Raw genomic sequence first — 230,686 nt, forward strand, 5'->3', positions numbered from 1 at the left:
TTTTCGGTCTGCTCAACGGCAATAATTTCCGCACAGCCATCAATATGCCCCGAGATATTGTGACCACCAATCTCCGCGCCCTGCTTTGCTGAGCGTTCAACATTCACGAGATCGCCGGCATCCAAGCCCCCCAAGGTGGTCAGCGTGAGAGTTTCTTGCATGGCGTCAAAACTAAGGTGCTGGCCCTTTATTTCAGTCACCGTCATGCACACGCCGTCTAAGCCGACACTGGCACCAATACTGAGATCTTCTAATAAGGCCTGGGGCAACTCTAGCGACAACTGGCTGAGCCCGGTCTTTCGTATTACCGACGTCAGTGGGTAAGCACCGTGAACAATTCCCGTATACATCGTTTTTCTACCTGTTTTTGCGTTACAAGACATTAACTTATATTGAAGCGCTGCCGCCAATGCCGCATTATGCCCCCATTAACAATAAGGACAAAGGCTCCCCTTACTATGAATAATTTTGGCAAAATATTTATGCTCGCTTTTTGGCTGAGTTTCGCCGTTAACTTTTTCTTTCCGCTGTTGGGCGAATACAGTCTCTGGCTGCAGTGGGGCGGATTAGCTATTGTCGCCGCCCATTTGATTGAGTGTATTATTTTTCGCAAACAGATCCACGCGAACTACACCGCGCCGGTCGAAGGCTATGCCATCGTTATGCTGTTTGGCGCACTGCGCACCGGAGAATGGATGCGCAAAAAGGCATAAGCCTCAGCAACCTCAGGGCAATATCCCCCAAATAGTGCAATGACCCCAACGGCAGCTTACTCGCTGACTGGCGGTCATAGCACCGTGGCACGAGAACTGCTAGGATTCCCTTTTCAGCGATACACGTCAGGACAGACTCATGAAGCGGGTGATTTTTAATCAAAAAGGCGGTGTTGGCAAAACCAGTATCACGTGTAATTTAGCGGCTATCAGTGCGTGGAAAGGCTTCAAAACCTTGGTTATCGACCTCGATATTCAGGGCAATAGCAGCGAATACCTGATTGGTGCCCAGTTTCGCGATCTGGAAGACAACGCAGCCGACTTCTTTAAACAGAAATTGTCTTTGTTCGGCAAAAGCAAAGAAGCGGCGGATTGCATTTACGAAACCGAATTTGAAAATCTGTACCTGATGCCCTCACATCCCGAACTCGCAGTAATAGAACGGGAGCTGGAAACTCGCCATAAAATATACAAACTCCGGGACGCCTTGAATAAATTACAGGCCGAATACGAGCATATTTATATTGATACTCCGCCAGCCTTGAATTTTTACAGCCGTTCAGCACTCATTGCCGCTGACGCCCTGCTGATCCCCTTTGACTGTGATAGTTTTTCCCAGGGCGCCTTAATGGGGCTGATGGAAACCGTCGAGGAAATCCGCGAGGATCACAACGAAAACCTCAAGCTCGAGGGCATTGTCGTCAATCAATTCCAAGCGCAAGCCACCCTGCCCACCCAATTGATTGAAAGCATGAAGCAAAATGGACTGCCCATTTTTGCGCAGTACCTGAGCAGTTCAGTAAAAATGAAAGAGTCCCGCAGCAGGCAGAGCCCAATGATTCATTTTGCGCCCTCCCACAAGCTCACTCAGCAGCTGCTCTGTTTGCATGACAGCCTAGGCGGCACCAACTCCGCCAGCGCAGCGCTCACGGCCTGAGACCAGCCAAACGGGATGAATTAGGGCGCTGCGGCGCCCATACCCACCTTGCCATTTTTGTTTATCGTAATATCACCCAAGCCAAAATTCTCAACTGCCGCCGTCAGACTCAACTGATAATCCAACTCAGATTGCATACTGTTCATTACGGCCCGTAACACACCGATACCACTAAGCAAATTAACATCAACAGGCACCACGATCTGGGTGCGGCCATTGGCCGGCAAGCTGAAAGACTCATTTAAGCTTCCCCCCGCCAAGGCCTGCCCCTGCAAACTCAGCTGATAGCGTAAGCGACCCAAATTCACCGCAAAACTATTCGGGTTATCCAGCTGCAAACCCACCAGCAACTGTTGCTGGAAGCCATTGCCGGGTGCCATTTTGATATGGGTAATGGCCACCTGAGGCTTCTCAATAGGGTTAAACGCCGCACAGGCCGAGAGCAGCAGGCTGAAAAGTACCGTGATAACAGTTGTAAGTCTCATGCACTAAGCACCTTAAAAACACGATTTATTGACATAAAAAAGGGGCACCAGTCGGCGCCCCTGCTTCATCAAAATGCGCTTATTGCGTTGGCAGCATTTCGATTTCTACGCGGCGATTTTGCTCGCGACCTGAGGCAGTGCTGTTGTCAGCAATAGGGTCACGCGGACCGTAGCCAGTGGTACGAACTCGGCTTGCAGCCACACCCTGATTCATAAAGTAGCGGCCGACACTGTTGGCGCGCTGCTCAGACAGGCTCTGGTTAGTCTGGAATGAACCGGTAGAGTCAGTATAGCCATTGATTTGCATCAGCGTCTTATCAAACTCTTTCGCTACCAAAACCACGCTATCTAAGACACTGTGAAAGCCGCCTTTAATGGCAGAGCTACCGGTATCAAAGGTGATATTGCCAGGCATTATCAACTTAATACTGTCGCCAACCCGCTCAACGCGAACACCCGTGCCTTCAAGGCGAGCACGCAATTTCGCTTCTTGGCGATCCATATAGTAGCCATAGCCACCACCAGCCGCGGCACCAACAACGGCACCTTGCAATGCGCCCTTTTTACGGTCGTCTTTACTGGAAACGGCTGCGCCCAACACTGCACCACCCAAGGCACCCCAACCTGCGCCCTTGGCGGTATTACTGGTTTTTTCTTCGCCAGTATATGGGTCAATGCTACACGCCGTGGCAAAGACTGCCGCGACTAACAATGCGCTCCAACGGCCAGCCTTAATAGAAATATTCATCAGTGAACCCCCTTGTTTATGGTCAAATCATTATTGCCTTATGATGACACAGGCATCAGACAAAAAAAAACGCCACTATTCACGGCAATAAATCACGCCTGCTATGAACTTACTTTGTATTCAACATGACGACTATGACAGTATCAAGCATAGACTAGTTCATTGGTAAGGGCGCCCGCCACTGGCCATCACCGTCGCCATCGATGTAAATAGGATTACTCAAAGCTAGCGGCGCCAAGCCCGGCATTAGCGCTCGGTATACTGCCCCCGGCGCGCCTTCCACTTCGACGACAACATACGCGTCGCCATCGGTAATTAGATCAATTACTTTATGATCTCCCGCCGAGGCCTTTAACTGCCGGTATACTTTACCGTTCACCCACACCGTCAGTTTTTCTATCGGCACCCAAGGCGCGGCATCAATCTGCACGTGCAATTCGCCGCGCCCGCCGCGAAACAAGCCGCCTAAACCAATATCTTCGCTATCACTGCGCAGCGTCACCGCCAAAAACGGGCCGGTACTAATAAAACTTCTGCCGCCACGAATCGCCTCTGTCAGCAGGTGCTCATCCAAGGGGAGCGGGCCTGCCCCCGGTAAATACACATAATTGCGGGGGGAAGCGACCACGCTGCGCAAACCGTGAGAGTCGCTATTGCCGGTAGCGGCGCGGCGGGCACCCTGACTCAGCAGCGAAAACCAATCGTCGCGAATTTGCTTATACACAGCAAACTCGGCGCCATTGACTACCTCTACCACATCAAAATCAATGTCGCGAAACCCAGTAACAGGGTCTGGACCAAGTAGACTTTCATTGTTTGTACTGTCCAAGGCTTGTGTCGGGTCGTAAGATCGCCCCACTGACAAATGATCGAAAAAAGCGAGGTCGGCGTCTAACGGGTCTGCCGCGCGAGGGTGGTTGAGCTGGAACAAGGCCTTGGGCGCCATCTGTTTCACGCCAGCAATAACTTCACGTAAGCTGCGATTCTCGATCCCGGGAATACCACCAGCAAACGCCTCTGGCCGAGCATCCAGCGGAAAGGCATTGCTATGTCCCACTGTAAACGGCGCCTTGGCTGTGCGCGCCATACCGGTCAACTCAGCGCCAACAATGACTTGCACCTGCCCAGTCAAACCCAGTGCCCCGACACGGTCCCGATGATCCACCACGCGGTTGTGTTCGCTGGCGACCAGAATCTCGGCGCCTTGGGCAACAAAGCTGCGCAGCCGCTCATCAAAAGGTAAAATTGCATCAAAACTCGCGCCGCTGTGCACGTGCAAGTCTGCCGAGCGCCAGTCGTCGCTGCGCCAAATTCGTCGCGGCGGAATTATCGGTAATTGGCTGGTTTTTCCGGCAACGATGGTAAGCAAGTACTCTTTAACATCGTATTCTAAGCCCCGGCTCGCCAATACCCGATACTGACCCGGCGGCAAATCTATTTGACTGGGATCAGAAGCCACCCCCGCCAAATCAATTCTATTGCGCCGCAGTGAGCCAGGCTGAGATACCCCAGCCTGCGTAAAACCCAGTAAATCATTACCAAACTCCGGATTCGCAGTATCACCAATACCAAAAAAATGCAGGCTCAGAGCACTGCCACTGGGCAGCTTAAGCAAACCTTTCTTTCTAAATACCCAGCGACCACTGTCATTCTTGGCATCAATTAAAGAGAGCTCGCGGGTTATCTTCTGCCCCCAGGGCGAACTGGCTTGCACTTTTACCCACTGAGCATGTTTGGGTAGTCGAATATTAAAGCTGCCGTCGGCAGCAACCCGACCTTGGCTTACCGGGCGATCATCTTGATCCCAAATTGCCACCGACACCGCATTGTCATTAACGTAACCGCGCAGCAATGGTCCCTGGTATATTTGATCAGTGATCGCCGCGACATCACTGCGGGCACCCACCATAAGCCTAAACTTTGACAGTAGTTTTTCACCTGGCTCAATATCCATGAATTGATTTTGCAGCATAGACAGCCAGCTCAGCCGCTCACCCTGAATCCACAGCGGTCGACTCATCCAGCCATGCAAACTGTAATTAGGAAACACCGCTAAAAAGCGCGGCAAGGGCTGACGGCTGCCATTTTTGGTAATGAGCTCGGCAGATTGCAATTGCACGCCATAACTCACCTCGCTGTCATAGCTATTTGCCCCGACCAGAATATTCCAGTCGCTGGGCAGCATTCCGGCGAGCAACGACGACACTTTATTCCGATCAATAATAGGGTGAGCAAAACCCAAGGTCGCATCGGGAACATAGCTAGACAAACTAAATGGGGTCAGCGAGCGCTGGGAATACAAAGTAAATAAGCCGCTCATACGCACGGCCTTGCCCTTGCCGAGGCGCTCAATGACCACCTCTATATCAAGGCTGTCGGCACCTTCTGGCAAACGGTAGATAACGGTTTGGCGAATGCCGTCAGCCTCACCTACCGTGGTGATTTCGCCATTGCCATCGCGCACCGCCGCACTCACCTTCGCCACCGGAATCGCGGTTTCTTTCGCAAGGCCAGTTAGAATATTCGCGTACGTCCACTGATCATTCGCTGCGTCGCAGTGCGCCACGTCGATCAATGTGCCACCCCCAGCAACAATACCAGCGTCGTGGCCAACATCGCTTACGGCGACACAAAGCTTGCCATTCGACAACCACCAGTCACCCAAGCCGGCAATGCTATCTGGCCCTCCCCGGGGAAAGCTGTCGAGGGTCTCCCGTTTGATTTGCTCAGCGCGCAGCAGCGACGGCGGTGGCGCAACCTCCACAACGGGCAAAAACTCTTCTAATTGAGGCGTGAAACCTTCATCCGCTTCAGCTTTTGTTGATTTCGGTGCCGCCATTACTATGGTAGCCATAGTTAGGACTAACGGCAGACCATACATCCATTTTGCTAACGCCATAAACCGTTCACGCCGCCATAATAAAGAGCGAAACACAGGCACCGATACCAACCATAAAGCTTAAAGAACGCAAAATATCTTTATTGGCGATATAAAAAATAGGGTACAGCACGCGCGCCACAATAAACACTTCAGCGGCAAGTGCCGAGCGCTCGGGAGCGACCCCTGCCAAGTGAGCAATCACAACCGCTGCGATAAAAATCGGCAGTGCTTCCCAGGCATTTTGCTGAGCCGCGTAAGCACGCGCGCCCGCACCCTCTAATTGGGCGTACTGTGCTCGTGGATGTTTATTATCAACACTACCCAATTGCTTGGCGCGAAAATAACCACAAATCCAAGCGTTCACAATTGGTAGTAAACACGCAATAAAGACGCACCAAAAAGCCACTGTCATTCTGTTATCCCCTTTATGTTTTTGTTTTTTTATTCGCCATTCTAATATAACCGGCTATACCACGTGCAGATAGCCTATCGCCGCGTATTCGAGACGAGCATTATTTTGAGCCGCGCTGCACGCTAATCTCTGGAATCTCGGTCGCCAATGTTTTTCGTAAATATTCGCGAGCCTCTTGACGGCGCAGTTCACTCAACGCGAATTGCGCCTCAAAAAAGGGAAATACCGACAGTGTTGTCAGCCACTGTTGGCGAATTGGATTCATCGCCTTAGGCAAAGGGTCCATAGTGCACAACGCGGTCTGGGGGACGGTGACAATGCCCTGTTCCGGTGAACCCAAAGCATCAGACCATACCTCATCATCTGTTTTGGCAAGGCCACGAGTCACCATGCTGCACCCGACCATGTCGGCATTGTCCAGCCAGCGGAAATAGCGCCCAGGGGTAGCAAAGGCGGTATGCGAGGCGTCCTGCATGGTCACCAAAAGCGAACCTTTGACATATTTTGGAATAGTGGCGGCATTGGTGTCGTAGTCGATCATTGCATCGATAGGTGAAGCAATCATCATAAAGGGAATATCCCGCGACTCATAAAAACTCGGCCCAAATACAAATACCGGCCCGGCAATAGAGACCGCAGCCGCAATCCGCAAGTCCGCGTTTTCAGGATGAAACGCGGCTAAAGTTGAAGTCATTCCTCCCAGCGACAAACCCATGACGCCAATATGGTTTTCATCAATCTTCTCAAAAAACTGACTGCTACTATCACTATCCCACGTCAAAAACTGGTCGATTAAAAAGCTAATATCACCAGGCTGACTCACCACATCTTTGACCAAGGGGCCGCCCGGCGCCCCCATGTGGGTTAATGGGTAATCCATTGCGGCAACGATATAGCCGTGACTGGCAAAATGTTCCGCAAGATAGCTGCCGCCGGTTCGCGTCGACATAAAGCCATGACTGTAAATCAACAAAGGAGCTGGCGCAGCAATACCCTCAGGATACCAAATACGTGTCTTAAGCAGTCGTTCATCGCTCCCTGCAAAGTCGCCATTGGGCTGGCTAGGCCGCGTTGTATCGACCAGATCCACGTCAAAATAATCAACATCGTAAATCCCCTTTTCCAGCCATGTACTACTCTGGGAGTCGGCAGGCAAGGGTTCTGGTAAATTACCAAATTGTAGATACAGCATCACTGCTACGATCAATACGACGATTAGCAACAGAATTTTTTTGATCATCTTGGGCGCTCAATTACAAATAGAATTTCAAGAGCACTAACTTAACAAGGCCGCCGCTAGGACTCCACCATTAGCGCTCGCCCAGATCAAAAATAAGTACTTTAGGCTGCGCAAAACAAAAAAAGCCCCGTTTCGGAGCTTTTTTGCGCTAAAACCACGGGACATTTACATCATTAATGCTCAACAAACGCCCGTTCAATAACATAGTGGCCGTGAACCCCTGCTCGGGTCTCGTGAAACCCGGCAGAATTCAGTAAAGCACAGCTGTCTTTTAACATGCCTGGGCTTCCACAAATCATAAAGCGATCATCATCGGTATTCAGTGCGGGAAGACCCACGTCCTGCATCAACTTCCCGCTGCGAATCAAATCCGTCAAACGCCCCTGATTAGCGTATTTCTCTCTCGTCACGGTGGGGTAATAAATCAATTTTTCTCGGACTACCTCACCAAAATATTCATGGCTGGGCAGATGCTCGCGAATAAAGCCTTGGTAGGCCAATTCGCTCTCGTAACGCACACCGTGCACCAGCACCACTTTCTCAAACTTATCGTACACTTCAGGGTCTTTGATGATGCTCATAAATGGCGCCAAGCCAGTGCCGGTACTGAGCAGATAAAGGTTTTTACCCGGCAGTAAATTATCGGCCAGCAAGGTGCCGGTTGGTTTGCGGCTAATCAACACTTCATCGCCGATCTTAATCTGCTGCAATTTAGAGGTTAAAGGGCCGTCGGCAACCTTGATACTAAAGAATTCCAATTCATCTTCGTAATTTGCGCTGACAATGCTGTAGGCACGCATTAGCGGGCGATCACCTTGCTGCAAGCCAATCATGGTGAAATGGCCATTTTCAAAGCGAAACGATGGGTCGCGACTAGTTTTAAAGCTAAACAAAGTCTCGTTCCAATGGTGTACGCTGGTCACTCGCTCACGAATAATATTGCTCACTGCTAACCTCTCTTGCGGCGATGGGCGCCGTCCCCTTAATCCCGATTTGCCAATAGTCTACGGGAGCGCTATGCTATCGGCAAAATGACTTATTATGATTTTTCATATCGGTTTTATAAATATGCACTATACCCTTCGCCAACTTGAAGTTTTCCTCGCCGCCGCCCATACCGAGAACATCACTCGCGCCGCAGAGCAACTGTCGATGTCGCAGTCGGCGGCGTCAAGCGCCCTAAAAGACCTGGAACAGCAATTTTCCATCCAACTTTTTGACCGTATTGGCAAACGGCTGCAAATCAATGAGCTAGGTAGGGCACTGCGCCCCCAGGCCGAGGCCCTGTTAGATCAGGCCCAAGCGCTAGAACAAGGTTTTCGCCGTCACGATCAAGTCGGCGAGCTAAAAATTGGCGCCACCCTCACCATTGGTAATTACCTTGCGGTCGACATCATGGCAGAGTTCATTAGCCGTCACCCTGCGGCCAAGGTCGCGCTCAATGTCGCCAATACCGCCGCCATCAGCCAGCAAGTACTTAACTTTGATTTAGATGTGGGATTAATTGAAGGTGAGTTACACCACCCCGACCTTGAGGTCACAAAATGGCGCGAAGATGAGCTGCAAATTTTTTGTAGCCCAAGCCACCCTCTGGCAACAAAGAAAAACCTCAGCAATGCCGATTTACTCTCAGCCCAGTGGATACTAAGAGAGCCCGGTTCGGGAACCAGACAGGCCTTTGACCGCGCGCTGCACGATCTGTTACCCGACCTCAATATACGTTTAGAACTGCAGCATACTGAGGCCATAAAGCGTGCGGTAGAAACAGGCTTAGGAATAGGCTGCCTATCTAAAGTCTCACTGCAATCAGCCTTAGAAACTAAACGACTTGTTGCGCTCGACGCAAAGTCTCGAGATTTTAAACGCTTCTTTTACTTTATTTTACACCGCCAAAAATACCGCAGTGAGGGCATACTCCGGTGGCTGGAGTTATGCCGAAACAGCTAAGGATTTTTTGTCCCACTTTGGCACAAAATACAAACCCAAAGCCGATGCAAGAAACATCGTCAACGTCATTGGCCACATATAATCACTGTGGAACTGCGTCGACAAACCACTAATAAGACCGCCAATAAGATATTGAGCACTCCCCATTAACGCCGAGGCAATGCCGCTGTGCTGGGGAAAAAATTGCAGGGCACAGGCCTGAGAGTTCCCCATTACGCCGCCGAGCGCGCCCACGGCCAACATGACCAAGGGCACCACCACCCAGAGCGGTGGTGAAAAAGCGGTGACCAACAAAAGACCCGTACAAAAAACAAACAAAAGTAGCATCGCCCGAGGCAAAATTTGCTCAGCGGGAACGGTATTTAGCAGACGGTTATTAATGCGATTAGCAATGGCCAGGGTGACAATATTGCCCGCAAACAACATCGAAAAAACCGTCTCACTTTGGCCGTACAAGTCGATATACACCAGCGCCGCATTGGCGACAAAGGTGATCATGACGCTAAAACCTAAGCTCTGCGCCACTAGGTACGCCATTGCGGTGCGATTGGTCAGCACAAACTTATAGCGGGTGAGCAAACTGTCTACTAGCGGTGGACGCGGATCAGAACCGCGCTTTTTAATAATAATACTCGCCAGAAAGCAGACCGTAAGCGCATAGGCAGCCAAGACTAAAAACACCAGTTTCCAACCACTCAAGCTGTAAAGCAAGGTGCCAATACTGGGCGCCAGCGCGGGTGCAATTATGGTGATTAACATGATTTGCGAGAACAGTTTCGCCGTATCCTGCCCCTCGGTGTGGTCACGAATAATCGCCGGCACCACTACTGAGGCAAAGCCGCCGCCCAAGGCCTGAAAAAACCGCGCAGCCCAAAACACCGACAGCGACTCAGTAGAGGCAATAACTAAACTCGCGACCGCGAAGAGTGCCAAACCAAAGAATAGTGTCGGGCGGCGCCCCACATAGTCACTAATCGGCCCGCCAAAAAACTGACCAAAGCTCAAACCGAGCATATACAGACTTACCGTTACGGCAATGTCTTGGGCTGGCACACCCAGTTCAGCCGCAATCGCAGGAATCGTCGGCAAATACATATCAATTGCCAAGGGCGAGAGCGCAAAAATCAAAGCCAGCAGCAATATTAGCCGCAAGGGAGGAAGCGTGGAGGACATAAAACACCTTTTATCTTTCCAGCAAGATAATAGCTGGAAATTACCTTGCTAGCAAGATAATATTCAATCACCACCTCAAACCGCAGCGCCAAACATGAAGCCAAACCTTCGCCCGCAAATAAGTTACTGCCATGGATGACAAACGCATCAGTATTAAAGAATTGCGCCAGCAGCAAAAGCAGCACTGGCCAGAAATGCACCGAGCCGCAAGTCCCGCCATCTTATATATTATTCGCGCAGCAGACAGCTTCATGAAAGAGTCGGGCGCCGCCTTACACGCCCACCAATTAACGAGCGCCGAGTTTGATGTACTGGCGACCTTGCGCCGCCAAGCCCCTCCCTACCAGCTCAGCCCAACAGAGCTGTGTAAAGCGATGCTCTTCAGCTCCGGGGGTTTAACAAAAGTGCTCTATCGCTTACAAAATTCCAATTTAATTCTACGCCCAGAAAACCCTAACGACGGCCGCAGCCTACTTGTGCAACTCAGCCCAGAGGGCATCTCTTTGGCGGGAAAATTATGCGCTACCATTAGCGAACTGCACCAAGAGCGCCTTACCAAGCTCAGCCCCGCAGAACAGACAAGCCTAACCCAGCTATTAGAAAAAGCCTTTGCCGATTAAGCACGACGCATTACAAACTCCCGCGCCTAAAAAACCCAGCGCAGACGCCAAAAGAAATCCGCTTCTAATGCCGCTAAACGCGGCTCATCGATGACTTCATCCATAACCGGCACTGCGGCCAGCAGTTCCGTCTCAAAGCCATAACCCGGCTTCAAGACGAGCCGGAACCCGGCATCGGCCAAGCGCTGAGTAGACGCCAAGTCACCGCTGGCATTATTGAAATGCGTCGCGGCGTATTCAACAAACAAAGACGACTCCCAAGCCAAACCCCACCACTGGGGCTTGGCGCTGGCAGCGAGGTGTAGAAAGTAACCGTCATCACCAATTAATACGCCGGGCAAGTAGGCGCTCATGCTGCTCATACCACCAAGGACAAACTGTTGTTGCTGAGGCAGCTGAGTGTTGTCGGCAAACTGACCGTTGAAATTCAAGGCCACTTCATAGCCCTGCGCCACCGCAAACTTATAACCCAGCTTTGGCTGCAGCAAGATAAATTCCGCTTCGCGTTTGCCGATACTCACGCCCTCGCTGGTGTCGGTCGCAAAACTGCCACCGCCGCCAAATCCGCTTTTAAGTGACAGCTGAAGCTTGAGATAAGACGGGGCATCGGCCAAATGCCCCCGCACGAAATACTTACCACCCAGCTCCAGCGTTTGGTAGCGTTCCTCTAATAATGGTGCACCCTGAGCCGCCGACTGCAGCTCTGAACTCACGTGTTCCAGCCGCTCAAATACCGTCCAGCGCTGCACCGGGTTACTGTACAGCAGCTGCTCACCCGACAGCGCAACACTATCTATCTCTGCATCCAAATGCAGTGTTTCATTGCTCGTCACAACAGGACAGTTCAGTAGCGGCGGCAAACATAGACCAGCACCAGTCCTGCTGCTCGTGAACTGGGGCCGGCGCTGATACTCAATATGACTGACTTCAATACCGTACAGACCAAAGCGAAAGGGATGCTCAACACCGAAATCAAGCTGTTGATAATCGTCGCCATCTCCCGCCTCGCCCAGCTCGTCAAAAATAGTTCGGTAGGCAATATTCAGTTCTGTGCCATTGGCAAATTGATGCTTAACGCCCGCAAGACCAAAATAACGGCCAAGGAATCGACTGCCCTTATTGCTCATTTCCAGAACAAGGTCGGTGGCATCGTGATCGACAAGCACTTGCTCTCGAAAATCCAGAATGACCTGATTATCATAGTGCTGTTCATAGGCAATACTGTAAGCCAAGCCCGCGCGCTCAGCTTGCAAATCGGCCAAAACCCGCGCGCGATCAAACTCCGCCAAGCTTAAATCGCGGTCGCCAACCAAACTCGCGAAATGCGCGGTGACTTGCGGGTTGCCGCGCACACCTTTCACCGCAGCCTGATTCACCAGTACCGTGACGGTATTCTCAACACGGTAATAGCTTACACTCACCAGCAAATGCCCAGCATTATAATACCGCCGCGTCAGCGACGTGATGGCTTCTGAGGGTGATTCGGATTCAGCTAAGAGCGCCTCAACTTGCACGGTAGAGAGCTGCGTATTGCCAATAACGCGAACATTAATTCCGCCAATCACCGCCGCTATCGCCGCAGTCTCAACACGCGCCGAGGCCTCTATTTGTATTTGACTCGCAAGCTGGGGGGGCATTACCGGTGGCAGATCAATTGCCATTCAAACTCTCCTCAAATATTTGACGGGGCATCAGCCCCGGCAATTCGGCTAATCGTAGTGTCGGGTTTTTATTGGAATACACGCCCTACAGACGCTTTAACTCAACGCGGCGGTTCGTCTCTCTACCGGCCTCAGTACTATTATCGGCACGGGGCTGCGACATACCATAACCTTTGGCTACCAAACGCTCAGCACTCACGCCCTGACTCAATAAATACGTTCGCACGGCATTTGCTCTGGCCTCAGACAAACGCAAATTATACTCATCGGCCCCCAGCGAATCGGTATGACCACCCACTTCAATACGCTTGGCATCGGATTGCTGAATAACCGGAACCACCATAGCCAAAACGGCTTTGGCGGCAAGGCTCAGCCGCGAACTATCGTGGGCAAAAAACACCCCGTCCAGTGGCTGGGCCTGAGGGCCATCGATATAACAGCCATTGGCCAGGGTTTTAATACCACGGGGGGTTTTTAAACATTGGTCATCTTGATCACAGACGCCGTCACCATCGCCATCGGCGCAGGCGTAGGCATCGGCCTGCATTCGGCCTGCGGTAAAAACCGGATCGATATTCGCGAGGGGTATCAACGCGGGTTGATCTTTGGCTGAACCGAGCGCATCGATGGCCACAGCCCCGCCACCCTCGTCCGCGGCCAATATGCCTTGATCCATCGCCAATAAATCATCTGTCACGGCGAGGCTAGTCAACTCGTCTGCCAGTGGTTGTATATTGCCAGTCAGACCAGCATCAAGCGCACCCAGACTGTCGTTGAGATCAATACCAACAGCCGTTGTAACCGGGCTAACAACGGCCAAAATACCCGTCTGCTCAAGCAAATCTTGCACTAGTCCGGCGTGTGCGGCATTCATGGTTAGCGACAAACACACAACAAAACGACACATATTTCGGGCAAAGCTCATTGGCACTAACACCTGTAAAAATCCATTATTCGCACGTATTTAGCCACTCAATTGTCTATTACAAGGCGCGAGGCTGACCTGCCGCGCTTATCTGCCTGCAGATTAAAACGCATTTGTTCAGCCAGCGCATCGGGTTTGTGCTGAGAACGCCCGACACCGCACAGTTTTCAGTAGTGCATACTACCTAGCGCTTGCACTGGTGTGCTCGGCAATAACCGACGCCTTTGCCGTCGCGTACTCGGCGTCACTCAGCGCGCCCGATTGATGAAGCGAATCCAAACCCTGCAATGCATCGACGAGGGAGCTCGGCTTCGCCAACTCGGATGTCGCCTCCCCGGCGCCCGCCAACGCCGCGTTGGTTTCTTTACTTAAGCCCAACCACTGACCAATTTTGCGGAAAATACGCGCGATACCCCGCCATAATTTGGGGAGCAACCAAATTAACAACAGTAAAAACGCAATAAAGCCGATTAAGAACAGCACGGGGTGATTTAACGCCACCCACAAGCCTCCAAAAACGGCGACATCTTCGCTAATCGAGGCCAGCCAATTACTCACTGGCTCCGGCGAGGTATTGATTAACATTCGGGTGCTCGCCTTTGCCGCGTGGGTAACCGAGGTTACCGAACCGCCAACAATGCCCGCCGCCAGCTGCAAGGCAGGACTGACGTCGCCCACCGTATTCGCTGCAAGCAAGGCGCCAGCAGGAATTCGAATAAAGGTGTGCAGCGCATCCCAGCCAGTATCCACCCCTGGAATTTTGTCGGCAAAAAACTCCACCGCATACATTAAGCCCGCCGCTAAAATAACCGCAGGGTCTTGCACCACGGCCAAGCTTTCAGGCAGATCAATGCCACCAACAGAGCCACCTAGACCCAACACCAAAATAGCCGCATATAAATTTAAGCCACTGGCCCAAGCTACCCCCATCGTTAGGGATATCACACTAATTAGCTGCTGATACTCATCCACTGCTTTGATCTCCGCTACGCAAGCGCTTGGCAAATACCCAGCATAACGCCACCGCACTCAACTCAAATAACAGCGCAGACAAGGTGTAGCCCGAAGCACTACCTGCCAACACTGCACCTAATAACCGACCAGCACCAATACCGCCGACAATAACACCGTTCAAAAATAAGACATGGCAGGCCCAGCGGGGGCGCCACAGCGCCCAAAGCGCGCTTAGCCCTATCGCCAGCTCCATACCGCCATACATTGCTCGCAATTCAATTGTGCCATCAACCGACGTCGCCGCGACCCCCGCGTAGGCGTCTAACGCAGCGGGCTCTAGCAGGAGCCAGCCACCAATACCTAACCACGCCAAGGCCAAATAACTCAAAAAAAGTCGCATTACATACCCACGCTGTGTGTAGAACGATTCAGACTGACCGAAACCGTCACTCATTTAGACCGCTAAGGTCATACTCTTCCAATACAAACTCGCTACTATTCTAGTTCATTGTGGAGAGCGATATGTCGACTGTGGAAGACTACCCGAAAAACCCTGATTATAGCCACGGCCGCTATCGGCGTCGTATTCGCCTCACATCTGAACCGGGCCAGGTTCACGGCGAACTTGAAGACACCAACCATGGCTTTCGCTGCACTATTTTTCACGATGGCGAAAAAGTCACTGATATCCAAAGCGAAGTGCTGCGCATCCCTTTTGACACTTGCCCTGGCGCGGTAGAGCCTCTGCGCAAATTAATCGGCTTAGCACTGTGCGACGATATTCAAACACTGATCCCGCTCACAGACTCGTCATCCAACTGCACCCACCTACTCGATTTAGCACTATTGGCCATTCGCCACAGCAGGCGCAGCGTAGCTGAGTTAATTTATGATATCTGTGTAGAAGATCAGGCCGATGACAACAGCCCCGCGGCGGCTGAAGTCTACGCCAATGGCAAGCTCCTCCATCGCTGGCAAACCTGTAATTGGGAAATTACCGGACCAGACGAGCTTAAACATAAGGTGCTCTACAAAGGCTTTAGCAAATGGGCCTCAGCGTGCTTTACAGGCGAGGAGCGCGAGGCCGCCTTTATCCTGCAAAAAGGCTATTTTGTCGCGAGCGCCCGTCGCTATAACATTGACGCTCAAGTCGGCAAAGCCGCTAATGAAGATCGTGACGTTATGCTCGGCGTTTGCTTCAGTTACAGCACACCGCAAATTGAGATCGCTACACGCACCGCCGACAGCACCCGCGACTTCAGCAATACCCCAGAGCTTCTTCTTAAATTTCAAGAAGTTAACTAGAAATGCCGTCTTTTTCCTACCAGCCCCGTGATACGCACAATTACGAATATATACCTGGTCAGATGAGCGCTACTATGGCAACAGTTTCATTGACCCTTGCTCCTAACAATGGTCCCAGGAGTAACACCCCCGCTTGGCACCCACACTCTGGGTGCTTTTTTTATGCCCCAAAACTGAGTGCCAGGCGCGCATTATTTCAACAAAAACACCACCGTCAAACTTGCGCTAACGGTCTCTTTGCCAATCAGCATCGGCGCCTCCCCGCCGACCTTCGCGTCCATCATCATAGCCCGTTCGTAGACGACCGGTGCACTAGCGCCCTCGTCAATGTGATAAACGCCAGCGAGCTTGTGACCAAAACCCGCCGCGAGCACCTCAGCTCTGGCCTTGGCATCTGCGATGGCGGCTTCTACGGCCTCAGCCTGCAACGCCGCTCTTTGCGACAAATCAAAACTGACATTACCCAGCTCACTAATGCCGGCGTTAACCAAGGCGTCAAGCAGGCCGCCGTAGCGCGACAAATCCGTCAAGGTAATGTCAATCGTGCGCTCAACCCGCTGACCACGCAGCACACGCTTGCCGTCTTGCCACTCGTAATCAGGGTAAATGCGAATCTGCGAGGCGCGAATATCACGCTCGGGCACACCTTGCTCGGCCACGGCATTCAGGACTTGCGCGCTGCGCTGATCCACTGCGCTTTTGGCTTTTACCGCGCTGTCTTGCGTCTCGGAGATTTGCAGCTGCAGGCGCGCAATGTCCGGCATGGCCTCCACTTCACCCCGGGCGGCAACCACCACATGAGGCGCTTCTGGCAAGGTGGCGGCATGGGCAAAAATGGGCAGCGCGGCGGACAATACAAAGGCCGCCGCACAATTCAAAATGAGGCTTTTCGCGTTTTTCATCATCTGATTCCTTTTGATTTAATGCCCAAACGGCTTTTTAACACTTTTTTCTTTCAACATAACAACAACAAACCCAGGAGAGCTCAATGACCAATCTCAATAACGCCCCAGGCAGCCCAACATTAGACAGTATGCGCGCTACGCTCGACCGCCAACGGCAACTGTGCACCGAAGAGGGTGCAGTCAGCGCAGAGCTGCGTATCGATCGCCTCAGCCGGGCAATCGACTTAGTGTTTGATAATCGCGACATCATTGTCGACACGCTAACCCAAGATTTTGGCCACCGCAGCAGCCATCAATCTCTGATGTCAGACATTTACGCAACCATTGAGTGCCTTAAACACAGTAAAAAACACGTCAAAAAATGGATGAAAGCCGAGAAGCGCAGCGCGCCCTTCCCCATGAATTTAATGGGCGCTAAAGCGCGGGTAGAGTTTCAGCCCAAAGGCGTAGTCGGCATCATCGGCACCTGGAACTTCCCCTTGAACACCGTCTTTTCACCACTGGCTGGCGTGTTGGCGGCCGGTAACCGCGCCATGATTAAGTGCTCTGAAGTTACACCTAAAACCGGCGAATTACTTGCCACCCTAACCGCCAAATATTTTTCCAATGACGAGATTGCCGTATTCAATGGTGGCCCAAACGTCGGCGCAGAATTTTCGGCACTGCCCTTCGACCACATTATCTTTACCGGTGCCACCAGCATTGCCCGTCATATACTGCGCGCCGCCAGCGACAACTTAACCCCCGTCACTTTGGAGCTCGGCGGCAAATCACCGGTAATTGTCAGTGAGAGTTACCCAATTCAAGAGGCCGTAGAGCGCATTTTCGGTGGCAAAATTTTGAATGTCGGCCAAGTCTGCTTATCACCAGATTATGTGTTTGTGCCGGAAAATCAATTGGCGGCATTTACCGAAGCCGCTAGCGCCTATATCGCCACTATGTTCCCCACCCTACGTGACAACCCAGATTACAGCTCGGTGGTTAACGAACGTCACTATCAGCGCCTGCAAAGTTACCTGGCTGACGCGCGGGAAAAAGGTGCGGATGTTCGCGAACTTAACCCCGCCAAGGAAGATTTCAGTCAGCAACAAGGCACCTTCAAGATCCCGCTCACCTTGGTGGTAAACCCCAGCGACGACATGCTAGTAATGCAAGAAGAGTTATTTGGCCCGATTATCTGCATTAAAACCTATCGCCAAGTCGACGATTGCATTACCTACGTCAATGCCCGCCCTCGACCATTGGCGCTGTATTACTTCGGTAAGAATAAAACCGAGCAGCAACACATACTGGATCACACCGTGTCCGGCGCAGTTACCATCAATGATGTTATCTTCCATGTTAGCTGCGAAGATCTACCCTTTGGCGGCATTGGCCCTAGTGGCATGGGCAATTACCACGGTGCGGACGGTTTCAAAACCTTCAGCCATGCCAAAGCGATTTATAAACAAAGCAATATTAACTTCCAGAAACTGGGCGGCATGATTCCCCCCTACGGCGACAAGGCCGATAAAACCCTAAAAGCCATGATCCGGAAATAGCACTTAGCCTGCTAATTCCCACCACGCCCCTGCAATAGGGGCGTGTCAGCCAATTTCTTCAGCAAAAATAAGCCACTTAAAAGCTACTCCCCAAGCCGCATAGCGGCTATGCTGCCAAACTTAGTCTAATGACATTGCGAGGCCACATTTGCCACAGACAACATTAGGATGGCGAGAGTGGGTCACCCTACCCGCATTGGGCATAAACGGTATTAAGGCAAAAATTGATACTGGCGCCCGTAGCTCCTCACTTCACGCCTTTGACATCCAGGCAATTGAAGTAAACGGCGAGCAGTGGGTAGAGTTTAAAGTGAACCCCCAACAACACGAGACCACCGAGCTCGTTGCCTGCCGTGCACCGATAAAAGACTATCGACAGGTTACCGATTCTGGCGGTCACCGCAGCATGCGCTATGTTATAGAGACGAGCATTTGTATTGGCGGCGAACAGTTTCTTGCCGAAATGACCCTCGCTGACCGCTCGCAAATGCTATTTCGTATGTTATTAGGACGAACCGCCATGAAGAATCGCTACATTGTTGACCCCAGCCGATCCTATTGCGCCAGTCAAAAACCCGCAAAGTCGCCTAGCCAAATAGTACCAAGCTAGCCCCGACTAATTCGCGGAACTAAATCTTAGCCACGCCAATCTGAACAATCCGCCTAGCAGCCGATAACAAAGAGAATACCCTACAATGAAAATTGCCATACTGTCCCGGAACAGACGCCTTTACTCCACACGCCGCCTTGTAGAAGCCTGCACTGAACGCGGCCACGAAGTGCGTGTTTTAGACACGTTAAAATGCTATATGGAATTAAACTCCAGCGAGCCGGTGGTGTGGTACAAAGGCGAACGACTCGAGGGCTTTGACGCGATTATTCCCCGTATAGGCGCTTCAATCACGCCCTATGGCCTCGCGGTTATTCGTCAGTTTGAAATGTTAGGCACCTACAGCCTCACCGAATCCGTCGCGCTCGGCCGTTCACGCGACAAACTGCGCGCTCTGCAACTGCTGTCACGCAAAAACGTCGGCATGCCGATCTCCAGCTTTGCCCACGACGTCCACAACACCAAAGAACTTATTAAACTGGTTGGCGGCGCCCCTGTGGTGGTCAAACTCCTTGAAGGCACCCAAGGTCGCGGCGTGGTATTGGCCGAGACTGCCAAGGCCGCAGAGAGCGTTATCGACGCCTTCCGCGAGTTAAAGGCAGACTTTCTCGTACAAGAATTCATTAAAGAAGCCGGCGGCGCCGACGTACGCTGTTTGGTCATCGGCAAAAAAGTGGTCGCGGCCATGCAGCGCACCGCCGCCAGCGGCGAGTTCCGCTCGAACCTGCACCGCGGTGGCACCGCCGAACTCACTCGCCTCACCCCAGCAGAGCGTGCTACGGCAGTTAAAGCCGCGCAAATCATGGGCCTGAATGTAGCGGGTGTGGATATTTTGCGCTCATCACGGGGCCCGCTGGTTATGGAAGTGAACTCGTCACCCGGCCTAGAGGGCATAGAAACTGCCAGCAAGAAAAATGTTGCCGCAGAAATTGTAAAGTTCATTGAAGAAAATGCCGGCCCGAACAAGAATAAAACCAGAGGTACCGGTTAAGACCACAATATGAAAAAACTAACCATTGCCGGCACCGACATTCCCGTCGGTTGCCGCACCCAGATAGAACTGCCGGTTGCGCAGCTGTACACCAACACTGAACTTTCAATGACCGTAAAAGCAATTCGCGGTCGCAAAGACGGGCCAACCCTGTTTGTGAGCGCGGCGATTCATGGTGACGAAATCAATGGCGTTGAGATCGTACGACGCTTATTACAGCACAAGGCACTGCGCTCCTTGCGGGGCACCTTGCTCGCGATCCCCATTGTGAATGTGCACGGTTTTCTCAATAATAGCCGCTACCTGCCCGATGGCCGCGACCTTAACCGCTCCTTTCCCGGCTCGCCCAAAAGCTCGCTCGCGGGACGCATGGCGCACACCTTTCTCAATGAAGTTGTGCTGCAATGCACCCACGGAATCGACCTGCATACCGGCGCTCGGCATCGCAGCAATCTACCCCAAATTCGCGCCGATATTAAAGACGAGTCGACCCGCGCCATGGCCGAGAGTTTTGCCGCACCAGTCATTCTGCATTCCGCAACCCGCGATGGCTCACTGCGCGAAATCGCCAGCAATCACAATATTCAGGTACTGCTTTACGAAGCTGGCGAAGCGCTGCGCTTTGATGAAATTGCGATTCGAGCAGGCGTCAGTGGCATTATTAATGTGATGCGCCATATCGGCATGCTGCCGGCGTCACGCAGTAAAAAGCCGAAACGCAAAAGCATGATCACCGGCCAATCGAGCTGGATACGAGCAACGAGCAGCGGCGTGTTGCGTGCGCTGGTACCGCTCGGCGAGTTTGTCACCAAGGGCGATATTCTCGCGCTGATTTCTGACCCTATGGGGAATAACAACGCCGATACCAAGATTCTCGCCAACGATGACGGCATCGTTATTGGACGCACGTTTTTACCGCTGGTATACGAAGGCGACGCCTTGTTTCACGTGGCTAAATACAAAGCCAATATCGGCGAAGCCCTAGAGCACGTTACTGCGTTTAGAGAAGAGTTTGAGCCCGAGCCTTACTCTACATCCGACGACACGGAAGACCATCCACCAATTGCCGGGTAAGTTCGAAAGCGGTCATTTAAAAGCACTTTTTTATAGCGCTTTATAATGATTAGACAACACATTGATCCGCACTTATCAAAAGCCGCGGGTGTACGTGCAGAGACTTAAAAAGGCAGCGATGCAGTCGTTAGACTAGTGCGCTGCCTTTTTAAGGGCATCTATTTTTGATAGCCACCTGAAGATTTCGGCCTATCATAGCTGACACACCTTCTTTTCTGGATAGTCCCGCTGCCACCGCAGGCTCGGCAGGTATGCTTGTTTTTCCATTCACTGCGAGGCGACCCAATTCTATTGCCGGAGTCTTCTCGGCCATCACCGCCGCAGGTGCCGCAAGTCACAGTAGACGTTCGATACTGCAAACAGCCAGCGACCGCTGAAACGGGCAAAAATGCAGCGGGCAGCGCAGAAATAGCCAGTATGAAATTTCTCCTTTTCACAATACACCCTAATTGAATTTCATAAATTTTAGCGACCACAACGCTCAATATCTGGTGCGTTAACTATTCAAACAATAGGTAGCTTCCTTGCTAGTGGCACTGAATAAACAGATGCTTCTCCATACACAAATCCAGTGCGGTATCACCAACACGCCAGACATCCACATCACTGCGAGCCACCGAGCGGCGATAGCACCTACTAGATTTGCTCAGCATGTAATCTAACGGTATAGTTTATTTAACGCCTCCCCTAGATTGGGGAGATGCAACGGACAGCAGCTGCAGCGACCCACAGGAAGTGAGTCAAAAGTTGTGGGTACGGCCAACAATTACTCAATGCAAAGCAGTAAATTATCTCAGCTGATCGGTGAGCTTTATCGACACGCCCACCAAGCTGACGGCTGGATGGCTTTTTTTGCCATGCTCGAAACCGAAATTCCGTCGCGCTCCACAACGCTAATGTTTGAGGATATTCAAACCCACGCGACCGACATGGTTTTATCGCGTCATTTGAACGATGACGAACTACAGGTATACGGTGAGCATTATATTCACACCGACGTCTGGGCAGAGGCGATGGCCGATATGCCGCTATTCCAATTTCATAGCAGTGATGCCATCTCAGATCGACATTTTTTATCATCTGAATTTTATGCCGACTACACCAAGCCGCTAGATATTCGCTATGCATGCGGCGCTTATATAGAAAACCCCAAAATCGGCCAGGCCTTTCGTGTGACTATTCAGCGCGGCCATCAGCACAAGCCATTTAGTCACGAAGAACTTGCAACCCTCAACCTCTTTGTTCCCCACTTACAAAACGCATTGGCCATTTACAAACGCAATATCGCCTTAGAGTCACTGCAAAGTGGCTTCGACTCAATCACCAACATTATGGACAGCGCGGCCTATTTGCTACGCCAAGACACATCAATTGTCTCGCAAAACGCTCTGGCAGAAGACCTATTACGCCAAGACGTGGCGTGTATAACTGGGGGTAAACTGTCTTTTCGGCCCCATAAACTGCGCAACACCGTAGCCCAACTTATAAATAAGTTACAGGAATTCACTCATAATCGTGCAGCCTCCTGCCGAAATTATGCCCGTACCGAGCAATATCAAATTAGTGTAGAGCCCCATCTGCTACCGAGCCTCGTGCCTGGCACCCAGGAGCTTGGCGTGCTCCTGCAAATAAAGAATAGCGATGCTAATGTAAATATTGACCTAGCGGGGCTGGAAATTTTATACGAACTGACCAGTACCGAAGCCGGTGTAACACGCTTACTTTGTAAGGGCCTAGTGGTTAAAGAAATAGCAGAGGCAATGGGCGTAAAAGACAGTACCATACGCTCCCACCTTAAAGCGGTTTACTCAAAGCTTGGCGTGCGCTCACAACCCGAGTTGCTCAGTAAAGTCATGGCTTCGCTAGCAAGAACCCAAATAGATATCGTTTAACATTATTTTTTAATTAAAATACCTTACAAGGCAGACTGCGACTCGAACCTCTCCACTATGGGCCGCAGGTAATCCAGCATAAAGTCGCGAAAGATTCTAATTCTGGCCGTAGTGCGTAAATCGAGATTCGTCAGCAACCAAAAGCCCATCGGCTCCATGACACCCTGCGCTGGGATTTTGATTAAATCGGGATCACTATTGCCCAGTGAACAGGGGATTTCAGCAAAACCGCTGCCCTGTCTGACCAAATCGTAAATCACATTCAAGGAGTTAGAGCGATAGCGGATCGGCATGTCAGGGTAGCTTTGCCGCAGCCATTCAGGAATCGCCTTACCGTCTAACACCCACGAAATAGCGCCAACCTCGCTGCGCCCTGCCATATAGTCTTCCCAAACACGCTTGGTGGCATAAACCCCATAATTGAAATTGGCTATTTTCTTGCCCACCACATTCGGCGGCGGATTATTGGTGGTGCGAAAGGCGATATCCGCCGCATGCACCGACAAATCCAAAGCCTCGTCCGACGCCAATAACTCCACATGAATACTGGGGTATTTTTCGCTAAAGGCCTTCAGGCCCGGCAACAAAATGCGCTGAATACATACATCCAGCGCCGTAATCCGCAGCGTGCCGCTAAGGTCCTTGCGATCGGCGTGCACACTGCGCTCTATGGCGCTCGCGGCCTCTTGCATCTGCTCCAAATTGGGCAAAATAGACTCCCCCACCGGGGTCACCGACCAGCCCGAGGTAGAGCGATCAAACAAGGACGCGTGCAACGTTTTCTCCAGTGCACTTATGCGCCGAGACACCGTGGTGTGGTTAACACCCAGCTTCTTCGCCGCGGCTGTCACCGAGCCCTCTTGGATCACTGCCAAGCAGTAATGCACATCACTCCAATCCATCGCCTGCATATTTGCACCATACATGTGTATTTTTGGTCATTTACCATTATATACGCACAACCTACACTGACCACGTTACCAACACAAAGCAATTTGTTACCAAATTACCTGCCTCGGCAGAATCCACACTGACAAGAGAGCGCCATCATGAACGCATTCCAACACATCATTCTTACCTTTGGCCTGGTCATCGGCGCACTGAATAGCGCCCACGCCGGCGAAGCCACCAAAGACTTAGTCGCCGCCTGCAAAGACAGCACCGTGGAGAAATTCAGTGAAAATGGCGACGCCGTTCGCGCGCGCTTCAAAGGCATTAGCGGACCATCAAACTCCCGTAAAGTACAATTGCTGATTCAGTCTCCAGAGCAATCCGCCTATCGCGCCGAATGCTTTATCAATGCCAAAACCCAAGAAATAATCAGCATTGAAAAAGCAAGTTAAGCGGTTAGTTATTAAAAAGGCGAGCGCTTTCGGGCCCTCGCCTTTTTTGTTTGCCTGGAGATATAGTTATAGCCCCGCAGAGTGGCTATTTCGGTTTGAAATCAGTGCTGCTGCAGATTGATACATTGCTGCTAGGTAATAAGCGGGCGGGCGCACTGTACGGCTCCGCATTCAAGGTGTTTTGGGGCTGAGGGGTAGTATTATTGCGACGGAACCAGGTGCCCAGCCTTTACATAAATAAGCGCACCGTCTTCCTTTGTAAACGGAGTATGCCGACTCAGGTGCGGGCTGCGTAACCAAGAGCCTTTTGGATAAGCGCCGTGCTCGTCGTGAAAAGTGCCTTCTATAACAAAGATTTCTTCGCCCCCCCAATGTTGGTGAGTGCTAAATTGTGTATTGGGTGCCCACTTTACTAGGGCTACGTGTTCGCCTTCAAATTCATGTAATGACATGACTGTTAGTCCGTCTACAAGGCCCTGCCGCCAAGATGCTGTGTGCGTATCAATCACCTTTTGCTCTGTGTCAGTATCACTAAACTGGTGTAGTTTAACAAAAATAGTTGCGCCATCTTTTCCTATACGAGGTTTGTGTGAGGTCCCTATTGGGTTACGAACATAGCTGCCCTTAGGGTAATCCTGATGCTCGTCTGAAAAAACGCCATCGAGCACCAAAAACTCTTCACCACCTGCATGAAGGTGTGGTGAAAACTCACTAAAGGGCGCATATCTAACAATCGACGTGGCTCTAGCGACTTCATCGCCGATTCTGTCGAGCATCATGCGTTCGACACCGGGCATGGGCGAATCGACCCAGCGATAGTCTCCTGGACGAATGACAATACGCTGTTCGAAATCAGCGTGAATGTAAGTGGTCACGGACAAACCTCATAGAAACAAAAAGATCATTAAAGATGGCCGCAATACCTATAGCACTTATTGTAGTGCGAAACCGCAGGCAGGTATTGGTAATAAGCGGACGCTCAAAAAAACAAATCGAATGGATTTTCCTACAGTCTCAACGCCCGTATTTGCGGCTGGACTGGAGCCTTTTCGGTCGATTCGAGCGTCTTATTAAGTTTCTATGGCACACTAATACGTTCAATGGTTCCTGTAGTATTGAGCACCTGGCTCCCATCTCCATCATCAATAACAAGATCCATATTTCCTGATAATTGACTACCTGACGTTAAGGTGAATACATCAGCAATTGAGCCAGAAAAAACTAATTGTCCATCGTCATTAACCGACCATGATTCTGTATCCGCAGTACCATCATGGTAAACAATATCAACAGTGCCATTTCCTTTAAATGTATATTGATGTGTACCGGCAAAGTCACCACCACTTGCGCCAACTACTTCATAAATTCCAGGTAAGGTCGCCGCTTCAAACAATGCACTAATACGTTCAATGGTTCCTGTAGTGTTGAGCACCGGGCTCCCATCTCCATCATCAATAACAAGTTCCATATTTCCTGATAATTGACTACCTGACGTCAAGGTGAATACATCAGCAATTGAGCCAGAAAAAACTAATTGTCCATTGTCATTAACCGACCATGATTCTGTGTCAGCAGTGCCATCATCGTAAACAATATCAACAGTCCCATTTTCTTTAAATGTATATCGATGAGTACCAGAAAAGTCACCACCACTTGCGCCAACTACTTCATAGACTCCAGGCAAGGTCGCAGCATCAAACAGTGTGTCAAGACGCTCAATGGTTCCCGTTGTATTTAACACAGGGCTCCCATCTGCGTCATCAATGACAAGATCCATATTGCCCAAAGATTGGCTACCAGACGTTAATGTAAATACGTCAGCAATTGAGCCAGAAAAAACTAATTGTCCATCGTCATTAACCGACCATGATTCTGTGTCAGCAGTGCCATCATCGTAAACAATATCAACAGTCCCATTTTCTTTAAATGTATATCGATGAGTACCAGAAAAGTCACCACCTTCTTCCCCAACAACGTCATATGCGCCTGGCAATGTATCCGCATCAAAGTTCAGATCATCTACCAAGCCCTCATCTTTCAATGTATTTTCAAAGTGCGCTATTGCATCATTTTCCGATATGAGTACAGAATTCGATGAGCCCGAGTTTGCCACCAGATTTGTCACGGCAGGCGACGATTCAAAATCGGCTATTGATAAGTCAAAATTTACCTGAGCAGCTTGACCTTTTGCCGTGTCGCTTATCGTAATCCCATTTTCAGGATTTCCATCTTCATCTAACGTTTGAATTAACCGTAAAATATTTACAACCGTTGAGTTAGATGTGTCGTCGCTACCAGCTAAATTTAGAGGTGTCACTGTTTTTGCTGCGTTAACAGGTGGCAATTCAAGATCACCGATAAAGAAAGTGACCGTTTCACCCTCAACGTAGTCGTACTCCCCAAGGGAGTTCGTAACACCCTCCAAGGTTTCCGTTCTATATCCAATATTGGCAACGGGACTATCTAAGAATCGGCCTGTTTGCGTATTGGTTGAGCCATTTGAAGATGAGCCACCTCCCCCACACGCCATTAGCAGGGCACACAGGCCTGCTATTAAAATATTATTATTCATAATCCCGTTACCTTTGGTTCGTTTGAAATATTACTCCGCAACTAAAGAACGCACATTAGGGCGTCCGGCTCGCAGGGCGAATCTACCTTGAATTGATATCCTCTAACTCACTCAGTTAGGCTTTCTTAATTAATGGTAGTACAACACCGATAGAAAGACACCCCTTACAGTCCAGTCATGATCTGCAAATGTGATTATCATGCCAATGAAAACCACCACAGTCCGTGCATATGTAATTTTGGCGAGGTCTCATATGTCTTGCCCCTACTCCCTATGTGGCTGAACTTACAAACCTTTTTCTTGAGAGAGCTGAAAAAACAAGCGCTCCGATAAACCGAGCATAAATCCTAGCGACAAAAAAACACCGTTTTATTAAGCTAACCACGAGACCGATATACAGCGGTGCTATACGTCCGCTATTGTGAAAATAGCCGTCATCCAGGACTTGTCACGGCATCTGATCGCGTGTCTGGGAGCAAGTTCGGCGGCATTGGATTCTGAATCGAATTCAGAATGAACGCCAAGACGAACTCACATATACTTCAAAACACTCTGGGAAGATCACCCCAACAAACACGGGTCTATATAGGCTCGTAACCGCGACCTTATTTGCGACATAAATTCTCGGGTAGCGCCGTAACTGCGGCCGAGCAACTCCGCTACTGAGCGCAGGTCTAGCTCATCATCAATCACCCACGATAGTGCTTGGGCACCTTCGGGGTAATCTTGGGTAAACACCGACATTTGGCCGGCGATACAGGCTTGCAATCGCGCTTCGTCGTAGCTTCCAGATTCTACCTGCCAGTTATCCTCATAGGATTCGGTATTCTCTTTAATTGTTTGGCGGTAGCGATCTGCAAGTTTTGAGCGCACTACTGACCACAACCACCCCCGCCCCTGCCCGCTTGGGGTGAAGCCATCGCAGCGCTTAATAAAAGCGAGGAAGATATCGTGCATCAGGTCTTCTGACTCCGACTCTGGTGCACCACGGAGTTGCAAGAAGCGGGTAAATTTTCCAGAAAATTCTGAATAGAGCTGGGTTACGGCGTGTTTGCGCTGGGCACCTCCAGCCTGAAGATCCACAATAAGCGCGTCGACCTCGGCATTATTCATTGTGGTCACCGCGCAGCGTTTCGACTACCTCTAATTTAAATTCAATTCGCTGAGCAATTGGCCACGGTTTATTCCGCTCGGACTCTGGCAAGGCTTTCCGCCAGCGCTGCGCATCTGCTTCACTATTAAGCTGCAATATCCAACGGCCAACGTTGGCGCCCTGCTTTAACGAGATACCCTCACCGGCAAGTTCCCTTAGCGCCTGCCACTGCTTCTCAGTTACTACTAGGCGATGTGCGACGACACCCCCTTTCTGGCGCGCAGCCTGATGTTGCTCATTCGCTAGCAGCGCCGCGGCAACGCGATCGCGTTTTGCCATCGCGCTGCTCATTTCAGCCGCTTCATTTTTAGCAGCGTCCGCCAGATACTGTTCGCCAGACATTGCCTCGGCCCTAGATTCGATCATCTCCTCTTCCGCTATGTCTTTACGCATTTGTTGCGACGCGGCCATCATCTTAAATTGCGCAGAGTCGGAATCGCCTGCACTGCGCAATGCCTGCCGTGTTGGCCCGTTGAAAACAGACAGATCGAGCATAATCGCTAAGCCAGCTAACACCGCCGCGGCATAGCCATAGCGATGTAAATTTCGGCCACGTTTCACCTTAGGTTGCTGATACTTAGCCTGCTGGTAAAGGCCTTCTTGCTCGATACGTCGATGCAGGCGCTGCAGAGCCAGCTGGTCTACTTCAATAGACTGCTGCGACGCGCTCAGCCCAGACTTGATCGCGGCCATAATCGCTTGTTCTCGATCTGACTCACACTCGCTCGGATTTTTAAGCTGGGTGAGCCAGTCTTCGATATTTTTCTCTTTCACTCTTGGACGGTCCTAGTAGTGGTAAGCCTTTCGATCAGGCCAATAAATTCGCTGCGTTTGTCATCTGACATAAGCGGCAATACCGCTCTTGCCCGGCGCAAGGCTTCCGCGTAGTTGGCTGTGCCTGCATGCTCAGACTGCGACAGTACCAAGCTAAACTCCGCGACGGCTGAAGCCCAACGCAAATCAGCGGTAGCGGATTCAATCGCCTTAGCCTGTGTTGTCATAGCATGCGCAAATTCAATGCCTTTGTCGCCATCTGGCTGCTTGTAGCGAATTTTCACAAAGCCTAACTCCATTGCCTGAGTACCCGCGCTGCGAACTGTTGGGTAGCGGCGCTCAATATCTGGCGCGGTGCCGTTACCAGTGGGAATGATTTCGTAAAGCGCGACCACCGAGTGGCCTGCGCCGATTTCGCCAGAATCCTTTTTGTCGTCCCGAAAATCCTCGGCGTTCATTACTCTAGATTCATAGCCTAACAGCCGGTACTCCGCTACCGCAGCCGGATTAAACTCCACCTGCACTTTCACGTCTTTAGCCGCAATGTGTAGGGTGCGGCTTAGCTCTGAGCCAAACAAGCGCTGGGCTTCGGCGTCGGAATCCAAATAATGCGCAACGCCGTTACCGGCCTCGGCCAAGACCTGCATTTTCGCGTCTTGGTAATTGCCGGTGCCCATGCCAATCACCGAAAGAAATACGCCGCTGGCGCGCTGCTTCTCGATCATTGCTTTTAGCTCGCCGTCGCTGCTGGCGCCAACATTAAAGTCGCCGTCGGTGGCGAGAATCACTAGGTTAGTGGCCTTGCTATCAAACTGCTTGCGGGCAACATCATAGGCCAGGGCGATGCCTGCACCACCGGCGGTAGAGCCACCTGCGCTAAGATTGGCCAAGGCCCGCTGAATGCGATTAGATTCGGTAACTGGCGTGGGCGGCAATACCACTCCGGCACTCCCCGCGTAAGTCACAATCGCAACCTGATCATCTTGCTTTAAATTCGAGAGCAAGGTTTGAAAACTGCGAATCAGTAACGGCAATTTATTGGGGCTGTTCATAGAGCCCGAGGTGTCGAGCAAAAAGGTAATACGTGCGCCGCGATCACTAGTAGCGGTGGTGTCCACCGCCTTCACGCCGATCATGGCAATGCGGTGCGCGGAATTCCAAGGTGCTATGGCGTAATCTGACATCACCGCAATGGGGTGCTTACCTGTTGGCGCAGGGAAGTTATAGTCAAAATAATTCACCAGCTCCTCTAGTCTTACGCTGGCGGGCACGGGGATTTGGCCGTTATTGATTTGACGACGCATATTAGCGTAACTCGCCGAATCTACTTCAAGCCCAAAGGTAGATAGCGGCGATAGCGCCACCGACAAAAAGCGGTTCTCGGTTTTGGCGGCATAGCCTTCTCTGTCTCGAAGAGGGATGGTCATTGAGGCATCCGAATCCGCGATAAAATGAGATCGCTGCCTTACCAGCATGGCGGACTCCTTTATTTGCTTAGCATGCGCAGCTGCCGCCTGAGCGCCAGCAAAGTGCTCCTCAAGTCTCTGTTCAGATACCGGATTGGAGGCTGACAGGCTAATAGCGGATGTATAAGCGTCGTCCTTTACCGCATTCCGCTGCGGCTCAGCGAGCTCGTTTATCGCGTGGTGTTCGAATTCATTTCGGGCTGGAATTTCTGAAGTGCCCTGATTTTCTAAGAGTGAATCTTGTGGCCCTCGTAAAAATATAAAAGCTATCGCAAAGATAATAAGTAGTGACAAGCTGGCGGCGTATTTCATGTGGCTCTCCATGTGTCGCAAGATAGGGTTTGCTAATCGTCATATCTATAAACGCGCCGCCAAGGCAATTGTCAGGGTATTCGCTAAAATATTTTTGGTGAAGTTCAGGCAAAAAAAAGCCCCTCGGTGAGGGGCAACAGGGTATTCATATCAAATAGGGGTCAAGCGGCTTGGCTTGCAACTTGCTCGGCGCTGTTTTCCATCACCGGCAGGCGAATCAAGTAGTCAAAGGCGCCCAAGGCGGCGGTTGCGCCGCTGCCCACCGCAATCACAATCTGCTTAAAGGGCGTGGTGGTGACGTCGCCGGCGGCAAACACACCAGGCACCGAGGTTTCACCGCGCGCGCCAATTTCAATTTCGCCCCGCGGACTAAGGTCTACCACCCCTTTTAAAAACTCGGTGTTAGGCACCAAACCAATCTGCACAAAGATACCCGCCAGACTAATGGTTTTGGTCTCGCCGCTTTGGCGGTCGGTATACGCCAAACCAATCACTCGGTCGCCGTCACCTAGCACTTCGGTGGTTTGGGCGCTGGTGATAATATCGACGTTCTTTAGTGAGCGTGCCTTGCGCTGCAAAACCGCGTCGGCGCGCAGCTTGCTGTCAAACTCCAACACGGTGACATGGCCGGTGATTCCCGCAAGGTCGATGGCGGCCTCAATACCCGAGTTACCACCGCCAATCACCGCAACCGATTTACCTTTAAACAGCGGGCCGTCGCAGTGCGGGCAGTAGGCCACGCCCTTACCACGGTATTCTTGTTCGCCGGGCACATTCATTTCGCGCCAGCGAGCACCGGTTGCCAGCAACACCGAACGGCTGCGCAATACCGCGCCACCCTCGACGCTGATCTCGATGCTGCCATCCTCAGCTACCGATAAGCCGCTAGCTTGGTGGCCCGCCATAATATCCACATCGTAAGCACCAACGTGGGCCTCCAGATTGGCGACTAGTTTTGGACCTTCGGTTTCGTTAACCGAGATAAAGTTTTCAATACTCACGGTATCTAATAATTGGCCGCCAAATTTATCGGCCAACACGCCAGTGCGGATACCTTTGCGAGCGGCGTAGATTGCCGCCGACGCGCCAGCGGGGCCACCGCCAACCACTAACATATCGAATATGTCTTTCTCGGCGAGTTTTTTAAGGCTTCTCGCACCAGCGTTTTTGTCCATCTTCTTTAAGATATCGGCCAAGCTAATACGGCCCTGAGAAAACTGTTGGCCGTTCATAAATACGGTTGGCACCGCCAGCACTTTGCGCGTTTCCACTTCGTCTTGGAACATCGCGCCGTCGATCATTTCATTGCGAATCTGCGGGTTGATCGCCGCCATCATATTTAGCGCCTGAACCACCTCGGGGCAGGTCTGGCAGCTCAAAGAAATGTAGGTCTCAAAGCGGTATTCGCCGTCAAGATTGCGCACTTGTTCAATCAGCTCTTTATCTATCTTCATGGGGTGGCCGCCGCTGTGCAGCACCGCCAACACCAATGAGGTAAATTCGTGACCAAGCGGCACGCCAGCAAACCGCATCTCGGTGCCACTGGCCACGGAACGGACGCCCATAGCGGGTCGACGTGCATCTTGATCGTTACCCTGAACCAGCGACACCAGCGGCGATAGCGCAGATACCTCGTTCATCAGGGTTTCAAGTTCCCGGGATTTATCTTGGCCATCGAGATACGCGACCAGCTCTACCGGTGTTTTTAGATTTTGGAGGTAAGCCTCCAACTGGGTTTTCATTTTCGCGTCTAACATGGTGACTCCCGTGAACCTTAGAATTCGGTTTTAATTTACAGATTCGAGTGGTAAAAAAGGCCCCGCTAACGGGGCCAACATGGGGTATTAAATTTTGCCAACCAGGTCCAAAGAAGGAGACAGTGTTGCCTCACCTGGCTGCCATGCTGCGGGGCAAACTTCGCCATCGTGCTCGGCAACGTACTGGGCGGCTTGCACCTTACGCACCAACTCTTTCGCTGAACGGCCAATGCCAAGATCGTGAAGCTCGGCGACTTTAATTTCGCCCTCGGGGTTAATAACAAACGTGCCCCGCAGTGCCAGACCGTCTTCCTCGATCATTACGCCAAAATTGCGCGAGATCTTGCCCGTTGGGTCACCAATCATTGGGTATTGGATCTTGCCAATGGTGTCGGAGCTGTCGTGCCACGCTTTGTGGGTAAAGTGGGTGTCGGTAGATACCGAGTAGACTTCAACGCCCATTTCTTGCAGCTGCGCGTAGTGGTCGGCCATATCGCCAAGTTCGGTTGGGCAAACAAAGGTAAAGTCGGCGGGGTAAAAGACCAGCACAGACCACTTGCCTAAGAGATCAGCATCGCTGACGTCGACAAAATCACCATTGTGATAAGCGGTGGCTTTAAAGGGCTGGACCTTGGTATTGATAATCGTTGGGAACATGCTGTGATTCCTTGTGTAGTCATAGTAAAAAAGGCTGCGCGCCTTAAGCTCAGTGACCATACTAGGGAAATAGTGAGATTAGCTCCAATCAATCGTTATTATAGAATAGATAGGTTTTAGCTATACTTGATTTGCAGGTGAGCAGCGTACACGCCACCCACCTGATGAAAAGCTATTACAAATCTTGGAAGGGGATTGCACCAAGGTAGTCCATTTTGCCCAACTCTACACCGTGATGGCGAAGAATCGCGTAGGCGGTACTAACGTGAAAATAGAAATTGGGAATCGCAAAGCGCTGGGCAAAATCCTTACCAAGCAAGTACTTGCCCTCAAACCACGGCAATACCACCTTGCGCTCTTCGGCCCCGTCAAAGTCGGCTTCGCTAAACCCCGCCAAGTAGTCCTGAACCGATTTAATTCGCGCTTGAAGCTCAGCCATGGTGGTTTCAAAATCTTCATGCTTAGGGGCGCTGTCGGCCTTGCCGGTTAGGCGCGCCACGCTCAGTTTGGCCGCGTCGCAGCTAATTTGCACTTGGCGGATTAAATTAAATTGATCCAGCGCCAAACGCGAGGTCAGCAAGGCGTCGACATCAATTTTCTTGCTTTCAGCAAATGCGGCGCCTTTATCTAAAATTACGCTTAAATTAGACAACATAGTACTGAACTGCACGACAGTTAGATCGTAAAGCATGGACACACCTCGTTAGTATAATTAGCCAGCAACCTAGATATGGAGACTGGGTTTACAGATTCAATTGGATTCTGCACCTATTTTTGTTTTAACCCACTCTTGTACCCGCTATAGGCCTAAATTGCTAGGCTGCGACCACCGTCGACAGCAATAATCTGGCCGGTGATATAGGGGGCATCCGCCGCCAAAAACACCGCTGTTTTGGCGATGTCGCCAGCCTCCCCTTCGCGCTTAAGCGGCACTCGTTCTTCTAATGCTTGTTTTTCTTGCTCCCAATAGGCTGAGGCGTGATTGGGCCACAATATATTGCCGGGCGAAATGCCATTCACGCGAATAGCGGGCGCCAACTCTAGCGCCAAAGACTGGGTCATCATCGCCACCCCCGCCTTGGCCATGCAATAAATACTGTGACTGGGCAGGGGGTTTTTGGCGTAAATATCGACCAGATTAATAATGCAGCCAGCGCTATCCCGCAGTGCTGGCGCCAAGGCTTGTGACAGAAAAAATGGGCCTTTGAGATTGCTGCCCATTAGCGCATCCCAATCCGCCTCGGTTGCCTCGCCCATCGGCGTGGGGTAAAAACCCGAGGCGTTATTCACTAGCACGTCCAACCGCTGCCAAACCCCAATCGCATTTTTAGCGAGCGCCTGCACCTCGGCGAAGGAAGTCATGTCGGCGGCCATTGTCGCCGCCGAGTCTGCCCGCAGATTATTTAACGCATCACGCAGCTGCTCAGCCGCTGCACTAGAGTGACGGTAATGAATAATAACGCGATAACCGCGACCGTGAAGCTGGCGGCAAATTTCGGCGCCAATGCGCTGGGCGCCGCCGGTCACTAGGGCAACAGGTTGAGCGGTTGTCGCCATTACCCGGCGCCTCTCGACTGTATTCGCTTAGCGAAAACTGCAATCAAAATACACCGCCATCAACAGGACCAATCAGGCAGTCTATGCCCTCTTCCTTAATCGTGGCTTCTATTTCAAATAGCGCGTCGGCATCTGATTCAAAGGCGTCTTCCCAGATTGTGGAATTATTAAATTGATCGAAGACTTCGAGAACCCAGCTGCCATCACCGTCTTGATAAATATCAACGCGCACGGATTTACCGTCTTTTTCAATGGTTCTGCACAGGGGGGACATTTTAATTTCGCTATTTTCGGACATGCTTACGCTTCTCAATAGGGTGTACGCCATTTTTTACACAACATACCTGAATTCCAAGACATTCTGAAATATTCAGTAAATTTTCCACAAAGGCCCCCATTAAGCGGCCTAGGTGGGCCAGAACACGGTCGGTGTCCTCGACCTTTTGGCCCGAAACCCTTACAATACGGCCCCCTTCTTTTCACGCTCCATCACAAATTACGTTTAACGCGTCCGGGAATAGCCTCTTGATCTCTACAGCAAATATCACCATGCAATTTGGTGCCAAGCCATTATTCGAAAACATCTCGGTTAAATTTGGCGGCGGCAATCGCTACGGCCTTATTGGCGCGAATGGCTGCGGCAAATCCACGTTCATGAAGATTCTCGACGGCAGCCTGAAGCCCAGCTCCGGCAACGTGTCTATCGACCCCAATGAGCGCGTTGGTAAATTGCACCAAGATCAGTTTGCCTTTGAGCAGTATTCGGTCATCGATACCGTGATCATGGGCCATACCGAGCTGTGGGAAATTAAACAAGAGCGCGACCGCATTTACTCTCTGCCCGAGATGTCGGAAGAAGACGGCATGAAGGTAGCCGAGCTAGAAACTCAGTTCATGGAAATGGACGGCTATAGCGCCGAGAGCCGCGCAGGGGAATTTTTACTGGGCGCCGGTATTGAGCTTGGCCTGCACTTTGGCCCTATGAGCGAAGTCGCACCTGGCTGGAAGTTGCGAGTATTGCTGGCTCAGGCGCTGTTCTCTGATCCAGATATACTGCTGCTGGACGAGCCTACCAACAACCTCGACATCAACACCATTCGCTGGTTGGAAGACGTACTCAACCAACGCAAAAGCACCATGGTAATCATTTCCCACGACCGCCACTTTTTAAACGCGGTGTGCACCCACATGGCCGACATCGACTACGGCGAGCTGCGAGTTTACCCCGGCAACTACGACGACTTCATGACCGCTGCCACCGCTGCCCGTGAGCGCCTGCAGTCACAGAATGCCAAAAAGTCTGCGCAAATCGCCGATCTTCAGCAGTTTGTAAGCCGCTTCTCGGCTAACGCGTCTAAAGCGAAACAGGCCACCTCGCGAGCAAAGCAGATCGATAAGATCCAGCTCGATGAGATCAAGGCGTCTAGCCGCTCCTCGCCGTATATTCGCTTCAAGCAAGACAAGAAGCTGCACCGCGCCGCGCTAACCCTTGAAAATATCGGCCACGGTTTTGATGAGCCGCTGTTCGCTAAAGGCAGCATGATCTTAGACGCCGGCACCCGCCTTGCGGTTATTGGTGAAAACGGCGCAGGTAAAACCACCTTTTTGCGCTGTTTAATGAAAGAGCTAGAAGCCCAAGAAGGCGTGGTTAAATGGGCCGAGAACGCCAGCCTCGGCTACTGCCCTCAGGACAGCACTGACGACTTCGACAATGATCTCAATCTGTTCGACTGGATGAGCCGCTGGCGCAAACCCCACCACGATGACCAGATTGTGCGCGCCACCTTGGGTCGCCTGTTGTTCTCTTCAGACGACTTCAATAAGAAAGCGCGGGTCTGCTCCGGTGGTGAGAAAAACCGCCTGTTGTTCGGCAAGCTGATGATGATGGACACCAATGTCTTGATCATGGATGAACCCACCAACCACTTGGACATGGAAGCCATCGAAGCCCTTAACCTAGCGCTGGAACACTACGACGGCACCTTGATCTTCGCCAGCCACGACCGGGAATTTGTTTCCTCGCTCGCGACCCGCGTGCTTGAAATCAAGGACCAAGGCTTTAATGACTTCCAAGGCACTTACGACGAGTTCCTTGCCCACGAGCTAAGCAAAGCGAGCTGATCTCGCTTGCCTAAGAAGCGCTCAAGCGCTTCTTAGGCTTCAGTACGTCCACCAGTACCACCCCGCACACCCTCCCGCGACCGGCTCAAATATTGACACCGTTAACTTAAATCGCTATCTTGACACCGTCTAGATAAGCGAGAGCCGAGCCATGAGCACTGAAAACCAACACTACCCGCACCTATTTACCCCCCTTGATTTAGGTTTTACCAGCCTAAAAAACCGCGTTGTAATGGGCTCCATGCACACCGGCCTTGAAGACCGCTTTTGGCAATTCCCCAAAATGGCCGCCTATTTTGCCGAGCGCGCCAAAGGTGGGGTTGGCCTTATGATTACCGGCGGCTACAGCCCCAACCGCAGCGGCTGGCTGTATCCCGGCGCGAGTACCTTTAACTCCCGCCTCGATGTTTACAACCATCGCAAAGTCACCAAGGCAGTGCACGCAGAGGGCGGTAAAATATGCCTACAGATTCTCCACGCGGGTCGCTACGCCTATCACCCCCTGTCGAAAACCGCCTCGACAAGTCAAGCACCAATCAATCCGTTCAAGGCCCGCGCCTTAAGTACACGCGGCGTGGCCAGCACCGTTAAAGATTTTGCCCACACCGCATGGCTGGCACAAAAGGCAGGTTACGACGGTGTCGAGATCATGGGCAGCGAAGGCTATTTAATAAACCAATTCTTAGCCCCCGCCACCAACAAGCGCAAAGATCGCTACGGCGGCAGCCCTGAAAACCGCCGTCGCTTTGCGGTGGAGATAGTGCAAGCCGCACGCAAAAAAGTCGGCCCCAATTTTATTATTGTCTTCCGCCTATCAATGATCGACTTAATTCCTGACGGCTGTACCCGTGAAGAAGTATTAGACCTCGCCCGGGAAATTGAAGCCGCTGGCGCCACCCTAATAAATACGGGCATTGGCTGGCACGAAGCACGAGTACCAACCATCGTGACCTCGGTACCCCGCGCCGCGTTTAGCGAAGCCACCGCCGCCGTTAAAAAAGTCGTCAACATCCCTGTTATTGCCTCGAACCGCATTAATATGCCGGACATAGCCGAGAACATTTTGGCCAGCGGCCAAGCGGATATGGTGTCGATGGCCAGACCGATGCTCGCCGATTCCGAATGGGTGAACAAGGCCGCCACCAATCGAAGCGACGAGATCAATACCTGTATCGCCTGCAACCAAGCCTGCCTCGATCACACTTTTCAAATGAAGCGCGCTAGCTGCTTGGTTAACCCTCGCGCCTGTCATGAAACTGAACTGATCTTTAAAACGGCGTCCAAAACCAAGAAAGTAGCTGTAATCGGCGCTGGTCCGGCGGGGCTGTCTTTCGCCACCGCGGCGGCAGACTGCGGTCATGAAGTGCATTTATTTGATCAGGCCGACAAAATCGGCGGCCAGTTCAATTTAGCCAAGACCATTCCCGGCAAAGAAGAATTTGACGAAACCCTGCGCTACTTCGGCAAGAAAATAGCGCTGTCTGGGGTAAAGCTCAAGCTCAACCACCGCGTGGAAAAAGCCGAGCTACTGAGCGGCGGCTACGACGATGTGATCGTTGCCACCGGCGTTAGCCCCCGCGCACTGAATATCCCGGGCATAGATCACCCCAAAGTGGTGTCGTATATCGACGTATTAAAAGGCAACGTCACTGTCGGCCAGCGCGTCGCCCTTATTGGCGCCGGTGGTATTGGCTTTGATGTGGCCGAATACCTCGCACACGACCCCAGCACCGCGCTACCACAAAGTGTGTCTAGCTGGTCAGCTGAATGGGGTATCGACCAGCACACCGCCGAGCGTGGCGGCCTGGTAGCGGGCAAACCCGAGCCATCACTGCGCCAAATCTATTTACTCCAGCGCAAGACCACCGCGCTCGGCAAAGATCTCGGCAAAACCTCGGGCTGGGTGCACCGCGCCACGCTTAAGAACAAAGGCGTAGACATGCTTGCGGGTTGCAGCTACGACCGCATTGACGACGACGGCCTGCACATTAACCAAGACGGTGTGCAGCGCGTATTAGACGTCGATCACGTGGTGATCTGCGCTGGCCAAGAACCACTGCGTGAATTGTACAACCCTGACGCGGAGCAAAGTGGCAATTCGGCATTGCGCTACCACCTCATCGGCGGTGCGAATATTGCCTCCGAGCTCGACGCCAAGCGCGCGATACGCGAAGGTGCGGAGCTGGCTGCAAGCCTTTAATCGGCTCATAGAGGCGCCACGGTAATGAATTCGCCGTGGCGCCTTTTTAACATTTAACTCTTCCCTGCCCGCCCAATCGCGACAAGCCCCTATTGACCATTAGCACCACAACCCCGAAGCTGAGTAGCCAAGCAACCCAAGCGGCTTCACTATGGTATCGGGACACTCAACAGGGCAGACAGGAAATAGCCCTACCGACAAAGAACAGCTGCTAAAGCGTATTATCACCGCGCTAAAGTCGGGCACCCTCGAATTGCCGAGCCTTCCCGATATTGCGCTAGACGTGCGCGTTGCTGCCAATCAAGACAATTTGAATATTGAAGACCTCGCTCGCCTAGTTCAGCAAGATCCCGGCTTAAGTGCGTACTTACTCAAAGTAAGTATTAGCAGTTACTACAAACGACGCCACGCCACCAATAACCTCGGCAGCGCGCTACGCCGCCTCGGCTTAAATGCGACCCGCGACCTCACCGCAAGCTACGCGCTTAAAACCTTATTTTGCATTAACAACGCGCAAATCAAGCGTCGTCTGCGCGAGATTTGGCAACGCAGCGTCTACACCGCCGCTCTTGCCCATGTAATGGCCCGTCACTGCGGCTTTGACCCTGATCGCGCCCTATTAGCTGGGCTACTACAAGATATTGGCGCCCTCCCTATACTCGCTAATTTAAAGGAATACCCCGCACTGCTAGACGACCAAGTAGCTATAGACGACTTACTGAATAATTACACCGGCAAGATTAGCGCTCTAGTGCTAAACCACTGGCAATTTGACCACGAGCTCGTGGCGGTGGGGCTTGAACGCGGCAATTGGCTACGAGACAAGCCGGGGCCTGCCGATTTAGCAGACCTCGTACTTGTCGCTCGTTACCATAGCTACCTCGGCGAACCCAGCCATAAAACGTTGCCGCAACTGAGCACCCTCCCTGCGTTTCAAAAATTGAAACTAGGGGAAATTGGCCCGCAGCAAGGCCTCGCGTTTTTACGCGAAGCTCAGCAGGAAATAGACGAACTGCGCAGCGCGCTGTTGTAAAGCGAGTCACACTTCGCGCTTAGGAAGTCCCCAAGAACCTATGCCCTCAACCATCGTGCTAATGAGTAATTTTACGCGGCAACTCCTTGGCTTGCGCTACCCAGCTTTGCACCTGAGACAGAGACGGCACTTTGCGCACAAGATGAGTCTCCTCATTACAACGCGCCATTTTCTCCTGCAAGTTCTCCGCGTTGCGCTGGGCTAACTCCGGCACGGTATCAACCCCCGCACTTTCCAATAAGTCTGCATACTGGGTACTCACACCGCTAATTCGCGCCAGATCGGCACGATTTACCCAATTTAAAATCCGCTTTTCGCTAATACCCGATTTTTCTGCAAGACTTTTCCGAGCGGGCTTTGCCGCACAATTTTCTAACAAACCCTCAACTGACGAAATACCTGCGCTAACCAGTTTGCTTGAATACGTCTCGCCAATACCCTCGATCTCGCTTAGCTTTGTCATATATCACCTACCTTTATTCTCTATTACGCAATCTTGGCATATAGCCCCGCCTCAGCCCGACAAGCCCTAGGCTGAAATAGCCGCACTACGCGACTCAATTACTATGTTAGTTAATATAGGAGGCAACTTAGAAACAGGCAAGGGTGTTAAAAATTGCGTAATTTCGATTTTTCAAATACAGAACAAGGAGTTACTGGAGGCCAAAGAAAGGTCTATACGTACTTTACGCAGAATTTATATTTCGTACGCCGCGAATATCGCCTCAACAGGCTAAGTCCTGCCCGCCAATTCGATTGCTCGCCAGTACAATATCCGCGCAGGTGAACACGCCCGTTTTCATATCGAAATGGGGTTTGTTCAGTTAAACGAAGATTGCTTAATTGTTCAAATCAGCTTTGACCAGAACAGTTTTACTTCATTGTAGAACTGGCGACTCTCAGACAAGGAGCCTGAAAATAACTATTAAGATAAGTCGCAAGTTGTCGGAGACGGGCCCCTACCTACATTACCGATTTTATTCTCACTCCGAAGCGCGACGAGTCATCGCCGGCACTTCGAAGTGATCATTTCCGTTATTTAAAAGCGTACTCGCCCCTCTAAGTAGTATGAGCGCAGTGGCTCAAGTGTGCCCCGATAGCCGCCCACATCTAATACGGTCGGGGAGCCAATACCAATCGTCATTTCATCGCTCAAGTTTTTGCCGACCAGAGCGACCGACCAACGGCCATTAGTCTCGCCCACAGCAAGGCGCGCATTCACTTTGGTATAGGCTTCTTGAATGCCGCGCGGATCAAGATCCCCCGACGTGAAATGGGTATCTTTATAGGAGGCGTCGGCGGTGAAGTCGAGCATAATATTGGCGCTCAAAGGGTAGCTAAGCGTGCCCGACAACGCTGCCGTCCACTTCGGCGTTTGTTGGTTTTCCTTGCCACTCAAATCGCAAATATCCTCGTCGTCCGTTGCTATACAAGGACCTTCGCGGTAGTCCAGCCATTCAAAATCGAGATAGGCTAGCGAGCCACTCAACATAAACCACTCACTCAGTAGCCAGCGGCTGTCGAGCTCGACACCTTGGGTCAAAGCACTACCTGCATTGGAAACCACAAAGCCAGCCACGCCGTCGAACACACTTACCTGCATCTCCTCGTACTTGACGTGGTACAACGCAAGATTGAGTTCGGCTGCACCATCCGCCAGTGTCATTTTTGCGCCCAGTTCATAAGCTGTGGCCAGTTCGTCTTCGAACTCAAAATTACTGCCGCCGCCGCCAGGCCCGTAGCTCGCATTGTTATTACGCGCGTCAAAACTACCTGATTTTGCGCCCTGTGTGGCAGTAAAGTAAGTCATCACATCTGGCGTAGCATCCCACTGCACATTGACCGACGGCAAGGTGACGCCTACATCACGGATGCGGTCGAGCTGGTGGGCCTCTATGTTCAATGCCCCCAAAATAGCGCCGGTCACCGGATCGACATTATTCTTGGTACCAGACTGGTATAGGAATAACTCTCGGAAGCCTTCTTTTTCCTCGCGCACATAGCGAACACCTAAGGTAGTTCGCAAGGTTTCACTTAAGTTAAACGTCAACTGCACAAAACCCGACCAAGCATCGCTGTTCATATAAAAATCTTTTTCAAGATCAGCGGTCACATTGGTTTGCATATTAATCAAACAGCCGATGGGATCGCGACCGGCGTCAGCGAGCGCACCGTTACGGATAGTCAGCGGTGTAGACTCATCAAAGACCATCTCTCCGCGCTGATAAAATACGCCAAAGATATAATCAATAAATTCGCCGCCTGGAGAGGTAAAGCGGAACTCCTGACTAAGTTGGTCATATTCCTCTATACCCAGTAACGGCACCGTATTAAAACTGCTGGAATCACCGTCAAACAAATCTTCCGAATCAAATCCGGTAGCCGCCGTCACCGAACTAAAGGTACCGCCAGCCACATCAACATCCACGTTCAATGTGGCATTGTAGTTGTCTATTTCCGCGTATTCGTCGGTGTCCGCATTTTTAATGCCGTCGAGTTTTACATTCTCGCCGCTGCATCCCGTGAGCGCGCTAGCATGCGTGGTCTCGAACTGCCGGCCGCGCTGCTCACGGTTGGTTTTCTCCAATTTCAAGGTAGAGGCAATCGCGTCCGTTGGGTCCCATCCTAGCGTAACCCGCGCTGAAAACTCTTCCACCGCAGGCTCGTTTCGATCTCGCGCGGGGTTTTCATTAAACATATAACCTGCTTCGTCACGACTGCGGAAAGCGGCCCGCACCCCAAAGGTGTCCGTCAATGGGACCGACACCATGGCATTAAACTCCTGGATATCATCAGGGCCGCCAGTCATACCGCTAAAATGAGACTCGACCTCGTCACCGGGCTTGGCAGAAATCAGACTCAAGGCGCCAGCAATGGCGTTTTTACCAAACAGAATGGACTGCGGCCCGCGCAAAACCTCCACCCGCTCAAGGTCCATAAACGCGCCGCGAGTCTGATGCGGCCGCCCTAGATGAACGCCGTCAGAGAAGATACCTACAGACAATTCAAAGCCCTGATTGGAGCCCGAACCCACACCCCGCATATACACATTGGGCAATAGCCCCCCCTCAACCATCTTGAAATTGGGCGTGTAATCAGACAGGTCGCTCAGGTTTGATATTCCCGCCTTCTGTAATTTATCACCGTCTAAGGCGGTAACCGACACCGGCACATCACTAAGCGACTCAACCCGCTTCTGAGCCGTAACAAGCACCTCTTCCAACTGGAGCTTTTTTCCAGTACTCGCTTCGGTCTGAGCCAGAGCAGGCATCGTCAAACTCAAAAGTGACCCAAGGGATAACACACTGACAAGCGTTCTTTGCATTGTTTAGCCTCGCTGTTATTCATTATTGGCATGCGAATGGGGAAAACAATTCGAGTATTGCACTACACCACTAATTTGTCGAATTGTGTATTAAGCGCCTAAAATTCAAGGCGCAGCGACAGAAGGTGGGATTTACACAGAGAAAGGATGAATTAAAACGGAAAAGCGAGCAAAGGGGCGGGAGCAGCTGAGATTTGCGCTCGCGGCCAATAAGGATTAACCAATCCAGCCTTAAGACTGTATTGCCAAAGGTTCTCGCAGATCAAGCAAACCAAAATCAAAAAACCGGCGCAAGGCCGGCTACTTCAACGTAATTTGGCCTGAACACTGTAAAGAGGATTAATCAAAACAGCCTCTGGGCTGTATTGACCCCTGCGGGGCCGCGTCGCTTCACTCCTTGTTTAAATTGCGCCGCGGGCACAATTTATCGAACCTAGAGAGGCTCTCACCGATCAAACGCACCAAAACCAAAAAGCCGGCACAAGGCAAAGGCAGTGCGGTTATCTGTTGATAACCTTGATCTTGCATAGCGGAGAAAACAAAAAGAGGGGCTCTCCAAGTGAAAGCCCCTCTTTTCTTTTACTAACAATAAGTTACATGAGTTATTAAACCGCTATTTAAGTATACAACAGTAGATATATAAGTCTCTCCCTATTATATCAACCCCTCCTCACTACTAGAAAACCTTGAGGCAGTGGCCGCTACGTCATATTTGAGGGCTACCCCTTCATTTCTGACCATAAAGTCAGCCCGCAAACAAAGGCAATCAACCGAATTCAATAAACCCTTAACCCCCTACTTCACGTCGACAAGGCACGTGAGGAACCGCTTCACTCCCTCTCCCTCTCCTATATTGGAGAGCTACTTAACTCATTGAAATATAAAAATAACGCGATATGATGAGGGAAATGATATGTTTGTCGGAAATAAATAAAATTAGCCTCCGCTTGACCTGCGCCCGCTAATAGCGAAGTCGCCAGCTCAAAGAATTCACCTGATTTTTGTAATCCGGTCTTTGTTAACAAGACCCAAGTGATAGCGAAACCCAGTTTCTATAACTAACAGTTAAATTTTGGGAGTAACGAGTGTCCCGTGCCGTAACCGCTGATCATGTCTTATTTGATGAATGTATAGACTCTTTTCGCATGCAACGAGCTGACTACCGTCCATTTATTCCTGGTGAAAGCTATTCATTTTTATTGACACCATTTGAATTAACTGACGAGTGGGATTTGGGGATATGCAAGGTATCTTCGTCGATTACAGTTGGTTTACCTGGAGCTTATTCGGCATTTATTAGCAAAGTAAAAAATCCTGATTGGGTGGATAATCATAATTCACACCTTTTTGGGATAGCTTTAGCAACAATCGTTTCGGCAATATCTCTTAAATTATGCAAGTCTACAAGAGATGACTATTTGTGTAGGCGCGATGATTTATCAAGTGACGACATTAATCAACTTGCAATACTATATCCAGTACTAGTTGCTGGCCCAGGTGCAACAAATCCAAGGATTCCCAAGGTAAAACAAGACATGATGCGGGCTGAGGTCGAAAATATTATTAATATTTTACGTTCTCTAGAATACAAGACGTACCGATCTGTCATGCAAAGCTTTCGGCTCATACATCTTTCATTATTAGCAAAGAGAGATGATTTTGGCCTTGCTTACCTTTTGGCAGTCTCCTCCATTGAGTCAATCGCTCAAAAAGCAATTAAAAGAGATAAAGTTAAGAAAAAGCATCCCGATGAAGTCGCATGGAAGCAGAAGGCAGAGGGCGACCCACTATTTCAAACGCTTCTTAGCGAGTATCTGGAGTCACGGGGAAAAAATGAGTATTTGAAAGAGCGATTTGTAAGGTTTATAAAAAAATATGCACCTATCGAGGAGTGGGAAAAATACATTCAACATCCGATGCAAGATATGGCTGATTCAATCAAAGAGGCAAATCCGTCTCACAACTTAGAACACTTAACTCGTAAGAGTTTTTTTGAGAAATATCCAGAGGACTTGACTGCCGAAGAGATAGATTCGATATTGGCTGATGCTTATGCCCACCGCTCATGTTTTGTTCATAGGGGGGAACAACCTCCTCACACTGACCCAAATTCTTCTTTTAATCGCTTCTTTCAAGAAGTCAGAGAGTATGACGGTTATAATATAAAAGAAGCAGTTCTTCCAAATTATGAATTGATTTTAGGCCTTGCCAAGAACTCAATATCTAATTGGTTATCCGAAAAATTTAGGCAAGCATTGCAGCCGAAAAATCCATAAATACTGTATGGAGATTGCGACCCTCATCGAGTTCGGTGTTTTTGAACGACTATCTGCCACCGAACTAGATATATTCATTCGGTTGTTAAGCCGCCGCATATCCAAGAGTGCGCGCCGGTGATGCTAGTTTCAGCGTATTCAGGCGTGGAATTAAATGTCAGAAGTAGATTATATCTTCTACTCGCACTTTACCTTTAGCCAGCCCCAACTTCATTGCCGGTGTTTTAGCGTCTTTTTTACTGACAAGGCAATAGTTGTAATAAACACGAAAAATATCGAGTAGCTTCTGAATCATTGCTGGATTGTAAGGACTATAGCCATACCAAGTTCGGCCTCCACTTGATGCTGACTTGATGGGGCGTTCAATCATGCTAAGGCGACGTCTAGCTTGCATAAAAAATCGATCAATTCCAAATGCGCTTGCCATATAAAAAAGTTGAGCCTGATGATCTAAGTCGTAATCCCCCATGTCAGTTAGCCAGCATACTGCTTTTTCTGGTTCGTATCGTTTAGCGATCGGGTGCAAAACCCATCGATCCCTCCATGGCCCTAATTCCTCAACCCGTTCAAGTTCGTCTCGAATTAGGGCCAGGTGCGCCTCCTTTTCAGTTGCTTCAGGATTGACAAGAAGGTAGGCCCGGACTCTTGCTGCCGTCATTTTGGTAGCTTCAATTTTCCTGTCTATAATCAGATCTTTTAAGTATTTTACGTACCAGCCGTCAGCGCTTCGATCTTTAACTCTATCGCCAAATGTGGCCATAAATGCAGCCCTGATTCCAGATTCTTGATCCATGTAAAATCTAACTTTCTCGGTATGCTTAAACATTTCTTTTAGAAAGAAGAAGTGGCCATACATCGTGTATTCAGAGTGAACCTGCATACCGTTAACAGGTAGCTGCATTGATTCTTCAAAATATTCACTCACTTCAGTATCCAGCCGCTCAAGAACACGGTTATATGCTTTTAAAACCTCATCAATGACATTTCCGCTTTCCGAGTCTTCGGCTGATATTTTAGCTTCTGTAATTGCGACCTGCTCAGCAGGTGTAACTTCTTGAGATGAAAAGATTCTTTCGATATCTTCCGGTGAAAATGACAGCTCGTATTTATATTCTAAATCTCTAATGATCTGCTCTAGCGAGGTCATGCGCCGATCACGATCTATCTCTTTTTGGCTTGAAAGCTTTTCCCTATGCTTTTTCTTAGATGCAGCAACAGCCGAATTATAATCGTCTTCTAGCCAATAGTGCCCCCATTGACGGAAAGCCTGATCTTTATCAAGGTCACCTAATAATTTCGCCTCTTGATTGATATCAGCAGGCTTGAACGTATCATCATAATTAACAGTAAGCGGGAAGACATAGCCCGATCGGTTATCTGCGGTACCAACACCCATGAATTGAACGTGCCTACGAATTTTCGCGCTTCGCCAGTTGGAATGATACATCTGCCTATCTGTACTGAGATAAAGCCTCTTATGCGATATTTCTCCGCTCAAGTATCGTCGCTCTCGATCTCCGATAAATCGCATGCACTGATCATGAAAAAAATCGATGCGTCGGTAGAGCGTGTGTTTATCAATATCTGTTATTTCTAAAATTCTTCCCAAAGGCATTTTATTCATCAAAAGTTTGAATAGGATGATATTAAGGTGAGTATCTGTCTGTCGCCTTACTGGACGGATTCTTATGGAGAAGGTTTTTCCACATCCCTCAGCTTTACACTGATATCTGGCCGAACCGGAATCGGTAACTCCGAATTTACGATACGCGCTAGGGTGCGTGTAGATTCCAAGCGCGTGATGAGCGCACGCCTCATTCCTGCATGATGGTTCATCACGCCTAATATAGCCGGCGATACGATTAAGTTCCGATGCTATGCCAATATTCGACTTGGCAGCAAAGACCTCGCCACACGACTTACATTTATAGGCTGGCGCTCTTTTGCCAACAGCAACTAAGGTATAGCATGGGTCTGCGCCCGTCTTTTTACCACGACTACTACCTCTTTCACCCTGCGTAGCAGGGATATGGAAGTTAGCGCACTGAGGGTTTTTACAGAAGTTTACTTGAATGCCCTGGCAGGCTTCTGGGACACGCGGGTCTTTTATGGGCTGATGATCTGTCGGAGATTTTACCGGCGGCATTTGCATATCCCCTTACATGTATATCTATACAGTGTAAGGGGATTGTAGCAGAGGCGGCTGGAATATCAACAGATAGCCGCACTCCCTTTGCACAAGGCCGGCTTTTTGGTTTTGGTGCGCCCGAGAGGATTCGAACCTCTGACCTCTGCCTCCGGAGGGCAGCGCTCTATCCAGCTGAGCTACGGGCGCGAAATGGGTACTTCACGAAGCGCGACACTATAACAGAGAGGGTTTCCCGCCTCAATCGGCCGCGGCCATTTACTTACTAATACTGGGCGAATATGGGCTAAGCAGCCAAAATGCGATCAGTTTGCCTAGGCACCGGTTTAAGCCAGCTTAAGCCACTCTTTGAGGCTGTTACCGATATCGACTATTTCCTCGTTGCAGACTTCGTGCTGCATGGAGTAACTGCGGTACTTTGGCTTATAGCCCATGCTTAGCAAAATTTGATTAGCAGTATGTCCCATCGATTCCTGCACCATTGGGTCTTGGGTTCCGTGAAAAATATGAATCGGCAGTGCTTTGTTCGCTTCCGAGAGCGTCACTTCCTTTGCAGTGGCGAAATACGTCGACATGGTCATTAAACCGGCCAGGGGCTTGGGGTATGAAAGCGCCGCGTGATACACCACGGCGCCGCCCTGACTAAAACCCGCCAATACGATGCGCTCGCTCGCTATACCGGCATCCAATTCGCGCTGTATTAATTCGCCCACGGCGGCGGCCGATGACTCTATCTGGACCAGGTCAATTTCCCGCTCTATCGACATAGCCAGTATGTCGTACCACGCCGGCATCACCATACCGCCATTTATCGTGACAGGTATCTCTGGGGCGTGGGGAAACACAAAACGAACCCCGTGCTTGTCTGGCAAACCGAGATGAGGGACTATCGGCACAAAATCGTGGCCGCTAGCACCCAAGCCGTGCAGCCAAATTACAGTCGCATCGTGCGCGCCTTTCGGTTCTATTACTTCACATTTGAGCAAGGTCTCGCTCCTTAGCGGTTATAAATTTTGGATAGAATATCACGGTCAGTCTAGTCAAGCCCCTACACAATCGCACTACCCAATGAATGACACCACGCTAATTCCGTATTAAATTTCACACGAGTATTCCGCTCAACTTAGCCCGCAAAATCGCCGCGAAAATAATTCAAAAACTAGCGCAATGCCATCGACGCCGACAATACGCCAGCATTAGCAACAGGCCCCATGGACAAAAGCCTTTATACTATTGGCCTTACCGTTGTTTGATTTGGAGTAACCAGATGCTGTTTGATGAAAAAGAGAAGAAATTGCTCACGCTCACAAGGGACGATGCGAGTCACCCATTAGCATCCTATGCGAAAAAATATTTCAAGCTGGATGGCTTCGAGTGGCCTTCGGTAGAGCACTATTACCAAGCGATGAAATTTGATGACGCCGAATATCGCGAACAGATTCGTCTAGCCGCTCACCCAGCGGATGCAGCTAAACTCGGTAAAAGTAAACGACACCAACGCCGCAAAGACTGGAAGAAAAATAGCGTAACCTACATGACCCGCGCTACCTATATTAAGGCCCGCACCCATGCAGAGGTTGCTCAGATGCTATTGGAATCCGGCGACATGGAAATTAAGGACCTGAGTCAGTACGACTACTTCTGGGGCAGCGGTCGCGACCTGCGCGGTGAGAACGCCTTTGGGAAGATGCTGATGGGTGTTCGGAAAAAACTGAGGGAAGAGCTGGTAAAATGATTCGTATATAGTGTTAGAGCGCCAAACAGTATTACGCTGACAAATTCATTACCAAGGCGCGAATCACTGACGTATCGGTTGAATCACCTTCGTTTAAGTAATTATTCAAAATAAAAATAACAAATAGCTGGTTAATGAACACATGAAAAAATTAACAAAGTCCCGCGTCATTTTACCGTCATGTAATCTGTGTAAACTCGCCGCCTGCATTTTCGTCGGGGTGTACCATGCATAAATTACAACCAATTGCGCTACTATCATGCTTACTGCTTTATGCGTGTGGGGGCGGTACTTCAAAGGCAATTCCGCAAAACAGTGAAAATGTTTCTGCGCCGCCCAGTAATCACATAATCATTTCCGGTGAAGATCACATCGCCCCAGCACTTGAACACCGGCTTTATGCCAACACGGAATCAACGAAGCCACTTCCGGGAGAATGGGTCTGGTCTGTTGATCAGGGCGAATCGCTAATACAAAACTTACAGGTGGATGGCCACGTTTTGCGTTTTACACCGTTTGAGACAGACGGCGTACATCGGCTTCGTTTTTCCGTAATATATGAAGAGAGCACAGACCGCATAAGTGCCAGCAAATCACTATTCTTGCATCCCGCCGATGACGAGACGATGGCGCCTCTAGTATCCGCAGGCGACCCATTCACAGCCGATGAAGCCAGCGCGACCACACTTCAGGGCCGAGCCCAAGCCCAAGGGGGGCGAAGTATTCGACGACTCCAGTGGCAGCAAATTTCCGGGCCACAGGCGCAAATTATTGGCGCAAATGATCAAGATCAACTTTCATTACTGCTACCCCAAGTACGAGTCGCTGACGAGATACAGTTCCGCCTCACTGCCAGCGATAGCGGGGGCTTTCGCAGTGAAGCAAGAGCAGTGGTTTTCATCCGCAACAGCCTGGCCAATCAGCTTCCCGAAGTAAATGCCGGTCCTGCTAAGCAAGCAATGGGCAGAGAACGTGTTCACCTCAATGGTGAGGCTATTGATCCTGATGGCGATATCGTGGGTGTGCAGTGGCGTGTACTTGCCCCATTTGCGCACATAGCGATTGAAAACGCCGACCAGTTTCAAGCGAGCTTTATTGCGCCTAACGTAGCAGAAGCCACTGAGCTAACACTGCGATTGCGAGCAAGTGATGATGAGAACGGATATAGCGAAGCCGATACCGTTATCACAATCCTGCCTGGCGCCAATACGGCCCCGACAATTACGGTATTTTCAGTAGATCCCGGCGTCGCGTATAATGACGAAATCGTCCACTTGTCCGCCGACGCCAACGATGCCGATGGCGATGATTTGCACTTCTCATGGCAGATCCTCCATGACGGGGCGAGCGCCGCGATCGCGCTGCGCAACGAGCATACCCCCAAGGCTAGCTTTACTGTTCCGCAACTCGATAATGCCTACAACGCAGAGGTAGTGCTCGACGTCAGCGACGGTCGCGCCATCAGCCGCCAAACCTACAATGTTCAATTACTTCCCCGTCAACAATCCCAGCCTGATGCCGTGTCCTGCCTAATCGCGCCATTGCAACAGGGTTGTCCGCTATACCCAGTCGCGGCACTTTTGGATGCTCAAAATTTTACATCCTGCCGTAACCCCTTAGACGAGAGCTGTTTACTTGGCGATCTGATTGGCCCCGCACTGCGACAGTGTTTAAATGAAAACGACCCCAGTGATTGCCGTGACGGACTTCAGCAACTTTATGACCCAAGTTACGTTCTGGAACAACTGGGCACCGAACATCCGGCAGACGCCTGCACTCCAGCCTATGATAAACAAAGTTTTGAGCATTATATCGGCGCCTTGCATGAACATACCGGTTACTCAGACGGCGTGCCCATGACCAAGCCTGCTGACGTATTTCGTGAAGTGCACCAAAAAGGCTATGACTTTGCGGCGGCATCCGATCATTCAGACACACTGCAAATACCCCTTTCTGTAGGTCTGGGTCGCGCTGAGTGCCCACCGGAAAAATTTCTATACTGTGTGTTTCTTGTCGATGAAACGCGCCCCCAGGACGCACTCGCAAAGTGGGCCGCAACCTTAAACCAAACCACCACAGCAAGTACCCCTGAATTTACAGCCATTCGTGGCTTTGAATGGACATCTGACCGCTTTGGACATGCAAATGTGTTTTTCTCGCAGAATTTTATCAACGCGAAAACGGGGATGGGCTATGCCGTGAGTATGCTTGATTTCTGGCAGTGGTTCTCTTACCCCGCAGCCTTTGGCGGCGGCAATGACGGCTTGTTAAGTTTTAACCACCCTGGCCGTGAAGACTCGATAGAAAGTGTCTTTGAATCTTTAGGCGGCGACCCCGCATACACCTTTAACGACTTTCGCTACGTCCCGGCTGCTGACTACCGCACAATAGGGCTGGAGGTTTTCGGCAAGGGCAGCGAATACGATAGCGACGGCCCCAATGGCAGCTGGCTAGCTTACGCCTTGGACAAAGGGTGGCATCTCGCCCCCATCAGCTCGGAAGACCACCACGGCTTAGCCTGGGGAGACAAAAGCCTGCCTAAAACCGTACTGATATCTCGTTCACGCAGCCTCGACGATTTGCGGGAAGCGATGCTCGCTCGACGCGCCTATGCTCTCGCCCAAAATTACGACGATGTGAGGGCCACATTCTATATTGACAATAAACCTATGGGATCTCGTTTGCGGCGCAGTAGCGGGACGGCGATGCCAATTCACGCAGAGGCTTTACGCGCGGGACAAACCATGACAACCGCGCTGATCCAGCTGGTTGGCCCAGGCAATGAAGTATTCGCAGAATCTAGAGGTGGAATATTGCAGACCGAGGTCACCGCCCCCGACACCAAAACCTATTTGTTTTTGCGCATTGTGGATACCGCTGCACAAAACCGACCAATCGTTTTCACCGCACCGATATGGATCATGCCGGGAGAAGAGGCGCTACCCCCTTGCCTGCCACCTGAAATATGGCGCGGTGATAGCTTATTTCATCCCGCTGCGCCCTAAACCCATATCCAGCCAAAGACGAATCAAAACAAGAAAACCTGCCCCGAGCGAATTTTGTCGTCTGCGGACAATAATGGCGGGGCAAGCTAATAACTTAGCTAGCACGCCACACTATCGTTAACTGCTATATACCCCACAATAAAATACATAGGGAATTTAATGAGCAAGCACGAGAAAATGTCGCGCTCTATACAGGCCCGCAGCACCCTATTTGGTGTACTCATTTCGGTGGTAGGTGTGTCGGCGTGGGCAGCTACCCCCCGAATGATCGAAGAAGTGATTGTGACGGCCAACAAGAAGGCCGAAAGCGCGCAGGACGTACCCTTATCGATATCGGTTATTAGCGCTGATTTCATTCAGGAATCGGGCATTGCCGACGTCAGCGAAATTACCCGCTACATCCCCAATGTCACCTTTGATGCGTCCTTGGCCCTTTACACCACCATCACCATACGCGGCTTTGGCACACCGCCATTGGGCGTTGGGTTTGAGCCGTCGATTGGTTTAGTCATAGACGATGTACCCTATGGGCGATCGACCTTCGCCCAAGATGCGGTGTTTGATATTGATCGCCTCGAAGTATTACGCGGCCCGCAAGGTACCTTATTCGGGAAAAACACCTTAGGTGGCGTATTAAATTTCCACACTATGGACCCAACCGCAGAACCTGAAGGCTTTATTAAGCTCGGGCGTGGCGAAAACATCGAAAGCAGCACTGCAGAGGCCGCCTTGTCCGGCCCCCTGATAGGCGATAGTTTACTCGCCCGCGTCGCAATGCGTGTCAGTGCCGCCGACACCTTGGAATTTAACAGCACACGAAATGAGCAACAGACCCAAGACGATAAGGCGCTGCGCTTAAAATTAGCATGGCTCATTAGCGATTCACTGTCGGCTAACTTTACCGGCCTCTACGCGGAGTCAATGACTAAGGGCTACACCCAGTCGTTAACCAAGGCTAGCGAACGCAGCCTGCGGGTATTTCGCGAATACGACCCTAAAGTTGAAGCCGACGCCTACGACCAAAATACCTCCACTGACTCACCGACTCGCTCAGATCGCGAAGTTCAAGCGGCATCACTCAGTCTCATCTGGCGACCAGATAGTTTAATTGGCATTCAAGCTCCGGAACTCACCGCCATTGCAGCTTGGTCTGAAGTCATCATTCCCTACTCGTTAGACGTTGATTACTCCCCAGTAAACTTAGTTGCCTTTAATGAGCCGCCCGATGGAAACCCTTACTCATCCAGCTCACTGGAAGTGAGACTCGCAGGTGAAATAGCACCGCCATTTGGTTTGGGCGAAAGCCTCGACATGGTCGTTGGGGTATTCGCCCAGCATTCGACCAATAGTGTTTTTCAAGAAATTGATGTCGACCTGAACGGCCTTATTGCCTTTGGCCGCGCGGGGGCCATAGTGCAAAACATCCAGTTCCCCCTTGATCCTATATTGATCGGTCTCCCGGTCGATACCAGCGGCCTCATTATTGGCGGCTTAGAGCGGGAGCGCTATATTTCTGGAACAGATGCCGAAACCGACTCCTTTGCGCTATTTTCGCAATTCAACTGGTCTTTCACCGAACGCTTAACAGCGACGTTTGGATTGCGCTACGGCGCAGACGAATCCAGTGGCGCGTCTTTTTCCCAAGTTGCTGACGGCAACAGCATTTCGGGCGGCTCGCTCAATCAGCGCAATTTTGACGCGCCGAACCTCAAACGCAAAGAAACCAATGTTTCGCCCAAGTTCGCTTTAAACTACGCCGTATTGCCCGATGTGAATGTCTATATGAACGCGGCTAAAGGCTTTAAGGCCGGCGGCTTTGATCCCGCGCCACTCAATGATGATCATTTACAGTATGACGGTGAAGAAACGCTCACCTATGAAGCAGGTATAAAATCTCGCCTGCTTGGTGGATCGCTCACGCTCAATATGGCGGTTTTTGATAGTGATGTTAAAAACCTACAAATCCGCACCTTCTCTGGCGTTACCCTCACGACCTTTAATGCCCCAGAGTCGGCCAGTCGCGGCGCCGAAATGGACTTTTTCTGGCTGCCGCCCATCGACGGTTTAAGCTTAGCAGGGAGTCTCGCCTATTTAGACGCCAACTACGTCTACTTTCCAGAGGGCCCACCGCTGTTCACACCTGAACAAGATCAAACCCAAGACCTCAGCGGCAGGCCCTTACCATACGCACCGCGCTGGTCAGGCTCGTTGTCGCCGCGCTGGGAAATACCGCTGTTTGGTAGCGACCACCTGCTCGGCAGCATTCGCATGAATATTTCGTACACTGGCGAACGCTACCAAGACTCTGATATTGACCCGAACACCTTGCAGGATGAAATTACACGTATTGATGCCGGCCTGGGGCTGCGCTCAGAACGCGATCAATGGTCTGTTAATTTTCAAGCGCGCAACCTAAGCCGAGAGCAAGATTCTGTTTTAATTCTCGATCAACCCTTAATTCCGGGTAACTACACAAAAGCCCCATTACCCGACCAAACAACCTACCAAATGGATGTAAGGTTTAGTTTTTAACATGCATTAAAAATCGGGCATACCCTTTCGCGCTTGCCCGATTCAAAAAATTAAATAGCAATGAATACCTTATTCATTAGGCCTTTTTTACGCGCCACCATTTTTCATTACCATCAATAAAAATTGCGATCACTTCAATATTTTTATTATTTTTGTAAGGATGATGTCACTCCGCTCAACAGCTTCCACCCGACGTTTATTTTCTCGGGTAGAAAGCACCTCATCAACTTCAGTTATAAAAAGTAATTCTTCCTTCCCTCCGAGCATCATCGAAGCATGTCGGGTTGCCACACCCGAAAATAAAAAAGAGGATATAATGATTAAAAATAGCTTCATTATTATTCCCTTATTAACTTAAGCTCCTTGCATTATTATATTGGCTTAATCGCGTTGAGCAATTGCCATCGGGAATAAAACCCCTCGCCATACCCTCAAGAAAATATTCTTCCCAATCAAAATTGAAGCCGTATTTTTCCGGCCTAAGCGGTGTAAATCAAACTGTGTCCATATTCCAAATTTACAAGATGCGGCTTGCCCTTATAGCGAAGCACTAAGTCACGAGCGAAGATATATTGGCAGCAGAGAATTACTACCAAAACATTTTCTGGCGATGCACCACCAGTTTTCCAATACTATACTTACAGCACGTCAACAGGAGAGAAGGCGATGATTAATAGCAAGGATGACGCTATGACCCCAAGCAGCAATAACGATCTGTTCAACACTCACATTGCACTATTACTGGGCACGATGGCGATCTTAATGCTCTTTATGCCGGAAATTCGCTAAGCCGGAATAGCCCTGCCCGCCACGCCGACCGCCTGAGCTATTAGCTGTATTAGAAACGCATAAGCAACTATTTGGCGCTTAAGCTAACACCGCCAATGCGTGTTGCTATCAGTCTATTATCTCTATAAGTAAATCCCTCCCTAAACCGACTATTTATTGATCGGAGTCTTTTCATTACGCGTACAAGGAGTACATTGAGATAAACTCCGCGTCTTGAACGGCAGCGAAGTACACAGGATATTTCGCCATGCTACATACGCTAGATGAACGCATTACCGTAAAGCGCAAGCTCGCCGATTGCTTCGCATACCTACGCGACTTTTCGACCATTGAGCAATGGGATCCGAGCGTACTCAGCGCTCATAAAATCACCGCCGGCTCAGTTATTATTGGCAGCCAGTACCAGCTCGAGCTAAAAATGCCCGGCGCCCAACACATCGCAATGCACTACACTCAACTCGCCATTAAAGAACAAGAATTACTCGTATTAGAAGGGCACGGTACCAATTTTACGGCCCTAGACACATTACACTTCAAGGCACTGAACGCTAATACCACCGAAATTCATTATCGAGCAGAATTAAATTTCGAGGGTTTATCCTCGCCTGCATATTTATTGCTTAAACCTATTCTTAATCGCATTGGAAAAAATGCCGCGCGGGGCTTAAAACAGGCGCTTGAAATTCCGGACATGCCTAAGAAAAGGCTAAAAGACCGCATCGGCGACCACCTTCTTGTACCCGCCGCCCTGAACTTTGGTCGTCGCGGCTACTTACGGCAACCGCGAAAATCCCACGCAAGTCGGCTTGACGGCAAAGTCATTGCGATTACCGGCCCTACCGCCGGCCTGGGTCTTAGTGCCGCGAGCGAACTCTCCCGCCTTGGCGCCGACCTTATTTTAATCGGCCGAGACAAATCCCGCTTAAACCAATCAGCCAAGCACATAATGGGGTTCAGTGGCTGTAGGGAAAACCAACTTAGCTGCTATGAAATCGATTTCTCGAATCTCGAAAACACCGCCAATCTGGGCCGCCGCATTAGCACAGAACATCCCTGTATTGACGTATTAATAAACAATGCGGGTGCATTGTTTAACGCGCGGGAAGTGAGTGATGAAGGTTTTGAACGCAGTATTGCGGTAAATTTTTTGGCGCCCACCCTACTCACAAACGTGCTCAGCCCCAGCTTACACAAAGACAGCCGCGTAATTAATGTGGTGTCTGGGGGGCTTTATACCCAAGGGCTTGCGCTCGACGATATGCAGTTTTGCAAGCCACCTTACAATGGCAGCAAAGCCTACGCCCGCGCCAAGCGCGCACTCCTCACTATGAGCCAGCACACAGAAACGACAGCGATTGTCCACAACATGCACCCTGGCTGGGCGGCGACACCAGGCCTGGCAAAATCGCTGCCGGCATTTAACAAAGCCCTCCGCCCTCTCCTCAGAGACAGTCGAATGGGTGCAGACACCATGGTGTGGTTGGCCTCAGCGCCGGAGTTAGCCAACTTTCGGCATACTAGGCTATGGTTTGACCGCCAAATCCATACCGATACCGTGCTACCTGGTACCGGCAGTACTAAGAGCGACATCGAAAAACTTCGGCAATGGAGCAATGACGTCTTATTCAAGTACCTTAAACCAAAAGAGCATGGGCAATTTCCTACACAACAGAGTGCAGATCTCCAGTTTCTAAGTACGGTGAAGGGAGTAAACTGATTTTCGTCAAGGATGACATTGGTGCATACAAGGATGTACGGCACCACTCGCCGACTCATTGAGTCGGCACTTATTCTTTCGGCAGAGCGTAGCAGTAGCGGATTTAGTTATGCGATGACGAAAAAAAGCCCCGACTAGCGGGGCTTTTTCATTTTACCAGCAGCTTACTCAGCGCCAGCAATCGAAATCAACTCAACGTCAAACACTAGCGCGGCATTCGGGCCGATCATTTGGCCTGCACCACCGGCGCCATAAGCGAGTGATGGTGGAATAAACAACTTCCACTTGGAACCTACTGGCATAAGTTGCAGGGCTTCAGTCCAACCCGGAATAACACCACCCACTGGGAAGCTCACGGTTTCGCCACGCTGATAGGAGCTATCAAACACAGTGCCATCGAGCAGTGTGCCATGGTAGTGCACTTCAACGGTATCTTCTGCTGTTGGCTTGGCACCTTTGCCTTCAACCAAAACCTGATATTGCAAGCCGCTTTCAGTCGTCACTACACCTTCAACACTGCCATTTTTGGCGAAAAAGGCGTCTGCCTCAGCCTTGTTTTTACCGCCCGCAGCTTGGGCTTCTTCCTGACGCTCGGCCAACTGCTTCTGTTGGTAAGCCTGCAGGGTACTCATGATCTCTTCTTCAGTCATTTGCATTTCGCCACCAGCAAGGGCATCACGAACCCCAGCACTAAAGGCGTCAACATCCAAAGGCAGATCATCACCGAAACGAGCGCCAATGTTCGCGCCAATACCGTAACTTACTTTGCCAATTTCGCTACCTAAATCAGCTTTTGATGACTTATCACCGCCGCAAGCTGTCAGCAGACCACTCATTACCACCGCACATACCAGTGTTTTATTCATGTAACTACCTTAATTTTATGGGTAAAAAAAACCGTCGTGGATTCGACATGGAGTATCAGACCATAGTCTGCCACAAGCGTTCCACCAGACACAGTGGCAACACCAATAAATACTTAACAGCACTGAACGTTACAGAGATAGATTCTCCGCGACAAGTTTGTATAATGAAGATTGATGTTATTTTAACCACTTACAGGGTTAAACTCATGGCCAGTAGTAATAATAACAAGGGCGCGTCCACAAGCAGCCCAATAATAGCGTTAAACCAACTCCAATCTGAGCTATATGCACTGAGAGAGAAGCATATTCACGCCCTTGAAATAGCACTTGCTGCACTGGAGAAGGAAGAGGACAAGCAAAAAACATTACTCGACAAAACCCGCGCGCAGCTTAAACAATACCAAGATCGGCTAAAAGACCCAAAAAATGCCAAGCCCAGCGCCCAAGGTCGGCTAAAAACCAGTTTAGCGAGTGCCCAACGCAATTTTGACAGCGACCAAACCACTCTGGCTCAACTGCGTGGCAATATCATTGAGCAGCGCTTAACCCTTCGCAAAGAAAAAGCCGTACTTAAAGCCATGCTTGAGACCGACAAATCACTCAGTAAAACAGGCAATAAGCCCGCGGCCAAAGCAAGTCCAGCTAAGCAAGTCGCGGCGCCTGCACCAAAAACACCCGCCCCGGCAAAAGCAAAAGTAGCTGCAGCTAAACCAGCCGCCGCACGCAAAGCCAAGTCCCAGGCGACGGCAAAAGCAAAACCTACAGAGCCAAAATCACCGCCTAAATCAGTCGAAACTGGCGCTATGCCCGCAATTAAGGCCGAGTTAGCCAAAATCACGCTCGAGACAGTGCCAGACAAAACATCGGTAAATCTGCCAAAGCCCAAGCGTCGAGTTCGACGTATGAGCGATATACCCAGCCACCCTGATAAAGCGGCAGATCGCTTAGCCAGCTTATTTGATGATTTTTAGGTCGCAGCCGCCAAGGACGACGCCAATTCACTAAGGCAAGCTGCCAACTTAATTTGTTCGCTGCCTTTATAGCGTTTGGCATACATCGTTAAATTGGCCAAATAGCGATTTTGGCTCTTAGGCTTGGCGTTGCCCGAAAACCCACCTAATTGCTGGGCCAGCGCCTCAATCTGCAAGCGCTCCGCCGCCAATTCAGCGTTTTTCAAGGCGCGGTATAAATCTTGCCGCTTAGACCCTTCGGCTTTACGACGCAATTCCCGCAGCGGCAGCACATAGCTTTCGCGCAACTCTGCCGATACCGCCACCAGCTCAGTCACTTGGGTCGACGACCAACAACGCTCGGCACAGGCCCAATAACCGGCCGCCAACAGCAAATTTACATCCAAGCCATAACGATCTTGCAGGACTAAACACTGGGCTTGGATCGCCGGTTGCGAGTACACTGCCAGCGCATAATCCCAGAGCGGGTAATCTTGCAACGCGCCCTGGGGTCGATCATCGACAAATTTTTCATCCATTAGGAATTACTCACGCTATAATCGCGGCCCATCATGATAGAACTCCTGAATCTCAGCTTACAACGCGGCGGCAAACCATTATTAGAGGCCGTCGACCTCCGAGTGAATCCCGGCGAGCATATTGCGCTAGTTGGCGCCAATGGCAGCGGAAAATCCAGCCTTTTTCAACTGCTCTGCGGCAAACTTGTCGCCGACAGTGGCGAACTGCGCCTGCCCAGCAATTGGCAGATTGCCCAAATGCGCCAAGAAGTCGATGCCAGCGATCAGCCTGCCATTGAATATGTGATCGACGGGCACCACCGCTTCCGTGAAATAGAGGCGAGTATTGCCGCTTGCCACGACGACCACCAACTGGCCGAGCTTCACGGCGAACTCGATCTGATAAACGCCTATCAGATTCGCAGCGACGCCGAGCGCCTACTTACCGGCCTCGGTTTCAAACTGAATGAGCTAGAAAATCCCGTCACTGATTTTTCTGGCGGCTGGCGTATTCGTCTCAATTTAGCCCAGGCACTGATGTGTCCCTCAGACCTAATGCTGCTAGACGAACCCACTAACCACCTCGACCTTGATGCCAGCCTCTGGCTAGAACAGTGGCTGCACCGCTACGAGGGCACCCTGTTATTGATTTCTCACGACCGTGACTTTATCGACGCCTGTTGCGACCACGTTGTTCACCTTGAGCGCGAAACCCTGACTCGCTATCGCGGCAACTACTCAGCCTTCGAGCGCCAACGCGGCGAGCGGATGGCCCAGCAACAGCAGGCGTTTGAGAAGCAGCAAGTCGTACGCGCCCATATGGAGGACTTTGTTCGTCGCTTCCGCGCCAAAGCTACCAAGGCCAAACAGGCTCAGAGCCGCCTTAAAGCATTAGAGCGCATGGCCGATATTGCACCAGCACACATCGACTCACCTTTTCACTTTAAATTTTACGAGGCAACCCAGTTCTCAGACCCCCTGCTGAGCTTGTCGCAAGCCGATCTTGGCTACGACAGCGCCATTGTTAAAAAGCTGAATTTAAGTATTCACCCCAATACGCGTCTCGGCTTACTCGGCGCCAACGGCGCGGGCAAATCGACGCTGATGAAAACCCTGGCTGGCAGCCTCAAGCCTCTGCATGGTCAACGCCAACAGGGCGAGCACCTGTACATGGGTTATTTTAACCAGCACCAGCTAGAGTCACTGGATTTGGCCGCCAGCCCGATACTGCAATTGCAACGTCTGCGGCCGACTGCCCGCGAACAGGAAATTCGCAATTTCATTGGTGGCTTTAATTTTCACGGCAGCCACGCCGAACAGAGCTGCGAAAATTTCTCGGGCGGCGAGAAAGCCCGACTGGCACTGGCACTCATTGTTTGGCAAAAACCGAACCTCTTGCTGCTTGACGAGCCAACCAACCATCTAGACTTGGAAATGTGTCACGCGCTCACCAGCGCCTTACAAAATTTTGAGGGCGCGGTAATTCTCGTGTCCCACGACCGCCATTTACTGCGTAATACCGTGGACGAATTTTTACTGGTCGACAGTGGCAAAGCGGAGCCCTTTGACGGCAGTTTGGACGATTACCGCCACTGGCTGCTAAACCGCGATAAAAGCGCACCTGCAAGCGAACTAGACAACAGCGCGCCCTTGGTCGACAAAAAGCAAGCTCGCCAAGACGCCGCCGCCCGCCGGGCGCAACTCGCGCCACTAACCTCAAAAATCAAAAAACTCGAACAGCAAATGAGTAAGCTCGGCGAACAGATGTCCGCAATTGAAGCGCAACTTGCCGATATAAGCCTCTACGATGAAGCAAATAAGAATAAACTTAAGCAGGTACTCGCCGAGCAAACGCAGCTGCGAACGAAGAACGATGACACCGAGGAGCAGTGGCTAGCACTGCAAGAAGAGTTAGAACTACTAGAAGCCGGGGTTTAAGCCCCGGCTCAGTTTGTTACTTAGATTTCATCGCCTGCAAAAAAGCCGCCATACCTTCTTGATTGGCCTTGTCGAGCTGTTGTGAAATATCTTGACCGGCCATACGCTTGCTCCACTGCGCCAAGCCCGGCACCTCGGCGACAAGGTCCCACTGATAAATAGCATGGGCGCACATGCCCGCGGGAATTAAGGCGTAACGCAGCACAATATCCGCCATGCTCACGCTATCACCCGCCACATAGGGGCTTTCCGGCAACTGAATCAGCGCAGCCAAGGCCTTACAGCCCTTCGTCAGGGTTTCCCGCGACTCAGCTTTAATATCATCGCTCACCACTTTGCCCGCCAACACCTCGGGAAATAAGCGCCGCGCAGGCAGCTCAATATACAACTCCGCTACCTTCATAATTTCATTTACTTTGGCACGCTGAAACGCGTCCGCAGGGTAGAGCGGCTTTTCTGGGTAAGCGGCCTCTAAATAGCTCAGAATCACGCTGGTCTCTGCTAGACAACCCTGCTCAGTTTCAATACACGGCACCTTACCCATGGGGCTTTTATCAATGTACGCAGGATCTGCACCGGGGAAAGTCGTAACTTCGTCAAACGCGAGCCCCTTATAAAGCATCGCGTGTTTGACCATATTGAAATAATTGCTTACTGCAAAACCGTATAATTTGAGCATGGCACTCCCCTCTCGTTTTAATTAGATCCAACCCGTTCCGGCAAGGCGACAATGTTACCACCAGCAACATACACCATTGCCACTACCAGCGCAGCATCGCCAAGCTGACAAGATGGTAATTTGCTCAAGCGCCTTATATTGGCTAAGGTGCCCAGCTTAAGGTGTTTTACGCCACCCCTTTACCGCCACACCGAGTAAACCATGACCATTGCGCTCCCCCTAGATATGACCGACATCAAAGGCTTTTTGGCCGACGACGAAGCCGAGGCTTTGTATCGTTATGCGCTGAGTGTGGCTGAACGCGGGGCCGTACTGGAGGTGGGCAGCTACTGCGGTAAATCCACTATTTATTTAGGCCTCGCCTGCCAGCAAAAGCAGGGCGTTGTCTACGCCGTCGACCACCATATTGGCTCAGAGGAGCATCAGCTCGGGGAGATGTTCCACGACCCCGAACTTTATGACACCAGCGAAGCGCGCTTTGATACGTTTAACGCGTTCCGACGCAATATCCGCCGCGCGAGATTAGAAGATACGGTTGTGCCCCTCGTCGCGACCTCTGAAGTGAGTGCCCGCCACTGGCAGACTCCGTTGGCAATGGTGTTTATTGATGGCGGCCACAGCCTCGACGCCGCGCTCTGCGACTACCGCTGCTGGGCCACACACATTATGAAGGGTGGCATACTCGCCATTCACGACTTATTCCCAGCGCCAGAAGAAGGTGGCCAAGCCCCATATGCTATTTACAAATTGGCCTTGGCCTCGGGTCTATTTGAGGAGATTGCTCGCGTTAACACCCTAGGCTTACTCCGCCGGCTGTAGGCTTTTTAGGAAGACGTGCGGCGCAGATGAGTCGCCACCGGCCCACCGCTCGCTAGCGTGGCGGGTCAATATGCGGGCCAAGACTCGCATTCACCCTAAACCAACCCGCAATGCTATAGCGCAGGCGATTAGCCGCGGTGACCTCGTGGGGGAAGCGATCACTGAGAAACACCACCACGCTACCCATCAGCGGCGTTATTCTCGCAATGGGCTCTAGCGACGCACCTTGTTCGTCGCTGTACATGAGTAAGTGGCCGCCATCAGCCAAAGCCCAGCCCGGATTTAAATAGAACACCGTAGACAAAACTCGGTTGGTACGCCCTTTAAAAGCATCGACATGTTTTTTGTAAAATGCACCCTCGCAATAGCGCGAAAAATGGGCCTCGTAATCAAATAAGCCCATAAAAAGCCGTTTATTTAAGCCTAGGCGCAATTGCTCCATCCACGCTAAATAACTGGCCTCAACAGGGTCTTGGTTCGACAACCAACGAATTTCATCTTTGCGTACAAAAGGGTTAAGTTGAAACTCTTCAGCGCGCCCCACCCCCGCGGCCTGGAAGACCTCATCTTCAAAAGACGCAATCCGCAGAAACATGGCCTCGGTGATGCTAGGCGGCAGTGCAAGCGGCAAAACTGCGTAGCCAGTCTCGACCAAAGCATCCGCTATTTGATCAAAGATCAGCTCCGCATCTGGGGCTGATACTAATAATTCCGCCGTCACGCACTGCTCCCACAAAAAAGCGCCTTTGTAGCGCCAAATGCGCCACCTTGTCATCTATTAATTGCTAGCGCAGCCTTTTTATTTTGCTGCTCTGCGCGATACCCTGTGACCTGGAAATCCCTTAGTAAACTAAGCAGTGTAAAAATGGCTTGTAAGCCTATGACATTCCAAACAAAATAAAGCCATTAGCCATAACATACGCCACTGCCATGTCTGCACAAACCGATTACGTTAAATGGTTCCGCAACTCTGCGCCCTACATTAATGCCCATCGCGGTAAAACCTTTGTATTGATGTTTGGCGGCGAAGCCGTGGCACACCCTAATTTTGCCAATATTGTGCATGACATCGCCTTGCTCAATAGCCTGGGGGTGCGTCTAATTCTGGTACACGGCGCCCGTCCGCAAATTGAGCAGCGGGTCATGGACGCGGGCATAGAGAGCCGTTACCACAATGATTTGCGGGTCACCGACGATATTGAGCTGCGCTGTGTCACCGATGCCGCGGGTTCACTGCGCGCCCATATTGAAGCCCTGCTGTCGATGGGCGTGGCTAACTCACCCATGCACGGCGCAGCCATTCGGGTGTGTTCCGGTAATTACGTCACCGCGCGGCCGATTGGCGTGGTCGATGGCGTCGATTTCCGGCACACCGGCATGGTGCGCAAAATTGATGCCTCGGCGCTCCAGCAGCAATTAAATAATCAACATATTGTGATCCTGTCACCGATAGGCTATTCCCCTACCGGCGAGGTCTTTAATCTCACGGCTGAAGATGTGGCTGTGCATACGGCCGCCACCCTCAAGGCCGACAAGCTAATTTTATTCACCTGTGATGAGGGCTTGCTCAACAGCGATGGCCAGCTAATTCGCCAGTGTGAATACCGCGATGTCGACAGTGAACTGATTAAGCAGCCGCTACTAAAACAAGACAGTATTGTGCAGGCGGTGGTCGAAGCCGGAGATATCGGCATCAATCGCTGCCATATGGTGTCTTTCCAGCAAGACGGTGCACTACTGCAAGAATTATTCACCCGCGACGGCGCCGGCACACTGATTACTCAGGAGCATTACGAGCAATTTATGACCGCTGATATCGACGATGTCGGTGGCTTGCTTGCCATTATTGAGCCGCTGGAAGCCAAAGGCGTCTTATTAAAACGCTCACGCGAACTTCTCGAAAACGAAATAAACCATTTCAAAATTTTGGTTCGCGACGGCATGGTCGTCGCGTGTGCTGCGCTGTACCCGTATCCGGAACAGCGCAGCGGCGAGATTGCCTGTGTCGCCACCCACCCAGATTATCGCGGCGCCGATCGCGCCGAGCGTCTGCTTGAATTACTGGAAAAAGAAGCTCGCCAGCAGGGCCTAGACTCGGTGTTTGTGCTCACGACACAGACCGCACACTGGTTCCAAGAACAGGGCTATGTGGAGTGTAAAATTGACGACCTGCCCCCGGCTAAAAAGCAGCTGTACAATTTTCAGCGTAACTCCAAGGCCTTCCTAAAGGCGCTCAATTAAGATGCGGGTGCCCAGAGTCTATGTCGACCAGCCACTCACTGGTGGCGAGCTGAGCCTAGATGAGCGCGCTGCCCACTATGTCGGTCAAGTCTTGCGGATGCGCGCGGGACGGGAGCTAATACTCTTTAATGGTGACGGCAATGCTTATGCGGCGACCATTATTGAAGCCGCTAAAAAACACGTTTTATGTCAGCTCGACACCGCGCCTCAAGCAGCCATCGCCGCCTCACCGCTCAAAATTGAATTGGGCATTGCCCTATCCAAAGGCGACCGTTTTGATTTGGTCATTCAAAAAGCCACAGAACTGGGGGTGAGCAGTATCACACCGCTGTTTACCGAGCGTGTTGACGTCAAACTCAGTGGCGAACGACTAGAGAAAAAACAGCGGCACTGGCAGCAAATTATGATCAGCGCCTGCGAGCAGTGCGGTCGCAATGATTTAGTCGCCATCAAGCCAGCCCAAGCGCTCGCGCAATGGCGCAGCGGTTTAACTGCAGAGTTAAAACTGGTGTTGTGCCCCGCTGTTGCTGGCGCCATTGCCGGTGACACCGCCAAAAGCATAGCGCTCTTGGTTGGCCCTGAAGGTGGTCTGAGTGATAGCGAAATCGATCACTGCTTAGCGCAAGGCTTCGCCGCGCTGCAGCTTGGGCCTAGAGTGCTACGCACTGAAACTGCCCCCATTGCGGCAATCAGTATTCTGCAATACCGCTGGGGCGATATGGCTTAATCGGGTGTCGCTAGGGCGGCAATTATTTGCTGCTCCATATAATCCCAGTCAGGTATCGTCAAAGACTGTTCCACCAAGCGCACCACACTGTGAATCAAAGCTTGCGGCGGAGTTTCCAGCGGCTCTAAATCGGCACTAATCAAGCGCTGAATAGAGGGCATGCCACTGAGCGCCACCGCAAAAAACGGTAACTTAGCACGATTGCTAATGCCATAAAGCACCGCGATATGACGAATTTTCAAGTCTTTTGGCAGCACGCCATCGCGCAGCCCCTCAAAGCTAAATACTGGTATATCTTGCTCTCGCCACGCCACAGTGCCGAGTATAAACGGCGAGGCAATAGCCGAGTTCAAGCCCCCCGCTATCGTGACCTCGGCCACAGTGGCATTAGGGACTAACAGCGCGCCATCCATCAAGGGCAAAACAATATTCGCCAGTACCGTAGACGTCGACTCTAGGGTATTCATACCGCCACCACTGTGGACGTCACGTCATCAATTGCCTTTAATAACTGGATTTCTTGATAAGGCTTGCCGAGGAAATTATGCACTCCCAAGCCAAACGCACGCTGTCGATGCTTTTGCCCAGTTCGCGAGCTAATCATAATAATCGGGATATGCTTAAGACGGGGATTACTGCGCACCCGATTTGCTACTTCAAAGCCGTCCATACGGGGCATTTCAATATCCAACAGAATAACATCCGGTAAACGCTCACTGTCTTGCAGCTGATTCATCGCGTCTAGGCCATCTCTGGCGAGGGCAACTTCCATTTGCTGGCGAGCCAATAGCCGTGAGGTAACCTTGCGCACGGTCACTGAGTCATCAACCACCATCACCAATCGATTATTGCTCTGCTCAACTTGCGCTACCGACTCGGTATTATCCGTTAGTAACTGCCTAGCGGTATCGGCACGGATACTGGCCAACATATCGAGTATTACAACCACGCTGCCGTCGCCCAGCACCGTCGCCCCAGACAAACCCGGCACCGCAGCAAATTGCGGCCCCAAGGTTTTTACTACCACCTCACGAGAACCCAATAGAGAGTCGACCTGTACCGCCGTCGCAGGCTCGGCATTGCGAATGAGCAGCACTGGCCGAGGTTCGGTCTGTCCTTCCAAGTTAGGCACTTTGGACGCTCCCAGTAAATTGCCGAGGTAGCGTAATTTATAGTCCTGACCCGCGTATTCAAAATCCGGCCCGTTATCCTGGTAGTAAACATCTAGTTCATAGGGGCTGACCCGCACGATCCCTTCGATATTATTGAGGGGCACCGCAAAGATTTCGCCACCGACACTGACCATCAGGGCCCGGTTAACCGAGACGGTAAAGGGCAGGCGAATTTCAAACCGCGAGCCTTGGCCACGACTGGTTTGAATGTCTATCGCGCCGCCCAACTGTTTAATTTCGCTGCGCACCACGTCCATGCCCACACCGCGACCAGAAATCTGCGTGACGTTGCTGGCGGTAGTGAAGCCCGCGTGAAAGATATACTCCAACAACTGCCGCTCAGTGAGTTCGGCATCCGTGCTCACCAAGCCCAAGGCTTCAGCTTTAGTGCGCACCGCGGCCAAATCGATACCCGCACCGTCATCGTTAATGACTATAACTACGTCGCCACCTTGACGGTCGAAACGCATAGTAATTTCACCCTCGGCGTTTTTACCCGCCGCGACTCGTTCAGCAGGGGATTCTATGCCGTGGTCAACCGCGTTGCGAAGCATATGTTCAAGGGCCGGAATAATGCGCTCAAGCACCCGGCGGTCCATCTCGCCTTCGGCGTTATACACTTTAAAATCAATAGGCTTATCAAGTTCACTGGCGACCTGACGCACGCCACGCCGCAGGCGCGGCACCATGCGCGCAAAGTGAACCATCTGCGAGCGCATCAGGCCCTCTTGTAACTCGGTATTGACCCGAGACTGCTGTACCAACAGGGTTTCCATATCTCGGCTTTTTTCAACCAAGGTGCCCCGCAAGTCGGTGAGATCCGATGCCGACTCAAGCAAGGAGCGCGATAACTGCTGAAGCTGGGAGTAGCGGTCAAATTCTAGGGGGTCAAAGCCATCGGCGCCTTCGCTCTCAACCTGCTCCTGACGAAAGACAATCTGCGCTTCGGTTTCAATGTCCAAACGTCGCACTTGCTCTTGCAAACGCTCGACGGTGATTTCCATTTCCTCAAGAGAGTAATGGATCTCACTCACCTGTTCTTCAACTCGGCCACGGGCAATCGAGGTTTCCCCAGCAAGATTAATCAAACGCTCCAGCAAAATCGAAGGCACTTTAATCATTTCTTGCGGAGCACGGCCGCCGCTATTGGCCAATCCACTCGCCGAGTCACTCTCTACCGGCGGAACTTGGCGACCAGTGACATTACCGGGTAATAGCTCGGCTACTTGGCCCAGCACATCGTCATCGCTGACAAGCGCAGGCAGCTCATTTTCTACGGTATTCTGCGCAGCCGCATCGGCCGCGCCAATACGGCCAAGCTCTTTAACGAGCTGATCTTGAAAACCCTGTAGGGTGTTGAAAAACGCATCGCTGCCGCTGGCAGATTTTGTCACTGCCGTCGTTATCGCTGTTTCAAAATCATGGCTGAGATCGCCAAGTTTCTTTATGCCTGATAAGCGTGCGCCACCTTTTAAGGTGTGCAGATAGCGCTGAATATCGTCAAGCTGACGCTGGTCTTCGCGGTTTTCCGAAAACTGCTGAATGGCTTCGTCCATGCCCTCAATCAGGTCATGGGCTTCTTCCATAAATATTTCGATTATTTCTGGATCGACATCACTCTCGAAATCCGACGCAGGCTCCGATACTGATGCAGCTTGCGGCGCAACTGACACCGACACGTCCTCGAGAGTCTCCTCTCCAGACGCATTCGGTTCCACAACGGACAGTTTGGCACCGGCCTCAAAGTTGCGTATTTGGTCAATAAGGCCGGAATTTTCTAGCACGGTCTGCTCACCGGCCAATTGATTCAGGTATTCCATTAATTGATCGAGTGCAGCGTCCAACAGCGCAATAAAGTTCTGCGCAATTGGGTCTTGCGCATGACTAAGCAAGACCTGCACTGCTTGTGCAAGTTCAGCAATCGCTTCGCTATTAATCTCTTCCGCACGCTGAGCAAAAACCCCCATCACTGGCGCATAATCAATTAATTTTGCCGCTCGCAATTCTGCCGGCTCACTCAATAAATCACTTAGGGCTTGAATGCTGTCGCTATTACTTGCCAAAAACGCGTTTAGCGCACCTGGTGCCAACTCGCCACTATTGTCTCGATCTGCTGAGAACTCAGCTTCATGAATCAGCTGCACAGCCAAACTATTAATACGGCGGACTAATTCATCGGCGGTGTTTAAGTCCGCGACCGGCGTAGAAGCCATCTCAGCAATCGTCGCCCGCACTTCGCGAATAACATCAGACATCAACGCAATTAAGCGCTGTTCAGCGGCAACGCGCATTGAACGCAGTTCTTTTACCAGGCCCTCAAGCGGCGTGATGATGGCCGCTATCGGCCCAACCTCGGCCATTTTTGAAGAGCCCTTGAGGGTGTGTAAAGCGCGCTGCACATCGTCCGTCAGCCGCACCGGATAACTGTCGACACTCTCAATATAGGCTTCTAGAACGCGGAGATGGTTATCGGCTTCGCCGATGAAAACAGCAATCAAACCCTCGTCATCACCGCTCGCGCCAGCGCCGACAGCACGTGGTAACTGGCTATCGGTGAGCGCCTTGGCCAAGCTCATCAAACCATTCACAACCGTACTAGAAATCTCACGCCCTGCCGCCAAGGCCGTGGTCATCTCTGGCAGTAAATCAATGATCTGATCAATTAACACCAGTCGCGCTTGGTCCATATTCAGACGACCATCGACGACTTTATTCAACATCGCTTCCACTGACCAAGCCAATTCCCCGAGCTGCTCAGCCCCCACCATACGGCCACTGCCTTTGAGGGTGTGAAAAGCTCGGCGCACTGTAACCAAGTGCTCAGTAGAACCAAGCTCGGCGTGCCACTGAGGCAAGGTTTCAGTTAGTAGCTCAAGAACTTCTTCAGCTTCTTCTAAAAACACCTCAAGAATATCTGGGTCGAGTTCAAGAGTGGTGCCAGCTTCTTGGGCCTTGGCTGCAGAATGCCTGCCAATAACATCAGGGCTGCCACCTGAGCGTTGACTAGGCCAGTTCAACACGTTTGCTGATAAGGCAGTATCTGCGCCCGCAACCGGGTAACCTAAGCGCGCCACCCCGAGCTGAGCACCTGTCAACAAGCCCTGATCAGCGTACTGCCGCCCCTTGGCACTGCGCTCTAAATAATAATCGACCGCCGTTAGCGAATCGGCCAGTGCATCCAACATTTGCCACTGGGGCACGGTCTGCCCAGCAATGATTTCATTGGCGATGTAATCCGCACAGCTTTCAAGTATCGCGGCTGAATCAGTGTAATCCGCCGCAGTTAGCTCGTTTGCCAAGTCCTTGAGCTGGCCGGGAACACTGACTAAATGACTGCTTTGCCACTGCTCAGCGACATAGACAATAATTGCTTCCTGAGCATCAAATAATACCGCCCTACTTTTCTTGGCTACCGCAGCATGGGCGTCATCGGTAACCGACGGCGCCACATTGGGTTCAGAAGGCTCCGCCTCAGGTTTCTCGGTTAGGCGCTCGGCAAGCCGGCGCAGAGAATTCGCCAGACTTTGACTCCCCCCGGCACTCAAGCCCTGTTCTAAGCCATCTGCAATTGCCCTTAGGGAGTAAAGTGGTTCGATCATGCCCACAACAGCCAAGGTATCGCTAAGCTGCTTGCAGCGTTGGCTAATTTCTACGTGGTTAGCATCGCCTGAGAGCAGCTCGGCAATACTGCGCAACTCCCGTTCAACCACGCTTCGTGTCTCAATGGTAAAGGCAAGTGACACTGCCCCAGTAGTCTCTTGCTCATCAAAGACACCCTGCAAATTGTGTCTTGCGAATACCTCGGCAATATACGGCGTCTCGGCATTGCTACTGGCCACATAAAAGAGAATATCTTTAAATAAAGAGCGACCTATTTTGCGATCACTGGCCGACGCACCCAGCTGAGCAAAGGCCGAAAGTTCAATTTCGAGGCGTGCCATTAAATCCCGAATAGCAAAGTGACGCGCTATCGACTTATTGGCCAAGCCTTCAATTAATGCGAGCGCCGCTAACCAAAGAAATTTTTGTTCCTTGCCCGCACACAGCTTTGCCGCTCGACCACACACTTTACCGAGGTAAACGAGGTTTTGTTGATCGTCGCCGCCACGGATGTAGGCTGCCATGGCAATTTGGTACATTTTCAGCAGTTTGCCAGCCAACTCTAAAAAAGTTGCTTCAGGCAACTGTTGATGCCGTTCGCCATCGTCAGCCGCCAGTGCCAAGCGCGGGTTAAATAACACTGATGACGATAAGAGCGGGTTACCAGTGGCCGCGCGTAAGTCGTTAAAAATAATAATTAAGGATGCCGGTAGCTCGCGCTGAGAATCACTTAAACGCTGCAAATAGGTGGGTAAATCACGGGCGCTGTTCAACACAGCTTGAACGATATCGGTTTGTGAGCGAGGCATGCTGCCATCTTGCAAAGACAGCAGTGCCCCCTCCATTTCTTCCAATAACAAGGCCGGGCCGCTGAATTCAATCATCCGCAAGCTGCCCTGCACTTGGTGCAGTATTGCCGTCGCACGCTCCAGAGCCGCTTCATTTCCGGTGAGCAGCACGTCCTTGAGCAACAGTACACACTGGCCTAGGGATTCCGCTATTTCTCCGGAAACCCATTCCAGCGCGATATAATCTCGGCGATCCGTCATGTCATTAAACTCTGATATTCAGTGCCCGCCTGGCTGGGCGCTAAGCCTGCTGCTCTGGCAAGGTAAAACCGGCAACTGAGCTACGTAAGTCGTTAGTCATCTCAGCCAGCGCACCAATTGAACGAGCCGTTTCCGTTGAACCCGCCGAGGTCTGCGAGGTAATTTCTTGAATAACCCGCATGGTCGAGGAAATTTGTCCGGCTGACGTTGCCTGATCGGCAGCAGCGCTGGAGATATTTTCAATTAGCTCTGCCAGTTCCTGAGATACCGCTTCGATTTCGGTCAGGGCTGTACCCGCATCTTGAGCCAAGCGCGCGCCGCGAACCACTTCCGAGGTCGTTTGCTCCATTGAAATAACTGCTTCACTGGTATCCGACTGAATGGTTTTAACCAGTGCTTCAATCTGCTTTGTTGCGCCAGATGAGCGCTCAGCGAGGCGCTGAACCTCGTCGGCAACCACCGCAAAGCCGCGTCCGGCGTCACCAGCCATCGAGGCCTGAATCGCGGCGTTCAGTGCCAAAATATTGGTTTGATCGGCAATGTCGTTAATCAAGGAAACAATATCACCAATCTCCTGAGTCGATTCACCAAGCCGCTTGATTCGCTTCGAGGTTTCTTGAATCTGCTCACGAATATTATCCATGCCTTTAATGGTGTTCTGTACCACTTCTGCACCCGTGTTGGCGATGGCTACCGAGCGCTGCGCCACCGCGGCAGATTCCCGCGCATTGGAAGAGACTCGGTCAATGGTAAGCGCCATTTCGGTGATCGCGGCGGAAGCACCAGCAATTTCCTTGGCCTGGCTTTCAGACGCCTGAGCCAGGTTCAAGGCCGTAGACTGGGAATTCTGCGCGGCCGAAGAAACCTGTACCGCAGTTTCGTTGATCTGCGATACCAATACCCGCAATTGGTCGATGGTGTAGTTAATCGAGTCGGCGATGGCACCGGTAAAGTCTTCGGTTACCGTGGCGGAGGTTGTCAAATCGCCGTCGGCGAGATCGGCGAGCTCATCTAACAAGCGCAAAATCGCCGTTTGATTGCGTTCATTCGCGTCGGCTGTTTCACGCAAGCGTAAATTAGTGCTGCGCATTGACTGCCAAGCCAAAAGGCTCAAGGCAACAAGAATTAAACCGACAAACATCATTGCCGTCGCAACTGACCAAGACCGCTGTTCATCAAGCGTGGCAATCTCGGCAGATAACTTACTGGTGACCAAGGTGATTTGTGGCACGTTCGCTGCTATCAACGCAGCCGCTTCCGACGATTTTAAGAGCTCAGGCGAGACCTGAAAGATCTCTTCCATCGAGCCACTGATCATTTGGAAGGAGGTCGACATTTCGGTGAGTATTAACCGCGCATCTTTATTACTGACTTTATCAACGCCAATCGCACTATTGCCGCCGAGCATGCCTCGCAGTACCGTGGCAAACTCACTGGCATCAATCGTAAATTGCTCTGCGGCTAAGGTCGCGGCATCGGTGCCGCCAATCATTTTGTCAACATTACGCGCAATACGCTCTGCCAACCAAGACTGGCGCTGGGCAATGGCAACTTGTTGCGCTGACACGCCGGTCTTTAGAAAAATTTCAACGAGTTTATTGTTGCCCACTTGCAGCTGAGGAATCAGCCTATTGAGGTTTTCGGCGACCTCGTAGAGAAAAACAATCCGCTCGCGGTTGTTGACGATGGTTTCCGTTGCGCTATTCACTTGCGCCCACAGGCGATTGAGTTCATCGACATTACTGCCTAACAGTGCAGCAGGAGATGGCAGGCTTTTACTGCCCGACACCAATTGGCTGCGCGCTGTTTCAAAATTTCGCTGCGCCCGCGCCAAAGAGTCAAACTGACTCTGATCGCCCAATGCCGCTTCGCGGGCATTATTGGCCAACTGCTGAGCATAAAGCCGCATTTCGCTGGTGAGCTCTAAATAACGCTGATCATGATCGGCGTCTCGTAGGATGATATACGTGTTGAAGCCCGCGCCAACAAAACCTACCAGCATAAATAAGACGAGAACACTGACTGCACGGCTGGTTCGTAGTCGCGCCATCGCTCCTTGATTACCTGCTTTCATTTACCCCAACTCCCAGCATTTAAAATAGATGTGTTAATAGCTGCCTTATTTAAGCGGCAACCGTATAAAAGTCTGTGTCATTAATTAATTGGCTTGGTCTGAACAGTGCCCAGAAACGATCTGCGTGCTCATACGCACCTTGAGCGTATTTCGCCAGCCGCGCGCTGGCATGAACCGAATCAAGACGGTATTGATCTACAGGAAAATGCTGCATGCCAAAGACATTATCAACGATCAAACCAAGATAGGTATCGCCTTTCTCAATAACCAAAACGCGACGCTGACGCTGTTCGGTGGCTTTGGACTCACCAAGAAAAACAGTTAAATCGATAAGCGGCAACAATCGGCCGCGAACATTGGCGACGCCCCTCACCCAAGGCTTTACCCCGGGTAAGCGAGTACTCGCGGGCTCAGTAAGCACTTCGGCGATATCATCCATGGCCGCCACGCAGTAATGCTCTCCCAATAAAAAGCCAACGCCACTCCAGCTCGCCGCCGCGCGATCTCGGCCACTGGGTAAACCACCTATTCCTAATTGGCAGCGACGGGAGAGTTCTACTAAATAATCAAACGACGAGGTGTCAGACATACTTCCGTTCACCGTAGTTAATTGCGCATTTAATTAAGTACGGCATCAATCGCCTTCAACAAGCCTTTACTGTCCACCGGTTTTGTCAGGTAGCCCTTGGCACCTTGGCGCTGGCCCCATAGCCGATCTGTTTCCTGATCTTTGGTCGTGACAATAATAACGGGGATACCACTGGTCTCGGGATCGCGACTTAGCTGCCGAGTCGCCTGAAAGCCATTTAAACCGGGCATGACAATATCCATCAAGACCACATCTGGCATTTCTTGTTTAGCAAGCGCAATCCCTTTCTCGCCGCTTTCAGCCGTCAATACCTCGTAACCACTCTTATTGAGAATTTGCGATATTTTAAAAATTTCAGTCGGCGAATCGTCGACTATTAAAACCCGTGGCATATTGCTTCCCTCGCTAGCACCGCGCGAATACGGCACATAACACGGCCAAAAGCAGTGGCGTATAGCCCAGCTCCAGCAGTGAGTCTAACAATTATTGCGCTTGCGCAATCTGTACGTGGGTCTGAATTGCCTCGAGCAACTCGCCCTTACTAAATGGCTTTGTAAGGTATTGATCTGAACCAACAATACGGCCTTTCGCTTTATCGAACAAGCCGTCCTTACTCGACAACATAATGACCGGCGTCGACTTGAATTCAGTATTATTTTTTATCAAGGCGCAGGTTTGATAGCCGTCTAAACGCGGCATCATAATATCAACAAAAATGATATCAGGTTTAGTATCAGCTATTTTTGCCAGAGCATCAAAACCATCAACCGCAGTAACAACTGTACAACCTTCTTTAGCGAGCAAGGTTTCAGTGGTTCTACGGATAGTCTTGCTGTCATCAATAATCATAACCTTTAAACTAGAAAAATTGACTTCCATAGGTAATGCGAACCTTTTGCAGGTTTCAATTTATGCACTAACATTTCCTTATTCGAGCGCACACTCATTTGATTTTTACACGGAATCCGCTCCAACACCATCATCGCAAAGTAGATCACTAATGCAAAATTGCCTGAACTTGCGATAATGCGCTATTTTAGCGGTATTCTGTGAGGGCTAATTATTAGCTCAGCAGGCCCGTATAAGAAACCCCTTTCCGCGAAGTTTTCGACATAGGTATCAAAATGACAATTAGTTTGGGTGTTGTAATGGATCCCATTGATCATATTACGTACAAAAAGGATTCTACACTCGCCATGTTGTGGGCTGCCGCTGAACGCAATTGGCAAATACATTACATGACCATTGCCGACTTATACGTCAGTGGTGGCCAGGCCCGTGCCACCAGCCGTCCACTCCAGGTATTTAAAGACCCCCAGCATTTCTACGAGCTAGGCGACAGCAAAGATATCAGCCTCGGCGAACTCGACGTTATTCTGATGCGCAAAGACCCGCCGTTTGACAATGAATTTCTCTACGCTACCCATATCCTAGAGCTGGCCGAAACGCAGGGTGCCTGGGTGGTCAATAAGCCCCAGAGCCTCCGCGACTGCAACGAAAAACTATTTGCCCTGCAGTTTCCACAGCTCGGGCCTGTCCACTTGGTTAGCCGGGATCAAAAACGCCTGCGCGCCTTTCATGCCGAGCATGGCGACGTGATCATGAAACCCTTAGACGGCATGGGTGGCAGTTCTATTTTCCGGCTCCGCGCTGACGACGCCAATGTCGGGGTGATCCTGGAAACCCTCACCAATCACGGCCAAACCACCATTATGGCCCAAGTCTATGTGCCGGAAATTAAAGATGGTGACAAACGTATTTTGTTAATTGATGGTGAGCCCATACCCTATTGCCTTGCCCGCGTCCCCGCCAAGGGTGAAACCCGTGGTAATTTGGCCGCTGGCGGTACCGGCCGCGCCCAAGCCCTCAGCGACAGCGACCGTCGCATTGCGGCTGAAGTCGGCCCCATTGCCAAGGCAAAAGGCCTACTCTTTGTTGGCTTGGACGTTATTGGCGAATATCTCACCGAAATCAATGTCACCAGCCCCACCTGTATCCGGGAAATAGACGATCAATTCGGCACCGATATCGCAGGCCAGCTTATGGATTGCATCGCCGCCAAATTAGCTGTGTCGGCCCCAACGCATGGGTAATGAGCTTGTATTTATTGAGGATCAGCCGCCACCAGAGCGGCTTGGTTTTATCATTATCGTCGCCACTGCCATGCATTTGGCCGTTATCTTGGGCTTAAACTTCGCCCCAGCAGATGCCCGTATAAAACTACCCAGTCTGGAGATCACCTTAGCGCAATACCGCAGCAAAGACGCACCTGCCGAGGCCGATTATCTTGCCCAATACGATCAAATCGGCAGTGGTAGCCTCGACCAAAAAGCCGAACTCCGCAGTATGTCCGACAGCGCTTTTCACGACGCCACCGCCAGCGAAAGTGCGCTTAAACTTGCCAAAAATACCCCTCAGCACGCACCGTCGCCGGAGCTGACGAGTACCGCGAAGAACACCCGTAGCAGCACCGAGCGCAATACCCGCATGGTTCTGCAACAGCAGCAATGGCAGGGCAGTGACGACAGCACTGAGTTAAGCGACAATATTGCGTCTTTGGAGGCTCAACTCGACAAGCTTAATCAGTCTTATGCACGGATGCCGAGGCCAAAATTCATTACGTCAGTAGCCACCAAAGGCTCGCCGGACGCCCTCTACCTCAATCGCTGGGAACAGCGAATAGAAGGCATTGGCAACGCCAATTATCCAGAGGAAGCACGGCGCAAAGGCATAGAGGGCGAATTGCGCTTGTTACTGATGCTGATGCCCGACGGCCGAATCGACGAAGTGCGTATTCTCAGTAGCTCGGGCAGTGCGGTACTCGACCAAGCGGCCCATCGTATTGTCCGGAAAGCCGCGCCCTATGAGGCCATTCCCGCCGAGGTTTTAGATGGAAAAAATCGCCTCGGTATCGTTCGCACCTGGCGTTTTGAGCGCCAAGGGCTAAAGGCCAGCCTGAACTAAGGGCTTTATTCTTGTGTTTACCACAACTTAATCCATACTCAGTAACATGAACCAAAGTGCCTTCCCGTCATTCAAAAACCACTTCCTTATCGCCCTTCCCGGCTTGAGGGATGGCATCTTTACCCACAGTATTACCTATCTTTGTGAACACGATGATCAAGGCGCCATGGGCATTGTCATTAATCACCCTCTCGGTATGGAGGTAGACGAAATACTCGAACAACTTGAAATTGACGGTCAGATTTTTGACCATCGCGAACCCGTATTCGCCGGTGGTCCGGTGCACACTGATCGCGGATTTGTCCTTCACCGCCGCGACCATCAGCACTGGCAGGCCAGTATTGAAGTTACTGACACCGTCGCGCTGACGACCTCACTGGATATTCTTGAGGCCATTGCGCTTAACCGTGGCCCCAGCCAATGCCTAATCGCGCTTGGCTACGCCGGCTGGGACGCTGGCCAGCTAGAAGAGGAAATTCAAAACAATACCTGGCTGACCCTACCTGCCAGTGAAGAAGTGCTATTTAATGTGCCCTCAGATCAGAAAGTAGACGCGGCGCTGGCGGCGCTGGGAATTACCTTCAGCCAACTTGGCTCGGACAGCGGTCACGCCTAGCGGGTGTTCTCACCACTGAAATATGACCAGAACGCCACCCTTCTTAGGAACAGCGACCCATGACAGCAAAACCCCAAACCCTTATCGGCTTTGATTTTGGCCTGCGCTGGATCGGCTGTGCGGTGGGTCAAACCCTAACGGGCACCGCCTCACCACAGGGCGCCGTCACCGCCAAAGACGGGATTCCCCGCTGGGAAGATATCGACAACTTATTTGCAACCTGGCAACCCAATGCCATTGTGGTTGGCCTGCCACTGAATATGGATGGCAGTAAATCAGAGATGTCTCACCGCGCCCGCAAATTTGGCAACCGCCTTCACGGCCGCTTTGGTCTGCCAGTGCACTTTGCCGATGAACGCCTATCTAGCTTCGAAGCCAAAGGCGATATTATTGCCGACAGCGGCTCCCGCGACTTCAAAGGACAAGGCGTCGACAGCCGCAGCGCAGTGATTATTTTAGAAAGCTGGATGCGGGGCTAGCGCCGCCTAACATTATTGCCCGAGCTCGGACGATTGTCGTTCTCGTCTTCCTGCATGCTTAAACCACCGGCTAGCGACTTCATTTTTTCTGGGTCATTGTCCGCTCCAAGCTTAATCAACAAGCGTAAATCATTGGCCGAATCGGCGTGGGCAATTGCATCCTGATAGGTGATTTCGCCAGCCAGATACAGGTCATAGAGGGCTTGATCAAAGGTTTGCATGCCCTGCTCGGTGGAAGTGCGCATTAAGTCCTTAATGCCCGTCACATCGCCTTTACGAATCAAGTCGGAGGCCAGCGGTGTATTCAGTAACACTTCAACACAAGCCCGTCGCCCCTGACCATCACGGGTAGGGACCAACTGCTGGGCGATCATTGCTTTGAGGTTTAGCGACAAATCCATCCACAACTGCGGATGCCTGTCCGCGGGGAAAAAATGGATAATCCGGTCTAATGCCTGGTTGGCATTATTGGCATGCAGAGTACACAAACAGAGGTGCCCGGTTTCAGCAAAGGTAATCGCTTGCTCCATGGCCTCTCGGGTTCGAACCTCGCCGATCATGATGACATCGGGCGCTTGGCGCAGCATGTTTTTCAAGGCAACTTCAAAAGACTCGGTATCAATACCCACTTCGCGCTGAGTTACAATACAGCCGTGATGCTGGTGCACAAACTCAATAGGGTCTTCTACCGTAATGATATGTCCACGCGAGTTCTCGTTACGGTGACCAATCATTGACGCCAGTGACGTCGACTTACCGGTGCCGGTAGCACCAACAAAAACAATCAGCCCGCGCTTGGTCATTGCCAGTTCTTTAACAATCTCTGGCAAGCCCAACTCATCGCTAGTCGGTATCTTGGTCTCGATACGCCGCAGCACCATGCCCACCAAATTGCGCTGGTAGAATGCGCTAACCCGGAAGCGGCCAATGCCCCGAGAGCTAATGGCAAAATTACATTCTTTGTCCCGCACAAACTCCCGGCGCTGTTGATCGTTCATCACTCCCAGTACGACTTCTCGCGCTTGCTCGGGACTCAAAGCATTGCTGCTCATGGGAATCATTTGGCCATTAATTTTAATCGACGGCGCCACCCCCGCCGAAATGAATAAATCCGAGGCACCTTTATCCTGCATAATCTTTAGCAGTTTTTCTATTTCCACTTTGCCATCCCCAGGCTACGTCGTTTTATTCGCGCCATTAGAAGTTTTCCGGGAAACGCGCTTTCAAACGAGCCGCATCGCGGTTGATCTTGCGCTTAGCCAATAGCTCTTTCAAACACTGATCCATGGTCTGCATACCCAGCGCGGCGCCCGACTGAATTGCCGAGTACATCTGCGCCACTTTGTCTTCCCGAATCAGGTTACGAATTGCCGGGGTACCAATCATGATTTCATGAGCGGCTATTCGACCGCCCTCGGGCCGCTTCAACAAGGTTTGCGAAATAACCGCCTGTAAAGATTCCGACAGCATCGAACGCACCATGGATTTTTCATCCCCAGGGAAGACATCGACAACCCGGTCAATCGTCTTGGCTGCTGAGGTGGTGTGTAAGGTGCCAAACACCAAGTGACCTGTTTCTGCCGCAGTCAGGGCCAAACGAATGGTCTCTAAGTCACGCAATTCGCCCACCAGAATAATGTCAGGGTCTTCGCGCAGCGCCGAGCGTAAGGCCTCATTAAAGCCGTGGGTATCGCGGTGCACTTCACGTTGGTTAATCAGGCATTTTTTAGATTCATGCACAAATTCAATCGGGTCTTCAATGGTCAAAATATGGTCGAATTTATTGTCATTGATGTAATCGATCATTGCCGCCAAGGTGGTGGATTTACCCGAGCCCGTTGGCCCGGTGACCAAAACCAGCCCCCGCGGCAACATTGATATATCTTTAAACACCTGTCCCATGCCAAGGTCGTCCATAGACAAAACCTTAGACGGAATCGTCCGGAATACGCCACCGGCGCCACGATTGTGATTAAAGGCGTTTACCCGGAAACGGGCCACACCAGGCACATCAAAGGAAAAATCTGTTTCCAAAAATTCTTCAAAGTCCCGACGCTGCCGGTCGTTCATTATTTCGTAAATCAGGCTGTGAACTTCACGATGCTCAAGAGGCGGTAAATTGATACGACGGACATCGCCGTCTACCCGGATCATCGGCGGCAAACCCGCCGAAAGGTGCAAGTCAGATGCATTTTGTTTCGCACTGAAAGCCAATAATTCGGTAATATCCATGAAATTCCTCAAACACATCAAAACCGCACAGCACCGCCTGCGCAGGCAGCACCAGATTCAAAACCTTATAATGCGACGGCGCTGGCGTACAGCACAATGTTTTTATTTTGCCGTCCAAGGTCCTGAAAAGCGACGCTTAGACAGAGATCGGGCATAATCTCCCTATGACAACAGCCAATACCATAGTAAGTAATATAGCAGCGATTCAGGCTCGGATAGCGACCACCCATAATCTTTTCCACCCCAACACGCCGCAACCCACCTTGATGGCCGTCAGCAAAACCCGCAGCGCGGCCGAAATCCGGCTAGCGCTGGCGGCGGGAGCCCAGCATATCGGCGAAAATTATTTGCAGGAGGCCCTAGCCAAGCAAAGCGAACTTCAAGATCACGACATTTGCTGGCACTTCATCGGCCCCATCCAAAGCAATAAAACCCGCGATATTGCCGAACACTTCAGCTGGGTACATAGTGTCGACCGGGCAAAAATCATCTGCCGTCTTAACGACCAGCGCCCGCCACAGCTCACACCACTCAATATTTGCCTACAGGTCAATATTAATGACGAAGCCAGTAAAGCGGGCGCCGCCATTAATGAGATTTCGGCGCTGGCAGAACTGGCCCTAAACCAGCCCCGCCTGCGTTTACGCGGTTTAATGGCGATCCCCGCCAATACCCGCGATCCGGCGCAGCAACGCCGCAATTTTGCCGCGGTGCGCGAGCTGCTTCATACCCTGCGCCAGCGTTTCCCCGAGGCGCAACTGGACACCTTGTCGATGGGCATGTCTGGGGACATGGAATCGGCGATTGCCGAAGGCGCCACCATACTGCGCATTGGCAGCGATATTTTTGGCCCGCGAGCAGTGGTAAAGCCCGATTGAAGGCGCATTCACTGCCAGTATCAAAACAGGGCTGATATACTGCCGTCGGCAAATTCCCCGCGTCACCCTTAAGCGGTTGACAGCGTGCATCAGAAAACAAGGATCAACGTGGTGAGTACAATGCGTATTGGCTTTATCGGTGGCGGCAATATGGCCGCCAGTATCATTGGCGGCCTTGTGGCCAGCGGCTTTCCAGCCGAGCAAATCTGGGCCAGTGACCCAAATACCGAAAGCTTAGATAAACTCCGCGAGGTCGCTCCCGTGCACACCGGCAGCGACAATCACGCCTTAATTGCGGCGGTTGATATTGTCATTTTGGCAGTAAAGCCACAGATCATGAAAATCGTTGCCAGCGACATCGCCGCGAGTGTGAAGGAACAGCAACCGCTCATCATCACCATTGCCGCCGGTGTCACCAGCGGCAGTTTAAACGGCTGGTTAGGGGGCAATACCGCCATTGTGCGCTGCATGCCCAACACCCCAGCGCTCGTGCGCAGCGGTGCCACCGGTTTATTTGCCAACGCCAAGGTCAACGCCACCCAACGCGCACAAGCGGAGCAAATTCTGCAAGCGGTAGGACTGGCACTGTGGGTAGACAATGAAGCCCAATTAGACGCGGTTACCGCCCTGTCTGGCAGCGGGCCGGCGTATTTCTTTTTAGTGATGGAAGCCATGCAAGCCAAAGGCATGGCAATGGGGCTTAGCCCCGAGGTTGCCAAGCAGCTCACCTTGCAAACCGCGCTAGGCGCCGCGCAAATGGCCATAAGCAGCGATGTCGACGCGGCTGAATTACGCCGCCGAGTAACCTCACCCAAAGGCACAACTGAGCGTGCTATTAAGCTGCTGCAAGACGGCGGCTTGGAGGGTTTATTCAGCCAAGCCTTAGAAGGCGCTCGCCTTCGCGCCGAAGAACTCGCCCTTGAACTGGATGGAGAATAGTTTTAATGAGTGCTGTTAACGAAATTACGACACTGCTACTCAATACCGTGGTCAGCCTCGGTATTGCCTTGTTTTTAGTACGCATGATTTTACAGCTGGTGAAAGCAGACTATTACAACCCAATTTCGCAGTTTGTGGTGAAAGTCAGCAACCCCTTGGTGCTGCCGCTGCGGAAAATCATTCCCAGTGTCGGTAAAGTCGACACCGCCTCTTTACTGTTAGCCCTGCTGGTGCAAGCGGTTGGTATTGCCATTCTGTTTCAGATTTACGGCGGCCGCCTGCCCAATATAGGCCAATTACTTATTTGGTCGGTACTCGGCATTTGCAGCGCCCTGCTCAACCTCTATTTCTTCGCCATTATCGGCAATATCATTATGAGTTGGGTTGCCCAAGGCGGCAGCAACCCCGCAGCACGCCTGCTCTTTCAAATCACCGAGCCGGTCATGGCGCCGTTTCGCAAACTCGTGCCACCAATGGGCGGTCTCGATTTATCGCCGATATTTGTGTTTTTAATTATCAATGTGCTTGAGGTGCTACTGCGCCATATGGCGGCCAGCGCCGGCTTGCACCCGGCACTGGTCATGGGTCTATAAAACAGCAACACGGTGGTCAGCGCGCAGTACTACCAATGGCAGGATGACGATTTAATTTTATTCTGCCATATTCAGCCCAAAGCCAGCGCCAATGAATTCGCAGGTCAGCACGGTGATCGGCTCAAAATCAGAATTACCGCAGCGGCAACAGACGGTAAAGCCAATGCAAGTTTGATCGCATTTGTTGCCGCCGCCTTTGGCGTAAGCAAGCAGCGTGTAAGCCTCCGCGCGGGCAGTCAAAGCCGTCAAAAAACGCTGAAAATTCAGGCGCCGACGAGTATTCCCGAAGCCCTAGCCGACAACGTAAAATAAACGGCGCAATCCAGTACCAAGCCCAAGCACTATAAGGAAAATGGTCTAGATGACACAGGAACAAAATGGCAGCGTCGGCATTGTGGTGCCGCAAACCCTGCATTTCGATACGCCCCTGACCTTGGCTTGTGGGCGCGCGCTGCCCGAACACGATATTATTTACGAGACCTACGGCCAGCTAAACGCCGACAAATCCAATGGCGTACTGATCTGCCACGCCCTCAGCGGTCATCACCACGCGGCGGGCATTCATCATCCCGACGATCGCAAACCGGGGTGGTGGGACAGCTGTATTGGCCCCGGTAAACCCATCGACACCAATGTGTTCTTTGTTCTGAGCATTAATAATATTGGCGGCTGCAATGGCTCTACTGGCCCCACGGCCATCAATCCAGAGACCGGCAAACCCTGGGGGCCAGACTTTCCACCGCTGCGCTGTCGCGACTGGGTAGAGAGCCAGTACCTGATGATGCAGCACTTTGGCATCACTCAGTGGGCGGCGATAATCGGTGGCAGCCTCGGCGGCATGCAGGCAATGCGTTGGGCGCTAGAACACCCCGACGCCCTGCGCCACTGCATTGTCATTGCATCGGCCATGAAGTTGTCAGCCCAAAATATCGCCTTTAACGAAATTGCCCGACGCGCGATTACCTCGGATCCCAATTTCTTTGAGGGCCGCTATCTAGAACACAACACCCTGCCTCGTCAGGGCTTGGCACTGGCGCGCATGGTTGGCCATATCACCTATTTATCTGAAGATGGCATGAAGCAGAAGTTTGGCCGGGAATTAAAAACCGGCAATCTGACGCTCGGCTCTGGCTCAGACAGCGATGTCGAATTTGAGGTAGAGAGTTATCTGCGTTATCAGGGCGAGGCCTTTTCCGGCAGCTTTGACGCCAATACCTATCTGCTGATGACCAAGGCCTTGGACTACTACGACTTGGCCCGGGAATATAACGACGATCCCGCCGAAGCCTTTAGTCACGCCACGTGTTCTTTTATGGTGATTTCCTTCACCACCGACTGGCGTTTTGCCCCGGCCCGCTCGCGGGAAATAGTCGACGCGCTCGTCGCTGCCAATAAACCCGTGAGCTATGCCCAAATCGAAGCCGACCACGGCCACGATGCGTTTTTAATCCCGATCCCGCGGTATATGGATGTTTTCCACGCGTATATGAAACGCCTTAAACAGGAGCTCGGCCATGCGCTTTGACCTTACCCTGATTCAGCCGTGGATTAATGAAGGCAGCCGCGTACTCGACCTTGGCTGCGGCGACGGTACGCTGCTAGCAACCCTCGCCAAACAGAAGAACGTGTCCGGCATCGGTCTTGAAATCGACCCCGACAACATCACTCAGTCTCTGGCTCAAGGTGTGAATGTCATTGAACACGATCTCAACGTTGGACTCGGCAATTTCCGCGACAACAGTTTTGACATGGTGGTGATGACCCTCGCCCTGCAAACCCTGCGCTACCCGCATTTGGTCATCGACGAAATGCTCCGTGTCGGCCGTGAATGTATTGTCACCTTCCCGAACTTTGGCCACTGGCGCAGCCGCTGGTATTTAAGCCAGCGCGGCAAAATGCCGGTATCAAAATTCTTACCCTATACTTGGTACGACACCCCCAATATTCACTTTTGTACCGTAAAAGATTTTGAAGCACTGTGTGCCGACAAGCAGATCCGCGTGCTAAATAGCGCAGTGATCGGCGCCGACAATAATCAAAGTCCACTCGCCGACCGCTTCCCGAACTTGCTTGGCGTTACCGCGGTCTATCACATTAGTAAATGAACCGTCCAATAGAGTATTCACTATGAGTTTTGCATATCGCTTTTTCTCCGCCGTCAGCCTTGGCTTGCTACTGTGCTTTAGTGCAGCGAGCCAAGCCCAAGAAACCCCACCGGTGACGGAAACCAGCAAGCAGTTTGGCAATGACACTGTCCATTTCAGCGTATTGAACACCAGTTTCCTCACGCCCCAGGTCGCGCGCAGCTATGGCATTGTGCGCGGTAAAAACAAATTCCTGATCAACGTGTCGGTGCGCCGCCAGAGTGGTCCCGACAATATTGCCCTGCGCGCCAACATCAGTGGCACCCAGTCGGATCTGATCCACCGAACCCCATTGGATTTTCGTGAAGTCATTGAGCAGGACGCCGTCTACTATATTGCCGAGTTCGCCATTAGCAATGACGAGCGCCGGGATTTCCGTCTCCAAGTCAATGTCGACGACAAGCCCAGCTACGACATTCAATTCATTAAAATGCTATACCTAGACAAATAGGCGGAGTAACAAAGTGACAGCCAAGCACATCGTCGTTCTCGCCAGCGGCAACCGGGGCAAACTCCAAGAACTGAATGACCTTCTTAGCGGACTTGGTATTGAACTGCGCAGCCAAGCCGACTACAAGGTGGAAGAGGCGGAGGAAACCGGCCTCAGTTTTATCGAAAATGCCATTTTAAAAGCCCGCAATGCTGCCCGCCAAAGTGGCTGCGCTGCGCTGGCCGACGACTCGGGCCTGTGTGTCGACGCCCTCGACGGTGCACCGGGAATCTACTCCGCCCGCTACGCCGGAACTAACGCTGACGACGCTAGCAATAATGCCAAGCTTTTGCTCGCGCTCACTGGCAACACCCAACGTCGCGCTCACTTCCACTGCGCGCTGGCCTTTGTCCGCCACGCCGACGACCCCGCCCCTATCGTCTGCGAAGGTCAGTGGCGGGGCACTATTCTTGAACAGCCAAGCGGCGACAATGGCTTTGGCTACGACCCACTGTTTTTTATTGCCGAACTCGCTAAAAGTTCGGCTGAACTCAATAAGGCCGAAAAAAACCAAATCAGTCACCGCGCGCTGGCGCTGCAGCAATTATTGCCTCGCCTGCATGCCGAATACCTGACCAAAGGCTAATGGCGAGTTTGTGCTTAACGGTGGCTGACACCGCGCTTAGCCTAAATATCAACGACAGCGACGATCTTCTAAAGCAATGCCTCACCGCAGCATTACCGGTTGCCCGCAGCTGCCGCAACGGCAATTGCGGCCGCTGTGACTGCCAGCTTGAATCCGGCACGGTAGTCCTGCGCAATGGCAAGGTCATCACCGCGCCCGCAACAATCGCACTGTGTATCAGCCACGCCCGCAGTGATCTGCGCATTGCAAAAATGCCGCTAAACAGCATTGCCCAGCACTGGCGCTGTGAGGGTTTGAACCTCCGCCAATTACAGTTACCCGCCGGGCGACAAAGCCCGCCCCAGCGCGGTGATATGGTCGCGCTACTACTGCCTAATAGCGTATTGATTAATAGCGTGGTGGCGGTTGCTGGCAGAATCATCACCCTACAAGACCCTTGCCCAGACATTGAACAGCACAAAGACAAGCGGCGTAGTATTGGCTTGCTCAACATAGACCGTGAACACCATGGCGACTTCGCCTTATGGCGCCATGGCAATAGCAATGACCACACTAGGCTGCTCTGGTGCGGCATTAATCAGGCGACCGGCCTCGCCGCACAGGCCGCCTACCGCCATGCCAGCCATCGCGACGGTTACCAATTGCGCAAGCTAAATTCATAGTAAGCCTTTAATTTTTATAGCTAATTGCACTTTTCAACACTATTCTGGTCTGAAACTTTCTGATCAGGTATAAAAATATCTCAAGTAGCGCTCAGCGCTACAATCTGATGCACCAATGATAAACCTGGAGACAAACTGGTATGTTCAAATGGATTCTTCGCGGCGTTATCGCCCTGCTGGCCGTTACCGTTATTGGCGTGGTGTTCGCGCTGGAACCCATCGCCAAATTTATGATTGAGCACGAGGGCAGCAAGCAAGTTGGCGCGCGGGTCGATGTCGACAGCGTCGATATTAAGCTCTACCCCACCCATGTCGCTCTCAATGGCCTCACCGTCGCCAACCCCCAAGAGCCCATGCGCAATTTACTGCAAAGCGCCAAGGTATCTGCCGACGTCGACACCAAGGCCTTGCTAAAAATGCAGTTTATTGCCGACCAAGTTGTGCTGTCTGGCCTGCAAATGTACACCGAGCGCAGCACACCCGGCACCTTAGACGGCAAGCTGCCGCCAGCAAAACCTGAAAGCGAAAGCGGTTTGCCCGGCATTACGATGCCTGACCCCAGCGCGCTACTCGCCGAAGAGCAGGCCACCATTCAAGCTGAGGTCGACGCGATTCAAAACGGCTTTAGCACTATCCAAAATCGCTGGGAAACCAAAACCACCGAGCTGCCCGAACAGGCCCAAATAGAAGCCTACCAAACACGCTGGAATGAGCTTAAAACGAAAAACATGATCGAGCGCATCGCAGGCGCCAAGCAATTGCGCGACGACATTAAAAGCGATCTCAAACAATTTAAAACCTTAAATGAAGACCTCAAAACTGATTCTGCCGAAGTGAAGAGTCTGACGCTGCGGGCCGCCAATCTGCCCGCCGATCAGTCTAAGCGCATGCTCTCCAAATACGGATTAGACCAAGGCAGCGAAGGCATGCTGCGCTTCCTGCTTGGCGACGAAGTAAATACCTTTGTACAGCGCGGCCTAAGCCTCTACCAAGAAACCATGGGCAATATGGCGGCAAAAGAAACCGCTCCCGCCGAAGCACCAACGGAATTGCCAGTGAAACTGCTCATCCGCCAAATCCTCATCGACGGCTACCAAGTCATTGGCGGTGAAAAACTGGCTTACTCAGGTGAAATCAACGACGTCACCGACCAGCAAGACTACTGGAACAAACCCATCACCATGGCCCTGCGTGGCGGCATGGAACAGAAATCCCAACTCGTGATTGACGGTATATTTGACCAGCGCAACAACACCTTAAAAAGCGTTTTCAATATGGCATTAAAGGAGCTGGCGCTGTCTGGTGTTTCACTGTCCCAAAGCCCAGAGCTGCCCCTGCAATTGGAAAAAGGCATTGCCAATATTAGCGCTAACTTCGGCATAGACGGCGACACGCTCAAAGGCTCCGCCAAAGGCCTGGTTAACCAAGCAAAACTCCTGGTTGCCAACGCCGCCGCCGACAATAAAACCGCCAACCTACTGGCCGCCGCACTTGAAGACGTCAGCCGCTTGGTCATGGACTTGAGCGTCAACGGCACCGTGAATGAGCCCGCGATCAAACTAAAATCTAACCTCGACAGTATTTTAGGCGGCGTGCTTGGCGCTGAAATCAAAGCCAAGCTCAGCGAAGTCGAAGACGAGCTAAAGACCAAACTCAGCAGCGACTACGGCCCGCAAATGGCCAAGCTGAAAGACAAGCAAAACATGCTTGGCGAGTATCAAGAATTACTCGGTAATCGCGAAGCGGCCTTGCAGGCGTTGATGAAGGAAATGATTTAAGGCCTATCAATATAATAAAGGGCGCCCGTCACCGGACCCGCGCCCTTTTTGACTACCGATACCGCAGGTCTTAAATAGATTGCTGTGCCGTATAACGCAGACGATTAGCCCACTTCAGATAACTCATCTCGGTTTCCTGTCGAAGTAACCGAGCCAAAGTACGACTGCTGACGCGCTGGCGAACGATTCGTAAAATCCCAATTGCGGAATTCAAATTAGCTAGCGCGGCACCACAAAACAGTCATTCGCGCTAACAACTCTTTTATTGATCTACCTTGGCAATAGCAGCCAAACCTTCTCTAAGGCAGGGCACTTGCCTTTCAACCCACCGGCCACAGCGTCGCTACTGAGTAATTTCACGTGATACGCCGCTTGATAATGGCTTGCCAATTCAGCATCGCTAATTGAAAACGGTGGCCCTGCCTGCGCGGTTTGGTCGTAGTCATAATTAATTAATAACTGAGGCGCGGTGTGCGTTATTGCTTTTAGCAGCGTGGTGTAGGCCGCTCGCAGAGTATCTGGCAAGGCAACTAAGGCTGCGCGGTCGTAGATGGCGTCTACCGGACCAAGTAATTCTGAATTTAGCGCAAAAATATCGCCAACAAAGATATCCAAATGGTGGGCCTGATAACGCTGCACTCCACCAAGCTCAGATCGCGTTGGCGTAAGACCCAGCTCAGAAAATAATTCTTCGGCGGCGATGGTGCTTAGCTCGGCACCCGCCACGCGATAGCCCTGGTTCAGCAGCCAGCCAATATCCAGCGTTTTTCCGCACAGTGGTAAAAACACCCTCGCATTATTCGCGAGGCCCAGCTGATCAAAATAGCTTAGCAATAAGGGATTAGGCGTCGCCGCGTGAAATGCAATGTCGTTGCTCTCCCATTTTTTATGCCAAAATTTCTCGTCCATATTCTCCCCCCTGCTTCCTTAATGTCACTAATATTCAGATTACGATGCACGTAATTTTTGCAGCGCAGCAACACGATAAATTCGGTAGCCGAGAGCCAGTATTAAACACATCCCTGCCGGTAAACCGAGGGCGAAAAACTGCCACTGGCTGAACAAATAAGCGCCGAGTGCGCCGCCGAGAATAAAACCAAAAATAATTAAGATAAAAAGTAGTGCCTTGCGCCGATCGAAGCCGGCGCCTCGCAATTTCGCGCCTAACATTAAGCCTAAGTCGGTAAAAATTCCCGTGACGTGAGTCGTTCGCACCACGGCACCGCTATAGGTTGAAACTAACGCATTTTGCAAGCCACACGCGGCAGACGCAGTGTAATGACCCAGCAATGAACCGTTATTAAGAAAATAAATTGAGAGCAGTAGCAAGCTCCCCTCTAGCACCAACAAGGAGTCGTAATGCCGACCTAATTTTAGGGCGCCGCTAGACAGAAAAAGCCCAGAAATAGCAGCGCCACAAAGAAAGCTGAGCAAGACCCCTAGCAAGTGCATGGCATTGTTAAACGTGCCACTGGCTAAACCAGTGCCCAGCAATGTTGCCGTTCCAGAAAGATGGGAAATTGACTGGTGCTGAAACCCCATAAGGCCGACGGCATTCACATTTCCAGCCACAAACGCCAGAACAAAAGCCCCGTACTCCACCCACCGAGGTAGTTTGGAAATCATTAGCACATCTCACAACAATACTGCGTGACCCAATGTAAAGCGCCGCGCAAACTCTATTTCTAACATACTAATGCGACTCACACTATGCGTCTGTCGCCAGCGTCAAATTCGGCGAGTCGATTTAAGCAACGTTTAAAAAAACTTGCTGGGAGGGCCGCGCTTCAAGCAATTTAAAATAGAAGTTACGACGCTCGGCGGGGTAATTGACGTAGCCGCCTTCGCAGCTGATGACCGCCGTAATCATTGTTTCTATGTCAGACATCAGCTTACTCCCTGTAAACAAATACCATAGATGTGCTGGCGTTACTCCTTTACCACCTTACTCAATTTCTTTAAAAATACGGTGACTTCTCTTTCGGTTTGTTTATCGCCTTTTTCCTGAGCGCTAACTAAACCCTGTTGCCAGGCCGCTTTTGCTTTCTCGGGTTCGCCAATATGCTGCAGGGCTTTACCGAGCAACTTCCACGCCGCGGAATAGCTCGAGTCGATGCTGACGCACTGCTGGAAATGTTCAATGGCTTGTTCCGCATTGCCATCATCAAGATACGCCTTGCCGAGCCCAAAGCGCAATATTGCACTGTCATTGCCTTTGGCCAACATTTTTTCTAGTGCGGCGATATTCACTGCGCGCGTTTACTCCTTTAATTTGCTTAACGAGGGCTGCGGCAAACTCGGCAGCGACTGTCCTTGCAGCTGCAGGGCTTCTTGCGTAAAACGCTCTGCCGCAGCAGGCTCATCTAAATTAACCATGAGTCGCCCCAACTCAAAACACACTTCGCTATTAGGGCTGAGCTGATACGCTTGCTCAAAATACTCTCTGGCCTTACCCCACAGCTCATTGCGCAGCGATAAACGTCCAAGCGTCAATAACAAGACTGCATCATCGCCGTGTTCTTTACGCCACGACTCCGCCGCACTGAGTTGGCGCGCCACATCGCTACCGGCAATCAGACCATATAATTTTACTAAGTCACTGTGCCAGCTGAGCTTTATAGACTGGCGAAGTAATTTTTCAGCGCTGGCAGAATCCCCCGCTGCAACGAGCACGCGACAATAGCTTAGCAGCAGACCGTTATCACGATGCCAATTGCGCGGCACGTGCTTCCACCACTGCTGTAATGCCGCCGTATCACCCTGCTGCGCGGTGTTCTCCAGCTGCCCCATTAAGGCTTCACGCTCTAACTCTGCCAAGCGTTCCTCGCTAATACCGCCGTGCTTGCGCAAATCCGGAATTAAGGCCAAGAGCGAGTTCCAGTCGCGCAGGCCGATATACACTTTTTTCAGCAGCGTCAGCACCGAGGGATGGCGTTCGGCGTTGCGGCGGGCCCGCGTTAAGGTCGCAAGCGCCTCTTCAAGACGACCATTTTCCACCTGCATTTCAGCCTGCGTTAAGGCCACCGCAATACTTGCCTTATTGCTGGTTTGCTCTGCCAACCCCAAATAATGACGACTGCCTGGCGCATCGCCAAGGGCATGGCTGGCCCGAGCGGCAAGCAAGTAATTGATGAGAGGCGTTTCGGTGTCTTTGGCCGAATCGGTGAGTAATTTGCGCGCTTTGGCCCAATTGCCCTCGATGAAAGCAATCATACCCAAGGTGGTATGACTGCGCCCCCGCACCGCGCGCCGCACAGTCCAAAAGGAACCAATGCTGTCTGAGACTTTGGCGCCGCGCCGCAAACTCATAAAAATCAGTATCACCAATATCAGGAATACCGTTAACACCGCCACGCCAACCCAAATGGTCATTTCGACGGTGGTTTGGCCATACGCGATCAGAATATAGCCCGAATCCTGTTGTATCGCCGCCGCCAAACCCGCAGATAGGGCAAGGGCCAGCAGCACCGCAATGAAAATTTTCATTTACGCGCCTCTTGCTGCCAACGGTGACTCTTTAAATACACTTTTAAGCTACGCAGTGAACCAGAGATATCAGCCATCTCTGGGCTGACGGGCATCGCTCGCACCGTGCTAATTTGCTTTAGTAAGCCATCGCGGTGGTCGTCGAGCTGATAATACTCTTGCAGCCATGCCGCGGCCTTATCCAGCGCCCTCTGATATAAAAGCGGCCGATTTGCCAGCAGCGCCAACTGGGCCTGCTCAAACATTAAGCGCAAGCTAGCCCGCAACGCCGCTTCCTGCTCTGGAGCCAACTGGGCTTTAAAGTTTTGGTCGTGGTGACGAATGCGAATATAGCTGCGCAACTTGGCCCAGGCATTATCTAAGCCACTTTGAAGCCGCTGCTGCCATTCTTCAGATGTCTCTTCTACTTCTTCGGCGCTGTAACTTGGCGCCTGATATAACTTCAGCTTTCCGGCTTCGGTGGCTAGGCCCTGCAGGGTCAAATACACTCCCTCAATGTCGACATCTGCACTGTTTTGCAAGGCGCTAATTTCTTTAGCTAGCTCAGCGCGCACGGGATGCAAGGCGGCGTCGTCAAGCTCCCGCAATATGGAGTCGGCATTACTCAGTAATTGCGCCGCCGCCCGAGGGTCGTGACTCAATTGCGCACGCTGATTCGCCAGGCGGAGTAAATACTCCACTTCGGCAAGCAACCAATCTTGGCGGTCGACGGTGGTCAGCGACTGCATTTTGGTTTCCAACTCCTGACTGCGGCGACTAAGCGCGCTCAATTGACTGCTATTGTCTAGCCGCAATTGTGCCAAGGCTTCGCGCTGTGCGGCGAAGCTCGCCACTAGTTCAGTCTGAGAGGCGCTTAAGGTTTGCAGCTCGGCTTTTAAGTCGCTGGTTACCGAGGCCTCGGTTTTCGCCAACAGATATTCCTGCTGGTATTGCCACGCCGCTAGCGCCAAAGCTAGTATCGCAATCAGCAAGGCGAGCAAGGCAATGACCACACCAGAGCGTTTAGGTTTGGCTGCCTTATCTTTTGGCGAGTTTGATTTAGGGGGTGCTGGCGGCGGGGCCGATTTGGCATCTTGGCTCTTGCTCACCGAAGATTCAGGTGGCACTGGCACCGCTGAGGCCGATTCGGAATTTACGTCTTTTTTATCTTCCGGTTTGTCACCGCTCATTATTTTCTCTCTGCTCAAATTCACTGATTAATAGCATGTTCACGGTCAATTTATTTGTTCACAAAGCCCCTTAAAGCGGCCAAGGTTGCTGCAGTACCGGCATTTTCGGCTTGTATTACTTGGGTAAAACCCAGCGCTACAGCCAAACTCGCTACCCGTTCGCCGGGCACTAACACCCTGTAGCTCAATGCCGCGTCTTGCAACAAGGAATGAAAATAGTGCAAGGTCTCGCCACTGTTTACGCAAACAATATTAATGTCCTGCCTGCGCAGTAACGTATGGAATTGCTCGCGATCTAGCGCCGGACTAAGACGCTGATAACATTCAGCATAGTCTACCTGGGCGCCTCGTGCCGCAAGCTGCTCTGCCAAATACTCACGGCCACCAAGGCCTCTGACTATAAGTACTTTCTGGCCTTGTAGACGCTGTAAGACTGGGTTAGCCAACAGGCTTTCACTGTTCATCGCGACGTTATCAACTGTGTCAACGTCGATCTGCCGCGCAGCTAAGGCCGCCGCAGTAGCTGCACCTATGGCGTGAACCTTCACGCCAACGGGCCACTGGGGCCAAAACTGCTCGATTGCCTCTATTCCGTAGCTCACCGCGTTCACGCTGATAAAGATTAGATGTTGATAGCAATCTAAGTTCATAAACAACTGTCGGCTGCGCTGCAACTCCGCCTCGTGGTGCGGCACTGTGAGCGGCGCGATATTAAGCAAGGGCTGGGTTAAGACCTTGGCTCCGGCCGCCGTTAGCGCGGCGACCAATTCAGCGCTGCGCTCTACCGGACGCGTTACTAAAACCCGTAATCCGGCAAGATCAGGCTGGCTTGCTGTTGCCATACACCGCCTGCAAAATAGCGCCCGCGCCTTGAGCCAGCAAGTCTTCGGCAACGGCCACGCCGAGCGCTTCGGCTTGGCTACGTGGTCCCCGCGCCTCTGCGGTAAGAATTTTTCCGCCACTGGGCTCACCTACCAAGGCCCGCAACCAAAGTTGGTCGGGGTTGCTTGGGTCGGCGATGGCATAGCCCGCAATCGGCACTTGGCAGCCGCCTTCTAGGCGACGATTCATGGCTCTTTCTGCCATAACTTGCGTTGCACTAACACTGTTGTGCAAGGGCTTTAATAGCGCGTTCACGCGATCGTCAGCAATACGGGTTTCGACACCCACTGCGCCCTGGCCGCAGGCTGGCAAGCTGGTTTCAACCGACATATACGAGGCAATTCGGGCCTCTAATTTCAGCCTAATTAAACCGGCCGACGCCAAAACGATGGCATCGAACTCGCCTTCGTCAAGCTTGCGCAAGCGCGTTTGCACATTACCGCGCAAACTAGAAATCTGTAAATCTGGGCGCTGGGCTCGCAGTTGGCACTCCCGGCGCAAACTCGACGTCCCTACCCGGGCACCCTGAGGCAAAGCTTCAACCGCGCTAAAATGGTTGCTGACAAAGGCATCCCGTGGGTCTTCGCGCTCGCAAATAATGGCCAAGCCCAAACCTGCGGGGAACTCCATTGGCACATCTTTCATAGAATGCACGGCAATGTCGGCGCGACCTTCGAGCAAAGCTTGCTCAAGCTCCTTCACAAACAGCGCTTTACCACCAATTTTTGAGAGTGGCGAATCCAGCAACTGGTCGCCACGGGTGGTCATTCCTAATAATTCAACCTGTAAACCGGGATGAGCGGCCTGTAGTTCGGCTTTAATGAATTCCGCCTGCCATAAGGCCAGCAAACTCTCGCGGGTGGCGATGCGGATAATATTATCGGACATAAGTCATTCCGTAAGACAAAGTAGATCACCATGATACGCCAGCGACGGCGCCGACAAAACCATTAAGGCCGCCAGACGCGGCGGCAACGGCAATAATAGAAACCTAGGATTTTTTATTTAGGCGCGCTCGCAGCGCAGGCAAATGGCGACGACTAATCTGCGGGCCTTCCGCCATGCCGTGTAAACGCACTCGGTAGGCGGCAACGCCGACTCGCTCAATACCCTGTAAATACGCCAGCGAGACCAAGGCATTGCGGTGCACGCGCACAAACTGCTCACTAAATTCGTCTTCGAGCTCCTTGAGGCTTTCATCTAGCAACGACTCCCCTTCAGGGTGAACCGCACTGACGTATTTATTGTCCGCATAAAAATAGCGCACGGCAGATACCGGCAACAGGCTCATACCTTGAGCGCTATTAACACAAAGTTGCTGACGCGGGCCGCGATCATGATCCTCGGCAGTCATTGTTGCCAAGGCCGATAGCTGCGCTTGATTTAAGCGTGACAAACGAGAAAATACGGCGGCGAGCTTGTCGCGCTGTATCGGTTTAAGTAAATAACCCAAGGCATGTGTTTCAAAGGCCGCCACCGCGTACTCGTCGTAGGCGGTACAAAACACCACAGCGGGGGCGGGCTCATATTCACCGAGCCGCTTGGCCAACTCAATACCGCTCATGCCGGGCATCGAGATATCGAGCAACAGCACATCTGGACGACAGCGCTCAAATTCACTGAGTGCTTGCTCGGCATTTGCGGCTTCACCAACCACCACAATATCGTCTAATTCAGCCAATAAGCGCGCGGCACGCTGGCGTGCCAAGGGCTCGTCATCAACCAGCAGTACTCTCACCGCGCCATCGCCCTGCGCTCATAAGCTAAAGGAAATGACGCGTGGGCCCGATACTGGCTGCCGTCTCGACTGGCGCCAAATTTTGCGCGGTCGCCAAACAGGGTTTGCAAACGCAGCCGTATATTTTCATTCGCCATGCCATTGCCCGCAGGCGCATCCGCATTGGTGGGCAATGGATTGCTAATATCAATTTCCACCATTTCGCCTTTTAAACTCGCGCGCACTACTACTGTGCCACCGGCAGGTAACTGCTGCACGCCATGCAAAATGGCGTTCTCTAGCAACGGTTGCAAGAGCAGTGAGGGCACCAGTACTTTGTCGCCAAGCTCCGCTTGCTGCCAATCTACTTTTAGCCGGTCACCCAATCTGGCATTTTCAATGCGCAGATAGCGCTCACACAAATCGCGTTCTTCGACCCAGGGCACCATGCTCATGCCGCCCTGTAAATTCGCCCTAAACAATGCCGCTAAATCTTCGACAGCCTGTTCGGCCTTCACCGGCTCAGTACTAATCAAACTACTAATGCTATTAAGAGTATTGAACAGAAAATGCGGGCGAATCCGCGAGTGCAGGGCGTCAAGACGGGCATGTAAAATGCTTTGTTCGCGCAATCGAAATTGCAGGCTGAGGTAGGCGTAACGCATACCCACGCCAAGCAATAGGCTCGCCACCGCCAGCGTGTCGGCAATCTGCCAAAAATTGATATTCCAAGCTTCGCCTTGCATCACGCCACTGGCCAACCACTGCGCGGCCACCGTCACAATCACAACCCAGCAAAGACCAATGACAAAACTGATGCCCGCCGTATATGCCGTGCTCGTGCGCTGAAACAGCGGTTTGCACCAGGTCAAAATCGTCGCCGCACCCAGCAAACACCAAATAATGTACATGCCAGACATGCCCAGCAGATACCAGTCAAAATGCTGCAAACCCGATTTGAGAATGGTCAAAGAAAGAGACAATAGCACTGCTAACAATACAATCAGCAATAGCGCTTGGGGGCTAAGAAGGTCGCCAATAAAAGAAATTCGGCTAATTCGGTAATCCAGTGGTTTATCCGCTTCGCGTCGTTGCACAGTGCCTGCCTATGTCAAAAATTAAGCTTAGTAAGCTCTGAGCATAGCAGGCAAAACGCGGAGCGCATATTCAAAAAAGAGTGCGGATACAATCAGTTAATTGGGTAGTCAGTCCAGCCATCGGTCCACATCACATTCGCCCCTGGTCGAAACGCGCCGCGATAGTTTGCCGCTTCGTCCCAGAATTCACCTTGAGGAATTGCCTGTGCATGGTTTCTGGCTGGCGAGCTGGCCGCAAGACGGTAGTCGTGGTCGGTCTCGGTGCGCAAGCGCTGAACAAATTGTGGGCTATTGCCCAGTTCGGCAGCCTTCGCAAAATACGCGGCCTCATCAAAGCCACCGTCGTCATCCTGATCGCCAGCCTCAGCGGCAAAGTAACTGCGGCCACCTTGGCCAATATCGGCAATAAACAAACCGCCAAAGCTCAGCAGTCCCTGCTCGATGCGTGCCACCGTGCTGCGGTCTTTAATATCAATGGCCTCGCCTGAAAAGCCGTCGATCACCATATTGTAAAAATGCCCGCCCGTGCCACGGCGCAAGGTCATGGCGCGCTGATGGCGCTCGCTGCTCTGCATACTCTGCAAGGTGACATTGTAAAACGTGGGCTGGGACACCGGCCCAGCCTCGTGATTAATTTCATCGTTATCTGCCTCAAAGGCGTTATCGCCCACGCTGGGGTATTGCTGCACCTGCAAAAACTGCACGCGGCCCGTCCAGCCCATATCCCAGTCTAGGGAGTCGTCGGCAGCACCGGTAATCAAAATATGACGAAAATCGACGTTGCCACCAAAGATCTCGATGCCGTCGTCTAAGGCGCGGTGCACCTGCACATTGCGAACAATGGTTTTGCTCCCACAGCCGCCCAAGGTCAGACCATTTAATTCGTTATTGGCGTAAACCTCGTAACCGGCAAACTCAATACGGGCATATTCCAGCACGCCACAATTGTCACTGGCGTCGACGCCGCCAAACATGCCCCGCGTGTCGCCAGCATCGAGACCTTCAATTTGCGCGTCAGCGGTATTGACCGGCGCATTGCCCAGCATCACTAGACCGCCCCAGTCACCCGCGCGACGCTTGCCCGCTGGCACAGCGCTCGTGAACACAATTGGTTGAGCAGCCGTGCCCCGCGCCTGAATGCTACCGTCGCGCGTCACTAATAAAGCACTGCCAGCGCGGCCTTGCACCAGCGTACCCGCTTCAATTACCAGCCGCGCACCGGCCTCAACATACACAATTCCTTCTAGCACCCAGGTTTTATCATTCGTCCAGAGCTGCTCCCCATGCAGAGAGCCACTCACTACTTTGCTGCCGCTATACACGCTTTTTAGATCGTCACTAAATAAAGCCGCACCGACTACGCCGCCAAGCAAAAGCACCCCCGCAATCAACAACCATTTGCGCAGCGGTTTTGCGGGCGCGCCAAGCTGCTTAAAGCCAATCGTTTCAGCAATATCTGGGTTCATGGCGGCTGCTCGACGATCGTGGCGCCCCTGCGTTAACGCGGTATTAATATTGATTCGGCGCAGCCCGAGACCCAGCTCACGAATTTCTGTATTGCTGCTTACGGCCGCCTGCTCAATTAACTCCTTGCGGTAGGCCGGATCGTTTAGCAAGGTATTAAAATGAATGTAACGCACGCCCTTATCGCCCTGCTTGTCATAGCTCAGCTTTAACTGCCAAAGCATTTCCACTAACTTGGCGCGGGGGGAGCTGACGTCGTTCATTGTTCTTCCTTGCGTAATGGCTCGATTTTACGGAAAAACAGTATGGCGACCAGATATGACAATTTTATTACTCACTGGAGCGCAGGCGGTCAGACGCAAAACTGCTATAATGGCGCCTTTTAGGCGTCTGTAGATCACCCGTTCACATCAACGGGAGCAAGTCCTACAGCCAAGCAATACAGGAACAACAGCGCAATGAGTGACAAAGATCCGAGCATCAAACCCTGGGGCGGCCGCTTTACCGAGGCAACTGACCAGTTCGTAGAGCGTTTTACGGCCTCTGTCAGCTTCGATCAGCGCCTTTACCACCACGACATCAACGGCTCGCTAGCCCACGCGGCCATGCTCGCCAAAGTCGGCGTACTCACCACCGACGAACTCAGCAAAATTCAAGAAGGCTTAGAAGAGATTCGCGCCGAAATCCTCAGCGGTCGCTTTGAGTGGTCGATCAGCCTTGAAGACGTGCACATGAATATTGAAGCGCGGCTCACCGACAAAATCGGCATCACCGGCAAAAAGCTGCACACTGGCCGCTCGCGCAACGACCAAGTTGCCACTGATATTCGCCTGTATTTGCGCGACGAATTAGCCTTAATCGTAACCGAGCTCAGCCGCCTGCAGCAGGGTTTAATTACCCTCGCCACCCGCGAAGCGCACACCATTATGCCGGGTTTCACTCACCTGCAAACTGCCCAGCCCGTTACCTTTGGCCACCACATGCTGGCGTGGAATGAAATGCTAGAGCGCGACTACAGCCGTTTTCAAGACTGCGCAGCGCGTCTCAACCAATGCCCGCTCGGCGCCGCGGCACTGGCCGGCACCACCTACCCCATCGACCGCCACTACAGCGCCGAGTTACTGGGCTTTGACCGCCCCACCGAAAACTCGCTAGATTCAGTAAGCGACCGCGACTTTGCTATTGAATTCGCTGCCGCCGCCAGCCTGCTGATGACCCATATGTCGCGCTTCAGCGAAGAACTGGTGCTGTGGACCTCGGCCCAGTTCAAGTTTATTGAACTGCCCGACCGCTTCTGCACCGGCTCATCCATCATGCCCCAGAAGAAAAACCCCGACGTGCCCGAACTCATTCGCGGCAAAGTCGGCAGAGTGAACGGTCATTTGGTCAGCTTGTTAACCCTAATGAAGTCACAGCCGCTGGCCTATAACAAAGACAACCAAGAAGACAAAGAACCCCTCTTCGACATTATCGATACCGTGAAAGACTGCCTAAAAGCTTACGCCGATATGGTACCTGCGATAACCGTCAACGCCGACATAACCCGCGAAGCGGCCATGCGCGGCTTCTCTACCGCCACCGACCTCGCCGACTACTTGGTGCGCAAGGGCCTGCCCTTCCGCGACGCACACGAAGTCGTTGGCAAATCAGTAGCTTACGGAATCGCCGAGAACAAAGACCTCTCAGAAATGAGCCTCGCTGAATTGCAGACCTTTAGCACCGACATTGAACAAGACGTGTTTGATGTTTTAACACTCGAAGGTTCAGTAAATGCCCGAGATCACATTGGCGGCACTGCACCTAAGCAAGTACTGGCTGCGGCTGAGCGTGCGCTAGCACGGCTTAATTTGCGCGGCTAATAGAGATAACCACCGAGGTACTGACATTAAACAGGTCTCTCGGTGGTTGCCTGTTCTAAACTCGTCGTAATACCCTGGCACCCATCGCGCTCGCCCAACAGTTACCGCGCTATATTAACGCGATGGTATCACTTCAATCTCGACCTCAATCAAACCAGAATACGTATTGCCTATCGCATCAAAAGCCGACTTTGAAAGATCAATAATACGGCCTTTCACAAAAGGCCCACGATCATTAATTCTGACCACCACGCTTTTACTATTACTGATATTGGTGACTTTTACATTGGACCCAAAGGGCAATGTTCTATGCGCAGCGGTGTTAAGCTCGTGCTTATACGGTTCACCACTCGCTGTTTTACGACTTTGATATTTATCAGCATAAAAAGACGCCACACCAGACTCCGTAAACCCAAGCCAATGACTACTGTCGCTTTGCTGAACCGTAGTACAGCCCACCGCAAGCATAATGAAACTGATAATTGTGATACGCGTCAATAAACCGACCATGTGCTAGCTACTCAATAATTTAATGATATCAACACTACTACCCGTGGCGGGTGATATAGACGACCGCGAGAATACGGCCAAAGAAAGCAATTTTAAGACAATAACATTCGCTATTTGTTAGACCACCCAGAGAAATAAGGGCACATCGGACGCAATGCTGAAACGAGAACTAATCCTGATTAAGCCCCAGCCCTCGCTGCATTTTTTTTACTCAAGCCTAAAGACACAATGCGGTGGGACTCAGCTAAATAGTATTTTAATTGCTCTTCTGAATTTTCAAACACCTCGCATTGCTGTATCCATTTCAGCCCCCGAGAGGCCAAGTACGGGGCGGGGCGGTATCCCGGTTCGTCTTTTAATATTTCATAATTATTGTCTGACGCTTTAAACGTAAAGCCCATTTGTCCCGATTTTTGCCAGCCACCAACAGCAAACACCTTTGCGCCAACTTTCCACACATGCGAACCACCCCACTGAAGGCTGTAGGTACTGGCTGGCAACCCGCGACAAAAATCATTAAAGTCGTCGTAGCTCATTACTTTTTACCCGCATTCGGCTCCGCTATATTGCCACAAATTAAATAGTTCGCGTGCAAAAGTTTTTTAGGTGCTTTCTGGGCTTACACCAGGAAACCACTCAATGTGCTGATCACCTTGACGACCAATGTATATAACACGCTTACCGCGTAAAAATGCAAAATATCCTAGTACGCCAGATTGCATAGCACGCTCTGAAAACTGTCGGTAAGACTGACTATTATTCTGACTATCTACAATAGCAGCCTTCAAACCACGTGCATCAAAGTCTGCCGACACAGCTGGCAAACTCTCGAATGGTAATGGCACAGAAACAGCACTACCTTCGCTACTGTAAAAAGAAGTTTGCAAAGCATTGAAATTAACGTAGTAATACTCTACACCTTGCCCAATAAGTGCTCCCACAAACTCTGGAAACGACACGTGGCCTGCATGACTAGCATGTGCGGCACTCGTAATAATATCTGCGTTCATTTATTTCTCCGTATAAAATGATGGGTATCTTCCATTGGACAAAACGCATAACGCTCGCATTTGAGGCAGCCCAGTGCGAAGCAGGCATTAGGCTATCCAGCCACGAAGTGGCTGTGGTTGATGGCTTTTTTATGTTTCATTGCTACTTATTAACTTTATTGATTTAAACCCAAAAAACACACCTATAACGCCTACAGCAAGTATTGATAACTCCTTTGTATTTTTATAAATATCACCACCGCCAGCGCTTATTAGCAAGAACAGTGCATAAACTATCAAACCAAGAGACGCTGCCACTATTACTGCGGATAAGTAATCTGTTCTATGTTCATGACCACACTTAGGGCATCTTGTGGTATTGCTTACTATTCCAAATGAAACAAGGTTTTCACGATCTGTATAGTCATATTTTTCTCCACAACCTTTACAATTATCCATAATTCACTCGGAAAAGATAACGCCTGCATTTTCGGCTTGAGTGAGCTGGCGGCTTATTTGCCGCGCAGCGCAAAGAAGGTGACACTATGCCCAAGCTCGGCAAGATGCACTTGTTAGGGCTGTGCTTGCTATAACATTGCCGCAGCATTATTTACTTTTCTTCCTAGAGCTATGGCTTTAAACCCGGCAGGGATATGGATAAATAGAGGAAAAATGGCCCAACAAAAGAAAAGCCCAGCAACAATAAATATTACCCCAGCACCCACTTTAGCATCATATTTTCCGAATACTCCCTTACTCAAATTCTTGTATGCATAGCCAATAAACTTTCCCGACTTAGGGTCAGTTTCACCGACTACGGTAACAAGGTCATTTCGTTTAACGACCCAAGGTTCAGAGACTGTTAATTCAATTACTTTTTTAATTCCCTGCAACTCTATTTGAACACTACGCTTTGTAATGGAGCGATATTGTTCCACTTTTCCTTCTAGCCTTTGTAGCAATTTCGTTTTCTCCATATTGTCCAAACGCTACCAACACCCAACCGAACGGCGGGGCTGCCTTTGCGCAAAAGATGCAGCGCTGTTTGGGTCGGCGCGCTTGGCCTTTTTAGGCATTATTACTGAAGTTTTATCATCACTCGAGAATTAGACTCGATAGCTTGTAAATCGACGTTATTCAAAATTACAGCTCTACTGCCTGCATCTAGTTTAAATGGTAAACCGTTACCTTTTGGCGCGGCAAAATCATGAGTTAGAACTTTCGCTTCAGTATAACTTGGTATCTTGTTGTCAGCCCAGGGCTGAATTGATGCCAAACTTGTTTTATTAGCTTGGGAAAGCAGCCCCAAACTGTCAGTTTGATTCACAATCTCTGGGCTTTGAAATAATTTTCGATAGTTTGCGGCGTTAGATTCTATGGACGTCAAATTTGAATTTACCTGACCGGCTGAGGATACATCTAGCACTTTTCCGTTTGATGTTAGAAGCGTTCTTGCCACAGCATTTGTTTTGCTTATTGCCAAGGCTAATACTTCTGGATTTGCTAAATCAACGGACGGCTCACTAACAGTTACCATTTGAATGGTAGGTACGTTTGTACAAATTTTGTCATTACTACCTGTTGCTATGCAATTTTGATTCATAACAACTCGTTTTTCCAATTTCCAAGATGGTCCAAAAGTAGACACGGCCCAATGCATTAAGTCGGCCTTCCATTCCGGTACATTTGAAGCCATCATGCCATAATAAAAATTCCTGTGAGTGTCATGAGCCGTTCTTTCTTTTGTGTGACAATAATGATCATGAATTACCGAAGCATTAATATATGCTCCTTCAAACGGGCCACCGATAATTGACCAGAAAAACTGAGGAATAGATGCGCCATCAACATGAGTACCGCTTGGCGTTAACCAAAGTAGACCATTTGGGTCTTCAAACCTAAAATCCTGTTCGATTTTAAATTGAGGCCTTGGCTCCGCATCAGCAATAAATGCTCCTTTTAATTGATCCAGAAACCTACCAAAATACTCATCAGCACTAACCGTGAGAGAAAATGTCGAAAGAGCAACAAAAAGAAAAATACTCTGCCATATTGATTTCATTTTTTCCTCCTAAATTTCTATGCCTAACGCCAAGTTAACTGGCAAAACGGAGCCCGCTTGCGGGCGCAGTGGTTTACAGCGAGGCGTACTATTTGCGAAGCAAATTCCCCGCTGTAAATTGTCCAGTTAAACGTATTGTTAGGGCGGCGACTACACATTGATTTTGAAACCCAGATCGACGTCACACGCGGCCTGACCGCCCCTTATGCCCCAATTTTCTGCCGTGATTTCACGAAGCAGTATTTTGACGTGATTTGGCGGAATGCCAAAATTTTGAAGATTGCTGACAATTGCTTGGTAAAGATTGCGCTTGGCCTCAAGCGACCTACCCGCAAAACAGTCAATACTAATGTGTGTATAGATTTCTGGCTTTTCACGACCCGGCGGGCACTCAAAACGATGTGGCTCATGCACAACAAAGCGAACATGGCGGTCATCTGCCTTAATTTTGAAACTGTCGCGAATGGCGGCGTGAACTGCCTCCATTATTCCTTGCTCAGTCTCTCGCGAATATTCCTGCCTTACTTCGATCAAAACACTAGGCATGTTTCCTCCATGGGTAGCCCTAACGCCTGTGTAATTTGCGCCCTGAAGCGCAGCGTAAGGGCGTTAAATTGACACACTTGTTAAGCGATTACACACTTCATTTTGTAACCACCAGTTATTTCGAAACCATTTTCTTTATAAAACTCGACTGTTCTTTCAAATTCGGGAACCGGCGGAGTACATAATTCGAGTCTTACCCATTTCTTGAGCTTGGAAAATTTAACTATTTCTCGGAGTAACTCTTTACCTACTGATTTTGACCGATACTCTGGCAAAACGTAAAACTCTTGAATAATGCCGAACGTGCCTTCTGCGTACAAAGAATTGCTTTCACACATAGCGCCAAATCCGATAATTTGACTGCCATCAAATGCAGCTAATATAGAATACTGCCCGTTGCCTAAGAACTCATCGCAGAGCTTCTCGGCCAAAGGAATATCGACATCAAAGTGTTTAATACCCGTTCTTTCGATAATCTCATTTGTGAGACAAACAGCTAGCCTAGCTATGTCTTTAGATTCACTTAAATGAACTTCCCTATATTCCACAGAACTCGGACCCCTTTGAGCGCTTAACGCTGAGCACAGCGGTTTGGTGAAGCTGGCGGATTTTTTGAGTGTTTTTCAAAAAAGGTGACAAGTTTGCCACGTCCATTGCAGCAATTTGTTATGTTGACTTTGATGCCAAAGTACCAGCGGCCATAAGATACAGACTACCAACAAATTTATTTCCCCATTTGCTTTTTATGGCCCTGTTCTTAAAAACTGACGCAGACAATGAGTATGCACCGTACACGGAAAACGATATAGCCATTGCACAGGCTGCTAAAATAAACGCCTGTGGTATGAACGGGTATACAGGGCTAATGAATAATGGATATGTTAATACGCTTGCCAATACAGCTTTAGGATTAGTTAAAGAGAATAGCATTGCAGTAACAAACATTTTTGGCTTAGACATTGCTTTCTCCTCTCCCTCTGTGACACCGCCATTTTTTCGGAATAGCTTATAAGCCAAGTAAATAAGGTAAGCCACACCTAGCCATTTGAGGATGAGCAAAGCTGACGCATACTTGCTAACTAACACACCTAACCCTGAGAAAACTAACGCTGCCTGAATTCCAGTCGAAGCCATAAAACCGAGAGAAACATAAATGGAGCCGATAAAACCATATTTAAGAGACTGACCCACTGCAAACATTACATTCGGGCCAGGCAAAATAAGTATTGATGTAAACGTGGCCACAAATATCAATACAAGTGCTGCATCCATCCTGACTCTCCCTATTCAACATAACGCCCGGCTAAGCCGCCGGAACGGAGTTGATTGTTTTGTGCGAGCGTAGCGGGAAAGCACACAACGAGCAACGCAGTGGAGGTCGGTTTGAGCCGCTTGTTATGTGTTTTAGCCACGAGATTCCCCTCGATATATTTCATAGAGTTCATTGATAATTGGCTGGATATCCAGCCTAAGCCCAAGAGATTCAAATATGCCTGAATCTGTAAAAAACGCTCTAAAGAAATGATATGGAACTTCGTCTCTTCGCATCTCTGGCCCGACATACGCCGGAAATATATTTCCAACTATAGGCTTTGACCAGAGATAGTTGTCTAGATTTTCATCTAGATGCTCAAGGTGATTTCTTAACTCTTTGTTTCGTATAGCGCTGCTATCTTTTATATTGAAAGCCTTGCGTAAATTCTGAGCTCGCTTTTTGTGAACCTTGTTAATGCCCTTACTAATAGGCCAGAAATACTTAGAAAGGCTCGCAGTATGAATTAATATGTTCTGAACGGAATCGAGAATTGGGTCTGTGAGGCTATGAGGATCTTCTACTGTATTCGTAGCTTCTAGACACTCCATAAGGAATTGAACAGACGCAATTGCCGACTCCAAATTAAACCGTATAGCTTGACCATAGAATGCAAGATGAGGGGGCTGAATCCCTTCATACATATCTATGTATTCTTTCATTTCTTCCATGATAGCTCGCTACACATAACGCCGCGGTTTGGGGCTGGCATGGAGCGCCAGCGGAATGGCAGTCCCAGCCGAAGGCGATAACACCGTCTTGTTATTGGGAGTCTTTGAAAATTGGGCCCAAGCCATAAACTCTCCGACTTACGAAAAACCCCGCCAAAATGCTGATTGGCGTTAAAAACACTAGCGCCAGAACGACACTCGTTCCCGGCTCACCTAGAGCATAGAAAACTGCATTTACAATTAAACTGGAAAGCAATCCAGAAACTAAGCCACATGGCAGATGAGTAACGCCAAAACGTTTACCCAGTGCTATCAGAACCCACGCCAGCGACAGAATTACACCGAACTTCATTTAGATTCCCAATAACGCCGCCAGCACGCGCGGCTACGGAATGGAGGCGAAGCCGCAATGCAGTAGCCGTCGCCGTGACTGGCATTGTTAAAACCTGTCTCGCCTTGGCTCACTTCCAGAGCCCCTCGCACATTGCCGGATATGTTGCAGGCGAAAAGGAATCGAACTTAATATCTCGCACCCTATCCAGATCACTCCAGAGTAATTCATGCCCCTTCAGTTTGCTGGTGATTCGGATAGCATTCTGAAGCTCACGAATTTCATCCTCGGTGGCTTGCCGCGCCTCACCAACCTCTCCAAACAAGCGTACAGCAGGAGCCGAGTTGAACTGACCTTTGAAAAGGGACTTTAACCAAAACCCGGTGCTACTGTTTACACCCATGACACATACTCGCTTGTTGTGCTCGAAGTTTTTCGGCATGGCTTTTGAGTAAGCATCGAAGTAATAGCCCGTCATATCATCACGAAAAAACACATGACCTATCGGTGTCACGTGAGGGTTCCCGTCGGAATCGACAGTAGCAATGGAGAAGAAACGGTTGGAGCGCTTGGCATTGCCAAGAACCTTTAGAATTTCCGGCCAGTTTTTCTCTATTTCCATATCCTACTCCCTTAGGTTGGGTAGTCCGTTTTAACAGCCTGTTAATGAGGCCACCGACCTCATTAACAATTATTAGAAGGCGGCCTCTTAATTTTTTAATACGCAAAGCGCCGCACAGCAACTTATTGTTTTTCAAACTATTCAATTTTGGCGTAGGAAGGCCTTTCTTATTACGCTGGCCAAAGCACTTAACTGGAGCGGAAAGAAAACTATGCTGCGTAGGCAGGCAGTAATTGGCAGGGCTTGTCGACATGAGTGCTTCACCATTCCGTTGGTCGGTGCGGGTGTACCTACGTATACGCCGGTATAACGATGCAAATAACAATAATGTGCCGCCTGCTTTTGAGCAAGCACTTGATTGATTCTGAGCAGTATAAAAAAGGGCTCTGACCCCTTTAATTTAATTTCGTTTTCCCCACATTGCCCTAACGCCCGCAGCACGCGAGGCTTTGTAGTGAACGCGAAGCCGCGACGGAAAAGCCGTCGCTGTGCCTGCGTTTGTTATGTGTTGACTTAAAATGGAATATCATCCCATTCTTTCTCCTGTTCAGCTTTACCTATTACTATCTTCTGAACATTAAATTTACTAAGCATCGAGTTAAGGCTATCTAGGAATTCTTTAGACTCAATTAGTCGGGAGTTGTCGGCAACTTGCTGCTTAAGATTTTCCAAAATATCCGAAGGCACCCCTTCCAGAGATTTGAAAATAGAGACTTTTTCTAATGCCTCTTCACTTGTAGTCGCATTTGAAAGCGCGCCGGAAAGTGAGATCAATATTTTATTTCTGGTTTTTGGGGACTTGACCAGCGTTTCAAATATCGCCTCGGCTACGTCACCTATTGTTTTTCCCTGAGCTTGAATTCCTTGATACTTTCCAATAAATCCGTAAGGGTCAAGCCCTTTTCGGATCGGGATGATTAAAACATCACGACCAACAGCTACTCCAACTTCTTGATCGCACCACTTACTTTCCTGAAAGCGGGGCATAAGAATCGCTGCTAACGCATCCATAGTTTTCAAGCCTGCCTCTATTTCGCTTTGCCATTCTTTTGTCGGCTCAATATCTTCATGAGCGACAAAACTGGATATAGCATACTTTCTAAGGGCAGTTTGCAGGTGTGAAGTTTGAACTTTGAAGGAAGCTAAATGACTCAAAATGACCTGCCTTCCAAAAACCGACCTCTCGTACTACCTCAGCACCACTTGGAATGTCAATAAGTCCCAGCTCACCTGCAATTTTGAAAAGCAATTCCTCTTCGACCTTCGCGAGCATGTCCTTTGAATATGATCTTTTACTATTGTGGGGGTAGTTATCCTGTGTCGGAACACCATGCCCACGAAAGTATGCATCTATATCCGAAAATGTCATTCGAGATTGCAACTCAGAGCCAATATCGTCTAAGAATTTAATTCTTTCCAAGCCATTCATAATTATCTGAGTTTACTCCTAGAGCACATAACGCCCGCATTTGGGTTGGCGAAGCGACAGCGTAGCCGTCCCAGCCGCATGTTTTTATGCGGCGAACAACATGCGCTTGTTATGTGCGCCGTCTCACGCCGGTTAATTTTTGAACATCAACAACAACTTCATACTCAATTGATTGATCTGAAAATAAAACATCATCTTTGCAGTAGCTAACTTCCAATACAGCTCTATTGGTTACGTCGAACCATGGCTGGCTACGGTAGGTTCTGTATGCGAAATTCTCAGCCATCTCTAATGAAGTTGTCCATGCTTGCCCAAAGGAATTACATTCAAATTCACTTGCATCACAACCCCGGTACAAGGTGATAGTCTGAGGGAGAGCTTCTATGTCATTTGGCTCGAGAACATCAGTAAGACATATTTTCGGGTGCCAACACTCATTTTCTTGCCTGGTATATAGTTGATGTAGACCATTATATGCGTAGCATGAAAATGAGTGTCTCAATGCATCCATAACCTCAATGATTTCTATTCTGTCTATTCCGTCAGAAATCTCGCAGTAGTGTTTTCTGATAGTTTCTTCAGCCTCATTGTCTCGACCAGAAAATAGATCACGAGGAACGCCTGATGCCTCGTAATTCTTTATTGCATCTATGTATTTTGATATAGCATCGACGGCAATATCTTTGAATTCAGAAAAGAACGGTTCATTAAGTTTTTCTTCAAGTGTCTCGACAGAAATCTTCATATTTTCTGTCATGAAATCGTGATCAGAGTTACTGAACATTCACGGGACTCCCAACTGATTCACATAACGCCTCAAGAAGGGGCGCCGTTTTTTGGCGTCCCACTTGCTTGACTTGTTATGACTGGCCGTGAATGCGAAAGAAACGCATAGCCAGCAATTAAAATTACAGCTTGAAGCCCAGCTAAAGAAGCATCTTTGACCGGCAGCGTAAAGTATAATGTTGCCACAATGAAGGCAGCATAAACGAGAGCGCTGACATTTAACCAAAAGAATACGGTTTTCTTTGTATCTATAAGTGCAATTGTGAAATACCCAACGGGGTATGTAATAAGAAACATAAATGCAGCTAGTGCGTAAAATTGGGGGTATATTTTGGTGCTAGTTAGTGTTGCGGCGATCAGTATATGGGAGGAAATAGCAACTCCTAAAAGAGTTCCGCCAATGACAATTCCCAGAGCAATTGCAGCTTCGCATATAGGTAGTGCAACCCAAAATATCCGTTTCGGCCTGTTAATTATAAAGTCACAATCTTTTTTCCCAAGCTTTGTTACGATTGCTAATAAAACTAGACCAACAATAGAAAGCCAGCCAAAAGTATAAATTGAAATAGGCCCTTCCAGAGTCGCCACTACAGACTTAGGCAGATCTGACTCTAGACCATATGCGCCAGCTATAACGGCGGTTGTAATAAAGCCATATAGCAAAAAAATCAAGAAACCCTTGAATGCAGCAACAATTCCAACACTTTTTAGTACGTCCATATTTTCTCGCTTATCAAATTGTCATAACGCCGCCAGCAGGCGATCATTTGTAGTGGAGCCGAAGGCGCAACGGAAAATGGGTCGCACTGCCTGGCCTTGTTAGGCATTTGCACTCCGCAATGTTTCTACAAGAATGCTAAAGTCTATGATTAAATATTCATCGGTGTGCGAGTTGAATTCAATGACTGTTCCTGCGTACTTTACATTGCCATCACTATCTTCTCCGTAAACTGGGCTACCACTCATGCCTTTTGGCGAGCATGCCTTTGGGCAAGGAGTTTTTACTTTTAGCATATGGCAATGTTCGAAAAGACTTCTTCTAGATGACACCACACCATTGGTTACATACGCCTGCTGCGATATTTTCCCTTCTTCGTAGTCGATCTTGTGCTCGGGATTTGCAAACATGTAACCGCGCAGCCAAACGTCTTTCAAAGACGGGTCATCCAGCGATATTGTGCCATTGGGCTTGCTAACATCTATGGCTTCCACGGACTCCAATTCTCTAGCCGGATGGAGATTAGCGCAAACCTCAATTACTATTTGATCATGATGTTTAGAATCCAAAGATTCTCTGTCTTTGCCTCTCGTTTTGCTACAAAAACCCAAAAATCGCCAATCATCTTCAGGAAGTGGATACAGCGTATCTTCCGGTTTGACTTGATGATTTTCATAGCAGTGATAAGCGGAAACAATATACAGTTTTCGTCCCCATCTAATGGGGAAGCAGGAACCAGCAAAAGCATATGGCCAATCTGCATATCCAGTTTCATAAAGTACTGGCTTCGTAGAGCTAAGTATTTTTGGAGTACTTCTCATAACCGACTCTAATGCCTAACAGCCTGTTAATGAGGCCACCGGCCTCATGATAATTATTAGAAGGCGGCCTTTTAATTTTTTAATACGCAAAGTGCCGCACAGCAACTTATTGTTTTTCAAACTATTTAATTTTGGCGTAGGAAGGCCTTTCTTATTACGCTGGCCAAAGTACTTAACTGGAGCGGAAAGAAAACTATGCTGCGTAGGCAGGCAGTAATTGGCAGGGCTTGTCGACATGAGCGCTTCACCATTCCTTTGGTCGGTGCGGGTGTACCTACTTGTACGCCGGTATAACAATGTAAATAACAATAATGTGCCGCCTGCTTTTGAGCAAGCACTTGATTGATTCTGAGCAGCATTATTTTTCGCTAGGCGACAATAACCGCGTGCTTAGAAAATTGCGAACACAGGCACGCTACTGCCCACCCTAAGTTATTGAAAATAATTCTTATTTAGCTTTGAAAATTAGCACCTCAACCGTTACATTAACGGGCTACCGCAGGATTTATGAGCGGCAGGGCATTTTGCGTTATTTGCATCATTTATTCGCGCCTGCGCACCATTAAAGGGAGAAGGTCACCGATGTTCGGTGTTGATTACAGCCATAGTTTTAAATCGATTCTGTCTTACTCTTCCGTGTGCCTTCTCAGTCTGAGCATACTGGCTTGCCAGCCCGCGCCCGAGGCGGCTGCGCCGAAGGGCCGCCCGCCAACGCCGGTGAAGGTGCAGGCCCTAAAAACTGAACTCATCCAAACGCGCTTACAGGCCTTGGGCAGTTTGCTGGCCCGAGAGTCGGTGGATATCAGCAGCAGTGTGACGGAGAAGATCCAAAGCCTGCATTTTGACGACGGCCAAACCGTGAAATCCGGCGATTTGCTGGTGACCTTAGAGCAAGCCGAAGAAGCCGCTCAGCTTAAATCTGCCCGCGCCGATTTGGCAGAGCACGAGCGCGAGTTGCAGCGCCTGAAAGGCTTATTGGCCAAGCAATCTGCCGCGCAAACCGAATATGATCAGCGCCAAACATCTAAACTGCGCGCCGAGAGCAAGATTGCTGAAATTTCTGCGTTGCTAAATGAACGAAGCATCCGCGCGCCCTTTAGCGGCGTGGTGGGTTTGCGGGAACTCAGCCCCGGCGCCCTGCTCAGCCCTGGCACCCGCATTACCAGCCTTGATGATTTGAGTGTGATGCGTTTGGACTTTTATATTCCCAGTTTGAACATTAAGGCGCTGGCGCTGGGTCAGGAGATTATTGCCCGCAGCGACGCGTTGAATGAGGATTTTTCTGGCCATATTTCCGCCATCGACAGCCGCATAGACCCGATCAAACGCAGCCTGAAGGTTAGGGCGCTTATCCCCAACGCCGATGGCCACCTTAAGCCCGGCATGTTGATGCAGGTCGTGTTAATTACATCTGAGCGCGAGGGCATTCTCATTCCGGAATCGGCATTGCTGAGCGAGCAATTACACCATTACGTGTGGTTGTTAAGCGACGGCAAGGCCGAGCAGCGCCAAGTTGAGTTGGGCGTTCGCAAACCCGGTTTTGTGGAAGTTCGCAGCGGCCTCAGCGCCGGTGAGCAGTTAATTTACGAGGGCATTGGCAATCTGCAAGCCGGTATGGCTGTTGCCCCACAGGGAAACAAATAAACCATGTTGCTCTCTGATACCGCCATAAAGCGGCCGGTTTTTGCCGTTGTTATTAGCTTATTACTATTGGCATTTGGCTTATTGGCCTTTGAGCGTTTGCCGCTGCGGGAATACCCCGACATTGACCCGCCCATTGTGTCGATACGCACGGTATACACCGGTGCGTCTGCTGAGGTGGTGGAGTCGCGTATTACTCAGGTGATAGAGGATCGTATTGCGGGTATTGAGGGCATCGAGACTATTGAGTCGAGTAGCCGCGATGGCTTTTCGTCGATCAATATTGAGTTTTCTCTAAATCGCGATATAGACGCCGCCGCCAACGATGTTCGCGACCGAGTTTCTGGCTCACTGGCCAGCCTACCGGAAGAGGCCGAGCCGCCAGAGGTGCGCAAAGCCGACGCCGATGAACAGGTGATTATGTGGCTAAATCTCACCTCAGAGAACCACACCACCCTTGAGTTGGCCGACTACGCCCAACGCTATATTGTTGACCGCTTTGCGGTGATCGACGGCGTTGCCTCGGTGCGGATTAGCGGCGGCCCCGAATACGCCATGCGGATCTGGTTAAACCGCGAGGCCCTCGCCGCCCGCCAGCTCACGGTGGCCGATGTCGAAAGCAGTTTGCGGCGCGAGAACGTCGAGCTGCCCGCCGGTACGCTTAAATCGGTAGACCGCGACTTTGTGGTTAAAATAAACCGCCACTATCTCAGTCCCAGCGACTTTGAAAACCTGGTTATTAAACGCGAAACCAACGGTAATTTATTGCGCCTTAGCGAGGTTGCTCGCGTCGAGTTGGGCGCAGCCGAATACCGCAATATGTTCCGCGGCAATGGTGTGCCCATGGTCGGCGTGGGCATTGTTAAGCAGAGCGTGTCGAATACCCTTGCGGTTGCCGAGGCAGTGCACAAAGAAGCCACGTTTGTTCGTAAATCCCTGCCCGACGGCGTGGGCCTGCATTCCAGCTATGACAGCTCGGTGTTTATCGCCAGCGCCATTGGCGAAGTTTATAGCACCTTGTTTATTGCTGCCGGGCTGGTGGTGCTGGTGATATTTTTATTCCTTGGTGATTTCCGCGCCATGTTGGTACCGGCAATTACGGTGCCGGTATCTCTCATTGCCACCTTTACCGTGCTGTACGCCCTGGGTTACACCGTTAATTTACTGACCTTATTGGCGCTGGTATTAGCCATTGGCTTGGTTGTAGATGACAGCATTGTTGTTTTAGAAAATATTCATCGGCGCCTGCTAAGTGGCGAGCCGCCGCTGGTTGCGGCTTATCGCGGCAGCCGCCAAGTCGGTTTTGCGGTTATCGCGACCACGGCAGTACTGGTCGCCGTTTTTGTGCCGATCAGTTTTTTAGAGGGCGACGTGGGCCGTCTGTTTGGCGAGTTTGCGGTTGCCATGGCCGTGGCCGTCATGTTTTCTAGCCTCGTGGCCTTAACGCTGTCGCCAGTGATTTGTGCACGTGTATTAAATCGCGACGCCATGCACGGCGGCCTTGCCAATTTTGTAGAGTCGCTGCTGCACCGCATGGAAAGCCGCTACGGTAAACTGCTCGGCCGTAGCATGAAGCGACCGATTATATCGGCCGTGTTACTGGCAATGACTATTGGCGGCTGCCTGTTTCTGTTAGAAAAAGTACCCGCTGAATTCGCGCCCAAAGAAGATCGCGGCGTGGTGTTTATGATGATTCGCGCCCCCGAGGGCAGCTCCTTTAATTTCACCACCACGCAAATGGCTGAAGTCGAATCGCGACTAATGCCCATGGTCGACAGCGGCGTAATAAAGCGCTTTTTGCTCCGTGCGCCCGGTGGCCGCGGTGGCGCAGATACCTATAATGAAGGCGTAGGTATTATGGTGCTCGCCCCTTGGGAGGAGCGCCCTCCGGTATCGGCAATAGTCGGCGAAATTAGGCAGCGGCTAGCTGGCTTTAGTGGCTTAAGCGTTTTTCCTGTTACCCCTCAGTCTCTCGGTGGCGGCTTTAGTAAACCGGTCGAGTTCGTGCTCGGCGGCAGCAATTACCAAGAGCTGGCGCAATGGCGCGACCAACTTATTGCCGAGGCCCGCACCAATCCTGGTTTGCTTGGCATCGACAGCGACTACCGCGAAACCAAGCCCCAACTTGCGGTAACAATTAACCGCGATCGCGCCGCCGCACTTGGCGTTGACGCCAGCGAGATCAACCGCAGCCTCGAAACCCTGCTCGGCTCTCGGCGGGTAACCACCTTTATGATGGCCGGTGAAGAGTACGACGTGATCCTCGAAGGCGAGCCAGAGACCCAGCGCAGCCCTGAAGACCTCAGTAATATCTATGTGCGGTCTACCACCACTGATGCGCTAATCCCCCTTGGCAATTTGGTGACTATTCAGGAGCGCGGCGACGCCGCGGTGCTGAATCGCTATAACCGCGTGCGAGCGATTACCATAGACGCCAACTTAGCCGACGGCTATTCACTGGGCGAGGCGCTGACCTATCTCGAAAACCTTGTTGCCGAGAAGTTTCCTGAGGCGGTAGTTGATTACAAAGGCGAGTCCTTAGATTACCGCGACGCCGGAGGCAGCATATATTTCACCTTTGCGCTGTCGCTATTAATTGTTTACTTGGTGCTGGCCGCGCAATTTGAAAGTTTTATTCACCCTTTCATTATTTTATTGAGCGTGCCTTTAGCGGTTGCCGGTGCCTTGCTAGGCCTGTATTTGTTTGGCCAAACCTTAAACATATACAGTCAAATAGCGCTGATTATGTTGGTGGGCTTGGCCGCTAAAAATGGCATTTTGCTGGTGGAGTTTGCTAACCAGTTGCGGGATCAGGGCGTGGATTTTGACACCGCGATTATTCAATCTGCCCAGCAACGCCTGCGGCCCATTGCGATGACCGCCATCACCACGGTGATTGGTGCCGTGCCCTTATTACTGTCGTTTGGAGCGGGCAGTGAGTCCCGCTATGTGATTGGGATTGTGGTGGTGTTTGGGGTTAGCAGCGCTACCCTACTCACACTGTTTGTCATTCCGATGGCCTACCGGCTATTGGCGCGCCATAGCAATTCGCCACACACCGTGTCGCGGCAATTGGCCATAGAGCTAGCGGCAAACGAAGATAAAGAGCGCACCGAATAGGCGCGCTCAAAGACCTCACGCGGTCGGGATTCACCGCAAGGGCAGATGTAACGCTGGCAGGATGAACGGTAAAAAGGCGGCATCGCAATCACTTAGCCGAGAAGACTCTCAGCTAAGCGAATATTGACGCAAGACTAGGCTAAAAAAGAACGGGGCTTCGCCGCGACAGCAATTCCGCGGCAAAGTAAGCCAACAGGCTTATGTTTATAAAGACTGTGCTCGGCTTCTTTCCGGCAGAATTTTTGCCGCATCAACATCCAACATACACACTTCTTTAAATAAGCGATGCGCAGCGGTGTATTCTGTTAGCGCATCCGCCGCCAGTAGAATTGCAGCAGCCGTCCAGGTTGGTCGCTCGTCTGGCCACAGCAAGTCTTCGGCAAATTGGTAACCCGTCCAGTACTCGCCGTTGCTCTCGCGCCATTGGTGCAACCAGCTGTACACCGTCACGGCGCGGGCGTGATCCCCCGCCGCCAATAGCGCCATGGTTAGCTCGCAAGACTCCGCGACAGTAACCCAAGGCTCATCTGAGACGCAGCGGCACCCTAAACCTGGCTCGACAAAGTCGCCCCAGCGCTTTTGCAGGTGGGCGCTCGCCTTGGCAGGCGGTATCGCGCCTGTTAACACAGGGTAAAACCAATCCATGGAATAGCGCGATTTGCTCTCCCAGGTACGGTCAAAACGCTCTGGCTTTTTACGTAGCGCCTCACCCAATGCCTGTCGCGCGTCACGCCAGATTGGTCGCGGCGAGCCAACTTGCACCGAAATATTCACGGCGCACTCTAAACTTTTATAGATGGAGGAGCAGCCGGTAACCAAGGCATCGCACATGGCTTCACCATCGGCGTTTACCGCCCAGTTAATCTCGCCGTGAGGAGACTGCTGGGCCAGTACAAACTCAATAGCTCCCTGAACACAGGGCCACATTTCTCGCAAAAACGCTTGGTTTTCACTGATCAAAAAATGGTGCCAAACGCCAGTGGCAATATAGGCAACAAAATTGGTTTCGCGGCGCTCATGATTGTCGACTTCGCCATCGCGGTAGGCGGCCCACCAGCTGCCATCTTCAAGCTGAGTATTTTTAAGCCAGCGGTAGGCATTTTCGGCAGCCTCAAACTCGCCGCCAATACTCAGGCCCATCGCCGACTCTACGTGATCCCACGGGTCAGCATGGCCACCCGCAAACCACGGAATACTGCCGTCTTGCTGTTGGGCGCGTACTAAAAATTCGACTGTCGGCCGGAAAAATTCCTGGGGAAATAGCCCCTTGCTTAAAAATAAACCACTCATGCCGGGTTCGCCTTTTCAAAGTACATCACCACCGACTTACCGAGTACCGGGTTGAGGCTCGCTTCTAGGGTGCGGGTGAACAATGGTCTGTCCATTAAATCCCAAACTAGAAAGCGGTGATATTGTTTAATCAATGGATTGCTATCTTGGCGGTCCCAAAATGCGCACTTCAGCCACCAGTAAGGGGAATGCAAAGCATGTGCCCAATGCCGACGGTAAAAGCGAAAACCTAAGTTTTGTATTTGTTTACGCAGCTGGCTAGCTTTAAAAATGCGTAAATGGCCACCCTCGACTTTATGGTAAGCCTCACTCAAAGCCCAACATATTTGCTCAGGCCACGCGCGCGGAACGCTCGCGCAGAACAAACCACCGGGCTTGAGAATACGTTCAATTTCTTTGAGCACTGCCGCGTAATCAGGAATGTGCTCAAGCACCTCTGAACAAATCACTTTATCAAAACTATTGTCGGCAAACGGGAGCTTCAAGGCGTCGGCATTGGCTAGGCCAAATGCCTTGTGCTCATTATTGGCCTCATTAAAGTCAGTAAAGCGAGTTTGCGCTGTTTGCAAATCCTTTAGGCATAGGTCTACACCAATAGCCGTAATCTCACCTTCAACATAGGCCGAGATCACATGGCGACCTTCGCCGCAGCCCAAATCTAATACTTTATCGCCACGGTTCAGGTGGAAATGACGGAAATCAACTGTTTTCACGTTGTAACACCTGCCAATAATAATTTGTCATTTGTTGGGCGGCACGCCGCCAGCAAAACAATTCTTCTATACGCTGACGCCCTGCAGCCGCTAATTGTTCACGCTTGGCGGGCGACGCCAACAGGGCATCTAGCGCCTCGGCAATCGCGCTACTATCACGCACCGGCACTTGAATTGCCGCGTCGCCAACCACCTCGGGTAATGCGCCCCCATCGGTGGAAATGACTGCGGTGCCACACGCCATGGCCTCACCCGCGGGCAAACCAAAGCCTTCATACACCGAAGGCACAATGACCACCGAGGCTTCGTTGTAAAAGCCCACTAAGTCCTCAGTGCTAATGCCACTAACACAGCGAATATGCTTACTTAAACCCAAGTCATTAATGAGTGCGCTGCTCTCGCCGCCCTCTTTAGGCTGACCAACCAGTAGTAGCTCTAAATCGGGGTACTTAGGCAATACCTTGGCCACGCCTTCTAGCAAGTAACGCATGCCTTTCAACGGTTGATCAGAGGATACCGCGGCCATCACCCTATTCGGGTTTTTGACCGTATTCGGCAGAGGGCGAAACTCTTCAGTATCAATGCCGTTAAGCACTACGCTAATACCGGCGGGCTGCATATCAAAGGCCACCGCGATGTCTTGCCGAGAGCGTTCCGAAACCGTTACCACATGGTGAAGCTGGCGAGCGACCTGGCGCTGCATGATTAAAAAGCTGTGCCAGCGCCGAATGAGTAGCCGCTCCCGCCAGTTTTTGGCCGCTTTCAAGGCAATGCTAAGGTCACTGGTAATAGGGTGATGGATGGTGGTAATAAACGGGAAATTGCGCTTTTGCAATTCCAGCATGCCGTAACTAAGGCATTGATTATCATGAATAATATCGTAGTGACGGCCATGGTTTTTGAGGTATTTAACCACCCGCCGACCAAAACAGTAAGGTTCAGAAAAAGCACCTGTCAGCTTACCGCTCCACTCAATGATATTGGTCATGGAACGCAAGTGATGGGGACGAATCGAGCCGAGGCCGGTTTCAAACAGGTTCATGCCGGGCATCTTGATCAGGTTTACTCTAGGATCAAGATGCGGATAGGGCTGACCTGAGATCACGTCTACCGTATGCCCGGCCTCGACTAAGGCTTTGCTAAGGTATTTAAGGTAAATACCTTGGCCGCCACCATAGGGTGCGCTGCGGTAACCAAGTAAACACACTTTGAGTGCACGCCGAGGACGAGCGTCATCCAGTGGAATGACCTTGGCTTTAAATGCCGGTTTAGTTGAAGTAGCTGCTGTGGGTGTTGACGCCATATCCAGGATCGCTGTTATTCGTTTTCATGAAACCGAGGAATTCTTCAGCGCTAACAGAACGGCTTTTCAACAGTCTAGCCAGGAGACACAGAGAGCCATTTAACCCTATATGACCCATCTCATCGAAGAATGCCGCAATCTAGTAACAGGATTCTAACCATGGCATGCCCATAAATCCACTCGCGATGCCCCACAGCCGCTGTATCTGGCATTAAGACTTTGTCATGTTACACTCGCCGCAGGCCAACAATCCCCTTGCAGAGACCTTGATAGCAATGCGTATAACAGCATTACCCCACTATAAAAAAATGACCCTCGTTGCCTTAATTATTTTAACGGGCTGCGCCAGCAACGGTCGCAGTGGCAAAGAAATAGGCTTGTTCGACACCACGATCAAAGGCGATGACATCCGCCTATTTCGCTATCTTCTGCCCTTATTTAGAGAAAAGCCAAGACCCATCACCCAGCGCGCCAATGGCAGCCAGACCCAAAACATTGACCCAAAAGAAAGCGAGGAAGCGCAGTTAAAACGCGCCGACTACTTGTTAAAGCAAGACCCACGATTAAAAGAGTACTGCCCGAAAGGCTATACGATTACCGACAAATATGCCGTGTTGAATGAAATCATTATTCGCGGCGAGTGCCGGTATATTGAAAAGCTAGAATAGCGAACTGAGCCCCGCGTTGCGGGGCTCAGTATATAGTCGCCATTAACGGACGGGAGTAGACCATTCGGGGAATTGCTGACGGCGACCCTTCACTTGGTCGAAGTACATGGTTTGCAGCTGGGTCGTGATAGGGCCACGCTTACCGGCACCAATTATTCGGCCATCCAGCTCACGAATTGGCAATACTTCTGCCGCCGTGCCGGTAAAGAAGGCTTCATCCGCCACGTAGACTTCGTCGCGGGTAATACGCTTCTCAGAGACTTCCAGCCCCAGCTCTTTAGCAAATTCAAAAATGGTATTACGGGTAATACCATCTAAGCAGCTGGTCAGCTCGGGAGTAAAAATCTTACCGTTACGAACAAGAAAAACGTTCTCACCGCTGCCTTCGGCAACATAACCTTCGTTATCCAGCAACAGGGCTTCTTCACAGCCGCTGTCTAGCGCTTCGCGCAGGGCCAACATCGAATTGATGTAGTGACCGTTGGCTTTCGCTTTGCACATCGAAATATTGACGTGGTGGCGAGTATAAGAGGAGCAGCGTACTTTAATGCCGTTATCCCGCGCGTCTGGGCTCATATAGCTAGGCCAATCCCAGGCGGCAACAATCACATGCATCTTCAGATTATCGGCGCGCAGGCCCATGCCCTCCGAGCCGTAAAAACACATTGGCCGCAGGTAGGCTTCTTCTAGGCCGTTTTCACGCACTACCGCGCGCTGAGCTTCGTTAACCTGTTCTTTGGTCACGGTCATTTCCATACGCATAATATGCGCAGAGCGGAACAGACGGTCTGTGTGCTCTTGCATACGGAAAATGCAGGTGCCGCGATCTTCTGTTTTATAGGCGCGGACGCCTTCGAACACGCCCATGCCATAGTGCAGGGTGTGAGTTAATACGTGGACTTTGGCGTCGCGCCAAGGAACCATTTCGCCGTCAAACCAAATCAGGCCATCACGATCAGCCATGGACATCGCGTGTTACTCCTCAAAAAAAGCGGGCAAGCAAAAAATAAAATTACGTAGACAACATCAGTTGCTGCCAGAGTCGACTGACATTTTTCCGCTCTGCGCCCAATGCCGCAATGGCTATCCGCCCCTTTTGCTCTTGTAAGCTAAGGCGATGCGCCTGACTTCGAAACGCCTTGTAAGCGTCGATCAGTGCCTGGGTATCCGCGCTCGAAATCAGACCGTTATTATTCAGCGATTCCAGTATGCGAATGTTATCAGTGTAGTGTGTAAGCGGTGGGTGCTGATGTGACCATGCTAAAACGGCATATTGCACCATAAATTCAATATCAACGATACCTCCCTCGCCTTGTTTAAGGTCAAATTCGGTGTTTTTATTTACCCCGAGCAGCAAGTGATCCCGCATTTTCTGGCGCATGGCGATCACTTCCTCGACCAGCGCCGCTTGTGGTCGGGTTTTACACAGGATTTGACGGCGCAAATCAGCAAATTTTTCTGCCAAAACCCCATCGCCAGCAACCGCCCTCACCCGCACTAAGGCCTGATGCTCCCATGTCCAAGCCTGATTTTGCTGATAATCGCTAAACGCAGTAAAAGACGACACCAACAAGCCCGAATTACCGGACGGCCGCAGCCGCATATCCACCTCGTAAAGGGCGCCGAGCCGCGTGGTGGCGGTAAGAATATGGATAATGCGCTGCCCTAGGCGAGTAAAAAACGTGCCTGCATCCACCGAACGCTCGCCATCGGTCACTGCCGTTGTGGGCAAGTCATGGAGAAACACCAAATCCAAGTCTGAGCCGTAACTTAGCTCGAGGCCGCCAAGTTTACCGTAGCCCAATACCACAAAGTGGCGACGGTCATCGCCATCCGGAACAGGACTTCCGTGTTTATCGAGCAAATTCTGCCAGGCAATATCCAGCACCGCCGCCAAAACCACTTCGGCAATTGCAGTGAGATAATCACTCACCTTCATTAAGGGGAGGCTGTCGGTGACCTCTGAGGCTGCACCGCGCAAAACATGGGCGAGCCGAAAATAGCGCAACGCTTCCATTTGCGCCTCCAGATCACCGCTTTCTACGCGCAATAAGCGCTGCCTTAGCTCACTGGCTAACCCGGCTTGGTCTGGCATGGAATACAAGCTGCGCGCATCGAGCAGCTCATCAAGTAATACCGGGTGAGCCGCAAGCTGACGAGCGATCCACGGGCTAGCGTCACAAAGTTCGACCAAGCGCCCCCGTGCACCAGGGTTCTCGATAAGTAAAACCAAGTAGGCGGTGCGGCGCAGAACCGCTTCGATTAAGGGGATCAGTCGCAATAGCGTTGCCGTTGGCGCCGATACCCCACACAAATCTTCCAATAATAACGGCAGCAAACCGTACAGCCGATCGCGGCCGCGACCTTGCATACGCTGCACACTGGCGCCGTTAAGCAAGGCAACCAATAAGCGTGCCGCTTCTTCTGCGGCGTCAAAGCCCGCTTCTTCAAGGGTGGCGCGCACCTCATCTTGGTCAAGATCATCAAGCATCGAGCGCCAGCGCTGATGACTGAGGTGGGGACGCTCGACCTCGGTTTCCACCGGCGCAATAACATTGGCAAAACAGCGACTTACCCTGCCTCTATGCTCAGTCAACGCCGCCGCAAAGGCGGGCCAATCACCGCCAAAGCCCATCGCTAACGCCAAAGCGCAGCGCTCAGTATCGCTACTGGGCAATTGCTGAGTTTGCTCGTCTCGCCAGGCCTGGATGGCGTGTTCGGTATTGCGTAAAAAGCGATAGGCCTCGATTAACTCAGCGACCACGTCGGTCGGTAAATACTGCTGCGCAGCCAACTCCCGCAAAATGGTCTGCAACTCCAAGGCCTGTAAGGCGACTTCCTGCCCGCCACGGATCAGCTGAAAGCACTGGGCAATGAACTCTATTTCTCGAATCCCTCCGGCGCCCAATTTGATATTGTCCTGCAACTGGCGACGCAGCACTTCGCGCTGAATCATGCTCTTCATTTCCCGCAGGGATTCAATGGCAGAAAAATCCAAATAGCGGCGATACACAAAGGGCCGCAGCTGATCTAAGAGCTGCGCACCCGCCGCGCGGTCACCGGCGATACAGCGTGCTTTAATGAGCGCGTAACGCTCCCAGTCGCGGCCTTGGTCTTGGTAGTATTCTTCTAAGGCATCAAAGCTAATCACCAATGGTCCGCTCTGGCCGTAAGGCCGCAGGCGCATATCCACTCTAAACACAAAGCCATCGGCGGTGCGGGTATCTAGCGCTTTAATTAGGCGCTGGCCCAAACGAATAAAGAACTCCTGATTATCCACACTGCGCGCCGCGCCCACCGTCTCACCGGCTTCAGGATAGGCAAAGATAAGATCGATATCTGAAGACAAATTCAGCTCGCCAGCCCCTAATTTGCCCATGGCGATCACCACCAGTTGCTGGGGCTCACCCGCTTTAGACTGCGGCTCGCCGCGCTCAGCGCTCAGCTGGCGATGCAAGAAATCCAGCGCCACATCCACACAGGCCTCAGCCAAGTGGGATAAATCGGCAACGGTCTCTTCCATTGCCGCTAGGCGATTGAGATCGCGCCACACAATGCGCAGCCAGTGCCGGTTGCGAAACTGGCGCAGTACCTGCGCAAGATCATCGGCATTTTCACACCTGGCGCAAGCGACACTTAACTCTGCCCGCCAACGCGCTGACGCTATGCTATTTTCCAATAAACCCGCCGCGTCTAAGTTGGGCAACCAGTCTGGGTGGCGAACACAGAACTCAAATAAGGTGTGACTGCAGGCCAGTGCTTGCAATAGCTCAATTCGCCGCGCCGAGCGGGCAAAGCCTTGATACCATTGCGCTTGGTCGCTATCACAGTGCTCTAGCAGGCTCTGCCAGCGCTGCTCAACTTCTGCGATGAGCGCGGCGGGCAGTTCGCCATCCTGTAGCGCCAAACTCTCTACTGATGTCATATCGCCTAGCCTTCTCTCTTTAATTGGTTTTGCAGCGGCGGCTTACTGAGTTTGCACTGGCGGCGCGACCCTCAGCACCTCGGCAACAGTGGTCTCGCCTCTGGCAACCTTTTGAGCACCGCTGAGACGCAGGGTGCGCATACCATTTTTCATGGCCAGGCGGCGCAGATTATCCAGCTCGATATCGTCGCCAATCGCACTTTGAATAGAACCCTCCATCGGCAAAATTTCGTAAATACCTTGGCGGCCATGGAAACCGGTATTCCGACATTCCAAACAACCCGGCGCATGGAATACCTGCTTGGGCGGCGCAACCTTCCACGGCGTGGTTAAGGTTGTCCACTCGGTTTCATTCAGCGTAGTGGCCTCTTTGCAATGGGGGCACAAGGTCCGCACCAAGCGCTGGGCCATCACCCCAAGTACGGTGGCGCGAATCAGGTACGCAGGCACACCCAGCTCCAGTAAGCGAGTCACTGCCGACGGCGCGTCGTTGGTGTGTAGCGTCGAGATCACCAAGTGACCAGTAAGCGCAGCCTGAATCGCCATTTCGGCGGTTTCTAAATCACGAATCTCGCCGATCATGATGATGTCCGGGTCTTGACGCAGCAACGCCCGCACCCCGCCGGCAAAATCAAGATTGATATTGTGCTGCACCTGCATTTGGTTAAAGGCGTCTTCAACCATTTCAATGGGGTCTTCAATGGTGCAGACATTCACTTCAGAGGTCGCAATTTGCTTGAGGCTAGAATACAGGGTGGTGGTTTTGCCCGAGCCAGTGGGGCCGGTGACCAAGACAATGCCGTGAGCGGAGCGAATCATGCCGTCCCAGCGCTGGCGATCCTCGCCGCGCAGACCGAGCTCGTCAAAGCTGCGCAGCAATACTTCCGGGTCAAAGATCCGCATTACCATTTTTTCGCCAAAGGCGGTAGGCAGGGTCGACAGCCGCAATTCGATTTCGGCGCCGCCAGGATTCTTGGTTTTGAGGCGGCCATCTTGGGGGCGGCGTTTCTCGGCCACGTCCATACGGCCAAGTATTTTTAGGCGGCTTACTACTGCGGTTAGCACCGTGGCGGGGAGTTCGTACACATTGTAGAGCACACCGTCGATACGAAAACGGACATTGCCCTGCTCGCGGCGCGGCTCGATATGAATATCACTGGCGCGCTGATCGTAGGCGTATTGCAGCAGCCAATCGACAATATTCACCACGTGACCGTCGTTGGCATCGAGGTCTTTTAAGTTGCTGATTTCCAGTAATTGTTCAAGGTTGTTGCTGGCGTTGCCGCGCCGACTATTGTCGCCGCTGGCGCCCCGCACCGACTTGGCGAGGCTGTAAAACTCAACGGTGAAGCGGTCTATAGCCTCGGGGTCGGCAAGTACCCGCCGAATAGGGCGCCGCAACACCTGCTGTAAATCGCTTTCCCATGCTGTGACAAAGGGCTCACCACCAGCGACCACCACTTCTTTCGGATTAACGGCCACCGCCAAGATCCGGTGACGCTGGGCAAAGGCAAAGGACATCACCTCGGTCACCGCCGGCACGTCGATTTTCAAGGGGTCTATGCGCATGGCTTCTTGACCGCAGTGGCCCGCCAGCCACTCCAGCAGCGTATCCATGTTCAGCGTCCGACCGTGCCGCGACAAATCAGCCAGTTGCTCGCTAACGATATAATTGAGTACATGCTGAATTTTGTCGCCATTGCGCGGCGGGCTAATACGCAAGCGCTTAGCGCTACTCGCATCAATAATGCCGTCGGCTACCAATTGGCGCAGTAACGCGCCAGTTTCCAACGGCCCTGTTTTTGTGATCTGGCTTTGCATCCCCGCGCTAACCCCTTGTTATAGTTGGGTGACTCTGATGTTTGACAAAATTTCCGCTTGCGCAGAGCCACTCTTGCATTATGGCAAGTCCCAAGCAAATTACACCCCTGTAACAGCGTCGTGTTAAAAACTGGTTACCCATGGCCTAGGTCAGTATAATCCGCCCACTAATACGACTGACGATACGCAGGAGTCGCACCGTGCCATTAAATTCACTGGGCAGTCTGTTCGGAAAATCCCCTTTCGAACCGATACAGGAACACATGAAGCAGGCACAAGCCTGTGCCGCCGCACTCAAACCCTTTATCGATGCTGTACTAGCTGACGATTGGGAGCGAGCCGAAAAAGCTCAACAAATTATCGTCGATCTTGAAAACGAAGCCGACAAACTCAAAAAGCAGGTACGCCTGCAACTCCCGAACAATCTATTCCTCCCGGTGCCCCGCGCCGATCTTCTCGACCTGGTCAGTATGCAAGATCGCATCGCCAACTGCAGCAAGGATATTGCCGGGCTTATGTTAGGCCGCAAAATGCAGATTCCTGCGCCGCTAGCGACAGCCCTGAGCGAGTATGTTGAATTAGCAATTGCCACCTCAGCCCAGGCCATGAAAGCCATTGAAGAGCTGGATGAGTTGCTCGAAACCGGTTTCAGAGGCCGCGAAGTTAGTCTCGTCGAAACCATGATAGAGGAGCTAGATCGCCTAGAGCACTCCGCCGACAAATTACAAATCGATATCCGCGGGGCGCTCTATGTAATTGAAAAAGACCTGCCCCCGGTTGACGTAATGTTTATGTACCAAACCATTACGCTGATTGGCGAATTGTCTGATAAATCACAAAAAGTAGGCTCGCGTCTGCAAATTGTTATTGCTCGCTGAAAAGCCGGCACAAGCTTACATAAGGAATTCACATGTCAATTATTGCTGAACACGGGCAGTTATTGCTTATCTTAGCCTGCCTTTTTGGCTTTTTTATGGCCTGGGGCGTTGGTGCTAATGATGTTGCCAATGCCATGGGTACCTCGGTGGGCGCTAAGGCGCTAACCATTAAGCAAGCGATTCTCATCGCCATGGTTTTTGAGTTCTGCGGCGCCTACCTGGCTGGCGGCGAAGTAACAGAAACCATTCGCAAAGGTATTATTGACCCCGCCTTTGTCGCCGACAGCCCTGATCTTCTGGTTTTCGGCATGCTGTCATCACTATTGGCGGCCGGTGTGTGGTTATTTATTGCCAGCATGATGGGCTGGCCCGTTTCCACTACGCACTCCATTGTTGGTGCACTGGTCGGTTTTGCCGCCGTGGGTATCGACAGTGATGCCGTGGAGTGGGGCAAAGTTGGCCAGATCGTCGCCAGCTGGGTGGTGTCGCCGGTTATGGCCGGGACCATCTCTTTTGGTATATTCCTCAGCGCTCAGCGCCTGATTCTAAATACTCAAAACCCCTTCGAAGCCGCCAAGAAATACATCCCCTACTACCTCTTCCTCGTCGGCTTTATGATTGCCATGGTCACCATGACCAAAGGCCTTAAACACATCGGTTTAGGCTTAAACTTTCAGGAGTGTCTCGGCTATTCCACCATAGTGGGTATTATTGTCGCCGGTATTGGGCAGATGTTTTTACGTCGTATTAAAGATGTACCGTCTGGCGATGGCCGCTTTCGCTTTGCCAATGTCGAGCGCATGTTTGCGGTACTGATGGTATTTACCGCCTGCGCCATGGCCTTTGCCCACGGTTCTAACGATGTAGCCAATGCCATTGGCCCGGTTGCCGCAGTAGTCAGCGTGATTCAATCCGGCGGCGAGATCGGCGCTAAGTCGGCCTTACCCAGCTGGATTTTGCTGGTCGGTGCTGGCGGTATCGTGTTTGGTTTGGCCACCTACGGCTTCAAAGTTATTGCGACCATCGGTACAAAAATCACTGAACTGACCCCCAGCCGCGGCTTTGCGGCCGAGTTAGGCGCGGCGTCGACGGTGGTTGTCGCCTCTGCGACCGGCTTACCCATCTCCACTACACACACCCTTGTGGGCGCTGTACTAGGGGTGGGCTTAGCACGGGGCATTGCCGCGCTAAACCTGAGTGTTATCCGCAACATTTTCATGTCGTGGATCATCACCCTGCCTGCTGGCGCCGGTTTAGCCATCGTGTTTTTCTTCATCTTCAAGGCTATTTTCCTCTAGAAAAACCGGCCTTCAGGGCAAACAATATCTGCGTAAACCGCTGCTATTGTTTGCCCGACTCGCTACAATATCGTCTCCATCGCCATGCGGCGACAGCGACATATGGCGAACTCTATGAACACAAAAAACGTTCTGTCTATGCTGACAGAGCTGGTCAAACTCCCCTCGGTTAGTTCTACTCTGCCCAGTCGCGATATGGGCAATATCAAAGTAATTGAGCAACTGGCCAACTGGCTAGAGCCACTCGGCTTCGCCATTCGCATACTACCCATTGCCGGAAGCCCCAATAAAGCCAACCTAGTTGCCACCCTCGGCAGCGGCAGTGGCGGCTTAGTGCTGGCCGGCCACACCGACACCGTGCCCTGTGACGATACCCTATGGCACAGCGACCCCTTTGCGCTCACCGAGCGCGATGGTCGTTTATATGGGCTAGGCAGCACCGATATGAAAGGCTTCTTTGCTATCGCAATAGAGGCATTAAAGCCCTTCTTAGAAAAACCCCTGAGCGCACCGCTGATTATTCTTGCCACCGCCGACGAAGAAAGCAGTATGGACGGCGCTCGCTCGCTGGTGCACGCCGATGTATCTGGCGCCCGTTATGCGGTGGTGGGCGAACCCACCGGCCTAAAGCCGATGCGTGCCCATAAAGGCATTGTGATGAAGGGCATCACCATTACCGGCCGCTCGGGGCACTCATCTAACCCCTTACTTGGCAATAACGCCATGGACGCCATGCACGAGGTGATGAGCGGCCTTATGCAATTGCGCCAAGAACTGGCGCTAAAATACCAACACCCCGGTTTTAGCGTGCCCACCCCCACTTTGAATTTTGGCTGTATTCACGGCGGCGACAACCCCAATCGCATCTGTGGTCAGTGTGAGCTGCATTTTGATATTCGCACCACCCCCGGCATGGACAATGGTGAACTGGACAGCCTAATTCAAAAAGTGCTCACTCCAGTAGCCGAGCGCCGCGCAATTAATATCGGCTTGCGCGCATTAATGCCGGGCTTAGCAGCCTATGAAGAGCCGGAAAACTCCGACATAGTGACGCTGGTAGAACACCTCACCGGACAGCCTGCCGGCACCGTTGGTTTCGCCACAGAAGCCCCGTTTTTTCAGCAGCTTGGTCTACAAACTATTGTGATGGGGCCAGGCTCAATTGATCAGGCCCACCAGCCCGATGAGTATATGGCGCTGGATCAAATTCAGCCGACTGTTGATGTGCTGCAAGCAATGATTAAACGCTATTGCCAATAGATCGACCGCGAACTAATTACTCAAAAAACTTGATATGCGTCACATTAAACGCTAAAACGTATCTGCGTTAACGTGTTTTATCGCGTGAATAAAAATGTGTTTTCTTTTGATTTCTCATTGCTGTTCCACTTGATCACACCGCAACTCAAAAAAACAATATATACCTAATCGGATTACTGCTAGCACATTGGAGTGCGAGCAAATAGGGCAGAAGCCCTCTGTTTAATATGGATATTAACGGCGCAGTAATACTGCCGATATAGGCAAACAAGGAGATGTTATATGCGTCAAATTCCCAGGTTCCACAAACTCGTCCTTCCTTTAGCTATCAGCGCGGCCTTAGTCGCCTGTGGTAGCGATAATAAAGGCAGCTCAGCAGCACCGACAACGGTTGCGGGCGCGAGCTCAAAAGGCATCATCATTGGCGGTACCGTCAATGCTTACCCAATCACCAACACTGGTACAGTAGACAAAGACATTAGCTTAGCCGAACCGACTACTACGGCGGAAGACGGCAGCTACAGCCTTACACTTAACAGTAATTACGTGCCTGGCACAGCCATTTACGTGGAGATTACTGCCGGTGATGGCACCTTAATGCGCTGCGACCTTGCCAAATGTGGCGAGCAAAATTTTGGCGACGACTATACCTTGGCATCAGGTTTTGCGATGTCGGCAACACTGCCCCAAGCCAGCGGCAGCAGCGTCGCAGTTAACATCACACCTCTTACCGATATTGCGTCTAAGCTTACTTTAGAAAAAGTAAAGGATGGTGCAAACCCATCTGCTGCTGCTGCGGGTTCTAATGCGCAAGTCGCCAGCCGACTGGGTATCACTGGCGGCCTGATTGACCAGCCTATTGTCGACATCACCAGCGCCGACGCCGTCAATGGAGCGAGCCAAGCTGCCCTAGAATACAACTTAAAATCTGCCGCCGCTGTTTCAGCCGCGCTCAAAGCCAGTACTACCCCAAGCCTAGAAGATGCCGTAGCAAACTTTGTAACACAGTTTAGCATTGGCGGTATTGCCGATAGAGAAGAGGCAAATACCGACGCGGTAAGCCTAGAAGAATTACTCGAAGAGGCCCTCGCTCTAATTGAAACCGTCAAGACGAATGTTGACGGTGTCGATGAAAGCGTTAGCAGCTCTAGCACTAGCCTAACAACTGCGAAATCCACCGCGCAAAGTAGTAGCAACACCAGTCCAAGCCAGGGAGATGTTCCAGAAGATGCTGGCAGCGAAGGTCTTGTAGCCAGTAAAGCCTTTGTAAAGCAGGTTCGCAACTTGGCAAGCGCCGGTGTTGTTTCCGCCAACCAAGAGGCCTTTGCCGAGCAAATAGATCTGGCCAGCGAAGCCGTCTCAACCGACAGTGACATTGTTGCAGAGGGTCTTGGGCTCGGCCTTAATGCCATTGCCAGCGCTTACGTGCTTTACCAAGATGCGCCAGACGAAGACAAACCAAACGCTGTAGAAATTAACGGCATCACCGTAGCCATCTCCGAATCGGCCGGCACGGTAACACTATCCGTAGACGATACCGTAGTCTTAAACGAAACAGACGTCGCAATTAAATTAAGTGCCGCTGATGGCACTGTCATCGATGAAGAGGTTCTAGAAGACAATACCGTCGATGGCACCAGAACCGTTTCGGAGACGGGGTCCGCTACGGCAGCATTAACAGTTTCCGGGTCTGCAGCCAGCACTGCTGTTTCCATCACGATAAACGAAGGCAGCTTTAGCGGCGCCTTAAGCTACGATAGCCAGTGGACCGAGACCGAGACCTCATCAGAGACCGGCGGCGGCTACAGCGACACTTGGGACGATGAATTTACCGTCACCAATATCGACGCCAAGCTAAACATCACCCTTGCACAGCTTAATAGTGACAATAATGTCGGCTTCACCGGCAATATGGCGCTTAAACTCGGAGAACTAAAGGGGACTGAAGAAGGCAGCTACACTAATAGCTACAGTTACATTGATTGGACGGAAAATTCTAACGAAGAGCAATACACTGAAACCGTTACGTTTGATGGCTTTGAAATAAGCTTATCTGGCGAGTTTAGTGATGAGCTCGGCAATGCCATTAGTGCGAGCCTAGCGGCCAATATCGATAACTTCAGTGAAACCTGTAATCAGGAGTCGAGCTATAGCTACGAAACTAACTATAATTATAGCTACGAATGCGATCTCAATGAAACTGAGACCGATTACGCGATGGCCAGCCTGAGCATTGTCTTCAACTTGAACCTCGACGGTGTCGATGACGACGTCAAAGTCGAGTTTAATGCCAGTCGCACCGGACTAGAAACCGGTGAGGGCTCATTAAAACTGAACTACGGTGGCAAGCAGCTTAACTTGGCCTACGAGGGCGGTAATACAGCCACCCTTAGCAACCACAACGGCGTGACCATGACGCTAACAGAGACCGAAGTCGATGAGGAAACCAGCCTGTCTGGTGACATCAAACACGGCGGCTCTGCTTTTGCTACGATCAGCGACGAAAGCGGCGCAGTTGTGATTCGCTATAACGATGGCAGCTTCGAAACAGTAATGTAAGCTACACCGTTGCAATATCAGGGAGGCTTCTGCCTCCCTTTTTTATTTTATTTATACAGATTTCGGAATTTTATTATGCGCGCCGTCATCGCTATTATCTTTAGTATCTTTTCAATAACGAGTTTTGCCACCACGCCAGAAACTGAATACTATTCCCACCTCGAAAGTAGCAGCTACAGCCAAGCAGCACCGATAGAACAGATGATTCACGATCTTGATGGGGCACCACTGAAATCGGGGAAATTTGCTTTTACGCACAATCAGTTTGAAATTGGCGTACGCAAAAATGATTTTGAATTCAGTTATTTTTATCGCTACGACTATTATTTAAAATTTAACAAAGACACTGGGCAGCTGGCCTATTTACAACGCAACGATTTGCCCCTGCCGCAAAACACCCATTACAACGTTTATCTGCGCCCCAATCACCTTCGTGCCTGGGGTTTAAGCGCCGCCTATTTTTATGACATCAGCCCTCAGCTATCCTTGAAAACACGGCTGAACTACTTGCGCGCGACTCACACCACCGATGGCTATTTAAAAGGCCAATTAAACACCCTCAATGACGGCTACCAAGCGCAGCTCTATCTCAATTACGGTTATAGCCGCGACACCTTACTCGACCGCCCCGAAGAAGACAGTGACGGTCACGGCACATCCCTTGATGTTGACCTTCACTGGCAAGTGAACAAGCAGTTCAATATTGATTTTAGTGGCCGAGATGTACTGTCATTTATTCAATATCGCGACCTCACCTATACCACGGCCACCGCCAATACCGACAATATATCCTTTGACCAAAACGGCACAATCGATGCCAAACCCACCGTCAGCGGTGTAGAGCGCTACCGCGATCAAACCCAACGACTCGCCTCCCGCTACTCACTGCTTGGCCGCTATCAACTCGATAGTAAACACGCACTCACTAGCGAGTTATTTGCCTATGATCGCCACGTTTTTCCCCGCCTCGGCTACCAGAGACAGTGGCGAGAAAAACAATGGCAACTCAGTTACGACTTACGCAGCAATGCCTGGGGAGTCGCTATTAGCGGGCAATATTTCACGCTGGGCCTACGCACAGACGCTACAGACTGGGAAGAAGCTAAAACACTTGAATTTAATGTGGGTGTAAATCGTCGCTTTTAATTTCTAATGGCAATGCTCAGCACGGTAGCTTTAAGCTGACAAATAAGAACTCAACGCCAAAAATAAAATATGCAGGACTACGATTTTAGTAAAAAATGCTTAACCGATATCGCGGTTAACATAATGCGTTATAAGCACTAAGATTTCTGGCAAATCCCGAAATAAGCGCCTACAACTTAGATGCGTTAACGTGTTTTATCCCCTGCGAATAACATAACGTATTGTGTTATTGCTTCTGATTGCACCGCAACCCTGAGAAATCGATAAGTACCTAATCCGGCTACTGCAGGTGCACAGGAAGTGGCTACACTGGGCAACTGCCCTCTCCGTTTACTATGGATGTAAATCACGCAGCAGCCTCGCAGTATAGGCCGACTGGGAGATTAATCATGCGTCATATTCATAGCTTTCATAAATTACTTCTACCGCTAGCAATAAGCGCCGCTCTCGTCGCTTGTGGTGGCGGAAGCAAAAAAAGTAGCTCGGCAGCGCCGACCACGTCAATTGGTGGGCAAAGTTCAAAAGGGATTGTGATTGGCGGTATTGTGAATGCCTACCCCATTACCAGCACGGGCACTGTAAACAAGAGCACCAGTCTTGCTAATCCTGCCACCACCGCTGATGACGGCAGTTATAGCCTGTCGCTCAATAGTAATTACGTGCCTGGCACCGCGATCTACGTAGAAATTACCGCCACCAATGGCACGCTAATGCGCTGTGACCTCGCCAAATGCGGCGATAAGGATTTTGGTGACACCTATACCCTAGCATCTAGTTTCGCGATGTCTGCGACACTGCCCTCTGCGACCGGAAGCAGTGTAGCGGTTAATATCACCCCGATTACCGACATTGCTTCAAAACTCACTCTACAAAAAGTGGCTTCTGGCGCAAATCCATCTGCCGCTGCAGCTGGCTCGAACGCGCAAGTCGCCAGTCGGCTTGGCTTAACGGGCAGCCTTATAGATCAGGCCATAATCGACATCACCAACGCAGACTCCGTTAACTCGGCTAGCCAAGCCGCGCTGGAATACAATTTAAAATCTGCGGCGGCGGTTGCCGCAGCACTAAAAGGCAACACGACGCTAAGTCTTGAAGACGCAATGAGCAACTTTGTAAATCAATTCAGTAGCGGCGGTATAGCGGACAAGGAGGACAGTAATTCTGACGCGGTCACCTTAGAAGAACTTCTTGAGGAAGCGCTTGCCCTGCTTGATAAAGTAAAGGCTGTGCCTGGTGTGGAAGATAGCAATGCCGTCAGTAGCTCTGGTACAAGTCTGACCGCAGCCGAAGCTGATGCGCAAAACAATGGCAGTTCCACCGCTAGCCAAGGCGATGTGCCTGATGATGTTGGCAGCGAAGGACTGCTTGCCAGTAAAGCCTTTGTTAAACAGCTTCGCAATCTCGCCAGCGCTGGCGTGGTGTCCGTCAATCAGAAGGCTTTTGCCGAACAAATTGATCTCGCCGGCACGTCAGTTTCTGCCGATAGCGACATTGTGGCCGAGGCGCTTGGTCTGGGCTTAAATGCCATCGCGACAGCCTACCAGCAATATCAAGACGCCCCAGATGAAAGTAAACCCAGCTCGATCGATGTAAACGGCATTACCGTCGCAACCTTCAAATCTGGTGGCACCCTTGGCCTCTCAATAGAGCAATCCGTTACCCTATTCGAGACCAATGTGACTATTGATCTAAACGCAGATGATGGCACCACCATCGTTGAAAGTTCGAGCGACTCGAGCTCCGGCAATGAAAACACATTCACGGATACCGGCTCTGCAACTGCAGCCTTAAACGTGTCGGGTTCGGCAGCCAGCTCGGACGTTTCTATTACGATTACCGACGGAAGTTTTACTGGAACCTTAAGCTATGACGAACAAAGTACTGAGACCCAAGAGACGACGAGTTACAGTGAAACGTGGAACGCCGAAGTGACCGTCGCGAGTATAGATGCCAGGCTAAGTATCACACTGGCCCAACTTACTGCCGACAATAACGTCAGCTTTACCGGTAGCATGGCACTTAAACTCGGCGAGCTCCTAGCGACAGAAGACGGTAGCTACAGCGTAGGATTCAGCAGCGAAACGTTCACCGAACAAGAGCAATATACTGAAACCCTCGGCTTCGACGGCTTTGAGATTAGCTTAGCCGGTGAATTTAGCGATACCGCCGGTAATGCTGTAAGCGCTAGCCTTGCCGCGAGCATAGATAATTTCAATGCAAGTTGTGGTGAAGAATCAGCCTATACCGAGCTAAATGGCTATAGTTATAGCTATGACTGCCAGCTTGACGAAACTGCGAGCAATTACGCCATCGGCAGCCTTACCATGATCTTTGAATTAGATCTAACGGGCGTCGAGGACGATGTAAATATCGAGTTCAACGCGAATCGCAGTGGAATAGAAACAGGCGTCGGCACGCTAAATCTGCGCTATGGTGGCAAACAACTTAACTTGATATATCAAGGTGCTAATACGGCAACGTTAAGTAATCACAACGGCGTAACCATGACCCTCACCGAAACAGAGACCGATGGTGAGGTCATACTTTCCGGCGATATAAAACAAGACGAGACTAGCTTTGCTACCATCAGCGATAGCAGCGGCGCAGTGCTTGTTCGCTATAGCGACGGTAGCTTTGAGACCGTGATGTAATATTTGCGGTCTGCCGTAAAAGGGAGGCTTCGACCTCCCTTTTTTAATTTCTACTGCCTCCTTTTAAGGCGCACATTTCAACATTTATTTATCCCTAGACCGACTCGACTGAGAATACACTAAAAAATGGCGCTCAGGATCAGAGTACCCATGCAATCGTAATTCTTAGGTATCCATTTTCTTGCTTTGCGCATAAAAGCTGGCTATACCATATTAGGTCAGCGCTGCACTACTCTGCCTATTACGCGACGAACACAAGGCATTACCGCTATTTGCAGCGCCGGCAAAATATGTTCCATTATTTCAAAAACACGGGGTGCCACTGCGTATTCATTCTCGATCAATTCTTATTACTTTCAATATCTTAAATTTTTTTGGCCAGCCATTAAAATGACAAGGAGATGTTTCATGACTGTTAAATCACTTATTCCTAAGCTTATTATTCCCAGCGCCCTCGGTCTACTAATGGTTGGTTGCGGCGGCGACAGTAAAGGCGGCAGTAGCGCCCCTGCACCAACCACCAAATCCGGTGTTTTTCTCGATGCTGAAGTCGGTGGCTTATTCTATTCCGCCTCGCCCTCGGGGCTCAGCGGCACAACAAATTCTGCGGGTGAATTTAGCTACCGCGACAATGACACGCTTAGCTTTAGCCTTGGCGGCATTACCGTTGGCACCACCGCAGGCCAAGCGATTGTCACTCCTCGGACGATTGCCGCGAGCATCACATCATTGCCCAGCGGTATTAGTGCCGCTGACATTGCCCTCAATATTGCTATTTTGCTGCAAAGCTTTGATGACGACGGCAACCCCGACAATGGCATAACGATCTCGGCGGCCACCGCCACCGCAGCAGCGAATACCACCATCAATTTTCGCGTATTACCCGCCGACTTTGTTAATGACCCGTCCCTAACACAATTAGCAAGCGATACCAGCAAAACCATTGTTAGCCCAGAAGCCGCAGCGGAGCACACTGGCGGCGCAATTCGTAAAAAAATTGCGAGTAGCTGGAACATCGTTGACGCTGGTGGTGTTAACGATCAAGGTGCAATAATCACCTTTTTTAGTAATGGCCATTACGTACTGGGTATCGATCATAACGACCCCAATTGTCTAGATGGGCTGGAATGGGGCTCCTATAAAATCAATGCGGAAACCGGCAAATTCAGCACCGAAACCGTGTTTGTTGACACCACCGGCCCCCAGGGCGACTGCGGCTTTTATGAGCAGGGTGCGGGCTTAACCGCCGACATCGGCCTGAATAGCGACACCACTATTGCGCTTACCAATATTGGTGGCGAAGCCAACGATAACGTAAACCTAAGCTTGATTCCCGTCGGCACTGGCATCGCTGGTAGCTGGTTGCTAGACGAACCAGAGTCAGACGGCCCAATCGTTGTTAACTTCTTTAGCAACGGCAATTACTTTATGACCCACGTAAAAGACGGAAGCGGCGGTGAACGTGGCCTAGAGCGCGGTACATGGGCCGTTGATGCAAATACCAAGGTGTTGACCATAAGCCAAACGTTGGACACCAATGGCGACGCGGGGCTTTCCGATCTTGGCGGTAGCCCAACCTTAGAACTAACCGACACCGGCCGCTTAAAGCTAACGGTCACTGCCGAGGAAATAGCACTATTTGACCGCCTACCCTTACAAGACCTAAGCAAGAACCCCGCTACGCCCCTACGGTAGCGCACCTTATCAACCACACCCCTTGGGCGCCGCACAGCTATGGCGCCCAAGACTTCATTAAAACGAATTTTTCAAGCAGCGGTAATCTGGCAATTTTACGCCTCTATTCACCACAGTTGCTGGTAAACTGCTGGCCTCAGCGTTTAATGCAATATAGGTGTTAAAAATGACTGCCGATACTACTGGCCGATTGTGCTTTGTTCGTCACGGCCAAACCTTTGCGAACATTGACAAGGTCTGGCATGGCCAAACCGACACCGAGCTAACCGCAGAAGGTTATGAACAAACACGGCGATTAGGCGCCTACTTCCCGCAGTACTTGCGCGCCGATGTTATTTACACCAGCCCACTGCAGCGGGCACGTATCACCGCCGAGGCAATTGCCTCGACGTTTGAACTGACGGTGATCCACGACCCACGCCTGATGGAATTCGATCTTGGTGACTGGGAGGGTAAACGTTTTTCTGACCTCGTCACCGAAGGCGATGTCTTAGAACAAATTGTCCACAACCCCGACTTCACTGCGCCCAATGGCGAGTCGCAAAATATTGTTAAACAACGAATCGTCGCGGCCGTGGACGAAATAGCCGCCAAGCACCCCAATGACAATGTCATTATTGTGGCCCACGGCGTCACCATTAGCATTGCCCTCGCCCATTATCTTCATGGCGACACCACACTGTGGCCCAAGTACGGCAAGCACAACACCGCCTTTACCGAAATTTGCCTGCGTACCAAGCAATTGCTCAGTTTTAACAAAATTGATCACCTCAACGAATAACCGCCCACAAGGCTCGGTGCAGCTGTCGACCTAGCAGTGCGGTGAGTAAGTGCCGACATCGGCCGCCACAACTCAAATCCGTATACAAGCCAACACCTAGACCGACGCCAAAGGCGAACCCAAGACTCTCAGGCTTTGCCAGCTGGGCCGAAAGATGACGACGATACCCGTGGTATTGACCACGGAGTTCCTGCCTGTAAAGCGCCTGCCGGGCGCGCTCTCGGCCAATCGCTTGCGCTAAACGCCTTTCAGCTCCCATGGTCCACCTCACGTTTCCCTGCAGCCAGCGTATTTGCTTGCGGTCTCGCGAACAAACCCTGTAAACGACCACACAGGCTACGCCAGCACCACCATGCCAGTACCAAATTACTCAATGCTACTAGCAGCATAACAAGTGCTGGCTGGGCGCCCATTTGCACCGCAAACTCAAACCCCGCAAAGAGGACGCTACACCATGTCGCAATGAGCAGCACGAGTATCGCAACCCATAGTAGTAACATTTTGAATAACGATAAAAGACAGCGCTGACCGTGCAACTGCGCTAAAGCCAGAGATGAATTTAGGTATTCGCCACACGCCGCCGTTAACTGCGCGAGGCTCTCACCACCAGATTCAATATTGTCTTCGGCTGATTCGCCACGGCGAAACTCGTCAGCGACACCGGGCGCAATCCAGTCATCCTTCATTGTATTACTCCACACTATTTGCGAAATATATACGCTAGGATAGTGCCCATTAAAAAAGCTAAGCCAATGCTTTTTATTGGATTTTCTCTGGTGTAATCACCCACTGCTGCAGTGGCCTCTTTAGACCGACTGCGCGCCGATTTTGCTAGTTTATCTGCATGGCCGCGCAATTCTTCGGCGAGCTCCAGCAAACGCTCTTCGCTCATTCCCGCAATCGTTGCGGCGCGATCAACAGCCTCATGGACACGCTCGGCTGCGCCATCTGTTCTTTCATGGCGACTATTTGCTGACGATGTATTAGATGCAGTTGAGTTACTCATATGCATTCTCCTATATGATTAATCGCAGTAATTTTGTTGACATCGACAAATTTAGAAAGTTTTTTATTAATGCCTTAAAAAAATAATTTTGAACTAAGCGAAAGATGAGAGTCTGAATTACTGCACGCAGCAAAATCTTTATGAACAATATTGAAATATACACGGAGCTATTATGCTGGGATGGTCACTGATTTTCTTTATCGTTGCCCTCATCTCAGCCGCGCTAGGTTTCGGCGGCATAGCTGGCGCGGCAACTGGCATTGCAAAAATATTATTTTTTGTTTTCGTGGTTTTATTTGTTATCTCAATGCTTATGCAGGCACTGCGGGGAAGACCGCCCCGTCTTTAACCATATTTCGTTTCATTGAATGAAATATGTTTTTATTAATACGAGGAGTAAATTATGAATCAGGATATCGCAGAAGGTAAATGGAAGCAGTTGAAAGCTCAGATCAAAGAAAAATGGGCCGACTTAACTGACGACGAAATCGAGCAAGCGCAGGCCAATAACGATCACTTTATTGGCGTTATTCAGGAACGCTACGGCATCGCAAAAGACGAGGCCGAAAAGAAATTCAATGAGTTAAAAAAGAAAATCTCTTAACTACTAAATTAGTTTTAACTCAGTATTAATTGAATTTTTATTGCGAAATTTTAAGGAGAAAAATATGACTATTAAAAAGACATTAGCAAGCGCCATTGTTCTTTCTACTATTAGTATTACTCCCGTACTCGCCAACGACTGGCAGGGTAAAACTAATGATGCATGGTTGGATGGAAAAATAGAAACTGCACTCATGCTCAACAGCGAACTTAACAACTTTGAAATAGACACCAAAGTTAACAAGTCTACCGCCTTGCTGACGGGCACAGTAACAAGCGAGATAGAAAAAGATTTGGCTGGGCAAATTGCCAAGAATGTTGACGGCGTGAACTCAGTAGACAACAAGCTCGAGGTAAATCCAAACCACAAAAGCAAAGTGGCACAAACAGGTCAAAATTTTAGTCGTACCTGGCACGACCTAAGCACGACTGCGGGCATTAATATTAAGTATGCAGCCAATGACGATATTGAAGCCACCGCGATTGATGTCGACACCAAAAATGGCAAAGTGAAGCTTACAGGTACCGTCAAAAATGAAGCCGCCCACGATCTCGCCATCGAGATCGCCAAAGGCTTTGATCACGTAACGGATGTCGAAAACAATCTTCAGGTCGTCAACTAATCGGCACCTAGCTGACAATAATATGCCAGCAATAAAAAAACCGCGCCTAGCGCGGTTTTTTTATGAATACTGTAAATCAAAGCAGCTCAATAACGAGTTACTTGATTTTAGCTTCTTTGTACATCACGTGCTTACGTACTACTGGATCGTATTTTGAGAACTCAAATTTATCCGGAGTATTACGCTTGTTCTTAGTGGTCGTGTAGAAGTGACCAGTACCCGCGCTGGAAACCAGACGGATTTTGTCGCTTGCGCCTTTCTTAGCCATGAGCAGACTCCTTAGAATTTTTCGCCACGGGCGCTAAGGTCAGCTAAAACGACCTCGATACCCTTTTTGTCAATAATACGCATGCCTTTGCTAGAAACGCGCAAAGTAACAAAACGCTTCTCTGCTTCAACCCAAAAACGGTGGCTGTGCAGGTTCGGCAAAAAACGACGACGGGTGCGGTTTTTTGCGTGTGATACATTGTTTCCGGTTACCGGACGCTTGCCAGTAACTTGACATACTCTAGACATGATAGTCGCCTCTTCAACCTTTATCCGCATGCGCGGTGCAAAAGGTTTATAAAATCAGGTTCAAACCGGGCCGCCGCGCGTTTACCTATACTCGGGAGTCCTAAGATGATGTGAATCCCGGACACGGCCCAAATGGAGCGCGACTTTATACCAGAAGGGGCGTAGGCAAGCAAGTTTTACTGCAAAATTTTACTCAGAGCAAGCCTCGCTCCGCCAAGGAAATCACCTCTGGGCCCGCCACTACACAGTGGTCCAACAAGCGGATATCCAGCAATGCCAAGGCCTCGCGAATTCTTTTGGTGATCCGCACATCGGCGTCGCTGGGTTCGGCCACCCCCGACGGGTGATTGTGGGCCACAATCAAGGCTGCGGCATGCAACTCCAATGCCCGACGGGCAATTTCTCGGGGATACACCGCCGCGCCGTCAATTGTCCCATAAAACAGTGGCTCGTATACGAGAAGGCCATGCTGGTTGTCTAAATACATCACCGCAAACACCTCGCGCACTTCCTGCCGCAACTGAGCCAACAGAAATTGGCGGGTGGCAGCCGCACTCGCAAACACCGGCCGCTGGCGTAAATCCTCTGCCAAATACCGACGGGACATCTCTACTACGGCCTGCAACTGCACATACTTGGCGTCACCGAGCCCGTGGGAACGGCAAAAACGCTCTTGACTGGCGGCCATCAGCGCACACAAGCCGCCGTGCTCAGCCAATAGCTCTCTGGCCAAATCGACAGCGGACTTACCCTTAACCCCAGTGCGCAAAAATATGGCCAGCAACTCGGCGTCAGCCAAGGCCGCTGCGCCACGCTGTAACAGTTTTTCTCGCGGCCGCTCATCTATCGGCCAATCCGTAATCGCCATATCACCCTCCCTGGTGAACATACGATTCATAGCACTGGTAGTCGCCAGCGCCGATAAGCTTCATAATACCGCCAAACTCAGCGATGACGAATGGCAAAATGAAACAACTGAGCAACCGACATATTCTATTGGGCGTTACGGGGGGCATAGCGGCCTATAAAAGCGCCGAGCTCATCCGTCGCCTCAAAGACCACGGCGCCGACGTGCGTGTGGTGATGACGGCCGCCGCCATGGAGTTTATTACCCCACTCACGCTGCAGGCGCTGTCGGGCAACCCAGTGCACACCACCTTACTCGACCCCGCCGCAGAAGCCGGTATGGGCCACATTGAGTTAGCACGCTGGGCAGACGTGATTTTGATCGCCCCGGCCAGTGCCGACTTTATGGCGAGATTGGCCACCGGTCGCGGCGACGACTTACTCACCACCCTGTGCTTGGCCACGCCCGCGATCATCGCGCTTGCGCCTGCAATGAATCAAGGCATGTGGCGCGACCCCGCCACCCAAGCCAATGTCGCCACACTGCAAGCGCGGAACATCCACCTTTTTGGCCCCGCCGCTGGCGAGCAGGCCTGCGGTGATATCGGCCCTGGTCGGATGTTAGAAGCCCAGGATTTAGCTGAACGCTGCGCAGGGCTCTTTAATAGCCGCCTGCTGGACGGCGTCCACCTTACGATTACCGCCGGACCCACCCGCGAAGCAATTGACCCTGTGCGCTATATTAGCAACCACAGCTCCGGCAAGATGGGCTACGCACTGGCCAGCGCCGCCGCCGACGCGGGCGCCCGCGTAAGCCTCATTAGCGGCCCCACCAACTTACCCTGCCCAGACCGAGTTCAGCGTATCGATGTGGTTAGCGCCACCGATATGCATAACGCTGCCTTAGCGGTAATGGGGCAGTGCCAGGTATTTATTGCCTGCGCCGCAGTGGCCGATTACCGGCCCGTCAATTGCGCCGACCAGAAAATAAAAAAAGACAACGAGAGTATGCGTATCGACTTGGTTCGCAACCCAGACATTGTCGCCGCCGTAGCAAATCATGCGCAGCGTCCATTTACGGTCGGCTTTGCCGCGGAGACCCAGGACTTACTGCACTACGCTCGGGACAAGCTGCAGCGTAAAAACCTTGATATGATCGTGGCCAATGACGTGGCCAATACCAGTATTGGCTTCAATGCCAACGACAATGCCGTGACCGTAGTAACACCCGGCGGGGAGCAAAGCATTGCCCAAATGGGCAAAAATCAATTGGCGGTGCAATTGATCGCGCTGATCGCCCAAGAGTTTCATTGCTCACAAAGCTAGACAGCTTGCTCAGGGCCTTCCATTATAAGTATTAAATCTATCAGGACGACACTAAAGCTGCGATGAGTAAAAAAGCCTCCACAACGATCCCAGAAAAACAAAAAAAAGCGTCGCGCTTTTCCATACTCCAACGCGATATTGTCATTTCAGCAGTCCTTAGCATCTGCGGTATTGTGGCCGCTTTTTATTGGATTCAGAATATTGAAGAACCCCGCGCCCTGACTCAGCGCATGAATACCGTCACGGCGAACAGCGCCGACCACCAGCGAGTCATCATCCGCGAAGCCATTGCCCAGCTCAGTGCCAGACTCAAGCAACAGGCCGACAATCCCGAACTGAGCAAAATCCTTCGCACCAGCGATCTCGCGGCGCGAAGCGTCTTTGAACAAAGCTTAGAGCGCGCTTTCCCAGAAGCAATCGACGCCAAGGTTATTATTATTGGCCCCCAGGGCATCGCAGATGAGCGCAGCGAGACCGCGAGACTGCGCAATAATATTGAAATAGATATGTTGCGTAAAAGCCTCGGCGAGGGCGGTATTGTCATTGAAGCTTATAGCCACAAAAACGCTTGGTTTATTTCCTTCGTTACGAAGGTCGACAAGCACGGCGCCCTCGTTATAACGTTCAGCGCCCAGTATTTTGAACAAATGCTAAAAAGCTTAGCTGGCAACGCCGTTACCAATGAGCTAATTCAAACCTATAAAACTCGCCGCGATACGGTTATTCGTCCCGCAAACACCGATTACGCCGAGGCGATGCAAAGCCGAGTTTTATCGGTACCGGGCTGGACCTTGCAGGTTTATCCGCAACCCCAAACGGTGCAGAACTTGCGCTCTGACGGCACCTTACTGTGGTTGGTCTGCATGTTTTGCGTAGCCACAATCGCCGCCAGCCACGCCATCTTCTTTGTTCGCGGCTTCGGCATTGCACGCCCAGCGAGTGCACCACCGAAAAAGGCGGTTCTCGACAAAGCAGAGACAGACATCCTCGACTTAGAGCAAGCCCTAGCGAAAAAATTGGCCGCCAATCGCAGTCGCACGCCCAGCCACCGCGATAACTTTCCCGCCCCAGATAGCTCGCCGCCCCTGCCGGAATTGCAGCAAGGCGCCCGCACACGCCGCGGCCCCTTAGCCATTAACTGCTTTCGCGCCTACGATATTCGCGGCGTCGCCGACACCGAGTTAAACAACGAGACCTGCGAAGCCATCGGCCGCGCGGTCGCCAGCGAGGCACTCAGTCGCGGCCAGAGCAAGCTCTTGCTCGGGCGTGACGGCCGTCTCAGTAGTCCGCGCATCCACGAGGCCTTAGTAAAGGGCGTACTCGGTAGCGGCGTAGACGTGATCGATCTCGGTCTTCTCGCCACACCGATGCTCCACTACGCCTGCCAGTATTTTAATATTGGCAACGCCATTATGATCACCGGCAGCCATAACCCCGGCCATTACAACGGCATGAAGATTAGCCTGGAATTCCAAAGTTTAAGTGGGCAAGACATCCAAAACCTGCGCAAACGCATAGAAGATCAAGACTTTGAGCAGGGCCAGGGCAGCTTAACCAACGACAGCATTGAACAGCGCTATATCGACCGGATCTGCGGCGACGTTGTCATTGCACAAACCCTCAAAGTCGTTATTGATGCCGGCAACGGTGCCACCGCCCATGTCGCACCCGCACTATTTGAAGAATTAGGCTGCGAGGTCATTCCACTGTTTTGTGAGACCGACGGCAACTTCCCCAACCATGCGCCCGATCCAACCATTTTTGAAAATCTCGCCGCGCTGCGCACCGCCGTCGCTGACAATCACGCCGACATTGGTATCGCTTTTGACGGCGATGGTGATCGCGTTGCCGTCGTAACGGCGAGAGGAAAATGCCCCAAGGCCGACCAGCTAATGATGGTCTTGGCCCAAGACATGGTGGTGCGCAATCCGGGCGCCGAAATTTTGTTCGACATCAAATGTTCGCGACTACTGCCCGAGTTAATCATTGAACACGGCGGTCGCCCCACTATGTGGAAGTGCGGTCACTCGTATATGAAGCGCAAAATGGCCGAGACCGGCGCGCTGTTGGGTGGTGAGTTTTCTGGCCATATCTTTTTCAAAGAACGCTGGTATGGCTTCGACGACGGCATGTATACCGCCGCTCGGCTACTCGAAATACTAACCCTATCTGGGCGCACCATGGACGATGCCCTGAGTAACCAAGGCGCCCTGCTCAGCAGTCCAGAAATCATCATTCCGGTAGACGAGGACCGCAAGTTTGCGATCGTCGAAACCTTTGCTGAGAATCAGGATTTTGCCGAAGCCACCCTCTCTGAGATAGACGGACTGCGCGTTGACTTCCGTCACGGCTGGGGGCTGATACGGGCGTCCAATACCGGACCGGCGATTACCCTGCGTTTTGAGGCCGATAGTGAGGCCGCGCTGAGTCGAATTCAGAATGATTTCAAGGATTTGCTAGCAAGGATTGATCCCAAGCTGGCAGATAGTCTTTAATAGGCGTTTTTTCGCCACCGACCACAAGAGATTTCAGCATGTCGATGAGTCGCACCGCCGCCGGGGATGTTGCCCGCGTACTGACCGAAGCACTTCCCTATATTCAGCGCTTCACCAATAAAACCATTGTGGTCAAATTTGGTGGCAATGCCATGGTCGATGACAAACTCAAAGAGCAGTTTGCCCGTGACATCGTGCTAATGAAGCTGGTTGGCATGAACCCCATTGTAGTGCACGGTGGCGGCCCACAGATTGGCGATCTGCTAAAGCGCCTCGCCATTGAGTCGCACTTTGTTGACGGTATGCGCGTCACTGACACCGCCACGATGGACGTGGTCGAGATGGTCTTAGGCGGCTCAGTGAACAAAGAAATTGTGTCGCTACTCAACCGCAACGGCGGCAAAGCCATTGGCCTAACCGGCAAAGACGGTCAGTTGATTCGCGCCAAAAAGCTCAAAGTGACTCAGCGCACCCCAGACTTGGCCAAAACCGAAATCATTGATATCGGCCATGTAGGCGAAGTTGAAAAGATCAACACCGAAGTCTTAGACATGTTGGTCAACAGCGACTTTATTCCGGTAATTGCGCCTATTGGCGTCGGTGCCGACGGCGCGTCTTACAATATCAACGCCGATTTAGTGGCGGGCAAAGTTGCAGAAGTCCTTAAGGCTGAAAAACTGATGCTGCTCACCAATATCGAAGGCTTGCTGGACAAATCAGGCAAGGTATTAACTGGACTGAGCACCGAACAGGTCGACGCCTTAATTGCCGACGGCACCATCTACGGTGGCATGTTGCCAAAGATCGGCTGCGCACTTTCTGCAGTCAATGCAGGCGTAGTAAGCGCCCACATTATTGACGGTCGCGTACCCCACGCAGTGCTTCTCGAAATCTTTACCGATACCGGCGTTGGCACGCTGATTACCAATACTCAAAGCGAATTAGATTAAACTCAGCGCTGGATAAGGTCATCTACACCCTATGAATAAACGTCCTTCACGACGCGAAGAAATTCTTCAAGCACTCGCCAAAATGCTCGAATCCCAGCCCGGCACCCGCATCACTACCGCTAAATTAGCGGCAGAGGTGGGGGTATCTGAGGCCGCCCTCTATCGGCATTTTCCGAGTAAAGCCAAGATGTTTGAGGGCTTAATTGAATTTGTAGAAGACACAATATTCAGTCGCGTCAGCCTAATTCTTGGCGAAGAGCCACAAGCCCTAGGCCAAATTGCCAAAGTACTGCAGCTGCTACTGACGTTTACTGAGCGCAATCCCGGTATCACCCGCATTTTCAATGGCGATGCCTTGGCGGGGGAAAATGAACGCCTGCGCGGCAGAGTCGTGCAGTTTTACGACCGCTTAGAGACCCAGCTTAAACAAATTTTACGCGAGGCAGAGATACGTGAGGGCCTGCGCACTCAAATCACTGCCAACAGCACGGCCAACATCCTCATTGCTGCCGCCGAGGGCCGCATTAGCCAATTTGTACGCAGTGATTTTAAGCGCCTCCCCACCGAAAACTGGGAAGAGCAGTGGCAGCTACTGAGTGATACGATTTTCCGCTAAGCGGCAACACCTATTAGAAAAGCGCCTTACTTTTGCGGTTTGGAGTAATAATTCCGTCTAACGTCCACCTGCCCCTGCAGGTCTGCGAAGCGACTCTTATCCCGCTCGTAATTATTGGCGACCTGCTCAAGCTCTTCTTGACGGGCGCCAATATGTTGCTCGGTAGTGGTAAGTTCTCGGCGCAGCGACGCCAGAGTGTTAGTAAGCTCAGTCGGCACCGCTAAACCGCGGCGCTCCAATTCTGCGGCCTCAGCCTGGTTGCTATATACCTGCTGCTTAATAATGGAGAGATTGCTTTTTAAAATCGAGATTCGCACTTTTATATCGTTAAGCGCGCGCTTTTTAGCAACCTCAATGTCGTGAATATTGCTATAGCGCAGCAGCAGCGACTCATCCCATTTACGGGTTTTGGCGTCAGCGGCGGCTCGCGCTTCTTCAATACCAAGCTCCAATGCGCGGGCTTTGCGCTCAGCTTCACTCAATTGGGGAGCGATGGTTTTTACCACACTGCCGTCAAGGCGAATAATATCGTAGCCACGGGGCACTGCGTCCGGCGGCACGCTGTCATCAATCACCACCGTGCCATCGGGACCGGGATAGCGATAGTAAATACTCTGGGCATGAACCGTTGATAGCTCAATCCAGCACAGCGCTAATAGCAGTAAACCACGAGCCATAATCACTGTAATCCCATCCTCATTCGCGTTACAAAGTCACTTAATACGCTATTTATATAACAACGCCATAGCGTTCTCGATACGCATTGATACGTGCTATCAAATTCTCGTCGCCCGCCGACTGCGTCAAATAAGCCACAATATCGTGTAATCCCACAATGCTCACCACCGCCAAATTGGCGTCCTGCTCCAGCTCCTGAATCGCCGAACGCTCACCCTGGCCGCGCTCTTGGCGGTCGAGACCAATCGCGACACCGGCCACCTCGGCACCCTCGGCTACGATCATCGCAATGGCTTCTCGGATTGCGGTGCCGGCTGTAATCACGTCGTCAATAATCAATACGCGCCCAACAAGCGCGGCGCCAACAAGGCTCCCACCTTCGCCATGGTCTTTCTTTTCTTTGCGGTTATAAGCGTACGGTACATCTAGCTGATGGTGCTCTGCCAGCGCACAAGCGGTTGCCGCCGCCAGTGGAATCCCCTTGTAGGCCGGACCAAACAACACATCGAACTGAATGCCCGACGCCACAATAGCATCGGCGTAACAGCGACCCAGTGCCGCCAAAGCCCCGCCGCTGCTAAAGCGACCGGCATTAAAAAAATAAGGGCTAACACGACCAGATTTAAGGGTGTATTCACCAAAACAAAGGGCTTCGCTGGCAATGGCTTGCTGAATAAATCGTTGTTGATAGGGTTTAATGCTCATCTATGTTTCCAATAGCTAATACGTCAAATAAGTAGCCGCCCATTTTACCCAGCTACAGGGAAAACCTCACCTATGACACGAAATGCGGGCAAAAGTCCGTAAAAATACTGAACATCGGCTATCAATCCGGTGTTTTTTAACAGATATTCTTTACTGCGATTGTTGTCAATAGTGTTTCATTGTAGTCTAACACCTTGTTTATATCGAAAATTCAGCCACGCTATTGCTGAACGCCACTTTTGTATTGAGGTTTGGCGTCCTAACTCGCTATAACGATCTACCTCAACGCTCAAGCTTGGTCACCACGGCCTCGTTATCGACACGATAGGAAAGACATGAGAATTATCAGCTTTTGCGCTGACAGCATCGTAGATGCTGCAAAAAGAGGCTTCTTCGACTGGGTTACTAAGCAGGATGCCGACATCATCTGCATTCAGAACCTAGGCATTGCCGAATACAAACTTCGCGACGACGTGTATTTTCCCCGCGACTACAACCCCTATTTCTTTGATGCCGCCGACGGTAAGCACAACGGCGTCGCCATTTACTGCCGCAAACTGCCCAAAGCCATCATGACGGGACTGGGATTTTTAGATTTTGATATGGACGGCCTCTACATTCAGGCCGACTTTGACAACATCAGCATTGGCAGCTTGCTTGCCCCCACCGCCGAAGAAGGCGATAGCGCAGGCCTAATTCGTAAAAACCAATTTTTTGAGCAGTTTGGCAATCACCTGACCAAAGTGCGCAACAAACGCCGTGACTTTATCATTTGCGGCAACTGGAATATTGCCCATCGCGGTATAGATATTCAGGACATTCGCGGTAACCACGGCAAGCCCGGCAGCTTGGCCGAAGAGCAGCAGTGGATGGATCGCCTGTTTCGGGAACAGCAGTACTCCGATGCATTTCGTCTAATTAATAACGATCCCGACGAGTTTAGCTGGTGGCCAGACGGTGAGCCCGGCACTAACGGCTGGCGGGTAGACTACCAAATCACCTCAGAGCACATGACACCACGAGTTGAATACGGCGCCATTTACAAAGTACAGCAATTTGGCAAGCACGCACCGGTGATTATGGACTACGACTTTGAGTTACCAGAAAGCCCCTTTTAAGGGCTTTCTGGTAAACAACTAGGCCAGCGCCGCGCGCTGAGCCTCGATCAATTCAGCAATACCTTTCTCAGCTAAATCCATCATTGCATTCATTTCAGCGCGGCTAAACGTAACGCCCTCTGCCGTGCCCTGCACCTCAATCACGCCGCCCTTATCATCCATGACCACGTTCATATCGGTTTCGGCATTGGAATCCTCTGCGTAATCCAAATCCAGCACTGGCACGCCTTGGTATACACCGACCGAAATCGCGGCAACTTGCTGCTGAAGCGGGTTACCGTTTATTAAACCCTTCTTCTGCAAACTGGCCACTGCGTCCGCCAAGGCAACATACGCTCCGGTGATAGACGCCGTGCGCGTGCCGCCATCGGCCTGAATCACGTCGCAATCCAAGTAAATGGTATTCTCACCTAGCATTTTCAAATCGATAGACGCGCGTAGCGAGCGGCCTATCAAGCGCTGAATCTCTTGGGTGCGGCCACTCTGTTTGCCCCGTGCCGCTTCCCGATCCATACGACTACCGGTAGAACGCGGCAACATGCCGTATTCCGCCGTTACCCAGCCTTGACCGCTGCCACGCAAAAATCCAGGTACGCTGTTCTGTACCGACGCAGTACAAATCACCTTGGTATTGCCCATTTCAATCAATACCGAACCCTCGGCATGGCAGGTGTAATTGCGGGTAATGGTTACCTGACGTTTTTCATCGCTGGCGCGCTCGCTGGGTCGTGTCATCATTTAATTCCATAGGCATTCAAAAGAGTGGCGCAGATTATACCTGCCAAGCCATCCCCACCCCAAACTTCTCCCGGACAACTCCCGTGCCCAAATCAAATCACTGCTGAAGAAACGCGCTAAAAAGTTTAGAATGGTGTTTCTAATCAACACCAAGGGGAAGACATTGACTACCAGCAGCATGACCGCCTTTGCCCACCAGCAATCTGACTACCCTTGGGGCAGTGCCACCTGGGAACTGCGTTCGGTCAACCATCGCTACCTGGAGCTGTCTTTCAAACTACCAGAGAGCTGGCGTAATTTAGAACCCAGCCTCCGCGACGCCCTGCGCAAAGGCCTGCAGCGCGGCAAAGTTGAATGCGCGCTCAAGGTTCAACTGCACAACCAGCAGCAAGCGCTGCAACTCAACAATGTGCTTGCAGGACAAATTCTCGACGCTGCCAATAAGCTGAAATCGGATATCGCCCACGCCGCGCCAATCAATGTTTTTGAATTATTGCGCTGGCCCGGCGTACTCGAACCTCAAAGTGTCGACGGCGACGCCATTAGCAGCCAATTACTCGAAGGCTTTCAACAAGCCCTTGCCGAACACCTCGCCAACCGCCAACGTGAAGGCCAAGCACTGGCAGACCTCATCACCCAGCGCCTCGACAGCATCAGCGCCATCGTCGCCGACATCCGCAGCAAAATGCCCGGCATCGTCATCGCTCAACGCGAAAAACTACAACAGCGCCTTGCCGAACTCCAAGTGGAACTCAACCCCGAGCGCCTAGAGGCAGAAATCGCCCTCATCGCCCAAAAAGCTGACGTAGACGAAGAACTCGACCGCCTCGATACTCACGTAACCGAGGTACGCCGAGTCCTTAAAAAAGGCGGCGCCAGCGGCAGACGCCTCGACTTTTTTATGCAAGAACTCAACCGCGAAGCCAATACCCTGTCATCTAAAGCGGTGGTTTCGGAAAGCACTCAGGCGGCAGTAGAGTTAAAGGTGTTGATTGAACAAATGCGGGAGCAGATCCAGAATATTGAGTAGGTCTAGCGCGCCACTAAAAATCCATTTTTTCTTTAAGATCATAAGGTTAAATATATTCTGGGTGCTCCACAACACCAGCCCCTACACTTTAATGCGCATAAAAATGTGATTTCTTTCTTTTTTACGCGCATAAAAGTGTGGTGTTCAGACCTCGGGAAGCGCTATCCATCTAGCTCTACGGGAAAACTCAGCTTTACATAGTGACGAGCACTGTAAAATGCGTAGTTTTTAATTTTTTACGCCTAAATATAGCCGTTAGACGGTAGGTCGACGGTTTAACTTCTCAACACTATCTCTCATGAATAACCAAATAAGCCTATTATTAAATTTATCCATCACACCTTAATTTTTATATACTTCATCCACCTCTGAAAATTTAACGACATTTTCTATCCGTGAAAGCGTGGTAAGTTTCATCGAATGTAAAAATTTCCGAAGAGGGACATTGTTTACTGACTGTTGTAACGTAAGTGGTTTACCTAATTCAAACAGGTAGTACAACTCATCCGACCCAGACTGCTTTCCCGCCTGATTTTCAGTTATTTCATTGCGTGGTAGTAAGGATACTCGTTTTACTGACCACACCTTGTCTATCTGCTTTGTACTCGGAATTTGTTTCGAAGGCGAAGCCAACGCTAAATAACGAACCTCGTCCACAATGTGAGCGCCAATTTGCCCCTCAAGCTGATGAATCGCTTTTTGCTTTATGTGATACCACTGAGCAGTGCCGTTCTCAAAATTTTCGAGGTAGCTTTTACTACGACCTGTTAGGTTTCCTAGCGCGGCCGTTAGTGTCAAATCAGGATACAGCACTTGGCGCATTCCGTAATAAGGAATACGGGCAGCTTCTTTCACATATTGCCGCTCTGCCATGCCAGCAACTGGGTACAAAGTATCATTGGCTTGCCCCGCCTTCACACTTGAAGCCGTGCCGATCTGGGCCTGCAAAAATTCTGACAGCCATTGGTGGCCGCAATAATTGCTTTCGGCTTGGCTGGGTAATAACGCAAATGCCCCTATGCCCACCTCCTCTATCGCATTCGCGTAAGGGTTCATCTCTTGGGCTTGATCAAAAAAGCCTGGGTATAATGCAAATGCGCCGAACACAGGTCGACTTTTCTTAGCTCGGTCGCTTGAAACCGCATTGTCCGGTGTGGACAGGCGAATTAACGCATCTCGATAACGGTGCATTTGATTAATGGCATCGTCTGGAACGTAATCTGTCTTCGAGATATTGTCTTCGCTGCCGTCAAATCGGTTTTTGTCCGTTTTTATTCGGTATTTCGCATCAAATAGCCAAATAAACTGCTTTTCTTCGGTTAACTCACCAGCTTTGGGCAAAGTGACCTCCAAAACAATATCGGGCTCTTGGCTTACTAAATACGAGCGAATCGACTGACCTTTTTTGGTGAACTTGGGCTCATGCGCGAGCCTTGCGGTAACGCCATCAGCTCGTTTAAAGCGAAATGCCCCTGCGAAGCCGTCTTTTAACTGATATTCAAAAAAGTCATTTTGCGATAATTTCGCGGCGTCATTTTCAACTAATGTGAAGCCCAAATCCTGCTCCAAAATCTGTTTCAGACACAAAAAGCACCACACTTCATAAATCTCAGCCACCGACTTCATTGAAATGCTCGACTGATTGCCAAACACATCTAAATAAAATTTAAGCTCCTGCCACACGCGGTATACCGCGCTGTAACCAGTTTTTTGTTGCAGCACCAACGATTCACGATTCAGCCCACCGTATGCACCCACCTCTTTTAAAAAACTTTGATTCAACACCTTTTGCAACGGCTGCTGCCAGTTATGCAGCTCATTTAAAAAGGAATCTGACAGACGTTGTCGTTCTGGCGCTTGGTTACTTGTGCGTAGCTTGGCTTCAAATTCGGCCAACTGCCGCTTACTGCGCTTAACCGCCATTTTAATAAAGCGATTTTCTGGCGTATCTACGCTCAGTTGCTTTTTTTCTAGCCGATAACGTTTGTCATATTGGCCATTGGCGAAATCTTGTTTAACTTGCTCACCCAGCTTGTAGGGCAGACGACCTTTTAACTTCGCCGCTTTGATATTGGCCACCGAGGGTTGAAGCCGACTATGTGGTGCCGTGCAGATGACTTTAAGGCCTAGCTCAAATCGCGATCTTAATGCTGCGAAGTTAGCCAACCACATTAGTGGAAAGTGACCTCGCTGCTTACTGCTTGCGGCATCTTGCTCGGTTTTTTCAACTAAACTAAAGCGCCATAGAGGATAAACAGAATCGATAGCCCGATACATGGCTGGTAAGTCTTGATGCAGCGCCATTTTCGTCGGCAACACTTCAAAAGCAATATGCTGTGTATGCGTTTTACCCTCTTCCTCAAAAGACAGTGGTAAACGCATCCAGCCAACATCATTGCCGGTATTAATGGAGCCTATTAAACGCGCCGGAAGCGGGCCGCGTTGCTTGGCAAAACGAAATGCTTCGCTGACGCCTTGGCTACGGTGTACTAAGCGTGCATCAGATACCGCGCCAAAGAACACCCATTCAAACTGATATTGCGTATTTTCGAAAAACAAAGGGGCATTTAAGGTAAGCATTGAACGTTTTTCAGGCCCAGCGACACTCGTCGCCAAAGCTGCTTGTGCGTAGATACCGCTAGGCCCATCAATAACCGCAATATCAACCAGCTTAGCCTCTGGAGAAAAGCGTAGCTCAGGACTTATATTTTCCGCATTTCCGACACGAGCAAGCGTTAAGCTTGCTCTTTTTTCCACAGTGGCCTGATATACCTTCGCCCGAGCGCTAATGTCATTAGCCCAAATCGAAAACTCGAAATCAGGCGTTTGTAGTCGCAATAACTCAGGCATTCCTAGCCACTCCTTTTGCTTTTATTTTAGGGTTATGGCCAAAAACTCGTAAACGTAGCGCTATCTAAGCGCTGCGTCATCCATTCCAATTTTCCTTTCGAACGACACGCAATACGCAGCACTTTATCTGTTTCCAAAGCATTCTCAGCGCCCGATTGTTCGCGATACAGGTCTGGGCGCTGATTAGCTTGATCACTATCTTTGTCCGCATTCCAGATAGGCGATAACTGCTCAGCCAACACCTTATTCAGCTCAGCCAACACATTCTCGCCAGTTGCCGTTGCCAGCTTGTCGCTATCGCCTTCAATCCTAGGGAGCACTTTGCACATCATAAAGTCATCCCACACGGCTTTTAGGGTGAGTTCGTCCTGTGGCTGACTGCTGATCACGGCTAGTAATAATTCATTCAGTGCTCGGAACGCCAATTCGAACGGGGTGTTTTTTAAAACCGTATTTACAGCCGTTAAAAAAGCGATAGATTTTATGCCCTTCACATCAGCTGTCGCATCTAGCAATACAACACTATTTCTAGCATTTGACCAAATGGGGTAGCTAAGGGTTTTGTGCTCGATGGCTGGCGGATCAGACAAAAAATCATCGTAGCTATTGGGAAAAAATGCGCCAAAATCAACGCTCAATGCGCGGTCAATCACCTTCCGCGAAAAACCATGAGTCGTTTCATCCATATTCACAGTGCCCGCGACCATTAAATTAAATGGAATTGCTAAGCCATACCCGCAGATCAACTGCCACAGCTCGTCGTAGCCTGACGATTCAAACCCCAAATCAGCTCTTAGCTTGCCCGTATCCGCCACTGCGTTAATCGTTGCCGGCTTTAACAAGGCATCACTGAAGTAGATAAAAGTATCCTCTTCCCAAAGCCATTCGCGGGTCTCCAGCACCGACAAGTAATCGGCAAAATACTGTTCAACAGGTGCAAGGTTCATTTCATCTAAACACAACCAATACGGCAGAACGTCATTAAGCACAGTGCTATCGCCAGTCACCACCAAACGTTTGCCTTGCCTATGGCAATCCTGCACTTCAATTGTTAAGCCCTTGTCAGCAATGCCACGCCATGCCTTGGCAATAAACTGTAAAACGTCTGTAGTGATATATTCCGCTTGGCCGTGACTTGAGAGGCGCGAGATATAGCCCAATATATCACTCGGCTCATGCCAATCAGGCCTTACTGAAGTTAGGCAATAGGTTTCGTTTAACTGACCGGATGCTTTTGCTTGCTCGCGTACGAATCTTGTTTTACCAGTACCAGAGAGGCCGGCTAGGAGGAGAAAGGGTTTTGAGAGGACAATATTTTTAGATTCATTTGATGAAAAGTACTCAGCCAATTTCTTACAGGCTGCACTATACATAGAATTTCCAGCTATATCGGCTTCTTGCCAGCCAGGAACAGATTTAAGTAAGTTTAAGGCGTTTATCACGCCTTCGGAGGATAGTTCATAAAGCGAAGATTCACCTATACCAATTTCACCTACGTACTTATCACTAAACTTTATTCCAGTCGCAGAATAACTATACGCTGTTCTTTCTGACAACCCTTTTTGTAGCATCCAGCCATGAAATCTACTTTGAATACTGGAATATTTTCTCCGTGATACTAAATTATTTTCTTCTAGTTTGAAAAAATTATTCCAGTTCGATAACGCTGTTCCTATATTATCCTTAGTTAAATACGTATTTTCTTCTGGCGGCACGTAATCCAAACCAGCAAGAAAAGATATTATTTTTGATATCAACTTAGTTAATGAACTTGTTTGACTACCCCCAGCCGAGTGAATAATTCCAAGATCATTTTTATTTACTGATTTATATATTTCTCGGTAAGATTTTTCCTCATACTGAAAAAACATAGCCTTTCTAGTTGGAGTCGCCTCCCATTTTTCATAAACAGCATTATATTCATCAAGAATAAAAATCAGAAAAAGCCTTATAGCTTCCGGTGGTATGCTGAATTCCTGGTTAGTAGAATTTGCGTATGTCAAAACAACCGCCTCTTCCACAACTACTTTCTGGCCTTCGTCCACAGTATTGCAATATTCTTGAAAATTCATGGTATATTACCCCCGATTTTTTTAGCAATTCTTGTAATCACTGGCACGACTACTGAATTTCCAAACTGTTTGTAGGCCGGAGATCTTTTCTCAGGAACGATAAAGCTTTCTGGAAATCCTAGCAATCTCGCGCATTCTCTTTGGGTCAAAAATCTAGGGTTTTTCCCAACTTGAGGAACCAAACACTCCTTACCATCCTTACCGTATCTTGCAACAATAGTATTCGAAGGCTTATCTAAATCTGCCGTATGCGCGGTAAATCCAGTCCCCCTCTCAACATTACGCTTAGTTCTGTTGATATGCCCTTGCCAAAGCCTGTCTGATATTGTGTAACTTTCGTCTACGCTAGACTCTAAAATTGACTTTAATGCCAATGGCTCTCCATCAAATTCAGGAAATTTAAAAGTGAAATTCAAATCTTTTCGAACAGCCACCATATAACACCGAACTCTACGCTGAGGAACCAACGAACTTGAATCAATTACTTTGTATGAAAAACTATATCCGCTATTTTCAATAGTTTCCTTGATTGTGCGGAACGTTCTACCCTCATCATGCCTTTCAAGATTTCTAACATTTTCCAAAAAAACTATCTTAGGTCTCTTAACATCAATAACTCTCATCACATCGAAGAACAATGTCCCTTGAGTGTCACACAAAAAACCATGACTTTTACCTACAGCATTCCTAGCTGATACGCCTGCGTGCGAAAAAGGCTGACATGGAAATCCCGCCAACAAAATATCATGACTTGGAATTGCACTCTCATCTATTTTTGTTATGTCTCCAAATGGAAATTCTCCATGATTTTCTTTATATGTTTTTTGCGCTCCCTTGTCATACTCTGATGAAAAGACACAAGCTCCACCCGCATTCTGAAACCCTAGCCTGACACCACCAATGCCAGCAAAAAGATCAATAAATCTAAACCTAGCGTTCTTTTCTGGCCTCAGTTTAAGAGCACCAAATACCAGGTCAAAAAAATCATCTTGATTTGTATATATTTTCTGTTTTTTAAATACCGCGAGTATTTTCTTCTTCATCGCCGCCGGTGACGTAACAGTAGGATCACAAAAAAACTGACTACCCGTTGCAATAGCATGCAACCATTGATCTACAAGCGCCTTCGGCTCTGTGCCCTCAGGTACATGCGGCAGGACAAATGGTGCAATTAGGAGCTCAGCCGAAGCCAATATGTCTTTTCTATTCTTCATTATTTACTACTACAATTTTTGATTGTTGACCAAAACACCCAAGCGGTTTTTTAGTTACTTAGCGTGACGAATGACTTTTTAGTTGTATTCCGCATCAACGGCTCATGCACCAGATAGACCAATGAGCGTAGCGCTCAAGTTTGATCTGAAGCGCCCAATACACTGTATATCCAGACAGTGAAAAAAACATCAACACCATACACCAATTAGGCAAGCATTGTAGGTCGTTCTACCTACAACTAGAACCAATTTATTCTCCCCAGCCGCTACCAGCTGGGCCAGTGAAAGCTGATGCCCGCAAGATAATACCCCTGACTTCTGCCCATTGAGTGTGACTCATAGTCCGTAGACCCCAGTTCAATCTTTGGTAAATATGGGTCATCTAAACGCCTCCGGACCGCAACCATGAACCTACCAACACACGACAACTCAGGCACAAACGATCGGAACGCTAGATTCGAAATTCATATCGACGCCAATCCCGACCGATGGCGGGGCGGCTTTCAATGGGCTATCACTAATTCCGGAATAGAGTTTGATTGTGGATTGAGCTTTACTGAGGAAGACGCCGTGAATGACGCTCAGCAGCGCATCGCCGAAATCCAACGCGCCTAAGATCATCGCTAGCATAATGCCAATACCCACAGAATTCCCCCGCTTCCGTGACGCTTTGCCAAACTGGTCGTATAATCTAAACGCTATCTATCGCGCTGCCATCCGCCGCGAGCACTACAATCAGAGGACGACCCCGTCGCTATGCACAGTCAAGGCACGCTCTATACCATTTCAGCACCCTCGGGGGCCGGCAAAACCAGCTTAGTCGCAGAGTTACTCAAGCGCACGCCCCAGCTCAGTGTATCGGTATCCCACACCACGCGGCCGATGCGGCCCGGTGAGGAGGATGGGGTGAACTATCACTTTATCAGCCACGAGGTGTTCCAACAGATGCTGGGAGAGACCGCTTTTTTGGAGCATGCCCAGGTTTTTGATAATTTTTACGGCACGTCTCAAAAGTGGGTAGAGTCTGAACTCGCCCGTGGCGAAGATGTGATTTTGGAAATTGACTGGCAGGGCGCCCAGCAAGTGCGCCGCTTAATGCCCGAAACCATCGCCATTTTTATTCTGCCGCCCTCTCGCGAGGCCTTAAATCAGCGCCTTACTGGTCGCGGTCAGGATGACGACAGTGTCATTCAGCGCCGCATGGACGCCGCCGTGGCGGAAATGTCTCACTATGTTGAAGGCGATTATGTGGTCATTAATGATGACTTCAACACCGCGCTAGCTGACTTAGAGGCCATAATCCGCGGCCGTCGTCTGCAATTAGACAAACAACAGGACCGCCACGCCACACTGCTCAGTGCGCTACTGTCATAAGTGTCAACTTTTTGTTAGACTGCCAAGTAATTAACAGCGCGCAATTTGTGCGCTGATTTTGTTTAGTCTGCAGGAAACACATCATGGCCCGAATTACTGTTGAAGACTGCCTACAAGCCGTCGATAATCGCTTTGAATTAGTTATGGTCGCCAGCAAACGCGCCCATGCTCTGGCAACCGGCGGCAAAACTGCCTTAGTTGCAGAAGAAGGCGATAAGCCAACGGTTATTGCACTGCGTGAGCTGGCCGAAGGTAAGATCACCCGCGAGCAAGTCATGGCTGCCAATAAGCACGACGACGAGCCAGAAATCGATCTGGGCGCTGAATTGGGCGCCGCTTCACTGTAATTCGCGTCTGAAAGGGGCGTCGATGCATCAATACAGTTTTTTCAATCCGAGCAGCGGCGTTATACAGCCAGCCGGATCGATCGACGCCCTTGCAATCTCCCTTGCTGAATACCTGACGCCCGATCAGGTCAATCAGGTTCGACGCGCGTACTACTACGCGGAACAAGCCCACGAAGGTCAAAACCGTCGCAGTGGCGAGCCATACGTAACCCACCCCTTAGCAGTTGCCAGTATTCTTGCAGACATGCACATGGACGTTCAAAGCCTCATGGCGGCGATGCTCCATGACGTCATTGAAGACACCCATGTCACCAAACAGGGTTTAAGCGATCAATTTGGCGATGTCGTCGCCGAGCTAGTAGACGGGGTTTCGAAGCTAACCCGTATCGAGTTTCAATCTAAAGCCGAGCAACAAGCCGAGAACTTCCAGAAAATGGCCTTGGCCATGGCCAAGGATATTCGCGTTATCTTGGTTAAACTCGCCGACCGCCTACACAATATGCGCACCCTCGGGGCCATGCCCCAAGATAAGCGCCGCCGTATCGCCAGAGAAACGCTGGAGATTTACGCGCCCATTGCCCAACGCTTGGGCATGCACAATATTCGGGTTGAGTTCGAAGACCTGGGCTTTATGTCCATGCACCCCATGCGCGCCCGACGCATTCGCAAGGCCATTACCACGCGCTTTGGCGACCGTAAAAAAACCATCACCACCATTAAAGAAAGCATCGAGAACTGCCTTACCGAAGAAGGCCACAGCGCGAATGTCATCGGCCGCGAAAAGCACCTGTTCAGTATTTACAGCAAAATGCGCAATAAGCGTAAGTCGCTAAAAGAGATTATGGATCTCTATGCCTTTCGCATAGTCGTAGACTCGGTCGACAGCTGCTACCGAGTATTAGGCTGCGTACACAGCTTGTACAAGCCGGTACCAGGCCAATTTAAAGACTATATTGCCATTCCCAAGGCCAATGGCTACCAGTCTCTGCACACGGTGTTATTTGGTCTGGAAGGCGTGCCGATTGAAATTCAGATCCGCACCCACGAAATGGAAGAAATGGCCAATAACGGCATCGCCGCCCATTGGCTGTACAAAAGCAGCGACCAAGAGCCCAAGCGCAATTCTAGCCATGCCCGCGCTCGCCAATGGGTGCAAGGCCTTTTAGAAATGCAGGAGCGCGCTGGCGACTCCTTAGAATTTATCGAGAATGTAAAAATTGATCTCTTCCCCGACGAGGTCTATGTCTTTACCCCGCGCGGCGACATTATGGAATTGCCCGCAGGCGCCACTGCCGTAGACTTTGCCTACGCGGTTCACAGCGACATTGGCAATAGCTGTGTGGCCTGCCGAATCAACCGCCGTTTGGCGCCCTTGTCAGAAACCCTGCAAAGCGGTCAGACAGTAGAAGTGATTACCACCCCCGGCGCCCAACCCAATCCGGCATGGCTGCATTTTGTGGTCACAGCCAAGGCCCGTACTGGTATTCGCCACCACCTGAAATACCAGCGCAAAAACGAAGCCTTAACCCTGGGCAAGCGCATGCTCGAACGCGCACTGGCCAGCATGAACGAGAACATTGCCGACTTCGAAGACAAATACCTGCAGCAACTGGTCGACACTACCCACGCCAAAACGCCGGACAATGTCTACGAACAAATTGGCATGGGTAACCGAGTTGCCTATTTAACCGCCCGCCAATTATTAAATTTACGCGACAATATTGCCGACGGCGACGCCCTGCGGCCACCGCCAACCCGCCACTCCATGGTCATCCATGGCACCGAAGGGTTTTTGGTTAATTTTGCGCGCTGCTGCTACCCCATACCCGGCGACCACATTATTGGCATCGTCAGCTCCGAAAAAGGGGTGGTGGTACACTGCGAAAACTGCCACAACAGCATTGAACTTAGCAGCCAGCCCGAACGGGTAGTACCTCTGAGCTGGGCAGAAAATATTGACCGCGACTTCTCGGTAGAAATGAAAATTGAATTAACCAAGCAGCGCGGCATTATTGCTGTGTTAGCAACTCGCGTAAATGGCGCTGACGGCAGTATAGAAAAAATCAGCGTAGAAGATGAAAATGCCAAAATTAGCACCATTCACCTTATTGTTGGCGTACGCTCGCGAGTGCATTTAGCCAATATTATGCGCCGCATACGGAATATTTCCGCGGTGATAAAGGTGACCAGGGAAAGGCATTAAGGGAAAGTCGGACGTCTGGGGTCTGATGTCAGACGCATCCGCACGGTCTGGTTTTTCGTCAGACGCCCGACATCCGACTAAATAACTAGGAGCCACCATGAGCACTAAAGAATACATCAACACCCTTCACGCCCCAGAGGCTATTGGCACTTACTCGCAAGCAGTGAAGGTGGGCAATACGGTTTATTTGTCTGGCCAAATCCCCTTGGTGCCAGAAACCATGACCATGGTTGACGGCGGGATTGTTGAGCAGGCGACTCAGGTGTTTAAAAACCTGTCGGCCGTGGCTGATGCCAGCGGCGGCAGCTTAAATAACGCGGCTAAGGTAAACATCTCCTTAACCGATCTGAGCGTGTTTGCTCAGGTCAATGAGGTAATGGCGAAATTTTTTACTGAACCCTACCCAGCCCGCGCCTGCGTTCAAGTTGCCGCACTACCCCGCGGCGCCATGATTGAAGTTGAAGTCATACTCGCACTTTAATTACAGCTTCAAGCTTTAGCGGTACTCGCGCGCCAAGCGCGCAGTACCGGTTCAAAACCGTCGCGAAAAGTCGGGTATTTCAATGTATAGCCGCTTTCTCGCAGACGGCGATTCACACAGCGCTTGCTCCCAGTACGCGCAATCGGCTCGCCCTTGCTCGCGTAAGTCACGCCTAACTGCACAGCCAACCACGCCTGCACATCTTGAATACTCGCAGCCTCATCATCCACGCCCACATAACAGTTTTCGAGTTTGCCACCCGCCTCGGCTTTATCTATTAAATGGGCGATAAACCCAACGCAATCGTCGCGGTGAATTCGGTTTGTGTAATGCAGTGGCTGTGGCGGCGCGCAGTCGCCCTCCAAGACCTTATTCAGCATAAAGAATCGCCCGCTACCATAAATACCGCCAAAGCGAATATTACTGTGGGACCAAGCAGTAGCAGCTATTGCCTGCTCAGCGTTTAAGAGACTTCGACCAGAAAACCGATCGGGGGCCGTTTCGCTAGTTTCATCGATTATGTCGTGATTGGCCTGCGCATACACACCGGTACTGGAGACAAAAAATATGTGCTTAGGTGGCACCGCGATCGCAGCCAAAACATTGGCCAAACCCCGCTCAAATACAGCTTCGTAGGCCTCAGCCTTATTTCCGCCAGGCGTTAAGGTCACCACCACATAATCTGCCCGCAGCGGGCCAAGGGCTGCCACACTCGCAGGATCGCAAACATCCGCCGCCAACGCCGTAATCCCCGGCGCCAATTTGGCAGTATTACGACGTAAACCTTGCACCGCCCACCCCTGGGGTAAATACAACTCTGCCAACCCATTGCCAATATCACCACAACCCACAATGAGCAGCTTTTTTTGTTCGCTTTTGCCTTCAACAGCCATCGCCAGCGTAAACTCCAATAAATAAAACGACAATTCGCCCAGTGCCAGCAGTCTTCGCTATACTGGCTCTCATCTTTTTTCTGCTAGGTGTTAGCGGCGATTACGAGCGCCGCTGCAGAGCTTAGCACTTTGCACCCGAGGACGACCATGGCAAGCCTTCCCATCATGCGACGTATCGTTACCGTTAACAGCGAAGATCACCACCTGAGCTTCGCCAATGAGGCTATGCCAGAGCCAACCGCCAAGGAAGTCTTGATTCGCGTTATTGGCTCCGGCGTTAATCGTCCCGACTTAATGCAGCGCTATGGTCTGTATCCACCACCAGCAGACGCCAGCCCTGTACTGGGTTTAGAGGTATCGGGCGAAATTGTCGCCGTCGGCAGCGACGTCAGCCGCTGGGCCGTGGGCGATATGGTGTGCGCGCTGTGCAATGGTGGCGGCTACGCCGATTATACCGTAGCCCCCGCCAGCCAATGCCTCACCGTTCCCAAGGGCATGTCGGTACTCGATGCGGCGGCGCTACCAGAAACCTTATTCACGGTTTGGCACAATGTTTTTCAGCGCGCCAAATTAAAAGCTGGCGAGCACTTCCTCGTTCACGGCGGGAGCAGCGGCATTGGCACAACTGCCATTCGTCTCGCCACAGCGATGGGCGCCAAGGTTTATACCACCGCTGGTAGCGAAGCCAAATGCACAGCCTGTGAAGACCTCGGCGCGCTAAAAGCCGTTAATTACAAAACCGAGGCCTTTGAAAACGTCCTCGCCGAGGCATCTGACGGCCACGGCATGGATGTGATTTTGGATATGGTAGGCGGCGACTATGTGCAAAAAGATATTAAGCTCGCCGCCGCCGACGGCCGCATCGTTTTTATTGCCTTTCAAGCGGGCTTTACCGCCGAATTGAATTTTTTACCGGTACTGATGAAACGACTGACCTTAACCGCCTCAACCCTGCGCGCCCAAAGCGCTGAACAAAAAGCCCAAATAGCCGCCGAACTAGAAGAGCAGGTTATGCCGCTGTACGGCAACGGCACAATAAAACCGGTAATTGATCAGGTCTTTCCATTTGCTGATATCGCCGCCGCCCATGCCCGCATGGAAAGTGGCGCCCATATCGGCAAAATTTTACTGCGGCTAGCGGAGTAATCTCGGCTTTTCCGTTAAAGTATAAATTGCCTTTTCAGCGCGGCAGGGTAGTATTGAGCGTCATAGGTATTAACTATTACGTTTTCACTATTGCACAGGTATTTTTATGACGCTTACCGAACTGCGCTACATTCTTGCCCTGAAAGATTCAGGGCATTTCGGCAAGGCGGCAGAAAAATGCTTTGTTAGCCAGCCCACCCTCAGTGTGGCCATTAAAAAACTGGAAGACGAACTCGGCATTTCTTTGTTTGAGCGCAATCGCGGGCAAATTAAAACGACGCCGGTGGGCGAACAAGTGATTCGCCAAGCGCGCTATGTGCTAGAGCAAGCCGACCATATTCGCGAGCTCGCCAATCAGGGCCGCGACCCCCTGGGCACGCCGCTGGCCATTGGCGCAATTCACACCGTTGGCCCCTATCTTTACCCGCGCTGTATTCCGCTAATTCGCGAGTATGCGCCGGAGATGCCTTTATATATTGAGGAGAATTTAACCGGGGTCTTGCGAGAGCGCCTGCGCTCCTCCCAGCTCGACGCCATTATTGTCGCACTCCCCTTTAATGAACCCGACGTTGTTACCCAGCCGCTCTACGAAGAACCCTTTGTTGTGCTACTGCCCTGCGACCACCCCTTAGCGCAAAAAATGGCGCTACACCAAGACGACTTACTCAATGAAAATGTTCTGCTCCTCGGAGAAGGCCACTGCTTTCGCGACCAAGTCATGGCCGCCTGCCCGGGACTTCGACAAACCTTTGCCAATGGAGATCGCCTGCTGCAGTCCGTTGTCGAGGGCAGCTCACTCGAAACCTTAAAGCACATGGTCGTCTCCAAGCTTGGTATTACCATACTGCCGCTGTCAGCCGCGCAAGTTGCTCCCTATGGCGATGGCGTGCTGTGTACTCGGCCTTTTGTCGACCCCTCGCCAACCCGCACCGTAGCATTGGCCTGGCGCGCGAGTTTTCCCCGCCACCAGGCCGTGGATGTCATTAGCCGCGCTATAAAAGCCTCGGCGGCAGCACTAACCTCGCTGCCAAGCTCACAAAGTCCATCCAAAACAAAACGTAAAATTAAAAAGTCCGGATGAGCCAAGCCACTGACAAGCGCAATCCGGCTACCACCGTGGCGCTACATCAACTTGGTGTCGCCACCTTAAAAGGTGTGGGCCCCAAGGTGCGCGAAAAACTCGACGCACTGGGCATTAAAACCGTACAAGATTTACTGTTCCACCTGCCCCTGCGCTACCAGGACCGCACCCGTATTACGCCGATTGGGGCCATGCAATTAAGTACCGACGTCGTCATTGAAGGTAAAGTGCTGGTTGCCGATGTCGTATTCGGCCGTCGTCGCAGCTTAGTCTGCCGAATCCAAGATGGCAGCGGCACCACCACCCTGCGCTTCTTCCATTTTAGTGCGGCGCAAAAAGCCCAACTCACCCCTGGTGCGCGACTGCGCTGCTTTGGTGAACCCCGCCGGGGCAGCGGTGGCCTAGAATTTTACCACCCGGAATACCGCGTTCTCGGCGGCGACGAACCCGTACCTGTAGAAGAGCGACTCACGCCGATTTACCCAAGCACAGAGGGCTTTGCCCAAACCAGTTGGCGCAAGCTCTGCGATCAAGCGCTACAGTATCTAGAGCACCACCCAGTAAGTGAATGGTTACCAACTAAATCACTTCCCTATGCCCTTAATAACAGCCAATGGACCTTGGCCGAGGCGCTGCGCTACTTACACCATCCGCCGACTGACGCCTCGATCAGTCAATTACAAGAAGGCTTGCATCCCAGCCAGCGGCGCCTGGCCTTTGAAGAATTACTTGCCCATAATTTAGCCCTGCAAGAGTTGCGACGCGAAACCCAGCGCGGTGGCGGCCCGGCCCTCGACGGCCCAACAACACTACAGCGCGGATTTTTAAAAGGCTTGGGCTTTACGCTAACAGGCGCACAACAACGCGTAGCCAAAGAAATTGCCAAGGACTTGCGCAGCCACACCCCCATGCTGCGTTTGGTTCAAGGTGACGTTGGCAGCGGTAAAACCGCCGTGGCGGCACTCGCCGCATTGCGGGCAGTCGCCAGCGGCTACCAGGTCGCGATTATGGCGCCCACTGAAATTTTGGCGGAGCAACACTACCAAAGCTTCAGCCAGTGGTTTGAACCCCTCGGTTTAAATGTGGCCTGGCTTACCGGCAAATTAAAAGGCAAAGCTCGGCAACTGCAAAGCGACGCCATTGCCGATCACAGCGCCCATGTCGCGGTTGGCACCCATGCGCTTTTTCAGAACGACGTGGAGTTCGCCCGTCTCGGCTTAGTCATCATCGACGAGCAACATCGCTTTGGTGTGCACCAGCGCCTAGCGCTAAAACAAAAAGCCGCGGCCCAGGTCGGCCAGCCCCATCAGCTCATCATGACCGCAACCCCTATTCCACGAACCTTGGCGATGACCGCCTACGCCGACCTCGATACCTCGGTCATCGATGAATTGCCACCGGGCCGCAGCCCAGTCAATACCGTGGTACTGGCCAATGACCGGCGCGGCGATGTAATGGAAAGACTCCGAGGTGTTTGCGCCAGCGGACAGCAGGCCTATTGGGTGTGCACCCTGATCGAAGAATCTGACAAGCTTCAAGCGCAAGCCGCTGAAGCCAGCTGGGAGCTATTAAAAGAAACCCTGCCGGAATTGCGCATTGGTCTAGTGCACGGCCGCATGAAGCCCAAAGAAAAAGCCGCTGTCATGGCGGACTTTAAAGCGGCAGAATTAGATTTAATCGTCGCCACCACGGTAATTGAAGTCGGGGTAGACGTGCCCAACGCGTCGCTAATGATCATTGAAAACGCCGAGCGCCTCGGCCTAGCTCAGTTACACCAATTACGCGGCAGGGTCGGCCGTGGCAGCCAGCAAAGCTTTTGCGTATTGCTTTATCAAACGCCGCTGTCACGTAATGGTCGCGAGCGTTTAGCCGCCCTGCGCGACAGCAATGACGGCTTTGTTATTGCAGAGCAAGATTTAGCACTGCGCGGCCCCGGCGAAGTACTTGGCACCCGCCAAACCGGCTTAATGAGTTTTAAAATCGCCGACTTACAGCGCGACGACGATTTGCTCGACGCGGTGCGCGAACAAGCCCAGCACATCATCGAAAACCATCCAAATAACGTTAAGCCGCTTATCCAACGCTGGCTATCTGGCCGCAGTGTATACGCCTCGGTATAAGGCTTTTTTGCAAAAGCCTTATACCCTTAGTCGACACCACCGAAAACATCGACTACACATAAAGAATGATCGATAAAATTAAAAACCTGCGCCGCTTCTTCCGGCTGCCCTACCCCAAGGCCGCCGAGCCCCCGCTCACCGTAAATAAAGACACCACCTACCGCGTTCTAGAAATTTCCGAACGCGGTATTTTACTGGCCCAAAAATCAGATGCGCCACTGCAAATCGGCGAAACCCTACGGGGCAATATTCGGTTTCACGACCAACACAGCGAAGAAATCGAAGGCCAAGTGTACCGGCTAGACCCGCGTGGGGTGATCATTACCTTAAGCCAAGGCATTAGTCCGAAATACATGATGCAGGAACAAATTTATGTCAGAAATACCTTTCCGGTATTTTTCCGCTATACAATACGAGATAACTTTAAGGCAAGCCATTAACTGACGGCTGCCCACAGGTAAGTCCCTTCATTAGAAAAGCTGCTCCAAATCAAGGTGCGTTAGCAGAACCGTATTCATTGTCGCCATCACTCGCTTGGCAAAGAAACACCAGCATCACAATGAAACCGACGAGCGGCACCAGGTAAATTAACTGCCACCACCCCGACCTGCCCGTATCGTGAAGCCGCCGCGCGGTAATACTAATACTTGGCAGTAATACCACCAAAGAAAAAAGCGAGGCCAACCAAACCGTGTTCAGCACATAGTCGGCAACAGAAATGGCAATATAAATAAGGAAGTAAGCCAGCACAAACATCCAATACGCTTGCCGACTTGCCCTGCCGGAAAATTCAGCATATTTTTTAAACGCGTCAGTAAAATATTCCATCGTTAACCCTTTAGTCATTTTTTCTACTGTAAAGATGGGGATCTGGCTATCTGCCACTAATCTTTTTTATCAATTGTAATCTCAATGATTTTGCTACTACCCGCAAACCACTTTTGTATATACAAGGAACCGACAATCGGCGCAGTTCCTTCATCGGGAATTTCTTTATAGCGAACACTGTTTTTTGTTTCTTTTTCAAACTCAAATTTAAGGACTTTCTTTGACATAAATCTTTCCACCAGACTATTTTTTATCGCTGTCCATCTTTGCCTTGAGATCAGCAAAGGGATTAAATGTGGCCGCTTTTGACTTTTTCTCAGTGGTACTGCCATAGCGGACTAAATTTTCGTATTTGGTATGCTCCTCGTCATGGCAATAAATACATAACAGTTCCCAGTTACTGCCATCAGGCGGGTTGTTATCATGATCGTGATCGACGTGATGTACCGTTAACTCAGATAAATTCCTACGCTCAAAATCACGCGCGCACCGCCCGCAAACCCAAGGGTAAAGCTTTAAGGCTTTTTCTCGATAACCGCTGGCGCGCTTAGTATTGTACTCGCGCTGTTCTGCTAAAACTTGATCCAGTGTCTTTTTTTGACCGCTCATTAACTTGCCTATAAATGTAAATATTTGAATTATCTGATGATATATAAGCTTAGCTCTTCTTAGCACAGCCCAGAAAATGAATTCCAGGGCGGCTTATAAGCCATCCCCGTCCTGCCACGGGAGCTGTCGCAGTTCCTGAAGACTACCGTCAGTTAGCAACAGCCAAAGATCAAGAATCTTGGTCACCGGAATTTCAGCCATATGCCAAGGACCCTCACCGCTAACGGCGTTTTCAAGACAAACTAGCCCTGAGTGAAACGCCGAGATGCTCCACTGGCCATCATGTATCAGCGTAACACAGGCTTCTGCGTCATCTGCGCTGAGCGACCCTAGAAGAGTCCGTCTCTGCTTTAATGATGGGTTCCACACCGTATCGCCGTTTTGGTCTAGCGCCGAATTGCTCATAGTATTTAATACTTCCTTACTTATTCAAGAGAGGACACCAATACTGCGCGCCGGCTTATAAAATTTAACTGACCAAAAATCCACCTTGATATAGAAAGTAGCCACACGGTTATTCAATACAGGAATTGCGCTAGATTGTCGACCAGCAGCTAGTAAAACTCATACTCAAGCTTTAAGCGAAGGGTATAATCAGCACTGCTTTCGTTACTGCTCAATTGGCGATGCCGCTTTTAAACCCGCCCGATAACGCAATGTTAAGGTGGTCAGCATAGCCGCAATCGCAAATACATAAATCGCAACTTGTGCTGGTGCGGGTGTCGCCTCATAGCCCACCATGGCGTAAAGCAATTGCCCCGGCAGGCCGTCTTCAGGTAAAAAGCTGCTGCTATCCCAAGCCTGACCGTCGGGCAGGTAATCGGCCTGAATCAACATTTTACAGCCTTGTAAAATCATGCCCCCCGCCACCAATGTAAGTAACATGCTGCCGAAGAATACGGCGCGACGGGGTCTAAAACTCAACAGCCAATAATAAAATAAGGCACAAAAACTAAAGCCGATACCCAAACCAATTACCGCGCCGCTATATAAACCTAAGCGCGATTCTTGATTACCGTGAAAAGCTGATAAATAAATATAAATTTCTGAACCTTCACGGATCACTGCCAAGGCAATAGCGACGGCCATCGCCACGAACAATGTGGTATTTAGTGGCTGACGATGATTGAAGTGAAACACTAATTTTTGACAGCTATACAGTAGGCAGAGATAAATCAATAATTGAATTCCTGCGTCGCTCAGCTCTTGGCCGACGCCACCCATGGCCGATGAAATACTGCCCATTTGCTGGCCGTAGCCTACCGCCCCTAGCAAGCCGGCTAATGCCCCCCATTTAAACCACCCCTGCCTCACGCTCAATTGTCGACACATAGACAAAAGAATACTTACCAGCAGTGCTGCCTCAAGTACTTCACGAATAATAATGACGACACTAGTCAGCAGCATTTTACTTTACTCGATTTATTTCTCATTCAGAAATTATCTTGCCTTGAGCACTCTTGGGATTAAACTCACCGAAAAATGGGTACTCTCCCGCCGGTAGCGGGCCAATAAATAGTAAGGCCTTCTGGCCGCCCAAAATTACTTTTTCGCGATTCAACTCGTAACTTTCAAACTCCTCCGGCGTGCTATCGCGGTTGTATACCCAAAGTTTAATTTTGGTATTGGCGGGCACCCGCAACTCTGCGGGCGTGAATAAATGTTCGCGTATTTCCAGATTGAAGCTGGGCTTTTCTGCCCAAACCGAGGTCGCCGCTAACAGCAATAGTGCAACTACGGTTGCGAGCCCCAAGGTCGACATTAATTTGCTCATGCCTGCTCGCCCTCACGGCTAGTACCCAGCGCCTTTTTTGCTTTTGCGTTGGGCGTTAGCGCCTTATCACTGCGCAACGATGCGGGGAATACAATAGATACCGCCAAGCCCCTGCTCTGCAAACCTGATTTCATGACTATTTTAGCACCGTGTAACTCTGCAATATGCTCGACAATGGATAAGCCTAAACCACATCCGCTTGCTCCCGAGCTGTGGCGGTCGCCCCCCAGCCGATAAAAACGTTCGAACACCCGACTCTTCGCCTCGGCCGATATACCCGGCCCGTTATCTGCCACCGTTAGCCAAACCTCGCTGGTCTTGACCTCAGTGCGCAACTCAATGCGTCCGCCCTGCTGGGTATATTTGCTGGCATTATTGACCAAGTTTTGCAGTAAAATCCCAAGTGCGAAGCGGTCGCCATCCACGGTTACGGCATCGCCTGCTAACTCGATGGTTTGCTGTTTAGCAGCGCAATCGGCGTAGCGCTCAGCAATAGCATCGCGAGCTAAGCTTCGCAGCGATATTTTTTCAAATTTTGCTGGGTAGTGATCTGGTGTGGTGCGGTGTAGTAATAGCATTTGCTCGACCAAATGCGCTAGGCGGTCTACGTCTTTAGTCAAGCTGCGCAAAGAATCACTGCCGTTGGGCAGCTCATCGCGCACATTGTGAAGGTGCATTTTAATTGCACTGATGGGTGTCCGTAACTCATGGGCGGCATCGGCAGAGAAGCGGCGCTCTCGTTCAAACGAGGCGCTCAAGCGACTTAGCATAGAGTTTACCGATTGAATAACCGGCAACAATTCTACCGGTGCACCATCAACTCGAATGGCGCCAAAATCGTCGGGCGATTTTCGGCGCAGAATGCCCGCCAGTACGCCAAGGCTACTTAAGCCGTGGCCAATGATTAACCAAATTAATATTCCCGCCACGGGTAATACCAAAACCACCGGTACAACAGATTCTAATATCACGCTCTCGGCTAAACGATAGCGTTGATCTACGCGCTCAGCGACCACCACTCGTCGACCAGAATTCGGGTTTAAATAGCTTAGCGTGCGCCAGCGGTAATCATTAAAGTTATGTTCACCAAAACCCGGTACTTCGCTAATAATTTGTGCGGGCGCGTGGACAGAACGCCACAGTAATTTGCCTTCGCCTGAAAAAATTTGGAAGACCATTTGCTCATCATCTGCTGACGGCGGCGATTCCACATTCGGCAATGGCATGGCCGCAAATTGCGCGGCCATTTCGCTTAACTTTTGATCAAATAGATTTTCAGCCTCCAGCATACTTGAGCGATAACCGTGCAGCGCGGCAATAAAGTTAACCAGCATAAGTGCCGACAACACACTAATGATCAAAAAACGGCGCAGCGAGGTCATTCACTGTCACCCAGAATGAAGCCAACCCCGCGAATGGTCTTGATAACCGAGTGACCTAATTTTTTACGTAGATTATGCACATGCACATCGACAGTATTACTATTAACTTCATCGCCCCAGCTATAAAGTTTTTCTTCTAATTGCTCCCGACTAAATACCTGACCAGGACGGTCAGCCAAGGCCCGTAAAATGGCAAACTCGCGACGAGAGACCTTTTGCACTTCACCATTCAATTGCACTTCATGGCTAGCTATATTAAGACTGACATTGCCAATATGAATTTCTGCTTCGCGCAGTGGACCACTGCGCCGCGACAGCACGCGGATGCGGGCCAATAGTTCTTCAAAAGCAAACGGCTTAGTAAGATAGTCATCGGCGCCGGCATCGAGTCCTGTAATTTTATCGCTAAGACCGTCACGGGCAGTGAGGATAAGCACAGGAATACCGGTTTGAATTTTGCGCAACGCTTGCAACAGGCTGAGACCGTCGATATCTGGCAAGCCCAAATCCAATATCACTAAATCTAATTGGCCTGCTTCATAAAAGCGCACAGCATTGACGCCAGTCGCCGCGTGGTCAACGGCATACCCCGCCCGTCGCAGCGCGGTCAACATACCTTGGGCTAAACTTTCATCGTCTTCGATAAGCAGTAAACGCATTATTGAAACTCACTTTTTAATAAGCGTAGCGCATTTGGTTTTGGCATATTAACACGTACTGCTTTAGCGCAAGGGAGCATCGCCTTACTGCTTCATCAGGTTTTTTCTACCGAAACGGTTTTGAGTAGGTCTGTTCGCCCTCACATCGCAATGTAATGCTGCTAGCGTAAAGATTGAATTTTAAGGAATACTTAAGAAAATAAAGGGAGGGGGAAAAGGTCAGCCACGGCGGCTTTGTGGCTGCCTTCATCTATCGAGCAAAGAGTACATTGGCAATGACAAGCAGTAACGACGGGAAGGTATGCGGCAGCACTTTGTCACGAGTGCCGCGTTACACAGCACTCGGAAAAAATGAATACCTACCGCTCGCTAAGCACTGCCCAAACAAGCAAAACAAAACTTACCAGCTTACCGACTTAGAGGAGCCACGCTTTACAATCGGAGTTTCGCCTTCCCAAATAGCTAAACCAGATTTAATCTCTGTTAAGCTCAACTGAAAGAAGTACTCCACTTGGGTTTTGTTACGGCCCATGCTGTGATTGCGCTGCAAAATTTTACCGGTGAGCGACAAGTCTGGTGCTTGCAACTGCCCCTTTGCGGCAATACCTTTCTGGTCAAATTCACTATTACCACGCAGTTCGCGGGCAACATAACTCATTTCGTCTTCGGGGCCATTAAACGCCACCGCCGTAGTGACCATAACCTTGCCGGAATTAAGCAATTCAATGCGGATTTTTTTCACGAGCTGGTCGGTATCAATCCGCTGCATGGTGTCGTTAATCATGCGCCCAATCGCCAAAATATAACGACCGCCGCTGGGCTTGCTCACCGCCCCACTGGCAATCATCGACTGTACAGCTTCACCGGCTGCCTTTTCAAAATCCCGGTATTCCAAGCCCATTACCGAATCGGCGGTGTCGTTGTTGGTGTCAACAATTTTCACGCCGCTGGCACAGCCCGTGAGTACCAGCGCCATAGCGCAGGCTGCAAATAATTTTTTCATGTGTTTACCCCTTTATTTTTCGGCAATTTCAAAACGATAATCAACGGCTTCTGGCCCCGGCCCACTCTGCACAATTTCCACGGTTTGACCCGGCTCAATAGTGCGCTCCTGCCATTTTCCCAACACGGTAGTCACTGGCTGGCCATCTGCCCGATACCACAGTACACGGAAAGAAATCCGCACTGTGGTCATGGCCTTGGATTCAGCCCGCAGCATTAATTTGGTACCGGTTTCACGGTCTGGCCACTCGCGCAGTTCCAAAATATCGAGGTAACGACCGTCGTAGCTAACATGTGCTGCCCACGCTGGCGCATTGTCTCCCTGCCGTAAACCGGCACAAGCCGAGACCAATAGGGCTAGTCCAAAAACCACCATAATCCGCTTTAATATAGTCATCGATGATTCCTTTTATAAATAAAACAACTCGACATAGGGCGCGGCATTTGGGCTCGGCTGCTTAATATAGATCAACACATCTTTATCTGCAGGCAAACTCATTGTCGTCGCCAAACCACTACCATAAGGTATTCGTAAATCTACTGCCTGTTTAGCAGGCATTTTTGCTAAAGACCACTGTTCCGGCATGGCATGCCAGCCACGGGTATCTGCTGAGGCGCTGGCATTGGCGTAGACCATGCCCGCAATATTGCCCAGCGGCCCCAACTCTTTTGCCATGCGATCTTGGAGCACGGCCTTGCTCGCCGCCGACACAATTGCCCGTGTTACCGTTGCCGACCAGCGCTTTTGAAACTCGGTTTGCATGACTCTATCCATACGAGCAAAGGACTGGAATTCCACTGCCTGCGCGCCCAGCGCAATGCTATTTACGCTGCTGCGACTGGATCGGTTTACTAGCTCAGGGAGCGCCACCGTTACCTGAATAAATGCGTTCATGGTAAACCAGGGTATCGAAAAGCGTTTTTCGCTATACACCGGGCTTAAGCCGCTTTCATACACTACCCAGCGCTGAGCAGCTCCCGTACTCAAGCGCCCCCGCTGCCGCAAGTTCAATAAATCCTCAGCGATAATGGGATGGCCACCAACCATGCCGTTAACTCGCTCTAATAAGGTCTCGGCCTGGCCAATATCGCTACCCGAACCACTCGCGAGAAACATCGCATTCATATACGCCACCGCGGGGTTCACAAAGCTGTCGTAGACCTGCCACTGGTCCATATTCGGAAAGTTCTGGCGCAGCGCATTCTGCACACCGGGTGAGCGCAGGTTACGCTTGGCCTCCGCACTTTCTTGTTGCGCTTCGACAATCATCTCTTGATAGCGTTCTACCGCAATCCGCACCCGCTCATTGGCACGGTTAAACTCCACCCGGGCATTGTCTCTCTCGCCCAATGACCAAAATGCCAGTGCCTTGTAAAAATTGCTTAAAATACGCTCGGCGGGCGGCGGCTCATAGGAGCGCACCGCATCGTTCACCAAAACGGCGCCGATATTTTCGCCGAGTTTTCGGGCGCCGCCCTGCACGTCTTTGTCTTTAAATAGGTTCTCTAGGGCATCGTAATGGGCAATCGCCCGACGGGGATTGCCCGCCAAACGCCAATTTTCGGCCACCTCAAGATGCAATAACACCTCGCCGGAACGCGCCACAACAGGCTGTAATTCTCGGGTTTTAATGTCCATTAAGCCGAGCTGCTGCTCAATAGCCTCGGCGGCGGCGAGGTATTGCCCTGCTTGGTAGCGCTGATCGATATTTTGGACAAAATCGCTGTTTTGGTAGTTCACGCAGCCACCGAGAAACAACGACAGCAATAATAAGCAGCAGGCGTGAGCAAGTAGCGGCCAAGGTCGATTAAGCCTTTTTACTTGATCTATCACTTATTTGCCCACTCCCAATCCAAATACGCTGAATAACCCTAGGCTGTGCTATAGACCGCTGCTTTTAGAATCCGTGCGCAGCGCCTGCAAGCCTTTTTCAATGGTGTTCAAATGCTCGCGAACCCCGGCTTTGCTGCGCGAGATACCCACCGCAAGAATATCCAATACCGCCATATGGGCGAGGCGCGACGGCAGCGGTGTGTAATCGCCGTCGTCTTTATCGACATCAATGGCAATGGCCAGATCAGCCAACACCGCTACTGGCGAGCCAGAGGGCGCCAAAGCAATAACCGGTGCGCCACTTTGCTGGGCCAACTTGATGGCGTCAAGTAGGGCGCGGGTGCGGCCCGACTGGGAGATGGCCACGACCACGTCGTTTTTCTGTAATGACATGGCCGACATCGCTTGCACATGGGGGTCGGAATACACGCTGGCCGAAATTTGCAAGCGAAACAGATTGTGCTGGGCATCGGTGGCCACCGCCGCCGAGGCACCAAAGCCGTAAAACTCCACCCGCCGCGCGGCGCTAAGCAAGGCGACCGCCTGCTCAATGGCACTGACCTCAATACTATCGCGAACCTTTTTCAAAGCTTCCATGGTGGAATCGAACACCTTAAACGTGTACTGGCGGGCGGAGTCTTCGTCGCCAAAGCTGAATTCTTCGTAGTCTGGGCTGTGGGCGATATGCTGAGCGAGGGCGACCTTAAAGTTCTGAAAGCCATCACAGCCTATCGCGCGACAGAAGCGCACCACCGTTGGCTCACTAACATGGGCCTCTTGAGCCAAATCGACAATCCGCATATGAATGACTTCTTTGCGGTTTTCAAGAATATAGTCGGCCACCTTGCGCTCAGAGCGACGCATTTGCTCCCGGCAGGTTTCCATGGCACGGATAATATTTCTCGGTCGCAAATTTAACTCCGACAGCTCAGTTTTAGTTATTTAGGCCCTTTATTGTAACTCAGCCTAGAAGTATTGGCGCCTACTCGCCGCTAAACGGCGCTTCCCCCCAATATTGGGGAGGTCACCCCGCGCAATAAGCCCTAGCCTTACTCTAGGGGAGGCTCTGCACAAGGTGTGTATTTAGGGTTTGATCTTATTAAAAAATAGTGCGGCTATTGGAGTAGCGACAATGAAGTTAAAATTGCTTGGTTTGAACTGTATATTTCTTATCAGTGCCTGCGGCGGTGGAAGTGGCTCTAGCGGTGGCGGCGGCTCGCCCGCAGCCGATGATAGCCTGCAAGGCATTTTTACCGATAGCCCGGTGTACGGTGTTAAATACCAAACCGATAGCTTGCAGGGTCTGACGAATGCCCTCGGCGAATTCAACTACCGCGAGGGTGAGTCAATTGTATTCTCTATTGGCGACCTGCTGTTCCCCAGCATCAGCGCAACACAGCAAATCACCCCAACAGATCTCGCCCAAGGTAATAGCGAAGTTCGCACTAATATTTTGCAGCTATTGCAATCGCTAGACAGCGATGGCAACCCCGACAATGGCATTGAGATCTCAGCGGAAGCAGAAAACGCCTTTAAAGGCAGCACCTTAGATTTAGAAAGCGCCGACTTCGACAGCGAAGCCCAAACGATACTGGATACCATCAAAGACGGTATTCAGCTTGTCAGCGAAGAGCAGGCTGAAGCACACTTTCAAAGTGCACAGGAATCACAAATTCTCGGCAGCTGGCTATACAGTGAAGGCGAGGGCAAACGCAATGTACTGACCTTTATTGATACAACACGGTATATCATTATTCACGAGCACAGCGATGACGGTGATCAAACTGCCGGTTCAGTTGAATTTGGCAACTACACCTGGGACGTGGAGGATGGGGCATTCAGCACCTCGCTAATCGCCCAATCCGATAATTCTGGCGGCCTTTACGATGAGGGAAGCTCAGTATCAACGGCCAGCGTCACCGGCGACACCCTAACGCTTAATTTTACCGACACTGATAGCGGCACAGTCAGTTTTAGCCGCGTAAAAAATCTGAACAATGGAATACAGGGCGCGTGGCAACTCTATGAGCCCGACGCAGATAACCTCAATATCCTCACCTTCCTGTCTAACTCCGAGTACGTTCTCGCGCACACCAATAACCTCGAAAGCTACGAGGACCTCCCTCAACAGGCTTTATCGGGTGAGTTTGGTACGTTTACGGTGGATGGGGGCAGCTATACCTTCACTGCCAGTGTAGATAGCGACGGTGACGGCGGCTTATACAATAAGGATGAGCTGAGTTACAACATCAGTGGCTTAACGGCCGAGCGGTGGGGCGACTTAAAGTTCGTGGACGAAGGCGAGCAAATATTTTTTGCGCGAGTAGGACAGTTCACAAGCACACTCGTTGGCGAGGGTGACGATTTAGTCGATATTCTTGTGAATCGTGACGTCGGTTTTGATGAAACCGCCTTAGTTGGTAATTGGCAGGTCACCTCTACCTCACCGTCTTATCACGACAAAGTGGGCTTTGTTGAAAGCTTCAGCGTTCAGCTCAAGGCAGATGGCACCGGCACCGTAACCTTCGAAGAAGATGATGTCACCACCCTTGTCTGGGAGGTGAACTCTGCGGGCACCCTGTCTTACACCGAGACCGATGACTCTGGCGACACTTGGCGTCTCAACATTGCACCGGTAAAAGGCGCGGCAAATAGTGTGTTAATTGATAGCAAAAGCCCCGCTGGCCAAGAAGATTTCGCCGATGTACTCGTTGAAGCAAGCTTTACACCCATAACAAGCAAGGAGCTACAAAAATAACGGCACCTGCGCCACAAAAGCCCTAGGTATTCTGCCCATCCGAGCATGATGCCTAGGGCTTTCTGCATTTTTCTGCATACGATTAACTCTGATCGTAAAGCGTCAAAAGCCTGCCATACCCTCCTCACCCTATCGATTTAGGCCCTTAGCCATAAAACTCGCGTCGAATATTGCCACTCACTCACCGCTAATCACCATTTTAGCGGTGCCAGCGGCGGATAATCCCAGTAGAATACGGCGCCATGGACGTATCTTATATTCTTGACGAACTCAATGACGCGCAGCGCGACGCGGTAACCGCCGACAGCACAGGCACCTTAGTACTTGCCGGGGCTGGCAGCGGTAAAACCCGGGTGCTGGTCCACCGTATTGCCTGGAAGATCAAGGTAGAGGGACTGTCGACCCACAGTATTATGGCCGTGACCTTTACCAATAAAGCCGCCAAGGAGATGCGCGGGCGCATCGAAAGCTTGCTGGGTAGCAGTTTAAATCACGGTATGTGGGTGGGCACCTTTCACGGTTTGGCTCATCGCCTGCTCAAGGCCCACGCCCAAGAAGCAGGACTCCCCAATAATTTCCAAATTTTGGACAGCGACGACCAGCTCCGCCAGCTCAAGCGTATCCACCGAGAGCTTGCGTTAGACGATAGCCGCTGGCCGCCCCGGCAGTCTCAGTATTTTATAAATGGTCACAAAGATGAAGGTCGCCGCGCCGCCCACATCGACGATTTTGGCGGCGATATCTACCTAACAACCATGCTCAAGGTTTACCGCCGCTACGAGGAGATCTGCCGCCAGCAGGGGGTGATCGACTTTGCCGAACTATTATTGCGAGCCCTTGAGCTGTGGCGAGACAATCCAGCCATTCTCGACCACTACCAACAGCGCTTTAAGCACGTTTTGGTTGACGAGTTTCAAGACACCAACGCCGTGCAATACGCTTGGCTGCGCCTACTCGCCAGCAAAGGCATGGCCATGACCGCAGTAGGTGATGACGATCAGTCGATTTACGGCTGGCGCGGCGCCCGCATTGAGAATATTCAGCAGTTCTCTAAAGACATTGAAAACACCCACGTGGTGCGCCTTGAACAAAACTATCGCTCCACCGCCACCATCCTCAAAGCCGCCAATGCACTGATCGCCAATAACAGCCAGCGCTTGGGCAAAGAACTGTGGACCGAAGACGGCGACGGCGACAAAATCTCGCTGTTTGCCGCCTTTAACGAACAAGATGAAGCGCGCTTTCTCACCGACCGCATCGCCGAACTCGTCCGCGACGATTACCGCCGCAGCGATATTGGCGTGCTATACCGCAGCAATGCCCAGTCGCGAATACTGGAAGAATATCTGATTCGCGCCGGTCTGCCCTACCGCATCTACGGCGGTCAGCGCTTTTACGACCGTCTAGAAATTAAAAATGCGCTAGCCTATATGCGTATTGTTGAGCTGCGCGACGACGACACCGCCATCGAACGGGTCATTAATACCCCAACCCGTGGCATTGGCACGCGCACGGTGGAAATTCTGCGCGAATACGCCCGCGAACATCAAACCTCGCTGTGGCGCGCATCGTTGGCCATCATCGAAAATGGCCTGCTGCCCGCCCGCGCGGGTAACGCCCTGCGCGGCTTTTTAGCATTGGTGGAAGATTTAGCCGAGCAGTGCCGAGATAAACCCCTCGACGAGCAGATCAACATCGCCATTGATCGTTCGGGCCTGCTGGCCTTTCACGAAAAAGAAAAAGGAGAGAAGGGTCAGGCCCGGGTCGAAAACCTACACGAGCTGATCACTGCCGCCGCCGCCTTTGAGCCCGAAGACGAAGACATCGAACCCCTGCGCGCCTTTCTCGACCGCGCGGCGCTGGACGCCGGAGACCAGCAGGCCGACGAGCACGAAGACAGCGTGCAATTAATGACTTTGCACTCGGCCAAGGGTTTGGAATTTCCGGCGGTGTTTATTGTTGGCGTGGAAGAAAACCTCTTCCCTCACAAAATGTCGATGGAAGACCCTGAGCGCCTCGAGGAAGAGCGTCGCCTCGCCTATGTCGGTATAACCCGCGCCGAGCAAAAGCTGTTCTTAAGCTACGCTGAGTCTCGTCGTCTGCACGGCCAAGAAAGCTTTAATAGCTTATCGCGTTTTATCCGTGAAATACCCAATGAACTCATCGACGAAGTGCGCATTAATAATACCGTTAGTCGACCAAGCAGTTACGCTCAAAGCGGCGCAACCACGGCGCAACAAGCCTCGGCGGCGGCAATGGGCATTTCCTTGGGTCAACACGTTTTACACAGCATTTTTGGCGCTGGCGTAGTACTCAGTTTTGAAGGCCAAGGCGCGAGTGCCCGCGTGCAAGTTAATTTCGAAGACGAAGGCAGTAAATGGCTGGTGCTGCAATACGCCAATCTTCAAATTTTGTGAGACCGATTTTTTAAATAGGGAAAACCATGACGCCCAGTAAAAATAATTATACGCCGCTCATTATTCTCGTTTTAATCGCCGCGCTGGTCGGCATGAGCTGGCTTTATGTTGGCGAGCGCAGTCGCGATCACAGCCGCAGTGAACAACAAAAGAGCAGCAGTGGCCAACAAGTGTTTCACTGGAAACTGGTTACCACCTGGCCTAAGAACTTTCCCGGTTTAGGCACTGCACCGGAAAAATTCGCTAACATCGTCAACGCCATGAGCCAGGGCCGCCTGCTGATAAAAGTCTACGGCGCCGGTGAGTTGGTGCCCGCCATGGGCGTATTTGACGCGGTATCTGCGGGCAGCGCCCAAGCTGGCCACGGTGCCGCCTATTACTGGAAAGGCAAACTCGCGTCCTCAATTTTCTTTACTGCGGTGCCCTTTGGTATGACCGCGCAAGAAATGAATGGCTGGCTGTATCACGGCGGCGGTATGCAACTGTGGCGAGAAGCCTATGCGCCTTTTAATTTAGTGCCCTTGGCTGGCGGCAATACCGGTGTGCAAATGGCGGGTTGGTTTAATAAAGAGATCAACTCTATTGAGGATGTTAAAGGCCTCAAAATGCGCATTCCCGGCTCCGGCGGTGAAGTCTGGGATCGCCTTGGCGGCAGTGCGGTAACCCTGCCCGGCGGCGAGTTGTACACCTCATTGCAAACTGGGGTAATCGACGCCACCGAGTGGGTGGCTCCCTACAACGACATGGCCTTTGGGTTTCATGAAGTGGCTAAATATTATTACTACCCCGGCTGGCACGAGCCAGGTTCGACCTTGGAATTAATTATTAATAAGAGCGCGTTTGAAGCCCTGCCCAAAGATTTGCAAACCATTGTTGAAGCCGCTGCACGCTACGCCAACGCCGACATGCTTGACGAATATACCGCGCGCAATAATACCGCGTTAAAAGAGTTAGTGGGGGAACATAAGGTACAGCTACGCAAGTTACCCGACGATGTGCTACGCGAATTACATCGGGTATCGGATGCCTACTTACTCGAATTATCTAAAACAGACGAACTCACCGGCCGAGTTTACCAAAGCTGGAAACAGTTTATGGAAGATGCTAAAGAGTATCATCACATCTCTGAGCAGGCCTATATTAATGCGCGGGATCTTTAATCACCGCGCAGTTGCAAACTGGCAATTAGGCTATTTTTAAGTATTCTTCACTAATCTTCCACAGGCGCTCAGCGGCAACATCGTCCTTGGCCCACGGTTTAATTTTCCCCAGTTTACAGTTAGCAAAATATTCACCACTGACATTGTCTAGGCTTGGTGAAGTCGCCACAAATATCGACGTCTGCGCGCCCTGTTCTGGGGTTTTGAAAAACAATTTAGTAATGCCGCCCACAATCTTGCCAAGCAGCGCATTGTCCTGATGGCCGAGGTGGGTGGCCACCGCTCCAGGGTGTACGCAATTCACCGTAACGCCAGTGCCCGCTAGTTTTTGTGAGAGTGACCGGGTCCAAAGAATATTGCAAAGTTTTGAATGGCCATACACCTTAAATATTTTATAGGGTGTCGTTTTATATTCAATATCATTAAATTGCACGCCTTTCACAAAGGCATGTGCCTCCGATGCCACGCTTACTATACGCGCAGGCGCACTTTGCTTAATGCGCTCTAACAGTAAATTGGTCAGTAAAAAATAAGCCAAATGATTTACTGCGAACGTTTCTTCTATACCTTCTGCGGTCACCTTGCGCTTGGTGTTCATTACACCGGCATTATTCAACAACAGGTGGAGTGGTTTATCCGTGTCCAAAAAATTCTGCGCTACCCGGCGAATATCTTGCTGACTGGCGAGATCGCCGAGTAACAAGGTTGCGCGGCACTCAGGGGACTGAGCGGCAATTTCGGCCAATACCGCCTCGCCCTTTTGCGCATTGCGGCATAACAGAAACAATTCAGCGCCCTGCGCGGCTAAAGCCAGTGCAGTTTCTTTACCGATACCACTGCTGGCACCGGTGATTAAACAGACCTTATTGAGCATCGACATTATTATTCTCCATTATTGTCGTAAGCTTACCGGCCGAGATAATTTTGTGGTGTTGCGTTAAAGCAATCCGACTTTAATCAACAACTCGTGTGCGGCCATTACCATCAATTGCCACAAACACAAATTCACCCTCGGTCACTTTGGCGGGCTCGTACTGGTGCTTATTGGTTACCCAAACTTCAACCCGAACCCGAATAGAGCTACGCCCCACATCAACGATGTCGGTATAGCAACTTACCGCTGCACCGACATTGACTGGCGTCATAAATGCCATGGAGTCTACTGCCACGGTAGCCACCCGACCACCTGCGCGACGCGCGGCGGTTTGACTACCGGCAAGATCCATTTGCGACATAAGCCAACCACCAAAAATGTCACCACTGGCATTCGTATCTGCCGGCATGGCGATGGTGAGCAAGGCGAGTTCACCGGCAGGTTTGGGCGTGTCGTCGATGTCACGCATAAATTTGTCTCTCTAAATTAGGGTAAAATTAAATGCCGCATAGTTAACGTTCACTATTCGGCATTGTCAATGATGTGTATAGCATTATTAGAGCCGCGGGTATAGCAGACTAAGCCCTTATTGCCCGCGGACTAAGGCGGGTAACCAGGTAGCCAAGCTCGGCCACCACGCCAATAAAAATAACATTAGTAATTGCAAACCAATATACGGCGCCACCCCGCGATAAATATCTGCGGTCGACACCGATGGCGGCGCCACCCCGCGCAGATAAAATAGCGAAAAACCAAAGGGCGGCGTTAAGAATGAGGTTTGCAAATTCAGCGCAATCATAATGCCAAGCCAAATGGGATCAACGCCCATGGCCAGTAGAATCGGCCCCACAATTGGCACGACCACAAAAGTAATTTCGATAAAATCAAGAATAAAGCCCAGTAAAAATATCACCACCATCACGATCAACGTCGCGGTAACTACGCCACCGGGCAAACCATCGAAGAAGTGTTGGATGAGTTCGTCGCCACCAAAACCGCGAAACACCAATGAAAACACGGCGGCGCCGATTAAAATCATAAACACCATGCAGGTGACTTTTAAGGTTTCCCGCGCTACTTCACCCAGCCGCGCCCAGCTTAACTGACCTTTAACCGCGGCCATCAGCGCCGCGCCCAACGCACCCACCCCCGCCGCTTCGGTCGGCGTTGCGGCACCGACTAATATCGAGCCCAATACGGTCACAATGAGGCCGATCGGTGGCAACAACCCTTTTAACAGGGCACTTAACGGCGGCGGATTCAAATCTTTAGCGGCGGGCGCCCGCTCTGGTTGGCGTATGGCAACAAACCCCATATACAGCAAGTACAGGCACACCAATAGTAAGCCGGGAACCAACGCGCCAATAAACAAATCGCCAACAGACAAGGTCTTTGGGCTAAACACGCCCATGTCCAATTGCGCCTGTTGATAGGCGCTAGATAAGGTGTCGCCCAGCAAAACCAATGCGATGGACGGCGGAATAATTTGCCCTAGGGTGCCGGTAGCGCAAATGGTACCCGTGGCGAGCTTGGGGTCATAACCGCGACTGAGCATGGTCGGCAGTGACATCAAGCCCATGGTGACTACCGTGGCCCCAACAATACCGGTACTGGCGGCGAGTAACATGCCGACCAGTATCACGGAAAAGCCTAAGCCACCGCGTCTGCGACCAAACAAGGCCGCCATATTGTCGAGCAGCTCCTCTGCCAAGCGGCTTTTTTCTAATAACACCCCCATTAATACAAAAAGGGGGACCGCAATTAAGGTGACATTACTAATGGTGCCGTACAGGCGGTTTGGCAGCGCCGATAAAAACGATGCGTCGAAATACCCCAGCACAATGCCGATACCGGCAAAAATCATGGCGGTGCCCGCCAAACTAAAGGCCACCGGATAGCCCAACATGAGCACGAGGCAAATAGCGACAAACATCAAAATGGGTAGCAGCTCAATCAGCATGGCTAGGCGCCTCCTGATTGATTAGCACGAGCGCATTGCGCAGTAACTCAGCCAAACCCTGCAAAGCGAGATTAATCGCCATGAGCGGCAGTAAGGATTTTAATAAGTAAACAAAGGGCAGCCCCCCCGGTTCTACCGAGGTTTCGCGTATTGCCCAGGCATTAGCGGCAAAATCCCAGCTGCTTATTAAAATGAATCCGCAGAGGGGCAATAAAAACACAATACAGCCAATGCTATCGACCCACGCTTTGGTGCGCGCGGAATAACGATGGTAAAAAATATCTACCCGAACATGGCCGCCGTGTTTTAAGGTGTAGGCCGCACCCAACATGAATACGGTGCCGTGCAAATAGTTCACCGACTCCTGCAACGCGGTCAACCCCTGGCCAAAACCATAGCGCATAACAACCACGGTGGCGGTGCCTAACATCATTAAGGGAATTAAATACGCCAAAAGGCGTCCAAAGCGCTCGGTAAACGAATCGATTAAAAATACACACTGTTTCACTGATCGGTATCCCTGAGTAAGCGCCTCATTATAGCCATTCTATTGCCGCTGCCGCGAGTTTAGACCAGGAGAATCTATGCGTTCTGTAATCCTAAGTATTTTATTGGCGACATCTGCTAGCTTTAGTTACGCCGATGTTATCGCCCGCTATGCAATGGGGCCAGAAACCTTGGTATTGAGTTACCGCGACGATCAACATATTCGCGTTGACCGCGGCCAAATGGCCTATTCGATTATTAACGGCGAACAAGCGACAGCGATCATTAGCCAAGGCGGTGCGCAAATCGTCATGAACGTCGACGATATGGGCGATGTCATTGCCAGTGCGCAACAAGGTCAGACCATCAGTATTCCTGACACCCACGCCGTGAGTCTCAAACCCACCAAGGAATTTAGCAATATCGCCGGTTTCAAGGGGCGGCTTTATATTGCGAGTGATGGCGCCAACAGTTACCGCACCGTGCTCACCGACAGCCCTGCCGTTATTGAGGCCAGCGACGCACTGCGCCAGTTCTTTCGCCGCTTTGCCGGTGCCATGAAAAATGATCGTGGCAATAAGCTGCTCGCCCTCGAAAACAGCTTTAAAGACCAAGCTGAGCGCGGCGTGCTCTATGTGGAAGGTGGCTTCAAACTGCTCAGTATTAGCCAAGAGCAGCGTCCAAATAACCACTATACGCCGCCACCCATCGGCATTCAGTTCAATATGCCCGCCGCTAGCCGCTGAGACTGTCGCGGGGACGTCCAGTGATACCGTGATCTAAGCGCGTAAAATCGGTATCATTGCTTCCCCATGCCAATGTGAATTTAAGAGTGTTATGACAGATCAGGCCCCCTTTGCCGACCAAGAGACCTTATTAGAGTTATTTGCTGGCATCCATCCAACAAATAATCAGCCCATTTTCGAAAAGGTGCTCGCCACGCCGCTCGCCAACGTAAGCGAATACCGGCTGCTAAAGTCCCCCCTCTTTGTGCGCGGGCTTGCCGCATTAGATAGCGTAAAGATAAACGAGGATGCCCGTGGCCGCTTTACCCTGCTTGAGCACAGCGGCAATCTCTGCGTGCGGGTGTTTTTGCGTCAGCCCAATGAAGATTTGGAAGTTCAGCTCACTGCCGAATTAGAAAAACTCGGCGGCAGTTTAGACATAAAGACCGAACGTGCAATGGTCTACAGCATTCACTTTGGCGTCGGCTTTAGCAGTATTGAAGCCTTATTGAATAAGTGGGCCAATAGCGATCAAGCTAAGTGGGTCTACGGCAATGTCTACGACCCCGAGACCGGCGACCCGCTCAATTGGTGGCAGGCATTACTGCAGGTTTGAATCAATCGTCACAGGACTCCCCATGTTACTGCTAATTTCCCCAGCCAAGACCTTGGACTTTGAAAATCCTGCGCACACAAAAAAGTTTAGCCAGGCCGATTTCCTCGACCGCTCGCAGGTTTTAATTGAGCAATTACAAACGCTCAACCCTGAAGACATCTCCGGCTTAATGAAAATTAGCCCAAAGCTGGGCGAACTCAATCATCAGCGCTTTATGAACTGGCAGCTGCCCTTTGGCCCAGACAATGCCAAGGCAGCAGTACTGGCGTTTCGCGGTGACGTATACACCGGCCTCGACGCCGACAGTTTCAGCGCCAGCGATTTCACCTTTGCCCAGCAACATTTGCGCATACTCTCTGGCCTGTACGGCCTATTGCGCCCGCTTGATTTGATCCAGCCCTACCGGCTCGAAATGGGCACTAAATTTGAAAATAAGGCGGGCAAAAACCTCTATCAATTTTGGGATACCGCGATTACCGAGGCAGTGAATCACCAACTCGCCGAGATTAAATCGCAGGTTCTGGTGAATCTCGCGTCCAACGAATACTTTAGCGCTATCAAACCCAAGGCGCTGGCTGCTGACATTATTACCCCAACGTTCAAAGACTTTAAAAACGGCAAATACAAAATTATTAGCTTTTACGCCAAAAAAGCACGGGGCTTAATGGCCAGCTATGTAATTAAAAACCGTATTAAAAATGTCGATGACCTTAAGCAATTCAATAGCGATGGTTATTATTTTTGTCCTGAACAATCTACTGCCAGAGAATGGGTTTTTCTTAGAGACAGCCAAGACTAATAAGACTTTATTCCATCGCTAAAATTTGCCGCCACTCCTCCGGAGTAACGGGCATAATCGACAAGCGACTGCCTTTTTGGACGAGTGTCATTTCGCCCAGCGCGGGTTCAGCTTTCAGCTCGGCCAGCGCAATGAGGCGCTTAAATTTTCGCTCAAAGCGCACATCTACCATATACCAACGCGGGTTTTCTGGGCTGGCCTTGGGGTCAAAATAGCGAGACTCTGGGTTTTGCGCGCTGCTATCTGGGTAAGCCTCACGCACCACTTCGGCAATGCCTGCAATACCCGGTTGCGGGCAAGAGGAGTGATAAAAGAACACTTTGTCACCCACTTTCATTTGGTCGCGCATCATATTGCGAGCCTGATAGTTTCTGACCCCGTCCCAATGTTCAGTGCCCTTTGGCCGCCTGCGAAGATCGTCGAGACTAAACGTGTCAGGCTCAGATTTCATCAGCCAGTAAGCCATTGTTGTACTCCTGAAAAAGCCGTTACACTTGGCGACAGCCGAGGATAGGCTATCAACCTTCGCCAAGGAATGATTTAAGCATAATTCAAAGGGATTTAACCATGAGTCAAGCCAAACCCTTTTCACAGGCCTGTGAGAACAATCAGTCGTTTATCTTAGAGATCCTTGCGCCTCTGTTTACAGCCGGGCAACGAGTATTGGAAGTTGGCAGCGGCACGGGCCAGCACGCCGTGCATTTTGCCGCTAACTTACCCAAGCTTCATTGGCAGTGCAGTGATCGACGTGAAAATTTGGAGGGTATTCAGGCCTGGATCGACGACGCCAAACTCGACAATTTAGCGCCGCCGCTTGCGCTAGACACCAGAGACCTAGCGTGGCCGCAGCCCGCATTTGATGGTATTTACTCGGCCAATACCCTGCATATTATGAGCTGGCACGAAGTAGAATTGTTTTTTAGTCATTTACGCAAAAGCCTCAAAGACGACGGCCTGCTCTGTATTTACGGCCCGTTTAACTATCAGGGCAAATACACGTCTGCCAGCAATGCGAGCTTTGATCAATGGCTAAAACAGCGCAATCCTCAGAGTGGCATCAGGGACTTCGAGGCCATCAATGCCTTGGCCGAAAAAATAGACTTACACTTGCTCGCAGATCATGCCATGCCCGCCAATAACCGCCTGATAATTTGGCGCTCGCAAGGCAGCAGATAGGCGCCGCGATATGCAAAATTTAAGGCATAAAAAAACCCGGCGCAGTGGCCGGGTTTTTTTATGAGCTATTAATCGCAAACAGTGCGCTTAGTAGTCAGTTTCCTCAGAAGTATCGTACTCGTACTCGTCTTCTAATGCTGGCTCTGCTTCTGCAGGGGCTTCTTCAACCATTGGCTCATCTTCAACCATTGGCTCGTCCATCATGGGCTCGTCCATCATGGGCTCGTCCATCATGGGCTCTTCGACTGCAGGCTCGTCATACATCATTGGCTCTACTGAATCACTAGAACCGTCGCCAACTACCTTCAACTCTACACGACGGTTTTGCGCACGGCCGTCTTTAGTGTCGTTGCTGGCAATAGGCTGCTCTTCGCCGTAGCCGCGAGCAGTTAGGCGATTCGCCTCAACACCACTGCCAACCAAGTAGCTTTTTACAGACTTAGCGCGGTTTTGCGACAGGTTCATATTGTAGCTGTCACTGCCGGTGCTATCAGTGTGGCCTTGTAGCTCAACGTCAAAACCAGGTGAACTCACCAGTGTTTCAGCAACACCATTAAGAATGGTCTCTGCATTCATGGTTAGCTGAGCACTGTTTAGCTCAAAGTTAACACCGCGCAGAATAACCGCTTGGTCTTTAGCACAGCCATTAGACATGACAGCTTGACCAGCCGGAGTATCAGGGCATGCATCATCGGCATCAACAACGCCATCGTTGTCACCGTCTAAAGGACAGCCACTGGCATTTACTTTAGCGCCAGCTGGGGTATTTGGACACTGGTCAAGATAGTCAGCAACACCGTCATTATCGCCGTCAAGTGGGCAGCCAACGCTGTCTACTTGAACGCCGCGTGGGGTTCCTGGGCACTGGTCAGTTTCGTCAGAAACGCCGTCGCCGTCGCTATCTTTTACGCCGTACTGGGCTTCAAAGAAATTGTAGCGCAAGCCGAGTTGCACGCTCTGCGCGCTGTATTCGTTCTCTTGCTCAATTGCCGCTGACTTGAAGGTTGCATCTTCTGCAACACTATAGCGATAGCCTGCATCGAGCGCCAAACGCGGGGTCAGGAAGTAAGTGATACCAGCACCCAATTGGCCAATGGTAACGTCATCATCGGCATCGCCCATGTCGAGGTTAGCCATGCCCAAACCAAAACCGATGTAAGGGCGCAGACGTTCGCCAGCGGCGAAGTCATACCACACGTTACCCATCATCGAGGTTACTTCAAGGCTGTTGTCGCTGGTGGTTGACACGCCGCCACTCGAAATTTTATCAATGTCGTTCTCGCCCTGGCGGTATTCAAATTCAATACGTACTGGGCTAGCAAATTTATAACCAATGCTAAAACCATAACTGGCATCTTTGTCATAGCTGGTTTCGATGTTTGCAGAACTAGTCGATGAGCCACCCAACAATCCGTTGAGTACATCGCCAATCAGCGGAATCGCAGCAAAGCCGCCCGCAGTTGTCGTTGTCGCAGTGCCATCAGCATCAAATACTTCATTGTAAAAAGCGTTACCGCCAACATAGAAGCCAGTTTCCTGATCTTCAGCCATTGCCGCGCCGGTTGCTGATGCTAATATCACACCCGCAGCCAGAGCCGATTTCCATTGCTTACTCATAAACATCCCCTGATCATTAAAGTTATACCTCCCATCAAAACTGAGCAGTTTCAACGAGGGGGTTTTTCTCACTTGCGCAATACTAGTCCATAGTAGTGCAAATTATCATTAAAAATGCGTGCACAATTAACGAATACGCAAACCCGCATGCTAAACCGGCAAAGCATCGCCGTAAAGCATCGCCATTTAACGGCGGGCCAAATTTCCTTATTTAGAACGTATAACCTTTAAAGAAACCCGCCTATTCAGCGCTCGGCCCTCGCTAGTGCTGTTATCCGCTACCGGCATATTAGCGCCAAATGCCTGAATTTCAATACGCTCAGCAATAACACCTAGGCTAACTAGCGCCCTGCCAACTGCCCGCGCCCGCGCCCGAGACAAGCGATAGTTAGCCTCAGCATCGCCGCTATCGTCGCTGTGGCCTTGAATCGCTAATCGATATTGTGGCGATGCTAGCATCACCGCCGTTACCGCGGTTAAGCGGGCTTTAGCATCGGCATTAAGTTCCGTTTCACCGAGCCCAAAGCGGATACTTTCCAGGCCAACGCTCTGCCGCGCCGCACAGCCATTACGCAATACTCGCTCACCTGGAGCACTATTAGAACATTGATCTACACTGTTTTTGACCCCATCGTTATCGCTGTCCATACAGCCATTACTATCCACTTCATTCTCTGCTGGGGTATTAGGGCAGCGATCGAGTGGGTCAATAATCCCGTCACCATCGCTGTCGGCACAGCCATAAAAATCAACGACCGCACTCCGCAGCGTTTCAGGGCAACGATCCTGCTCGTCCGCAATCCCGTCAGCATCGCTGTCCCTTAGAGCGCGACCGGTGGTGGATGCAAAGTGATAGCGCAGTCCCATCTGCCAGCGCCCACCGCCTTGCGGAATAGTAAACCTAGTTTCGGCAGTTTTAAGTTGCGCATCTTCGCCAATCGCATACTGATACGACATATCAAGCTGCCACTGCGGCGTCAAAGCTAGCCCAACACCCGCACCGGTAAATAGCGTCCACTGCTGGTGAGACGCCCCCGCAAGCCGACTCTGTAAACCACCCAGCCCGGCACCCAGATAGGGGCGAAACCGTGGGGTCATCAGCGAAAAGTCACGCCAGAGCGACACGCTCAATGCGTGTTGGGCAAGCTCCATATTTATAGGCTCCGCCGCAGAGCCGCCGCGGAGACGGCCGCGCTCAGATACATACCCGGCTTCTAGCCGCCAGTCATCGGCAAAGCTCAGCCCCGCCGCAATGTGGTAGTTGTCCCCTCTAGATTGATCTAGCGGGTCGGTATTGGTATTGGTATTGGGCGATGGTGGAAACAACACAGAAGACGAGTCACTAGCGTCATTAGCATAAGCCTCGGCCGTGCCGGACGGCCAAGACCCGCCCAGACCCGCTTTTAAATAATAGTGGCCATTTGCCTCACCCGCGTCGCAGACGAAGGGCAAAAAGCTAGCGAATAGCGCTAGGCCCTGCCAATAACTAGATTTTTGCACGCTCACATCCCGTCACAACTCAATACCTCGCTGCTGAGCACCGAGTGTATCCCTGGCAGCCACTTTCACCAATAGCGCAGAAAACAGTGCTTTGCGATACCATACACCTCTTGTATTCACTCTTTACCCCAAGGCAGCCTAGCCCATGATCCCTGAACTCCTGTCCCCCGCCGGCAGCCTCCGCAATATGCGCTACGCCTTTGCTTATGGCGCAGATGCTGTCTACGCCGGACAACCCCGCTATAGCCTGCGCGTCCGCAATAATGAATTTAAAGATCTCGATACTCTGCGCACCGGTATGGAAGAGGCCCACGGCCAGGGCAAAAAATTCTACCTCGCCTCGAATATTTCCCCGCACAACGACAAAATACGCAGTTATTTACGGGATTTAGAACCGGTAATTGAGATGGGGCCCGACGCCCTGATCATGGCCGACCCCGGCCTCATGATGTTGGTGCGCGAAAAATGGCCCGAGCAAGTTATTCACCTGTCCGTGCAAGCCAACGCGGTGAACTGGGCGGCCGTTAAATTCTGGCATCAAAACGGCATTCAACGAGTCATTCTGTCTCGCGAGCTGGCTCTGGACGAAATTGAAGAAATTCGCCAGCGCGTGCCTGAGATGGAAATAGAAGTCTTTGTGCACGGCGCGCTGTGTATTGCCTACTCAGGCCGCTGCCTGCTATCTGGCTATATGAACCACCGCGACCCCAATCAAGGCGCCTGCACCAATGCCTGCCGCTGGAAATATCAGGCTCACGAGGCCAAAGAAGATGAAACCGGCGACATTGTTGCGGTAAACAAACCCGCGCCAGTGCAAACCTATGTTCCCGAACCACAGCCCGCCATTGTCACCGAGCCGGTCTTATTACAGCAGGCTCAGCGCCCCGGCGAGTTCATGCCTGCCTACGAAGACGAACACGGCACCTATATAATGAACTCCAAGGATTTACGAGCGGTACAGCACGTCGAACGCCTAGCCGCGATGGGTGTGCACTCTTTAAAAATTGAAGGCCGCACCAAATCCCACTACTACGTAGCGCGCACTGCCCAAGTCTACCGCCGCGCCATAGATGATGCCGCCCACGGCAAGCCCTTTGACATGCAGCTAATGGATGAACTCGACACCCTCGCCAACCGGGGCTATACCGAAGGCTTTTATCGCCGCCATCCGCCAAAGGAATACCAAAACTACGAAATGGGCCTTAACAATGCCCAACAGCAGCAGTTTGTTGGTGAAGTCGTCGATGCCCGCGATTCGGTTATCACCATCGATGTAAAAAACCGCTTTGTAACCGGTGATACCCTGGAGTTAATGCTGCCAGGTGGCAATACTCGCTTCCAGCTGAAAACCCTAAGCGACAAGCATGGCAAGGCCATCGATGCCGCGCCCGGTTCCGGTCACCGCGTGCAAATCCCGCTAGATCAGCCTCTGCCCGAGGCGGCACTAAAATACGGACTCTTGGTCAAAGACATCAACGCTTAATTTGGCAAGCTACACTGCAGTAAACTGACGATAAAAAAACAGGACACAATATGGAACGGCAAAAGTTGCGCAATTTGCGGGGACTGGTCAACATCAGTCTGCTAAGCATGGTATTTGGCGCTATTCTCAACTTACTGGGCGACCTGCTCGGCAATAACTACGTGCTCGTCATTGGCTTTTTAGTGGTGCTGATAACGTTCTACTGTTACCGCCGTGCCGACAGCGAAGCGGCGTCCAGCATGGCCTACTATTTGTGGCGTTATCTTCCGACCTTGATTTTTGTTGCCATGCCGATTTTCATCTATTGGATCAGCAGCGATGCCCAGTGGTCACTTTCAGAGATTGTTCTGCTCACCCAAATCGCGACGAGCTATGTGCTACCGATACTGTGTTTGCTCTATGTTGAACGCGTGCTAAAGAACGCCCAGCAGTAACACCACCCCCGCTCCTGAACCGCTTGAAACATAGCATTCAGGGGCCTATTCATCGCCCCGCCGAAACGGCAGCATGGCACTGGCCTCGCGCAAATACTGGGCAATATGCTGTTTTTCATCATCGAGAAAGCGCGCCACCGCCTCAGAAAAATCCGCATCCGCTAAAAAGTGATTTGAATAAGTCAGTATTGGCGTAAATCCCCGCTGAATTTTATGCTCGCCCTGCGCGCCAGGGTCAAAATGGCGTAAGCCTTCGCGTAGGCAATATTCAATGCCTTGATAATAACAGGTTTCAAAGTGCAGAAATTCATACTCTCGCACGCACCCCCAATAGCGGCCATAGAGGGTGTGCTGATCGCGAAAATTCAGTGCCACCGCCACCGGCTCATTGCCGTGACTCGCCACCACCATCACTAAATTTTCAGACATGGTCGCGGCTAACTGGGCAAAAAATGCCTCTGGCAAATAACCGCCGTGACCGCTGCGCTTGGCGTACGTTAATTGGTAACAGTGGAAAAAGAAACGCCACTGCGCGGCGCTGATTTCATCGCCCACTAAAATCTGCAAGTCTAAACCCTGCTCCGCCACAACCCGCCGCTCTTTGCGCAAAGTCTTGCGCTTGCGGGAGCTAAAACTGGCTAAGAAGCCTTCAAAATCGCCGTAATCTCGATCGTACCAATGGTACTGAGGACCAACACGCTGCATAAAGCCCTGCTCTTGCCAGGCCGTCGACACTTCAGGCTTGGAAAACAAGATATGGGCCGACGACGCGCCGAGCGCTCTTGCATGTGCGGGTAAGGCTGTTGCTACGGCCGCCATCACCGCATCGCGATCGGCCTCATCACTCACACACAAACGCGGGCCAGTTGCCGGCGTAAAGGGGATTGCCGCTAATAATTTAGGGTAGTAAGAGCGCCCATGGCGCTGATAGGCATCGGCCCAAGACCAGTCGAAAACGTATTCGCCGTAACTATGGGTTTTAATGTACATCGGCATCACGCCAATAACGCGGTCGTCACGGCGCGCAACCACATGGTGAGGCTGCCAACCTTTTTCAGCCGTCACCGCGCCGCTGGTTTCCAGCGCAGATAGAAATTCATAGCGGGTAAAGGGATACTCAACGCCCGCTATCGCATTCCAGTTCTCTATGCCGAGATCCGCAATGGCGCTAATAAACTCCAAATCCACCATCAATAAGGTCTCACGCTGCCAACATAAAGTGCAGCACAATACCGGCAAAAATGACCGCGCCTACCCAATTATTGTTTAAAAAGGCCTTAAAGCAGTCATCGGGCAGACGGTAGCGAATAAGGCGTTGCTGGTAAATAAACAGGCCACTGGCGGCAATAAGACTGGCGTAATATATGAAGCTCATGCCAAAGCGTACGCCAACCATGAGCATGACAATAATCACGCAAACCTGGAGCATGGCGGTGATCGTAATATCGTCATCACCAAACAGTATTGCGGTGGATTTAACGCCAATTTTTAGATCATCCTCGCGGTCTACCATCGCGTAAAAGGTGTCGTAGCACACCGTCCAGATCAGCACCCCAATGTAAATTAACCACAGCGCAGGTGGCAGCGAAGCGGTCTGCGCAGCAAAGGCCATAGGAATACCCCACGCAAAAGCAGCGCCCAAAGCCAACTGGGGTAAATGGGTATAACGCTTCATAAAGGGGTAGGTGGCGGCTAATAGCACCGCGCCAAAAGACAAGAACACAGTCAGTTGATTGGTGAATAACACCAGTACAAAGGCCAGCAGACACAAGCTGGCAAAAAGGATCAACGCTTCTTTTTCACTGACTAAGCCCTGGGCAAACGGCCGCAGCTTGGTACGGCTGACATGGGCATCTATTTTTCGGTCTGCGTAATCATTAATGACACAGCCCGCCGAGCGCATAAGAAACGTGCCTAAAATAAAAATGAGCAGTAAATGCCAATCTGGCACGCCTTCCGCCGCCAACCACAAAGCCCACAATGTTGGCCAAAGCACCAGATAGGTGCCTATTGGTCGATCCACCCTCATCAATGCGAGGTAGTGGGGATATTGCTTTTTAAGCTCGGTAATTAACTGCTGCATAATTCACTCGCTCGCACTTTGAATTGAGTATACCAGTACTCATTGCCCCAATTTTAGCGCCTACCAGGGGCAAAACGCTGGCAGAAAAATCTCGCTCACCATAATAGGGTGTTGGCTCAGCAAAAACCGTGACCGCCGTCCCCACAGCACTTTCTCTGAGTCAGGACTTATACCTAGCGACAAATCAGCGACGGGCAGCTGGCAAATCTCGTAAGGATCGCGGGACATCATGGGGTCGGTAAACAATAAATGGCCGAGTGGCCGATTATCGAGATGGCGCAATCGCGCCAAACGTCCAACGAGGGACGTCGCAGGCATAACACTGCGGGCAAACACCCACGGCTCATTACGGCAACAGAGCAACACTTCGCGAACCAAGCCCCACTCCCGATCGCCCATATTCAATAGGCGACGCTCAGATAGGCGGGGCAACTGCCAGCGTTGCGACAAAACGTCAACGTGGAAATGCCCCTCCGAAACGCGGCGCAAATGGGCAGTTAAAGAGCCGGTATCCAGCAGCCAGCGAGCATCTTTTGCCGGTAACTGAGCGGCCGCACGTTTTTTACAGTTCTGCCAACGCGGTTCAGCGGTCTGGATTCGACTTGTTTGAAAAGCGTACAATAGCGGCCATTCCAGAATGGTAAATAAGAAGATAGTAAGCTTCGGCCGCAATAAGTGCCGCGCCAAATGCCTGTATGTGGCGGCAGAATGCGTGATTCACCAGCGACTTGCAAGTTCCAATATCGGCCGAATGGACCATGCTATCGAAAGACTTTTAACTTAAGCTTCGTGAATAGAAGCACTGTATTTAGGGGATGTAAGCAAATGAGTAAATGGGAATGTATTGTCTGCGGTTGGGTCTACGACGAAGCCGTGGGTGACCCGGATTCCGGAATCGCCGCCGGCACGCGCTGGGAGGACATTCCCGACGACTGGCTATGCCCCGACTGCGGCGTGGGTAAAGAAGACTTTGAAATGATTGAAAAGTCGGAAGAAAGCGATCTACCCCATCATGAAGAACCCGCCACCGCCAGCGCCGAAGCGGCCATTGTGGTTATTGGCACCGGTTTAGCCGGCTACGGTCTGGTTCGCGAAATTCGCAAATACGACAAAGACAGCCCCATCATCATGATTAGCGCCGACGACGGCCGCGCCTATTCTAAGCCAATGCTATCGACCGGCTTCACCAAAAATATGGACGCCGATGCCCTCGCACAGAAAGACGCTGGCGGCATGGGTGAAGACCTTAATGCCAGCGTGTGGACGCTGACCAAAGTCACCGCAATCAACACCGCCAGCCAAACCATTACCATTGGCGACCAAGCCACCCAAGTACATTACAAAAAGCTGGTCTTGGCACTGGGCGCCGATGTTATCCGGCCGCCCATCAAAGGCGATGCCTTGGAATACGTCTACTCAGTCAATGATTTGCTGGATTACGACGACTTCCGCACCGCTGTGGCGAAAAATAACGTGAAGAAAGTCTGCATTATTGGCGGCGGTCTTATCGGCTGCGAATTTACCAATGACTTGCTCAATGGCGGCATTGAAACAGAAACCGTCGACCCACTGGGATATTGCATTCCTACCCTGCTACCCGAAGTCGCGGGAAAGGCTGTACAAGCAGGTCTCGAAGCCAAGGGCGCAAAATTCCATTTTGGGCCGCTAGTAACTGAAGTAAATAAAGCCGGTGATTCACTGGCGGTGAGCCTCAACAATGGCGAAACCATTAGCTGTGACTTGGTCTTGTCCGCCGTTGGCGTGCGTCCGCAAATCAAGCTCGCCCAAGACGCCGGCATTACAGTGAACCGCGGTATCGCCACCAACCGCCTACTGGAAACCAGTGCGCCCAATGTCTACGCCATGGGTGACTGCGCGGAAGTCGCTGGCCACGTTCTGGTTTATGTTGCCCCACTCATGGCCCAGGCCCGCGCCTTGGCCAAAACCCTCACCGGCGACGCCACCGAGGTCAGCTACCCCGCCATGCCGGTCACGATTAAAACACCGGCTTGCCCCGTCACAGTTAGCCCTGCGCCTCGAGATGCTAAAGGCAGCTGGGAAATCGAGCAAGATGGCGTCAATGTAGTAGCGCGCTTTGTCGGCACGAATGGCGACTTACTTGGCTTTGCCTTAACGGGCGAAGGCACCAAGCAAAAAATGGCCCTGCAAAAGCAATTGCCGGCGATTATGCCCTAGCGAAATGCCTTTGTTGATAGAAATGCCTTTGCATTTTTGATTGAAGCGGCTGCCACTAAGGCAGCCGTTTTTTTGTTTCCATACTGTGCTGATAGATTCAGGCGGAAATGACGCCCTTAATCTGATCGATACGATACCGAATTCACACCGTAAGCGCTAAACTCACTATTCATCGCGTAAAATATTTCTGGGAGTAATTGAACTAGGAACTGATCCAATTCCACAACAGCCCTTTTGTTGCTATCGGCGAGTGATACTATTTCATCGTTAACCCGCTCATATTGGTCATATAAGGCCAATACGCGTGATTGCGCACTTTTATAATCAATCTCAACATCTTCTAACTTATCTTTGGCCCAATCCCGCTCATCAATACACTCTTCAATTTTCTCATTGAGATCATCTGTAGCCCGCTGTTCTTGAAAATTGCATTTTTCTAAACATCGCCGATCCGGTTCATTGCGATAAGTGCCAAAAATAGGGTCCCTAACCCGCCGTTGACATCGATTTCCACAATCAAAATCAACGCCCTCGGCCCGGCAATTTGAGCTCGCATCATCAATATACGATTCGGCCTTGCTTTTATATTCATCCATTTTTTCAACGAGAGGGTTAATGCGCGGCATAAGGCTTTGGCGCTCTTCCAGGAGCGGCTTTAATTTGGCATCCCTGGCATTAAAAGATTTAACTTTCTCGTGAATACGGCCTAACTCTGCGGCATCCAAGTCAGCTACTTGCCTATAAATTTTCGTCAGGCTAGCGATGCCCTCTTGGTAAGCTTGGATTTTTTCAGCGTTGTTCTCGGCGTGGTAAATGGCATTGTCAAAGCGCTCTGTGTATTCTGAGCACGGACTACTGTTGAATACTTCTTGGAACACTTTATCGCTATAAAACTGCTTACTACACCTCGATCCCACATCATTAAATTGGCCGCGTAGCGTTTCCAGTCCGCCATTACTGGCACCTCCAGACTCATTACTTGCGCTTGGCAAAATCTTCCAGCGCACAATTTTTTTCTCTAGTGAAGTGAGCTCACTCACTACGTCATCAAGGGTTTTTGCCACTTGATCATTAGCAACATAAGTGCGTAAGTTTGTGATTTGCTCAGCACTCGGTGCATCGCCCGTTAACTCACCATACTCAGTCCATGCCCGAACAACGCGTTCGCTGGCACGTTCTAACTCCGCTCTTGTGTCACTAATGTCAGCATAAGCATAGCTTGTGTACGCTGAAACCACAGCAAGACACAGCACGCACAAAACAGCGTGCGCCAACTGCTTGGTTCTTAGGAAAAAAATTAACATCTGAATGGGGGCTCTACTTAAAATATTTTGTCTAACGGCTCAGCTTTGACTTTACCCCGCGATGTAAACGAGGTCAATTTAGCACCGTCGGCAAAGCTCACCGACATAAAAATGGGGGAGCCACAAAGCTCCCCCATTTTTATGTGTTCACAATTTTATTGAAAACTCGCTAAGTATTATTCCGGCCGCAATTCAAAATCCAAGCGCGTATTGGCAATCTCCAAGGTGTCGCCATGCGCTAATTTACGTGGCTGTAAACCAATCTGCACGCCGTTAACCGTCGGGGTGCGACCATCTTGGCCTTCGATATGCTCCAAGTAGTAATCTTGCTGGCGTCGACTAATTGCCGCCACTTGCAAGCCCGCTTTACCTAACTTGGTCTGGGCTTTGCTCAACACCATTTCTCGGCCGGCTGCCCCCCCATTCTGCACCCGCAAATACCCTAGCAGGGCTGCTGGCGCAGGTTCGGCGCTGCGCATCGCTGGGCGAATGGCAATGGTCTTTTCGACCTCATCATCTGTTTCTGCAGCACGCTGGAGGCCCTGATAGGTAAGTGAATGCTTACCAATAGTGATGTAGTCGCCGCTGCGCAGGGCGTGGCGGGTCACCGGATTGCCATTGACCAAGGTGCCATTGGTACTGCCTAAATCAAGCAGAAAACTGTCATTCTGAAAGGTTTCGACCGCCGCATGACGACCACTCACCGCAAGATTTTCTATGCAAATATCATTATCGGCCGCCCGGCCAATAGTGACCCGCTCTTTGTCGAGGGGAAAATCCTCAAGCACTCTACCCTGAAAACTGAGAATCAGCTTTGCCATAATCCTAATCCGTTACTGAGCTATTTTCCTAGTCGAACCAGTCAAGCGTTTCGTCTGACGCATCGTCTTGTCCGGCGACCACCTCATCAACACACACAATAATAATAGAAATATTATCTTTACCACCGGCCATATTGGCCAATTTCAGCAGCAACATTGCGGCGGTTTCAGGCTCCTGCCCGTGTTTGCTCAACACCTTGCTGATTTCAGTATCATCGAGCATACCGCTCAAACCATCGGAACACAGCAAATAGAGATCCTGACTGCGAACCAGTTCTTCTAATAAATCTACCTCAAGTTCCTCAAGCAAACCAAGCGCGCGGGTGATGACATTTTTGTTTTTGGCATTGCGGGCTTCTTCTTCGGTATACAGCTTGCGGGTCAGCCATTCCTGCACCAAGGTGTGGTCGGTAGTAAGCTGATCCAAAAACCCCTCACGAAACCGATATAAGCGCGAGTCCCCGACATGGGCGATGGCCACTCGGTTAGCCGTAAATTGCATGGCCACCACCGTGGTACCCATGCCTTGACGGGCCTCATCTTGTTTCGCAGCGTCGAGTATCGCCGCATTAGCAACAATAACCGCATCGCGAAGATGCAAGGTCTGAGGAGAGTACACCGCGTTTTCGGCGCTAGGCGCCGGACAATCAGCAAAGGACAGGTGATGCGCAATTTCATCAATGGCAATGGCGCTGGCGACCTCACCCGCGTTGTGGCCACCCATACCATCGGCAACCACCATATAGCCTTGGTCTATGGCTAGACCGATAGCATCTTCATTATGCTCGCGCACTTGACCTATATCAGTAATGCCAAAAGCACGAAAACGTATATTCTCATCCATGAACTTGCGCCAAAGCTCTACATTATTAAGAACTGAGTATAGTCACTGCTTTTTAGCGCGGTCAATGTCGGTACTAAAAACGCGCTGCCAAGGAGCGGTAGGCCGCGCTCTTTATCGAATACACTAGGGCTGAAGCTGATCAACTGGGCAGCTATCAGACGGTATATTCGGATCGACCACACACTCAAAATAAGGCACGGTTTCATTATAAGTGCCGTCGAGCATCTTACGCATATTTTCAAATGCCACTCGCATTACAGGATGATAAGCCTGTGCTTCAGAGCCATGACCCGCCAAATTCAAGTAGGGGTCTGCATCTCCCAAGCCTAAGGTGCCAGTGCCAGTTGAGCCCGGATCTTGGAAGGGCGGAATACCCACAATGGTGAAGAACTGCGTAGGAATACCCGCGGTGGTCAGGCCCGAGGCCATTACTCGTCCCTGATTATGCGGCACTAAACCGTCATTAATCGCATGCACCACTGTCGCGGCCCGCAAACCAGCCAATTTCATTTCCGCCGCTTGGTAGGCTGGCGAGCGCCGCTCATAAGCCAAGGGACAAATAAGGGGATTGCCGCCGGTTTCACGCTCAATACCTGCCTGCGCCTGCGCGGCCGTTTCCGATATCGAGGCTGCCGCCGTCGCTTCGGCATACGTTTCAATCAGCTGACTCACGCCTTCTACATCCAGCCAGTAATCGTAGAGTGAGCTGCCATCTGCCGTCACCGCTGTCGATTCCACTATCGCCGTACCCGAGATTGAGCCACCCATCGACACCCCGAACATATAAACGGTTTCAATACTGGGAAACTTGTTCATGGCGTGCAATGTCGCCGCAATCGTATCGTGGGCGCCACGCAGGGTAGGAAAACCTAAATTATCGCGGTAGTCAGTGGTGACGAAGGCGACATTACCCGGATTATTTTCAAACGAGCGCGCGAGGCGAATCTCCCTCAACATATGCGGCAGCCAACTTTTGCGAACCGTGTGGCCAATACCGTGGGCAAACACCACCAAACGCGTGGGTAGCTCACCTTTCTTATAAACCAACAGGCCTTCAGGTAATGGCAGATTTGACGCTGTATCCGGCACGCACAAGGGGTTAATATCCATGGGTCCGGCAATATTGAAAGCGGCCAAGTCCACCGCCGCGTTAGTCGTAAATGTTTCAGTAACATAACTCGCCGAGGACGAGGAGCTCGAGGAAGAGCTCGACGAAGAACCACCGCAGGCAGCAAGTGTGGCAATAAGACCTAGAACAAGAATATGAGGATATTTCATTGATTCACCCATGTAAGAAACCGACCTGACTCCCCGGCCAAGAATTTGCCATATAGAGTCAGCGTAACAACGCATTTATTAATATTTGTGCAGCATGTTTGCCTTGATAACATAACTTGTCAATCTCCGGTATTGTGGATTACTCGCATATCAACAGTTAGACCGATCAAAAAACCCCTAATAGGAAGAACAATATGGGCTTTTACGAAAATAGAATACTTCCCTTTGTTATCGACAAAGCCTGCTCAATGGCGCCAATTATGGCGCTCCGTGAAAAAATCGTGCCGCTGGCAAGTGGGGTGGTACTAGAGGTAGGCATGGGCAGTGGTATTAACCTCGCGCTGTATCAAGCAGACAATATCGACTTTATTTGGGGGCTTGAACCCTCCGAAGGTATGCGTAAAAAAGCCCGTGCCAACCTTAAAAATACCAATCTCAAAGTGAAGTGGCTCAATTTAAACGGCGAAGACATTTCGCTAGACGACAATAGTGTCGACACCGTATTACTCACCTACACCCTGTGCACCATCCCCGACTGGCAGCAGGCCCTGCAGCAAATGCGACGGGTACTAAAGCCCGGTGGCAAATTACTATTTTGTGAGCACGGCCTCGCGCCAGACCGCAATATTCAAAACTGGCAAAACCGCATCACGCCAGTATGGAAAAAGCTGGCGGGGGGCTGCCATCTCAACCGGCGCATTCCCGAGCTCATCACCAGCTGCGGATTTAAAATTGACAGCCTTGAGCAATGTTATGTTGACGACGCGCCACGAATAGCAGGGTATATGTATTACGGGACGGCGGTGAAAAATTAGTTGGAAGTCGGCCGTCTGCTGTCGGACAAAAACCAAAAGCAGCCATACGCTCAAGTTGCGACGTACGGCCTCGTCAGACCTCCGACTTCCGACGTCAGACGAAGCCGTGCTAAAGTAAAGCGCTATGTCGCTCCGCCACTACAATCACAGAGTAAATAGCACATGCGCAATATTCCCCTGCACTGGCAAATTGGCATCGCAATTCTTCTTGCGGTATTGGCTGGAATACTCGGCGGCGCCGACGGCGGTATAGGCGGGCTGGCTTTTATATCAGTATACGAATTTCTTGGCACCATTTTTCTAAATGCCTTAAAAATGCTCATTGTGCCGCTGGTAATGGCGTCGATTATAAGCGGCATGGCAGGCGTAGGCGGTGATAAATTAGAAAAGCTCGGCGGCAAGACCCTACTCTTTTACGCGTCTAGCAGCCTCATTGCCATACTCATTGGCTTGGCCGTGGTGAACATTATCGCGCCGGGCAGCGGTGACAACCAGGCCCTCGCCGCCACCATCAGCAGCAGCGACCCTGAATTAAGCGACACCTTGGCCAAGGTCGAAGGACGCGGCATGGCCGACGTCGTGCAAGTATTTGTGCGCATGGTGCCCACCAATGTCGTGGCCGCCGCCGCAAACGGCCAAATGCTTGGTTTGATCTTTTTCAGCCTGCTATTTGGCTTTTTTCTGGCCCGCAGTAAATCCGAACACGCCGCCACCCTAATGCATTTCTGGCAAGGGGTGATGGACATCATGACCGAAATCACCATGTGGGTGATGAAATTTGCCCCACTCGGGGTATTTGGTTTAGTGGCCAAGACCGTCGCCGCTACCGGCTTTGCGGCGTTCAAGCCCATGCTGTTATTTTTCTTTACGGCCTTGTTGGCCTTATTAATTCACGCTTTTGTGGCATTGCCACTACTGCTTCGTTACGTGGGCAGAGTTAATCCCAAAGCCCATTTTGCAGCCATGACCCCAGCGATGCTAACCGCCTTTTCCACGGCGTCTAGCTCAGCAACCCTGCCCTTAACCCTTGAGAGCATTCAAGAAAAATCCGGGGTATCGAAACGGGTAAGTGGTTTTGTCTTACCCCTTGGCGCCACCGTTAACATGGACGGCACGGCCCTGTACGAGTGTGTTGCCGCCATGTTTATCGCCCAGGTTTACGGGCTTGACTTAAGCTGGGTGCAACAATTTACGGTGGTCATTATTGCCCTGCTCACCTCCATTGGCGTGGCCGGTATACCCGCCGCGAGCTTAGTGGCCATCTCCGTGATTCTAGGTGCAATAGGACTTCCTCTTGAAGGGATTGGTTTATTACTGGTTACCGACCGCGTACTCGATATGGTGCGCACGGCGGTGAACGTGTTTAGCGACTCCTGCGCGGCGGTCATTATTGCGCGTAGTGAGGGTGAGACCACTAAGGTTGCAGCACAGGTTTAAGGTCGGAGGTCGGAGGTCGGAGGTCGGAGGTCGGAGGTCGGAGGTCGGAGAATTGCAGCCCACCCGCAATGTACTGGCTAGTTAGTTTTTGATTTTTCGACTGACACTAAAGTCTGCTTTCCGACAATCACCTTCGGCTTCCTACCATAATAAGAGAAACAACTATGAGCATACGCAAACCCATACCTCGCATTAAAAACGATAATTATTCCGAAGCCGCCGCCAAACAACGACGGGAATTTATTGAGGCCGAAACCGGCGTCAGCCTAAAACACACCGGCCATTATTCCATTGACCCAAAGGTAGTTGAGGGCAACGCCGAAAACTTTATTGGCGTGGTACAAATGCCCGTCGGAGTTGCCGGGCCGTATTTGATCAATGGCGAGCACGCCCAGGGGGTTTTCTATGTGCCCATGGCAACCACCGAAGGCACCCTGATTGCGTCGTACAGTCGCGGCATGCGCGTTATTTCTGAATCCGGTGGCGCCACCGTTACGGTAACGGGCGAATCTATGCAGCGCGCGCCGCTGTTTGAATTTGCCAGCGCCCGCGAAGCCCTGCACTTTTCCCGATGGCTTGAACAAGAACTACCCTCCATTCGCGCCCAAGCCGAAAGCACTACCGCCATTGGCAAACTGCAACACATTCAAAGCTGGGTCATTGCCAATAAATTATTCACCCGCTTTAACTACAGTACCGGTGACGCCGCCGGACAAAACATGACCGGCAAGGCCACCCATAAAGCCTGCCAATGGATACTCGGTAACTACCCCGGCGTGATTGAAAATTTCTCGCTCTCCTGCGGTATTGAAACTGACAAAAAGCACTCGCACATGAACCTTTTGCATAGTCGCGGCAAAAAGGTCGTAGCCGAAGCCACCATCAGCAAAGACGTACTAAAAGACCTGATGCGCGCAGATCCAGAGCGTATGGTACGCCTGCGTCAGCGCACGATACTCGGCGCTATTTTGGCGGGTTCAGCCTACAACGGCCCGCACTCAGCAAACGGTATTGCCTCCATGTTTATCGCGACCGGCCAAGACGAGGCCAACGTCGTGGAATCCCATACCGGCATTGCCTTTATGGACCTCACTCCGGCGGGGGATTTGTATTACTCAGTGACGCTGCCCTCCATCATCTGCGCCAGTTATGGCGGCGGCACCGGCCTACCCACCCAGCGCGAATGCTTAGAAATGATGGACTGCTACGGCCAAGACAAGGCCCGCAAATTAGCCGAAATTATTGGCGCCACGGTACTGGCTGGCGACCTTTCGCTGGCCGCCGCCATCGTTTCTGACGAATGGGTTTCCAGCCACGACCAACTCGGCCGCAACCGCCCGTAAGCAAAGAGCAACGCCATGACCACAAGCACAGCCAACACCGGCCCTTTACAGGGTATTCGCATATTAGAGTTGGGCCAGCTCATCGCGGGACCTTTCACTACCGCCATGCTCGCCTACTTTGGTGCCGAGGTAATTAAAATCGAAGCCCCCGGTATTGGCGACCCCATTCGCCGCTGGCGCAGCATGAAGGGCGACACCTCGCTATGGTGGTATAGCATTGGCCGCAACAAAAAGTCGGTAACCGTCGATTTGCGCCACCCCGACGGCCAAGCCATTGTTCGCGACCTCGCTAAACAGTGCGATGTACTGGTGGAGAATTTTCGCCCCGGTGTTATGGAAGCCTGGCAGCTCGGGCCCGACGACTTAAAAGCCGATAACCCCGATTTGGTTTACACCCGTATTTCCGGTTACGGCCAAACCGGCCCCTATGCCGACAAGCCCGGCTTTGCCTCGGTATGCGAAGGCATTAGCGGCTTTCGCCACTTAAATGGTTTTCCCGGTGAAGCCCCGGTGAGACCCAACCTCAGCCTGGGTGATAGCATCGCCTCGCTGCACGCCATCATCGGCATTTTAATGGCCCTTAACGCGCGCGAGCGCGGCCTACACAAAGGGCAGGTCGTCGACGTAGCGCTCTATGAAACCATGTTCAATATGCTGGAGTCCGTCGTACCCGAATACGCAGAAGAAGGTATTATTCGGCAAGCCTCTGGCACCACCCTCACCGGCATTGTGCCCACCAATACCTACCGCTGTAGCGACGACAAATACGTGATTATTGGCGGCAATGGCGACTCCATTTTCAAGCGCCTAATGAACGCCATTGGCCGCGATGATTTTGCCAAGGACCCAGCCATGAGTGACAACGCCGGACGCGTTATTCACCAAGAAAAAATCGACACCGCAATTGCCGATTGGTGTGCCACCCACACCATTCAATCCGCTATCGAGCAATTAGAAGCAGTGCGGGTACCCGCTGGGCCAATTTACAATGCCCAAGACATGGCCGAAGACCCACACTTTCAAGCGCGAGATTTGTTTGAAAAAGTTGAGGTAAACGGCGATACCCTAACTATTCCAGGCATGGCGCCAAAATTAGTCGGTACACCCGGCAGCACACAATGGCCTGGACCAAGCTTGGGGCAGCATACCGACGAGGTTTTAAGCCAATTATTGGCGTTTAACGAAGAGCGCATAACAGCGCTTAAAGAAGACGCGGTAATTTAAGCGCCGTGCTAACACGGCGCTTAACAACAGTCGCGTATGCTTAACTCAGATCAAAGCGATCGGCATTCATCACTTTATTCCACGCCGCAACAAAGTCCTGCACAAAGCGCACTTGGGAGTCGCTGCTGGCATACACTTCTGCGGTAGAACGCAGCTGGGAGTTAGAGCCAAACACCAAATCCACCCGGCTCGCCGTCCACTTCACTTTTCCGGTATTGCGATCGCTTCCTTCAAACACATCCGGCTCGCCAGTTGGCTTCCAGCTAGTGTTTATATCCAGCAAATTCACAAAGAAGTCGTTACTCAATGTTTCCGCTGCGCTACTTAAGACGCCGTGCTGACTTTGCCCAACATTGGCGTTTAAGACCCGCATACCGCCAACAAGTACGGTCATTTCAGGCGCGCTCAAATTCAGCAATTGCGCCTTGTCGATTAGCAGTTCTTCCGCGCTTACGCTGTACTGCTGTTTTAGGTAATTGCGGAAGCCATCGGCAATTGGCTCTAGGGCAGCAAAAGCCTCTACGTCGGTTTGCGCCTGGCTTGCATCTGTACGACCCGGTATAAAATCTACCTCAATCGCGTGGCCCGCACGTTTGGCCGCAAGCTCAATGGCTGCAGCGCCGCCCAGTACAATTAAATCCGCCAAAGACACTTTTTTATTGCCAGGCTGGGCGGCGTTAAACACCTTCTGCACAGCCTCTAATTGCGACAATACCTTGGCCAATTGCTTAGGCTGGTTCACCGCCCAGTCCTTTTGTGGCGCTAGGCGAATCCGCGCGCCATTGGCACCGCCGCGCATGTCGGAGCCGCGGAACGTTGAAGCCGAGGCCCAAGCCGTCGCCACCAATTCTGCCACCGACAAGTCGGTTGCGAGAATGGACTTTTTGAGGGCGACAATATCGTCACTATTAATAAGGTCATGGTCTACAGCAGGCACCGGATCTTGCCAAATCAGCTCCTCGGTAGGTACTTCCGGCCCAAGGTAACGCGCTACCGGCCCCATGTCGCGGTGGGTTAATTTAAACCATGCCCGCGCAAAAGCATCGGCGAACTCCGCCGGATTGGCGTGAAAACGCTTAGAAATTCTATTGTATTCAGGGTCTTCCCGCAGCGCCAAATCAGCGGTCGACATCATGGGTGCATGGCGCTTGCTTGGGTCGTGGGCATCAGGCACGGTATTTTTGGCGGCATCACCTTTTGGTGTCCACTGCTGGGCCCCGGCTGGGCTTTTGGTCAGCTCCCATTCGTTGCCAAACAAGGTATCAAAATAGCTATTGTCCCAAGTGATTGGTGTTGCGGTCCACGCGCCTTCTAAACCACTGGTAATGGTGTCGCCCGCTTTGCCGCTACCAAAGCTATTTATCCAACCTAAACCCTGTTCTTCAATATTGGCCGCTTCTGGCTCTGGGCCAACATGGGCGGTATCGCCTGCGCCGTGGGTTTTACCGAAGGTATGGCCGCCCGCAACCAGTGCCACCGTTTCTTCGTCGTCCATGGCCATACGCGCAAACGTCTCGCGAATATCCCGCGCCGAGCCGAGGGGATCAGGCTCGCCATTGGGCCCTTCTGGGTTGACATAAATCAAACCCATTTGTACCGCGGCCAAAGGATTATCCAGCTCGCGATCTCCGCTGTAGCGCTTATCGCCCAACCATTCACGCTCTGCACCCCAGCTAATATCTTCCTCTGGTTCCCAAATATCGGCGCGACCACCGGCAAAACCAAAGGTTTTAAAGCCCATCGACTCCAGCGCGACATTACCGGCCAAAATCATTAAATCGGCCCAGGAGATTTTGCTGCCGTATTTTTGTTTGATCGGCCACAGCAGTCTGCGGGCCTTATCAAGATTGCCATTGTCTGGCCAACTATTGAGGGGCGCAAAGCGCTGCGAGCCAGCACCGGCACCACCGCGACCGTCGCCAATGCGATAGGTACCGGCACTGTGCCACGCCATACGAATAAAAAATGGGCCGTAATGCCCGTAATCCGCTGGCCACCAATCTTGGGAGTCCGTCATCAGCGTCGTGAGGTCATTCTTCAACGCGGCTAAATCGAGCTTGTTAAATTCCTCAGCATAGTCAAAATCGCCCCCCATCGGGTTGCTCTTAGTCGAATGCTGGTGAAGAATCTTGAGGTTTAATTGATTGGGCCACCAATCTTGGTTTGCGGTACTTTGTCCGCCAACTTTTGTCTGGGAGCCGTGCATAACCGGACATTTTCCGCCGCTACCATCATTTTTATTCGCGCTCATAACTCTCTCCAATGTAACTGTGTCGATCTAGATTGATAGACTGCTTTAATTATCTTCGGTGCTTACTTGTGCATGACACCACCATAGCAATGACGATTAATAGTTTAAAATCGTATATTTAGATTAGACCGATAGCTTTACTGTATCGAAGTCCAGAAATTATTCGTCATCATCCGCGCAGCCACCCTTATACTAGACTACGCTGAGCAAAGCGTCGGTGCCAAATAGCGCCTAAGCAGCCCAGTAGCCTCGTCACTGGTCTTGATATAGCATTCTAAAGTGCCTGCATGACACTAATGCCTGTTCGGCAGGCCACAAGCCAAGTCCCAATTAACAACTTAGTGTACGGATACCGCTAAAGGATAGACCATGGAGTTAGGAAAAAGCCTTCGGATCACCCGCAAGCTGCGCGGACACAAACTGCTGTGGACTAATCTTACGCAAGTGCGCGACATTCAATTTGACTCCTTTTCACCGGCCCTCTACCCGAGTATGTGCGACGTCCACTGGCAGCAAGGAGAGGCGTAAAGATGGACCCAATAATACTTGGTGAAAAATACGACAACATCGCTCAGTGGTGGCATAAGCAACATAGCGATTCACGCTACGGCCTAGCGCAATTTGAAAAAGCGATTGGCTTTCGCGCTGCTGGCGGCAAGGCGCTGGATGTTGGCTGCGGCGCCGGAGGACGGTTTATTCGTATTCTTCACCAGAAGAATTATTCAGTGACCGGTTTAGATATATCTGCGGAAATGATCGCGCTCGCACAAGCAAATCATCCTCAGCATAATTTTATACACAGTGATATTTGTAACTGGGAAAGCGATGAGAACTTTGATTTTATTCTTGCTTGGGACAGCCTATTTCACCTGCCTTTTAATATGCAAAAGCCAGTGCTCAAAAAGCTTTGTCAAAAGCTAAACCACAACGGTGTACTCATTTATAGCTTTGGCGACGACTACGGTGAGCATAGCGACCAATGGCATAACGACACTTTTTATTACAGCTCTATTGGCCTGCGTGAAAACTGCCAATTACTGCTAAATATGGGACTGTCGATTTTGCATCTCGAATTGGATCAGTTTCCAGAAAAGCACGCTTATATCATCGCTCAAAAACGTTAAGCGCATTTCTCAATCTAGGTTTAAGATTGCAGCCAGTTTTCAGCAAGTTCAATATCTTTAAAATCAAAAGCCTTTATTTCTAAATTTCGAAAAAACTTACCTTCTAATTCACTGATTTTTTTCAACCACTTTTTATCGCTCAATACGGCAATGCGCTTAAATTTTTTCATCAATTTTAGCAGCGTTGGCATACGCGATAGCTCATGTGCCATTGCCGCCAGTGACGGAAACTGAAAATCTTCGATACGATATAGCATGACACCGTCTTCAATGTTTTCTGACTCTTTCAGCAAATCGTCGAACGCCTTTTTCATGACGTTAGCATCTATTTTGCCATTGAGAACGATATCGATACGGTTGCCAGCACTATGAATAACTTCAAGCATATTGGCTCCAAAGAAATTGTCTTATAAAGCTAAAACCCGTGGCACGCACATTAGCATTACACCAACCACAACCACAGTAATAGCACTACTAAACACATAAGGATAGAGCATTAAAGCAATGCCGGTATACAACACCACCTTATTGCCCTGTTTTCGGCCATAGACAAAGTAACCCAAACCGATAGAGCTAAATAATAAGCTCCATAACAGCATAGCCTCGCTGCTCATTAACACTCACCTCTGCATCTTTTCTTAACTTTAGGGCAAAAATGCAGGTTTGTCATAGTTATACCAGGTCAGCGCGGTATCGCGGATTTCCTTGCACACATGTAGTTCGAGACGATTAAAATTAACCCCCGGCACCACCCCGCTCGACGCGCTTAAACGCAATAATTTCTTGCCGTTCACGGCCCTACCCTCAACCTTGTCTAAATACACCGAAACCCCAAACTTCGAGTGCAACATAGCGCTGACGCAAGACGCCGGGAACACCAGTGGAAAAGCCAGCGCTGCCGCTTCGTCATTATCAGCACTTATATGCTGACTCACATCAATCTCAAGTGCTGCACTCTCAGTAATAGCACTTATTGGCTCCGCCAACTGAATAAGTGTAGTCGCATCAAGTAGATCGATTGCTTTTGGCGTCAATAAACTCGCTCCGCCAAAGAAAAGTATTTTTAATAACGTAATCATACGTCGTGCCATCCCTGTGAAATACCTATAAAACTCAACGTCTTTCCTTCTCCAGCAAACCCAGCTTGCGATAAAGCGATCGCAAACTAATTCCCGCTATTTTTGCAACCAGGCTTTTATCGCCCTGACAATGCTCAAGTAAATCATTGAGATAACGCGCTTGCTGCGTTTTTAAATCGGGCCACTGTCCGGCCTGATCAACAGCCTGCAATGGCGCTGCATCCAGCAAACACCGCGCCAGAATGTTCACATCAATAATATTCGAGTGCGCGAAGATTGTCGCCCGCTCTAACACATTGCGTAATTCCCGAACATTACCTGCAAAGTGGCAGCCACTGAGTAATTTAATGCCAGAGTCCGTAAGACGGTAATTTTCGTCTGGGCTGAGCTTACCGAGAATGGATTTAGCAATAATACCCACGTCTTCGCAGCGCTCTCGCAATGGCGGCAACACAATGGGAAAGGCGTTAATGCGGTAATAGAGATCTTCCCGGAACGCCCCGCAGGCGACCTGCTCTTTTAGATTTTTGTGGGTGGCGCAAATCAAACGAAATTGGGCGCGCTTGAGCTGGGTGCTGCCCACGGCGCGATAGCTGCCGGTCTCGATCAAGCGCAGCAGTTTAACCTGCATGCCCAGTGGCACGTCACCGATTTCGTCCAGAAACAAGATGCCACCTTCGGCATTTTCCAGCAAGCCCGGCTTATTGCTAACCGCGCCGGTAAAGGCGCCCTTCACATGACCAAATAGCTCGCTCTCAAACAAGGTCTCGGTGAGGCCTGCGCATTCCACCGTCACCATAAGATGCTTATGACGGGGGCTGGCCTGGTGAATTGCCTTAGCGGCCAACTCCTTGCCCGTGCCCGACTCGCCCATGAGGAGCACTGAGGTATCGCGGCTGGCAACGAGGTTAATCATATCAACCAAATGATTAAACGCGGGGCTCCGCCCCACCATTTGTTGGGTGCTAAATTCAGCGCTGGCAATGGAGACAGGCTTTAAAATTTCGACAAAATACTTTAACTCACCGTCGTCGCCGCGAATCGGCAGCATTTCAACGTCGACATGCTCTTTTCCCCGCGGTGTACTGTGAATATGCAGCACACGCTCTTTGGCACCAGAGCTTTTACAGGCAAGCAGCGGACAGCTTTCACCCGCTTGGTCACAGGGCACCCGGTAACCGTGGGAAACTTCATAGCAATGGGCGCCACGATCAACCTCAATCTCGCCAAAGGTTTCGCGGTAGCGCTCATTTGTCGCCAGAATTTCATAATTTGCCGACACTAAAATCGCGGGATCACTATAGCCGTCCAGCATTCGCGCCAAGCCTTGGTCGGTGTCGCTTGCAATCAATTGCATGGTTTTTGCCAAAATTGTCAAAGTGATTGCCAATAATGACAACAAAGCGCATGGTTATCGAGCCCATTCTTGACTCGCCACGCACGATAAAACAAATAAAGCTTATAAAACAGCAGCTTAAACGCGGACAGTAGGTACTCACTGCCGTGGCATAGCTATTGCTCATTATGTACACAGGGCCATAATCGTAATCCACTCGCAAGTCTTGGTAATAGCATATCTTTTGGGAGCGCAGGCATGAGTTTCGACCCCTTTGTACTTGCACGCATTCAGTTTGCCACCAATATGAGTTTTCATATTCTCTTTCCCGCCATATCTATTGGCCTTGCGTGGATCCTGCTGTTTTTTCGCTTGCGCTACACCCTAACTGGTGACAAAGCTTGGGAATACGCCTATTTGTTTTGGGTAAAGGTCTTCGCCCTCACCTTTGCGATGGGCGTGGTATCTGGTATTACCATGAGCTTTCAGTTTGGCACCAATTGGCCAGGGTTTATGGAAAAGGCCGGTAACGTCGCAGGCCCGCTGCTCGGTTACGAGGTGCTGACTGCCTTCTTTTTAGAAGCCTCCTTCCTCGGCATTATGTTGTTTGGCAAAGATCGCGTATCCAACCGTCTGCATTTAATCAGTACCTTTTTAGTCGCCTTTGGCACCACCTTGTCGGCGTTCTGGATCCTCAGCCTAAACTCCTGGATGCAAACCCCAACCGGCTATCATTTAGAAGACGGCGTGGTGATGGTCGACAGCTGGATAGAGGTGATTTTCAACCCCTCCTTTCCCTACCGTTTCTTCCACATGCTCATTGCCTCAGTACTCACCAGCGCCTTTTTAGTGGCGGGGGTCAGTGCCTGGCGGGCACTGAAAAACGTTGATGGCCCAGCAACGTGGAAGGTAATGAAAACCGGTGTCATCATTGCCGCCGTATTAGCGCCTTTACAGATTTTTATCGGCGATCTTCACGGCCTTAACACCCTAGAACATCAGCCCGCTAAAATAGCCGCGATGGAGGCTATTTGGGACACCGAAGAAGCTGTGCCTTTTACCGTGTTCGCCCTGCCCGACGAAACCACCCGGAGTAACCGTTTTGCCATAGAGGTGCCCTACGCTGCCAGCTTAATTTTAACCCATGACCGCCACGGCCAAGTGCAGGGTTTGAACGACTTTAAAGGCGAGCATCCACCGGTTGCCATGGTATTTTGGTCCTTTCGCGTTATGCTCGCCATGGGCGGCTTAATGCTACTCACTGCCTGGATCAGCGCCTGGCAATTTCGCGGCCAACATCGGCCCAGCAAAACGATACTCCACCTTTTATCTGCAATGGCATTCTCTGGCTGGATCGCGGTTCTCTCCGGTTGGTATGTGACTGAAATCGGCCGCCAGCCGTGGATAGTCACTGGCGTTTTAACGGTGAACGACGTCGCCGCCGATCACAGCAGCGCCACCCTCGCCGGTACCTTATTTGGCTATGTCGCGCTTTATGTGTTTCTGTTGGGCTCCTATATTGCCGCCCTGCGCCACATGTCGAACAAGCCAGCGGCCTCCTTAGTAATGATGAACTTACCGAGCCGCAATCGCGCTGACGATAAGCCGCCAAAGAACAAGGAGCACTGAACAATGGAATATTGGCTACCAATTATTTATATGGGCGTAATGGGCTTGGCGCTGCTCATTTACGTGATGCTAGACGGCTATGATCTCGGCGTTGGCTTATTACTGCCACTGGCGGAAGAAGACGAAAAAGACATGATGATCGCCTCTATTGGCCCCTTCTGGGACGCCAATGAAACCTGGATTGTGCTCGGCGTTGGCATTTTATTAATCGCATTCCCACTCGCCCACGGCATTATTCTGAGCGGCTTATATTTGCCAGTCACCATCATGCTCATGGGTTTAATGCTGCGCGGCGTGGCCTTTGACCTGCGGGTAAAAGCGGGCGACCACCATCGCGGCCGTTGGAATAAGGCTTTTTTTGCGGGGTCCTTAATAGCCTCAACAGCCCAGGGCTGGATGCTCGGCGCCTACATCACCGGCCTACAAGACAACATAACCAGCCTGTTATTTTCTGCGCTCATTGCCATGACCCTACCCGCCCTGTATTTAATATTAGGCTGCGGCTGGCTGCTAATGAAAACCGAAGGCGCATTATTAAATAAGGCTATCGCCTGGGGCCGCATGGCGATTTGGCCCATGGGGCTTGGCCTATTTATGGTCTCGGTAGCTACACCCATGGTCAGCCCGGCGATTGCCGCCAAATGGTTTACCCTGCCGTACACCATCCTGCTACTGCCAATCCCGCTGAGCTGTATTATCTGTTATGTGGCAATTTTTATTCTGTTGGGCAAACCCAACATTCTTCGCCACGGCTATGGCTGGCTAATTTACGCCGCCACTGCCGTAATTTGCGTTATGGCGAGCCTAGGCCTGGCTTACAGTATTTTCCCCGACATTATTATTGGTCAAATGACGATTTGGGACGCCGCCGCCTCGGTTAAGTCGCTACAATTTACCTTGGTCGGTGTTGTTATCACCCTGCCCGTCATTTTGTTTTATACCTTTTTTATGTACCGCATTTTTCATGGCAAAGCCACGGCGCTTTCGTATGAATAGTGTATTTGTCAAAATGATCGCAATAAAAAATCCGCGACTTGCTACTACCGGAGAATCCCAATGAGCGCCATTTCATTTACACCCAATCTACAACAAATACCGCTGGTTGTTCCCTTCTTTGACGAACCGACCAATACCTTTTCTTATGTTGTGCAAGACCCAACATCCAAGGCCTGCGCTATTATCGATTCGGTGATGGAAATAGACTACGCCGCAGGGCATTTAGACTTACAAGGTGCGGATAAGATCATTCATTATATTCGCGAACAACAACTCGATTTACAGTGGATTATTGAAACCCACGTGCACGCCGACCATTTGTCGGCAGCGCCCTATATTCAAGAAAAAATTGGCGGCAAGATCGGTATTGGCGAACACATTATTACCGTACAAGAAACCTTCGGAAAAATTTTTAACGAAGGCAGTCAATTCCAGCGCGACGGCTCTCAGTTTGACCAACTCTTTAAAGACGGCGATCAGTACGCCGTGGGCAACTTGCAGTGTCACGCATTGCACACTCCCGGTCACACCCCAGCTTGCATGACCCATATTATGGGCGACGCGGCCTTTGTGGGCGACACCTTGTTCATGCCCGACGGCGGCAGCGCCCGCGCCGATTTCCCCGGCGGCGATGCCCGGGTGCTCTACCAATCAATTCAGCGTTTACTGTCACTGCCCGATGAACTGCGTTTGTTTATGTGCCACGACTATATGCCCAATGGTCGCGACGTGGAGTATGAGACTACCGTCAAACAGCAGCGCGAGCACAATATTCACGTGCATAGCGGTATAAGCGAAGACGCGTTTGTGGCCATGCGCGAAAAACGCGATGCCACCTTGGGCATGCCCCGGCTCATTATTCCTTCACTGCAAATTAATATGCGCGCCGGACATTTGCCTGAAGCCGACAGCAATGGCACCGTGTACCTCAAAGTGCCTTTAGATACGCTGTAAATTAGCTATGCTAAACACAGCGACATTAGGCTAAGGAATACCAGTGCATAAAACGACGCTTAAATCCTACTTCCCCATTCTGAGCTGGGCAGGCGAATACAACCGCGACGTGCTATTTAGTGATTTACTCGCGGCATTAATCGTCACCATCATGCTGATTCCTCAGTCCCTCGCCTATGCACTGCTCGCGGGGCTGCCGCCGCAAATGGGTTTGTACGCGAGTATGCTGCCACTGGTCGCCTACGGTATTTTTGGCACCAGTCGCACCTTGTCGGTGGGCCCCGTCGCGGTGGTATCACTCATGACCGCCTCGGCCATTGGGCATATTGCCAGTACCGGCAGTGTGAGTTATATCGAAGCCGCCTTATTGCTGGCCTTTTTGTCGGGTGTATTCCTGCTCGGCATGGGCTTGCTGCGCATGGGCTTTTTAGCGAACTTTTTATCCCACCCCGTCATTGCCGGATTCATTACTGCCTCGGGCATTATTATTGCCTGTAGTCAGCTTAAATATATATTGGGCATCAATGCCGATGGCGAAAACCTGTTTGCCCTGCTGCACTCGCTCTCTGCCTCGGTGGCCAATACCAACTTTTATACCGTGGCAGTGGGTCTTCCCACGCTGATCTTTTTATTCTGGGTACGCAGCGGGCTAAAACCGCTGCTAGTGCGCACCGGGCTCAGCGACAAAGCCGCTACCATGTTAGCAAAGACCGGCCCCGTGCTCGGCATTATCGCCACCAGTTATGCCGCCTACTATTTTGACCTTGGCAGCAAGGGTGTCGTCTTGGTAGGTGAGGTACCAACCGGCTTACCCAGTTTTCAAATGCCCAAACTCGGCCACGACGCCTGGCGTGAACTCATGTTGTCAGCGGTGTTTATTTCCATTATCGGTTTTGTTGAGTCGGTATCGGTTGGCCACACACTGGCCGCCAAACGCCGCCAGCGCATTGTGCCAAACCAAGAACTGATCGGTCTTGGCGCCGCCAATATTGCCGCCTCATTCTCTGGCGGCTATCCGGTTACTGGCGGTTTTGCGCGCTCGGTAGTTAACTTTGACGCTGGCGCCGTCACCCCAGCGGCCGGTATGTTTACCGCGGTGGGTATTGCTGCCGCCGCTATGTATTTCACGCCTTACTTGGCCTACTTACCCAAGGCCACTTTGGCGGGCACTATTATTGTTGCGGTCTTATCACTGGTCGATTTTTCCATACTCAAAAAATCTTGGGGCTATGCGCGCAGCGACTTTATTGCCGTAGTCACCACGCTTGTAGTGACCTTGATTATGGGTGTAGAAACCGGCGTCGCCTGTGGCGTGTTTGCCTCGCTCGCCCTACACCTATACAAAACCTCAGTGCCCCACATGGCCGTGGTCGGTGAAGTACCTGGCACCGAACACTACCGCAATATTAATCGCCACAAAGTGATTACCCACAGCAATATCCTGTCGCTGCGCATTGACGAAAGCCTGTACTTTGCCAATGCCGGGTTTATCGAAGATAAAGTTTATGAATTAGTCGACGCCTGCCCAGATATTCAACACGTCATCTTAATGTGCACCGCCGTAAATGAAATTGACCTGAGCGCCTTAGAGGTACTGGAGTCTATCAACCTGCGCTTAAAAGACAGCGGCATTACCCTGCATTTGTCTGAAGTAAAGGGGCCGGTGATGGATGTACTTGCCCATACCGAGTTTATAAAACACCTCAGCGGGCAAGTATTTTTATCGCACCATCTCGGGGTGCAAAATATTGTTGCGGCGAATGCAAAGCAGAAGCCAAGTACCACACCAAGCTGGGATATTTGAGCTACCGCGAGAGGCTTCATGGGAGACGGTGAACGCAAAGACCTTGGGCGGCAAACCGAAAGACTCGCCTTTTAACTTGCGTCTGCCGCCTCCCATCCAGCGGAAAGCTTTATCCCCCTGCCAACTGCAAAACTGCCACACACAGCGCCAGACCAAAAATATACGTGCCCCCCGCACCGATTTGACGAATTGGATTTGGCCGCGACATGGTTCGCGGAAAAATAAGACCGGCAACCAATACAAAGCGGGACACGGTCACCAAAACAATCGACCACAACACCCAGCCCGCCATTTGCGACTGACTCAAAATATACATCAGCACCATAAGTACCGGCGCAAATTCAATAGTATTGGCATGAGCGCGAATATACTTATGCAAGGTATCTTTGGGATCCGTTGAGCAGCCCGAGCCCTGCTTTTGTTTTATTCGGTTCACGGTCACCGCGATGCCCATCCCAATACATAGGGCGCCCAGTAGGCCAATACACATAAGTGCAATATTCATCGTAGCGTCTCCAAATAAATAATTACCATCAACACTACACGGGCTAGCTGGCGATAAACAACGCTAGCACAATGTAATAGCCCAAAATACTTACCAAGCCTATACCAAATAGATTCAATAAGAATCCTGCGTGCATCATATCTTTAATGCGCAGTTCACCGCTGCCGAACACCACTGCATTGGGTGGCGTGGCCACCGGCATCATAAACGCGCAAGACGCGGCAATGGCGGCGGGAATAACAAATAACATAGGCGATACCGACTGCGCCACGGCCAAGGCCCCTAGCAGCGGTAAGAATGTGGCTGTGGTCGCGGTATTACTGGTGATCTCGGTTAAGAAAATAATGACTGTCACAATCGTCAGCACCACAGCAAACAGCGGCCAAGCGTTGAGCAAAGCGAAGTTTTGCGCCAGCCACTCGGCCAAACCAGAATCTTTAATCATAACTGCCAAGGCCAAGCCGCCGCCAAACAACAGTAATACCCCCCAGGGCAGTTTTTCGGCACTTTCCCAGTCGAGCAAGGCTTGGGAATCTGAGCCGCCGGAGCGCACCGTAAACAACAACACCCCCGCCGTCATTGCGATCACCGTGTCGCTAATACCTGGCACATAAGCGCCTATTAAGGGCCGAAAAATCCACGCTGCTGCGGTGGCTAAAAAGATCAACAACACCCGCGCCTCGGCGCCACTTAATGGCCCCAGCTTGTGCAACTCTGCACGCAGCAAATCGCCACTGCCTGCAGTTTCTAAACCTGCAAAGCCCTTGCGACAAAGCCACCACCAGGTAAACAACAACATAGCCAATGCCACCGGCAAGCCGATTTTCATCCACTGAGCAAAGCCGATGTTAATATCGTGGCTGTCTTTTAAATACGCCGCCAACATCGCATTGGGCGGTGTACCGATTAAGGTCGCAATACCGCCAATGCTCGCGCTGTAGGCTATGGCCAGTAACAAGGCAACCGCAAAGCGCCGACGCTCACCGTCATTGCCCGCAGGCAAAAAGCTAATCACCGACAAACCAATTGGCAGCATCATAATACTGGTCGCGGTATTGCTCACCCACATACTCAAAAACGCGGTGGCAATCATAAAGCCCGCGACCTGCCGAGTAGGCTGCTGGCCCACCGCCAGCAAAATATTCAACGCAATACGGCGATGTAGATTCCAACGCTGCATCGCCAAACCCAAGAGAAAACCACCCAAGAACAAAAATATAATGCCGTTGGCATAGGCATCCGCCAAATCTTCGACCTTAGCAATTCCCAAGACCGGCACCAAAATTAAGGGCAATAACGCCGTCGCCGGAATCGGCACCGCCTCAGTCGCCCACCATGTCGCCATCCACAGGGCAGCGCCGAGGGCCAGCCACGCTTCTGGGTTCATGCCGGCGGGTGCGGGTAGTAGCAGGGTGAAGGCCAGCATTGCCGGACCGATGATTAACGCTAGCATCGAAGGCCTTGTTGTTTTTCCACTATTCATTAAGACTCTTATCTCATTTAGGGTACTGAATTTCTAGCTCTACGGGCTTTCACAAGCGACCAGTATAGACCAGAAACTTATAGCACCTTATTGCCTGGAGAATTAACGCTACGCAGGGGCATACTGTTGTCGCCCGCATGGCAATATGGCGGTCGCTAAAAAGGCGCTTTCTATATATTAGTATTTGAATTATGGTAAGCCGCTTATTTTCAGCATGTTTAAATACATATAAGCGACGATTCAGTGATTCTCTATTATAAATAGCTGTTCTCGCCAACCCCATCGTTACATACTTTAAGCCTGCTATTTATGTGAAACATAAACACCAATGGCAGCCTAACGACTCCCGGGTGGGCATGATTTTCACAGAGGTGATATATCGTCAGTATGCTTAGACATTATCAGTTTGCATCTTACTAAATGGAGAGTGCCAGTGAACTTGGAAGAGAAAAGTGAGTATTGGTCAGAAAAGTTTATTGGCGTAGATTTTTCTGAAATAGAAATTTCTTCGAAAGAGTTCGATGGCTGCACCTTTGATAAATGCAATTTTAGCGAGGCCACATTTAAGCAATGCAACTTTGTCGACTGTGAATTTACGGGCTGCAACTTGAGCAATGTAAAAATGGAGTACAGTAAGTTTTCGGATGTTTGTTTTCGAGATTCAAAACTAATTGGCATTAATTGGACTAAAGTTTCATGGCCGCGATTAATGTTTAGTTCGCCAATTAAGTTTTACACATCAATACTCAACGACTCGTCATTTTATGGACTTTCTCTACAAGATTTAACGCTGGAGGAATGTAAGGTGCATAATGTTGACTTCCGAGACGGTGACTTTAGTAATTCCAATTTCACTTATACCGATCTATCTGGCTGTATCTTTGCCAACACGAATTTATCTGGCGCAGACTTCTCAGAGGCAACTGGCTATGATATTGACATCTACCGCAATACCATTAAAAAAGCTAAATTCACCCGTTTCGAGTCGCTTCGACTTCTTGATAGCCTTGAGATCGAACTAGTAGATTAAATAAATCATTTATAACGACCCATTTTCGTAGCATCCTGACTCTAAAAACATTAATTTAATATCAATGTGCAATATTTATGAAAAAAAGTTATGCCTGTATTGGCCTCTTCAATCCTAAGTCGCCAGAGAATATCGGATCAGTGATGCGCGCAGCTGGTTGTTATGGCGTCAATTCGGTGTTTTATACCGGCACCCGCTACGACCACGCCAAGCCCTTCTACACTGACACCCAAAAAATTTATAAGGCCATACCACTCATTGGCGTAAAGGAACTAAAAGACGTAATTCCCCTGGGTTGTGTGCCGGTTGCTGTCGAATTGATTGATGGTGCCAAGCCGCTCACCACCTACAAACACCCCGCCCAGGCGTTCTATATTTTTGGCCCAGAAGACGGCACCCTTAAGAAAGAAATCACTGAATTTTGCGAAGACGTTGTTTATATTCCCACAGAAGGCTGCATGAACTTAGCCGCCACGGTAAATGTAGTGCTCTATGACCGCCTTGCTAAAGGTGACAATTACTCCCACCATCAAGGAGTATTAACGAGTAAACATCGGCACACAAAGAAATAGTTCAAAAGTTCCAAGAAAATATTATGATAGAAAATCAGCCCTTAATCGCGGCATCACGAATAATTATATTCTAGGGGGAAGGAGCATTGGCCACATTTTCTAGACGCATAGCCCCGTATGTAAAGGCGGAGTTGCTAAAGGCAAGTCAAAACCAGCAATCTAAGGATTATGCTAAGGCCTTTACCCACCTAGAAAACGCCCATGTGCTTGGGCAAGAATCAACTTATTGGCACGTAAAAGTCCACTGCCTGATGATGCTTTGGGGAATAAGACAACAAGATGTTACAGAAACATTCGGCCAGCTTATTAGAATTATTGGCGCGGCGGCATTAACCGCCATCAATGGCGTGCCCGTCGGCAACACCGGCGGAAGCAATGTGAGTCCCATGAAATCGATGCCCATATCGCCCGAACACGCGGCGATTATCGCTAAGGTCAAAGCTAATGCATAGCCAGCTTATTTTATTACCCGTTTTGGTTCAGGTCTTACTCACCCTAGCGCTTTATGTGTCCCTAAATATTGCTAAAGTGCGAGCGGCCAAAGCCGGGCATGTTAATGAGCAACGCCGAGGTTTACATGATGACGCATGGCCAGATTACGTATTAAAGATTAATAATTGTATTCGCAACCAGTTTGAAGTTCCGGTGTTGTTCTATGTATTGGCAATTTCACTCGCAGTAATCGACGCTGTCAATTTTTCAGTGTTGACCTGTTCCTGGCTCTTTGTGTTTAGCCGCCTTGCCCACGCCTATGTCCATACCGGTTCGAATTATGTGCCAGTACGACGGAAAATATTTACCTTTAGCGTAATCATGGTGCTAGTGATGGCACTGATACTCGCTAGCTCGCTATGGCAGAGTTAATCTAGCGCGAATATTCACGAGGAAAAATAATGGATATTGAAAACAAGACAATTTGGATCACCGGCGCCAGCTCAGGTATTGGTATGGAGCTGTGTAAACAACTCGCCGAGCGGGGCGCTAGAATTGTGCTGTCGGCGCGTAACCAAGAACGCCTAATGGAAATTGCGGAAACATTACCCGGTGGACGCAAGCAACATTGGGTTGTGCCCTTGGATTTAGCTGAGGCAGATAAGCTCATTACCCTGGTTGAAGCGCAATTAGCTGAGATTGGTCCAGTAGACATTTTAATTAACAACGGCGGCATATCCCAGCGTTCACTTTTTGTGGATACTGATCTTGCCGTTTATCGGAAGCTAATGGACGTTAATTATCTGGGTACCGTGGCAATGACCAAAGCGCTGTTGCCAGCAATGATCGAACGTCAGCAGGGCATGGTCGTTAGTATTAGCAGTGTCGCCGGTAAAATTGGATCTAAGCTGCGTACTGGCTACTCGGGTTCAAAGTACGCGGTAGTCGGCTTTATGGATTGTTTGCGGGCGGAAACGGCGCACCAAGGTATTCAATGCCTCACTGTTTGTCCCGGCTCCATTAAAACAAATATTGCGGTGAATGCGTTAAATGGCAGCGGCCAGGCTCAGAATAAAGATGATGAGTCCATTATCAATGGCATGCCAGTAGAGAAATGTGTCCAAGATATTATTAGCGCCATAATTAAAGGCCGCGACGAAATCATAGTCGGCAAGGGAATAAGCGCCCTAGCCCCGACGATCAAACGTTTCTTCCCCGGTTTATTTAACCGAATCTCAGCGGGTATGGAATATCGATAGCGGCCCAAGTAGAAGGGGCGATTTTTTTGGCCATAAGGCGCGGTGCTCCGAATACTCCATCGCCTCCTATCATAGCGGTCATCCCTTATTATAGATCATATCCTACGGCTCTATAATGGTGGCGGAATTAAACTATAGCGGCTTCTTCGCGCCCTTTGGCGGCGTTCATTTCTTACTATTGTGTTCGCAGCAGGTTCGGCAACGCACAATTATCATTGTGTCATCTCTAGAAAATACATTTCGAACTATCGCAAGGAACTAATTTAAAAGGACATTTAACGACTTCAATGGAGACACCTATGAGTGACGACACGGGGAAGGATTGTGAATAACAAGCATAGTAAGCCAAGCTCAGCAAAGCTGGCTACTGCCAATGCGGCGCTGGCTATTGCCAACGCAGAGCTGGCCTTTCAAAATCAAGAAAAAGACAAGCGCGCGTCCGAATTAGCCATCGCGAATACAGAGCTAGCTTTTCAAAACACCGAAAAAGGCAAACGTGCCGACGAACTTAACTTTCAAAGTAAAGAAAAAGATAAGCGGGCCGCTGAGTTGGTCATCGCCAATACCGAACTGGCCTTTCAAAATAAAGAAAAAGGTAAACGCGCAGCAGAATTGGCCATCGCCAATGCCGAGCTGGCTTTTCAGAACAAAGAAAAAGATAAGCGCGCGGCTGAGCTGGCCACTGCTAATACCGAGTTGGCCTTTCAAAATGCCGAAAAGGGAAAACGCGCCGCTGAGCTTGCCATTGCCAATGTTGAGCTAGCCTTTCAAAACGCCGAGAAAGGCAAGCGCGCAGCCGAACTGGCCGCCGCGAATTCTGAGCTGGCCTTTCAAAATGCGGAGAAAGGCAAACGCGCGGCGGAACTGGTGATAGCCAACACCGAGCTAGCCTTTCAGAATGAAGAAAAGGGTAAGCGAGCGGCTGAGCTCGCCATTGCCAATACCGAACTCGCCTTTCAGAACAAAGAGAAAGATAAGCGCGCAGCTGAGCTGGCCCTTGCCAACACTGAGCTGGCGTTTCAAAATGAAGAAAAAGATAAGCGGGCCGTAGAGTTCCACACCCTCGCCTTTTATGACCCCCTTACCGGCCTACCTAACCGACGTCTATTGATTGATCGGCTTGAGCACGCCATAGCGTCTAGCATGCGTAAATGCGCACAAAATGCCGTGATTTTTATCAACCTAGATAATTTCAAAGATATTAACGACACCCTCGGCTACGGCCACGGGGATTTATTACTGGAACAAACTACGCAACGCCTCAATTCCTGCATAAGCAAAGGCGATACCTTGGCACGCGTCAGAGATGACGAGTTTGTGTTAATTCTGCAAGATCTAGACATACACCCCATAGAAGCGGCCGCAATGACCAAGGCCATGAGTGTGAAGCTTTTCACTGCACTCAATCAACCTTATCAGCTATACCAGCACAAATACCGTGGCACCGCGTGTATGGGTGCGGTGTTTTTCGGGCATGATAGTCAGTGTGCTGAAGAACTACTGAAACAAGCTGGTATCGCCCTGCATCAAGCCAAAAAAGAGGGCCGAAATATTCTGCGATTTTTTAACCAGGAAATGCAGGACATCATTAACATCCGCACCAGCCTGGAACATGAATTGCGCATTGCCGCTGAAACCTCGCAATTTCGTTTGTATTACCAAATTCAGGTCGACAATTCCAACCGTGTAGTAGGGGCAGAAGCCTTAATCCGCTGGCCACACAAAAAACGCGGCCTAATATCACCTGCAACATTTATTCCCTTGGCGGAAGTCACCGGATTGATCGTACCCATTGGCAAATGGGTTGTAGAATCAGCTTGTGCACAGCTACGTGAATGGAAAAAAAGCCACCAAACTAGCAGCTTAACACTCGCGGTAAACGTGAGCGCCCTGCAATTTCGGCAAGCCGATTTCGTTACTCACGTAAAGGCTGCAGTGAAAAAATATGGTATTTCCGCCAGTTTACTCAAACTGGAATTAACAGAAAGCCTGTTGCAGGAAGACATCGACATTACCATTGATACCATGAAAGCATTAAAAGAAATTGGCGTTCAATTTTCTTTGGACGACTTTGGCACCGGCTTTTCGTCACTGCAGTACCTCAAGCAATTACCCCTAGACCAATTCAAGATCGATCAGTCCTTCGTGCGCGATATCACCACAAATAAAAGCGACAAAGCGATAGTAAAGACGATCATTTCCATGGCACGTGGCCTAAACATAGAAGTCATTGCCGAAGGCGTGGAAACGGAAGAACAACGCCAATTACTTATCGCTGACGGATGTACCGCCTTCCAAGGGTATTTATTCAGCAAACCCTTAGCAATTGAGGAATTTGAGGCTTTAATACAACGAGGTGTCTGCAAATAGATCGATTTAATACTCGACTAAACTGCGGATTTTGTCATTTTTTACTCCCCTGCTTACCCCTGTACAAATACCGAGCTCTTTGCGCTTTTGAGATGACGAGGCAGGCCTCATATTGTCCATTTTGCTGCCCTTGTCCGCGCCTTTATGTTTCACTGGCCGCCAATAAGAGGCTTAAGCATGGAACTATTAGTTCAATATCCATTTTTGTTAGTACCGTTAATCTTTTTTGCTCGGGTCGCCGACGTATCGCTTGGTACATTTCGCACTATTGTTGTTTTTCGTGGTAACAAGCTTTTAGCGTCTGTTATCGGGTTTTTCGAAATAATGATTTGGCTTGTTGCAGCCGGACAAGTTTTAACAAACCTTGATCACTGGTATTTAGCGGTCGCCTACGCGGGTGGTTTTGCGGTAGGCAATTATGTTGGCATTAGCATAGAAAGTCACTTTGCCATTGGCAATGAGCTTATTCGCTGTATTTCGTTTAACCGAGATGTGCTGGCCGATAAATTACGCGACGCGGGCTTTAAGGTTGTTTCAGTCGACGGCGATATGGGCGACACCAAACCCGTTGAAGTACTGTTTATTATAGAAAAACGGCGCAATATCCCTCCCCTTATTCAACTGATTAGAACCCTAGATCCCAGCGCCGTTTATTCGGTATCGGATATAAAAAGCGTGTATGACGGCCCTGACCTTTTGCCTCGTCGTCGGCTTTTATCCTAGTATTTTTATAAATTGGGCAAGACGTATATTTGAATTATGTTAGTTTGGTGAATTACAGACAGAAGTGCTAAGCCGAAAATATCATTAGGAACAGAGCAGCATGCCTTTATTATTTGAAGAAATTGATAGCCAAGCCTCACCCCTCGGTGAAATCTCCTTACGAAAACGGCGTATTCCGGTGTTTGGCGACAGAGACATTTACGAGGTTAAGCTTGGCGATGAGTTTCTCATGTCGAGCATGTTTGTCGATGCTGAAGAGGCTTTATCTCACCTTGGCTTAGCCGCTGTTCAGGGCGATAATTTAAGCGTGGTTGTAGGCGGCCTAGGGCTAGGCTACACCGCGGTAGAAGCACTCAAAGACCAGCGCATTAACGAGCTATTGGTGGTAGACGCACTAGCAACCGTTATAGGCTGGCATAAAGACGAGCTGGTGCCGCTGGGAAAAATACTCAACGCCGACATACGAAATCGCTATGTACTCGGCAGCTTCTTCGACCTTGCCACCGATCCTAGCGCAGGCTTTGATCCCCAGCATGCCGGAAAGAAGTTCGACGCCATTCTCTTAGACATTGACCACTCCCCCACTGAATTCCTGAACGCCGCCAACGCGAGCTTTTATACCACTGAAAATCTCTCGCTCATGGCCGATCAACTCAAGTCCAATGGCGTATTTGCGATGTGGTCGCAAAACCTCCCGGAAGAACACTTTGAGGCCTTATTGAAAACAGTATTTGCTACCGTCACTTCCCATGTAGTTTCTTTTTATAATCCGTTTCAGAATAGTGAGTCGACAAACTCCGTGTATGTTTGTGTGAAGGGCGAATAACGTTTTTTTGCCACGCCGGACATAATACTGCAGCCATTCGCCACTGAACTACGCCACTGCCACACCCATGGATACCGGCTCGGGGGCCGGTATGACTCTACGCTTCGTCATGCCGGACTTGATCCGGCATCCATAGACCACGAAACCACGCCACAGCCACCACCATGGATACCGGCTCGGGGGCCGGTATGACGAGATGAGTAGTGGATACCTGCGCGGGGACCGGTATAACTTCACACTCCGTCATGCCGGACTTGATCCGGCATCCATATACCACTGAACTAGGTCACTGCCACAACCGTGGATACCGGCTCGGAGGCCGGTATGACGAGAGGGGCGCAGCGGATACCGGCTCGGCGGCTGGTATGACGAGAGGGCTAGTGGTTACCTACGCGAAGTCCTGTACGACCGCACACCCCGTCATGCCGGACTTGATCCGGCATCCATAGGCCACTGAACCATGCCACTGCCACAACCATGGATACCGGCTCAGAGGCCGGTATGACGAGAGGGGCGCAGCGGCTACCGGCTCGGGGGCCGGTATGACGAAATAGGTAGTGGCTACCTGCGCGGAGGCCGGTGTGACGAGATAGCGCGTAGTAATCGGCTCAAGCGCCGGTATAGTGAGGTTGACGCTCGGCGCCCACTTAGCGCGGGAACGAAATAGCGGTGAAACCAATACCCAAAACATTCGTCTGAGCATTCGCTAGATTATCCCCGATCTTTCACTGTATAAATGGGGCAAGCAGAATTCTTTATGGAATAAGTGATGGCTAAAAAGAGCGGATTTACGCGACTGCTTTGGCGCAGCTTGCTGATATTGATATTGTTCAGTGTTGCCTTGGTATTGCCCTTTCGGTGGATTGACCCGCCAATCAGCATGGTGATGCTGGAGCGCAGCTGGCAGCAACGCGGCACCAACTACCAACTCGACAAGCGGTGGCTAAGCTGGAATGAAATACCGCGCCATGCCGCGCTAGCCGCTGTTGTGTCTGAGGACCAGAATTTTCCCAATCATTATGGCTTTGATATAAAGGCGATTCAAAAGGCCTTTGCCGAGCGGGAGCGGCGTGGCAGTTTGCGCGGCGCCAGTACCATCAGCCAGCAGGTCGCCCGCAATATGTACCTGTGGACGGGTCGCAGCTGGCTACGCAAAGGCTTGGAAGTTTGGTTCACAGGACTCGTCGAATTATGCTGGCCCAAGCAACGCATTTTAGAAATTTATTTAAATATCGCCGAATGGGGCGACGGGGTGTTTGGTATTGGCGCCGCAAGTCGGCATCACTTTGGCATTAACGCTTCACAGTTAACCCACTGGCAATCGGCACTGCTAGCCTCCAGCTTGCCCAGCCCGCTCAAGTACAACCCTGCGGCGCCAGCGCCACATTTGATTGCGCGCGCCAATTGGAATCTTGGTCAGCAACGCAAACTGGGGGGCCGGTCTTGGCTCGCCACGTTGGAATAGTCTTTTGCCATGTAATTCTGCATTCTCAGATTCCCGCCTGAGAGAACACCTTAAGAAATGTTTCCGGCTCAGGTCTTAGCCGATAATTATCGGTAAGATCGGCAAACAATATTTTACCCGTAGCGTCAGTCATGATGACGGTGGGCATGACAGTGTCACTATCATAGCCCAGCACCTCCATGCCCATGGGCAAGCCATTGGGGGCGGCAATACCGAGGCGTTTCGCCATCGCGTTATCTCGATCTACCAAAAAGCGCATTGGCGCGTCAAAACGCTGAGCAAGGTCGACGGTATGACCCTGAGACTGAGGGCTAATGAGCAAGATCTCCACGCCTTTATCGGCCAGTGCACGGTATTGCCCGGCAATTTCTTTTATCTGCGCCATACACAGCGGGCACCAATTTCCCCGATAAAAAATCATGAGCAAGGGCTTATTCAATTCATGGGGTTTAAGCTGCGAGCCAGCGTCATTAATAAATTCTAATTTCGGCAGCGTTTGACCAACACTCAATATGTCACTGTGTCTGCCGCCAAAGCTGGAGTACCACCATTCGTACAAAGCGGTTCCGATCACCCCAGCACCAAGTATCCACGCAAGGGCCTCAAGAATCACTGGCGACAATACCGCGCCGAGGAAGGTAAGCAAGGTAATTCCCAAAACCGCTTTGGTGGCTGTTTGCGTGCGAGCGACATTAGCGATAAACACCCATGCAAAAAAGCATAAGGGCGTTAGCATGCATAGCAAAGCCCAATACCACGCGACTGCATTAGGGTCTTGGTAAATTGCCCAAGCACTGCGCGCTGCGCCCACCATGAGCAAGCTCATCCACGCTGAAATAAATAGCGATTTTAACCGGTTCATACGCACGTCCTTAAGATTATTATTTATTGGCGCCGTCGGTCGGCATTGAAACGATTAAACACAGCGCGACTACTGTAACGCAAATAGCCTGGGTATTGCGTAGTCACCACCGATACCGCCGCATTATTCTGCACCGGTTCACCATGCCCATCTCACATTAGCGTAAAAGTTTAAGTATCTCCGGCGCTGAATTCAGTAAACTGTTGGTCTGGTGCGAACAGCGCCATCTATTCTCACGCAATGGAGTACACAATGTCGCGCCTGCGTTTAGCGATTCTTACTCTAATCACCATGCTGGCGTTTGCGGCAAATTCACTGCTGTGCCGTGAAGCACTGGCTGCCGGCCATATCGACGCGTCCAGTTTTACCTTAGTGCGTATCGTTTCGGGTGCGCTGGTACTCAGCATACTATTGCTCATCCAATTTCGCCGCTACACCCTTGGCGGCAGTTGGCTAGCGGCCGCTGCATTGTTTGGCTATGCCGCGGCATTCTCATTTGCCTATGTGAGTTTAAGCGCGGGTACCGGTGCGCTATTATTATTTGGCGCGGTGCAAACAACCATGATTGGCTATGGCTTATGGCGCGGTGAACGCCTGAGCCACCTGCAAATTAGTGGCGCTATTGCCGCCAGTGCTGGGCTTATTTGGCTAATGTTGCCAGGTGTCGAAGCGCCACCCTTGCTCGGCGCGCTTATTATGATCACCGGCGGCGTTTGCTGGGGTGTGTATTCTCTGCTGGGGCGCAACGCTAGTGAGCCGAGCGTCGCGACTGCCGGTAATTTCCTGCGCGCTACTCCCTTTGCCGTCGTCCTGTTTTTACTTATGCGTGATTCACAGCCGGTGACTAGCCTTGGCTTAGCCTATGCCGCAGCATCTGGCGCCTTGGCATCTGGGCTGGGTTACGCCTTATGGTATGCAGTTCTACCCGCTCTGCCCGCGAGTCGCGCCGCAACGATTCAACTAAGCGTACCGATACTTGCCGCACTCGGCGGGGTGCTATTCTTGGGCGAGGCGATAACACTGCGCTTTAGCTTGGCCTCAATTGCGGTACTGGGTGGCATAGCACTTTTTATTATGAGCAAACCGCGCGCCTGAGACGCTCAAATATCGCTACTGAATCCATTAGTAGCACTGCCTCAAATGACTTCCTCTAGACCTGTAAATCTTAATGTTGGCCCTAGCACTAAGCCTTGACTTTGCTCGCCAGCAATGCGGCAATCAAGTTCTTTT

Annotated in this window: 221 protein-coding genes and 1 tRNA gene (1 of these 222 only partly in view); 99 read left to right on the forward strand and 123 right to left on the reverse strand. The window is 50.9% G+C overall.

Translation table 11 applies throughout. The features are described 5' to 3' along the window. Window positions 1-350, reverse strand: partial view of a riboflavin synthase subunit alpha gene (locus HNQ57_RS03930; protein WP_184461319.1) — the 5' portion only. It extends 271 nt beyond the left edge of the window; 350 of the gene's 621 nt are visible here — the first part of the coding sequence; its start codon is at window positions 348-350; its stop codon lies off the left edge, out of view. 108 nt (window positions 351-458) lie between these two features. Between HNQ57_RS03930 and HNQ57_RS03935 the strand changes: the two genes are divergently transcribed. Together HNQ57_RS03935 and HNQ57_RS03940 are read left to right on the forward strand one after the other, a co-directional pair. Continuing rightward, complete coding sequence (locus HNQ57_RS03935) at window positions 459-713, forward strand: DUF1145 domain-containing protein (RefSeq protein WP_184461320.1); 255 nt, start codon at window positions 459-461, stop codon at window positions 711-713. Window positions 714-852: 139 nt separating this feature from the next. Further along, window positions 853-1,650: a ParA family protein gene (locus HNQ57_RS03940; RefSeq protein WP_184461321.1), complete on the forward strand. Its 798-nt coding sequence runs from the start codon at window positions 853-855 to the stop codon at window positions 1,648-1,650. 20 nt (window positions 1,651-1,670) lie between these two features. Here HNQ57_RS03940 and HNQ57_RS03945 read toward each other — a convergent pair whose 3' ends face one another. The 6 genes from HNQ57_RS03945 to HNQ57_RS03970 form a co-directional block, all read right to left on the reverse strand. Continuing rightward, window positions 1,671-2,135 carry an LEA/WHy family protein gene (locus HNQ57_RS03945; protein ID WP_008252491.1) on the reverse strand — a complete coding sequence of 155 codons (465 nt, stop codon included), beginning with the start codon at window positions 2,133-2,135 and terminating at the stop codon, window positions 1,671-1,673. Window positions 2,136-2,214: 79 nt separating this feature from the next. Continuing rightward, entirely contained in the window at window positions 2,215-2,883 is a 669-nt protein-coding gene (locus HNQ57_RS03950; protein ID WP_008252493.1) for a YiaD family glycine zipper/OmpA-like lipoprotein, read from the reverse strand. 154 nt (window positions 2,884-3,037) lie between these two features. Further along, window positions 3,038-5,737 (reverse strand): CehA/McbA family metallohydrolase, encoded by a 2,700-nt coding sequence (locus HNQ57_RS03955; protein WP_184461322.1) that lies wholly within the window; start codon window positions 5,735-5,737, stop codon window positions 3,038-3,040. Between the two features lie 52 nt (window positions 5,738-5,789). Next, window positions 5,790-6,176, reverse strand: coding sequence for an MAPEG family protein (locus HNQ57_RS03960; protein ID WP_184461323.1), 387 nt, complete (start codon window positions 6,174-6,176; stop codon window positions 5,790-5,792). Between the two features lie 100 nt (window positions 6,177-6,276). Beyond that, window positions 6,277-7,416 (reverse strand): alpha/beta hydrolase family protein, encoded by a 1,140-nt coding sequence (locus HNQ57_RS03965; RefSeq protein WP_184461324.1) that lies wholly within the window; start codon window positions 7,414-7,416, stop codon window positions 6,277-6,279. A gap of 173 nt (window positions 7,417-7,589) precedes the next feature. Continuing rightward, window positions 7,590-8,363 carry a ferredoxin--NADP reductase gene (locus HNQ57_RS03970; protein WP_184461325.1) on the reverse strand — a complete coding sequence of 258 codons (774 nt, stop codon included), beginning with the start codon at window positions 8,361-8,363 and terminating at the stop codon, window positions 7,590-7,592. A gap of 121 nt (window positions 8,364-8,484) precedes the next feature. Between HNQ57_RS03970 and HNQ57_RS03975 the strand changes: the two genes are divergently transcribed. Then, the gene (locus tag HNQ57_RS03975; RefSeq protein WP_040804333.1) at window positions 8,485-9,363 is read left to right on the forward strand and encodes a LysR family transcriptional regulator; all 879 of its coding nucleotides are present in this window, start codon (window positions 8,485-8,487) and stop codon (window positions 9,361-9,363) included. Here HNQ57_RS03975 and HNQ57_RS03980 read toward each other — a convergent pair. Further along, window positions 9,346-10,536 (reverse strand): multidrug effflux MFS transporter, encoded by a 1,191-nt coding sequence (locus HNQ57_RS03980; protein ID WP_184461326.1) that lies wholly within the window; start codon window positions 10,534-10,536, stop codon window positions 9,346-9,348. The two genes, HNQ57_RS03975 and HNQ57_RS03980, sit on opposite strands and share 18 nt — an antisense overlap. 131 nt (window positions 10,537-10,667) lie before the next feature. Here HNQ57_RS03980 and HNQ57_RS03985 point away from each other — a divergent pair, with 131 nt between their 5' ends. Beyond that, the gene (locus tag HNQ57_RS03985) at window positions 10,668-11,156 is read left to right on the forward strand and encodes a MarR family winged helix-turn-helix transcriptional regulator (RefSeq protein WP_221301567.1); all 489 of its coding nucleotides are present in this window, start codon (window positions 10,668-10,670) and stop codon (window positions 11,154-11,156) included. Window positions 11,157-11,182: 26 nt separating this feature from the next. On the opposite strand, the gene HNQ57_RS03990 is transcribed toward HNQ57_RS03985, so the two are convergent. The 4 genes from HNQ57_RS03990 to HNQ57_RS04005 all read right to left on the reverse strand — a co-directional run bounded on the left by HNQ57_RS03990 (window position 11,183) and on the right by HNQ57_RS04005 (window position 15,150). Beyond that, a complete protein-coding gene (locus HNQ57_RS03990) occupies window positions 11,183-12,817 on the reverse strand; it encodes a ShlB/FhaC/HecB family protein (RefSeq protein ID WP_184461327.1) in 1,635 nt (544 codons plus the stop codon). An 85-nt stretch (window positions 12,818-12,902) separates the two neighbouring features. Beyond that, window positions 12,903-13,742, reverse strand: coding sequence for an OmpA family protein (locus tag HNQ57_RS03995; RefSeq protein ID WP_184461328.1), 840 nt, complete (start codon window positions 13,740-13,742; stop codon window positions 12,903-12,905). A 180-nt stretch (window positions 13,743-13,922) separates the two neighbouring features. After that, window positions 13,923-14,714 (reverse strand): DUF4126 family protein, encoded by a 792-nt coding sequence (locus HNQ57_RS04000; RefSeq protein WP_184461329.1) that lies wholly within the window; start codon window positions 14,712-14,714, stop codon window positions 13,923-13,925. Beyond that, the gene (locus tag HNQ57_RS04005) at window positions 14,707-15,150 is read right to left on the reverse strand and encodes a DUF4345 family protein (RefSeq protein WP_184461330.1); all 444 of its coding nucleotides are present in this window, start codon (window positions 15,148-15,150) and stop codon (window positions 14,707-14,709) included. The genes HNQ57_RS04000 and HNQ57_RS04005 overlap by 8 nt, the downstream gene beginning before the upstream one ends. A gap of 68 nt (window positions 15,151-15,218) precedes the next feature. Here HNQ57_RS04005 and HNQ57_RS04010 point away from each other — a divergent pair, with 68 nt between their 5' ends. Then, complete coding sequence (locus HNQ57_RS04010) at window positions 15,219-16,001, forward strand: DUF2889 domain-containing protein (RefSeq protein ID WP_184461331.1); 783 nt, start codon at window positions 15,219-15,221, stop codon at window positions 15,999-16,001. A gap of 191 nt (window positions 16,002-16,192) precedes the next feature. On the opposite strand, the gene HNQ57_RS04015 is transcribed toward HNQ57_RS04010, so the two are convergent. After that, window positions 16,193-16,903: an SIMPL domain-containing protein gene (locus HNQ57_RS04015; protein ID WP_184461332.1), complete on the reverse strand. Its 711-nt coding sequence runs from the start codon at window positions 16,901-16,903 to the stop codon at window positions 16,193-16,195. Window positions 16,904-16,989: 86 nt separating this feature from the next. Here HNQ57_RS04015 and HNQ57_RS04020 point away from each other — a divergent pair, with 86 nt between their 5' ends. From HNQ57_RS04020 to HNQ57_RS04040, 5 genes are all read left to right on the forward strand, one after another. Then, window positions 16,990-18,447 carry a coniferyl aldehyde dehydrogenase gene (locus tag HNQ57_RS04020; RefSeq protein WP_184461333.1) on the forward strand — a complete coding sequence of 486 codons (1,458 nt, stop codon included), beginning with the start codon at window positions 16,990-16,992 and terminating at the stop codon, window positions 18,445-18,447. Window positions 18,448-18,595: 148 nt separating this feature from the next. Then, the gene (locus HNQ57_RS04025; RefSeq protein ID WP_184461334.1) at window positions 18,596-19,057 is read left to right on the forward strand and encodes an ATP-dependent zinc protease family protein; all 462 of its coding nucleotides are present in this window, start codon (window positions 18,596-18,598) and stop codon (window positions 19,055-19,057) included. 85 nt (window positions 19,058-19,142) lie between these two features. Then, a complete protein-coding gene (gene rimK / locus HNQ57_RS04030; RefSeq protein ID WP_184461335.1) occupies window positions 19,143-20,048 on the forward strand; it encodes a 30S ribosomal protein S6--L-glutamate ligase in 906 nt (301 codons plus the stop codon). A 9-nt stretch (window positions 20,049-20,057) separates the two neighbouring features. Then, window positions 20,058-21,122 (forward strand): succinylglutamate desuccinylase/aspartoacylase family protein, encoded by a 1,065-nt coding sequence (locus tag HNQ57_RS04035; RefSeq protein ID WP_184461336.1) that lies wholly within the window; start codon window positions 20,058-20,060, stop codon window positions 21,120-21,122. Between the two features lie 773 nt (window positions 21,123-21,895). Continuing rightward, window positions 21,896-23,014: a helix-turn-helix transcriptional regulator gene (locus HNQ57_RS04040; RefSeq protein ID WP_184461337.1), complete on the forward strand. Its 1,119-nt coding sequence runs from the start codon at window positions 21,896-21,898 to the stop codon at window positions 23,012-23,014. A gap of 23 nt (window positions 23,015-23,037) precedes the next feature. Here HNQ57_RS04040 and HNQ57_RS04045 read toward each other — a convergent pair whose 3' ends face one another. Next, the gene (locus HNQ57_RS04045) at window positions 23,038-23,940 is read right to left on the reverse strand and encodes a LysR family transcriptional regulator (protein ID WP_221301568.1); all 903 of its coding nucleotides are present in this window, start codon (window positions 23,938-23,940) and stop codon (window positions 23,038-23,040) included. Window positions 23,941-24,063: 123 nt separating this feature from the next. Here HNQ57_RS04045 and HNQ57_RS04050 point away from each other — a divergent pair, with 123 nt between their 5' ends. Then, window positions 24,064-24,357, forward strand: a complete 294-nt coding sequence (locus tag HNQ57_RS04050) for a hypothetical protein (protein WP_184461339.1) — start codon at window positions 24,064-24,066, stop codon at window positions 24,355-24,357. 200 nt (window positions 24,358-24,557) lie between these two features. Here the strand turns inward: HNQ57_RS04050 and HNQ57_RS04055 are convergent, their stop codons facing one another. The 10 genes from HNQ57_RS04055 to HNQ57_RS04100 form a co-directional block, all read right to left on the reverse strand. Next, window positions 24,558-25,232, reverse strand: coding sequence for a cupin domain-containing protein (locus HNQ57_RS04055; RefSeq protein WP_184461340.1), 675 nt, complete (start codon window positions 25,230-25,232; stop codon window positions 24,558-24,560). Window positions 25,233-25,435: 203 nt separating this feature from the next. Further along, window positions 25,436-26,929, reverse strand: a complete 1,494-nt coding sequence (locus tag HNQ57_RS04060; protein WP_184461341.1) for a hypothetical protein — start codon at window positions 26,927-26,929, stop codon at window positions 25,436-25,438. A gap of 561 nt (window positions 26,930-27,490) precedes the next feature. Further along, window positions 27,491-28,042 (reverse strand): RNA polymerase sigma factor, encoded by a 552-nt coding sequence (locus tag HNQ57_RS04065; RefSeq protein WP_184461342.1) that lies wholly within the window; start codon window positions 28,040-28,042, stop codon window positions 27,491-27,493. Then, window positions 28,035-28,856, reverse strand: coding sequence for a hypothetical protein (locus HNQ57_RS04070; protein ID WP_184461343.1), 822 nt, complete (start codon window positions 28,854-28,856; stop codon window positions 28,035-28,037). Before HNQ57_RS04070 ends, HNQ57_RS04065 begins: the two co-directional genes overlap by 8 nt. Then, on the reverse strand, window positions 28,853-30,634 hold the full coding sequence (locus HNQ57_RS04075; RefSeq protein WP_184461344.1) for a vWA domain-containing protein: 1,782 nt from the start codon (window positions 30,632-30,634) through the stop codon (window positions 28,853-28,855). Before HNQ57_RS04075 ends, HNQ57_RS04070 begins: the two co-directional genes overlap by 4 nt. Before the next feature lie 161 nt (window positions 30,635-30,795). Further along, a complete protein-coding gene (ahpF, locus tag HNQ57_RS04080; RefSeq protein WP_184461345.1) occupies window positions 30,796-32,391 on the reverse strand; it encodes an alkyl hydroperoxide reductase subunit F in 1,596 nt (531 codons plus the stop codon). A gap of 87 nt (window positions 32,392-32,478) precedes the next feature. Continuing rightward, complete coding sequence (ahpC, locus tag HNQ57_RS04085; protein WP_008252550.1) at window positions 32,479-33,048, reverse strand: alkyl hydroperoxide reductase subunit C; 570 nt, start codon at window positions 33,046-33,048, stop codon at window positions 32,479-32,481. Window positions 33,049-33,223: 175 nt separating this feature from the next. Then, entirely contained in the window at window positions 33,224-33,739 is a 516-nt protein-coding gene (locus HNQ57_RS04090; RefSeq protein ID WP_008252552.1) for a DUF1993 domain-containing protein, read from the reverse strand. A gap of 116 nt (window positions 33,740-33,855) precedes the next feature. After that, window positions 33,856-34,605, reverse strand: coding sequence for a pteridine reductase (locus tag HNQ57_RS04095; protein ID WP_184461346.1), 750 nt, complete (start codon window positions 34,603-34,605; stop codon window positions 33,856-33,858). Window positions 34,606-34,648: 43 nt separating this feature from the next. Then, the gene (locus HNQ57_RS04100; protein WP_184461347.1) at window positions 34,649-34,903 is read right to left on the reverse strand and encodes a hypothetical protein; all 255 of its coding nucleotides are present in this window, start codon (window positions 34,901-34,903) and stop codon (window positions 34,649-34,651) included. 227 nt (window positions 34,904-35,130) lie between these two features. On the opposite strand from HNQ57_RS04100, the gene HNQ57_RS04105 reads away from it, so the two are divergent. The 3 genes from HNQ57_RS04105 to HNQ57_RS04115 all read left to right on the forward strand — a co-directional run bounded on the left by HNQ57_RS04105 (window position 35,131) and on the right by HNQ57_RS04115 (window position 39,959). Beyond that, the gene (locus HNQ57_RS04105) at window positions 35,131-36,726 is read left to right on the forward strand and encodes an ABC-F family ATPase (RefSeq protein ID WP_184461348.1); all 1,596 of its coding nucleotides are present in this window, start codon (window positions 35,131-35,133) and stop codon (window positions 36,724-36,726) included. A 151-nt stretch (window positions 36,727-36,877) separates the two neighbouring features. Beyond that, window positions 36,878-38,926 carry an NADPH-dependent 2,4-dienoyl-CoA reductase gene (locus HNQ57_RS04110; RefSeq protein WP_184461349.1) on the forward strand — a complete coding sequence of 683 codons (2,049 nt, stop codon included), beginning with the start codon at window positions 36,878-36,880 and terminating at the stop codon, window positions 38,924-38,926. A 151-nt stretch (window positions 38,927-39,077) separates the two neighbouring features. Then, window positions 39,078-39,959, forward strand: coding sequence for an HDOD domain-containing protein (locus HNQ57_RS04115; RefSeq protein WP_184461350.1), 882 nt, complete (start codon window positions 39,078-39,080; stop codon window positions 39,957-39,959). A gap of 58 nt (window positions 39,960-40,017) precedes the next feature. On the opposite strand, the gene HNQ57_RS04120 is transcribed toward HNQ57_RS04115, so the two are convergent. Next, the gene (locus HNQ57_RS04120) at window positions 40,018-40,422 is read right to left on the reverse strand and encodes a DUF4332 domain-containing protein (RefSeq protein WP_184461351.1); all 405 of its coding nucleotides are present in this window, start codon (window positions 40,420-40,422) and stop codon (window positions 40,018-40,020) included. Window positions 40,423-40,998: 576 nt separating this feature from the next. Beyond that, on the reverse strand, window positions 40,999-43,284 hold the full coding sequence (locus HNQ57_RS04125) for a TonB-dependent receptor (protein ID WP_184461352.1): 2,286 nt from the start codon (window positions 43,282-43,284) through the stop codon (window positions 40,999-41,001). A gap of 1,085 nt (window positions 43,285-44,369) precedes the next feature. Between HNQ57_RS04125 and HNQ57_RS04130 the strand changes: the two genes are divergently transcribed. Continuing rightward, window positions 44,370-45,560, forward strand: a complete 1,191-nt coding sequence (locus HNQ57_RS04130; protein ID WP_184461353.1) for a hypothetical protein — start codon at window positions 44,370-44,372, stop codon at window positions 45,558-45,560. Window positions 45,561-45,717: 157 nt separating this feature from the next. On the opposite strand, the gene HNQ57_RS04135 is transcribed toward HNQ57_RS04130, so the two are convergent. From HNQ57_RS04135 to HNQ57_RS04145, 3 genes are all read right to left on the reverse strand, one after another. Beyond that, entirely contained in the window at window positions 45,718-47,706 is a 1,989-nt protein-coding gene (locus HNQ57_RS04135; protein ID WP_184461354.1) for an IS1 family transposase, read from the reverse strand. Between the two features lie 112 nt (window positions 47,707-47,818). Then, window positions 47,819-47,895: transfer RNA gene (locus tag HNQ57_RS04140), tRNA-Arg, on the reverse strand. Between the two features lie 137 nt (window positions 47,896-48,032). Then, window positions 48,033-48,692, reverse strand: a complete 660-nt coding sequence (locus tag HNQ57_RS04145; protein WP_184461355.1) for an alpha/beta hydrolase — start codon at window positions 48,690-48,692, stop codon at window positions 48,033-48,035. A gap of 281 nt (window positions 48,693-48,973) precedes the next feature. Here HNQ57_RS04145 and HNQ57_RS04150 point away from each other — a divergent pair, with 281 nt between their 5' ends. The 3 genes from HNQ57_RS04150 to HNQ57_RS04160 all read left to right on the forward strand — a co-directional run bounded on the left by HNQ57_RS04150 (window position 48,974) and on the right by HNQ57_RS04160 (window position 54,978). Further along, the gene (locus tag HNQ57_RS04150) at window positions 48,974-49,441 is read left to right on the forward strand and encodes an NADAR family protein (protein ID WP_184461356.1); all 468 of its coding nucleotides are present in this window, start codon (window positions 48,974-48,976) and stop codon (window positions 49,439-49,441) included. A gap of 227 nt (window positions 49,442-49,668) precedes the next feature. Then, on the forward strand, window positions 49,669-52,446 hold the full coding sequence (locus tag HNQ57_RS04155; protein WP_184461357.1) for a CehA/McbA family metallohydrolase domain-containing protein: 2,778 nt from the start codon (window positions 49,669-49,671) through the stop codon (window positions 52,444-52,446). 159 nt (window positions 52,447-52,605) lie between these two features. Next, window positions 52,606-54,978, forward strand: a complete 2,373-nt coding sequence (locus HNQ57_RS04160) for a TonB-dependent receptor (protein WP_184461358.1) — start codon at window positions 52,606-52,608, stop codon at window positions 54,976-54,978. 129 nt (window positions 54,979-55,107) lie between these two features. Here the strand turns inward: HNQ57_RS04160 and HNQ57_RS04165 are convergent, their stop codons facing one another. Then, window positions 55,108-55,314 (reverse strand): hypothetical protein, encoded by a 207-nt coding sequence (locus HNQ57_RS04165; RefSeq protein WP_184461359.1) that lies wholly within the window; start codon window positions 55,312-55,314, stop codon window positions 55,108-55,110. A gap of 330 nt (window positions 55,315-55,644) precedes the next feature. Between HNQ57_RS04165 and HNQ57_RS18025 the strand changes: the two genes are divergently transcribed. Next, a complete protein-coding gene (locus tag HNQ57_RS18025; protein WP_264299215.1) occupies window positions 55,645-55,767 on the forward strand; it encodes a hypothetical protein in 123 nt (40 codons plus the stop codon). A 247-nt stretch (window positions 55,768-56,014) separates the two neighbouring features. Beyond that, entirely contained in the window at window positions 56,015-57,484 is a 1,470-nt protein-coding gene (locus HNQ57_RS04170; RefSeq protein WP_184461360.1) for an SDR family NAD(P)-dependent oxidoreductase, read from the forward strand. A gap of 164 nt (window positions 57,485-57,648) precedes the next feature. On the opposite strand, the gene HNQ57_RS04175 is transcribed toward HNQ57_RS04170, so the two are convergent. Beyond that, entirely contained in the window at window positions 57,649-58,350 is a 702-nt protein-coding gene (locus HNQ57_RS04175; protein WP_184461361.1) for a BamJ family beta-barrel-assembly machinery protein, read from the reverse strand. A gap of 206 nt (window positions 58,351-58,556) precedes the next feature. Here HNQ57_RS04175 and HNQ57_RS04180 point away from each other — a divergent pair, with 206 nt between their 5' ends. Beyond that, window positions 58,557-59,321: a hypothetical protein gene (locus tag HNQ57_RS04180; RefSeq protein ID WP_184461362.1), complete on the forward strand. Its 765-nt coding sequence runs from the start codon at window positions 58,557-58,559 to the stop codon at window positions 59,319-59,321. Here the strand turns inward: HNQ57_RS04180 and HNQ57_RS04185 are convergent. Further along, the gene (locus tag HNQ57_RS04185) at window positions 59,318-59,839 is read right to left on the reverse strand and encodes a TIGR02444 family protein (protein WP_184461363.1); all 522 of its coding nucleotides are present in this window, start codon (window positions 59,837-59,839) and stop codon (window positions 59,318-59,320) included. The two genes, HNQ57_RS04180 and HNQ57_RS04185, sit on opposite strands and share 4 nt — an antisense overlap. A 33-nt stretch (window positions 59,840-59,872) precedes the next feature. Here HNQ57_RS04185 and HNQ57_RS04190 point away from each other — a divergent pair, with 33 nt between their 5' ends. Then, window positions 59,873-61,756, forward strand: coding sequence for an ATP-binding cassette domain-containing protein (locus HNQ57_RS04190; RefSeq protein ID WP_184461364.1), 1,884 nt, complete (start codon window positions 59,873-59,875; stop codon window positions 61,754-61,756). A 16-nt stretch (window positions 61,757-61,772) separates the two neighbouring features. Here the strand turns inward: HNQ57_RS04190 and HNQ57_RS04195 are convergent, their stop codons facing one another. Next, a complete protein-coding gene (locus HNQ57_RS04195; protein ID WP_184461365.1) occupies window positions 61,773-62,435 on the reverse strand; it encodes a glutathione S-transferase family protein in 663 nt (220 codons plus the stop codon). Between the two features lie 201 nt (window positions 62,436-62,636). Between HNQ57_RS04195 and HNQ57_RS04200 the strand changes: the two genes are divergently transcribed. Then, window positions 62,637-63,254: a class I SAM-dependent methyltransferase gene (locus HNQ57_RS04200; RefSeq protein WP_184461366.1), complete on the forward strand. Its 618-nt coding sequence runs from the start codon at window positions 62,637-62,639 to the stop codon at window positions 63,252-63,254. A 52-nt stretch (window positions 63,255-63,306) separates the two neighbouring features. Here the strand turns inward: HNQ57_RS04200 and HNQ57_RS04205 are convergent, their stop codons facing one another. Continuing rightward, the gene (locus HNQ57_RS04205) at window positions 63,307-63,975 is read right to left on the reverse strand and encodes a 2OG-Fe(II) oxygenase (protein ID WP_226968229.1); all 669 of its coding nucleotides are present in this window, start codon (window positions 63,973-63,975) and stop codon (window positions 63,307-63,309) included. A gap of 209 nt (window positions 63,976-64,184) precedes the next feature. On the opposite strand from HNQ57_RS04205, the gene argA reads away from it, so the two are divergent. Together argA and HNQ57_RS04215 are read left to right on the forward strand one after the other, a co-directional pair. After that, window positions 64,185-65,495, forward strand: a complete 1,311-nt coding sequence (argA, locus tag HNQ57_RS04210; protein WP_008252594.1) for an amino-acid N-acetyltransferase — start codon at window positions 64,185-64,187, stop codon at window positions 65,493-65,495. A gap of 1 nt (window position 65,496) precedes the next feature. Continuing rightward, the gene (locus HNQ57_RS04215) at window positions 65,497-66,222 is read left to right on the forward strand and encodes a 16S rRNA (uracil(1498)-N(3))-methyltransferase (RefSeq protein ID WP_184461368.1); all 726 of its coding nucleotides are present in this window, start codon (window positions 65,497-65,499) and stop codon (window positions 66,220-66,222) included. Here the strand turns inward: HNQ57_RS04215 and HNQ57_RS04220 are convergent. From HNQ57_RS04220 to pilG, 6 genes are all read right to left on the reverse strand, one after another. Continuing rightward, on the reverse strand, window positions 66,219-66,689 hold the full coding sequence (locus HNQ57_RS04220) for a hypothetical protein (protein ID WP_184461369.1): 471 nt from the start codon (window positions 66,687-66,689) through the stop codon (window positions 66,219-66,221). The genes HNQ57_RS04215 and HNQ57_RS04220 overlap by 4 nt on opposite strands. Then, the gene (locus tag HNQ57_RS04225) at window positions 66,686-72,043 is read right to left on the reverse strand and encodes an Hpt domain-containing protein (RefSeq protein WP_184461370.1); all 5,358 of its coding nucleotides are present in this window, start codon (window positions 72,041-72,043) and stop codon (window positions 66,686-66,688) included. The genes HNQ57_RS04220 and HNQ57_RS04225 overlap by 4 nt, the downstream gene beginning before the upstream one ends. 40 nt (window positions 72,044-72,083) lie before the next feature. Next, window positions 72,084-74,117, reverse strand: a complete 2,034-nt coding sequence (locus HNQ57_RS04230; protein WP_184461371.1) for a methyl-accepting chemotaxis protein — start codon at window positions 74,115-74,117, stop codon at window positions 72,084-72,086. A gap of 49 nt (window positions 74,118-74,166) precedes the next feature. Next, window positions 74,167-74,706: a chemotaxis protein CheW gene (locus HNQ57_RS04235; protein ID WP_184461372.1), complete on the reverse strand. Its 540-nt coding sequence runs from the start codon at window positions 74,704-74,706 to the stop codon at window positions 74,167-74,169. Between the two features lie 29 nt (window positions 74,707-74,735). After that, complete coding sequence (gene pilH / locus HNQ57_RS04240) at window positions 74,736-75,098, reverse strand: twitching motility response regulator PilH (RefSeq protein ID WP_184461373.1); 363 nt, start codon at window positions 75,096-75,098, stop codon at window positions 74,736-74,738. A gap of 91 nt (window positions 75,099-75,189) precedes the next feature. Further along, window positions 75,190-75,585, reverse strand: a complete 396-nt coding sequence (gene pilG / locus HNQ57_RS04245; RefSeq protein WP_184461374.1) for a twitching motility response regulator PilG — start codon at window positions 75,583-75,585, stop codon at window positions 75,190-75,192. A gap of 245 nt (window positions 75,586-75,830) precedes the next feature. On the opposite strand from pilG, the gene gshB reads away from it, so the two are divergent. From gshB to ruvX, 4 genes are read left to right on the forward strand one after another with little or no spacing between them, the layout of a single operon-like run. Beyond that, the gene (gene gshB, locus HNQ57_RS04250; RefSeq protein ID WP_184461375.1) at window positions 75,831-76,799 is read left to right on the forward strand and encodes a glutathione synthase; all 969 of its coding nucleotides are present in this window, start codon (window positions 75,831-75,833) and stop codon (window positions 76,797-76,799) included. Then, a complete protein-coding gene (locus HNQ57_RS04255; protein WP_184461376.1) occupies window positions 76,792-77,670 on the forward strand; it encodes an energy transducer TonB in 879 nt (292 codons plus the stop codon). The genes gshB and HNQ57_RS04255 overlap by 8 nt, the downstream gene beginning before the upstream one ends. A gap of 46 nt (window positions 77,671-77,716) precedes the next feature. Continuing rightward, window positions 77,717-78,286 carry a YqgE/AlgH family protein gene (locus HNQ57_RS04260; RefSeq protein ID WP_184461377.1) on the forward strand — a complete coding sequence of 190 codons (570 nt, stop codon included), beginning with the start codon at window positions 77,717-77,719 and terminating at the stop codon, window positions 78,284-78,286. 59 nt (window positions 78,287-78,345) lie between these two features. After that, window positions 78,346-78,765, forward strand: coding sequence for a Holliday junction resolvase RuvX (gene ruvX, locus HNQ57_RS04265; RefSeq protein ID WP_008252618.1), 420 nt, complete (start codon window positions 78,346-78,348; stop codon window positions 78,763-78,765). Here the strand turns inward: ruvX and HNQ57_RS04270 are convergent. Both HNQ57_RS04270 and HNQ57_RS04275 read right to left on the reverse strand, forming a co-directional pair. Further along, window positions 78,762-79,925 carry a PilT/PilU family type 4a pilus ATPase gene (locus HNQ57_RS04270; protein ID WP_184461378.1) on the reverse strand — a complete coding sequence of 388 codons (1,164 nt, stop codon included), beginning with the start codon at window positions 79,923-79,925 and terminating at the stop codon, window positions 78,762-78,764. The two genes, ruvX and HNQ57_RS04270, sit on opposite strands and share 4 nt — an antisense overlap. 37 nt (window positions 79,926-79,962) lie before the next feature. After that, a complete protein-coding gene (locus tag HNQ57_RS04275) occupies window positions 79,963-80,997 on the reverse strand; it encodes a type IV pilus twitching motility protein PilT (protein WP_184461379.1) in 1,035 nt (344 codons plus the stop codon). 164 nt (window positions 80,998-81,161) lie between these two features. Here HNQ57_RS04275 and HNQ57_RS04280 point away from each other — a divergent pair, with 164 nt between their 5' ends. The 10 genes from HNQ57_RS04280 to HNQ57_RS04325 all read left to right on the forward strand — a co-directional run bounded on the left by HNQ57_RS04280 (window position 81,162) and on the right by HNQ57_RS04325 (window position 89,067). Continuing rightward, window positions 81,162-81,875, forward strand: coding sequence for a YggS family pyridoxal phosphate-dependent enzyme (locus HNQ57_RS04280; RefSeq protein ID WP_184461380.1), 714 nt, complete (start codon window positions 81,162-81,164; stop codon window positions 81,873-81,875). A 120-nt stretch (window positions 81,876-81,995) separates the two neighbouring features. Next, window positions 81,996-82,814: a pyrroline-5-carboxylate reductase gene (gene proC, locus HNQ57_RS04285; protein ID WP_221301586.1), complete on the forward strand. Its 819-nt coding sequence runs from the start codon at window positions 81,996-81,998 to the stop codon at window positions 82,812-82,814. 5 nt (window positions 82,815-82,819) lie between these two features. Next, the gene (locus tag HNQ57_RS04290) at window positions 82,820-83,407 is read left to right on the forward strand and encodes a YggT family protein (protein ID WP_184461382.1); all 588 of its coding nucleotides are present in this window, start codon (window positions 82,820-82,822) and stop codon (window positions 83,405-83,407) included. 12 nt (window positions 83,408-83,419) lie between these two features. Continuing rightward, window positions 83,420-83,719, forward strand: coding sequence for a DUF167 family protein (locus HNQ57_RS04295; RefSeq protein ID WP_184461383.1), 300 nt, complete (start codon window positions 83,420-83,422; stop codon window positions 83,717-83,719). A 49-nt stretch (window positions 83,720-83,768) separates the two neighbouring features. Next, window positions 83,769-84,932, forward strand: a complete 1,164-nt coding sequence (gene metX / locus HNQ57_RS04300) for a homoserine O-succinyltransferase MetX (RefSeq protein ID WP_184461384.1) — start codon at window positions 83,769-83,771, stop codon at window positions 84,930-84,932. Continuing rightward, the gene (gene metW / locus HNQ57_RS04305) at window positions 84,922-85,512 is read left to right on the forward strand and encodes a methionine biosynthesis protein MetW (protein WP_184461385.1); all 591 of its coding nucleotides are present in this window, start codon (window positions 84,922-84,924) and stop codon (window positions 85,510-85,512) included. The genes metX and metW overlap by 11 nt, the downstream gene beginning before the upstream one ends. Before the next feature lie 22 nt (window positions 85,513-85,534). Beyond that, window positions 85,535-86,002, forward strand: coding sequence for a DUF4426 domain-containing protein (locus HNQ57_RS04310; protein ID WP_184461386.1), 468 nt, complete (start codon window positions 85,535-85,537; stop codon window positions 86,000-86,002). Window positions 86,003-86,015: 13 nt separating this feature from the next. Further along, complete coding sequence (rdgB, locus tag HNQ57_RS04315; RefSeq protein ID WP_184461387.1) at window positions 86,016-86,627, forward strand: RdgB/HAM1 family non-canonical purine NTP pyrophosphatase; 612 nt, start codon at window positions 86,016-86,018, stop codon at window positions 86,625-86,627. Next, the gene (locus tag HNQ57_RS04320) at window positions 86,627-87,289 is read left to right on the forward strand and encodes a 2Fe-2S iron-sulfur cluster-binding protein (RefSeq protein WP_184461388.1); all 663 of its coding nucleotides are present in this window, start codon (window positions 86,627-86,629) and stop codon (window positions 87,287-87,289) included. The genes rdgB and HNQ57_RS04320 overlap by 1 nt, the downstream gene beginning before the upstream one ends. 140 nt (window positions 87,290-87,429) lie before the next feature. After that, window positions 87,430-89,067 carry a TIGR03545 family protein gene (locus HNQ57_RS04325; protein ID WP_184461389.1) on the forward strand — a complete coding sequence of 546 codons (1,638 nt, stop codon included), beginning with the start codon at window positions 87,430-87,432 and terminating at the stop codon, window positions 89,065-89,067. A gap of 270 nt (window positions 89,068-89,337) precedes the next feature. On the opposite strand, the gene tmpT is transcribed toward HNQ57_RS04325, so the two are convergent. The 11 genes from tmpT to HNQ57_RS04380 all read right to left on the reverse strand — a co-directional run bounded on the left by tmpT (window position 89,338) and on the right by HNQ57_RS04380 (window position 99,145). Next, window positions 89,338-89,976 carry a thiopurine S-methyltransferase gene (tmpT, locus tag HNQ57_RS04330; protein ID WP_184461390.1) on the reverse strand — a complete coding sequence of 213 codons (639 nt, stop codon included), beginning with the start codon at window positions 89,974-89,976 and terminating at the stop codon, window positions 89,338-89,340. A 39-nt stretch (window positions 89,977-90,015) separates the two neighbouring features. Beyond that, a complete protein-coding gene (locus tag HNQ57_RS04335) occupies window positions 90,016-90,693 on the reverse strand; it encodes a YoaK family protein (protein ID WP_184461391.1) in 678 nt (225 codons plus the stop codon). Window positions 90,694-90,814: 121 nt separating this feature from the next. After that, window positions 90,815-90,955: a hypothetical protein gene (locus tag HNQ57_RS04340; RefSeq protein ID WP_184461392.1), complete on the reverse strand. Its 141-nt coding sequence runs from the start codon at window positions 90,953-90,955 to the stop codon at window positions 90,815-90,817. Between the two features lie 41 nt (window positions 90,956-90,996). After that, a complete protein-coding gene (locus HNQ57_RS04345) occupies window positions 90,997-91,317 on the reverse strand; it encodes a tetratricopeptide repeat protein (RefSeq protein WP_184461393.1) in 321 nt (106 codons plus the stop codon). Between the two features lie 9 nt (window positions 91,318-91,326). Then, window positions 91,327-92,553, reverse strand: a complete 1,227-nt coding sequence (locus HNQ57_RS04350) for a heme biosynthesis HemY N-terminal domain-containing protein (protein ID WP_184461394.1) — start codon at window positions 92,551-92,553, stop codon at window positions 91,327-91,329. Further along, a complete protein-coding gene (locus HNQ57_RS04355) occupies window positions 92,550-93,722 on the reverse strand; it encodes a uroporphyrinogen-III C-methyltransferase (protein WP_184461395.1) in 1,173 nt (390 codons plus the stop codon). Before HNQ57_RS04355 ends, HNQ57_RS04350 begins: the two co-directional genes overlap by 4 nt. 50 nt (window positions 93,723-93,772) lie before the next feature. Further along, complete coding sequence (locus HNQ57_RS04360; RefSeq protein ID WP_184461396.1) at window positions 93,773-94,564, reverse strand: uroporphyrinogen-III synthase; 792 nt, start codon at window positions 94,562-94,564, stop codon at window positions 93,773-93,775. Next, a complete protein-coding gene (gene hemC / locus HNQ57_RS04365) occupies window positions 94,542-95,492 on the reverse strand; it encodes a hydroxymethylbilane synthase (protein WP_184461397.1) in 951 nt (316 codons plus the stop codon). The genes HNQ57_RS04360 and hemC overlap by 23 nt, the downstream gene beginning before the upstream one ends. A 103-nt stretch (window positions 95,493-95,595) precedes the next feature. After that, entirely contained in the window at window positions 95,596-96,342 is a 747-nt protein-coding gene (locus HNQ57_RS04370) for a LytR/AlgR family response regulator transcription factor (RefSeq protein WP_184461398.1), read from the reverse strand. After that, complete coding sequence (locus HNQ57_RS18145; protein ID WP_184461399.1) at window positions 96,339-97,418, reverse strand: sensor histidine kinase; 1,080 nt, start codon at window positions 97,416-97,418, stop codon at window positions 96,339-96,341. Before HNQ57_RS18145 ends, HNQ57_RS04370 begins: the two co-directional genes overlap by 4 nt. A 92-nt stretch (window positions 97,419-97,510) precedes the next feature. Continuing rightward, entirely contained in the window at window positions 97,511-99,145 is a 1,635-nt protein-coding gene (locus tag HNQ57_RS04380) for a hypothetical protein (RefSeq protein WP_184461400.1), read from the reverse strand. 195 nt (window positions 99,146-99,340) lie between these two features. Between HNQ57_RS04380 and argH the strand changes: the two genes are divergently transcribed. Continuing rightward, window positions 99,341-100,741 carry an argininosuccinate lyase gene (gene argH / locus HNQ57_RS04385; RefSeq protein ID WP_184461401.1) on the forward strand — a complete coding sequence of 467 codons (1,401 nt, stop codon included), beginning with the start codon at window positions 99,341-99,343 and terminating at the stop codon, window positions 100,739-100,741. Window positions 100,742-100,855: 114 nt separating this feature from the next. Here the strand turns inward: argH and HNQ57_RS18030 are convergent, their stop codons facing one another. The 16 genes from HNQ57_RS18030 to HNQ57_RS04465 all read right to left on the reverse strand — a co-directional run bounded on the left by HNQ57_RS18030 (window position 100,856) and on the right by HNQ57_RS04465 (window position 111,538). Continuing rightward, window positions 100,856-101,251: a septal ring lytic transglycosylase RlpA family protein gene (locus tag HNQ57_RS18030; RefSeq protein WP_184461402.1), complete on the reverse strand. Its 396-nt coding sequence runs from the start codon at window positions 101,249-101,251 to the stop codon at window positions 100,856-100,858. A 179-nt stretch (window positions 101,252-101,430) separates the two neighbouring features. After that, the gene (locus HNQ57_RS04395; protein ID WP_184461403.1) at window positions 101,431-101,787 is read right to left on the reverse strand and encodes an MmcQ/YjbR family DNA-binding protein; all 357 of its coding nucleotides are present in this window, start codon (window positions 101,785-101,787) and stop codon (window positions 101,431-101,433) included. A 66-nt stretch (window positions 101,788-101,853) separates the two neighbouring features. Then, complete coding sequence (locus HNQ57_RS04400) at window positions 101,854-102,261, reverse strand: DUF1398 family protein (RefSeq protein ID WP_184461404.1); 408 nt, start codon at window positions 102,259-102,261, stop codon at window positions 101,854-101,856. A 129-nt stretch (window positions 102,262-102,390) separates the two neighbouring features. Continuing rightward, window positions 102,391-102,699, reverse strand: a complete 309-nt coding sequence (locus HNQ57_RS04405; RefSeq protein WP_184461405.1) for a hypothetical protein — start codon at window positions 102,697-102,699, stop codon at window positions 102,391-102,393. 128 nt (window positions 102,700-102,827) lie between these two features. Further along, a complete protein-coding gene (locus HNQ57_RS04410) occupies window positions 102,828-103,178 on the reverse strand; it encodes a hypothetical protein (RefSeq protein WP_226968228.1) in 351 nt (116 codons plus the stop codon). Between the two features lie 140 nt (window positions 103,179-103,318). Beyond that, window positions 103,319-104,302 (reverse strand): DUF1353 domain-containing protein, encoded by a 984-nt coding sequence (locus tag HNQ57_RS04415; RefSeq protein WP_184461406.1) that lies wholly within the window; start codon window positions 104,300-104,302, stop codon window positions 103,319-103,321. Window positions 104,303-104,452: 150 nt separating this feature from the next. Beyond that, on the reverse strand, window positions 104,453-104,848 hold the full coding sequence (locus HNQ57_RS04420) for a tautomerase family protein (RefSeq protein WP_184461407.1): 396 nt from the start codon (window positions 104,846-104,848) through the stop codon (window positions 104,453-104,455). 80 nt (window positions 104,849-104,928) lie between these two features. Beyond that, window positions 104,929-105,396, reverse strand: a complete 468-nt coding sequence (locus tag HNQ57_RS04425) for a GNAT family N-acetyltransferase (protein WP_184461408.1) — start codon at window positions 105,394-105,396, stop codon at window positions 104,929-104,931. A gap of 118 nt (window positions 105,397-105,514) precedes the next feature. Then, entirely contained in the window at window positions 105,515-106,120 is a 606-nt protein-coding gene (locus tag HNQ57_RS04430) for a LysE family translocator (RefSeq protein ID WP_184461409.1), read from the reverse strand. A 132-nt stretch (window positions 106,121-106,252) separates the two neighbouring features. Further along, window positions 106,253-106,831 (reverse strand): hypothetical protein, encoded by a 579-nt coding sequence (locus HNQ57_RS04435; protein ID WP_184461410.1) that lies wholly within the window; start codon window positions 106,829-106,831, stop codon window positions 106,253-106,255. 91 nt (window positions 106,832-106,922) lie between these two features. Beyond that, on the reverse strand, window positions 106,923-107,183 hold the full coding sequence (locus HNQ57_RS04440; protein ID WP_184461411.1) for a hypothetical protein: 261 nt from the start codon (window positions 107,181-107,183) through the stop codon (window positions 106,923-106,925). Window positions 107,184-107,292: 109 nt separating this feature from the next. After that, entirely contained in the window at window positions 107,293-107,784 is a 492-nt protein-coding gene (locus tag HNQ57_RS04445; RefSeq protein WP_184461412.1) for a pyridoxamine 5'-phosphate oxidase family protein, read from the reverse strand. Window positions 107,785-108,297: 513 nt separating this feature from the next. Further along, a complete protein-coding gene (locus HNQ57_RS04450; protein WP_221301569.1) occupies window positions 108,298-108,939 on the reverse strand; it encodes a toll/interleukin-1 receptor domain-containing protein in 642 nt (213 codons plus the stop codon). Between the two features lie 383 nt (window positions 108,940-109,322). Then, complete coding sequence (locus HNQ57_RS04455; RefSeq protein ID WP_184461413.1) at window positions 109,323-109,997, reverse strand: hypothetical protein; 675 nt, start codon at window positions 109,995-109,997, stop codon at window positions 109,323-109,325. Between the two features lie 32 nt (window positions 109,998-110,029). After that, the gene (locus HNQ57_RS04460) at window positions 110,030-110,719 is read right to left on the reverse strand and encodes a hypothetical protein (RefSeq protein ID WP_184461414.1); all 690 of its coding nucleotides are present in this window, start codon (window positions 110,717-110,719) and stop codon (window positions 110,030-110,032) included. Between the two features lie 99 nt (window positions 110,720-110,818). After that, window positions 110,819-111,538 carry a hypothetical protein gene (locus HNQ57_RS04465; RefSeq protein WP_184461415.1) on the reverse strand — a complete coding sequence of 240 codons (720 nt, stop codon included), beginning with the start codon at window positions 111,536-111,538 and terminating at the stop codon, window positions 110,819-110,821. 582 nt (window positions 111,539-112,120) lie between these two features. Between HNQ57_RS04465 and HNQ57_RS04470 the strand changes: the two genes are divergently transcribed. Further along, window positions 112,121-113,182, forward strand: coding sequence for an efflux RND transporter periplasmic adaptor subunit (locus HNQ57_RS04470; RefSeq protein ID WP_184461416.1), 1,062 nt, complete (start codon window positions 112,121-112,123; stop codon window positions 113,180-113,182). A gap of 3 nt (window positions 113,183-113,185) precedes the next feature. After that, the gene (locus tag HNQ57_RS04475; protein WP_184461417.1) at window positions 113,186-116,299 is read left to right on the forward strand and encodes an efflux RND transporter permease subunit; all 3,114 of its coding nucleotides are present in this window, start codon (window positions 113,186-113,188) and stop codon (window positions 116,297-116,299) included. Between the two features lie 204 nt (window positions 116,300-116,503). Here the strand turns inward: HNQ57_RS04475 and HNQ57_RS04480 are convergent, their stop codons facing one another. Genes HNQ57_RS04480 through HNQ57_RS04490 form a run of 3 tightly spaced genes read right to left on the reverse strand, consistent with a single transcriptional unit; the run spans window position 116,504 to window position 119,605 of the window. After that, window positions 116,504-117,589 (reverse strand): prenyltransferase/squalene oxidase repeat-containing protein, encoded by a 1,086-nt coding sequence (locus tag HNQ57_RS04480; RefSeq protein ID WP_184461418.1) that lies wholly within the window; start codon window positions 117,587-117,589, stop codon window positions 116,504-116,506. Then, entirely contained in the window at window positions 117,586-118,302 is a 717-nt protein-coding gene (locus HNQ57_RS04485; RefSeq protein WP_184461419.1) for a class I SAM-dependent methyltransferase, read from the reverse strand. Before HNQ57_RS04485 ends, HNQ57_RS04480 begins: the two co-directional genes overlap by 4 nt. After that, window positions 118,289-119,605: a glycosyltransferase family 4 protein gene (locus HNQ57_RS04490; RefSeq protein ID WP_184461420.1), complete on the reverse strand. Its 1,317-nt coding sequence runs from the start codon at window positions 119,603-119,605 to the stop codon at window positions 118,289-118,291. The genes HNQ57_RS04485 and HNQ57_RS04490 overlap by 14 nt, the downstream gene beginning before the upstream one ends. 224 nt (window positions 119,606-119,829) lie before the next feature. On the opposite strand from HNQ57_RS04490, the gene HNQ57_RS04495 reads away from it, so the two are divergent. After that, window positions 119,830-120,273 carry a hypothetical protein gene (locus HNQ57_RS04495; RefSeq protein ID WP_184461421.1) on the forward strand — a complete coding sequence of 148 codons (444 nt, stop codon included), beginning with the start codon at window positions 119,830-119,832 and terminating at the stop codon, window positions 120,271-120,273. 42 nt (window positions 120,274-120,315) lie between these two features. On the opposite strand, the gene HNQ57_RS04500 is transcribed toward HNQ57_RS04495, so the two are convergent. From HNQ57_RS04500 to tfpB, 3 genes are read right to left on the reverse strand one after another with little or no spacing between them, the layout of a single operon-like run. Continuing rightward, window positions 120,316-121,242 (reverse strand): branched-chain amino acid transaminase, encoded by a 927-nt coding sequence (locus HNQ57_RS04500; RefSeq protein WP_184461422.1) that lies wholly within the window; start codon window positions 121,240-121,242, stop codon window positions 120,316-120,318. 43 nt (window positions 121,243-121,285) lie between these two features. After that, a complete protein-coding gene (glnE, locus tag HNQ57_RS04505) occupies window positions 121,286-124,198 on the reverse strand; it encodes a bifunctional [glutamate--ammonia ligase]-adenylyl-L-tyrosine phosphorylase/[glutamate--ammonia-ligase] adenylyltransferase (RefSeq protein WP_184461423.1) in 2,913 nt (970 codons plus the stop codon). A 42-nt stretch (window positions 124,199-124,240) separates the two neighbouring features. Beyond that, complete coding sequence (tfpB, locus tag HNQ57_RS04510) at window positions 124,241-126,019, reverse strand: type IV pilus assembly ATPase TfpB (RefSeq protein WP_184461424.1); 1,779 nt, start codon at window positions 126,017-126,019, stop codon at window positions 124,241-124,243. 200 nt (window positions 126,020-126,219) lie between these two features. Between tfpB and HNQ57_RS04515 the strand changes: the two genes are divergently transcribed. The 8 genes from HNQ57_RS04515 to HNQ57_RS04550 all read left to right on the forward strand — a co-directional run bounded on the left by HNQ57_RS04515 (window position 126,220) and on the right by HNQ57_RS04550 (window position 138,287). After that, the gene (locus tag HNQ57_RS04515) at window positions 126,220-126,897 is read left to right on the forward strand and encodes a TIGR00153 family protein (RefSeq protein ID WP_040804040.1); all 678 of its coding nucleotides are present in this window, start codon (window positions 126,220-126,222) and stop codon (window positions 126,895-126,897) included. A gap of 32 nt (window positions 126,898-126,929) precedes the next feature. Next, a complete protein-coding gene (locus HNQ57_RS04520; RefSeq protein ID WP_008252717.1) occupies window positions 126,930-128,195 on the forward strand; it encodes an inorganic phosphate transporter in 1,266 nt (421 codons plus the stop codon). A 114-nt stretch (window positions 128,196-128,309) separates the two neighbouring features. Next, window positions 128,310-129,455: an acetylornithine deacetylase gene (argE, locus tag HNQ57_RS04525; protein WP_184461425.1), complete on the forward strand. Its 1,146-nt coding sequence runs from the start codon at window positions 128,310-128,312 to the stop codon at window positions 129,453-129,455. Window positions 129,456-129,737: 282 nt separating this feature from the next. Next, the gene (locus HNQ57_RS04530) at window positions 129,738-132,014 is read left to right on the forward strand and encodes a hypothetical protein (RefSeq protein WP_184461426.1); all 2,277 of its coding nucleotides are present in this window, start codon (window positions 129,738-129,740) and stop codon (window positions 132,012-132,014) included. 75 nt (window positions 132,015-132,089) lie between these two features. Next, window positions 132,090-133,160: a hypothetical protein gene (locus HNQ57_RS04535; RefSeq protein ID WP_184461427.1), complete on the forward strand. Its 1,071-nt coding sequence runs from the start codon at window positions 132,090-132,092 to the stop codon at window positions 133,158-133,160. A gap of 389 nt (window positions 133,161-133,549) precedes the next feature. Then, window positions 133,550-135,811 (forward strand): hypothetical protein, encoded by a 2,262-nt coding sequence (locus HNQ57_RS04540; RefSeq protein ID WP_184461428.1) that lies wholly within the window; start codon window positions 133,550-133,552, stop codon window positions 135,809-135,811. A 408-nt stretch (window positions 135,812-136,219) separates the two neighbouring features. Further along, on the forward strand, window positions 136,220-137,506 hold the full coding sequence (locus HNQ57_RS04545; RefSeq protein ID WP_184461429.1) for a hypothetical protein: 1,287 nt from the start codon (window positions 136,220-136,222) through the stop codon (window positions 137,504-137,506). Window positions 137,507-137,672: 166 nt separating this feature from the next. After that, on the forward strand, window positions 137,673-138,287 hold the full coding sequence (locus tag HNQ57_RS04550; protein WP_184461430.1) for a histidine phosphatase family protein: 615 nt from the start codon (window positions 137,673-137,675) through the stop codon (window positions 138,285-138,287). On the opposite strand, the gene HNQ57_RS04555 is transcribed toward HNQ57_RS04550, so the two are convergent. The 3 genes from HNQ57_RS04555 to HNQ57_RS04565 are packed head-to-tail and all read right to left on the reverse strand — an operon-like array spanning window position 138,277 to window position 139,293. Further along, complete coding sequence (locus HNQ57_RS04555; protein ID WP_184461431.1) at window positions 138,277-138,546, reverse strand: hypothetical protein; 270 nt, start codon at window positions 138,544-138,546, stop codon at window positions 138,277-138,279. The genes HNQ57_RS04550 and HNQ57_RS04555 overlap by 11 nt on opposite strands. Continuing rightward, window positions 138,536-138,973: a hypothetical protein gene (locus HNQ57_RS04560; RefSeq protein ID WP_184461432.1), complete on the reverse strand. Its 438-nt coding sequence runs from the start codon at window positions 138,971-138,973 to the stop codon at window positions 138,536-138,538. Before HNQ57_RS04560 ends, HNQ57_RS04555 begins: the two co-directional genes overlap by 11 nt. 14 nt (window positions 138,974-138,987) lie before the next feature. Next, window positions 138,988-139,293, reverse strand: coding sequence for a hypothetical protein (locus tag HNQ57_RS04565; RefSeq protein ID WP_184461433.1), 306 nt, complete (start codon window positions 139,291-139,293; stop codon window positions 138,988-138,990). 172 nt (window positions 139,294-139,465) lie between these two features. Here HNQ57_RS04565 and HNQ57_RS04570 point away from each other — a divergent pair, with 172 nt between their 5' ends. The 3 genes from HNQ57_RS04570 (at window position 139,466) to HNQ57_RS04580 (ending at window position 140,519) form a co-directional block, all read left to right on the forward strand. After that, window positions 139,466-139,642 carry a DUF1328 domain-containing protein gene (locus HNQ57_RS04570; protein ID WP_184461434.1) on the forward strand — a complete coding sequence of 59 codons (177 nt, stop codon included), beginning with the start codon at window positions 139,466-139,468 and terminating at the stop codon, window positions 139,640-139,642. 54 nt (window positions 139,643-139,696) lie between these two features. Then, window positions 139,697-139,897, forward strand: coding sequence for a CsbD family protein (locus HNQ57_RS04575; protein ID WP_184461435.1), 201 nt, complete (start codon window positions 139,697-139,699; stop codon window positions 139,895-139,897). A 64-nt stretch (window positions 139,898-139,961) separates the two neighbouring features. After that, a complete protein-coding gene (locus HNQ57_RS04580) occupies window positions 139,962-140,519 on the forward strand; it encodes a BON domain-containing protein (RefSeq protein ID WP_184461436.1) in 558 nt (185 codons plus the stop codon). A gap of 97 nt (window positions 140,520-140,616) precedes the next feature. On the opposite strand, the gene rpmG is transcribed toward HNQ57_RS04580, so the two are convergent. From rpmG to radC, 3 genes are all read right to left on the reverse strand, one after another. After that, window positions 140,617-140,787, reverse strand: coding sequence for a 50S ribosomal protein L33 (gene rpmG / locus HNQ57_RS04585; RefSeq protein ID WP_008252729.1), 171 nt, complete (start codon window positions 140,785-140,787; stop codon window positions 140,617-140,619). Between the two features lie 11 nt (window positions 140,788-140,798). Further along, on the reverse strand, window positions 140,799-141,035 hold the full coding sequence (rpmB, locus tag HNQ57_RS04590; protein WP_008252730.1) for a 50S ribosomal protein L28: 237 nt from the start codon (window positions 141,033-141,035) through the stop codon (window positions 140,799-140,801). A 193-nt stretch (window positions 141,036-141,228) separates the two neighbouring features. Further along, window positions 141,229-141,903 (reverse strand): RadC family protein, encoded by a 675-nt coding sequence (gene radC / locus HNQ57_RS04595; RefSeq protein WP_184461437.1) that lies wholly within the window; start codon window positions 141,901-141,903, stop codon window positions 141,229-141,231. A 98-nt stretch (window positions 141,904-142,001) separates the two neighbouring features. Here radC and coaBC point away from each other — a divergent pair, with 98 nt between their 5' ends. The 4 genes from coaBC (at window position 142,002) to slmA (ending at window position 147,268) form a co-directional block, all read left to right on the forward strand. Next, window positions 142,002-143,207, forward strand: coding sequence for a bifunctional phosphopantothenoylcysteine decarboxylase/phosphopantothenate--cysteine ligase CoaBC (gene coaBC / locus HNQ57_RS04600; protein ID WP_184461438.1), 1,206 nt, complete (start codon window positions 142,002-142,004; stop codon window positions 143,205-143,207). 62 nt (window positions 143,208-143,269) lie between these two features. Continuing rightward, the gene (locus tag HNQ57_RS04605) at window positions 143,270-145,702 is read left to right on the forward strand and encodes a phosphomannomutase/phosphoglucomutase (protein ID WP_184461439.1); all 2,433 of its coding nucleotides are present in this window, start codon (window positions 143,270-143,272) and stop codon (window positions 145,700-145,702) included. Between the two features lie 38 nt (window positions 145,703-145,740). After that, window positions 145,741-146,652, forward strand: coding sequence for an acetylglutamate kinase (gene argB, locus HNQ57_RS04610; protein WP_062384509.1), 912 nt, complete (start codon window positions 145,741-145,743; stop codon window positions 146,650-146,652). Between the two features lie 31 nt (window positions 146,653-146,683). Beyond that, window positions 146,684-147,268: a nucleoid occlusion factor SlmA gene (gene slmA, locus HNQ57_RS04615; RefSeq protein WP_184461440.1), complete on the forward strand. Its 585-nt coding sequence runs from the start codon at window positions 146,684-146,686 to the stop codon at window positions 147,266-147,268. A gap of 26 nt (window positions 147,269-147,294) precedes the next feature. Here slmA and HNQ57_RS04620 read toward each other — a convergent pair whose 3' ends face one another. Together HNQ57_RS04620 and pyrE are read right to left on the reverse strand one after the other, a co-directional pair. Further along, the gene (locus HNQ57_RS04620; RefSeq protein ID WP_184461441.1) at window positions 147,295-147,945 is read right to left on the reverse strand and encodes a hypothetical protein; all 651 of its coding nucleotides are present in this window, start codon (window positions 147,943-147,945) and stop codon (window positions 147,295-147,297) included. 52 nt (window positions 147,946-147,997) lie between these two features. Next, window positions 147,998-148,651, reverse strand: coding sequence for an orotate phosphoribosyltransferase (gene pyrE / locus HNQ57_RS04625; protein WP_221301570.1), 654 nt, complete (start codon window positions 148,649-148,651; stop codon window positions 147,998-148,000). Window positions 148,652-148,986: 335 nt separating this feature from the next. Between pyrE and HNQ57_RS04630 the strand changes: the two genes are divergently transcribed. Then, window positions 148,987-149,769 (forward strand): exodeoxyribonuclease III, encoded by a 783-nt coding sequence (locus HNQ57_RS04630; protein WP_062384519.1) that lies wholly within the window; start codon window positions 148,987-148,989, stop codon window positions 149,767-149,769. Between the two features lie 18 nt (window positions 149,770-149,787). On the opposite strand, the gene rph is transcribed toward HNQ57_RS04630, so the two are convergent. After that, entirely contained in the window at window positions 149,788-150,504 is a 717-nt protein-coding gene (gene rph / locus HNQ57_RS04635; protein WP_184461533.1) for a ribonuclease PH, read from the reverse strand. A 181-nt stretch (window positions 150,505-150,685) separates the two neighbouring features. Here rph and HNQ57_RS04640 point away from each other — a divergent pair, with 181 nt between their 5' ends. Further along, window positions 150,686-151,537, forward strand: coding sequence for a YicC/YloC family endoribonuclease (locus HNQ57_RS04640; RefSeq protein WP_184461534.1), 852 nt, complete (start codon window positions 150,686-150,688; stop codon window positions 151,535-151,537). A gap of 342 nt (window positions 151,538-151,879) precedes the next feature. Here HNQ57_RS04640 and HNQ57_RS04645 read toward each other — a convergent pair whose 3' ends face one another. Genes HNQ57_RS04645 through dcm form a run of 3 tightly spaced genes read right to left on the reverse strand, consistent with a single transcriptional unit; the run spans window position 151,880 to window position 157,673 of the window. Further along, window positions 151,880-154,387: a restriction endonuclease-like protein gene (locus tag HNQ57_RS04645; protein ID WP_184461442.1), complete on the reverse strand. Its 2,508-nt coding sequence runs from the start codon at window positions 154,385-154,387 to the stop codon at window positions 151,880-151,882. Window positions 154,388-154,419: 32 nt separating this feature from the next. Then, entirely contained in the window at window positions 154,420-156,459 is a 2,040-nt protein-coding gene (locus tag HNQ57_RS17690) for an McrB family protein (protein ID WP_221301571.1), read from the reverse strand. Beyond that, complete coding sequence (dcm, locus tag HNQ57_RS04655) at window positions 156,456-157,673, reverse strand: DNA (cytosine-5-)-methyltransferase (protein WP_184461443.1); 1,218 nt, start codon at window positions 157,671-157,673, stop codon at window positions 156,456-156,458. Before dcm ends, HNQ57_RS17690 begins: the two co-directional genes overlap by 4 nt. A 405-nt stretch (window positions 157,674-158,078) precedes the next feature. On the opposite strand from dcm, the gene HNQ57_RS04660 reads away from it, so the two are divergent. From HNQ57_RS04660 to HNQ57_RS04680, 5 genes are all read left to right on the forward strand, one after another. Then, window positions 158,079-158,288, forward strand: a complete 210-nt coding sequence (locus tag HNQ57_RS04660; protein WP_184461444.1) for a hypothetical protein — start codon at window positions 158,079-158,081, stop codon at window positions 158,286-158,288. Between the two features lie 141 nt (window positions 158,289-158,429). Further along, the gene (gene gmk / locus HNQ57_RS04665) at window positions 158,430-159,047 is read left to right on the forward strand and encodes a guanylate kinase (protein ID WP_184461445.1); all 618 of its coding nucleotides are present in this window, start codon (window positions 158,430-158,432) and stop codon (window positions 159,045-159,047) included. Window positions 159,048-159,130: 83 nt separating this feature from the next. Beyond that, a complete protein-coding gene (gene rpoZ / locus HNQ57_RS04670; RefSeq protein ID WP_008252847.1) occupies window positions 159,131-159,394 on the forward strand; it encodes a DNA-directed RNA polymerase subunit omega in 264 nt (87 codons plus the stop codon). Between the two features lie 22 nt (window positions 159,395-159,416). Further along, a complete protein-coding gene (locus tag HNQ57_RS04675) occupies window positions 159,417-161,597 on the forward strand; it encodes a RelA/SpoT family protein (protein ID WP_184461446.1) in 2,181 nt (726 codons plus the stop codon). 97 nt (window positions 161,598-161,694) lie between these two features. Next, entirely contained in the window at window positions 161,695-162,078 is a 384-nt protein-coding gene (locus HNQ57_RS04680; protein WP_184461447.1) for a RidA family protein, read from the forward strand. A gap of 8 nt (window positions 162,079-162,086) precedes the next feature. On the opposite strand, the gene HNQ57_RS04685 is transcribed toward HNQ57_RS04680, so the two are convergent. Continuing rightward, window positions 162,087-162,971 carry a sugar nucleotide-binding protein gene (locus HNQ57_RS04685; RefSeq protein WP_221301572.1) on the reverse strand — a complete coding sequence of 295 codons (885 nt, stop codon included), beginning with the start codon at window positions 162,969-162,971 and terminating at the stop codon, window positions 162,087-162,089. 147 nt (window positions 162,972-163,118) lie between these two features. Between HNQ57_RS04685 and HNQ57_RS04690 the strand changes: the two genes are divergently transcribed. The 4 genes from HNQ57_RS04690 (at window position 163,119) to HNQ57_RS04705 (ending at window position 167,758) form a co-directional block, all read left to right on the forward strand. Continuing rightward, window positions 163,119-164,117, forward strand: coding sequence for an NAD(P)H-quinone oxidoreductase (locus HNQ57_RS04690; RefSeq protein ID WP_184461449.1), 999 nt, complete (start codon window positions 163,119-163,121; stop codon window positions 164,115-164,117). A 106-nt stretch (window positions 164,118-164,223) separates the two neighbouring features. Then, on the forward strand, window positions 164,224-165,198 hold the full coding sequence (locus tag HNQ57_RS04695) for a hydrogen peroxide-inducible genes activator (RefSeq protein ID WP_184461450.1): 975 nt from the start codon (window positions 164,224-164,226) through the stop codon (window positions 165,196-165,198). Further along, window positions 165,195-167,318: an ATP-dependent DNA helicase RecG gene (recG, locus tag HNQ57_RS04700; protein WP_184461451.1), complete on the forward strand. Its 2,124-nt coding sequence runs from the start codon at window positions 165,195-165,197 to the stop codon at window positions 167,316-167,318. Before HNQ57_RS04695 ends, recG begins: the two co-directional genes overlap by 4 nt. 65 nt (window positions 167,319-167,383) lie before the next feature. After that, the gene (locus HNQ57_RS04705; protein WP_184461452.1) at window positions 167,384-167,758 is read left to right on the forward strand and encodes a PilZ domain-containing protein; all 375 of its coding nucleotides are present in this window, start codon (window positions 167,384-167,386) and stop codon (window positions 167,756-167,758) included. 49 nt (window positions 167,759-167,807) lie between these two features. Here the strand turns inward: HNQ57_RS04705 and HNQ57_RS04710 are convergent, their stop codons facing one another. From HNQ57_RS04710 to HNQ57_RS04765, 12 genes are all read right to left on the reverse strand, one after another. Then, window positions 167,808-168,146, reverse strand: a complete 339-nt coding sequence (locus HNQ57_RS04710) for a DUF805 domain-containing protein (protein WP_184461453.1) — start codon at window positions 168,144-168,146, stop codon at window positions 167,808-167,810. 56 nt (window positions 168,147-168,202) lie between these two features. Then, window positions 168,203-168,373, reverse strand: coding sequence for a hypothetical protein (locus HNQ57_RS04715; protein WP_184461454.1), 171 nt, complete (start codon window positions 168,371-168,373; stop codon window positions 168,203-168,205). 16 nt (window positions 168,374-168,389) lie between these two features. Continuing rightward, complete coding sequence (locus HNQ57_RS04720) at window positions 168,390-168,755, reverse strand: YajD family HNH nuclease (RefSeq protein WP_008252877.1); 366 nt, start codon at window positions 168,753-168,755, stop codon at window positions 168,390-168,392. A 93-nt stretch (window positions 168,756-168,848) separates the two neighbouring features. Further along, entirely contained in the window at window positions 168,849-169,160 is a 312-nt protein-coding gene (locus tag HNQ57_RS04725) for a hypothetical protein (RefSeq protein ID WP_184461455.1), read from the reverse strand. Window positions 169,161-169,364: 204 nt separating this feature from the next. After that, window positions 169,365-170,162 carry an FTR1 family protein gene (locus tag HNQ57_RS04730; RefSeq protein ID WP_184461456.1) on the reverse strand — a complete coding sequence of 266 codons (798 nt, stop codon included), beginning with the start codon at window positions 170,160-170,162 and terminating at the stop codon, window positions 169,365-169,367. 22 nt (window positions 170,163-170,184) lie between these two features. Beyond that, the gene (locus tag HNQ57_RS04735; protein WP_184461457.1) at window positions 170,185-170,529 is read right to left on the reverse strand and encodes a cupredoxin domain-containing protein; all 345 of its coding nucleotides are present in this window, start codon (window positions 170,527-170,529) and stop codon (window positions 170,185-170,187) included. Next, window positions 170,526-171,911 carry an ATP-binding protein gene (locus HNQ57_RS04740; RefSeq protein ID WP_184461458.1) on the reverse strand — a complete coding sequence of 462 codons (1,386 nt, stop codon included), beginning with the start codon at window positions 171,909-171,911 and terminating at the stop codon, window positions 170,526-170,528. Before HNQ57_RS04740 ends, HNQ57_RS04735 begins: the two co-directional genes overlap by 4 nt. Next, on the reverse strand, window positions 171,908-172,570 hold the full coding sequence (locus tag HNQ57_RS04745) for a response regulator (RefSeq protein ID WP_184461459.1): 663 nt from the start codon (window positions 172,568-172,570) through the stop codon (window positions 171,908-171,910). Before HNQ57_RS04745 ends, HNQ57_RS04740 begins: the two co-directional genes overlap by 4 nt. 400 nt (window positions 172,571-172,970) lie before the next feature. Then, window positions 172,971-173,573, reverse strand: coding sequence for a penicillin-binding protein activator LpoB (lpoB, locus tag HNQ57_RS04750; protein ID WP_184461460.1), 603 nt, complete (start codon window positions 173,571-173,573; stop codon window positions 172,971-172,973). 12 nt (window positions 173,574-173,585) lie between these two features. Then, a complete protein-coding gene (locus tag HNQ57_RS04755; RefSeq protein ID WP_184461461.1) occupies window positions 173,586-173,969 on the reverse strand; it encodes a YcfL family putative periplasmic lipoprotein in 384 nt (127 codons plus the stop codon). 12 nt (window positions 173,970-173,981) lie between these two features. Next, entirely contained in the window at window positions 173,982-175,406 is a 1,425-nt protein-coding gene (locus HNQ57_RS04760) for a COG3014 family protein (protein ID WP_184461462.1), read from the reverse strand. A gap of 48 nt (window positions 175,407-175,454) precedes the next feature. After that, window positions 175,455-176,318 carry a MurR/RpiR family transcriptional regulator gene (locus HNQ57_RS04765; RefSeq protein WP_143829482.1) on the reverse strand — a complete coding sequence of 288 codons (864 nt, stop codon included), beginning with the start codon at window positions 176,316-176,318 and terminating at the stop codon, window positions 175,455-175,457. A 220-nt stretch (window positions 176,319-176,538) separates the two neighbouring features. On the opposite strand from HNQ57_RS04765, the gene HNQ57_RS04770 reads away from it, so the two are divergent. From HNQ57_RS04770 to HNQ57_RS04780, 3 genes are all read left to right on the forward strand, one after another. After that, window positions 176,539-178,164, forward strand: a complete 1,626-nt coding sequence (locus HNQ57_RS04770; RefSeq protein ID WP_184461463.1) for an adhesin — start codon at window positions 176,539-176,541, stop codon at window positions 178,162-178,164. 242 nt (window positions 178,165-178,406) lie between these two features. Next, the gene (gene uvrD, locus HNQ57_RS04775) at window positions 178,407-180,581 is read left to right on the forward strand and encodes a DNA helicase II (protein WP_184461464.1); all 2,175 of its coding nucleotides are present in this window, start codon (window positions 178,407-178,409) and stop codon (window positions 180,579-180,581) included. Between the two features lie 26 nt (window positions 180,582-180,607). Next, on the forward strand, window positions 180,608-181,741 hold the full coding sequence (locus HNQ57_RS04780) for a TRAP transporter substrate-binding protein (protein WP_184461465.1): 1,134 nt from the start codon (window positions 180,608-180,610) through the stop codon (window positions 181,739-181,741). A 25-nt stretch (window positions 181,742-181,766) separates the two neighbouring features. Here HNQ57_RS04780 and HNQ57_RS04785 read toward each other — a convergent pair whose 3' ends face one another. The 4 genes from HNQ57_RS04785 to HNQ57_RS04800 form a co-directional block, all read right to left on the reverse strand. Further along, window positions 181,767-182,621 (reverse strand): SDR family oxidoreductase, encoded by an 855-nt coding sequence (locus HNQ57_RS04785; RefSeq protein WP_226968227.1) that lies wholly within the window; start codon window positions 182,619-182,621, stop codon window positions 181,767-181,769. 73 nt (window positions 182,622-182,694) lie between these two features. Further along, window positions 182,695-183,084: an acyl-CoA thioesterase gene (locus HNQ57_RS04790; RefSeq protein ID WP_008252927.1), complete on the reverse strand. Its 390-nt coding sequence runs from the start codon at window positions 183,082-183,084 to the stop codon at window positions 182,695-182,697. 117 nt (window positions 183,085-183,201) lie between these two features. After that, window positions 183,202-184,575 (reverse strand): TRAP transporter large permease, encoded by a 1,374-nt coding sequence (locus HNQ57_RS04795; protein WP_226968226.1) that lies wholly within the window; start codon window positions 184,573-184,575, stop codon window positions 183,202-183,204. Next, window positions 184,565-185,083, reverse strand: coding sequence for a TRAP transporter small permease subunit (locus HNQ57_RS04800; protein WP_184461466.1), 519 nt, complete (start codon window positions 185,081-185,083; stop codon window positions 184,565-184,567). The genes HNQ57_RS04795 and HNQ57_RS04800 overlap by 11 nt, the downstream gene beginning before the upstream one ends. Before the next feature lie 76 nt (window positions 185,084-185,159). On the opposite strand from HNQ57_RS04800, the gene HNQ57_RS04805 reads away from it, so the two are divergent. From HNQ57_RS04805 to yaaA, 3 genes are all read left to right on the forward strand, one after another. Further along, window positions 185,160-185,807, forward strand: coding sequence for a hypothetical protein (locus tag HNQ57_RS04805; protein WP_184461467.1), 648 nt, complete (start codon window positions 185,160-185,162; stop codon window positions 185,805-185,807). A gap of 91 nt (window positions 185,808-185,898) precedes the next feature. After that, window positions 185,899-186,402 carry a DUF4265 domain-containing protein gene (locus HNQ57_RS04810; RefSeq protein WP_184461468.1) on the forward strand — a complete coding sequence of 168 codons (504 nt, stop codon included), beginning with the start codon at window positions 185,899-185,901 and terminating at the stop codon, window positions 186,400-186,402. 22 nt (window positions 186,403-186,424) lie between these two features. Then, the gene (gene yaaA, locus HNQ57_RS04815; RefSeq protein ID WP_184461469.1) at window positions 186,425-187,201 is read left to right on the forward strand and encodes a peroxide stress protein YaaA; all 777 of its coding nucleotides are present in this window, start codon (window positions 186,425-186,427) and stop codon (window positions 187,199-187,201) included. Between the two features lie 7 nt (window positions 187,202-187,208). On the opposite strand, the gene HNQ57_RS04820 is transcribed toward yaaA, so the two are convergent. Next, on the reverse strand, window positions 187,209-187,667 hold the full coding sequence (locus tag HNQ57_RS04820; RefSeq protein WP_184461470.1) for an EVE domain-containing protein: 459 nt from the start codon (window positions 187,665-187,667) through the stop codon (window positions 187,209-187,211). A gap of 101 nt (window positions 187,668-187,768) precedes the next feature. On the opposite strand from HNQ57_RS04820, the gene HNQ57_RS04825 reads away from it, so the two are divergent. Continuing rightward, entirely contained in the window at window positions 187,769-188,377 is a 609-nt protein-coding gene (locus HNQ57_RS04825) for a DUF938 domain-containing protein (protein ID WP_184461471.1), read from the forward strand. A gap of 87 nt (window positions 188,378-188,464) precedes the next feature. Here HNQ57_RS04825 and HNQ57_RS17695 read toward each other — a convergent pair whose 3' ends face one another. Both HNQ57_RS17695 and HNQ57_RS04835 read right to left on the reverse strand, forming a co-directional pair. Then, on the reverse strand, window positions 188,465-189,994 hold the full coding sequence (locus HNQ57_RS17695; protein WP_221301573.1) for an OmpA family protein: 1,530 nt from the start codon (window positions 189,992-189,994) through the stop codon (window positions 188,465-188,467). A 207-nt stretch (window positions 189,995-190,201) separates the two neighbouring features. Next, window positions 190,202-191,494 carry an OmpA family protein gene (locus HNQ57_RS04835; protein ID WP_184461472.1) on the reverse strand — a complete coding sequence of 431 codons (1,293 nt, stop codon included), beginning with the start codon at window positions 191,492-191,494 and terminating at the stop codon, window positions 190,202-190,204. Between the two features lie 145 nt (window positions 191,495-191,639). Between HNQ57_RS04835 and trhP the strand changes: the two genes are divergently transcribed. Together trhP and HNQ57_RS04845 are read left to right on the forward strand one after the other, a co-directional pair. Continuing rightward, on the forward strand, window positions 191,640-192,977 hold the full coding sequence (gene trhP / locus HNQ57_RS04840; protein ID WP_184461473.1) for a prephenate-dependent tRNA uridine(34) hydroxylase TrhP: 1,338 nt from the start codon (window positions 191,640-191,642) through the stop codon (window positions 192,975-192,977). A gap of 50 nt (window positions 192,978-193,027) precedes the next feature. Then, entirely contained in the window at window positions 193,028-193,411 is a 384-nt protein-coding gene (locus HNQ57_RS04845) for a hypothetical protein (RefSeq protein ID WP_008252939.1), read from the forward strand. Window positions 193,412-193,456: 45 nt separating this feature from the next. Here HNQ57_RS04845 and HNQ57_RS04850 read toward each other — a convergent pair whose 3' ends face one another. From HNQ57_RS04850 to HNQ57_RS04860, 3 genes are read right to left on the reverse strand one after another with little or no spacing between them, the layout of a single operon-like run. Continuing rightward, entirely contained in the window at window positions 193,457-194,602 is a 1,146-nt protein-coding gene (locus HNQ57_RS04850) for a GNAT family N-acetyltransferase (RefSeq protein ID WP_184461539.1), read from the reverse strand. A 10-nt stretch (window positions 194,603-194,612) separates the two neighbouring features. Next, window positions 194,613-195,494, reverse strand: coding sequence for a 4-hydroxybenzoate octaprenyltransferase (ubiA, locus tag HNQ57_RS04855; RefSeq protein ID WP_184461474.1), 882 nt, complete (start codon window positions 195,492-195,494; stop codon window positions 194,613-194,615). Between the two features lie 60 nt (window positions 195,495-195,554). Further along, a complete protein-coding gene (locus HNQ57_RS04860; protein WP_184461475.1) occupies window positions 195,555-196,115 on the reverse strand; it encodes a chorismate--pyruvate lyase family protein in 561 nt (186 codons plus the stop codon). 204 nt (window positions 196,116-196,319) lie between these two features. Between HNQ57_RS04860 and HNQ57_RS04865 the strand changes: the two genes are divergently transcribed. Next, window positions 196,320-197,690, forward strand: a complete 1,371-nt coding sequence (locus HNQ57_RS04865; RefSeq protein ID WP_184461476.1) for an FAD-dependent oxidoreductase — start codon at window positions 196,320-196,322, stop codon at window positions 197,688-197,690. A gap of 116 nt (window positions 197,691-197,806) precedes the next feature. Here HNQ57_RS04865 and HNQ57_RS04870 read toward each other — a convergent pair whose 3' ends face one another. The 4 genes from HNQ57_RS04870 to HNQ57_RS04885 form a co-directional block, all read right to left on the reverse strand. Beyond that, a complete protein-coding gene (locus HNQ57_RS04870; protein WP_184461477.1) occupies window positions 197,807-198,994 on the reverse strand; it encodes a hypothetical protein in 1,188 nt (395 codons plus the stop codon). 176 nt (window positions 198,995-199,170) lie between these two features. Further along, the gene (locus HNQ57_RS04875) at window positions 199,171-199,815 is read right to left on the reverse strand and encodes an FHA domain-containing protein (RefSeq protein ID WP_184461478.1); all 645 of its coding nucleotides are present in this window, start codon (window positions 199,813-199,815) and stop codon (window positions 199,171-199,173) included. A gap of 28 nt (window positions 199,816-199,843) precedes the next feature. Continuing rightward, entirely contained in the window at window positions 199,844-200,659 is an 816-nt protein-coding gene (locus tag HNQ57_RS04880; RefSeq protein WP_184461479.1) for a Stp1/IreP family PP2C-type Ser/Thr phosphatase, read from the reverse strand. Window positions 200,660-200,782: 123 nt separating this feature from the next. Then, on the reverse strand, window positions 200,783-201,937 hold the full coding sequence (locus HNQ57_RS04885; RefSeq protein ID WP_184461480.1) for an alpha/beta hydrolase family protein: 1,155 nt from the start codon (window positions 201,935-201,937) through the stop codon (window positions 200,783-200,785). A 194-nt stretch (window positions 201,938-202,131) separates the two neighbouring features. On the opposite strand from HNQ57_RS04885, the gene HNQ57_RS04890 reads away from it, so the two are divergent. The 4 genes from HNQ57_RS04890 to HNQ57_RS04905 all read left to right on the forward strand — a co-directional run bounded on the left by HNQ57_RS04890 (window position 202,132) and on the right by HNQ57_RS04905 (window position 206,756). Continuing rightward, complete coding sequence (locus HNQ57_RS04890) at window positions 202,132-202,752, forward strand: class I SAM-dependent methyltransferase (protein WP_184461481.1); 621 nt, start codon at window positions 202,132-202,134, stop codon at window positions 202,750-202,752. A 162-nt stretch (window positions 202,753-202,914) separates the two neighbouring features. After that, on the forward strand, window positions 202,915-204,189 hold the full coding sequence (locus tag HNQ57_RS04895; protein WP_184461482.1) for a dicarboxylate/amino acid:cation symporter: 1,275 nt from the start codon (window positions 202,915-202,917) through the stop codon (window positions 204,187-204,189). 164 nt (window positions 204,190-204,353) lie between these two features. Continuing rightward, on the forward strand, window positions 204,354-205,532 hold the full coding sequence (locus tag HNQ57_RS04900; protein ID WP_184461483.1) for a hydroxymethylglutaryl-CoA reductase: 1,179 nt from the start codon (window positions 204,354-204,356) through the stop codon (window positions 205,530-205,532). Between the two features lie 15 nt (window positions 205,533-205,547). After that, window positions 205,548-206,756, forward strand: a complete 1,209-nt coding sequence (locus tag HNQ57_RS04905; protein ID WP_184461484.1) for a CaiB/BaiF CoA transferase family protein — start codon at window positions 205,548-205,550, stop codon at window positions 206,754-206,756. A gap of 40 nt (window positions 206,757-206,796) precedes the next feature. Here the strand turns inward: HNQ57_RS04905 and katG are convergent, their stop codons facing one another. Then, a complete protein-coding gene (gene katG, locus HNQ57_RS04910; protein WP_184461485.1) occupies window positions 206,797-209,007 on the reverse strand; it encodes a catalase/peroxidase HPI in 2,211 nt (736 codons plus the stop codon). Window positions 209,008-209,376: 369 nt separating this feature from the next. On the opposite strand from katG, the gene HNQ57_RS04915 reads away from it, so the two are divergent. Next, window positions 209,377-209,535, forward strand: a complete 159-nt coding sequence (locus HNQ57_RS04915) for a hypothetical protein (protein ID WP_184461486.1) — start codon at window positions 209,377-209,379, stop codon at window positions 209,533-209,535. A 2-nt stretch (window positions 209,536-209,537) separates the two neighbouring features. Then, complete coding sequence (locus tag HNQ57_RS04920; RefSeq protein ID WP_184461487.1) at window positions 209,538-210,131, forward strand: class I SAM-dependent methyltransferase; 594 nt, start codon at window positions 209,538-209,540, stop codon at window positions 210,129-210,131. A 20-nt stretch (window positions 210,132-210,151) separates the two neighbouring features. Here the strand turns inward: HNQ57_RS04920 and HNQ57_RS04925 are convergent, their stop codons facing one another. From HNQ57_RS04925 to HNQ57_RS04940, 4 genes are read right to left on the reverse strand one after another with little or no spacing between them, the layout of a single operon-like run. Then, a complete protein-coding gene (locus tag HNQ57_RS04925) occupies window positions 210,152-210,517 on the reverse strand; it encodes a SpoIIAA family protein (protein ID WP_184461488.1) in 366 nt (121 codons plus the stop codon). A gap of 21 nt (window positions 210,518-210,538) precedes the next feature. Further along, window positions 210,539-210,745: a hypothetical protein gene (locus HNQ57_RS04930; RefSeq protein WP_008252964.1), complete on the reverse strand. Its 207-nt coding sequence runs from the start codon at window positions 210,743-210,745 to the stop codon at window positions 210,539-210,541. A gap of 30 nt (window positions 210,746-210,775) precedes the next feature. After that, entirely contained in the window at window positions 210,776-211,210 is a 435-nt protein-coding gene (locus HNQ57_RS04935; protein ID WP_184461489.1) for a hypothetical protein, read from the reverse strand. 34 nt (window positions 211,211-211,244) lie between these two features. After that, on the reverse strand, window positions 211,245-212,567 hold the full coding sequence (locus HNQ57_RS04940) for a sigma-54 interaction domain-containing protein (RefSeq protein ID WP_184461490.1): 1,323 nt from the start codon (window positions 212,565-212,567) through the stop codon (window positions 211,245-211,247). Window positions 212,568-212,804: 237 nt separating this feature from the next. Here HNQ57_RS04940 and HNQ57_RS04945 point away from each other — a divergent pair, with 237 nt between their 5' ends. Genes HNQ57_RS04945 through HNQ57_RS04960 form a run of 4 tightly spaced genes read left to right on the forward strand, consistent with a single transcriptional unit; the run spans window position 212,805 to window position 217,929 of the window. After that, entirely contained in the window at window positions 212,805-214,175 is a 1,371-nt protein-coding gene (locus HNQ57_RS04945) for a cytochrome ubiquinol oxidase subunit I (RefSeq protein WP_184461491.1), read from the forward strand. A 3-nt stretch (window positions 214,176-214,178) separates the two neighbouring features. Then, entirely contained in the window at window positions 214,179-215,171 is a 993-nt protein-coding gene (locus tag HNQ57_RS04950) for a cytochrome d ubiquinol oxidase subunit II (protein WP_184461492.1), read from the forward strand. A 60-nt stretch (window positions 215,172-215,231) separates the two neighbouring features. Beyond that, window positions 215,232-216,125 (forward strand): MBL fold metallo-hydrolase, encoded by an 894-nt coding sequence (locus HNQ57_RS04955; protein WP_184461493.1) that lies wholly within the window; start codon window positions 215,232-215,234, stop codon window positions 216,123-216,125. Between the two features lie 43 nt (window positions 216,126-216,168). Further along, entirely contained in the window at window positions 216,169-217,929 is a 1,761-nt protein-coding gene (locus HNQ57_RS04960; RefSeq protein ID WP_184461494.1) for a SulP family inorganic anion transporter, read from the forward strand. A gap of 109 nt (window positions 217,930-218,038) precedes the next feature. Here the strand turns inward: HNQ57_RS04960 and HNQ57_RS04965 are convergent, their stop codons facing one another. Then, window positions 218,039-218,434: an MAPEG family protein gene (locus HNQ57_RS04965; RefSeq protein ID WP_184461495.1), complete on the reverse strand. Its 396-nt coding sequence runs from the start codon at window positions 218,432-218,434 to the stop codon at window positions 218,039-218,041. Between the two features lie 43 nt (window positions 218,435-218,477). Then, the gene (locus HNQ57_RS04970) at window positions 218,478-219,917 is read right to left on the reverse strand and encodes an SLC13 family permease (RefSeq protein WP_184461496.1); all 1,440 of its coding nucleotides are present in this window, start codon (window positions 219,915-219,917) and stop codon (window positions 218,478-218,480) included. A gap of 433 nt (window positions 219,918-220,350) precedes the next feature. Here HNQ57_RS04970 and HNQ57_RS04975 point away from each other — a divergent pair, with 433 nt between their 5' ends. From HNQ57_RS04975 to HNQ57_RS05010, 8 genes are all read left to right on the forward strand, one after another. Further along, window positions 220,351-220,947, forward strand: a complete 597-nt coding sequence (locus HNQ57_RS04975) for a pentapeptide repeat-containing protein (RefSeq protein ID WP_184461497.1) — start codon at window positions 220,351-220,353, stop codon at window positions 220,945-220,947. A gap of 77 nt (window positions 220,948-221,024) precedes the next feature. Further along, window positions 221,025-221,519 carry an RNA methyltransferase gene (locus HNQ57_RS04980; RefSeq protein ID WP_184461498.1) on the forward strand — a complete coding sequence of 165 codons (495 nt, stop codon included), beginning with the start codon at window positions 221,025-221,027 and terminating at the stop codon, window positions 221,517-221,519. A gap of 86 nt (window positions 221,520-221,605) precedes the next feature. After that, window positions 221,606-221,971: a DUF3703 domain-containing protein gene (locus tag HNQ57_RS04985; protein ID WP_184461499.1), complete on the forward strand. Its 366-nt coding sequence runs from the start codon at window positions 221,606-221,608 to the stop codon at window positions 221,969-221,971. After that, the gene (locus tag HNQ57_RS04990; RefSeq protein ID WP_184461500.1) at window positions 221,964-222,383 is read left to right on the forward strand and encodes an MAPEG family protein; all 420 of its coding nucleotides are present in this window, start codon (window positions 221,964-221,966) and stop codon (window positions 222,381-222,383) included. The genes HNQ57_RS04985 and HNQ57_RS04990 overlap by 8 nt, the downstream gene beginning before the upstream one ends. Window positions 222,384-222,412: 29 nt before the next feature. Further along, complete coding sequence (locus tag HNQ57_RS04995) at window positions 222,413-223,210, forward strand: SDR family oxidoreductase (RefSeq protein WP_184461501.1); 798 nt, start codon at window positions 222,413-222,415, stop codon at window positions 223,208-223,210. 324 nt (window positions 223,211-223,534) lie between these two features. Then, complete coding sequence (locus HNQ57_RS05000) at window positions 223,535-225,580, forward strand: putative bifunctional diguanylate cyclase/phosphodiesterase (protein ID WP_184461502.1); 2,046 nt, start codon at window positions 223,535-223,537, stop codon at window positions 225,578-225,580. Between the two features lie 177 nt (window positions 225,581-225,757). Continuing rightward, window positions 225,758-226,303, forward strand: coding sequence for a DUF2179 domain-containing protein (locus tag HNQ57_RS05005; protein ID WP_184461503.1), 546 nt, complete (start codon window positions 225,758-225,760; stop codon window positions 226,301-226,303). Window positions 226,304-226,403: 100 nt separating this feature from the next. Then, on the forward strand, window positions 226,404-227,129 hold the full coding sequence (locus HNQ57_RS05010) for a spermidine synthase family protein (protein ID WP_184461504.1): 726 nt from the start codon (window positions 226,404-226,406) through the stop codon (window positions 227,127-227,129). A 97-nt stretch (window positions 227,130-227,226) separates the two neighbouring features. On the opposite strand, the gene HNQ57_RS05015 is transcribed toward HNQ57_RS05010, so the two are convergent. Beyond that, entirely contained in the window at window positions 227,227-227,376 is a 150-nt protein-coding gene (locus HNQ57_RS05015; protein ID WP_184461505.1) for a hypothetical protein, read from the reverse strand. A 522-nt stretch (window positions 227,377-227,898) separates the two neighbouring features. Between HNQ57_RS05015 and mtgA the strand changes: the two genes are divergently transcribed. Next, window positions 227,899-228,594, forward strand: coding sequence for a monofunctional biosynthetic peptidoglycan transglycosylase (mtgA, locus tag HNQ57_RS05020; protein WP_184461506.1), 696 nt, complete (start codon window positions 227,899-227,901; stop codon window positions 228,592-228,594). 25 nt (window positions 228,595-228,619) lie between these two features. Here mtgA and HNQ57_RS05025 read toward each other — a convergent pair whose 3' ends face one another. Next, on the reverse strand, window positions 228,620-229,456 hold the full coding sequence (locus HNQ57_RS05025; RefSeq protein ID WP_184461507.1) for a peroxiredoxin family protein: 837 nt from the start codon (window positions 229,454-229,456) through the stop codon (window positions 228,620-228,622). Between the two features lie 252 nt (window positions 229,457-229,708). On the opposite strand from HNQ57_RS05025, the gene HNQ57_RS05030 reads away from it, so the two are divergent. Further along, window positions 229,709-230,551 (forward strand): DMT family transporter, encoded by an 843-nt coding sequence (locus HNQ57_RS05030; protein WP_184461508.1) that lies wholly within the window; start codon window positions 229,709-229,711, stop codon window positions 230,549-230,551. Window positions 230,552-230,686: the final 135 nt, after the last annotated feature.

The organism is Zhongshania antarctica, assembly GCF_014202945.1.
Lineage (GTDB): Bacteria > Pseudomonadota > Gammaproteobacteria > Pseudomonadales > Spongiibacteraceae > Spongiibacter > Spongiibacter antarcticus.

What these genes read in the sequence shown, in the direction of transcription:
- HNQ57_RS03935 (WP_184461320.1), top strand. Translation starts at nt 459, where the DNA reads ATGAATAATTTTGGCAAAATATTTATGCTCGCTTTTTGGCTGAGTTTC.
- HNQ57_RS03940 (WP_184461321.1), top strand. Translation starts at nt 853, where the DNA reads ATGAAGCGGGTGATTTTTAATCAAAAAGGCGGTGTTGGCAAAACCAGT.
- HNQ57_RS03945 (WP_008252491.1), bottom strand. Translation starts at nt 2,135, where the DNA reads ATGAGACTTACAACTGTTATCACGGTACTTTTCAGCCTGCTGCTCTCG.
- HNQ57_RS03950 (WP_008252493.1), bottom strand. Translation starts at nt 2,883, where the DNA reads ATGAATATTTCTATTAAGGCTGGCCGTTGGAGCGCATTGTTAGTCGCG.
- HNQ57_RS03955 (WP_184461322.1), bottom strand. Translation starts at nt 5,737, where the DNA reads ATGGCTACCATAGTAATGGCGGCACCGAAATCAACAAAAGCTGAAGCG.
- HNQ57_RS03960 (WP_184461323.1), bottom strand. Translation starts at nt 6,176, where the DNA reads ATGACAGTGGCTTTTTGGTGCGTCTTTATTGCGTGTTTACTACCAATT.
- HNQ57_RS03965 (WP_184461324.1), bottom strand. Translation starts at nt 7,416, where the DNA reads ATGATCAAAAAAATTCTGTTGCTAATCGTCGTATTGATCGTAGCAGTG.
- HNQ57_RS03975 (WP_040804333.1), top strand. Translation starts at nt 8,485, where the DNA reads ATGCACTATACCCTTCGCCAACTTGAAGTTTTCCTCGCCGCCGCCCAT.
- HNQ57_RS03980 (WP_184461326.1), bottom strand. Translation starts at nt 10,536, where the DNA reads ATGTCCTCCACGCTTCCTCCCTTGCGGCTAATATTGCTGCTGGCTTTG.
- HNQ57_RS03985 (WP_221301567.1), top strand. Translation starts at nt 10,668, where the DNA reads ATGGATGACAAACGCATCAGTATTAAAGAATTGCGCCAGCAGCAAAAG.
- HNQ57_RS03990 (WP_184461327.1), bottom strand. Translation starts at nt 12,817, where the DNA reads ATGGCAATTGATCTGCCACCGGTAATGCCCCCCCAGCTTGCGAGTCAA.
- HNQ57_RS03995 (WP_184461328.1), bottom strand. Translation starts at nt 13,742, where the DNA reads ATGAGCTTTGCCCGAAATATGTGTCGTTTTGTTGTGTGTTTGTCGCTA.
- HNQ57_RS04005 (WP_184461330.1), bottom strand. Translation starts at nt 15,150, where the DNA reads ATGAGTGACGGTTTCGGTCAGTCTGAATCGTTCTACACACAGCGTGGG.
- HNQ57_RS04010 (WP_184461331.1), top strand. Translation starts at nt 15,219, where the DNA reads ATGTCGACTGTGGAAGACTACCCGAAAAACCCTGATTATAGCCACGGC.
- HNQ57_RS04015 (WP_184461332.1), bottom strand. Translation starts at nt 16,903, where the DNA reads ATGAAAAACGCGAAAAGCCTCATTTTGAATTGTGCGGCGGCCTTTGTA.
- HNQ57_RS04020 (WP_184461333.1), top strand. Translation starts at nt 16,990, where the DNA reads ATGACCAATCTCAATAACGCCCCAGGCAGCCCAACATTAGACAGTATG.
- rimK (WP_184461335.1), top strand. Translation starts at nt 19,143, where the DNA reads ATGAAAATTGCCATACTGTCCCGGAACAGACGCCTTTACTCCACACGC.
- HNQ57_RS04035 (WP_184461336.1), top strand. Translation starts at nt 20,058, where the DNA reads ATGAAAAAACTAACCATTGCCGGCACCGACATTCCCGTCGGTTGCCGC.
- HNQ57_RS04040 (WP_184461337.1), top strand. Translation starts at nt 21,896, where the DNA reads ATGCAAAGCAGTAAATTATCTCAGCTGATCGGTGAGCTTTATCGACAC.
- HNQ57_RS04045 (WP_221301568.1), bottom strand. Translation starts at nt 23,940, where the DNA reads ATGTATGGTGCAAATATGCAGGCGATGGATTGGAGTGATGTGCATTAC.
- HNQ57_RS04050 (WP_184461339.1), top strand. Translation starts at nt 24,064, where the DNA reads ATGAACGCATTCCAACACATCATTCTTACCTTTGGCCTGGTCATCGGC.
- HNQ57_RS04060 (WP_184461341.1), bottom strand. Translation starts at nt 26,929, where the DNA reads ATGAATAATAATATTTTAATAGCAGGCCTGTGTGCCCTGCTAATGGCG.
- HNQ57_RS04065 (WP_184461342.1), bottom strand. Translation starts at nt 28,042, where the DNA reads ATGAATAATGCCGAGGTCGACGCGCTTATTGTGGATCTTCAGGCTGGA.
- HNQ57_RS04075 (WP_184461344.1), bottom strand. Translation starts at nt 30,634, where the DNA reads ATGAAATACGCCGCCAGCTTGTCACTACTTATTATCTTTGCGATAGCT.
- ahpF (WP_184461345.1), bottom strand. Translation starts at nt 32,391, where the DNA reads ATGTTAGACGCGAAAATGAAAACCCAGTTGGAGGCTTACCTCCAAAAT.
- ahpC (WP_008252550.1), bottom strand. Translation starts at nt 33,048, where the DNA reads ATGTTCCCAACGATTATCAATACCAAGGTCCAGCCCTTTAAAGCCACC.
- HNQ57_RS04090 (WP_008252552.1), bottom strand. Translation starts at nt 33,739, where the DNA reads ATGCTTTACGATCTAACTGTCGTGCAGTTCAGTACTATGTTGTCTAAT.
- HNQ57_RS04095 (WP_184461346.1), bottom strand. Translation starts at nt 34,605, where the DNA reads ATGGCGACAACCGCTCAACCTGTTGCCCTAGTGACCGGCGGCGCCCAG.
- HNQ57_RS04100 (WP_184461347.1), bottom strand. Translation starts at nt 34,903, where the DNA reads ATGTCCGAAAATAGCGAAATTAAAATGTCCCCCCTGTGCAGAACCATT.
- HNQ57_RS04110 (WP_184461349.1), top strand. Translation starts at nt 36,878, where the DNA reads ATGAGCACTGAAAACCAACACTACCCGCACCTATTTACCCCCCTTGAT.
- HNQ57_RS04115 (WP_184461350.1), top strand. Translation starts at nt 39,078, where the DNA reads ATGGTATCGGGACACTCAACAGGGCAGACAGGAAATAGCCCTACCGAC.
- HNQ57_RS04120 (WP_184461351.1), bottom strand. Translation starts at nt 40,422, where the DNA reads ATGACAAAGCTAAGCGAGATCGAGGGTATTGGCGAGACGTATTCAAGC.
- HNQ57_RS04125 (WP_184461352.1), bottom strand. Translation starts at nt 43,284, where the DNA reads ATGCAAAGAACGCTTGTCAGTGTGTTATCCCTTGGGTCACTTTTGAGT.
- HNQ57_RS04135 (WP_184461354.1), bottom strand. Translation starts at nt 47,706, where the DNA reads ATGCCGCCGGTAAAATCTCCGACAGATCATCAGCCCATAAAAGACCCG.
- HNQ57_RS04150 (WP_184461356.1), top strand. Translation starts at nt 48,974, where the DNA reads ATGCTGTTTGATGAAAAAGAGAAGAAATTGCTCACGCTCACAAGGGAC.
- HNQ57_RS04155 (WP_184461357.1), top strand. Translation starts at nt 49,669, where the DNA reads ATGCATAAATTACAACCAATTGCGCTACTATCATGCTTACTGCTTTAT.
- HNQ57_RS04160 (WP_184461358.1), top strand. Translation starts at nt 52,606, where the DNA reads ATGAGCAAGCACGAGAAAATGTCGCGCTCTATACAGGCCCGCAGCACC.
- HNQ57_RS04165 (WP_184461359.1), bottom strand. Translation starts at nt 55,314, where the DNA reads ATGAAGCTATTTTTAATCATTATATCCTCTTTTTTATTTTCGGGTGTG.
- HNQ57_RS18025 (WP_264299215.1), top strand. Translation starts at nt 55,645, where the DNA reads ATGATTAATAGCAAGGATGACGCTATGACCCCAAGCAGCAATAACGAT.
- HNQ57_RS04170 (WP_184461360.1), top strand. Translation starts at nt 56,015, where the DNA reads ATGCTACATACGCTAGATGAACGCATTACCGTAAAGCGCAAGCTCGCC.
- HNQ57_RS04175 (WP_184461361.1), bottom strand. Translation starts at nt 58,350, where the DNA reads ATGAATAAAACACTGGTATGTGCGGTGGTAATGAGTGGTCTGCTGACA.
- HNQ57_RS04180 (WP_184461362.1), top strand. Translation starts at nt 58,557, where the DNA reads ATGGCCAGTAGTAATAATAACAAGGGCGCGTCCACAAGCAGCCCAATA.
- HNQ57_RS04185 (WP_184461363.1), bottom strand. Translation starts at nt 59,839, where the DNA reads ATGGATGAAAAATTTGTCGATGATCGACCCCAGGGCGCGTTGCAAGAT.
- HNQ57_RS04190 (WP_184461364.1), top strand. Translation starts at nt 59,873, where the DNA reads ATGATAGAACTCCTGAATCTCAGCTTACAACGCGGCGGCAAACCATTA.
- HNQ57_RS04195 (WP_184461365.1), bottom strand. Translation starts at nt 62,435, where the DNA reads ATGCTCAAATTATACGGTTTTGCAGTAAGCAATTATTTCAATATGGTC.
- HNQ57_RS04200 (WP_184461366.1), top strand. Translation starts at nt 62,637, where the DNA reads ATGACCATTGCGCTCCCCCTAGATATGACCGACATCAAAGGCTTTTTG.
- argA (WP_008252594.1), top strand. Translation starts at nt 64,185, where the DNA reads ATGTCTGCACAAACCGATTACGTTAAATGGTTCCGCAACTCTGCGCCC.
- HNQ57_RS04215 (WP_184461368.1), top strand. Translation starts at nt 65,497, where the DNA reads ATGCGGGTGCCCAGAGTCTATGTCGACCAGCCACTCACTGGTGGCGAG.
- HNQ57_RS04220 (WP_184461369.1), bottom strand. Translation starts at nt 66,689, where the DNA reads ATGAATACCCTAGAGTCGACGTCTACGGTACTGGCGAATATTGTTTTG.
- HNQ57_RS04225 (WP_184461370.1), bottom strand. Translation starts at nt 72,043, where the DNA reads ATGACGGATCGCCGAGATTATATCGCGCTGGAATGGGTTTCCGGAGAA.
- HNQ57_RS04230 (WP_184461371.1), bottom strand. Translation starts at nt 74,117, where the DNA reads ATGAAAGCAGGTAATCAAGGAGCGATGGCGCGACTACGAACCAGCCGT.
- HNQ57_RS04235 (WP_184461372.1), bottom strand. Translation starts at nt 74,706, where the DNA reads ATGTCTGACACCTCGTCGTTTGATTATTTAGTAGAACTCTCCCGTCGC.
- pilH (WP_184461373.1), bottom strand. Translation starts at nt 75,098, where the DNA reads ATGCCACGGGTTTTAATAGTCGACGATTCGCCGACTGAAATTTTTAAA.
- pilG (WP_184461374.1), bottom strand. Translation starts at nt 75,585, where the DNA reads ATGGAAGTCAATTTTTCTAGTTTAAAGGTTATGATTATTGATGACAGC.
- gshB (WP_184461375.1), top strand. Translation starts at nt 75,831, where the DNA reads ATGACAATTAGTTTGGGTGTTGTAATGGATCCCATTGATCATATTACG.
- HNQ57_RS04255 (WP_184461376.1), top strand. Translation starts at nt 76,792, where the DNA reads ATGGGTAATGAGCTTGTATTTATTGAGGATCAGCCGCCACCAGAGCGG.
- HNQ57_RS04260 (WP_184461377.1), top strand. Translation starts at nt 77,717, where the DNA reads ATGAACCAAAGTGCCTTCCCGTCATTCAAAAACCACTTCCTTATCGCC.
- ruvX (WP_008252618.1), top strand. Translation starts at nt 78,346, where the DNA reads ATGACAGCAAAACCCCAAACCCTTATCGGCTTTGATTTTGGCCTGCGC.
- HNQ57_RS04275 (WP_184461379.1), bottom strand. Translation starts at nt 80,997, where the DNA reads ATGGATATTACCGAATTATTGGCTTTCAGTGCGAAACAAAATGCATCT.
- HNQ57_RS04280 (WP_184461380.1), top strand. Translation starts at nt 81,162, where the DNA reads ATGACAACAGCCAATACCATAGTAAGTAATATAGCAGCGATTCAGGCT.
- proC (WP_221301586.1), top strand. Translation starts at nt 81,996, where the DNA reads ATGCGTATTGGCTTTATCGGTGGCGGCAATATGGCCGCCAGTATCATT.
- HNQ57_RS04290 (WP_184461382.1), top strand. Translation starts at nt 82,820, where the DNA reads ATGAGTGCTGTTAACGAAATTACGACACTGCTACTCAATACCGTGGTC.
- metX (WP_184461384.1), top strand. Translation starts at nt 83,769, where the DNA reads ATGACACAGGAACAAAATGGCAGCGTCGGCATTGTGGTGCCGCAAACC.
- metW (WP_184461385.1), top strand. Translation starts at nt 84,922, where the DNA reads ATGCGCTTTGACCTTACCCTGATTCAGCCGTGGATTAATGAAGGCAGC.
- HNQ57_RS04310 (WP_184461386.1), top strand. Translation starts at nt 85,535, where the DNA reads ATGAGTTTTGCATATCGCTTTTTCTCCGCCGTCAGCCTTGGCTTGCTA.
- HNQ57_RS04320 (WP_184461388.1), top strand. Translation starts at nt 86,627, where the DNA reads ATGGCGAGTTTGTGCTTAACGGTGGCTGACACCGCGCTTAGCCTAAAT.
- HNQ57_RS04325 (WP_184461389.1), top strand. Translation starts at nt 87,430, where the DNA reads ATGTTCAAATGGATTCTTCGCGGCGTTATCGCCCTGCTGGCCGTTACC.
- tmpT (WP_184461390.1), bottom strand. Translation starts at nt 89,976, where the DNA reads ATGGACGAGAAATTTTGGCATAAAAAATGGGAGAGCAACGACATTGCA.
- HNQ57_RS04335 (WP_184461391.1), bottom strand. Translation starts at nt 90,693, where the DNA reads ATGATTTCCAAACTACCTCGGTGGGTGGAGTACGGGGCTTTTGTTCTG.
- HNQ57_RS04340 (WP_184461392.1), bottom strand. Translation starts at nt 90,955, where the DNA reads ATGTCTGACATAGAAACAATGATTACGGCGGTCATCAGCTGCGAAGGC.
- HNQ57_RS04350 (WP_184461394.1), bottom strand. Translation starts at nt 92,553, where the DNA reads ATGAAAATTTTCATTGCGGTGCTGCTGGCCCTTGCCCTATCTGCGGGT.
- HNQ57_RS04355 (WP_184461395.1), bottom strand. Translation starts at nt 93,722, where the DNA reads ATGAGCGGTGACAAACCGGAAGATAAAAAAGACGTAAATTCCGAATCG.
- HNQ57_RS04360 (WP_184461396.1), bottom strand. Translation starts at nt 94,564, where the DNA reads ATGGCAACAGCAAGCCAGCCTGATCTTGCCGGATTACGGGTTTTAGTA.
- hemC (WP_184461397.1), bottom strand. Translation starts at nt 95,492, where the DNA reads ATGTCCGATAATATTATCCGCATCGCCACCCGCGAGAGTTTGCTGGCC.
- HNQ57_RS04380 (WP_184461400.1), bottom strand. Translation starts at nt 99,145, where the DNA reads ATGAACGACGTCAGCTCCCCCCGCGCCAAGTTAGTGGAAATGCTTTGG.
- argH (WP_184461401.1), top strand. Translation starts at nt 99,341, where the DNA reads ATGAGTGACAAAGATCCGAGCATCAAACCCTGGGGCGGCCGCTTTACC.
- HNQ57_RS18030 (WP_184461402.1), bottom strand. Translation starts at nt 101,251, where the DNA reads ATGGTCGGTTTATTGACGCGTATCACAATTATCAGTTTCATTATGCTT.
- HNQ57_RS04395 (WP_184461403.1), bottom strand. Translation starts at nt 101,787, where the DNA reads ATGAGCTACGACGACTTTAATGATTTTTGTCGCGGGTTGCCAGCCAGT.
- HNQ57_RS04400 (WP_184461404.1), bottom strand. Translation starts at nt 102,261, where the DNA reads ATGAACGCAGATATTATTACGAGTGCCGCACATGCTAGTCATGCAGGC.
- HNQ57_RS04405 (WP_184461405.1), bottom strand. Translation starts at nt 102,699, where the DNA reads ATGGATAATTGTAAAGGTTGTGGAGAAAAATATGACTATACAGATCGT.
- HNQ57_RS04415 (WP_184461406.1), bottom strand. Translation starts at nt 104,302, where the DNA reads ATGAAATCAATATGGCAGAGTATTTTTCTTTTTGTTGCTCTTTCGACA.
- HNQ57_RS04420 (WP_184461407.1), bottom strand. Translation starts at nt 104,848, where the DNA reads ATGCCTAGTGTTTTGATCGAAGTAAGGCAGGAATATTCGCGAGAGACT.
- HNQ57_RS04430 (WP_184461409.1), bottom strand. Translation starts at nt 106,120, where the DNA reads ATGGATGCAGCACTTGTATTGATATTTGTGGCCACGTTTACATCAATA.
- HNQ57_RS04435 (WP_184461410.1), bottom strand. Translation starts at nt 106,831, where the DNA reads ATGGAAGAAATGAAAGAATACATAGATATGTATGAAGGGATTCAGCCC.
- HNQ57_RS04440 (WP_184461411.1), bottom strand. Translation starts at nt 107,183, where the DNA reads ATGAAGTTCGGTGTAATTCTGTCGCTGGCGTGGGTTCTGATAGCACTG.
- HNQ57_RS04445 (WP_184461412.1), bottom strand. Translation starts at nt 107,784, where the DNA reads ATGGAAATAGAGAAAAACTGGCCGGAAATTCTAAAGGTTCTTGGCAAT.
- HNQ57_RS04455 (WP_184461413.1), bottom strand. Translation starts at nt 109,997, where the DNA reads ATGTTCAGTAACTCTGATCACGATTTCATGACAGAAAATATGAAGATT.
- HNQ57_RS04460 (WP_184461414.1), bottom strand. Translation starts at nt 110,719, where the DNA reads ATGGACGTACTAAAAAGTGTTGGAATTGTTGCTGCATTCAAGGGTTTC.
- HNQ57_RS04465 (WP_184461415.1), bottom strand. Translation starts at nt 111,538, where the DNA reads ATGAGAAGTACTCCAAAAATACTTAGCTCTACGAAGCCAGTACTTTAT.
- HNQ57_RS04470 (WP_184461416.1), top strand. Translation starts at nt 112,121, where the DNA reads ATGTTCGGTGTTGATTACAGCCATAGTTTTAAATCGATTCTGTCTTAC.
- HNQ57_RS04475 (WP_184461417.1), top strand. Translation starts at nt 113,186, where the DNA reads ATGTTGCTCTCTGATACCGCCATAAAGCGGCCGGTTTTTGCCGTTGTT.
- HNQ57_RS04480 (WP_184461418.1), bottom strand. Translation starts at nt 117,589, where the DNA reads ATGAGTGGTTTATTTTTAAGCAAGGGGCTATTTCCCCAGGAATTTTTC.
- HNQ57_RS04490 (WP_184461420.1), bottom strand. Translation starts at nt 119,605, where the DNA reads ATGGCGTCAACACCCACAGCAGCTACTTCAACTAAACCGGCATTTAAA.
- HNQ57_RS04495 (WP_184461421.1), top strand. Translation starts at nt 119,830, where the DNA reads ATGTTACACTCGCCGCAGGCCAACAATCCCCTTGCAGAGACCTTGATA.
- HNQ57_RS04500 (WP_184461422.1), bottom strand. Translation starts at nt 121,242, where the DNA reads ATGTCCATGGCTGATCGTGATGGCCTGATTTGGTTTGACGGCGAAATG.
- glnE (WP_184461423.1), bottom strand. Translation starts at nt 124,198, where the DNA reads ATGACATCAGTAGAGAGTTTGGCGCTACAGGATGGCGAACTGCCCGCC.
- tfpB (WP_184461424.1), bottom strand. Translation starts at nt 126,019, where the DNA reads ATGCAAAGCCAGATCACAAAAACAGGGCCGTTGGAAACTGGCGCGTTA.
- HNQ57_RS04520 (WP_008252717.1), top strand. Translation starts at nt 126,930, where the DNA reads ATGTCAATTATTGCTGAACACGGGCAGTTATTGCTTATCTTAGCCTGC.
- argE (WP_184461425.1), top strand. Translation starts at nt 128,310, where the DNA reads ATGAACACAAAAAACGTTCTGTCTATGCTGACAGAGCTGGTCAAACTC.
- HNQ57_RS04530 (WP_184461426.1), top strand. Translation starts at nt 129,738, where the DNA reads ATGCGTCAAATTCCCAGGTTCCACAAACTCGTCCTTCCTTTAGCTATC.
- HNQ57_RS04535 (WP_184461427.1), top strand. Translation starts at nt 132,090, where the DNA reads ATGCGCGCCGTCATCGCTATTATCTTTAGTATCTTTTCAATAACGAGT.
- HNQ57_RS04540 (WP_184461428.1), top strand. Translation starts at nt 133,550, where the DNA reads ATGCGTCATATTCATAGCTTTCATAAATTACTTCTACCGCTAGCAATA.
- HNQ57_RS04545 (WP_184461429.1), top strand. Translation starts at nt 136,220, where the DNA reads ATGACTGTTAAATCACTTATTCCTAAGCTTATTATTCCCAGCGCCCTC.
- HNQ57_RS04550 (WP_184461430.1), top strand. Translation starts at nt 137,673, where the DNA reads ATGACTGCCGATACTACTGGCCGATTGTGCTTTGTTCGTCACGGCCAA.
- HNQ57_RS04555 (WP_184461431.1), bottom strand. Translation starts at nt 138,546, where the DNA reads ATGGGAGCTGAAAGGCGTTTAGCGCAAGCGATTGGCCGAGAGCGCGCC.
- HNQ57_RS04560 (WP_184461432.1), bottom strand. Translation starts at nt 138,973, where the DNA reads ATGAAGGATGACTGGATTGCGCCCGGTGTCGCTGACGAGTTTCGCCGT.
- HNQ57_RS04565 (WP_184461433.1), bottom strand. Translation starts at nt 139,293, where the DNA reads ATGAGTAACTCAACTGCATCTAATACATCGTCAGCAAATAGTCGCCAT.
- HNQ57_RS04570 (WP_184461434.1), top strand. Translation starts at nt 139,466, where the DNA reads ATGCTGGGATGGTCACTGATTTTCTTTATCGTTGCCCTCATCTCAGCC.
- HNQ57_RS04575 (WP_184461435.1), top strand. Translation starts at nt 139,697, where the DNA reads ATGAATCAGGATATCGCAGAAGGTAAATGGAAGCAGTTGAAAGCTCAG.
- HNQ57_RS04580 (WP_184461436.1), top strand. Translation starts at nt 139,962, where the DNA reads ATGACTATTAAAAAGACATTAGCAAGCGCCATTGTTCTTTCTACTATT.
- rpmG (WP_008252729.1), bottom strand. Translation starts at nt 140,787, where the DNA reads ATGGCTAAGAAAGGCGCAAGCGACAAAATCCGTCTGGTTTCCAGCGCG.
- rpmB (WP_008252730.1), bottom strand. Translation starts at nt 141,035, where the DNA reads ATGTCTAGAGTATGTCAAGTTACTGGCAAGCGTCCGGTAACCGGAAAC.
- radC (WP_184461437.1), bottom strand. Translation starts at nt 141,903, where the DNA reads ATGGCGATTACGGATTGGCCGATAGATGAGCGGCCGCGAGAAAAACTG.
- coaBC (WP_184461438.1), top strand. Translation starts at nt 142,002, where the DNA reads ATGAAACAACTGAGCAACCGACATATTCTATTGGGCGTTACGGGGGGC.
- HNQ57_RS04605 (WP_184461439.1), top strand. Translation starts at nt 143,270, where the DNA reads ATGAGTAAAAAAGCCTCCACAACGATCCCAGAAAAACAAAAAAAAGCG.
- argB (WP_062384509.1), top strand. Translation starts at nt 145,741, where the DNA reads ATGTCGATGAGTCGCACCGCCGCCGGGGATGTTGCCCGCGTACTGACC.
- slmA (WP_184461440.1), top strand. Translation starts at nt 146,684, where the DNA reads ATGAATAAACGTCCTTCACGACGCGAAGAAATTCTTCAAGCACTCGCC.
- HNQ57_RS04620 (WP_184461441.1), bottom strand. Translation starts at nt 147,945, where the DNA reads ATGGCTCGTGGTTTACTGCTATTAGCGCTGTGCTGGATTGAGCTATCA.
- pyrE (WP_221301570.1), bottom strand. Translation starts at nt 148,651, where the DNA reads ATGAGCATTAAACCCTATCAACAACGATTTATTCAGCAAGCCATTGCC.
- HNQ57_RS04630 (WP_062384519.1), top strand. Translation starts at nt 148,987, where the DNA reads ATGAGAATTATCAGCTTTTGCGCTGACAGCATCGTAGATGCTGCAAAA.
- rph (WP_184461533.1), bottom strand. Translation starts at nt 150,504, where the DNA reads ATGACACGACCCAGCGAGCGCGCCAGCGATGAAAAACGTCAGGTAACC.
- HNQ57_RS04640 (WP_184461534.1), top strand. Translation starts at nt 150,686, where the DNA reads ATGACCGCCTTTGCCCACCAGCAATCTGACTACCCTTGGGGCAGTGCC.
- HNQ57_RS04645 (WP_184461442.1), bottom strand. Translation starts at nt 154,387, where the DNA reads ATGCCTGAGTTATTGCGACTACAAACGCCTGATTTCGAGTTTTCGATT.
- HNQ57_RS17690 (WP_221301571.1), bottom strand. Translation starts at nt 156,459, where the DNA reads ATGAATTTTCAAGAATATTGCAATACTGTGGACGAAGGCCAGAAAGTA.
- dcm (WP_184461443.1), bottom strand. Translation starts at nt 157,673, where the DNA reads ATGAAGAATAGAAAAGACATATTGGCTTCGGCTGAGCTCCTAATTGCA.
- HNQ57_RS04660 (WP_184461444.1), top strand. Translation starts at nt 158,079, where the DNA reads ATGAACCTACCAACACACGACAACTCAGGCACAAACGATCGGAACGCT.
- gmk (WP_184461445.1), top strand. Translation starts at nt 158,430, where the DNA reads ATGCACAGTCAAGGCACGCTCTATACCATTTCAGCACCCTCGGGGGCC.
- rpoZ (WP_008252847.1), top strand. Translation starts at nt 159,131, where the DNA reads ATGGCCCGAATTACTGTTGAAGACTGCCTACAAGCCGTCGATAATCGC.
- HNQ57_RS04675 (WP_184461446.1), top strand. Translation starts at nt 159,417, where the DNA reads ATGCATCAATACAGTTTTTTCAATCCGAGCAGCGGCGTTATACAGCCA.
- HNQ57_RS04680 (WP_184461447.1), top strand. Translation starts at nt 161,695, where the DNA reads ATGAGCACTAAAGAATACATCAACACCCTTCACGCCCCAGAGGCTATT.
- HNQ57_RS04685 (WP_221301572.1), bottom strand. Translation starts at nt 162,971, where the DNA reads ATGGCTGTTGAAGGCAAAAGCGAACAAAAAAAGCTGCTCATTGTGGGT.
- HNQ57_RS04690 (WP_184461449.1), top strand. Translation starts at nt 163,119, where the DNA reads ATGGCAAGCCTTCCCATCATGCGACGTATCGTTACCGTTAACAGCGAA.
- HNQ57_RS04695 (WP_184461450.1), top strand. Translation starts at nt 164,224, where the DNA reads ATGACGCTTACCGAACTGCGCTACATTCTTGCCCTGAAAGATTCAGGG.
- recG (WP_184461451.1), top strand. Translation starts at nt 165,195, where the DNA reads ATGAGCCAAGCCACTGACAAGCGCAATCCGGCTACCACCGTGGCGCTA.
- HNQ57_RS04705 (WP_184461452.1), top strand. Translation starts at nt 167,384, where the DNA reads ATGATCGATAAAATTAAAAACCTGCGCCGCTTCTTCCGGCTGCCCTAC.
- HNQ57_RS04710 (WP_184461453.1), bottom strand. Translation starts at nt 168,146, where the DNA reads ATGGAATATTTTACTGACGCGTTTAAAAAATATGCTGAATTTTCCGGC.
- HNQ57_RS04715 (WP_184461454.1), bottom strand. Translation starts at nt 168,373, where the DNA reads ATGTCAAAGAAAGTCCTTAAATTTGAGTTTGAAAAAGAAACAAAAAAC.
- HNQ57_RS04720 (WP_008252877.1), bottom strand. Translation starts at nt 168,755, where the DNA reads ATGAGCGGTCAAAAAAAGACACTGGATCAAGTTTTAGCAGAACAGCGC.
- HNQ57_RS04725 (WP_184461455.1), bottom strand. Translation starts at nt 169,160, where the DNA reads ATGAGCAATTCGGCGCTAGACCAAAACGGCGATACGGTGTGGAACCCA.
- HNQ57_RS04730 (WP_184461456.1), bottom strand. Translation starts at nt 170,162, where the DNA reads ATGCTGCTGACTAGTGTCGTCATTATTATTCGTGAAGTACTTGAGGCA.
- HNQ57_RS04735 (WP_184461457.1), bottom strand. Translation starts at nt 170,529, where the DNA reads ATGAGCAAATTAATGTCGACCTTGGGGCTCGCAACCGTAGTTGCACTA.
- HNQ57_RS04740 (WP_184461458.1), bottom strand. Translation starts at nt 171,911, where the DNA reads ATGACCTCGCTGCGCCGTTTTTTGATCATTAGTGTGTTGTCGGCACTT.
- HNQ57_RS04745 (WP_184461459.1), bottom strand. Translation starts at nt 172,570, where the DNA reads ATGCGTTTACTGCTTATCGAAGACGATGAAAGTTTAGCCCAAGGTATG.
- lpoB (WP_184461460.1), bottom strand. Translation starts at nt 173,573, where the DNA reads ATGAAAAAATTATTTGCAGCCTGCGCTATGGCGCTGGTACTCACGGGC.
- HNQ57_RS04755 (WP_184461461.1), bottom strand. Translation starts at nt 173,969, where the DNA reads ATGACTATATTAAAGCGGATTATGGTGGTTTTTGGACTAGCCCTATTG.
- HNQ57_RS04770 (WP_184461463.1), top strand. Translation starts at nt 176,539, where the DNA reads ATGAAGTTAAAATTGCTTGGTTTGAACTGTATATTTCTTATCAGTGCC.
- uvrD (WP_184461464.1), top strand. Translation starts at nt 178,407, where the DNA reads ATGGACGTATCTTATATTCTTGACGAACTCAATGACGCGCAGCGCGAC.
- HNQ57_RS04780 (WP_184461465.1), top strand. Translation starts at nt 180,608, where the DNA reads ATGACGCCCAGTAAAAATAATTATACGCCGCTCATTATTCTCGTTTTA.
- HNQ57_RS04785 (WP_226968227.1), bottom strand. Translation starts at nt 182,621, where the DNA reads ATGTCGATGCTCAATAAGGTCTGTTTAATCACCGGTGCCAGCAGTGGT.
- HNQ57_RS04790 (WP_008252927.1), bottom strand. Translation starts at nt 183,084, where the DNA reads ATGCGTGACATCGACGACACGCCCAAACCTGCCGGTGAACTCGCCTTG.
- HNQ57_RS04795 (WP_226968226.1), bottom strand. Translation starts at nt 184,575, where the DNA reads ATGCTGATTGAGCTGCTACCCATTTTGATGTTTGTCGCTATTTGCCTC.
- HNQ57_RS04805 (WP_184461467.1), top strand. Translation starts at nt 185,160, where the DNA reads ATGCGTTCTGTAATCCTAAGTATTTTATTGGCGACATCTGCTAGCTTT.
- HNQ57_RS04810 (WP_184461468.1), top strand. Translation starts at nt 185,899, where the DNA reads ATGACAGATCAGGCCCCCTTTGCCGACCAAGAGACCTTATTAGAGTTA.
- yaaA (WP_184461469.1), top strand. Translation starts at nt 186,425, where the DNA reads ATGTTACTGCTAATTTCCCCAGCCAAGACCTTGGACTTTGAAAATCCT.
- HNQ57_RS04820 (WP_184461470.1), bottom strand. Translation starts at nt 187,667, where the DNA reads ATGGCTTACTGGCTGATGAAATCTGAGCCTGACACGTTTAGTCTCGAC.
- HNQ57_RS04825 (WP_184461471.1), top strand. Translation starts at nt 187,769, where the DNA reads ATGAGTCAAGCCAAACCCTTTTCACAGGCCTGTGAGAACAATCAGTCG.
- HNQ57_RS17695 (WP_221301573.1), bottom strand. Translation starts at nt 189,994, where the DNA reads ATGAGTAAGCAATGGAAATCGGCTCTGGCTGCGGGTGTGATATTAGCA.
- trhP (WP_184461473.1), top strand. Translation starts at nt 191,640, where the DNA reads ATGATCCCTGAACTCCTGTCCCCCGCCGGCAGCCTCCGCAATATGCGC.
- HNQ57_RS04845 (WP_008252939.1), top strand. Translation starts at nt 193,028, where the DNA reads ATGGAACGGCAAAAGTTGCGCAATTTGCGGGGACTGGTCAACATCAGT.
- HNQ57_RS04850 (WP_184461539.1), bottom strand. Translation starts at nt 194,602, where the DNA reads ATGGTGGATTTGGAGTTTATTAGCGCCATTGCGGATCTCGGCATAGAG.
- ubiA (WP_184461474.1), bottom strand. Translation starts at nt 195,494, where the DNA reads ATGCAGCAGTTAATTACCGAGCTTAAAAAGCAATATCCCCACTACCTC.
- HNQ57_RS04865 (WP_184461476.1), top strand. Translation starts at nt 196,320, where the DNA reads ATGAGTAAATGGGAATGTATTGTCTGCGGTTGGGTCTACGACGAAGCC.
- HNQ57_RS04870 (WP_184461477.1), bottom strand. Translation starts at nt 198,994, where the DNA reads ATGTTAATTTTTTTCCTAAGAACCAAGCAGTTGGCGCACGCTGTTTTG.
- HNQ57_RS04875 (WP_184461478.1), bottom strand. Translation starts at nt 199,815, where the DNA reads ATGGCAAAGCTGATTCTCAGTTTTCAGGGTAGAGTGCTTGAGGATTTT.
- HNQ57_RS04880 (WP_184461479.1), bottom strand. Translation starts at nt 200,659, where the DNA reads ATGGATGAGAATATACGTTTTCGTGCTTTTGGCATTACTGATATAGGT.
- HNQ57_RS04885 (WP_184461480.1), bottom strand. Translation starts at nt 201,937, where the DNA reads ATGAAATATCCTCATATTCTTGTTCTAGGTCTTATTGCCACACTTGCT.
- HNQ57_RS04890 (WP_184461481.1), top strand. Translation starts at nt 202,132, where the DNA reads ATGGGCTTTTACGAAAATAGAATACTTCCCTTTGTTATCGACAAAGCC.
- HNQ57_RS04895 (WP_184461482.1), top strand. Translation starts at nt 202,915, where the DNA reads ATGCGCAATATTCCCCTGCACTGGCAAATTGGCATCGCAATTCTTCTT.
- HNQ57_RS04900 (WP_184461483.1), top strand. Translation starts at nt 204,354, where the DNA reads ATGAGCATACGCAAACCCATACCTCGCATTAAAAACGATAATTATTCC.
- HNQ57_RS04905 (WP_184461484.1), top strand. Translation starts at nt 205,548, where the DNA reads ATGACCACAAGCACAGCCAACACCGGCCCTTTACAGGGTATTCGCATA.
- katG (WP_184461485.1), bottom strand. Translation starts at nt 209,007, where the DNA reads ATGAGCGCGAATAAAAATGATGGTAGCGGCGGAAAATGTCCGGTTATG.
- HNQ57_RS04915 (WP_184461486.1), top strand. Translation starts at nt 209,377, where the DNA reads ATGGAGTTAGGAAAAAGCCTTCGGATCACCCGCAAGCTGCGCGGACAC.
- HNQ57_RS04920 (WP_184461487.1), top strand. Translation starts at nt 209,538, where the DNA reads ATGGACCCAATAATACTTGGTGAAAAATACGACAACATCGCTCAGTGG.
- HNQ57_RS04925 (WP_184461488.1), bottom strand. Translation starts at nt 210,517, where the DNA reads ATGCTTGAAGTTATTCATAGTGCTGGCAACCGTATCGATATCGTTCTC.
- HNQ57_RS04930 (WP_008252964.1), bottom strand. Translation starts at nt 210,745, where the DNA reads ATGAGCAGCGAGGCTATGCTGTTATGGAGCTTATTATTTAGCTCTATC.
- HNQ57_RS04935 (WP_184461489.1), bottom strand. Translation starts at nt 211,210, where the DNA reads ATGATTACGTTATTAAAAATACTTTTCTTTGGCGGAGCGAGTTTATTG.
- HNQ57_RS04940 (WP_184461490.1), bottom strand. Translation starts at nt 212,567, where the DNA reads ATGCAATTGATTGCAAGCGACACCGACCAAGGCTTGGCGCGAATGCTG.
- HNQ57_RS04945 (WP_184461491.1), top strand. Translation starts at nt 212,805, where the DNA reads ATGAGTTTCGACCCCTTTGTACTTGCACGCATTCAGTTTGCCACCAAT.
- HNQ57_RS04950 (WP_184461492.1), top strand. Translation starts at nt 214,179, where the DNA reads ATGGAATATTGGCTACCAATTATTTATATGGGCGTAATGGGCTTGGCG.
- HNQ57_RS04955 (WP_184461493.1), top strand. Translation starts at nt 215,232, where the DNA reads ATGAGCGCCATTTCATTTACACCCAATCTACAACAAATACCGCTGGTT.
- HNQ57_RS04965 (WP_184461495.1), bottom strand. Translation starts at nt 218,434, where the DNA reads ATGAATATTGCACTTATGTGTATTGGCCTACTGGGCGCCCTATGTATT.
- HNQ57_RS04970 (WP_184461496.1), bottom strand. Translation starts at nt 219,917, where the DNA reads ATGAATAGTGGAAAAACAACAAGGCCTTCGATGCTAGCGTTAATCATC.
- HNQ57_RS04980 (WP_184461498.1), top strand. Translation starts at nt 221,025, where the DNA reads ATGAAAAAAAGTTATGCCTGTATTGGCCTCTTCAATCCTAAGTCGCCA.
- HNQ57_RS04990 (WP_184461500.1), top strand. Translation starts at nt 221,964, where the DNA reads ATGCATAGCCAGCTTATTTTATTACCCGTTTTGGTTCAGGTCTTACTC.
- HNQ57_RS04995 (WP_184461501.1), top strand. Translation starts at nt 222,413, where the DNA reads ATGGATATTGAAAACAAGACAATTTGGATCACCGGCGCCAGCTCAGGT.
- HNQ57_RS05005 (WP_184461503.1), top strand. Translation starts at nt 225,758, where the DNA reads ATGGAACTATTAGTTCAATATCCATTTTTGTTAGTACCGTTAATCTTT.
- HNQ57_RS05010 (WP_184461504.1), top strand. Translation starts at nt 226,404, where the DNA reads ATGCCTTTATTATTTGAAGAAATTGATAGCCAAGCCTCACCCCTCGGT.
- HNQ57_RS05015 (WP_184461505.1), bottom strand. Translation starts at nt 227,376, where the DNA reads ATGACGGAGTGTGAAGTTATACCGGTCCCCGCGCAGGTATCCACTACT.
- mtgA (WP_184461506.1), top strand. Translation starts at nt 227,899, where the DNA reads ATGGCTAAAAAGAGCGGATTTACGCGACTGCTTTGGCGCAGCTTGCTG.
- HNQ57_RS05025 (WP_184461507.1), bottom strand. Translation starts at nt 229,456, where the DNA reads ATGAACCGGTTAAAATCGCTATTTATTTCAGCGTGGATGAGCTTGCTC.
- HNQ57_RS05030 (WP_184461508.1), top strand. Translation starts at nt 229,709, where the DNA reads ATGTCGCGCCTGCGTTTAGCGATTCTTACTCTAATCACCATGCTGGCG.